This window comes from Rummeliibacillus suwonensis (assembly GCF_007896435.1).
GTDB classification, from domain to species: Bacteria; Bacillota; Bacilli; order Bacillales_A; family Planococcaceae; genus Rummeliibacillus; species Rummeliibacillus suwonensis.
Window position 1 is genome coordinate 1,106,389 of record NZ_VCBL01000001.1, and the last position, 230,686, is coordinate 1,337,074.

216 protein-coding genes, 3 pseudogenes and 2 riboswitches (2 of these 221 running past the window's edge) are annotated in these 230,686 nt (G+C 35.5%); of the genes and pseudogenes, 160 read left to right on the plus strand and 59 right to left on the minus strand.

Translation table 11 applies throughout. The annotated features are described in order from the left end of the window. The 18 genes from FEU33_RS05170 to FEU33_RS05260 all read left to right on the plus strand — a co-directional run. Nucleotides 1-123 carry the 3' portion of a hypothetical protein gene (locus FEU33_RS05170; RefSeq protein WP_146548347.1) on the plus strand. It extends 126 nt beyond the left edge of the window, so 123 of the gene's 249 nt are visible here — the last part of the coding sequence; the start codon falls outside the window, past its left edge; it ends in the stop codon at nucleotides 121-123. Beyond that, complete coding sequence (locus FEU33_RS05175; RefSeq protein WP_146548348.1) at nucleotides 120-668, plus strand: SpoIIIAH-like family protein; 549 nt, start codon at nucleotides 120-122, stop codon at nucleotides 666-668. Before FEU33_RS05170 ends, FEU33_RS05175 begins: the two co-directional genes overlap by 4 nt. 115 nt (nucleotides 669-783) lie before the next feature. Beyond that, nucleotides 784-1,287, plus strand: coding sequence for an acetyl-CoA carboxylase biotin carboxyl carrier protein (gene accB, locus FEU33_RS05180; RefSeq protein ID WP_146548349.1), 504 nt, complete (start codon nucleotides 784-786; stop codon nucleotides 1,285-1,287). Between the two features lie 16 nt (nucleotides 1,288-1,303). Beyond that, on the plus strand, nucleotides 1,304-2,659 hold the full coding sequence (gene accC, locus FEU33_RS05185; RefSeq protein ID WP_146548350.1) for an acetyl-CoA carboxylase biotin carboxylase subunit: 1,356 nt from the start codon (nucleotides 1,304-1,306) through the stop codon (nucleotides 2,657-2,659). A gap of 21 nt (nucleotides 2,660-2,680) precedes the next feature. Further along, nucleotides 2,681-3,088, plus strand: coding sequence for an Asp23/Gls24 family envelope stress response protein (locus FEU33_RS05190; RefSeq protein ID WP_146548351.1), 408 nt, complete (start codon nucleotides 2,681-2,683; stop codon nucleotides 3,086-3,088). Between the two features lie 509 nt (nucleotides 3,089-3,597). Beyond that, nucleotides 3,598-3,972 (plus strand): transcription antitermination factor NusB, encoded by a 375-nt coding sequence (nusB, locus tag FEU33_RS05195; RefSeq protein WP_146548352.1) that lies wholly within the window; start codon nucleotides 3,598-3,600, stop codon nucleotides 3,970-3,972. 36 nt (nucleotides 3,973-4,008) lie between these two features. Continuing rightward, a complete protein-coding gene (gene folD, locus FEU33_RS05200) occupies nucleotides 4,009-4,860 on the plus strand; it encodes a bifunctional methylenetetrahydrofolate dehydrogenase/methenyltetrahydrofolate cyclohydrolase FolD (protein ID WP_146548353.1) in 852 nt (283 codons plus the stop codon). Between the two features lie 191 nt (nucleotides 4,861-5,051). Beyond that, complete coding sequence (gene xseA, locus FEU33_RS05205; protein WP_146548354.1) at nucleotides 5,052-6,410, plus strand: exodeoxyribonuclease VII large subunit; 1,359 nt, start codon at nucleotides 5,052-5,054, stop codon at nucleotides 6,408-6,410. 211 nt (nucleotides 6,411-6,621) lie between these two features. Then, nucleotides 6,622-6,864 carry an exodeoxyribonuclease VII small subunit gene (locus tag FEU33_RS05215; RefSeq protein WP_146548356.1) on the plus strand — a complete coding sequence of 81 codons (243 nt, stop codon included), beginning with the start codon at nucleotides 6,622-6,624 and terminating at the stop codon, nucleotides 6,862-6,864. After that, nucleotides 6,861-7,745, plus strand: coding sequence for a polyprenyl synthetase family protein (locus tag FEU33_RS05220; protein ID WP_146548357.1), 885 nt, complete (start codon nucleotides 6,861-6,863; stop codon nucleotides 7,743-7,745). The genes FEU33_RS05215 and FEU33_RS05220 overlap by 4 nt, the downstream gene beginning before the upstream one ends. Before the next feature lie 91 nt (nucleotides 7,746-7,836). After that, complete coding sequence (dxs, locus tag FEU33_RS05225; protein WP_146548358.1) at nucleotides 7,837-9,744, plus strand: 1-deoxy-D-xylulose-5-phosphate synthase; 1,908 nt, start codon at nucleotides 7,837-7,839, stop codon at nucleotides 9,742-9,744. Further along, nucleotides 9,744-10,565: a TlyA family RNA methyltransferase gene (locus FEU33_RS05230; protein WP_146548359.1), complete on the plus strand. Its 822-nt coding sequence runs from the start codon at nucleotides 9,744-9,746 to the stop codon at nucleotides 10,563-10,565. Before dxs ends, FEU33_RS05230 begins: the two co-directional genes overlap by 1 nt. 102 nt (nucleotides 10,566-10,667) lie before the next feature. After that, the gene (ahrC, locus tag FEU33_RS05235; protein ID WP_146548360.1) at nucleotides 10,668-11,117 is read left to right on the plus strand and encodes a transcriptional regulator AhrC/ArgR; all 450 of its coding nucleotides are present in this window, start codon (nucleotides 10,668-10,670) and stop codon (nucleotides 11,115-11,117) included. Nucleotides 11,118-11,144: 27 nt separating this feature from the next. Continuing rightward, nucleotides 11,145-12,842: a DNA repair protein RecN gene (gene recN, locus FEU33_RS05240; RefSeq protein ID WP_146548361.1), complete on the plus strand. Its 1,698-nt coding sequence runs from the start codon at nucleotides 11,145-11,147 to the stop codon at nucleotides 12,840-12,842. Nucleotides 12,843-12,993: 151 nt separating this feature from the next. Next, complete coding sequence (locus tag FEU33_RS05245) at nucleotides 12,994-13,953, plus strand: SpoIVB peptidase S55 domain-containing protein (RefSeq protein WP_146548362.1); 960 nt, start codon at nucleotides 12,994-12,996, stop codon at nucleotides 13,951-13,953. 553 nt (nucleotides 13,954-14,506) lie between these two features. Then, nucleotides 14,507-15,298, plus strand: a complete 792-nt coding sequence (gene spo0A, locus FEU33_RS05250; RefSeq protein ID WP_146548363.1) for a sporulation transcription factor Spo0A — start codon at nucleotides 14,507-14,509, stop codon at nucleotides 15,296-15,298. A gap of 140 nt (nucleotides 15,299-15,438) precedes the next feature. Beyond that, nucleotides 15,439-16,410 (plus strand): tyrosine-type recombinase/integrase, encoded by a 972-nt coding sequence (locus FEU33_RS05255; RefSeq protein ID WP_244950974.1) that lies wholly within the window; start codon nucleotides 15,439-15,441, stop codon nucleotides 16,408-16,410. Between the two features lie 717 nt (nucleotides 16,411-17,127). Next, nucleotides 17,128-17,706 carry a hypothetical protein gene (locus FEU33_RS05260; protein WP_146548364.1) on the plus strand — a complete coding sequence of 193 codons (579 nt, stop codon included), beginning with the start codon at nucleotides 17,128-17,130 and terminating at the stop codon, nucleotides 17,704-17,706. An 18-nt stretch (nucleotides 17,707-17,724) separates the two neighbouring features. Here FEU33_RS05260 and FEU33_RS05265 read toward each other — a convergent pair whose 3' ends face one another. After that, nucleotides 17,725-17,937 carry a helix-turn-helix domain-containing protein gene (locus FEU33_RS05265; protein ID WP_146548365.1) on the minus strand — a complete coding sequence of 71 codons (213 nt, stop codon included), beginning with the start codon at nucleotides 17,935-17,937 and terminating at the stop codon, nucleotides 17,725-17,727. Between the two features lie 167 nt (nucleotides 17,938-18,104). On the opposite strand from FEU33_RS05265, the gene FEU33_RS05270 reads away from it, so the two are divergent. From FEU33_RS05270 to FEU33_RS05325, 12 genes are all read left to right on the plus strand, one after another. Then, complete coding sequence (locus tag FEU33_RS05270) at nucleotides 18,105-18,287, plus strand: hypothetical protein (RefSeq protein ID WP_146548366.1); 183 nt, start codon at nucleotides 18,105-18,107, stop codon at nucleotides 18,285-18,287. 903 nt (nucleotides 18,288-19,190) lie between these two features. Next, complete coding sequence (locus FEU33_RS05275; RefSeq protein ID WP_186731319.1) at nucleotides 19,191-20,168, plus strand: ParB/RepB/Spo0J family partition protein; 978 nt, start codon at nucleotides 19,191-19,193, stop codon at nucleotides 20,166-20,168. Between the two features lie 47 nt (nucleotides 20,169-20,215). After that, nucleotides 20,216-20,698, plus strand: coding sequence for a helix-turn-helix domain-containing protein (locus FEU33_RS05280; RefSeq protein ID WP_186731320.1), 483 nt, complete (start codon nucleotides 20,216-20,218; stop codon nucleotides 20,696-20,698). Between the two features lie 215 nt (nucleotides 20,699-20,913). Then, complete coding sequence (locus tag FEU33_RS05285) at nucleotides 20,914-21,771, plus strand: hypothetical protein (protein WP_146548369.1); 858 nt, start codon at nucleotides 20,914-20,916, stop codon at nucleotides 21,769-21,771. Nucleotides 21,772-21,870: 99 nt separating this feature from the next. Next, nucleotides 21,871-22,116 (plus strand): helix-turn-helix transcriptional regulator, encoded by a 246-nt coding sequence (locus FEU33_RS05290; protein ID WP_146548370.1) that lies wholly within the window; start codon nucleotides 21,871-21,873, stop codon nucleotides 22,114-22,116. 30 nt (nucleotides 22,117-22,146) lie between these two features. Further along, nucleotides 22,147-22,506 (plus strand): cysteine-rich VLP protein, encoded by a 360-nt coding sequence (locus FEU33_RS19390; RefSeq protein ID WP_146548371.1) that lies wholly within the window; start codon nucleotides 22,147-22,149, stop codon nucleotides 22,504-22,506. 267 nt (nucleotides 22,507-22,773) lie between these two features. Beyond that, nucleotides 22,774-23,199: a hypothetical protein gene (locus FEU33_RS05300; protein ID WP_146548372.1), complete on the plus strand. Its 426-nt coding sequence runs from the start codon at nucleotides 22,774-22,776 to the stop codon at nucleotides 23,197-23,199. An 85-nt stretch (nucleotides 23,200-23,284) separates the two neighbouring features. Next, the gene (locus FEU33_RS05305) at nucleotides 23,285-24,379 is read left to right on the plus strand and encodes an SU10 major capsid protein (RefSeq protein ID WP_146548373.1); all 1,095 of its coding nucleotides are present in this window, start codon (nucleotides 23,285-23,287) and stop codon (nucleotides 24,377-24,379) included. A gap of 73 nt (nucleotides 24,380-24,452) precedes the next feature. Beyond that, a complete protein-coding gene (locus tag FEU33_RS05310; RefSeq protein WP_146548374.1) occupies nucleotides 24,453-24,773 on the plus strand; it encodes a hypothetical protein in 321 nt (106 codons plus the stop codon). After that, nucleotides 24,763-26,442, plus strand: a complete 1,680-nt coding sequence (locus tag FEU33_RS05315; RefSeq protein WP_146548375.1) for a phage tail tape measure protein — start codon at nucleotides 24,763-24,765, stop codon at nucleotides 26,440-26,442. Before FEU33_RS05310 ends, FEU33_RS05315 begins: the two co-directional genes overlap by 11 nt. Next, entirely contained in the window at nucleotides 26,442-28,304 is a 1,863-nt protein-coding gene (locus FEU33_RS05320; RefSeq protein WP_146548376.1) for an XkdQ/YqbQ family protein, read from the plus strand. Before FEU33_RS05315 ends, FEU33_RS05320 begins: the two co-directional genes overlap by 1 nt. A gap of 17 nt (nucleotides 28,305-28,321) precedes the next feature. Beyond that, on the plus strand, nucleotides 28,322-28,690 hold the full coding sequence (locus tag FEU33_RS05325) for a phBC6A51 family helix-turn-helix protein (RefSeq protein ID WP_146548377.1): 369 nt from the start codon (nucleotides 28,322-28,324) through the stop codon (nucleotides 28,688-28,690). A gap of 78 nt (nucleotides 28,691-28,768) precedes the next feature. Here the strand turns inward: FEU33_RS05325 and FEU33_RS05330 are convergent, their stop codons facing one another. Further along, nucleotides 28,769-29,692 (minus strand): TIR domain-containing protein, encoded by a 924-nt coding sequence (locus tag FEU33_RS05330; protein ID WP_146548378.1) that lies wholly within the window; start codon nucleotides 29,690-29,692, stop codon nucleotides 28,769-28,771. 492 nt (nucleotides 29,693-30,184) lie between these two features. Between FEU33_RS05330 and FEU33_RS05335 the strand changes: the two genes are divergently transcribed. The 4 genes from FEU33_RS05335 (at nucleotide 30,185) to FEU33_RS05345 (ending at nucleotide 33,888) form a co-directional block, all read left to right on the plus strand. Then, complete coding sequence (locus FEU33_RS05335; protein WP_146548379.1) at nucleotides 30,185-30,772, plus strand: recombinase family protein; 588 nt, start codon at nucleotides 30,185-30,187, stop codon at nucleotides 30,770-30,772. A 518-nt stretch (nucleotides 30,773-31,290) separates the two neighbouring features. Further along, the gene (locus tag FEU33_RS05340; protein WP_146548380.1) at nucleotides 31,291-31,539 is read left to right on the plus strand and encodes a hypothetical protein; all 249 of its coding nucleotides are present in this window, start codon (nucleotides 31,291-31,293) and stop codon (nucleotides 31,537-31,539) included. Between the two features lie 1,311 nt (nucleotides 31,540-32,850). Beyond that, the gene (locus tag FEU33_RS18680; RefSeq protein ID WP_312754419.1) at nucleotides 32,851-33,027 is read left to right on the plus strand and encodes a DUF5316 family protein; all 177 of its coding nucleotides are present in this window, start codon (nucleotides 32,851-32,853) and stop codon (nucleotides 33,025-33,027) included. 117 nt (nucleotides 33,028-33,144) lie between these two features. Continuing rightward, entirely contained in the window at nucleotides 33,145-33,888 is a 744-nt protein-coding gene (locus FEU33_RS05345) for a hypothetical protein (RefSeq protein WP_146548381.1), read from the plus strand. Between the two features lie 925 nt (nucleotides 33,889-34,813). Here FEU33_RS05345 and FEU33_RS05350 read toward each other — a convergent pair. After that, nucleotides 34,814-35,191: a hypothetical protein gene (locus FEU33_RS05350; protein WP_146548382.1), complete on the minus strand. Its 378-nt coding sequence runs from the start codon at nucleotides 35,189-35,191 to the stop codon at nucleotides 34,814-34,816. 371 nt (nucleotides 35,192-35,562) lie between these two features. Here FEU33_RS05350 and FEU33_RS18685 point away from each other — a divergent pair, with 371 nt between their 5' ends. The 5 genes from FEU33_RS18685 (at nucleotide 35,563) to FEU33_RS05370 (ending at nucleotide 40,409) form a co-directional block, all read left to right on the plus strand. Further along, the gene (locus FEU33_RS18685; RefSeq protein ID WP_186731322.1) at nucleotides 35,563-35,715 is read left to right on the plus strand and encodes a hypothetical protein; all 153 of its coding nucleotides are present in this window, start codon (nucleotides 35,563-35,565) and stop codon (nucleotides 35,713-35,715) included. A gap of 189 nt (nucleotides 35,716-35,904) precedes the next feature. Then, entirely contained in the window at nucleotides 35,905-36,291 is a 387-nt protein-coding gene (locus tag FEU33_RS05355) for a hypothetical protein (RefSeq protein WP_146548383.1), read from the plus strand. Nucleotides 36,292-36,746: 455 nt separating this feature from the next. Next, entirely contained in the window at nucleotides 36,747-37,199 is a 453-nt protein-coding gene (locus tag FEU33_RS05360) for a hypothetical protein (protein WP_146548384.1), read from the plus strand. 911 nt (nucleotides 37,200-38,110) lie between these two features. Then, complete coding sequence (locus FEU33_RS05365) at nucleotides 38,111-39,682, plus strand: flagellar assembly protein A (protein ID WP_186731323.1); 1,572 nt, start codon at nucleotides 38,111-38,113, stop codon at nucleotides 39,680-39,682. Continuing rightward, the gene (locus FEU33_RS05370; protein WP_146548386.1) at nucleotides 39,675-40,409 is read left to right on the plus strand and encodes a glycerophosphodiester phosphodiesterase; all 735 of its coding nucleotides are present in this window, start codon (nucleotides 39,675-39,677) and stop codon (nucleotides 40,407-40,409) included. The genes FEU33_RS05365 and FEU33_RS05370 overlap by 8 nt, the downstream gene beginning before the upstream one ends. A 159-nt stretch (nucleotides 40,410-40,568) precedes the next feature. On the opposite strand, the gene FEU33_RS05375 is transcribed toward FEU33_RS05370, so the two are convergent. Further along, complete coding sequence (locus FEU33_RS05375) at nucleotides 40,569-40,811, minus strand: DUF2627 domain-containing protein (RefSeq protein WP_146548387.1); 243 nt, start codon at nucleotides 40,809-40,811, stop codon at nucleotides 40,569-40,571. 129 nt (nucleotides 40,812-40,940) lie between these two features. Here FEU33_RS05375 and FEU33_RS05380 point away from each other — a divergent pair, with 129 nt between their 5' ends. The 10 genes from FEU33_RS05380 (at nucleotide 40,941) to FEU33_RS05425 (ending at nucleotide 56,214) form a co-directional block, all read left to right on the plus strand. Next, nucleotides 40,941-42,989, plus strand: coding sequence for a sigma-54 interaction domain-containing protein (locus tag FEU33_RS05380; protein WP_146548388.1), 2,049 nt, complete (start codon nucleotides 40,941-40,943; stop codon nucleotides 42,987-42,989). A 403-nt stretch (nucleotides 42,990-43,392) separates the two neighbouring features. After that, the gene (locus FEU33_RS05385) at nucleotides 43,393-44,487 is read left to right on the plus strand and encodes a Leu/Phe/Val dehydrogenase (RefSeq protein WP_146548389.1); all 1,095 of its coding nucleotides are present in this window, start codon (nucleotides 43,393-43,395) and stop codon (nucleotides 44,485-44,487) included. 185 nt (nucleotides 44,488-44,672) lie between these two features. After that, nucleotides 44,673-46,100, plus strand: a complete 1,428-nt coding sequence (gene lpdA, locus FEU33_RS05390) for a dihydrolipoyl dehydrogenase (protein ID WP_146548390.1) — start codon at nucleotides 44,673-44,675, stop codon at nucleotides 46,098-46,100. Nucleotides 46,101-46,115: 15 nt separating this feature from the next. Continuing rightward, nucleotides 46,116-47,120 carry a thiamine pyrophosphate-dependent dehydrogenase E1 component subunit alpha gene (locus FEU33_RS05395; RefSeq protein WP_146548391.1) on the plus strand — a complete coding sequence of 335 codons (1,005 nt, stop codon included), beginning with the start codon at nucleotides 46,116-46,118 and terminating at the stop codon, nucleotides 47,118-47,120. 1 nt (nucleotide 47,121) lies between these two features. Further along, a complete protein-coding gene (locus tag FEU33_RS05400) occupies nucleotides 47,122-48,105 on the plus strand; it encodes an alpha-ketoacid dehydrogenase subunit beta (protein WP_146548392.1) in 984 nt (327 codons plus the stop codon). 104 nt (nucleotides 48,106-48,209) lie between these two features. After that, on the plus strand, nucleotides 48,210-49,478 hold the full coding sequence (locus FEU33_RS05405; protein ID WP_146548393.1) for a dihydrolipoamide acetyltransferase family protein: 1,269 nt from the start codon (nucleotides 48,210-48,212) through the stop codon (nucleotides 49,476-49,478). Between the two features lie 64 nt (nucleotides 49,479-49,542). Then, nucleotides 49,543-51,258 carry a methylmalonyl-CoA mutase family protein gene (locus tag FEU33_RS05410; protein WP_341786501.1) on the plus strand — a complete coding sequence of 572 codons (1,716 nt, stop codon included), beginning with the start codon at nucleotides 49,543-49,545 and terminating at the stop codon, nucleotides 51,256-51,258. Next, nucleotides 51,255-53,402, plus strand: coding sequence for a methylmalonyl-CoA mutase (gene scpA, locus FEU33_RS05415; protein WP_146548395.1), 2,148 nt, complete (start codon nucleotides 51,255-51,257; stop codon nucleotides 53,400-53,402). Before FEU33_RS05410 ends, scpA begins: the two co-directional genes overlap by 4 nt. Continuing rightward, the gene (meaB, locus tag FEU33_RS05420) at nucleotides 53,402-54,481 is read left to right on the plus strand and encodes a methylmalonyl Co-A mutase-associated GTPase MeaB (protein ID WP_146548396.1); all 1,080 of its coding nucleotides are present in this window, start codon (nucleotides 53,402-53,404) and stop codon (nucleotides 54,479-54,481) included. The genes scpA and meaB overlap by 1 nt, the downstream gene beginning before the upstream one ends. Before the next feature lie 410 nt (nucleotides 54,482-54,891). Then, on the plus strand, nucleotides 54,892-56,214 hold the full coding sequence (locus tag FEU33_RS05425) for an NtaA/DmoA family FMN-dependent monooxygenase (protein WP_146548397.1): 1,323 nt from the start codon (nucleotides 54,892-54,894) through the stop codon (nucleotides 56,212-56,214). Between the two features lie 198 nt (nucleotides 56,215-56,412). On the opposite strand, the gene FEU33_RS05430 is transcribed toward FEU33_RS05425, so the two are convergent. Next, nucleotides 56,413-56,853: a hypothetical protein gene (locus FEU33_RS05430; RefSeq protein WP_146548398.1), complete on the minus strand. Its 441-nt coding sequence runs from the start codon at nucleotides 56,851-56,853 to the stop codon at nucleotides 56,413-56,415. A gap of 126 nt (nucleotides 56,854-56,979) precedes the next feature. Between FEU33_RS05430 and FEU33_RS05435 the strand changes: the two genes are divergently transcribed. From FEU33_RS05435 to FEU33_RS05450, 4 genes are all read left to right on the plus strand, one after another. Then, nucleotides 56,980-58,011 (plus strand): trypsin-like serine peptidase, encoded by a 1,032-nt coding sequence (locus FEU33_RS05435; protein ID WP_146548399.1) that lies wholly within the window; start codon nucleotides 56,980-56,982, stop codon nucleotides 58,009-58,011. Between the two features lie 340 nt (nucleotides 58,012-58,351). After that, the gene (gene dacB / locus FEU33_RS05440; RefSeq protein WP_146548400.1) at nucleotides 58,352-59,812 is read left to right on the plus strand and encodes a D-alanyl-D-alanine carboxypeptidase/D-alanyl-D-alanine endopeptidase; all 1,461 of its coding nucleotides are present in this window, start codon (nucleotides 58,352-58,354) and stop codon (nucleotides 59,810-59,812) included. A 341-nt stretch (nucleotides 59,813-60,153) separates the two neighbouring features. Next, a complete protein-coding gene (locus FEU33_RS05445; protein ID WP_146548401.1) occupies nucleotides 60,154-60,594 on the plus strand; it encodes a BrxA/BrxB family bacilliredoxin in 441 nt (146 codons plus the stop codon). Between the two features lie 58 nt (nucleotides 60,595-60,652). Then, nucleotides 60,653-61,681, plus strand: coding sequence for an aromatic acid exporter family protein (locus FEU33_RS05450; protein ID WP_146548402.1), 1,029 nt, complete (start codon nucleotides 60,653-60,655; stop codon nucleotides 61,679-61,681). A gap of 104 nt (nucleotides 61,682-61,785) precedes the next feature. On the opposite strand, the gene ku is transcribed toward FEU33_RS05450, so the two are convergent. After that, nucleotides 61,786-62,610: a non-homologous end joining protein Ku gene (gene ku / locus FEU33_RS05455; RefSeq protein WP_146548403.1), complete on the minus strand. Its 825-nt coding sequence runs from the start codon at nucleotides 62,608-62,610 to the stop codon at nucleotides 61,786-61,788. A gap of 121 nt (nucleotides 62,611-62,731) precedes the next feature. Here ku and FEU33_RS05460 point away from each other — a divergent pair, with 121 nt between their 5' ends. Beyond that, a complete protein-coding gene (locus FEU33_RS05460; RefSeq protein ID WP_342355267.1) occupies nucleotides 62,732-64,555 on the plus strand; it encodes a DNA ligase D in 1,824 nt (607 codons plus the stop codon). Nucleotides 64,556-64,627: 72 nt separating this feature from the next. Here FEU33_RS05460 and FEU33_RS05465 read toward each other — a convergent pair whose 3' ends face one another. Then, entirely contained in the window at nucleotides 64,628-65,254 is a 627-nt protein-coding gene (locus FEU33_RS05465; RefSeq protein WP_146548405.1) for a nitroreductase family protein, read from the minus strand. 494 nt (nucleotides 65,255-65,748) lie between these two features. On the opposite strand from FEU33_RS05465, the gene FEU33_RS05470 reads away from it, so the two are divergent. Then, a complete protein-coding gene (locus FEU33_RS05470; protein ID WP_146548406.1) occupies nucleotides 65,749-66,078 on the plus strand; it encodes a hypothetical protein in 330 nt (109 codons plus the stop codon). Nucleotides 66,079-66,747: 669 nt separating this feature from the next. Here the strand turns inward: FEU33_RS05470 and prli42 are convergent. Further along, nucleotides 66,748-66,843 carry a stressosome-associated protein Prli42 gene (gene prli42 / locus FEU33_RS19255; RefSeq protein WP_186731324.1) on the minus strand — a complete coding sequence of 32 codons (96 nt, stop codon included), beginning with the start codon at nucleotides 66,841-66,843 and terminating at the stop codon, nucleotides 66,748-66,750. 124 nt (nucleotides 66,844-66,967) lie between these two features. On the opposite strand from prli42, the gene mce reads away from it, so the two are divergent. The 4 genes from mce (at nucleotide 66,968) to FEU33_RS05490 (ending at nucleotide 70,835) form a co-directional block, all read left to right on the plus strand. Continuing rightward, nucleotides 66,968-67,378 carry a methylmalonyl-CoA epimerase gene (gene mce / locus FEU33_RS05475; protein ID WP_146548407.1) on the plus strand — a complete coding sequence of 137 codons (411 nt, stop codon included), beginning with the start codon at nucleotides 66,968-66,970 and terminating at the stop codon, nucleotides 67,376-67,378. Nucleotides 67,379-67,387: 9 nt separating this feature from the next. Beyond that, nucleotides 67,388-68,947: an acyl-CoA carboxylase subunit beta gene (locus FEU33_RS05480; protein WP_146548408.1), complete on the plus strand. Its 1,560-nt coding sequence runs from the start codon at nucleotides 67,388-67,390 to the stop codon at nucleotides 68,945-68,947. Between the two features lie 254 nt (nucleotides 68,948-69,201). Further along, a complete protein-coding gene (locus tag FEU33_RS05485) occupies nucleotides 69,202-70,326 on the plus strand; it encodes a M20/M25/M40 family metallo-hydrolase (RefSeq protein ID WP_146548409.1) in 1,125 nt (374 codons plus the stop codon). Between the two features lie 23 nt (nucleotides 70,327-70,349). After that, nucleotides 70,350-70,835, plus strand: a complete 486-nt coding sequence (locus FEU33_RS05490; protein ID WP_146548410.1) for a chemotaxis protein CheW — start codon at nucleotides 70,350-70,352, stop codon at nucleotides 70,833-70,835. A 513-nt stretch (nucleotides 70,836-71,348) separates the two neighbouring features. On the opposite strand, the gene FEU33_RS05495 is transcribed toward FEU33_RS05490, so the two are convergent. The 5 genes from FEU33_RS05495 to FEU33_RS05515 all read right to left on the minus strand — a co-directional run bounded on the left by FEU33_RS05495 (nucleotide 71,349) and on the right by FEU33_RS05515 (nucleotide 77,187). After that, nucleotides 71,349-72,773 (minus strand): NAD(P)-binding domain-containing protein, encoded by a 1,425-nt coding sequence (locus FEU33_RS05495; protein ID WP_146548411.1) that lies wholly within the window; start codon nucleotides 72,771-72,773, stop codon nucleotides 71,349-71,351. A 203-nt stretch (nucleotides 72,774-72,976) separates the two neighbouring features. Further along, complete coding sequence (uraH, locus tag FEU33_RS05500; RefSeq protein ID WP_146548412.1) at nucleotides 72,977-73,312, minus strand: hydroxyisourate hydrolase; 336 nt, start codon at nucleotides 73,310-73,312, stop codon at nucleotides 72,977-72,979. 11 nt (nucleotides 73,313-73,323) lie between these two features. Further along, nucleotides 73,324-73,848: a 2-oxo-4-hydroxy-4-carboxy-5-ureidoimidazoline decarboxylase gene (gene uraD, locus FEU33_RS05505; protein WP_146548413.1), complete on the minus strand. Its 525-nt coding sequence runs from the start codon at nucleotides 73,846-73,848 to the stop codon at nucleotides 73,324-73,326. Next, complete coding sequence (locus tag FEU33_RS05510; RefSeq protein ID WP_146548414.1) at nucleotides 73,849-75,168, minus strand: nucleobase:cation symporter-2 family protein; 1,320 nt, start codon at nucleotides 75,166-75,168, stop codon at nucleotides 73,849-73,851. Between the two features lie 405 nt (nucleotides 75,169-75,573). Beyond that, nucleotides 75,574-77,187 carry a PucR family transcriptional regulator gene (locus FEU33_RS05515; protein ID WP_146548415.1) on the minus strand — a complete coding sequence of 538 codons (1,614 nt, stop codon included), beginning with the start codon at nucleotides 77,185-77,187 and terminating at the stop codon, nucleotides 75,574-75,576. Nucleotides 77,188-77,955: 768 nt separating this feature from the next. Here FEU33_RS05515 and FEU33_RS05520 point away from each other — a divergent pair. The 11 genes from FEU33_RS05520 to FEU33_RS05570 all read left to right on the plus strand — a co-directional run bounded on the left by FEU33_RS05520 (nucleotide 77,956) and on the right by FEU33_RS05570 (nucleotide 87,459). Further along, on the plus strand, nucleotides 77,956-79,212 hold the full coding sequence (locus tag FEU33_RS05520) for a pyridoxal-phosphate-dependent aminotransferase family protein (protein ID WP_146548416.1): 1,257 nt from the start codon (nucleotides 77,956-77,958) through the stop codon (nucleotides 79,210-79,212). Between the two features lie 500 nt (nucleotides 79,213-79,712). After that, entirely contained in the window at nucleotides 79,713-80,762 is a 1,050-nt protein-coding gene (locus tag FEU33_RS05525) for an XdhC family protein (protein ID WP_146548417.1), read from the plus strand. After that, nucleotides 80,755-81,375, plus strand: a complete 621-nt coding sequence (locus FEU33_RS05530; protein ID WP_186731325.1) for a nucleotidyltransferase family protein — start codon at nucleotides 80,755-80,757, stop codon at nucleotides 81,373-81,375. The genes FEU33_RS05525 and FEU33_RS05530 overlap by 8 nt, the downstream gene beginning before the upstream one ends. 6 nt (nucleotides 81,376-81,381) lie before the next feature. Further along, nucleotides 81,382-82,395: a GTP 3',8-cyclase MoaA gene (gene moaA / locus FEU33_RS05535; RefSeq protein WP_146548419.1), complete on the plus strand. Its 1,014-nt coding sequence runs from the start codon at nucleotides 81,382-81,384 to the stop codon at nucleotides 82,393-82,395. A gap of 45 nt (nucleotides 82,396-82,440) precedes the next feature. Next, nucleotides 82,441-83,241, plus strand: a complete 801-nt coding sequence (gene modA / locus FEU33_RS05540) for a molybdate ABC transporter substrate-binding protein (RefSeq protein ID WP_146548420.1) — start codon at nucleotides 82,441-82,443, stop codon at nucleotides 83,239-83,241. A 9-nt stretch (nucleotides 83,242-83,250) separates the two neighbouring features. After that, the gene (gene modB, locus FEU33_RS05545; RefSeq protein WP_146548421.1) at nucleotides 83,251-83,907 is read left to right on the plus strand and encodes a molybdate ABC transporter permease subunit; all 657 of its coding nucleotides are present in this window, start codon (nucleotides 83,251-83,253) and stop codon (nucleotides 83,905-83,907) included. Between the two features lie 12 nt (nucleotides 83,908-83,919). Then, entirely contained in the window at nucleotides 83,920-84,936 is a 1,017-nt protein-coding gene (locus FEU33_RS05550; protein ID WP_146548422.1) for a MoeB/ThiF family adenylyltransferase, read from the plus strand. Between the two features lie 16 nt (nucleotides 84,937-84,952). Then, nucleotides 84,953-86,218, plus strand: coding sequence for a molybdopterin molybdotransferase MoeA (locus FEU33_RS05555; RefSeq protein WP_279590450.1), 1,266 nt, complete (start codon nucleotides 84,953-84,955; stop codon nucleotides 86,216-86,218). Between the two features lie 17 nt (nucleotides 86,219-86,235). Next, nucleotides 86,236-86,682, plus strand: a complete 447-nt coding sequence (locus FEU33_RS05560; protein WP_146548424.1) for a molybdenum cofactor biosynthesis protein MoaE — start codon at nucleotides 86,236-86,238, stop codon at nucleotides 86,680-86,682. A 17-nt stretch (nucleotides 86,683-86,699) separates the two neighbouring features. After that, nucleotides 86,700-86,933 (plus strand): molybdopterin converting factor subunit 1, encoded by a 234-nt coding sequence (moaD, locus tag FEU33_RS05565; protein WP_146548425.1) that lies wholly within the window; start codon nucleotides 86,700-86,702, stop codon nucleotides 86,931-86,933. Between the two features lie 19 nt (nucleotides 86,934-86,952). Next, nucleotides 86,953-87,459, plus strand: a complete 507-nt coding sequence (locus tag FEU33_RS05570) for a MogA/MoaB family molybdenum cofactor biosynthesis protein (RefSeq protein ID WP_146548426.1) — start codon at nucleotides 86,953-86,955, stop codon at nucleotides 87,457-87,459. Nucleotides 87,460-87,531: 72 nt separating this feature from the next. On the opposite strand, the gene moaC is transcribed toward FEU33_RS05570, so the two are convergent. After that, the gene (moaC, locus tag FEU33_RS05575) at nucleotides 87,532-88,050 is read right to left on the minus strand and encodes a cyclic pyranopterin monophosphate synthase MoaC (RefSeq protein WP_146548427.1); all 519 of its coding nucleotides are present in this window, start codon (nucleotides 88,048-88,050) and stop codon (nucleotides 87,532-87,534) included. Nucleotides 88,051-88,398: 348 nt separating this feature from the next. Here moaC and FEU33_RS05580 point away from each other — a divergent pair, with 348 nt between their 5' ends. The 8 genes from FEU33_RS05580 to FEU33_RS05615 all read left to right on the plus strand — a co-directional run bounded on the left by FEU33_RS05580 (nucleotide 88,399) and on the right by FEU33_RS05615 (nucleotide 97,619). Continuing rightward, nucleotides 88,399-89,313 (plus strand): FAD binding domain-containing protein, encoded by a 915-nt coding sequence (locus tag FEU33_RS05580; protein WP_146548428.1) that lies wholly within the window; start codon nucleotides 88,399-88,401, stop codon nucleotides 89,311-89,313. Further along, nucleotides 89,303-91,561 (plus strand): xanthine dehydrogenase subunit D, encoded by a 2,259-nt coding sequence (gene pucD / locus FEU33_RS05585; RefSeq protein ID WP_146548429.1) that lies wholly within the window; start codon nucleotides 89,303-89,305, stop codon nucleotides 91,559-91,561. The genes FEU33_RS05580 and pucD overlap by 11 nt, the downstream gene beginning before the upstream one ends. Beyond that, nucleotides 91,552-92,085: a (2Fe-2S)-binding protein gene (locus FEU33_RS05590; RefSeq protein WP_146548430.1), complete on the plus strand. Its 534-nt coding sequence runs from the start codon at nucleotides 91,552-91,554 to the stop codon at nucleotides 92,083-92,085. Before pucD ends, FEU33_RS05590 begins: the two co-directional genes overlap by 10 nt. 44 nt (nucleotides 92,086-92,129) lie before the next feature. Next, nucleotides 92,130-93,659, plus strand: coding sequence for an ABC transporter ATP-binding protein (locus FEU33_RS05595; RefSeq protein ID WP_146549909.1), 1,530 nt, complete (start codon nucleotides 92,130-92,132; stop codon nucleotides 93,657-93,659). Beyond that, nucleotides 93,637-94,752: an ABC transporter permease gene (locus tag FEU33_RS05600; RefSeq protein WP_146548431.1), complete on the plus strand. Its 1,116-nt coding sequence runs from the start codon at nucleotides 93,637-93,639 to the stop codon at nucleotides 94,750-94,752. The genes FEU33_RS05595 and FEU33_RS05600 overlap by 23 nt, the downstream gene beginning before the upstream one ends. A 39-nt stretch (nucleotides 94,753-94,791) precedes the next feature. Further along, entirely contained in the window at nucleotides 94,792-95,718 is a 927-nt protein-coding gene (locus FEU33_RS05605) for an ABC transporter permease (RefSeq protein WP_146548432.1), read from the plus strand. A gap of 120 nt (nucleotides 95,719-95,838) precedes the next feature. Next, nucleotides 95,839-96,957 carry a BMP family ABC transporter substrate-binding protein gene (locus FEU33_RS05610; protein ID WP_146548433.1) on the plus strand — a complete coding sequence of 373 codons (1,119 nt, stop codon included), beginning with the start codon at nucleotides 95,839-95,841 and terminating at the stop codon, nucleotides 96,955-96,957. Nucleotides 96,958-97,361: 404 nt separating this feature from the next. Next, entirely contained in the window at nucleotides 97,362-97,619 is a 258-nt protein-coding gene (locus tag FEU33_RS05615; RefSeq protein WP_146548434.1) for a DUF3243 domain-containing protein, read from the plus strand. 300 nt (nucleotides 97,620-97,919) lie between these two features. Here FEU33_RS05615 and FEU33_RS05620 read toward each other — a convergent pair whose 3' ends face one another. After that, nucleotides 97,920-98,459, minus strand: coding sequence for a GNAT family N-acetyltransferase (locus tag FEU33_RS05620; RefSeq protein WP_146548435.1), 540 nt, complete (start codon nucleotides 98,457-98,459; stop codon nucleotides 97,920-97,922). A gap of 404 nt (nucleotides 98,460-98,863) precedes the next feature. On the opposite strand from FEU33_RS05620, the gene FEU33_RS05625 reads away from it, so the two are divergent. The 11 genes from FEU33_RS05625 to tnpA all read left to right on the plus strand — a co-directional run bounded on the left by FEU33_RS05625 (nucleotide 98,864) and on the right by tnpA (nucleotide 112,013). Continuing rightward, entirely contained in the window at nucleotides 98,864-100,105 is a 1,242-nt protein-coding gene (locus FEU33_RS05625) for a DNA polymerase IV (RefSeq protein ID WP_146548436.1), read from the plus strand. 11 nt (nucleotides 100,106-100,116) lie between these two features. Continuing rightward, complete coding sequence (gene rnz, locus FEU33_RS05630) at nucleotides 100,117-101,061, plus strand: ribonuclease Z (RefSeq protein ID WP_146548437.1); 945 nt, start codon at nucleotides 100,117-100,119, stop codon at nucleotides 101,059-101,061. A 669-nt stretch (nucleotides 101,062-101,730) separates the two neighbouring features. Next, nucleotides 101,731-102,990 (plus strand): allantoate deiminase, encoded by a 1,260-nt coding sequence (gene allC, locus FEU33_RS05635; RefSeq protein WP_146548438.1) that lies wholly within the window; start codon nucleotides 101,731-101,733, stop codon nucleotides 102,988-102,990. Beyond that, nucleotides 102,990-103,232: a hypothetical protein gene (locus FEU33_RS05640; RefSeq protein WP_146548439.1), complete on the plus strand. Its 243-nt coding sequence runs from the start codon at nucleotides 102,990-102,992 to the stop codon at nucleotides 103,230-103,232. Before allC ends, FEU33_RS05640 begins: the two co-directional genes overlap by 1 nt. Beyond that, a complete protein-coding gene (gene allB, locus FEU33_RS05645) occupies nucleotides 103,229-104,527 on the plus strand; it encodes an allantoinase AllB (RefSeq protein ID WP_146548440.1) in 1,299 nt (432 codons plus the stop codon). Before FEU33_RS05640 ends, allB begins: the two co-directional genes overlap by 4 nt. A 982-nt stretch (nucleotides 104,528-105,509) precedes the next feature. Next, on the plus strand, nucleotides 105,510-106,280 hold the full coding sequence (gene cobA, locus FEU33_RS05650) for a uroporphyrinogen-III C-methyltransferase (protein WP_146548441.1): 771 nt from the start codon (nucleotides 105,510-105,512) through the stop codon (nucleotides 106,278-106,280). Between the two features lie 13 nt (nucleotides 106,281-106,293). Then, nucleotides 106,294-107,049, plus strand: a complete 756-nt coding sequence (locus FEU33_RS05655) for a sirohydrochlorin chelatase (RefSeq protein ID WP_146548442.1) — start codon at nucleotides 106,294-106,296, stop codon at nucleotides 107,047-107,049. Beyond that, nucleotides 107,049-107,210 (plus strand): YezD family protein, encoded by a 162-nt coding sequence (locus FEU33_RS05660; protein ID WP_146548443.1) that lies wholly within the window; start codon nucleotides 107,049-107,051, stop codon nucleotides 107,208-107,210. Before FEU33_RS05655 ends, FEU33_RS05660 begins: the two co-directional genes overlap by 1 nt. 490 nt (nucleotides 107,211-107,700) lie before the next feature. Next, on the plus strand, nucleotides 107,701-109,491 hold the full coding sequence (locus tag FEU33_RS05665; protein WP_146548444.1) for an assimilatory sulfite reductase (NADPH) flavoprotein subunit: 1,791 nt from the start codon (nucleotides 107,701-107,703) through the stop codon (nucleotides 109,489-109,491). A gap of 17 nt (nucleotides 109,492-109,508) precedes the next feature. After that, nucleotides 109,509-111,233, plus strand: a complete 1,725-nt coding sequence (cysI, locus tag FEU33_RS05670) for an assimilatory sulfite reductase (NADPH) hemoprotein subunit (RefSeq protein ID WP_146548445.1) — start codon at nucleotides 109,509-109,511, stop codon at nucleotides 111,231-111,233. A gap of 303 nt (nucleotides 111,234-111,536) precedes the next feature. Further along, nucleotides 111,537-112,013, plus strand: a complete 477-nt coding sequence (gene tnpA / locus FEU33_RS05675; protein WP_146548446.1) for an IS200/IS605 family transposase — start codon at nucleotides 111,537-111,539, stop codon at nucleotides 112,011-112,013. 200 nt (nucleotides 112,014-112,213) lie between these two features. Here tnpA and FEU33_RS05680 read toward each other — a convergent pair whose 3' ends face one another. Next, nucleotides 112,214-113,134 carry an alpha/beta hydrolase gene (locus FEU33_RS05680; protein WP_146548447.1) on the minus strand — a complete coding sequence of 307 codons (921 nt, stop codon included), beginning with the start codon at nucleotides 113,132-113,134 and terminating at the stop codon, nucleotides 112,214-112,216. 493 nt (nucleotides 113,135-113,627) lie between these two features. Between FEU33_RS05680 and FEU33_RS05685 the strand changes: the two genes are divergently transcribed. Beyond that, nucleotides 113,628-113,882: a hypothetical protein gene (locus FEU33_RS05685; RefSeq protein WP_146548448.1), complete on the plus strand. Its 255-nt coding sequence runs from the start codon at nucleotides 113,628-113,630 to the stop codon at nucleotides 113,880-113,882. A gap of 461 nt (nucleotides 113,883-114,343) precedes the next feature. Here the strand turns inward: FEU33_RS05685 and FEU33_RS18695 are convergent, their stop codons facing one another. From FEU33_RS18695 to FEU33_RS05695, 3 genes are all read right to left on the minus strand, one after another. After that, nucleotides 114,344-114,496 (minus strand): hypothetical protein, encoded by a 153-nt coding sequence (locus FEU33_RS18695; RefSeq protein ID WP_186731326.1) that lies wholly within the window; start codon nucleotides 114,494-114,496, stop codon nucleotides 114,344-114,346. After that, nucleotides 114,493-114,855 (minus strand): hypothetical protein, encoded by a 363-nt coding sequence (locus FEU33_RS05690; protein ID WP_243881352.1) that lies wholly within the window; start codon nucleotides 114,853-114,855, stop codon nucleotides 114,493-114,495. Before FEU33_RS05690 ends, FEU33_RS18695 begins: the two co-directional genes overlap by 4 nt. Nucleotides 114,856-115,082: 227 nt before the next feature. After that, entirely contained in the window at nucleotides 115,083-116,168 is a 1,086-nt protein-coding gene (locus tag FEU33_RS05695; RefSeq protein ID WP_146548449.1) for a CotH kinase family protein, read from the minus strand. Between the two features lie 276 nt (nucleotides 116,169-116,444). Between FEU33_RS05695 and FEU33_RS05700 the strand changes: the two genes are divergently transcribed. Then, entirely contained in the window at nucleotides 116,445-117,971 is a 1,527-nt protein-coding gene (locus FEU33_RS05700; protein WP_186731327.1) for a DEAD/DEAH box helicase, read from the plus strand. Nucleotides 117,972-118,003: 32 nt separating this feature from the next. Continuing rightward, nucleotides 118,004-118,783, plus strand: a complete 780-nt coding sequence (locus tag FEU33_RS05705) for a YqhG family protein (RefSeq protein WP_146548451.1) — start codon at nucleotides 118,004-118,006, stop codon at nucleotides 118,781-118,783. A gap of 191 nt (nucleotides 118,784-118,974) precedes the next feature. Here FEU33_RS05705 and FEU33_RS05710 read toward each other — a convergent pair whose 3' ends face one another. After that, nucleotides 118,975-120,246, minus strand: coding sequence for a glycoside hydrolase family 18 protein (locus FEU33_RS05710; protein WP_146548452.1), 1,272 nt, complete (start codon nucleotides 120,244-120,246; stop codon nucleotides 118,975-118,977). 420 nt (nucleotides 120,247-120,666) lie between these two features. On the opposite strand from FEU33_RS05710, the gene FEU33_RS05715 reads away from it, so the two are divergent. Beyond that, complete coding sequence (locus FEU33_RS05715) at nucleotides 120,667-121,263, plus strand: hypothetical protein (protein WP_146548453.1); 597 nt, start codon at nucleotides 120,667-120,669, stop codon at nucleotides 121,261-121,263. Between the two features lie 210 nt (nucleotides 121,264-121,473). Here FEU33_RS05715 and FEU33_RS05720 read toward each other — a convergent pair whose 3' ends face one another. Further along, nucleotides 121,474-122,013: an ECF transporter S component gene (locus FEU33_RS05720; RefSeq protein ID WP_146548454.1), complete on the minus strand. Its 540-nt coding sequence runs from the start codon at nucleotides 122,011-122,013 to the stop codon at nucleotides 121,474-121,476. 519 nt (nucleotides 122,014-122,532) lie between these two features. Between FEU33_RS05720 and nadB the strand changes: the two genes are divergently transcribed. The 3 genes from nadB (at nucleotide 122,533) to nadA (ending at nucleotide 126,142) form a co-directional block, all read left to right on the plus strand. Next, on the plus strand, nucleotides 122,533-124,113 hold the full coding sequence (gene nadB, locus FEU33_RS05725) for an L-aspartate oxidase (protein ID WP_146548455.1): 1,581 nt from the start codon (nucleotides 122,533-122,535) through the stop codon (nucleotides 124,111-124,113). After that, entirely contained in the window at nucleotides 124,082-124,948 is an 867-nt protein-coding gene (gene nadC / locus FEU33_RS05730) for a carboxylating nicotinate-nucleotide diphosphorylase (protein ID WP_146548456.1), read from the plus strand. Before nadB ends, nadC begins: the two co-directional genes overlap by 32 nt. A 234-nt stretch (nucleotides 124,949-125,182) precedes the next feature. Then, nucleotides 125,183-126,142 carry a quinolinate synthase NadA gene (gene nadA / locus FEU33_RS05735; protein WP_146548457.1) on the plus strand — a complete coding sequence of 320 codons (960 nt, stop codon included), beginning with the start codon at nucleotides 125,183-125,185 and terminating at the stop codon, nucleotides 126,140-126,142. A 257-nt stretch (nucleotides 126,143-126,399) separates the two neighbouring features. On the opposite strand, the gene FEU33_RS18700 is transcribed toward nadA, so the two are convergent. Continuing rightward, nucleotides 126,400-126,576: a hypothetical protein gene (locus FEU33_RS18700; protein ID WP_186731328.1), complete on the minus strand. Its 177-nt coding sequence runs from the start codon at nucleotides 126,574-126,576 to the stop codon at nucleotides 126,400-126,402. Beyond that, nucleotides 126,577-127,011 carry a MarR family winged helix-turn-helix transcriptional regulator gene (locus FEU33_RS05740; protein WP_186731329.1) on the minus strand — a complete coding sequence of 145 codons (435 nt, stop codon included), beginning with the start codon at nucleotides 127,009-127,011 and terminating at the stop codon, nucleotides 126,577-126,579. It lies immediately after the preceding gene. A 564-nt stretch (nucleotides 127,012-127,575) separates the two neighbouring features. On the opposite strand from FEU33_RS05740, the gene FEU33_RS05745 reads away from it, so the two are divergent. Then, entirely contained in the window at nucleotides 127,576-128,469 is an 894-nt protein-coding gene (locus tag FEU33_RS05745) for a patatin-like phospholipase family protein (protein ID WP_146548459.1), read from the plus strand. Between the two features lie 294 nt (nucleotides 128,470-128,763). On the opposite strand, the gene FEU33_RS05750 is transcribed toward FEU33_RS05745, so the two are convergent. After that, a complete protein-coding gene (locus FEU33_RS05750; protein WP_146548460.1) occupies nucleotides 128,764-129,267 on the minus strand; it encodes a GNAT family N-acetyltransferase in 504 nt (167 codons plus the stop codon). 501 nt (nucleotides 129,268-129,768) lie between these two features. Between FEU33_RS05750 and FEU33_RS05755 the strand changes: the two genes are divergently transcribed. Then, complete coding sequence (locus tag FEU33_RS05755) at nucleotides 129,769-130,266, plus strand: Lrp/AsnC family transcriptional regulator (protein WP_146548461.1); 498 nt, start codon at nucleotides 129,769-129,771, stop codon at nucleotides 130,264-130,266. 430 nt (nucleotides 130,267-130,696) lie between these two features. Here the strand turns inward: FEU33_RS05755 and FEU33_RS05760 are convergent, their stop codons facing one another. The 4 genes from FEU33_RS05760 to FEU33_RS05775 all read right to left on the minus strand — a co-directional run bounded on the left by FEU33_RS05760 (nucleotide 130,697) and on the right by FEU33_RS05775 (nucleotide 133,558). Next, on the minus strand, nucleotides 130,697-130,915 hold the full coding sequence (locus FEU33_RS05760; RefSeq protein ID WP_146548462.1) for a hypothetical protein: 219 nt from the start codon (nucleotides 130,913-130,915) through the stop codon (nucleotides 130,697-130,699). A gap of 114 nt (nucleotides 130,916-131,029) precedes the next feature. Next, complete coding sequence (locus FEU33_RS05765) at nucleotides 131,030-132,034, minus strand: ABC transporter substrate-binding protein (RefSeq protein ID WP_146548463.1); 1,005 nt, start codon at nucleotides 132,032-132,034, stop codon at nucleotides 131,030-131,032. A gap of 20 nt (nucleotides 132,035-132,054) precedes the next feature. Then, a complete protein-coding gene (locus tag FEU33_RS05770) occupies nucleotides 132,055-132,825 on the minus strand; it encodes an ABC transporter permease (protein WP_146548464.1) in 771 nt (256 codons plus the stop codon). Then, nucleotides 132,812-133,558, minus strand: coding sequence for an ABC transporter ATP-binding protein (locus FEU33_RS05775; RefSeq protein ID WP_146548465.1), 747 nt, complete (start codon nucleotides 133,556-133,558; stop codon nucleotides 132,812-132,814). The genes FEU33_RS05770 and FEU33_RS05775 overlap by 14 nt, the downstream gene beginning before the upstream one ends. Before the next feature lie 74 nt (nucleotides 133,559-133,632). Further along, nucleotides 133,633-133,722, minus strand: a riboswitch (TPP riboswitch). A gap of 186 nt (nucleotides 133,723-133,908) precedes the next feature. Further along, a riboswitch (TPP riboswitch) is annotated at nucleotides 133,909-134,017 on the minus strand. 236 nt (nucleotides 134,018-134,253) lie between these two features. Between FEU33_RS05775 and FEU33_RS18705 the strand changes: the two genes are divergently transcribed. From FEU33_RS18705 to FEU33_RS05815, 9 genes are all read left to right on the plus strand, one after another. After that, nucleotides 134,254-134,430: a hypothetical protein gene (locus FEU33_RS18705; RefSeq protein WP_186725742.1), complete on the plus strand. Its 177-nt coding sequence runs from the start codon at nucleotides 134,254-134,256 to the stop codon at nucleotides 134,428-134,430. Nucleotides 134,431-134,578: 148 nt separating this feature from the next. Further along, nucleotides 134,579-135,346: an NRDE family protein gene (locus FEU33_RS05780; protein ID WP_146548466.1), complete on the plus strand. Its 768-nt coding sequence runs from the start codon at nucleotides 134,579-134,581 to the stop codon at nucleotides 135,344-135,346. Between the two features lie 614 nt (nucleotides 135,347-135,960). Continuing rightward, on the plus strand, nucleotides 135,961-136,800 hold the full coding sequence (locus tag FEU33_RS05785) for a MetQ/NlpA family ABC transporter substrate-binding protein (protein WP_146548467.1): 840 nt from the start codon (nucleotides 135,961-135,963) through the stop codon (nucleotides 136,798-136,800). Between the two features lie 243 nt (nucleotides 136,801-137,043). Beyond that, on the plus strand, nucleotides 137,044-138,123 hold the full coding sequence (locus FEU33_RS05790) for a methionine ABC transporter ATP-binding protein (protein WP_146548468.1): 1,080 nt from the start codon (nucleotides 137,044-137,046) through the stop codon (nucleotides 138,121-138,123). Then, nucleotides 138,065-138,718: a methionine ABC transporter permease gene (locus tag FEU33_RS05795; RefSeq protein ID WP_146548469.1), complete on the plus strand. Its 654-nt coding sequence runs from the start codon at nucleotides 138,065-138,067 to the stop codon at nucleotides 138,716-138,718. The genes FEU33_RS05790 and FEU33_RS05795 overlap by 59 nt, the downstream gene beginning before the upstream one ends. 15 nt (nucleotides 138,719-138,733) lie before the next feature. Next, nucleotides 138,734-139,594 (plus strand): MetQ/NlpA family ABC transporter substrate-binding protein, encoded by an 861-nt coding sequence (locus FEU33_RS05800; RefSeq protein WP_146548470.1) that lies wholly within the window; start codon nucleotides 138,734-138,736, stop codon nucleotides 139,592-139,594. 36 nt (nucleotides 139,595-139,630) lie between these two features. Continuing rightward, on the plus strand, nucleotides 139,631-140,974 hold the full coding sequence (locus FEU33_RS05805) for an LLM class flavin-dependent oxidoreductase (RefSeq protein WP_146548471.1): 1,344 nt from the start codon (nucleotides 139,631-139,633) through the stop codon (nucleotides 140,972-140,974). Next, nucleotides 140,971-142,161, plus strand: a complete 1,191-nt coding sequence (locus tag FEU33_RS05810) for an acyl-CoA dehydrogenase family protein (RefSeq protein ID WP_146548472.1) — start codon at nucleotides 140,971-140,973, stop codon at nucleotides 142,159-142,161. Before FEU33_RS05805 ends, FEU33_RS05810 begins: the two co-directional genes overlap by 4 nt. A 60-nt stretch (nucleotides 142,162-142,221) precedes the next feature. Further along, nucleotides 142,222-143,064 carry a MetQ/NlpA family ABC transporter substrate-binding protein gene (locus tag FEU33_RS05815; protein WP_146548473.1) on the plus strand — a complete coding sequence of 281 codons (843 nt, stop codon included), beginning with the start codon at nucleotides 142,222-142,224 and terminating at the stop codon, nucleotides 143,062-143,064. Nucleotides 143,065-143,315: 251 nt separating this feature from the next. Here the strand turns inward: FEU33_RS05815 and FEU33_RS05820 are convergent, their stop codons facing one another. Further along, complete coding sequence (locus FEU33_RS05820; protein ID WP_146548474.1) at nucleotides 143,316-144,521, minus strand: MFS transporter; 1,206 nt, start codon at nucleotides 144,519-144,521, stop codon at nucleotides 143,316-143,318. 408 nt (nucleotides 144,522-144,929) lie between these two features. After that, a complete protein-coding gene (locus FEU33_RS05825) occupies nucleotides 144,930-145,112 on the minus strand; it encodes a hypothetical protein (protein ID WP_146548475.1) in 183 nt (60 codons plus the stop codon). A gap of 125 nt (nucleotides 145,113-145,237) precedes the next feature. On the opposite strand from FEU33_RS05825, the gene tlp reads away from it, so the two are divergent. Together tlp and FEU33_RS05835 are read left to right on the plus strand one after the other, a co-directional pair. Continuing rightward, nucleotides 145,238-145,474 carry a small acid-soluble spore protein Tlp gene (gene tlp, locus FEU33_RS05830; protein ID WP_146548476.1) on the plus strand — a complete coding sequence of 79 codons (237 nt, stop codon included), beginning with the start codon at nucleotides 145,238-145,240 and terminating at the stop codon, nucleotides 145,472-145,474. 117 nt (nucleotides 145,475-145,591) lie between these two features. Then, nucleotides 145,592-145,834 (plus strand): small acid-soluble spore protein Tlp, encoded by a 243-nt coding sequence (locus FEU33_RS05835; protein WP_146548477.1) that lies wholly within the window; start codon nucleotides 145,592-145,594, stop codon nucleotides 145,832-145,834. 372 nt (nucleotides 145,835-146,206) lie between these two features. On the opposite strand, the gene FEU33_RS05840 is transcribed toward FEU33_RS05835, so the two are convergent. Continuing rightward, nucleotides 146,207-147,511: a murein hydrolase activator EnvC family protein gene (locus tag FEU33_RS05840; protein WP_146548478.1), complete on the minus strand. Its 1,305-nt coding sequence runs from the start codon at nucleotides 147,509-147,511 to the stop codon at nucleotides 146,207-146,209. Nucleotides 147,512-148,682: 1,171 nt separating this feature from the next. On the opposite strand from FEU33_RS05840, the gene FEU33_RS05845 reads away from it, so the two are divergent. Then, nucleotides 148,683-149,300: a hypothetical protein gene (locus FEU33_RS05845; RefSeq protein ID WP_146548479.1), complete on the plus strand. Its 618-nt coding sequence runs from the start codon at nucleotides 148,683-148,685 to the stop codon at nucleotides 149,298-149,300. Nucleotides 149,301-149,471: 171 nt separating this feature from the next. Here the strand turns inward: FEU33_RS05845 and FEU33_RS05850 are convergent, their stop codons facing one another. Continuing rightward, on the minus strand, nucleotides 149,472-150,020 hold the full coding sequence (locus FEU33_RS05850) for a winged helix-turn-helix domain-containing protein (protein WP_146548480.1): 549 nt from the start codon (nucleotides 150,018-150,020) through the stop codon (nucleotides 149,472-149,474). A 106-nt stretch (nucleotides 150,021-150,126) separates the two neighbouring features. Here FEU33_RS05850 and FEU33_RS05855 point away from each other — a divergent pair, with 106 nt between their 5' ends. Further along, entirely contained in the window at nucleotides 150,127-151,344 is a 1,218-nt protein-coding gene (locus FEU33_RS05855) for an MFS transporter (protein ID WP_146548481.1), read from the plus strand. A 178-nt stretch (nucleotides 151,345-151,522) separates the two neighbouring features. Here the strand turns inward: FEU33_RS05855 and FEU33_RS05860 are convergent, their stop codons facing one another. Further along, complete coding sequence (locus FEU33_RS05860; protein WP_146548482.1) at nucleotides 151,523-152,275, minus strand: Rgg family transcriptional regulator; 753 nt, start codon at nucleotides 152,273-152,275, stop codon at nucleotides 151,523-151,525. Between the two features lie 119 nt (nucleotides 152,276-152,394). Here FEU33_RS05860 and FEU33_RS05865 point away from each other — a divergent pair, with 119 nt between their 5' ends. The 11 genes and pseudogenes from FEU33_RS05865 (at nucleotide 152,395) to FEU33_RS05905 (ending at nucleotide 160,389) form a co-directional block, all read left to right on the plus strand. Further along, the gene (locus FEU33_RS05865) at nucleotides 152,395-153,231 is read left to right on the plus strand and encodes an MFS transporter (protein WP_244950975.1); all 837 of its coding nucleotides are present in this window, start codon (nucleotides 152,395-152,397) and stop codon (nucleotides 153,229-153,231) included. 41 nt (nucleotides 153,232-153,272) lie between these two features. Beyond that, complete coding sequence (locus FEU33_RS19085) at nucleotides 153,273-153,593, plus strand: hypothetical protein (RefSeq protein ID WP_244951036.1); 321 nt, start codon at nucleotides 153,273-153,275, stop codon at nucleotides 153,591-153,593. 324 nt (nucleotides 153,594-153,917) lie between these two features. Next, nucleotides 153,918-155,183: an MFS transporter gene (locus tag FEU33_RS05870; protein ID WP_146548483.1), complete on the plus strand. Its 1,266-nt coding sequence runs from the start codon at nucleotides 153,918-153,920 to the stop codon at nucleotides 155,181-155,183. Between the two features lie 203 nt (nucleotides 155,184-155,386). Continuing rightward, the gene (locus FEU33_RS05875) at nucleotides 155,387-156,007 is read left to right on the plus strand and encodes a hypothetical protein (protein WP_146548484.1); all 621 of its coding nucleotides are present in this window, start codon (nucleotides 155,387-155,389) and stop codon (nucleotides 156,005-156,007) included. An 89-nt stretch (nucleotides 156,008-156,096) separates the two neighbouring features. Beyond that, a complete protein-coding gene (locus FEU33_RS05880) occupies nucleotides 156,097-156,342 on the plus strand; it encodes a hypothetical protein (RefSeq protein ID WP_146548485.1) in 246 nt (81 codons plus the stop codon). 162 nt (nucleotides 156,343-156,504) lie between these two features. Beyond that, entirely contained in the window at nucleotides 156,505-157,032 is a 528-nt protein-coding gene (locus tag FEU33_RS05885) for an RNA polymerase sigma factor (protein ID WP_146548486.1), read from the plus strand. Beyond that, nucleotides 157,025-157,894 (plus strand): DUF4367 domain-containing protein, encoded by an 870-nt coding sequence (locus FEU33_RS05890; RefSeq protein ID WP_146548487.1) that lies wholly within the window; start codon nucleotides 157,025-157,027, stop codon nucleotides 157,892-157,894. The genes FEU33_RS05885 and FEU33_RS05890 overlap by 8 nt, the downstream gene beginning before the upstream one ends. 459 nt (nucleotides 157,895-158,353) lie before the next feature. Next, nucleotides 158,354-158,698, plus strand: a complete 345-nt coding sequence (locus FEU33_RS05895; RefSeq protein ID WP_146548488.1) for a hypothetical protein — start codon at nucleotides 158,354-158,356, stop codon at nucleotides 158,696-158,698. Between the two features lie 706 nt (nucleotides 158,699-159,404). Continuing rightward, nucleotides 159,405-159,584, plus strand: a pseudogene (locus tag FEU33_RS05900) (DUF255 domain-containing protein); the annotation flags it as partial. A gap of 308 nt (nucleotides 159,585-159,892) precedes the next feature. After that, nucleotides 159,893-160,063 (plus strand): hypothetical protein, encoded by a 171-nt coding sequence (locus FEU33_RS19090; protein WP_244950976.1) that lies wholly within the window; start codon nucleotides 159,893-159,895, stop codon nucleotides 160,061-160,063. Continuing rightward, entirely contained in the window at nucleotides 160,063-160,389 is a 327-nt protein-coding gene (locus FEU33_RS05905) for a hypothetical protein (RefSeq protein ID WP_244950977.1), read from the plus strand. The genes FEU33_RS19090 and FEU33_RS05905 overlap by 1 nt, the downstream gene beginning before the upstream one ends. 160 nt (nucleotides 160,390-160,549) lie before the next feature. On the opposite strand, the gene FEU33_RS05910 is transcribed toward FEU33_RS05905, so the two are convergent. After that, nucleotides 160,550-161,776 carry a GNAT family N-acetyltransferase gene (locus FEU33_RS05910; RefSeq protein ID WP_342355268.1) on the minus strand — a complete coding sequence of 409 codons (1,227 nt, stop codon included), beginning with the start codon at nucleotides 161,774-161,776 and terminating at the stop codon, nucleotides 160,550-160,552. A 72-nt stretch (nucleotides 161,777-161,848) separates the two neighbouring features. Further along, on the minus strand, nucleotides 161,849-162,481 hold the full coding sequence (locus FEU33_RS05915) for an HAD family hydrolase (protein ID WP_146548491.1): 633 nt from the start codon (nucleotides 162,479-162,481) through the stop codon (nucleotides 161,849-161,851). A gap of 214 nt (nucleotides 162,482-162,695) precedes the next feature. On the opposite strand from FEU33_RS05915, the gene FEU33_RS05920 reads away from it, so the two are divergent. Beyond that, nucleotides 162,696-163,400: an HAD family hydrolase gene (locus FEU33_RS05920; RefSeq protein WP_244950978.1), complete on the plus strand. Its 705-nt coding sequence runs from the start codon at nucleotides 162,696-162,698 to the stop codon at nucleotides 163,398-163,400. A gap of 9 nt (nucleotides 163,401-163,409) precedes the next feature. Then, the gene (locus tag FEU33_RS05925; protein WP_146548492.1) at nucleotides 163,410-163,775 is read left to right on the plus strand and encodes an alcohol dehydrogenase catalytic domain-containing protein; all 366 of its coding nucleotides are present in this window, start codon (nucleotides 163,410-163,412) and stop codon (nucleotides 163,773-163,775) included. 21 nt (nucleotides 163,776-163,796) lie between these two features. Here the strand turns inward: FEU33_RS05925 and istB are convergent, their stop codons facing one another. Next, on the minus strand, nucleotides 163,797-164,534 hold the full coding sequence (gene istB, locus FEU33_RS05930) for an IS21-like element helper ATPase IstB (protein WP_370467591.1): 738 nt from the start codon (nucleotides 164,532-164,534) through the stop codon (nucleotides 163,797-163,799). Beyond that, a complete protein-coding gene (gene istA, locus FEU33_RS05935) occupies nucleotides 164,534-166,033 on the minus strand; it encodes an IS21 family transposase (RefSeq protein ID WP_146548493.1) in 1,500 nt (499 codons plus the stop codon). Before istA ends, istB begins: the two co-directional genes overlap by 1 nt. Nucleotides 166,034-166,358: 325 nt before the next feature. Between istA and FEU33_RS05940 the strand changes: the two genes are divergently transcribed. From FEU33_RS05940 to FEU33_RS05985, 10 genes are all read left to right on the plus strand, one after another. Beyond that, nucleotides 166,359-166,823, plus strand: a complete 465-nt coding sequence (locus tag FEU33_RS05940) for an MDR/zinc-dependent alcohol dehydrogenase-like family protein (RefSeq protein ID WP_146548494.1) — start codon at nucleotides 166,359-166,361, stop codon at nucleotides 166,821-166,823. Continuing rightward, nucleotides 166,816-167,157, plus strand: a complete 342-nt coding sequence (locus FEU33_RS05945; protein WP_244950979.1) for a cupin domain-containing protein — start codon at nucleotides 166,816-166,818, stop codon at nucleotides 167,155-167,157. The genes FEU33_RS05940 and FEU33_RS05945 overlap by 8 nt, the downstream gene beginning before the upstream one ends. 12 nt (nucleotides 167,158-167,169) lie before the next feature. Next, nucleotides 167,170-168,357, plus strand: coding sequence for a sedoheptulose 7-phosphate cyclase (locus FEU33_RS05950; protein WP_146548495.1), 1,188 nt, complete (start codon nucleotides 167,170-167,172; stop codon nucleotides 168,355-168,357). Further along, nucleotides 168,320-169,336, plus strand: a complete 1,017-nt coding sequence (locus FEU33_RS05955) for an ROK family protein (RefSeq protein WP_146548496.1) — start codon at nucleotides 168,320-168,322, stop codon at nucleotides 169,334-169,336. The genes FEU33_RS05950 and FEU33_RS05955 overlap by 38 nt, the downstream gene beginning before the upstream one ends. Further along, nucleotides 169,333-170,580 carry an aminotransferase class III-fold pyridoxal phosphate-dependent enzyme gene (locus tag FEU33_RS05960; RefSeq protein WP_146548497.1) on the plus strand — a complete coding sequence of 416 codons (1,248 nt, stop codon included), beginning with the start codon at nucleotides 169,333-169,335 and terminating at the stop codon, nucleotides 170,578-170,580. The genes FEU33_RS05955 and FEU33_RS05960 overlap by 4 nt, the downstream gene beginning before the upstream one ends. Continuing rightward, complete coding sequence (locus tag FEU33_RS05965; RefSeq protein WP_146548498.1) at nucleotides 170,577-171,506, plus strand: sugar phosphate isomerase/epimerase family protein; 930 nt, start codon at nucleotides 170,577-170,579, stop codon at nucleotides 171,504-171,506. The genes FEU33_RS05960 and FEU33_RS05965 overlap by 4 nt, the downstream gene beginning before the upstream one ends. A gap of 119 nt (nucleotides 171,507-171,625) precedes the next feature. Further along, nucleotides 171,626-172,300: a 4'-phosphopantetheinyl transferase family protein gene (locus tag FEU33_RS05970; RefSeq protein ID WP_146548499.1), complete on the plus strand. Its 675-nt coding sequence runs from the start codon at nucleotides 171,626-171,628 to the stop codon at nucleotides 172,298-172,300. Between the two features lie 33 nt (nucleotides 172,301-172,333). Continuing rightward, nucleotides 172,334-176,383 carry a non-ribosomal peptide synthetase gene (locus FEU33_RS05975; protein WP_146548500.1) on the plus strand — a complete coding sequence of 1,350 codons (4,050 nt, stop codon included), beginning with the start codon at nucleotides 172,334-172,336 and terminating at the stop codon, nucleotides 176,381-176,383. A 108-nt stretch (nucleotides 176,384-176,491) separates the two neighbouring features. Beyond that, nucleotides 176,492-177,730: an MFS transporter gene (locus tag FEU33_RS05980; RefSeq protein WP_146548501.1), complete on the plus strand. Its 1,239-nt coding sequence runs from the start codon at nucleotides 176,492-176,494 to the stop codon at nucleotides 177,728-177,730. A gap of 60 nt (nucleotides 177,731-177,790) precedes the next feature. Further along, nucleotides 177,791-179,695 carry a non-ribosomal peptide synthetase gene (locus FEU33_RS05985; protein ID WP_186731330.1) on the plus strand — a complete coding sequence of 635 codons (1,905 nt, stop codon included), beginning with the start codon at nucleotides 177,791-177,793 and terminating at the stop codon, nucleotides 179,693-179,695. Nucleotides 179,696-179,799: 104 nt separating this feature from the next. Here the strand turns inward: FEU33_RS05985 and FEU33_RS05990 are convergent. Then, nucleotides 179,800-180,734, minus strand: a pseudogene (locus FEU33_RS05990) (IS3 family transposase); the annotation flags it as partial. 395 nt (nucleotides 180,735-181,129) lie between these two features. Between FEU33_RS05990 and FEU33_RS05995 the strand changes: the two are divergent. Then, on the plus strand, nucleotides 181,130-181,741 hold the full coding sequence (locus FEU33_RS05995; RefSeq protein ID WP_146548503.1) for an NUDIX hydrolase N-terminal domain-containing protein: 612 nt from the start codon (nucleotides 181,130-181,132) through the stop codon (nucleotides 181,739-181,741). 1,058 nt (nucleotides 181,742-182,799) lie between these two features. Here FEU33_RS05995 and FEU33_RS06000 read toward each other — a convergent pair. Next, a protein-coding gene (locus tag FEU33_RS06000) for an IS3 family transposase (protein WP_425328579.1) occupies nucleotides 182,800-184,355 on the minus strand; the annotation gives its coding sequence in 2 pieces (ribosomal slippage) (nucleotides 182,800-183,872 and nucleotides 183,872-184,355; 1,557 coding nt in all). A 91-nt stretch (nucleotides 184,356-184,446) separates the two neighbouring features. Between FEU33_RS06000 and FEU33_RS06005 the strand changes: the two are divergent. Continuing rightward, nucleotides 184,447-184,752: pseudogene (locus FEU33_RS06005) on the plus strand (IS30 family transposase); the annotation flags it as partial. A 264-nt stretch (nucleotides 184,753-185,016) separates the two neighbouring features. Here the strand turns inward: FEU33_RS06005 and FEU33_RS06010 are convergent. After that, on the minus strand, nucleotides 185,017-185,604 hold the full coding sequence (locus tag FEU33_RS06010; protein WP_146548505.1) for a hypothetical protein: 588 nt from the start codon (nucleotides 185,602-185,604) through the stop codon (nucleotides 185,017-185,019). Between the two features lie 93 nt (nucleotides 185,605-185,697). Here FEU33_RS06010 and FEU33_RS06015 point away from each other — a divergent pair, with 93 nt between their 5' ends. The 4 genes from FEU33_RS06015 to FEU33_RS06030 all read left to right on the plus strand — a co-directional run bounded on the left by FEU33_RS06015 (nucleotide 185,698) and on the right by FEU33_RS06030 (nucleotide 192,604). Beyond that, nucleotides 185,698-186,147, plus strand: a complete 450-nt coding sequence (locus tag FEU33_RS06015) for a membrane lipoprotein lipid attachment site-containing protein (protein WP_146548506.1) — start codon at nucleotides 185,698-185,700, stop codon at nucleotides 186,145-186,147. A 140-nt stretch (nucleotides 186,148-186,287) separates the two neighbouring features. Then, nucleotides 186,288-188,249: a thioredoxin domain-containing protein gene (locus tag FEU33_RS06020; RefSeq protein WP_146548507.1), complete on the plus strand. Its 1,962-nt coding sequence runs from the start codon at nucleotides 186,288-186,290 to the stop codon at nucleotides 188,247-188,249. 1,115 nt (nucleotides 188,250-189,364) lie between these two features. Then, a complete protein-coding gene (locus FEU33_RS06025) occupies nucleotides 189,365-190,588 on the plus strand; it encodes a GNAT family N-acetyltransferase (RefSeq protein WP_425328605.1) in 1,224 nt (407 codons plus the stop codon). A gap of 132 nt (nucleotides 190,589-190,720) precedes the next feature. Further along, nucleotides 190,721-192,604 carry a dynamin family protein gene (locus FEU33_RS06030; protein WP_146548509.1) on the plus strand — a complete coding sequence of 628 codons (1,884 nt, stop codon included), beginning with the start codon at nucleotides 190,721-190,723 and terminating at the stop codon, nucleotides 192,602-192,604. Between the two features lie 337 nt (nucleotides 192,605-192,941). Here the strand turns inward: FEU33_RS06030 and FEU33_RS06035 are convergent, their stop codons facing one another. From FEU33_RS06035 to FEU33_RS06045, 3 genes are all read right to left on the minus strand, one after another. Then, nucleotides 192,942-193,316: a nucleotide excision repair endonuclease gene (locus tag FEU33_RS06035; protein ID WP_146548510.1), complete on the minus strand. Its 375-nt coding sequence runs from the start codon at nucleotides 193,314-193,316 to the stop codon at nucleotides 192,942-192,944. 771 nt (nucleotides 193,317-194,087) lie between these two features. After that, complete coding sequence (locus tag FEU33_RS06040; protein WP_146548511.1) at nucleotides 194,088-194,603, minus strand: thioredoxin domain-containing protein; 516 nt, start codon at nucleotides 194,601-194,603, stop codon at nucleotides 194,088-194,090. 67 nt (nucleotides 194,604-194,670) lie between these two features. After that, nucleotides 194,671-195,423: a GTP pyrophosphokinase gene (locus FEU33_RS06045; protein ID WP_146548512.1), complete on the minus strand. Its 753-nt coding sequence runs from the start codon at nucleotides 195,421-195,423 to the stop codon at nucleotides 194,671-194,673. A gap of 176 nt (nucleotides 195,424-195,599) precedes the next feature. Between FEU33_RS06045 and FEU33_RS06050 the strand changes: the two genes are divergently transcribed. Together FEU33_RS06050 and FEU33_RS06055 are read left to right on the plus strand one after the other, a co-directional pair. Continuing rightward, on the plus strand, nucleotides 195,600-195,785 hold the full coding sequence (locus tag FEU33_RS06050) for a hypothetical protein (protein WP_146548513.1): 186 nt from the start codon (nucleotides 195,600-195,602) through the stop codon (nucleotides 195,783-195,785). A 331-nt stretch (nucleotides 195,786-196,116) separates the two neighbouring features. Beyond that, nucleotides 196,117-196,302, plus strand: coding sequence for a hypothetical protein (locus tag FEU33_RS06055; protein ID WP_146548514.1), 186 nt, complete (start codon nucleotides 196,117-196,119; stop codon nucleotides 196,300-196,302). Between the two features lie 221 nt (nucleotides 196,303-196,523). Here FEU33_RS06055 and FEU33_RS06060 read toward each other — a convergent pair whose 3' ends face one another. The 3 genes from FEU33_RS06060 to FEU33_RS06070 form a co-directional block, all read right to left on the minus strand. Further along, nucleotides 196,524-197,696 (minus strand): cation:proton antiporter, encoded by a 1,173-nt coding sequence (locus FEU33_RS06060; RefSeq protein ID WP_146548515.1) that lies wholly within the window; start codon nucleotides 197,694-197,696, stop codon nucleotides 196,524-196,526. A 962-nt stretch (nucleotides 197,697-198,658) separates the two neighbouring features. After that, a complete protein-coding gene (locus FEU33_RS06065; protein ID WP_146548516.1) occupies nucleotides 198,659-198,979 on the minus strand; it encodes an AzlD domain-containing protein in 321 nt (106 codons plus the stop codon). After that, a complete protein-coding gene (locus FEU33_RS06070; protein ID WP_370467608.1) occupies nucleotides 198,976-199,707 on the minus strand; it encodes an AzlC family ABC transporter permease in 732 nt (243 codons plus the stop codon). Before FEU33_RS06070 ends, FEU33_RS06065 begins: the two co-directional genes overlap by 4 nt. Nucleotides 199,708-199,893: 186 nt before the next feature. Here FEU33_RS06070 and FEU33_RS06075 point away from each other — a divergent pair, with 186 nt between their 5' ends. Next, nucleotides 199,894-200,250 (plus strand): hypothetical protein, encoded by a 357-nt coding sequence (locus tag FEU33_RS06075; protein WP_146548517.1) that lies wholly within the window; start codon nucleotides 199,894-199,896, stop codon nucleotides 200,248-200,250. A gap of 222 nt (nucleotides 200,251-200,472) precedes the next feature. Here FEU33_RS06075 and FEU33_RS06080 read toward each other — a convergent pair whose 3' ends face one another. After that, a complete protein-coding gene (locus FEU33_RS06080; RefSeq protein WP_222433409.1) occupies nucleotides 200,473-200,697 on the minus strand; it encodes a KTSC domain-containing protein in 225 nt (74 codons plus the stop codon). A 148-nt stretch (nucleotides 200,698-200,845) separates the two neighbouring features. Between FEU33_RS06080 and FEU33_RS06085 the strand changes: the two genes are divergently transcribed. Further along, a complete protein-coding gene (locus tag FEU33_RS06085; RefSeq protein WP_146548518.1) occupies nucleotides 200,846-201,370 on the plus strand; it encodes a hypothetical protein in 525 nt (174 codons plus the stop codon). 82 nt (nucleotides 201,371-201,452) lie between these two features. Here FEU33_RS06085 and proC read toward each other — a convergent pair whose 3' ends face one another. Together proC and FEU33_RS18710 are read right to left on the minus strand one after the other, a co-directional pair. After that, nucleotides 201,453-202,247: a pyrroline-5-carboxylate reductase gene (gene proC / locus FEU33_RS06090; protein WP_146548519.1), complete on the minus strand. Its 795-nt coding sequence runs from the start codon at nucleotides 202,245-202,247 to the stop codon at nucleotides 201,453-201,455. Between the two features lie 647 nt (nucleotides 202,248-202,894). Then, complete coding sequence (locus FEU33_RS18710) at nucleotides 202,895-203,056, minus strand: hypothetical protein (protein WP_186731331.1); 162 nt, start codon at nucleotides 203,054-203,056, stop codon at nucleotides 202,895-202,897. A gap of 220 nt (nucleotides 203,057-203,276) precedes the next feature. On the opposite strand from FEU33_RS18710, the gene cyoE reads away from it, so the two are divergent. Beyond that, nucleotides 203,277-204,224: a heme o synthase gene (cyoE, locus tag FEU33_RS06095; RefSeq protein ID WP_146549915.1), complete on the plus strand. Its 948-nt coding sequence runs from the start codon at nucleotides 203,277-203,279 to the stop codon at nucleotides 204,222-204,224. A gap of 175 nt (nucleotides 204,225-204,399) precedes the next feature. Here cyoE and FEU33_RS06100 read toward each other — a convergent pair whose 3' ends face one another. Together FEU33_RS06100 and FEU33_RS06105 are read right to left on the minus strand one after the other, a co-directional pair. Beyond that, entirely contained in the window at nucleotides 204,400-205,005 is a 606-nt protein-coding gene (locus tag FEU33_RS06100) for a hypothetical protein (RefSeq protein ID WP_146548520.1), read from the minus strand. Continuing rightward, on the minus strand, nucleotides 204,998-205,612 hold the full coding sequence (locus FEU33_RS06105; RefSeq protein WP_146548521.1) for a hypothetical protein: 615 nt from the start codon (nucleotides 205,610-205,612) through the stop codon (nucleotides 204,998-205,000). The genes FEU33_RS06100 and FEU33_RS06105 overlap by 8 nt, the downstream gene beginning before the upstream one ends. A gap of 395 nt (nucleotides 205,613-206,007) precedes the next feature. Here FEU33_RS06105 and FEU33_RS06110 point away from each other — a divergent pair, with 395 nt between their 5' ends. Genes FEU33_RS06110 through FEU33_RS06120 form a run of 3 tightly spaced genes read left to right on the plus strand, consistent with a single transcriptional unit; the run spans nucleotide 206,008 to nucleotide 208,991 of the window. Beyond that, nucleotides 206,008-207,147, plus strand: a complete 1,140-nt coding sequence (locus tag FEU33_RS06110; protein WP_146548522.1) for an ABC transporter substrate-binding protein — start codon at nucleotides 206,008-206,010, stop codon at nucleotides 207,145-207,147. Between the two features lie 21 nt (nucleotides 207,148-207,168). Continuing rightward, nucleotides 207,169-208,170, plus strand: a complete 1,002-nt coding sequence (locus tag FEU33_RS06115; RefSeq protein WP_146548523.1) for a FecCD family ABC transporter permease — start codon at nucleotides 207,169-207,171, stop codon at nucleotides 208,168-208,170. Next, entirely contained in the window at nucleotides 208,167-208,991 is an 825-nt protein-coding gene (locus FEU33_RS06120; RefSeq protein WP_146548524.1) for an ABC transporter ATP-binding protein, read from the plus strand. Before FEU33_RS06115 ends, FEU33_RS06120 begins: the two co-directional genes overlap by 4 nt. 203 nt (nucleotides 208,992-209,194) lie before the next feature. Here FEU33_RS06120 and FEU33_RS06125 read toward each other — a convergent pair whose 3' ends face one another. Together FEU33_RS06125 and FEU33_RS06130 are read right to left on the minus strand one after the other, a co-directional pair. Then, nucleotides 209,195-210,205: a CAP domain-containing protein gene (locus FEU33_RS06125; protein ID WP_146548525.1), complete on the minus strand. Its 1,011-nt coding sequence runs from the start codon at nucleotides 210,203-210,205 to the stop codon at nucleotides 209,195-209,197. Nucleotides 210,206-210,565: 360 nt separating this feature from the next. Beyond that, nucleotides 210,566-211,513 carry an aldo/keto reductase gene (locus tag FEU33_RS06130; protein WP_146548526.1) on the minus strand — a complete coding sequence of 316 codons (948 nt, stop codon included), beginning with the start codon at nucleotides 211,511-211,513 and terminating at the stop codon, nucleotides 210,566-210,568. Nucleotides 211,514-211,973: 460 nt separating this feature from the next. On the opposite strand from FEU33_RS06130, the gene FEU33_RS06135 reads away from it, so the two are divergent. After that, complete coding sequence (locus tag FEU33_RS06135) at nucleotides 211,974-212,609, plus strand: LysE family translocator (protein WP_146548527.1); 636 nt, start codon at nucleotides 211,974-211,976, stop codon at nucleotides 212,607-212,609. Between the two features lie 490 nt (nucleotides 212,610-213,099). Here the strand turns inward: FEU33_RS06135 and FEU33_RS06140 are convergent, their stop codons facing one another. After that, entirely contained in the window at nucleotides 213,100-214,362 is a 1,263-nt protein-coding gene (locus tag FEU33_RS06140; protein ID WP_146548528.1) for a glycosyl hydrolase family 18 protein, read from the minus strand. 397 nt (nucleotides 214,363-214,759) lie between these two features. Here FEU33_RS06140 and FEU33_RS18715 point away from each other — a divergent pair, with 397 nt between their 5' ends. Continuing rightward, nucleotides 214,760-215,203 (plus strand): hypothetical protein, encoded by a 444-nt coding sequence (locus FEU33_RS18715; RefSeq protein WP_186731332.1) that lies wholly within the window; start codon nucleotides 214,760-214,762, stop codon nucleotides 215,201-215,203. Between the two features lie 456 nt (nucleotides 215,204-215,659). Here the strand turns inward: FEU33_RS18715 and FEU33_RS06150 are convergent, their stop codons facing one another. Beyond that, nucleotides 215,660-216,025, minus strand: coding sequence for a helix-turn-helix domain-containing protein (locus FEU33_RS06150; RefSeq protein WP_146548530.1), 366 nt, complete (start codon nucleotides 216,023-216,025; stop codon nucleotides 215,660-215,662). Nucleotides 216,026-216,174: 149 nt separating this feature from the next. On the opposite strand from FEU33_RS06150, the gene FEU33_RS06155 reads away from it, so the two are divergent. From FEU33_RS06155 to FEU33_RS06200, 10 genes are all read left to right on the plus strand, one after another. Then, complete coding sequence (locus tag FEU33_RS06155; protein WP_146548531.1) at nucleotides 216,175-218,187, plus strand: type I restriction-modification system subunit M; 2,013 nt, start codon at nucleotides 216,175-216,177, stop codon at nucleotides 218,185-218,187. Continuing rightward, the gene (locus FEU33_RS06160; RefSeq protein ID WP_146548532.1) at nucleotides 218,184-219,539 is read left to right on the plus strand and encodes a restriction endonuclease subunit S; all 1,356 of its coding nucleotides are present in this window, start codon (nucleotides 218,184-218,186) and stop codon (nucleotides 219,537-219,539) included. The genes FEU33_RS06155 and FEU33_RS06160 overlap by 4 nt, the downstream gene beginning before the upstream one ends. Before the next feature lie 12 nt (nucleotides 219,540-219,551). Then, a complete protein-coding gene (locus tag FEU33_RS06165) occupies nucleotides 219,552-222,011 on the plus strand; it encodes a type I restriction endonuclease (protein ID WP_146548533.1) in 2,460 nt (819 codons plus the stop codon). A gap of 421 nt (nucleotides 222,012-222,432) precedes the next feature. Further along, nucleotides 222,433-222,702, plus strand: coding sequence for a 30S ribosomal protein S14 (rpsN, locus tag FEU33_RS06170; RefSeq protein ID WP_146548534.1), 270 nt, complete (start codon nucleotides 222,433-222,435; stop codon nucleotides 222,700-222,702). A 394-nt stretch (nucleotides 222,703-223,096) separates the two neighbouring features. After that, nucleotides 223,097-223,540, plus strand: a complete 444-nt coding sequence (locus FEU33_RS06175) for a MarR family winged helix-turn-helix transcriptional regulator (RefSeq protein WP_146548535.1) — start codon at nucleotides 223,097-223,099, stop codon at nucleotides 223,538-223,540. 52 nt (nucleotides 223,541-223,592) lie between these two features. Continuing rightward, entirely contained in the window at nucleotides 223,593-224,522 is a 930-nt protein-coding gene (locus tag FEU33_RS06180; protein ID WP_146548536.1) for a ring-cleaving dioxygenase, read from the plus strand. A gap of 14 nt (nucleotides 224,523-224,536) precedes the next feature. After that, nucleotides 224,537-225,592, plus strand: a complete 1,056-nt coding sequence (locus FEU33_RS06185) for an LLM class flavin-dependent oxidoreductase (RefSeq protein ID WP_146548537.1) — start codon at nucleotides 224,537-224,539, stop codon at nucleotides 225,590-225,592. Between the two features lie 574 nt (nucleotides 225,593-226,166). Then, a complete protein-coding gene (locus FEU33_RS06190; RefSeq protein ID WP_146548538.1) occupies nucleotides 226,167-226,637 on the plus strand; it encodes a GNAT family N-acetyltransferase in 471 nt (156 codons plus the stop codon). 419 nt (nucleotides 226,638-227,056) lie between these two features. Continuing rightward, nucleotides 227,057-227,596, plus strand: coding sequence for a hypothetical protein (locus FEU33_RS06195; protein ID WP_146548539.1), 540 nt, complete (start codon nucleotides 227,057-227,059; stop codon nucleotides 227,594-227,596). Nucleotides 227,597-227,607: 11 nt separating this feature from the next. Continuing rightward, on the plus strand, nucleotides 227,608-227,817 hold the full coding sequence (locus FEU33_RS06200; protein ID WP_146548540.1) for a hypothetical protein: 210 nt from the start codon (nucleotides 227,608-227,610) through the stop codon (nucleotides 227,815-227,817). Between the two features lie 244 nt (nucleotides 227,818-228,061). Here FEU33_RS06200 and FEU33_RS06205 read toward each other — a convergent pair whose 3' ends face one another. From FEU33_RS06205 to FEU33_RS06220, 4 genes are all read right to left on the minus strand, one after another. Continuing rightward, nucleotides 228,062-229,357: an aminotransferase class I/II-fold pyridoxal phosphate-dependent enzyme gene (locus FEU33_RS06205; protein WP_146548541.1), complete on the minus strand. Its 1,296-nt coding sequence runs from the start codon at nucleotides 229,355-229,357 to the stop codon at nucleotides 228,062-228,064. 487 nt (nucleotides 229,358-229,844) lie between these two features. After that, nucleotides 229,845-230,213, minus strand: coding sequence for a hypothetical protein (locus tag FEU33_RS06210; protein WP_146548542.1), 369 nt, complete (start codon nucleotides 230,211-230,213; stop codon nucleotides 229,845-229,847). Nucleotides 230,214-230,285: 72 nt separating this feature from the next. After that, nucleotides 230,286-230,612, minus strand: a complete 327-nt coding sequence (locus FEU33_RS06215) for a hypothetical protein (RefSeq protein WP_146548543.1) — start codon at nucleotides 230,610-230,612, stop codon at nucleotides 230,286-230,288. Beyond that, nucleotides 230,613-230,686, minus strand: partial view of an ABC transporter ATP-binding protein gene (locus FEU33_RS06220; protein WP_146548544.1) — the end only. Its footprint extends 835 nt past the window's final position; 74 of the gene's 909 nt are visible here — the last part of the coding sequence; its start codon lies beyond the right edge, outside the window — the gene reads right to left on this strand; its stop codon occupies nucleotides 230,613-230,615. It lies immediately after the preceding gene.

Genomic DNA, 230,686 nt, shown 5'->3' on the forward strand with positions numbered 1-230,686 from the left:
GCAGAAGGAGCTGATTCCATAACGGTAAAAAATGATCTCGTTACCGTATTATCAAGTGTGCTGGAAATACCCACCCATCGTATTATTGTGCGACCAATGGAAAAAAAGGAGGATTCAACATGAAAGTAAAAAAGAAAGCGGTATGGTTTTTGACATTACTAAGTTTAGCTGCGGTTATTTCGGTATATTATCTATCTAATCCTGTGACACCGTTCAACGGACTAGCCATTTTTAGTGATAATGCACTAAAAGATACGAAAATTAGTGATCTTGCAAGCAAAACTGGAAAAACGACACCTGTAACATCAGAGAGCCATCTGTTTGAAGAAATGCGTATGGAACTGCAAAACGAACGTAGTCAATTAAAAGAAACACTAACACAGAAGATTGCATCAGCTCAATATACAGCAGAAGAAAAAAATGAGGCTTTCAATCAAATTGATGCTATTACAAAAAATGAATCAAATGAAGCTATGCTAGAAATGTTAATCGAAACTTTAGGTTATCCAGATGCGTTTGTAAAAGCTGATGACGATCAAATACGTGTTACAGTACAGGCAAATGAATTATCAAAAACAAAAGCAAATGAGATCATTTATATGGTAAAGAAAGAAATAAGTGGTTCTGGAAAAGTTGTAGTAGATTTTCAATCTGAAACAATTAACTAATATTTGTGCGAATTTTCTTGAATAATGTTTATTTTTAAATAAGTGTTTAAAAATTGTAATAAACGCGATAAAATAAAAAATGTATTATATTACACAAAAGTTAGGGGAGCAATATATGTTGAAAATTCAAGAAATTCGCGAAATTATCAAACTAGTAGATTCTTCTTCAATCGATGAATTCGTTTTTGAAGCAGATGATACAAAAGTGAAACTTAAAAAAAATGGTGCTACTACAGTCGTTACTGATGCACCAGCGCAAGTTATTAAAGCGGTTACACCAGCACCAGCAGCACCAGTTGTTGAAGCTCCAAAAGCACCAGCAGCACCAGTTGCAGAAAAACCAGCAGCACCAAAAGCTGAAGTTGCAAATGATGCATCACTACACAAAATCGTTTCACCAATGGTTGGTACTTTCTACAAAGCGCCAAATCCTGAATCTCCAGCATTCGTTCAAACAGGCGATAAAGTGGGCGAAGAAACAGTCGTTTGTATCGTTGAAGCCATGAAATTATTCAATGAAATCGAAGCAGAAGTAAAAGGTGAAATCGTTGAAATTCTTGTAAATGACGGCGAATTAGTGGAATACGGTCAACCTCTATTCCTAGTAAAAGAAGACTAAGGGGGAGGCTTTCCACATGAAAAAAGTATTAATCGCAAATCGTGGTGAAATCGCGGTACGTATTATTCGCGCATGTAAAGAATTGGATATTCAATCTGTAGCTGTATATTCAGAAGCAGATAGTGATGCACTTCATGTTCAACTTGCAGATGAAGCCTATTGTATCGGTTCTAAGTTTTCTAGTGATAGCTACTTGAAAATTGATCGAATCCTTACAGTAGCTGAAAAAACAGGCTGTGATGGTATTCATCCAGGATATGGTTTCCTTGCAGAAAACGCTAGTTTCGCAGAAGCTTGTGAGGATGCAGGTATTACATTTATCGGACCAACTTCAGACGCGATTAAAATCATGGGTATCAAAGATATCGCAAAAGAAACGATGATTGCAGCGGATGTTCCAACTGTTCCGGGTTCAAAAGGTCTAGTAGCAGATGAACATGAAGCTGTTGAAGTAGCGAAAGAAATCGGTTATCCAGTTATTATCAAAGCTACTGCTGGAGGCGGCGGTAAAGGAATCCGTGTTGCACGTGATGAAGAAGATTTGATCAAAGGTGTTCAAATTACTCAAAAAGAAGCAGCTGCAGCCTTCGGAAACCCAGGGGTATATTTAGAGAAATTTATTGAAGATTTCCGTCACTGTGAAATTCAAGTGTTAGCAGATAGCTATGGCAATACCATTCACTTAGGTGAACGTGACTGTACAGTTCAACGTCGTATGCAAAAATTAGTAGAAGAAGCTCCATCTCCAGCACTATCTGAAGAACGACGTGCAGAAATGGGTGAGGCAGCCGTAAAAGCAGCAAAAGCTTGTCACTATCGTGGTGCAGGTACTGTTGAATTTATCTATGACTATAAAGAAGATAAATTCTACTTCATGGAAATGAATACACGTATCCAAGTAGAACACCCAGTAACTGAAGCAATTACAGGTATTGATTTAGTTCGTGAACAGTTGAAGATTGCATCCGGTGAGAAATTAGAGTATAAACAAGAAGATGTGAAAGTGAATGGTTGGGCGATCGAATGTCGTATCAACGCAGAAAATCCATCTAAAAACTTCATGCCATCACCAGGGAAGGTTGAAAACTACTTAGCTCCTGGCGGCAATGGTGTACGTATTGATTCAGCAATGTATCCAGGCTATGCAATTCCACCATACTATGATTCAATGGTCGCAAAACTAATTGTACATGCTGATACTCGCGCAGAAGCAATTGCTAAAATGAAACGTGCCTTAGGTGAATTTATTGTTGAAGGACCAGGAATCCATACAACAATTCCTTTCCACGAAAAACTAATGGATAATGAGGTCTTTAAATCAGGAAAATTCAATACAAAATTCCTTGAAGAAAATGACGTTATGAATTCATAGTAGGAGAAAGGGGCGAACTCTATGGCTGATAAAGTCGTACAATCTCTACCGCAAAACACACCTACTGGCAAGGATGAATTGGGTAAGATTGAGGTTGCACCTGAAGTCATTGAAGTTATTGCGGGAATTGCCACGACAGAAGTGGAAGGTGTCTCTAAAACAAGAGGTAATTTTGCCACTGGTGTCGTAGAAAAATTCGGTAAAAAAGTTCATGGTAAAGGGATCAAAACGGAGTGGACAGAAGAAGGCTTGATTGTGGATGTCTATTGCTTTGTGCAATATGGAGTATCTGTAGCGAAAGTAGCAAAACAAGTTCAAATTCAAATCCGAGAAGCGATCGCTAATATGACATCACACGCAACAAAAGAAGTGAATGTACATATTACGGGTATTCAATTTGACCAATTGAACGACGCAAAAGCTGAATAATGATTGAAAAAGATGTCTTAAAAGTGGGTAAAATAGCTTTTAAGGCATTTTTTTGTTTGTTGATTTTGTGTTGCTGAGAAATGGTTTTATCCCGTGTTAACGGGCAGTAAGACATCCATCTCAAGGTTTAGAGAGAGGCAAGAAAGATAGGGGGATCAACTGTCGCATGCGCCCGATTGGTTCAGCTAACCATCAGTGGGGGATGAAGAAAACCCCCACTGATGGAAGCAATGTTGTGGATAGAAACTATTAAGACATCATACAGCATAAGAAGTGTTGCTGGATGGCTTTGTATGTTAGGAATGTCAAGTTATTAGAGAATATTTTTTCTGACTTTTCAAAACTTATAACAATTCATGCGGTCCGGGCTATTTTGTGTTAGAATAAAAATACTTGTGAACAATTGAAACACTTCGCATATTGGACCTTTTGTGATGATTTTTGCTATTTTTCAACATTTAGCATTTCGCGATGTCCCAATGTAGTAGAATAAAGGAGAACAAATTAAGATGAAGCGACGAGAAGCGCGTGAGAAAGCATTACAAACACTTTTTCAACTAGAAAATACAGAGTTAACCATTCAAGAAGCAATGGAACACGTGATGGAAGAACAAACGGATGAATTTTATGAAAAACTGGTATCTGGTACGGTTCAACATCAATCAGAAATCGATGCTGCATTAGCAGAAAAATTAGAAAATTGGTCATTCGACCGTATAGCGAAAATTGAACGTACAATTTTGCGCTTAGCGGCTTATGAATTGATGTATACACTTGAAACACCAAAAAGTGTTGTTCTTAACGAAGCCATTGAACTAAGTAAAACATTTGGTGATGACAAATCAAGTAAATTTGTCAATGGTGTATTATCAAAATTTGCATAACAATCGAAAAAAGCTGAATTTGGGAGTGTTAACAAGATGTTAGGAAAACTGATTAACGGTAAAGAAATTGGCAATACAATTCGACAATCCATTCAACAAGAAGTGAATGCTTTAAAAGAACAAGGTATTACTCCAGGTCTAGCAGTTATTTTAGTAGGTGACGATCCTGCTTCACGTACGTATGTTTCCAACAAACAGAAATCGTGTGAAAAAATGGGGATCTATTCAGAGCTCATTAAGCTTTCCGCAGATGTTACAGAAGAAACATTGTTACAACAAATTGAGCAACTAAACGCAAACCCGGCAATCGATGGCATCTTAGTTCAATTGCCACTTCCAAAACATATCGATGAACAAAAAGTGATTGCTACGATTTCTCCAGAAAAAGATGTCGATGGCTTCCATCCTATCAGTGTGGGTAAAATGTTATTAGGACAACCTACGTTTTTACCTTGTACACCATTTGGCGTTATGAAACTGTTAGAATATACGAATGTTGATATTGCAGGTAAACATGCTGTCGTAGTGGGCCGTAGTCATATCGTCGGCGTTCCTATGGGACAACTTTTACTACAAAAAGATGCAACAGTTACATATTGCCATTCTAAAACTCCTGATTTAAAAGCGATTACAAAACAAGCTGATATTCTAGTGGTAGCTACAGGTCGTGCAAAAATGATTGGTGCTGATCATGTGAAAGATGGAGCAGTTGTTATTGATGTCGGTATGGACAGAGACGAAAATGGTAAACTATGTGGAGATGTAGACTTCGATGCAGTCATCGATAAAGTATCAGCCATCACCCCTGTTCCTGGCGGTGTAGGTCCAATGACTATTACCATGTTGTTATTTAATACATTGCAATCTGCTAAAAACAAGCTATCATAAGACAAATGGTTACAAAGCAGGTAAAATAGTAACGTCAAGGGCTGTTTTTCTAGCGAAAGACAGCCTTATTAAATGATATAGTGGCTCGATTGGAAGCTGAATAGTAGTAAACATGGATAAGTTTTGTCCAGGCGCATAGTAACCGCTATATATCAAACGCTAAAAGGCGTATAGATAAGGAGTCTGAGATTTTGACAAGCACACCTTATTTAACCGTTCAAGCATTGACAAAATATATTAAAAAGAAATTTGATGTAGATCCCTACTTAAGAAATGTATATGTAAAAGGGGAACTTTCAAATGTAAAACATCATATAGGCTCAGGTCATATTTATTTCACCTTGAAAGACGAGAAAACACAGATAAAAGCTGTTATGTTTGCATCATATGCTAGGCAACTCAAATTCAAACCTGAAAGTGGAATGAAGGTACTGATCAAAGGTGATGTCAATGTTTATGAGGGTGGAGGGCAATATCAACTGTATGCACAGGTAATGGAACCAGATGGACTCGGTAGCTTATATTTAGCGTTCGAACAGTTAAAAGAAAAACTTCAAAAAGAAGGTCTTTTTTCGGATCAGTATAAGAAACCAATTCCAGCATTTCCTAGAAAGGTTGCAGTGGTGACTGCTACAACAGGTGCAGCTATACGAGATATTTGCACCACGATCAAACAAAATTATAAACTAACAGATATCATTATTTTTCCTGCTCTTGTCCAGGGGGAGCATGCGGCAAAAAGTATTGTAAAAGCGATCGAACAGGCAAATCGTACGCCTGAAATCGATACACTAATCGTCGCGCGTGGTGGTGGCTCTATTGAAGATTTATGGGCATTTAATGAGGAGATTGTAGCGAGAGCTATATTTAATAGCGTAGTTCCTGTTATAAGCGGGGTAGGTCATGAAACGGATACAACCATTTCTGACTTAGTAGCTGATGTAAGAGCGGCTACACCAACAGCAGCAGCTAAACGTGCTGTGCCAAGTAGCGAAGAGTTAGCCAAGTACTTGCTCACTAGAAAAGCTCAATTATTCCAATTGGTACAAGCCCGGATCAAACAGGAAAAAGCAAAATTAGAGCGCTTACAAAAATCCTATCCACTCGCTTATCCCGATCGACTATATCGACCTTTTATAGAAAAAATATCGAGAATGGATGAACGATTACATCAAAGTATTTTAGATTATCTAAAGCATCAAAAACTTTTGATGACTCAAATGGATCATCGTTTGCAGCTTCGTTCTCCATTGCAACAACTTCGCTATGAAAAAACAAGAGTAGAAAATAACGAAAAATCCTTAAAAAAAGCAGTGCTGCAACAACTCAATCGAAGAAACGATGAATTTCGTTCTGTTATTCGAACATTGGAAGCACTGAATCCTTTAGCCATTATGACACGAGGCTATAGCCTTACTTACCATAATGGGAAAGTTATCAAATCGATTCAAGAAGTGAAGGAACATGATGAAGTGGAATTTCATCTTCAAGATGGGAAAGCAACAGCAACCGTTACATCGATTACTGTGGAAGATAAAATGAAACTTTAATCAGTGGGGTTTTTCATCCTCTGCTGAAATAGAGGAATTTAAGTGAAAAGAGCCAAGTCCTGTGGCAATACTTGAGTGACTAACATCTTGTTGGCTCGAACTAATCGGGCGCATGTGGTAGTTGATCTCCCTCCTAACTTCTTTACTTTCGCTGAATTTTGAGGTGGGAATAATACTGCCCGTTAATGAGGGATATAAGGGGGAGTAATAGATGACGACTAAAAAGCAAACTTTTGCAACATCGATCAATGATCTTGAAGAAATTGTGCAACAGCTTGAACAAGGCGATGTACCATTAGAAGATGCCATTGAATTATACAAAAAAGGAATGAAATTATCTCAGTTTTGTCATGAACAATTGACAAAAGCTGAAGAACAACTTGTTTCCGTTATGGATGAAAACGGAAATGAACAACCGTTTGAACCAACAGGAGAAGAGGGAAAAGGGAAATGACGCAACCATTAAAGTCTTTCATGAATGCCAATATTCCAGTTATTGAAAAACGTATCAATGATCTTGTTAAAGAAATTACAGCACCAGAAATATTAAAAGAAGCAATGCTTTACTCATTAAATGCAGGTGGTAAACGAGTTCGTCCATTATTTGTATTAGCTGTTATGGACCATTTCAATGTCAAAGATGATGCAGCTTATACTGTAGGTGCTGTCATTGAAATGATTCATACCTATTCATTGATTCATGATGATCTACCAAGTATGGACAATGACGACTATCGCCGTGGCAAACTAACCAATCATAAAGTGTATGGGGATGCTTTTGCCACACTAGCAGGAGATGCGTTAAATACGATTGCGTTTGGTATTTTAGCGCGTATGGAACAAGTTGATGCTGAAAAACGTTTAGAACTTATAGATAAGCTTAGTGTAGCAGCAGGTGCTGAAGGAATGGTAGGAGGACAGATTCTCGATATCGAAGGCGAAACGAAAAAGCTGACATTAGAAGAATTAGAAGAAGTACATGTCCATAAAACAGGGGCGATACTTCGATTCAGTATTGAATCTGGCGCTATTTTGGCTGGTGCTTCTGATGAAGAAAAGGCTATTTTAGTCGAATACGCACATCATATTGGTCTATGCTTCCAAATCCAAGATGATATTTTGGATATAGTTGGTACTACAGAGCAATTAGGAAAAACAGCGGGTAAAGATGTTGCAAGTGATAAAAGTACTTACCCAGCACTCCTTACACTAGATGGAGCCAAAGAAAAACTTCATGTACACTATGAATTAGCTATTAAAGCATTAGAAAAATTGCCATCTGAAAGTAAGTTATTAAAAGAATTTGCCGAATATATTGTTCTTCGCAACAAATAGCAACTCTTTTAATTTTGTGCAATTGTTTATCACTGCTATAATGATAAAAACAATGCGCGATGAATCTATAATGAAAAGGTGTGTGATGGCGATGGATTTGAATAATATATCTAGTCCATCCTTCTTAAAAGAATTAAATACAAAACAACTTCGTGATTTGAGCTATGATATTCGCAAATTTTTAATCGAAAAATGCTCAAACACGGGTGGCCATATTGGACCTAATCTAGGAGTTGTTGAGCTGACAATCGCACTGCATCGTGCTTTTAATAGTCCAAAAGATAAGCTTTTATTTGACGTGGGGCATCAAGCCTACGTTCATAAAATTTTAACAGGTCGTGCATCTGAGTTTGATACACTCCGCCAATACAAGGGATTGTCCGGTTTTCCAAAACGTATTGAAAGCGAACATGATGTTTGGGAAACAGGACACAGTTCAACATCCCTTTCTGCGGCTATGGGAATGGCAGCAGCGCGTGATGTAAAAGGTGAACATCATTATATCGTTCCAATCATCGGTGATGGTGCTTTAACAGGTGGTATGGCTCTTGAAGCACTGAATCATATTGGACACGAAAAAACGAATATGATCGTGATTTTAAATGATAACGAAATGTCCATCGCGCCAAATGTTGGGGCTGTCCATAATATTTTAGGTCGTCTTCGTACTGCAAGTCCATATAACAGAGTAAAAGACGATTTAGAAATGTTACTCAAGAAAATACCAGCAGTAGGTGGTAAATTGGCTGCTACAGCTGAACGTGTTAAGGATAGCCTAAAATATTTACTCGTATCCGGTATCTTCTTTGAAGAATTGGGTTTCACTTATCTCGGTCCGATTGACGGTCATAATTTTGAGATGCTGGAGGAAACTTTACAAAACGCTAAAAAAATTCAAGGGCCTGTTATCATCCATGTTGTAACGAAAAAAGGGAAGGGCTACTTGCCAGCTGAAAACGATACCATTGGTACATGGCATGGAACAGGTCCGTATAAAATTGAAACTGGCGACTTTGTGAAATCAACAACATCAGCACCTGGATGGTCTAAATTGATTGCAGATACGGTTACTCGAATCGCGCGTGAAGATGATCGTGTTGTGGCCATCACACCAGCAATGCCTGTAGGTTCCAAATTGGAGGGATTTGCAAAAGAATTCCCCAATCGTTTTTATGATGTTGGGATTGCAGAACAACATGCGGCAACAATGGCTGCAGGAATGGCTGCTTCAGGGATCAAGCCTTTTTTAGCGATTTATTCTACATTTTTACAGCGTGCCTATGATCAAATGTTGCATGATATTTGTCGACAAAATTTAAATGTATTCATCGGTATTGATCGTGCCGGACTTGTCGGTGCGGATGGTGAAACACATCAAGGGGTATTTGATATTGCTTTTTTACGTCATATGCCGAATATCGTCATTATGATGCCAAAAGATGAAAATGAAGGCCAACATATGGTCAAAACAGCATTAGATTATGAGGATGGTCCGATCGCACTGCGTTATCCCCGTGGAAATGGCTTAGGTGTACCGATGGATAAGGAACTACATGATATTCCAATCGGCACATGGGAAGTGCTGCAAGAGGGAGTCGATGCGGCGATTGTTACATTTGGAACAACCATTCCTTTAGCAAAAAATGCTGCCAATATTTTATCAGCAAAAGGCATCCAAACAGAGATTATCAATGCACGTTTTATCAAACCTATGGATGAAAAAATGCTACATCGACTAATGCAAAGTGGAAAGCCAATCTTAACCATTGAAGAAGCAATGCTTGAAGGTGGATTTGGGAGTGCTGTGTTAGAATTCGCAAATGACCATGGCTATTCAACCGATAGGATTGCTCGAATGGGCATTCCAGATATATTTGTGGAACATGGCAGTGTGGACTTATTGCTTCGTGATTTGCATATTACGGATGAAGAAGCCGTCAATCGTGTCGAAAGATTAATCGCCAAAAAATCTAAAAAACAAGCAGGTTTAAAAGCATAATGACAACAAAAATTCCAAAAGAACGCGTGGATGTATTACTTGTTCAGCGTGGCTTATGTGAGACGAGAGAAAAAGCGAAGCGTACGATTATGGCGGGGCAAGTATTCTCAAAGGAAGTCCGTATTGATAAGGCAGGGGAGAAAATTCCTGTTGATAGTGAATTGACCATTAAAGGACATCAGTTACCCTATGTAAGCCGCGGTGGTTTAAAACTAGAAAAAGCGTTGAAAGTATTCGATGTAGATGTCACAGGAAAGCTAATGCTAGATATCGGTTCTTCAACGGGTGGTTTTACGGATTGTGCATTGCAAAATGGTGCAAAACATTGTTATGCACTTGATGTCGGCTCCAATCAGTTAGCTTGGAAAATACGTTCTGATGAGCGAGTAACTGTGATGGAGAAGACTAATTTTCGATATGTGACAGCACCCGATTTAGTAGAAGGATTACCTGATTTTGCGACGATCGATGTATCCTTCATATCTTTAGAATTAATATTACCTGTTCTAAAAACTCTTCTTTTACCTGGCGGAGATGTGGTGGCATTAGTGAAGCCACAGTTTGAAGCGGGAAAAGAAAAAGTAGGGAAAAAAGGAGTAGTTCGCGAGGCAAAAACTCACTTAGAAGTATTGGAAAAAATTGCGACATTCTCTGAATCCATCGGTTTTATCGTTAAAGATGCATCGTATTCACCTATTACAGGTGGCGAAGGGAATATTGAGTTTTTATTTCACCTTTATAACCCAAGAGCAGGAGAAGAAATCCAGTCTTACACAGATTTCGCTTCATTAGTAAAGGAAGCACATCAACAGTTGAAATAACACGATCCGTGCTTTGTCGGATCGTGTTTTTTCTTGTTAAAATAAAGAAAAAATGATACGTTATAAACAAATGGGCATAAATATACAAAGAGGTGAAAGCAATTGAATAAAAGCCAACGACATATTAGAATCCGCGATATGATTGCTAATAATGAGATCGAAACACAAGATGACTTGGTCGATATGTTAAAAGATGCAGGTTATCACGTTACACAAGCAACGATTTCCCGTGATATAAAAGAGCTGCATCTTATTAAAGTGCCACTCCAAGATGGAAGATATAAATATAGCTTACCAGCAGATCAACGTTTTAATCCCATCCAAAAATTACATCGTGCATTAGCTGACGCCTTTGTATCCATAGATGGGACTAGCCATATGCTTGTGATGAAAACATTGCCAGGAAACGCACATGCTATTGGATCATTATTAGATCATTTGGATTGGGAAGAAATTCTTGGAACCATTTGTGGCGATGACACGATTCTAATCATTTGCCGAGAAGAATCAGAGCGTGAAAAGATTAAAAATCGTTTACTTGAAATGCTATAATGAGAGCTTAAGCGAGGTGAGCTAGTTATGTTAAAAGAGCTATCCATTAAAAATTTCGCGATTATAGAAGATCTAACCGTAGCTTTCCAAGATGGATTAACCGTCTTAACTGGAGAAACAGGTGCAGGTAAATCCATTATTATTGATGCTGTTCAGCTTTTAGCTGGTGGACGTGGTTCCCAAGAGTTTGTTCGACATGGTGCAAAGAAAGCGGAATTAGAGGGCCTTTTTACATTGACCTCTGAAAATCATCCGGCATATGAAAAGTGCGAAGACGCCGGAATTGAAATCGAGGAAGATCTAATTATCTTGCGCCGTGATCTAAATGACAATGGTAAAAGTGTATGTCGTGTAAATGGGAAACTGGTACCATTGTCTCTATTACGCGAAATCGGTGCGACATTGATCGATATACATGGACAACATGAAACCCAAGAATTGATGGATGATCGGCAACACATTCATTTATTAGACCAATTTGCAGGAGAACAAATAGAAGCCGTTCAAGAAAAGTATTTCAAGCAATTCAACGATTATAATACGCTAAAAAAAGAATTGGCTGCTATTTCTGTGAATGAACAGCAAGTGGCTCAAAAAATAGATCTTTATCAATTTCAGATGAAAGAAATTGATGCATGCCAATTCCGGGAAAATGAAGAAGAGGATTTGACAGAAGAACGTCGTCGGCTCATGAATTTCAACAAAATATTTGAATGCTCGAATACGGCACATGAAGCGATTTTAGGCGAGTCGAAAGGGCTTGACTGGATTGGACGTGCAATGTCTGAGTTAGAGGATGTAGCAACCATCGATATGACCTTTAAAGAATATTCAGAAGCCGTTTCAAATGCTTTTTACAATCTTCAAGAGGCAGCCTTTGGGATAAAGAATATTTTGGACGATTTAGAATTTGATCCAGAACGTTTGAACGAAGTAGAGCATCGTTTGGCCCTTATTCAATCGATGAAAAGAAAATATGGATCCACTTTAAAAGAAATTTTAGCGTATCGTGCAAAAATCGGCGAAGAATTGGAATCCTTATTTAATAGAGATGAAAATATTCAAAAAAATGAACAACAGCTCATTGAACTTCGAAAAAAACTTCAGTCAACAGCTTCAAAATTGACAGCTGTTCGCAAAAAAGTTGGCAATCAATTGTCTAATGCTATTATGCAACAGTTACGGGAATTATATATGGAAAAAGCGAAATTTAGTGTTCATTTTGAAACATTGCCTGAAGGTCAATTCGATCATGATGGAGTAGATAAGATTATCTTTTATATTGCAACGAATGTTGGGGAACCACCTAAACCTCTCACAAAAATTGCTTCGGGTGGGGAACTCTCTAGAATTATGCTGGCACTAAAAACCATTTTCTCTACGACGAATGGCATTACTTCTATTATTTTTGATGAGGTGGATACAGGTGTTAGTGGCAGAGTGGCACAGGCAATTGCTGATAAGATCGCAGCCATTTCTGTTCATTCACAAGTATTATGTATTTCTCATTTACCTCAAGTTGCAGCAATGGCGGATCATCATTATCATATTCAAAAACAAGAGGATACCAATCGAACCTTTACTTCATTAACGGAAATTTTTGGCGATGATCGAATTGATGAGATCAGTCGCATCATGTCAGGAGCAGAAGTCACAGAATTGACATTCAGACATGCAAAAGAATTGATTGAAATTGCTGAACAACGAAAAAAATGTTTAGTTTAAGTATGTATCACTTGTTTGAAATTTTTGGTGGAAAATAAAAACATCTTGCAAATTTTGTGAGATGTTTTTTTATACATTCAAACGGTAGACAAATATTTACCTTTCATAACAATTCGATTTGAAGCCATCATAAATGAAAAGGAGGTGACATATGCGAAATGCGAAGCGCTCTTTTTTGAGCTTATTTATTTTACTTGTCGTTTTTGGATCATGGACGACAATTGCAAGTGCAGCCAAGAAAGTAATCCCAATGGGTGACTCAATAGGTGTTGAATTGCAATTGTCAGATATTACGGTTTCAAATGATGTGTTACTACAAGATGGAAATTGGCTCAAAAGAGGAGATATTGTTGAAAAAGTCAATAATACTTCAGTGGAAAAATTGGAAAACATTCACCAAATTATAAAAACATCCTCAAAGGAATCCCTGATTTTAACAATAGGCAGAGATGCTGAAGACAAAAAGGTCAACGTGAAAAAAGAAGAAATGACATCTGTTATGAATTTTCTTCGCGATGAGACAGATGGAATCGGTACGCTAACCTTTTTAGATCCTGATACGAAACAATATGGTGCGTTAGGTCATCAAATCGTCGATCAAATATTACAAAAGCCACCACAATTCAATCAGGGTTCCATTTTCTATGCAAAAATCGAACATATTAAGAAGAGTACTCCTGGAGAACCAGGGTATAAAATCTCTGCGGTTGAAAATGATAAAGGTCAAATCGGCAGTATCGTTTCCAATAGTGTGTATGGGATATTTGGCAAATGGCAAAAATCTATACAACCATCATTGCCAAAAGCGATAGAAGTTATGCAACCTTCTGATATAAAAAAGGGACCTGCCAAATTATTAACAACGATTTCAGGTAAAAAAGTGGAGTCGTTCGATGTGAACATAACAAAGGTGAATGATAAAAGCTTCCAAATTGAAATAACAGACCCTGTATTAAAAGAAAAAACTGGCGGTATTTTACAAGGAATGAGTGGAAGCCCCATCATCCAAGGCGGGCACTTCGCAGGTGCTGTAACACATATGTATATTGAAAGTCCAGAAAAAGGAGCAGCACTACCTATTACAGAAATGCTCAAAAATCAACCTGCTTAAAATAAATATAAGACGGTTAAAAATTAGCCGTTTAAAAAATAAGCAACCACACTCCCAAAAAGCAAAATCCACCCATCTCGGGTGGATTTTTTAGATCTGTACCAATCTTTGTTTGCTTATAGAGGATTTCATTTCATTTTCAAAAAGCGATAGAATTTCACCCTCAAGACTCGAGTAAAGGGTATATGTGACGATCAATTGCTCGATAGGTTTAAAACTAACATCTAGTGAGGGGAGGGACGAAGAAAATCTTCATTAGGTGAAATTGTACTTTAAAGTTCGATATTTGTAGGGTTTTAAAATAGTTATTCAACTGTTTTCTTCTAGCATTCTTTTTCTTTGGATTATTTGTTACAATTAACATGTAAATAATATATACATTTTTGTCGAATTTGAAGAAATTTCTATTACAACATACTCATTTTTTTAAATTTGGAAGGGCTTGACTTAAAGTTGTCGAATAATCCCATTTGTATCAAAAGTGTGTCTACATTTAGAGTAAACTCAGGTTTTGATCTCAATTTAGGAAGTGCATGATAAAGGAGGAAGTCGAATGGAGAAAGTCAAAGTTGCAATTGTGGATGATAATAGTGAATTGGTAAAAATGATGGAAGAATATTTATCAAATCATGGAGAGATTGAGGTAATTAGTACAGCAACAAATGGTAAACAATGTTTGAAAATGTTAGAAGAGCATGTACCAGATGTTCTGTTATTAGATATTATTATGCCACATCTTGATGGATTAGCAGTTCTTGAAACGATGCATGAAAATCCCCAATTTAGTAATGTCCAAGTCATTATGCTAACCGCTTTTGGCCAAGAAGATGTCATGAAACAAGCAGTTGAACTAGGTGCTTCTTACTTTATGTTAAAACCATTTGAATTTGACCGTTTAGCTTTGAAAATTTTACAATGTGCTGGTAAAAAAGTTGAAAAACAAAAACGTGTCAGTATCTTACAAGGTTCCAAACCACAAAAATTGGATCAACGTCAGCTAGATGCGACCATCACAGCCATTATCAAAGAAATTGGTGTACCTGCTCACATTAAGGGATATGCGTATCTCCGTGAAGCCATCCAAATGGTCTATCTTGACGTAGAATTACTGGGTTCTATCACAAAGGTTCTATATCCGGACATCGCCAAAAAATTCGATACCACACCTTCAAGAGTAGAGCGTGCCATTCGCCATGCCATCGAAGTCGCATGGAATCGTGGAAACTACGAATCTATCTCGAAAATGTTCGGCTACACTGTCCATCATCTAAAATCAAAACCGACTAATTCAGAATTCATCGCCATGATCGCGGATAAGATTCGGATTGAGATGGTTGCGGTTTAATGCTGATATGACGCAGTTTCTCACGTAAGCTTCACGGAATTATACCCGATAAACTTATTATATATAACGATAAACTCGCGCTAGTTAAGAGCGCCTGCTTTTACGATTTATTCGATCGTAGGAGGAGGCGCTTTTTTGTTGTGAAAATAACGGGATTTGAACTAGATATTGACCGTTATATGCTCGATTGTTCTGCGAAAGGCTTATCTGCAAAAACGTTAAAATCGTATGAACAAACGTTAAGATTATTTGCTCGCTACTTAGAAGAAAAATTCGAAATTACGGATTCGAAGAAAGTAGGCGCTGAGCATTTGCGGTCATATATATGCGATTTAGAAGAACGTGGAAAGTACGAAATATCTGCGAGTGGTAATCCGAAGAACTATCCGGAACGTCGACAAGACTACGGTAAGCAAATTTCAAAGACTACTATCGCCAATTATGTACGTAATATAAAGGCTTACTACAGTTATATGTACCAAGAACGCTATATTCGTAAAAATCCGATGAAGGAAGTTAAAGCGATTAAGCCGCAGCGAAAGGTTAAGCATTTGCTCGAAGATAAAGAGATAAAACAGTTCTTTCGCGCTTTTGAAGTAACGAAGTTCGACCAATATCGAGACTGGATAATGGCGCAACTGATATTCGATTGCGGTGCACGTATTAACGAATTATCTGCGACAGTAGATGCGGATTACGACCTACGAAATAATGCGCTACTTTTACGTGAGACAAAGAATGGTAAAGAGCGTTTCGTTTACTTTAGCGACATTATGCGGCGACTATTAAAGTCGTGGTTTAACTACAAGGATCGCTATACGAATTCTGAATATACATTTCCAACTTTGCGAGGAAATCGCGTAAGAATCGAAGGCGTCGAGCGTTCATTCAGATTAAGAGCGCGTGACGTTGGCTTACAAGTAACTCCGCATTTGCTTAGAAATAACTTTGCCAAGCGCTATCTGATAAATGGCGGAGATTTAGCTACGTTATCTCGGTTGCTCGGACATTCAAGCGTTGAGGTCACAGCCAGTATTTATTTAGATTTTGCAGAAAAAGAATTAATGCAGAAATACCGTCAACACTCGCCGTTACAGCATTTAGACAAATAAAAAAAGGACAAGCGTTAGCTCCGCCAGTCCTTAGCTACTCAATTAGCTTATACACCAATAAAAACTAAATATGAGTATCTTATATGCCTTCATTTTAATTTAAAAAAATTAGAATGTCAAAGGTCTAGTTTGCTATTGTCTTTTTTAAGAGACTCCGTCTTGGTTGCCCAATAACAGGACGTAAAATGAAAATGGTCAGGTTATGACGTTTCCACTGCAAATAAACGTCTAAGCTACATATAAACGTTTCCTATCACGTTTGTAGCTGAATGGCGCTAACGGCCATAACGGTTAGGAGTGGAAGGACTGGACGCTTACGGGCGTCGTAGGACGTACCATAGAGGTGTTTTTGTAGAGCTCCGCATTTGTCGGATATACATTAATCATATAAAGCATGATCGCAATATATGAAAACATGAAACTCACGGGGGCAGTAGTAGTGTAGTAGGTACGTTGGATTGAAAAATCCGCAACTGATAGGAGCATACGATACTCACCGCACACTGTGATGGTTTGTGAAATAGCGTTGTCTGTCTTGTTTGTAGTAGATTAATATTTTCTACCGCGAACTTAGGCAGACAACTTTGCGCCGAGCCTAGCCGCTCCTATTCCGGTTTGTGCCAAAATTCAAAAGAAAAAGCAAGCTGATAATCCCTAGCAATACTATAACTAAAAATGGTACTATACTATTATAATTATTTAGTAGGGGTGAAAGTAATGCAAGAAAAAGATAATCATAGATTTTTATTTACAACAGATTCTGCATATATTATCGGATATATTACAATAGTTGGTTATACTATGGCATATTATTTTCAAAAAGGATATTTCGAGCATTATAGAGTCCCCGAAGAATTTATGCCTGATACAACAATTAATACTATTCTATTGATAATAACGGTATTTGGACCGATATTTTTATTTTTAACGCAGATTATAGGCTTATATAGTAATTCATTCACTAAACATATTAAACAAGAACACAAATTACTAAAAGATAAACCTATTTTATTCTATACAATGATAATATTCAGTATATATTTATTAGGGCAAATTAGTTATTTTGTAGGATTGGGTAAAGCGAATATTGAAAATACATATACTATTGCAACTAATAATGATAAAGAATATATCGTAATACTACGTGAAGATGATAATTCATTGGTTGCACCTTTTAATCGTAAGAAGAAGATATTAGTACCTAGATATATACTATTAGATAATAAAGATTTAACTTTTACTAAAGAAATTATTAATAATATAAAACTAGATGAAAATTTTTCTAAAAGTAAATAATCTATAAAAGCCTACCATTTATTTGGGAGGCTTTTCTAATACAAGTAAATCACTTATCTCGACGTCAAGCGCTTCGCACAAAGCTCCGATTGAATCACGCTGATACTGCTTAGTTTCATCGTTATATAGTCGTCTTACAGTCTCAACAGGTAAATCAGCCATTCGAGCACACTCCCGAATAGAAATACCTCTACGATCTAAAATGTTTTTCAAATTTGATTTAACACGCATAAGAAAGCCCCCTAATGTTTTCCTAAATTATATAATAAAAATTTTAAAAAAACTACGGAATGTAGTTGACAACGGAACGTAGTCGGTGTATTATAAGTATATAGAACACGTCGATAATTTATACCCAGGTGACTACGGAACGTGTTCGATAATAAGGAGGAAATAATATGCAAATCAAATACGTAAAAACAATCGTAGGATGGTACAACATTTATAACGTTCAAACTGGTGAAGTAATCAACGTAACTCCGGAACAATTCGCAGAACTTTGCCCGGGAGTATCACGCAAATCTCGCTTAGGTTGCTTGAAGATTGACGTATCAAATAAAAAACGTCTCTTTGCAGCATAGTAATAAATTTTTGCGGATATACACGGCGTATCCTACGAGTAAATAACTATAGTCAACGTGTGCTTATTTATGAACGAGCGCTACTAGACGGATTCTAGTGGAGCAAACGGATGGCATAACGCTAGTCGTGCGGAGGGTTACGGGAATAATCTAAAGCAAAGTAGGTAGTCAGTCGCGATGGCAAAGCGACTTAAGCGATTAGCCTCGGCAAAGGCTTATCAAACGCAATTCAGTAGGCGCCAAACTACTGAGCCTATAATAACACGGCTTGAGGCACGAAAGAGGCTTAAAGCTTTAAATAACGAGAATACAAAAAGAAAAAGCGAAGGTTAGCTACCAACGCTTTTTTTTATTTTTTTTTAACTTTTTGGCCAAAAACCTGCCCACTTTCCAATGTAATTTGTATAAGAAGTAATAAGTAGATAAAAAGATTGCAGAAAAGTGTGCGAAAGAAAAAGTTTTTACGTACTAAAAAGTGTAAGACGATTAAAAAAATAAATTTTAGTGGGCAATTTGGTTCCTTTTACTGTGTGTATAAGATAGGAAGATAAAAAAATACGAAAAAGTGGTCCATTTTTAATGGTTTTAGTGCGGATATATATTGGAAGCAAAAAAAAGTTTTAGATAGTTTTAGATTTATGGTCCATTTTTTATCACTTTAGTGTCTATACAAGGTGTAAGGTGTTAACTAGCGTATCGACTAAACAAAATAATAGGAGGTCATTCAAATGAATCAACAACCACATCTAATTGGAAATATCGAAAGTTTACCCGAACATGAGCGATACATCTTTTCGCATTAGTAATCGCGCAGTTAGGTGGACATAAATGCAGCCGTGAGCTTACGGAAGCATTGAGTAACTGGCGTAAAAAATTAAGAAAATAATCGGAAGGATGATGAAGATGACGAAAATTAAAATCAGCGAAATTATTACAAACCCAAATCAGCCGCGAGAGTATTTCGATGACAAAGCACTTGCGGAGTTAGCTGAATCAATTAAAAATGACGGATTAATGACACCGATAATGGTTCGGCCACTGGGAGATAAATATGAAATAGTGCAAGGTGAACGACGATATAGGGCATCTAAAATGGCAGGATTGAGCGAAGTACCTGTTAATATACGTGAAATGAACGATGTAGATGCTTTTCATTTAGCTGTAATTGAAAATATTCAACGTGAGCAACTTTCACCAATTGAAGAAGCGCAGGCATTTATGAAATACGTAGAAATGGGCTTCACACATGAACAAATCGCTCAAAAGGTTAGTAAGGGACGTACATATATAACGACAAAGTTGCGTCTACTAAATTTATCACCGGAAATTCAAGATTGGATAGCGGAAGGGCGTCTTGCGGAAGGTCATGCAAAGAAAATTTTAACTGCTAAAAACGATATTTGCAGATTAATGGAAGTTTGTCGGTTTCTACATGGTACGGAGGATTCATTTGAGTATATTCAAAGACTATTGATGTTCTATTTCAAAGATAAAGAAAAAATAAGCGTTAAGGACATAGAAAATTATTTATCGAAATTTAAGTACCTGCTAATTAGGAGTGAACTATATTGGTTATCGTTTTTAGCATTTCCAGAAGAAATTAAACAAAGAGAAAGTATTCAACAGTCTGCTTTTATTGCAGTGAGCATTGCGTTGGAGATGGGTGCAAACTACTCTGAAATATCAGTAGATGACGTAAGATTTATGTTTGATTACGCACTAAAAAACAAGAATGGAGATACAAAGGCTTGGAAAATATATAAAGCGCTGGAAGAGTGGGAGGGTTTCATTCGGTTTAATAGATTTAAGGAGATGGAACAAGAAGAAATAGTAGACGAATTAAGGAAATGTGACTTAACGAAGGAATTGTTTCTGTATTAATGTGTCGCGTGACACATTGAAATAAAACGAAAAGGATGATGACGATGATGATGAATGAAACGAAACAGGTTAATAAAGCTTTACCATTTAAAAATGTACTGGGCTTTACGGCGATGCCTAACGAAGTTTTAAAAATTTATACCGGACATCCTAAGTTTGACGGCAAATGTGAGCGCGTTTATCTGCATCTACTAGATAAATATAACGATAGTTTTAAATACGCCTTTCCTACGCAAGATTTAATAGCAGATGAAACGTTTTTAAGTCGCCAAAGTGTCATTCGTGCATTAGCGATCTTAGAGGAACTCGAATTGATTCAGGCGATTTATAACACTGACTACGGTAATAACATTTATGTCTTTAAAAAGCCGATCGCTAATCGCGAGGAGTTTGAACAACGATTCCCGGAGGCAGTAGAATATCGGTTAAAATTCGAGGAATCCCGTGCTAAAGACAAAGTTAAACGCCATGAAAGACTAGCGGATTACCGTGCAAGAGTACAAGAGATATTTGAGAGTGCCAATAGTTAGTATAGCGCGGTTACTAGTTGTTACCGTATTAAGATTTACTACCGAGATTTACGTACTAAGATTTACAAAAGATAGCGTCCATTAGCTAAAGCTAATAAACGCAGATAGCGATAAGCGTTATTTATATTATCTATTGCTGCAAAAGAAAGTAACAAAGTGAAAAGAAATACATTTGTGGTATCAAATATTAACCACATAAAATTGGAGGGTATTAGATGACGACGATGACGATTGAGAACGCAAAGACTAAAGTAGTATTTAAAAAAGGTGATGTATTAAGAACAGCTTTAACAGAAGAGCCGGGTGCAGGTGCGGTAAAGTTTGCGAAGATGATTTTAGAGGAATATAACTTCCTAGTAAGTAAAGAGAATTATCGCATTAAATTGACCACTGGAGATTATTACGAAATTGCGGATATGTTTAGAGCAAATGGCGGAATTAATAACATAGGTTCACGCATGGAATACAACGGTATAGCGATAGAGGTTGCTGGGGATATAATTTACGGTGATTTCGAGGAGTTTAAACGTATCAAACGTTGCCATTTCTGCGGTTACTTTTATTGGGATATTACGAAAAATAACAGTAGTCATGTATGCTCGTCTGAATGCAAACAAGGTAAAGATATTGTGCTTAAACATTATCGCAGACAAATCCGCAATGCAGGCAAGCAAAAACGCCCGACATACAAAGATTTATACTATCTTGACGGTGAATATCCGTGCTGGACTAATGAATACCGCATGTTTGAATACGATCGTAAGCGTGGGTGTTATTCTTATGGGGATGATTTAGAGGTCGCTATTGCCCGTCACCAATTAAACGTGAAAATGGGCGGAAAAAAGAAGAAAACGCAAGCTATCAATTATAATGGAACGGAAAAAGTAACGAAAATTGCAGTGCGTTTGAATAATCACAGTGAGAAAGTTAAGAGTAAGACAACTGTTATAAGGAAATCACGCGAAGAAATTGAAAAGCATTTACTTGAAACCTATGGAGCGACTAAGCTTGCAGAGGAACGTATTCGAGCAGAAAAAGCAGGTCGTGGATTCTTTTATGTTGAGACTATTTAGGTGCGACCATCTCGGCTATATATAGATACGGCGATACCAATTCGCCTTTTTTTATTTAGGCTGTATGTAAAATTAATTGAAGAAAGGTTGTGAAAGTATATGTTAAATAACACGATTAAAGCGCTACGCCTCTACAATGGTATGACACAAGAACAATTCGCATCAGAAATTGGGTATAGTATCACTGCGCTTAGCATGGCTGAGACGGGAGCTCGAACCATTTCTCCACGTTTTCAGTCTGCTATCGCAAGGCGTTTTTCGCTAGACGATGGCTTTCTTCTTTTTTTACGTAAATATGAGAAAGTGAATAGTCTTATCCAAGATACAACTTTATCACAAATTTAGCCGAATTTCAAGGGGGAAGATTATATAAAAATGGCTAGAAACGCCGTAGCACGTTACATCGAAAAGAATTGCGCCAATTACGACGCAAACGGTCAATGTTTATTGCAGACTTTTGAGAGTGGTAGCCACATATGCCCGCTCTTTTTTAGTTTGAATTCACGTTGTAATTACGCAGAAACTTCCGTACTCCCAGGCGATGAGCACATCCAAGCGCTGTATATGCAAGGTAAACAAGGCGCTGAGATCATCCTAAATACTTGCGAACGCTGCAAAAAGCCATATAAACGCAAAAGCAATCGCCAAAAATATTGTCCAGTATGCCAAGCGGATCAAGCACGTAAAAGGTCGCGTGAAGGTATGGCAAAGTCGAGAGCAAATGTTAATGGTTAGGGATTCTAAAACGTTGATTTTACCGGCTTTGTGGCGTCTGTTTTAAGGCGCAAATATGAGGAGAGTAGTATTTATCCTTATTGTCTTTTTGAGTGTCCTAAACATTAACAAAAGGGGGTGAGTCTCATGCCGATGAAGGGCTACAAAAGGGTAATATTGCCCAAACCAAAAGCAAAGGAAGATACCCAAAAGAATAAAAATAAGCACGATAGCAGAACAGAATTTTTAAAATTCGCTGCCCAAAAATGCCGATAAGGAGAGATGAAAATGGATGAACAAAAACCAACCGAAGAAAAAACATTCACGCAATCTGATATAGATAAGGCAATCGGACGGGAAGTAGCAAATGTTAAACGGGAATATGCGGATTACGAGGAATTAAAGGCAAAAGTTGCGGAGTATGAAGCTATGGAATCAGAAGCAAGCGACGCAAAAGATCCGGTCGCTGAAGTTACCGCAAAGCATGAGGCTGAGATGCAGTCAATGCGTGAGGAAATAGAGGCATTAAAGACACAGCAAGAAGAAAAGCCAAAGCCTCAACCAAAGCCTATTGGCGAGCCCACAAATGGCTATACACCACCGGACAGGTCAGCCGAGCGATTGCTAAAAGATGCTGCAGATAAAGCTAAAAAAACGGGTTCACAGGCAGACATCGTAGCGTATGGAAAGTTAAAAAAGCAATTAAAACGGTAGATGAGTCGAGCGAAATCGTTCGGCTTTTTTTATATGCAATAAAAACACTATATAGCGCCATGAGCGCGGGAAATGGGGAAATTTAATGTCAGCAACTACTACTTCTTACAATCTACAAGGTAAAAAAGAATCGGTAACAGACGAAATTTTATTGTTAAATCCAAATCAAACGCCACTTTTAAACCTGGTAGGCTTCGCGCCGCCAGCAACTAATACAACGCATGTTTGGTACGAAGATGAGATGTTCGCGACTTCAACAACGCTAACTGCAGCGCTGACAGACGTTGCTACAACGGCAAAAGTCGCTAGCATAGAGCCTTTCGTGCTTAACGCAGTAGCTCAAATCGACGAGGAGTTAGTTAAAGTTACGGCGATTGACGAATCAACTAAAACATTAACCATTATGCGTGGCTACGCTGGGTCTACTCCACAAGCTGCAGATAACGGTGCGGAAATAGAATTCCAATTCGTTGAAGGAGAAGAAGGTCAGGACGCTCAGAAAGCTCGTTACAAAGCACGCCAACGTAAAGAAAACTATACGCAAATCTTTATGGATAGCATTGAGGTATCCGGATCAGCTCTATCCGTTGACCAATACGGAGTAAGCGACCTATACGCTTATGAAAAAGCTAAAAAACAACTTGAATTAGCGCTACAGCTTGAAAAAGCGCTCATCACAGGCCACAAATACGATAACGGTAAAGTACGACAAATGGCAGGCTTACGCCAATTTATCAGCACAAACGTAGTATCAGGTGCAGGACAAGCAGTTTCAATTAATATGCTGAGAGACGTTACTAAGAGCATTTTCGAGAAAGGCGGCTTTGCGAATGGCGGTAATTATGCATTCCTAGTGCCAGCGAAGCAAAAAGTTGCTATCTCAGACTTACAAAACGATAAGCTACGAATTACACAAGGCGAGACATCGCGCGGTCAAAAGGTTGATATGCTTGTTACCGACTTCGGCCAATTCCCAATCATCCTTAACAACAACCTGAAAAACGATGAGGTTGTATTCGTAGATACAGACCGTATTAAAATCCGACCTCTTAACGACCGAGGCTTTACGCACGTTGAGCAAGGAATCGTGGGAGATAAGCAAGCAGGATTTATCGTAGGTGAATACACACTAGAACTGCAACAAGAACAAGCTCACGCACGCATTAAAGGCTTAGTATAAGACATTTGAGCGGGCTGACCTTAGCGGGTTGGCTCGCTTTATTTTTTTTTATAACGAAACGGGAGGTTAACAAATGAACAGAACCACCAAAAGTAGGTTGAGCAAGATTACACACGTTAGAAAGCTTTACGGCCAAGTTTTAGAGCGGAACGGTAAAGTTAGCAAAACTAAGCTCTCAAGGCTCAACGCAAAGGCATCGGAGTTATATACGTTCACTGACGATCCACTTTTAGGCAAACTCGCATCATTGATAGCAGGTATTGCAATAGGCGCTGTACACTGGGCAGAGAGTAAAGATGATCGCGAACTAGAGTTTATATTTCAAAAAATAAAAGCTGCAGGCGTAGAGTGCGAGCGGATTACAGAGGAAGGAGAACGAAATAATGGCGATTAATTTGCAAGCTATACTGACTTTACAAGACCGTGCCACTAAGCCTCTAATGCAGGTTAATAGGACGATAGAGCGGGTTGACAGAGCGACCAATAATTATAGTCGGTCAATGGATAAAGCAAGTAATTCCGGAGTGAGTGGATTCGGTCGGGCAGTAACGGCGGTAGGAGGATTAGCAACGGCAATCGGCGGTGCAATCGGAGTTTCCAAAATTCTCGAGGCTACACTCTCTGGTGCAATGCAGATGGAAACTGATAAACTAACGCTTAAAGCTTTAGTGAATGACGCTGGAAAAGCTAACAAGCTATTCGATATGCTGCAGAAAAAGGGAATGGCTTCGGTATTCTCCGACGCTGACTTTATGAACGCAGGTAAAGCCTTCCTTCCAATTACGAAAGACCTCGGAGAAATTAATAAGCTATTAGGCGTAACAGAGCGACTAGGCAGCTCTAATAAACTTGAAGGGATGCAGGGGGCGAGCATCGCAATTCGAGAAGCTCTAAGCTCAGATTATGTATCATTACAAGAACGTTTCAATATTCCAAAATCTATGATTAAAAACGCTTTTGCTGGTGCAGACACCGCAACGGAGAAGATCGCGGCGCTTGATAGTGTGCTCAATAAAATGGGCTACACGCAGAAATTCGTTAACGACGTAAATAAATCGTCAGCAGCACAGTGGGATATGTTGAAATCTAATGTAACAACCGCAATGGCACAAATGGGAATTGCAGCACTGGACAAGCTGAAAAAGCCTTTATCTGCGCTTAATGCTTGGATGTCTAGCGGTGGCTTAGCATGGCTCAAAGAAAAAGGTTCAGACTTTCTTTCGGATGCGGCGACTAAGGTCGTAAAGTTCGGAAATTATATCAAAACAAATTGGCCAACAATCCAGCAGAATTTCTCAAAATTTGTGTCAATTACGAAGTCACTCAAAGAGCCGTTAATCGCAGCAGGTGTAGCCGTGGTCGCATTTAAAGGAATCATGACGGGCTTAACGATTATCAGCACGATTAATACGTTAGTTAAAGCGTACCGTGCGGGGACTTTACTCGCTACTATTGCACAGTGGAATTTGAATGCGGCACTTCTCGCGAATCCAATTGCGTGGGTTGTGGCCGGTATAGCTGGGTTAATCGCAGTTGGAGTGCTTTTATACCGTAACTGGGAAAAAGTAGAAGCAGTATGGTCAAGCGTTTGGAAATCCATTAAACAAAACGCAGCAGACTCAGTAAATAGCGTAATCGGAAAAATCAATGCGCTTATTGGCACAATTAACAAGATTCCTGGCGTCAATATCCCGATTATACCTAAAGTAAATTGGGGTGCAACGGAAGTAGCGCCAGCTAAAAAGCTATCGAAAAGCAATCCGCAACTAGGCTCAATGGTCAATTATGCGCCGAAGAATTACGGGGGTCTTAACTTAACTGGCCATAGTCACAAAGGCGGTCTTGACCGAGTTCCGTATGACAATTATTTTGCGAGACTCCACGCTGACGAGAAAGTTCTTACAGCTACTGAAGCTAAAGAATATAGAAACGGAAATGGTGGTAAAGGTAGCGTTGGTGCTATCGCAATCACGGGTAACACGTTTAATGTACGACAAGAAAGCGATATTGAAGCGATTGCAAACGCATTAGCTACTGAAATCTATGCTATGAGAGGTGCTTAATGACAGAGGTTTCTCTATATTGCTCGGTTGGCTCGGAGCTTCACAAGCTAGATGGCTTATGGTCGTCGATTACGTGGAGTGGCGATACAAAGATGGCTTACCGCTCAGTAGAATTTACGCTAGCCAACACAGAAAACGGAAAAACTCGTAAGATAAAGCCGTCACCGGGCTCATTAGTCCGATTAAAACGGACAAGCGATAAGAAAGAGTTATTCCGTGGATATGTGTTTAGGACTGACATTAGCACTGACGGTACACAATCGTTTACCGCCTATGACCCTAACATCTACCTTTCGAAATCCACCGGCTCACATATGTTCAAAAATAAGACTGCATCGCAGATCTTGAAGGTTCTCGCGATAAAGTATGGCATTCCAACAGATTCAATCGCTGATACAAAAATCGTTTTACCTAAATTGGTATTCCGAGATAAGTCACCTTCGGATATTATTACGATAGCGCTCACTGAAACGCGGAAACGTGGTGGTGAGCGTTTTGTCGTGGGTAATAATAAAGGGAAATTGACGCTATCAAAGGTATCTACGGCTAATCTTAAATACAAAGCTACGACAACTACGAATATTATTAGCGGATCATACTCGGAATCCATCGAGGACAGAAAAACAAAGGTTGCTATGACTGGCGGAGACGAAGCGAAAGTCAGCGCTAGTGTTACCTCTAAGTCAGCGAGTTCTATTAAAAAATATGGAATAATGCAAGAATACGAGAATAAGCCGGATATTAAGGATAAGGCGAAGCTACAAAAGCTAGCAGACGCACTCTTAAAGCAATTAAACGTAAGCACGCAAGATTTTAGCATTGAGGTTATCGGAAATACCGGATTTACGGCTGGAAGAAGGTTATATGTAGAGGAGCCTATGTCTTCGAGAAAAGGATATTTCTACATTGTCGCTGACTCTCATACGTTCAATGCCGATGGTACACATACGGCCAGCTTGACGCTTAAACGTAAAATCGAATTACCTACGGAGTCCTACGAAGCGCCTAGCGAAAATAAAACGTCTGATAAATGGGTTTCTTCAACTGGCAAGTATGCTGCCGTTCATTATCAGACTGGATGGAAGGCTACCGCATATGCCTACCAACTTGGCGGTATTAACGGTTCAAAAGCCGGAATCACGGCATCTGGAACGAAGGTTAAGGAAGGTAGAACGATTGCAGTCGACCCTAGCGTTATTCCTCTAGGTTCAATCGTGGCGGTTTATGTGCCTTCTGCTAAGCAATATTCCGGTATTTATTTAGCTGAGGATACTGGCGGTGCTATTAAAGGGCATAAAATCGACATAGCACATAATCCGAAAGGCGTTTACGACTTCGGAATTAAAAACATTCAAGTGTCGATATTAAAACAAGGCACAGGGCGTTCGGATGCAAGGGCTAAAGCGTCTAATTGGTCAAGTGAACGGTCGAAAGTGCTTGCGAAATTAAAATCTAGTGCAAGCAGTAGCGTATCGAAAGCATCGTATAGCAAGGCGGATCAAGTAGTCGCTATAGGGCGCTCCTTTAAAGGCAAGCTACGTTATATCTTTGGAGGCAAAAACATTGCTAGCGGTGGTGGCGATTGCTCCGGATTCACTTATTATTGCTTTAAGAAAATCGGCGTAAATATTGGACACGGCACATCTACGCAACTTACGAAAGGTAAGCCAGTCAGCAAACTCAGCGCTCAACCTGGCGACCTAGTATTCTTTAAGAACACATATAGAGCAGGCGTTTCGCACGTTGGTATCGTGACAACACCGGGAAAATTCGTAAACTTACAATCTAGCGGTTGTAAAGAAGAATCGTATATGACCGGCTACTGGGCGAAGCATTATCTAGCGATTAGACGAGTTTTATAAGAATAGGAGACGATGGTATGACGAAACAACTTAATGAAAAACAAATTGCGGCCATTACGTATTTAGCAACGCCTAAACGTGGTGGCTTTACTTACGAGCAAATAGCAGATCAAGTAGGCGTAGATGTACGCACATTGCACAGATGGCGAAGGAATGAAGCCTTTAATAAAGAGCTTAAGCGTGTAATAGTCGCTAATACAATTGACCGTCTGCCGGAGGTTATGGAGGCTATACCGGATATTATCATTCGAGACGGTAACGCTGCTATGCTACGAACTTTCTTGCAGGCACACGGCTTACTTGCGGATAAGGTCGAAGTGGAAAGCAAGTCGGACACAAGCGGAATAGACATCGAGGCTATTCGTGAACGATTGAAACAACGGTAATAATACACACGGGTGTAGTCGCTATTTCAGCAATTACACCCGATTTTTTTTACTATAGAGAAGCAATTTAATTAAGACTTAAAGAATTGTTGCTTTGATTCGATTGTCCAACATTTTATAAAGGTCTTTTTCATCATTCCAAAGAATGTGACTATATTGTCTGGTGTCGAAATGTAGGTTTTTCAAATCATTTTCGCGACATGTCCAGATAACAGGGATGTCTCTCCCCATTGCATAACCAGCCTCAAAATAAACACCGCCACGATGACCCGTAAAATCAGCAATAACAAACTTACTCTTTTTAATATTCGCTATAATCTCATCATCAATTTTATTATTATGTTCTACTCTATCAATACGAATAGGAGTAAAACCGTTATCTTTAATTGCTTTTTCTATTGCATTTTCATAAATAGAATCAACTTCTGGATTGAACCACATTGCAACAAAAACTTGGTTATTATTAGTGGTTGTTCTCTCTAGTTCAGCTATCTTATTCCACCCTTTTGCAGTAATTACTATATTTGTAGGGAAGCCTACATTACCTTCTATTAATTTTTCAGAAATTAATTGGTCCATTAAATAAAAAGCTTCCATAGTATTTTCTGTTTCAGTGAAAAATAGATGAATATCCTCTCGGAGAAATGGTATAGCATGTCCTGGAAAATCACTTAACTTTGATAAATTAACTAGAATTCTATCTAATCTCTCAGAAACCTGAGTAGGAAAATTATTTAGGAGTTTTTCCAATGAAACTATAGGAGTTTTTATAAGAGGAAGTTCTGTTTCCTGTTCTTCTAACAAAATAGTAATAGGTTGATGTTCCTTTAAGTTCCTTTCTCGTAGAATAGCTCGAAGTTTGATTTTATTTTTACGAGTTATATACGTTAATAAATTATCGCTTACTGCAAATTTACCACACTTCTGGCAATTAATTTCTATCCCATCAAAAGTTGCAGAGTTAATGGAAGCTGTACTATTACAAATAGGGCAATTATTCATTAAAACACCATCTTTCTAAATACTTAAATACTTACATATTATACTATATTTTATGGACTTTTTACTTGTAATAATGTGACAGCGAAGTTATGCCGGGATATATAATAGTAGAAAGTCATAACGTAGGGTGTCCGAAAGTGTCACGAAATATGGCGATTCACCTACTCGATGTCTTTTATGCGCGTGCCCTTAAAACACTTTGGATTCATTACATAGCCCTTATTCAGCGCAATATATAGAAGAAACTCGAAAAGGTAGCGTAAGATTACGTAACATAAGACGCGATACTTGACGCTAAACACCGACTCGACGCAACTGGCGGATGGACGGCTTCAAAACTCAGGGGGTTATAATTACCGATAGAGTACACTTATACGGTAACGAAAATGCAAGCTTGCAAATGTTGATATTACGCTATTCTTAAATTACCGTTTGATTGTTACCGTTTGAATTGTTATACTTACGGTAACAATAACGAAGGGCGGTAATTAAATGGCGGTAATCGGATATGCGCGGGTAAGTAGCAAAGAGCAAAATGAAGCGCGGCAACTTAAATCGTTAAAGGACGCAGGCTGTGAGCGTATCTATACAGAGAAGATAAGCGGAGCAACAACAGATAGACCGGAGTTACAGAGGATGCTCGATGAGCTACAACCTGGTGATATTATCGTTATACATGAGCTGAGCCGTTTATCGCGTTCAACGAAAGACCTTATAGAATTAGTAGAAGTTATCCAATCAAAAGGCGTAGGACTACGCTCAATTACGGATAAGTGGCTAGACCTATCCGATGATAATCCGATGAGTGAGCTAATCTTTACGATATTTAGCGGGCTAGCACAGTACGAACGCCGTATGATAAAGCAGCGTCAGTCCGAAGGCGTTGCAATAGCTAAAGCAAAAGGTAAATACAAAGGTAGACAAACGAAGCTAACAAAAGGCGGAGAAGAAGAAGTAAGAATGAAGGCGATCATTGACGCATACAAAGACGGCGTTTCAATCGCTGATATTCGTAAGACGTACAAAGTTGGAACTGGAACGATTTACAGATTGTTAGAACGCGAAGGAATTAAGAGATAACGAAGGCAAGCGGATCATAGCGCTTGTCTTTTTTTATTTGCACTGACTCCATGCCCTATACCTCGATTTTTCTTTTTCAGGCACATTCACAATACACGCAATTTTTAAACATCGGGGTGTTAGACCGGCTTGCTGTACGTATAAAAAATAAAGATCGGCTCCTGGTACGGATAATTTTCGCAAATTTAACCGTTCTATGATCCGGTAATACGGTCTGCAGTACGGACAAGGAAATATACTTTACCGTAAAATTTCCGTATTATTACCGGAAACAACAAGTAATATCAGATTGATTACGGAAAATTACCGTAAAATTATACGGACAAGGTGGATAGCTTTACCGTAAAAATATTGTAAAAGCCCTTTTTCATCATCCATTCGTCAATGCTTCGTCACGTTTGCGTCTTACTCCCGCAAGGGTTTTGACGATTTTTGATGTTGTGAATTCCCTCTATATACGGTATATTTAATTCACCGGTATAAAGAATGTCAACATGTTCGACGTGAGAGGAAAAATAATGATTAAAGAAAAACTTTGGGAAGAATTTGGGTTAAGTCAACGCCAATTTCAAAGATATGTAGAAACAATTAGAGAAAGGTTTCCTGCGTTTGCGATGATTAATGGCGCAGAAGAATTTCTTGAACACGATGTAAAGTTTTTGCGTATTATTTGTTCCGCTGTAAAAAATGAAAAAATGTCAATTGAAAGTGTTGTAGAAAATATTTACACAATAAAAACGCTATATTCAAAAGATAATAAAAATTAATAACTTGATATACTCGACTTCTTACTGTAAAATATGCGGTAAATAACAGAACGAATAAAACGTAAAGGCTTCGCGCTACTTAAGCGGCAAACTTGCGCGAAACTATCGAATATAATAAGAAAAAGTATATCGGGGAAATTCCGCCTAATTACAAATTCAGAATTCATCGCCATGATCGCGGATAAGATTCGGATTGAGATGGTTGCGGTTTAGAGCCTTGAGATATAAGGGTTGAAAGTGATTAATCATAAATTTGCATACTGAACTCATAACCAATAAATCACTTTTTGAGCCTACAATTAACGAAAAAAGAATGTGTTACTTTAAGCACATTTCCATTTATTGAGTTTGCAAAAAAATTCAACAAGTGGAGGTGTGCTTTTTTGCGTCCTATCGAAAATAATACGACAGAAATTGAATTACAATTCTGTTGGAATATGCTATGAAATTGAAAAGCAATCGATCATATTTGCAGGAGAATAATGAAAAATGGCATGGTATTATGATACACATTAGTTAAATCAAATGGGAGGATGCAGACAGAAAGAACAATATCTAACTCTAGCCAATTATTAGGCTGTTTTATCCCGCTTTAACGGGCAGTAAGATCCCCATCTGAAACGACAAAGATAGATGGGGAATCAACTGCCGCATGCGTCCGATTGGTTCGGGCGGACAAACTGTTGGTCACTCAGGTGTTGCCATAAGACGTGGCGCTTTTCACTTTCGTTCTTCTATTTCAGTGGAGGATGAAGAAAATCCCCTCTGATGGAAGCTTCACTTTATCTATACTACATTCAGACTATAAAGTAATTTTATGTTAAAATTAAATTGGTAAGGAGGTATAGAAATGAACATAAATATGGGTGATATCTTAGTAACTTTCGTTTTCTTTATTATTTTCATATTAATCATTTCTTTGACTATAATATTTTTTAAAAAAATTGGTGATACAAAAAACAAAGGCAAATTATTAATCAAAAATTAGATAAGATTTTAGAAAAATTAGAGGAGAAAAATAAGTAATATATATGTTGGAAATTTTGATGAATAATGAGAGATTTAGCTATAAAAATTCTATCTTATTAATTAAAAAGAAGGAATATTCAAAGTAATCACCTATTTTTATTCATAGCGATATATGTAATTAAAAGTATAATATAGTTGTGAGTACATAAGTAATTTTAAAACATAGAAGCAATTGTTCTTAGACATTAAAATTATCTAATAATCATTCGGAAAATCTTTAAAATAAAGGATCAATAACTGTAAGGAGGCGTTTTTATTAGATATTTAGTAATTATAGGAATTATTTGTATGGTCATTTCAGGATTAAGCATTGGAGCATGGACTTCAGGACCTGGGCAAAGAGCAAATTTTTTCTCTGAAACAAAAGAATACAGAAAGAGTAGAGAAAAGGTAGGCTTTTACTTTGGGGCCATAGGTGTTATTTTGCTTATTATTACAGCTTTAATATGGTATTTATAATAGTTTCTAACTCCTATAAAATCTTCCGAATAAAGGATAAACTAAAATTTATTTTCTATTTATTTCCTTGTAATATATTGTTATAATAATCTAAATAACTATGAAATGAGGAATAATATGAAGAAATTAGTAACATTTGCACTTATATTTTTATTATTTATTTCAACTTTATCATTTGGTGGAAATAGTGCCTATGCAAAAAGTATTAAATCACCAAGTAAATTTACAACTTCATCAAGAGCTTATTCAACAACGTTAAAATGGAATAAAGTAACAGGGGTAAGTGGCTATGTAGTGTATCATAGGACTGCAAATAGTAAATATAAGAAGATCAAAACGACTACTGCAACTTCTTATATACATTACAACTTAAAAGCTAACGCCAAACACTATTATCGTGTTAAAAGTTATGAGAAGAAAAAAGGTAAAACTACTTATAGTAAATATTCGAAAACTGTCATTATTAAAACTAAAGTTGCGACAAAACCAAAAGTATATACTTTTATGACTGATAAAAAAGATGATAGTGCAGCCATTGTAGTTTTAGCGATTAAGAATAAAAGTAATAAAAGCATCTATATTCAAAAATACGGAGACTTAATTGATAATGATTACGCTGACTATGATAGAAGTTTGACTTTAGTGAAATTTACAAGCAATGATCGATTATATTATCCAAAATCAATTACAATAAAACCAAATTCAGAAACCTATATTGCTTATGTAGTTAATGGCTCTCCAACGTGGTATGATGAAAATACGATGATAAGATTTTATTTCTATTATGAGGGGCAATTGTGGCATCAATATGCGACTATAGATGATAATTATAATTATATTGAAGTGGATTTTAAACCATAGCATATAAGTAATCATCTGAGCTAATTCATAATATGGATTTAATCATTATGGTGGGCAAAAATAATAATTTTCATTATAATGTCTAAAAGAAGGTAAATTTATCCCGCGTTAACGGGCAGTAAGACCCCCACCTCAAGGTTTAGAGAAAAACGAGAAGATAGGTGAGGGATGAAGAAAACCCCCACTGATGGAAGCTTTACTTTATTTATCAATGAATTTACTGATGCAAACCTATAAATGTTTAGAGTTGATTTAACGCGGTTTTTCACAAATACTTCACGGACTTATACCCGATAAACTTATTATATATAACGGATAAACTCTTGCTAGTTAAAAGCGCCTGTTTTTACGATTTATTCGATCGTAGGAGGAGGTGTTTTTTTGTTGTGAAAATAACGGAATTTGAACTAAAGATTGATCGTTATATGCTTGATTGCTTTGCTAAAGAGTTACCGGTAAAGATGTTAAAATCGTAGGAACAAACGCTAAGATTATTCACTTGATATTGGAAAAAATTTTAAATTATGGACTCAAAGAAAGTGGAGCAGAGCATTCGCGGTCATATATGCAATTTAGAAAAACGAGGAAAATAAGAAATATCTGCAATTTGCAAGTGTCCATCTCGGAATGTCGACAAGGCTACGGTAAGCAAATTTCAAAGACTACTATCGCTAATTATGTACGCAATATTAACACTTACTACAGCGTTACATGTATCAAGACGTAAAAACCCAATGAAGGTATTAGAACGATTAAACTTCTGTGAAAGAAAGGTTAAACATTTACTTGAAGATAAGGAGATAAACCGATTTTTCATGCTTTGGATGTAACAAATTCTGATCAATACCGCGACTGGGTAATGGCTCAACTTATATTCGGTTGTGGTACACATATTAATGAATAACATTAAACGAAAGGAGTTGATTTAGATGCGAACGAATATTTTACTAATAATTATTACTATGGTTGAAAAAACAACGAAGCAGGAAAAGATTTTTTTGATTGAGCTTGGAAAAAATTCGTTAAAAATTTTATCCTTTTTGAGTGCCTTAAAAATCAGAAGGCTTAACATAGTAAATATAAGATAAAATACACAAAAAGCAAATAAATCTTTGTTGTAGTCAATTAAAAATTTAAAAAATGAAGTTGAATCATAAATATCATTTTTTTTAACTATCATTTCAAAAATGTTTGATAGTACAAAAATCACTAATGAAGCAAGTATTGTTTTAGAAATTTCTGCTGCTTTCTTTCTTTTGCTCGTTCTTTTCGTATGTCTTTTTATTGACTCGGATAATTCCATAAGTAAAATCCCCTTAAAATAGATATGTAGATAGTATAACGTAGGATTAGTTTTTTGAAGAGGGTTAATATTGCTCTTTTTCTATGATAACAACAATCTCAAGAGAGAAAACAGCTTCCTAAAAGAAAAGATTTATGTCGTCGTGAAATTTGTCGTTTTAAGTGTATATGGTAGAGCAGGCGAAACATATGTTAGCTAAATGATGTTAAATTAATAATGAAGATATAAACCGAATTATAGAATGCCCAAAAGAGGATGCACCATGACCAATAGATGGAGATGATAACTATCAATATAAATGCTATGATTGAAAAATTTGGAGAAAAAACGATATACTATTATTAATAGATACATATAAAGGAGAAAAGATAATGGATAACAAGTCAGCGGTTAAGTCAGGAATTGGATTTGGTTCGGCCTTAGCCATTACGATTTCGTGGAGCGTACATCATTCAGTATTGTGGGCTATTTTTCATGGTATTTTTGGTTGGTTGTATGTAATTTATTATGTCATAACGAGATAGATTATATTTATATTTATGATCCGGATTCTACATTAATCGATTCAAGTAATAAAACAAAACCATTAAACTCAAAATATCTAATGCTTCAATTGTATAATAACCTATATTTTCTAAATTCATAATCCATTACTCTTAAAAAGTAATTTCATGTTAAAATGAAATTATTAAGTGTGGTGATTAATTGAAGTTATGGAATTTAAATTTAAAGAAAATTATATTTGGAAGTTTTCAGGGCACATTTGGTTTCTAATTTCATTAGTGTACTTAGGATTGGCGATTTTTTTACTTCCACTTTTCGAATTCAGATTTAATGGGATGTTATTTTTAATTGTATCGTATGTTCCATTAGGTTTTGGAGTAGGGATATACTATTTTAAACTTAATACGATTGATTATATTCGTTTGAGTGATAGTGAACTTTCCATTTATAGGAATCTAATTTTACCAAGAATGAAAATCAGTATCTCAGAAATTGAACGAGGTAAAATATTAGGAGAAAAACTTATTTTAATTTTAAAGAATGGCAAAGAAGCAGAGGTAAGTTTTAAAGTATTAACAATTGAATCAATTTCATAAATCATTTTCTTCTTAAAAAATACGAACATTTAATAATAACTAATTTTGATAATTGTGGAGCGGAAGACGGCGACTCCTACGGGAAAAGCTTGAACTGAAAGCCCCGCAGGAACGTAGTGACGAGGAGATTGAAGCTAAGCCCGTGGAAAGCGCCGTCTGGAGTGGAACAAAAACTTCTGAATATTAATGTTCATGTTGATTAGAAATGTTCATGTTTTTCATCTGGATTTTGCATTATGAAATTGATTCAATTAAAGACTCTGAAAAATTATTAGTCAAATTGAAAGAATTTTTTTTAATCGAACAAGCCTTTGTTGAGTAAATATTATTAAGGCAAATTTATTGCTGCTTTTTTACTGTAAGAGAAAATGGATTTATGAGATTACTATAAATTTATTCTCAATCCAACAAGGTAATTCGGTAAAGGTATATTAATACTAAGGGGGGGAGATTAGTTGAAAAAGCTCTGGATTATTGCTCCAATTTTAATCATCATTATTGCTATCATTTATTCTTTTGTTAAATTGAATCCTCCCTTGGAGATTGGTACACTTGCTTCAGGCAAAGATCAAAAATCAGTTGTTGTTGGAATTGGTAATAACGGCTTTCGTAAATTAAAAATTTTAAATGTTTTTGTAAATAACGATGAAAAACCATTAAAAGCAAAAGTACAGGTTAGTGATAATCTGAAAGGTTTCATCATAACAGATGACTATAATAATGAAGAGTCGAAAAAATATGTATTTAAAAATATTGAGAGCGTACCCATCAAAGCGGGTATAAGTTTAGATAAAAAAGGTGAAATTTATGGTGTTAGTATTATTCACAACAAAGCGATACACAAGGTTCATATAAAGTATAGCTATCTCGGTATTTCATTTGCGAAAACAGTGCCTTTTGACAAATAGGCAGGGCTTTCAATTAGAAAGTCAACTTTCAAGATGGCTTAGAAAGAGTTTGGGATATAGCTTTACACAGAATTTATAATCGATAAGCTTAATATGGTGTTGGTTAATAGCGTCTGCTTTTGCAATTTGGATGATTGTTGGAGGAGACGCTTTTTGTATAAAATGATCAATTTGAACTTGTGAGTTCTAGCACATACTTCTTTCTAACAGTCTTTAACTTGTTGGAATAGTAGTGTTAAAAGAGAAAATAAGAATATTTTAAGTTTGTTGATTGGTGAAATTAAGGAAAATATACAGTGTGATCGGGAAAAAAACTGTATTTTTCATTCCGTTTTGATAGATTGGGGGTATTAACCCAGAGAAGTTCATTTAAAGTCACGTAGAAGAGCGAGCAAGCCATAGGGGAAATCAGTTCATTATTTAAATCTTAAAATTGGATAGTGGGCATGTTTGACTATAGAAATATCATACAATAGGCCTCAAGTAATGATCCATTATTCAAGAAAAGTAAATTAGGTAAATAGGATTAATAACGGTGGCCTATTTTCATGGAAAATAAATCATAAAAAATTTCAGGCTTTTTAGTGTGGTTCAAAATGCATACATATATTTGAAATTTACTATATTATCATAATTATAATAGTGAAATCTTCATAAAATCATTTCTCTCCTATATGTAAATAAATATTAAATTTTTAGCAATTATTTAGTAAAATGTTTTACATTTATCGATTTTTAGATAGAATGATTATATAGAATATCGTTGATTAATGTTTATAAGACAATGTTTAATCGATGTTTGCTCAGAATGGATATCATTTTTTTATAATATTAGCTAAAATTACCTAAAAATATTACGATAATATAATTATACATAACTACACAGAAAATGATTGGAAGGATGAATGATTGTGCAAATCTTTGAAAATGATCACATACAGTTAATAGAAGACCAATCGATTGTGTATATCGAACTGAAAAAGGAAGGTTTCACTCTTAAGGATTTTGATCGAATCTTGAAAAAAAATCCACGTATTAAGTTAACGAGCTTTGCTAGTCTACGTAAAGCATTAAATGGAGAACTGGGAGAACGAGTAGAAATAGGTTCTTGGTTACCTCCAATAGAAATTGTTGTTTCAAGAGATCGAATGTTGGCTACTATGTACATTAATGATGATCCTGCAAAGATTTTCAGTGATGAGGAAATGATGAACAAGCAGATTAGAGAATTAGCAGAAAATGTTGGAGTAAAGTTTGGCATCCATACTTTAACCTTGGATGATGTAAAATCAGGCAAACCCGTGACTGTAGCATCTGGTCTGCCCCCCCAAAGTGGTCAAGATGCCAAAGTAAACTATTTAGAAATACCAGATAGAAAGCCTCAAATTTTGTCGGATGGTCGTGCAGACTATTTTGATATGAATTTTATCTTTGAAATCGAACAAGATGCATGGTTAGGAGAAAAAATCCCAGCACAACCCGGTACGCCAGGAAAAAATGTTTTAGGTGAGGTTATTCTGGCAACAGATGGAAAAGATGTCGCGCTCAATTATGATTCCGCTTCCATTTATGAACAAGAAGAAGACGGTAAGCTTGTGATAAAAGCTAAGAACGGTGGGGTATTAGAGAATAAAAATGGTAAATTATCTATTCATAAGCATATTCAAGTGAAAAATGATGTAGGAGTAGAAACAGGAAATCTAACTTTTGATGGATCAATCACCATTAGCGGTACAGTCGTTGCAGGATATTCTATTGTGGCTTCCGGAGATATCTCAATTGAAGACGTTGAAGGGGTAACTGGAGCCAAACTTATCGAATCTAAGTTTGGCGATGTCTATATTCGTGGTGGAATTTTTGGCAATAGCGAAACAGTTGTCCGAGCTGGTGGCAATATTTACGTAAAACATACGAATGATAGTACGCTTCATGCATTAAAAGATATTTTTATAGATTCCTATTCATTAGGCTCCAATCTGAAAGCACAAAATGTTTACGTTAACGAACAAAATGGCAAAATTATCGGAGGGTATGTGGAAGCTACACATTCTATCCATACTGCGATATCAGGTAATCGCTTAGAAAGAAAGACTGCACTTGTCATCACATTGCCAGATCGTAAAGACAGTGCGAAAGTGATTATAGATAAACAAGATAAGATCATTCATCTTGAAAAGGAAATTGCAGATTTGGATGCGAAGGTATTTCCTGTCAAACCATTTTTAGAAAAGTTGAACGAAATTCAACGTCAAACGTATGATGATACTGTTGAAAAGATTCATCAAAAAGAAACTGAGTTAAAACAGTTGGAGAGGGAAGTCGATGAAATTGTTCAACAAATAAGAAATATGGGGGATGAAAAGATCAGTATTACGAAAGAAGCGTTTCCTGGGACTTACATTCAGATTGGAAAAAAATCTACAACATTGACGAAAGTAACTTGCGGAGACTTTCTATTGGAGAATGGTGAACTGAATGTTTAGACCACTTGTTTTTGCACATCGAGGGGCATCCGCTTATGCGCTTGAAAATTCGATTGATGCATTTAATTTAGCACTCGAATTACAGGCAGATGGCATAGAACTTGATATACAAACAACAAAAGATCATATTCCAATAGTTGTTCATGATTATAATTTGAGAAGACTAACTGGAAGAAATGCACTTGTTTCTAATTTGACATTAGAAGAGATTGAAATGTTAAAGGTTGGAAAAATATTCATCCGAAAGTTTAGAGGACCTAGAATTTTAACATTCGATGAATTTCTATCATGGTATAGCAAGCATAAAATACCACTAAATGTTGAGCTAAAAGAATCCTTTTTAAAAGATGATGAAGCATTAAAATTTACAGTAGAAAAATGCAAAGATATTGCTGGATTGCATTTTTCTTCATTTCATTCGGAATTACTGGAAAAAGTAAAGAAATTAGCATCTAATATTGAAACGGCATTGATCGCGACTAAATTTCTGAATTGGGATAGGTTAGATCAATTGCCTTTTATTGATACAATCCATGCCAATAAATCTCGTTATTATAAAGAAAGATATTTAGATGCATGTTTATCTCAAAGAAAAAAATGCCGCTTTTATAATATAAATGGAAATGAATCGTATATTGCATCACCGCATAAGGCTGTAGTTGGATGGATTACAGATTATCCGGAAATTGTACGATCCGTGCAGGAGAGAGCATCTTCTGAATACTAATTTATCCTGTATGAATAGGCAGTAAGCATTGGGTATTGAAGTATATATGTGAGAAAAGGTTTGCATTTTTATCTAAATCTTGCATGATGGAATGGATTCAATTATATAAACAGTAAAAAACGCAAGGGTTGTGAATCCTTGCGTTTTTTTACACCATCATTATTCTTTTTTCTTAGAGTACTTTGGGGCAATTCTTCCATTTTTACGATCTCGATTTAATAAGTATCCAGCGAAAAATCCAAATCCTAATAGAAATAACACGATCCCAATCACAAATTGCATCCATAAATAAGGGATGGGATCAACTAATTTGGCAAAAAACGTATCGCGTATTAATTTGATCCCAATAGCAGCCATAATAGCAGGTATGGCTAATATGATAAAAGCTATAAAACGACCCATTTCGTTCAACTCCTCTAATCTTCTTTATTCTCATGTCTAATGCATAGATTGTCAAGAGTAGAAACATTCGTTACTATAATAATCAATATATGAAAATACTTGCACATAATAGTGAGGAAGTGAAAAGATTTGCATAGAATTATGATAGTAGGAGCAGGTGTTGGAGGGACAGCGATATTACAATTATTGGCTCATTCAACCAAGTGGCAAACGGTCGCTGTTGTTGATGTGAGAGAAGATGCCCCGGGAATGGTCATAGCGCGGAAATCCGGAATTGAAACAGGAAATGATTGGCATGCGTTTTTACACCATACATTAGATATGGTCATTGATGTAACGGGAGATCCGAGCGTTTTTAAAGAATTACTTGCTATATTGCCAAAAGAAACTGTTTTAATACCGGGGGAAATGGCTGAGATTCTTGTGCAGCTATTACAAGAAAAAGATTATTACATCCAAAAGCTTCAATCCTTGTCACGACGTCAACAAATTATTTTTAATTCGATCGAAGAAGGTATGATCAGTATAAATCTAGAGGGTGTTGTGACATTTTTCAATCAAAGTGCGGCTAGAATTACGGATGTTTCAATAGAAGATGCGATAGGACAGCATATCGATCAAATTATGCGCGATAGCAGCTTAACTAAAGTGATTGAAACAGGTATTACCGAAACCGATCAAGAGCTTCTGTTAGATACAGGTAAAAAAATTGTCGCATCCTGTATACCGATGTTGGATGAAAGTCTTCAGCAGATCGGTGCCTTAGCCATTTTTAAAGATGTTTCAGAAGTAACGGCGTTGGCAGAAGAAATTACAGATTTGAAAGAAATCAAAACGATGTTAGAAGCAATCATTCAGTCAAGTGATGATGCGATTTCAGTTGCCGATGAACAGGGGAGAGGCATTGTTGTCAATCCGGCCTATACAAGAATTACAGGACTTACACCTGAAGAAATCATAGGAAAGCCTGCGACTGCTGATATCTCTGAAGGAGAAAGTATGCATTTAAAGGTTATCGACACAAAAAAGCCGATCCGAGGCGTAAATATGCGGTTAGGACCAAATAAGCGAGAAGTGATTGTCAATGTTGCACCGATCATTGTTAAAAATGAGTTAAAAGGAAGCGTTGGGGTGATTCATGATGTTACAGAGATGAGAAAGCTAGCACATGAGCTCAAGCAGGCAAAAACAATTATTCGCTCGTTGGAATCTAAATATGTATTTGATGATATTATTGGGACTTCAGATGAAATGACATTAGCGATTGAACAAGCAAAATTGGCAGCAAAAACGCCTGTAACTGTGTTTTTAAGAGGTGAGTCTGGAACGGGGAAAGAACTCTTTGCACACGCTATTCATAGTGAAAGTAATCGTCATTACGAAAAGTTTATACGTGTCAATTGTGCGGCCATTGCAGAAAGTCTATTAGAAAGTGAACTATTTGGGTATGAAGATGGCGCATTTACGGGTGCTAAAAAAGGAGGTAAACGTGGTCTTTTCGAGGAAGCTAATGGTGGAAGTATTTTTTTAGACGAAATTGGAGAATTATCGCTTAGTACGCAAGCAAAATTATTACGTGTTTTGCAAGAAAAAGAAATCGTTCGAGTAGGTGGTATAAAACCTATTTCAATTGATGTTCGGATTATTGCAGCGACGAATGTAAACATGGAAAAAGCTTTGCATGATCACACATTTCGTGAAGATCTTTACTATCGTTTAAATCGGATGCCAATTTATGTTCCAGCATTACGAAATCGCATACAAGATATTCCACAACTTGTAGATCGATTACTTATAAAATTGAATCGTGAATATGGGAGAAATGTTACATCAGTATCACTAGCCGTTTTTCAAAAATTGCAGTCCTACAATTGGCCAGGTAATGTCCGAGAATTAGAAAACGTGATTGGACGTGCCATGATCTTTATGCCCGTTAATGAGACCGAACTGCACGAACGTTATCTACATATTCCAGCCCATAATGAGGGGGCATCCAAAAATTCGAAGGAAACTTTGAATACTCATGGTACATTAGAAGAAAAAATGAACGACTTTGAAAAACAAATCATCGAACAAGCATTAGAAAGTTGCCAACATAATAAAACGAAAGCAGCAAAAATGCTTCATATCTCGATTCGAAATTTATATTATAAATTAGAAAAATACGGTATTGAATAAAATAGCATGCTAAATCATGCAGATCCTGCAAAATATTGCATGCTTTTTGAAAAAAATATGCCAAAAGAAAACAGTATGTCAGGAGTCATCCTGGCATGCTGTTTTTTATCTAGATTCTACAAAAGACGCTTTCTTCAATAGGTTTGAATATTCGTATTTAAAAAATAAAGATTTATCTGATAAGCCGAATTGACTTTTTCATTTCATAAGGTGGATTAGAAAAGGAGTTTCATCCAGTTCGTACATGATGTACTGAATCTTGATGTTAAGAAAGGACATGAGGTTGTTAGCAGGATTTTTATATCCTTTTTTTACTTTTGGCACGCTTCTTGCATTTAATAAAAGTGACTGGAAATTTTGGCAGCCAGAAAATGTGATTCAGTTCACTAAGGGGGATATGTAAATGGAAATTTTCAAGTATATGGAAAAGTATGATTATGAACAAATTGTCATCTGTCAGGATGGAACTTCGGGCTTAAAGGCGATCATTGCTATCCATGATACAACACTGGGGCCAGCGCTTGGGGGTACGAGAATGTGGACATATGCATCTGAAGAGGATGCAATGGAAGATGCATTACGTTTAGCGCGTGGGATGACTTATAAAAATGCCGCAGCAGGTTTAAATCTAGGTGGTGGAAAAACAGTTATTATCGGAGATCCCTTCAAAGACAAAAATGAGGAAATGTTTCGGTCACTTGGACGGTTCATCCAAGGCTTGAATGGTCGCTATATTACAGCAGAGGATGTTGGTACTACAGTTGCCGATATGGATTTGATTCATGAGGAAACAGATTATGTTACAGGTATTTCTCCAGCATTCGGGTCATCGGGCAATCCTTCTCCTGTCACAGCATATGGTGTATATGTAGGGATGAAGGCTGCTGCAAAAGAAGCGTTTGGTAGTGATAGCTTGAAAGGGAAAAAAGTAGCTGTCCAAGGTCTTGGAAACGTTGCCTATACATTATGTCGCTATTTATATAAAGAAGGGGCAAAATTGGTTGTCACAGACATAAATAAGGAAGCGGTCAAAAGAGTGGTAGACGAATTCAGTGCAGTAGCAGTTGATCCCAATGATATTTATAAACAAGAGGTTGATATTTTTTCACCATGTGCATTAGGGGCTATTATCAACGACCAAACCATTTCACAACTGAAAGCAAAGGTGATTGCAGGGTCTGCCAACAATCAGCTTCAGCATTCTAAACATGGTCAAATGATACATGAAGCCGGATTCATTTACGCGCCCGACTATGTCATTAATGCTGGTGGTGTGATAAATGTAGCAGATGAACTTTCTGGCTACAATCGTGAGCGTGCGATGAAAAGAGTAGAAGGAATTTATGATAGCATCACAAAAATATTTGAAATCTCGAAAGACGAAGGCATTCCAACCTATTTGGCTGCCAATCGATTAGCAGAAAATAGGATCAATCGAATTTCAAAATCACGAAGTACATTTTTGCGAAATGATAAGAATATTCTATCAAATCGCTAAAAGAAAAGTAGATTCAAGTGAAATGACTTTTTCAATATTTGTGATATAATTTAGTACCAGGTAATAAAAAATAAAACTGTCATATTCAATAAAATTTTATTTTTAGAATATGACAGTTATCACATTTTATAAATTATATTTAATGGTATAAATAATATAGACTTTAAAAATAGGAGAGTGTTCTTATGGCTAAGAATTATGACCTTGTCATAGTAGGTGGAGGCCCAGGAGGCTATGTTGCTGCAATTCGTGCTGCACAACTTGGTCTTTCGACTGCCATTGTGGAACAAAGTAAACTAGGGGGCACATGTTTACATAAGGGTTGTATTCCGAGTAAAGCTTTGCTACGCAGTGCAGAAGTTTATCGGACAACAAAAGAGCAAGCTCATACATTTGGTGTGGAAGTTCAAAATGTTACATTTAATTTTGAACAGGCTCAAAAACGAAAAAATGACATTATCGATCAATTGCATAAGGGTATTCAAGGGTTGATGAAAAAAGGGAAAATCGATGTATTTGAAGGGTATGGAAGAATTTTAGGCCCATCCATTTTTTCACCAATGTCTGGTACGATTTCTGTTGAATTTGATGATGATCGTGATAATGAAATGCTGATTCCTAAAAATGTCATTATTGCAACAGGATCAAGACCAAGAACTTTAAAAGGACTGATACCTGATGGTAGTCGGCTACTATCTTCAGATGATTTAATGACACTACAACAATTGCCAAAATCATTGCTGATTGTAGGGGGCGGTGTGATTGGGGTCGAATGGGCGTCTATGCTGCATGATTTTGGAGTAGAAGTGACCATTGTTGAATATTCCAATGCGATTTTGCCAACAGAGGATCAAGATATTCAAAAGGCCATGACGGCATCATTTAAAAAGCGAGGCATTCGAATTATTACGAATGCTCATATACTTCCAGAAACACTTCAAGATAAGCAAGGCTATATTGAAATATCTGCTGAGGTGGAGGGGAGACAGCAACAATTTTTTGCGGAGAAAATATTATTATCGGTCGGTAGACAGGCTAATATTGAGAACATAGGCCTTGAAAACACAGATATCGAGATCAATAGAGGTTTTATCGAAGTCAATCCTCATTATCAAACAAAGGAATCTCATATATACGCTATCGGGGATGTGATTGGAGGCTTGCAACTTGCTCATGTCGCTTCTCATGAAGGGATACATGCAGTAGAACATATTGCAGGGCTCAATCCGGAGACCATCGAATCTCATAAAATAGCTCGTTGTATTTATGGAAATCCAGAAGTTGCTAGTATCGGATTAACAGAAAAACAAGCGAGAGAACAAGAAATCGAAATAGCCGTTGGAAAATTTCCATTTGCAGCCATTGGAAAAGCCCTTGTATTTGGTGAAAAAGAAGGCTTTGTGAAAATCATTGCCGATAACAAAACGGATGATATTGTGGGTGTGCATATCATGGGGGCTCATGCAACGGAACTTATTTCTGAAGCGAGTCTTGCAATGTTGGTAGATGCGACACCATGGGAAATGTCGGCACATATTCACCCACATCCATCATTATCAGAAGCTATAGGAGAAGCAGCTTTAGCTGTTGAAGGAAAAGCGATTCATCAGTAAAGGAGAGATGAGAAAATGACTGAAAACAGACATGCTGTATCGGGATTATCCGATGAAGACGTACTTAATATGTATCGAACAATGCTTTTAGCTCGTCGAATAGATGAAAGAATGTGGCTTTTAAATCGTGCAGGTAAAATTCCTTTTGTTATTTCCTGCCAAGGTCAAGAAGCAACGCAAGTGGGGGCAGCCTTTGCATTGGATCAAAAAAAAGATTATATTGCACCTTATTATCGAGATTTGGCTGTTGTTTTACATTTCGGCATGACCACAAAAGAACTAATGCTATCTGCTTTTGCGAAAGCAGAAGATCCAAACTCCGGCGGTAAACAAATGCCAGGACATTTTGGTCAAAAGAAAAATCGAATTATAACGGGCTCTTCACCCGTTACAACACAAGTACCTCATGCAGTGGGCGTTGCACTTGCCGGCAAAATGCAAAAGAAGGATTTTGTGACATTTGTGACCCTTGGCGAAGGATCCTCCAATCAAGGTGATTTCCATGAAGGCGCAAATTTTGCAGGTGTCCATAAATTGCCGGTTATTATCATGATTGAAAATAACCGCTATGCCATTTCTGTACCACTAAAAAAGCAATTTGCTTGTGAAAAATTATCAGACCGTGCTGCTGGCTATGGAATGCCTGGTGTAACAGTAAATGGCGATGACCCAATTGAAGTATACAAGGCGGTAAAAGAGGCAGCAGATCGTGCTAGAGAAGGAAAAGGACCAAGCTTGATCGAAACGGTTTGCTATCGTCTTACTGCCCACTCTTCTGATGATGATCAACGTCAATATCGCTCAGAAGAAGATTTGGCTGAAGGTAGAGCACATGACCCGGTAAAGAGCTTTGCCAATTATCTAAAGGAACTAAATATTTTAACTCCTGAGATTGAAGAAAAATTTCAAAATGATATCATGGCTGAAATTGATGAGGCGACTGAATATGCAGAACAAGCTCCATATGCAGCACCTGAACATGCATTGAAATATGTTTATGCAGAACAGGAGGAGTTATAACATGACCGTTTTATCTTATATGGATGCAATAACACTTGCGATGAAAGAAGAAATGGAAAGAGATGAACGCGTCTTTATACTAGGTGAAGATGTAGGGGTAAAAGGTGGTGTGTTTAAGGCCACACAAGGTTTATATGAACAATTTGGAGAAGAAAGAGTGATCGATACACCTTTAGCAGAATCCGCTATAGTAGGTGTAGGGGTTGGCGCAGCGATGTATGGTTTACGCCCAATTGCGGAAATGCAATTTGCCGATTTTATCATGCCGGCTGTCAATCAAATTATCTCTGAAGCATCCAAGATCCGCTATCGATCCGATAATGATTGGAGTTGTCCAATGGTTATTCGAGCACCATTTGGTGGTGGCGTCCATGGTGCGCTTTATCACTCTCAATCGGTAGAGGCAGTGTTTGCAAACCAACCAGGTTTAAAAATTGTTATCCCATCTACTCCATATGATGCAAAAGGTCTGCTAAAAGCAGCCATCCGAGATGATGATCCTGTCCTATTTTTTGAACATAAAAGAGCCTATCGCTTGATCAAAGATGACGTTCCAGATGATGATTATACAATTGAAATCGGTAAAGCGGATGTGAAGCGTGAAGGTGAAGATGTTACCGTTATCACTTATGGCTTATGCGTTCATTTTGCATTACAAGCAGCTGAAAGACTTGAAAAAGATGGCATTGATGTGCATATTTTAGATTTACGAACCATATATCCACTTGACCAAGAAGCCATTATCAAAGCAGCCAAGAAAACAGGAAAAGTCTTACTGATCACAGAAGATACAAAAGAAGGTAGTGTCATGAGTGAAGTGGCTGCAATTATTGCTGAATATGCGCTATTTGATCTTGATGCACCGATTAAACGCCTAGCAGGTCCTGATGTGCCAGCAATGCCATATGCACCGACAATGGAAAAGTTCTTTATGATGAATCCAGAAAAAGTAGAGCAGGCCATACGCGAATTAGCCGAATTTTAGGCTGAAATAATTCATCTAGATCCGAAATTGATCAAAATTTCGTATATGCGGTGATCTGAGGATTTAGCAGATGAAGTCGATAAAGGTAGAGGAGGTATACTTAGATGGCTATTCAAAATATCGTAATGCCACAGCTTGGGGAAAGTGTAACAGAAGGTACCATTGAAAAATGGTTAATCAAACCAGGTGACCAAGTAAAAAAATATGATGCTTTAGCTGAAGTACAAACAGATAAAGTAACAGCTGAATTACCTTCATCATTTACGGGAACAATTGGAGAAATTATCGCACAAGAAGGCGATACCATCGCAGTTGGAGAAATCGTTTGTACCATCCAGATTGAGGAAGCAGTTGTGAGTGAAAAAACAGATACAAATGTTCCAAAAACAATAGAACATGTCACAGCTATATCAAGTGAAAAGTCAATGAAAACAAGATATTCTCCGGCCGTTGGACGATTAGCTACAGAATATCAAATCGATCTTTCTCAAGTAGAGGGCAGTGGTGCTTCAGGAAGAATCACACGAAAAGATATTCAAAAAATAATCGATATGGGTGCTATCCCACGATCAGCGCTCCAAACAACAGAGCAGTCAACAAGAGTCGCTTCACAACAGGCCATTGACGAAGTGAATTTAAAGGCGGATTCTTTGGTGCAATCGTTCAGCACTGGAGATGTTGAAATTCCAGTTTCAGGTGTCCGTCGTTCCATTGCCAAAAATATGGTGACCAGTACACAAGAAATACCGCATGCGTGGATGATGATGGAAGTGGATGTTACGGATTTAGTCAGCTATCGCGATTCAATAAAAGAGGACTTTAAAAAGAAAGAGGGCTATAATCTTACGTATTTTGCTTTCTTTGTTAAAGCCGTTTCACAAGCATTGAAAGAATTCCCTATGATGAATTCACAATGGCATGGGGACAAAATTATTCAGAAAAAAGATATAAACCTTTCTATTGCAGTTGCAACGGAGGATGCTTTATTTGTACCAGTCATTCACCATGCAGATGATAAATCGATCAAAGGCATTGCCAAGGAAATTCATGAGCTTGCCCAAAAAGTTCGCAATGGAAAGTTGAAGCCTGAAGATATGCAAGGCGGAACATTCACTGTCAATAACACGGGATCATTCGGCTCTGTCCAATCGATGGGTATTATCAACTATCCACAGGCAGCTATTTTACAAATCGAATCCATTGTGAAGAGACCTGTTATAATGAACGGAGGAATGTTCGCCGCAAGGGATATGGTCAATATTTGTTTATCCATTGATCATAGAATTTTAGATGGCCTGATAAGTGGGAAATTTCTCGCTCGTATAAAGGAAATTCTCGAAAACACATCAAAAGAGAGCACTTCCATATATTGATAAGAGTCTGTGAACCGTATTATTACGGTTTTCAGACTTTTTTTTCTTTTATGAAGTCACATTGTTGTGTAAAATAGATAGTAGAATCACTGAAGGGGGGAAGCGTCATCGCGTCCGTATGACAAACATGAAAGAAGTAGAATTTAAAAAGCCTTCTTACGATGAATGGAAAGAAGCATCGATTAAGGCACTAAAAGGGAAACCATTTGAATCACTATTTACAAAAACAATCGAGGGGATTACTCTTGAACCTTTATACACTGCTGAAAGCCTAATGGCAAAGGTTGATGGCAAATTAGAGGAACAAGTATCTACGATTCGAGCAATGCAAGATGAAGATGTATTCAGCGTAGCTCAAGCTGCTTTTGGGGATTCCATTGAGGAATTTGTAGCACAAACAGAAGATTCCTTAGAACGTGGCAACCAATACGTTACAATTGGTAAAGTCAATTTTGAATGGAATAAGCATGCATTACAACAATTAGCAACATTACTTGAAAAAAATCCATTTGTTATAAATGTAGTGGATCCAGCTGTCTTAAATGTATTTGATTATATTGAAAATAAAGAAGTAACAGGATTTATCCTTTCAAATGAAACACAGGCCATTCCTGATTTTCCGAATGTTCGAAAGTTAAACGCTTACATTCAAGATGCACACTATCAAGGAGCGAATGCCGTTCAAGAATTAGCAATCGCACTTGCAAAAGCAAGTGAATTAGCAGAAAACAAGGATTTTGCAGAATTTGAAAAGCAATTCTTTGTATCGTTTGCAGTTGATACAAAATTCTTTATGGAAATTGCAAAACTTCGTGCTTTTAGAGTATTGTGGAAAGCGTTTGCTTTAGCCTATGGTGTGGAAAAACCTCAACCTGTAAAAATCTTTGCAGAAACGTCTTTGCGTAGTTTTTCAAAATTAGATGTGTATGTAAATCTTTTACGTGCCGGAAATGAAGCATTTTCAGCTGTATTAGGTGGCGCGGATGTGGTGACTGTTTATCCTCATGATATAGTAACGAAACCAACAAATCAATCTATTCGTATCGCGCGAAATGTTTTATTAGTGATTAAAGAAGAATCACATGCAACAAGAGTACTAGATCCAGCTGGTGGTTCGTATTACATAGAATCATTAACGCATGATTTAGTCAAAAAGGCTTGGGCGAAATTTGTCGAAATCGAAGAGGCAGGTGGCTACAGCGCATATGTAGCATCAGGCAATCTTCAAAAAGAATTGGCAGAAATAATGGAACAACGCATCCAAGATGTAGAACGTCGTAAAACGATTTTAGTTGGAACAAATAATTTTGCGAATGCAAAAGAGGAAGTATCTACAGAAACTTTCTACGAAGTCAATCGAATTACGAAACCTTTCGAAGATCTTCGACAAGAATTCAAAAAATCACCGATAAATGTTGCTATTCTAACATATGGTGAGTTCAAAAAGATTAAACCACGTACAGATTTTGTAAAGGGTATATTCGCTACTGCGGGCATTATTGCAGAAGCAACAGAACCATTCACAGATGTAGAAAAAGCAAAAGAATGGTTAAAGAATACAACAGCAGATTATGTCGTATTTAGTGCAATAGATGAAGACGTGAAAGAAGTCATCCCAGCATTATTAGCTGCAAAACCTGCATCCGTACTACTAGATGTTGCAGGTAAATTCGATGAAGATTGGGAAAGCCAAGGACTGAACGGTTATGTCTTTGCTGGTCAAAATATAATTGAGAAATTACAAGGCATCCAAGATACCTTGAAGGAGGTTCAACGATGAGCAAGCCAAACTTTGCAGAGATTTCGATAGAAGATGTTTTACAAAAAGAGCAAGTTGCAGTTTCAGATAAAACATTTCATACAAATGAAAATATTGAAGTGAAAAATGTTTATACGAAAGACGATTACAAAGGACTGAAGCATCTCAATGATGTAGCTGGTATTGCGCCAAATACACGTGGACCTTATCCGACAATGTATGTAGGACGTCCTTGGACGATTCGTCAATATGCGGGTTTTTCTACTGCTGAAGAATCCAATGCATTTTACCGTCGTAACTTAGCAATGGGACAAAAAGGTTTATCTGTTGCATTTGACCTTGCAACGCACCGCGGCTATGACTCCGACCATCCTCGTGTAACAGGTGATGTTGGGAAAGCGGGGGTGGCCATCGATTCCGTTGAAGATACAAAAATTCTATTTGATGGGATCCCACTTGATCAAATGTCTGTATCAATGACGATGAATGGTGCAGTTCTACCTGTCCTTGCATTTTATATTGTTACAGCAGAAGAGCAAGGCGTAACACCTGAGAAATTATCGGGTACAATTCAAAATGATATTTTGAAAGAATATATGGTCCGTAACACCTATATTTATCCACCAGAAATGTCGATGAAGATTATTGCAGATATTTTTGAATATACATCAAAATTCATGCCTAAATTCAACTCGATTTCAATTTCTGGCTATCATATCCAAGAAGCAGGGGCAACAAATGATATTGAACTTGCTTATACATTGGCAGATGGACTTGAATATGTTCGTACTGGGCTAAAAGCAGGTATCGATATCGATAAATTCGCACCGCGTTTATCGTTCTTCTGGGCTATCGGTATGAACTACTATATGGAAATTGCGAAAATGCGTGCAGCTCGTCGAATTTGGGCACAAATGATGTCTACATTCCATCCAAAAAATCCAAAAGCATTAGCATTACGTACGCACTCACAAACGTCCGGCTGGTCTTTGACTGAACAAGATCCATTTAATAACGTGACACGTACATTAATCGAAGCAAATGCTGCTACAATGGGACATACGCAATCCCTTCATACCAATGCATTGGATGAAGCGATCGCACTTCCTACAGACTTCTCTGCACGTATTGCACGTAATACGCAATTGTTCTTACAAAATGAAACAGGTATGACCAAAACAATCGATCCATGGGGTGGTTCATACTACGTTGAAAAGCTAACAGATGAACTAACGGAAGCTGCTTGGAAATTGATCGAAGAAATCGAGGATCTTGGTGGTATGGCAAAAGCCATCGAAACAGGTCTTCCAAAGATGAAAGTCGAAGAGGCATCAGCAAAACGCCAAGCAAAAATCGACTCCAAAGCCGAAACAATTATCGGTGTGAACAAATATCGTTTGACAAAAGAAGAACCAATCGAAATTTTAGATATTGATAATACATTAGTACGACAATCTCAAATTGATCGTATTAATAAGATGAAAGAGGAACGAGACGACGCAGAAGTAAAACGTCACTTAGTACGTCTTACAAAAGCCGCTGAAACAGGTGAAGAAAACTTACTTGCTGTTGCAGTGGATGCTGCTCGTGCACGTGCAACGCTCGGTGAAATTTCAGATGCGATCGAAGAAGTATCTGGTCGCCATAAGGCAGTTATCCGTTCAATTAGTGGGGTGTACGCTACGAACTATTCAGATGAAGATGCGATTAAAGAAATTAAGCAAATGACAGATGAATTTTTGGAAAATGAAGGTCGTCGTCCACGTATTTTAGTTGCTAAAATGGGTCAAGATGGGCATGACCGTGGGGCAAAAGTGGTAGCGACTGCATACGCTGACTTTGGTTTTGACGTCGATATTTCGCCATTGTTTATGACACCGGAAGAAACTGCACAAATGGCAGTAGAAAACGATGTTCATGTTGTTGGGGTATCGTCACTTGCTGCAGGTCATAAAACATTAGTTCCTGAGCTGGTAGCAGAATTGAAAAAATTAGGTCGTGAAGATATTATCGTGATTGTTGGTGGAGTAATTCCAGCGCAAGATTATGAATTCTTATATGAACATGGTGCAGCTGCAATCTTTGGACCTGGTACTGTATTGCCGATTGCATCACAAAAAATCATCGAAATTATTTATAAACAACTTGGCTACGAGGAAGCTTGATGAACGATAAAGAATCAGCGCTTTTTGTACAACCAGGTGTTAAAGCGATTCACGATGGTATGGAGCCAACAAAGCGAAAAAAATTTGTGAAGAAAAAGAGAGAAAAACAAGATTTAGATGCGCTTGCAAAGAAGGTGCGAGAAGGTTCTCGCTTACATCTAGCCAAAGCCATCACACTTCTTGAAAGTTCCAATGTTGATGATAAAGTAGAAGGGCAAGAACTATTAAAAAAACTTCTTCCCTATACAGGCAACTCGATTCGAGTAGGTATTACAGGTGTGCCGGGTGCGGGGAAAAGTACGTTCATCGAAACATTCGGGAAAATGCTTTGCAGTCAAGGTCATAAAGTCGCTGTATTAGCTATTGACCCAAGTTCATCTGTTACTGGGGGCAGTATTTTAGGTGATAAAACGAGGATGGAAGAACTATCTCGTGAAAAAAACGCCTTTATTCGTCCATCCCCCTCTGCAGGTACACTTGGTGGTGTACACAAGAAAACGCGTGAAACGATGCTCGTTTGTGAAGCAGCTGGCTATGACATCATTTTGATCGAAACAGTTGGTGTCGGACAAAGTGAAACGATCGTGCGTGGCATGGTTGACTTCTTCTTATTGCTCGTTTTAACGGGTGCAGGGGATGAGTTACAAGGTATGAAAAAAGGCATTATGGAGCTTGCAGATACAATCCTAGTTCATAAAGCTGATGGAGATAATATACTGAATGCTAAAAAAACGGTTGCTGAATACAAACAATTTCTACATTTTTTACAACCAGCAACACCAGGGTGGACAACTCGTTCCATGCCTGCATCATCTTATGAAAATAAAGGCTTAGACAAAGTGCTTGAGACCATTTTGGAATTTCAAAAACAATGTAAAGAGAATGGCATATGGGATAGTCGTCGAAGCCAACAGACAACAGACTGGTTCCAATCGATGATTCAAGATCATCTAATCGATTCTTTCTATGGAAATCCAGAAAGAAAGAATCTAGTAAAAATGTTAGAACAACAAATACTTCATGGACAAATAACTGTCACGCAAGGTGTAGAGCAGTTGTTTCCAAAAAAGGCTGAGTGATTTTCACTCAGCTTTTTTAGTGCTTGAAAATTTGGTACACGATAGTAGATATTTGAAACTTTCATCGTATTGACAATATATTGGTGGATCAATGATAGGAATGCAGTAGAAAGCTTGTTCAAAATAATACTAGATTGAACTCATCATTAAGGCTAAAATATAATTGATAATAGTTATCATTTTCATTTGTTTATAGAAAGAATACGTATTTTGATTACATAGTGATTCATACGAGCAATTTCTTCTCGGTCATATTCGAGAAAGTTATTTTCCGAACAGAATGAATTAGGAAAGACGACAGCCAAATCGTAAATGTAATACTTAACAGTTCAAAAGCTTTGCGTCTTGTCTTGTACGCTTGTAACCAAGTATGGATGTAGCAAAATTCTTTATAAGGAAGGTCGAATTATATGACAACGAATAGACAGCTTTGTATTGGATTGTCCTTGTCAGCAACTTGGATGAACGGAAACGGTTGGAGACATCAGGACAGTGGAGTAGAAAACTTATTCGCAAGTGACTTTTATGTTGATCTCGCAAAGATGGCAGAGAAAGCGAAACTGGATTTTGTCTTCAAACCGGATTCCTTGTTTCTTAACTGTGATTTACTTGATAAATCTCCCGGTTTTAGTAGCCTTGATCCTATACTTCTCTTAACCTCAGTTGCTCGAGAAACAGAACGAATTGGATTGGTAGCGACGGCATCCACTACTTTCAATCCTCCATATGTTGTAGCAAGACAGCTTCAATCTTTGCATTGGATCAGCAACGGACGTGCTGGATGGAATATTGTAACTTCCATCGATGGTAGTGAAAACTTTGATCATTCACCGATGCCATCATCAGAAGAAAGATATACGAAAGCGTTTGAATTCACGGATGTAGTCCAAAATCTTTGGAGAAGTTATCCAAACGAGGCACTAATCATGAATCGGGCATCAGGGAAATTTGTAGATAAGGAAATGGTTTCTCCCATCAATCATTCTGGAAAGTATTTTAGTGTGAAAGGTCCGATCAATGTACCAGCCCATGGATCAGGAGACATTCCTCTATTTCAAGCAGGTGCTTCGACTTGGGGAAGAAACTTTGCCGCTTCGGTTGCTAATGCGATTTTCGCAGCGACACCAGATATTGCTTCTGGCATTGAATTGCGTGATGATTTAAGAAAAAGGGCAAAGGATCATCATCGCTATCCAGATGATATCCGAGTTTTGCCCGGTATGTATTTTTTCTTAGGGAAAACGCGTAGCGAAGCATATGATTTGTATAAAGAAGCGCATGCGCATTTGAGCATGAGTCATAGATATAAAGCGGTTCAATCGATTCTAGGTATGGATATCAGTAACCTACCACTAGATCAGCCAATAACAGCTGATTTACTTCCTGATACCGATATGCCCGTTCGGAGTCGAACACATGCCGATTTATTACGTCGGTTGATTGTACAGCAAAAGCCTACTGTAGAAGAATTGTTATCTAGACCAGAAGTTGTCGGTTCCGCTCATTGGGTGGTTGTCGGCACGGCTGAGGATGCGTTGAAAGAAATCGTAGAGTGGTTTGAGGCAGGTGCTATGGATGGCTTAATAGCTTTACCAGGAGGCTCGTTCCAATCATTACAGTTATTCTTCGATGAATTGATGCCAATGTTGGTTGAAAAAGGTTTATTTAGAGATGAATATAAAGGCCGCACTCTACGAGAACATTTAGGGATCAACTCCAGCTTAAGCAAATAGAATACGGCTATGCTTTACTCAAATGATCTATTTTATAGAATAAACAAAAGCTCTCATATGGTTGTTTCATATTTTCTCAAATGAGAGCTTTTTTCGTGTGAAAAACTTTTTCATGGATGGTTGAGAACAAACGTTTATGAAAGCAGACGTGTTGATTATCCCATTTAATCCATAAAAATAAGCTCAATGATCCATTTGTTATTGTTTGGGAAGGGTGATCTTAATAATCTTTGTATCCTGCGTTGGTGTGATGGTCTTAGAAGCTAACGGATTGTCTTTCTGTGGTTCCGCTTCAGAACTACCAGACTTTGGTTGACTAAAATATTCATCCATTGATTTTTTATCAGTTTTATAAACTCCTATTGTATATGGAATATTAGTATACAAGCTGGTTGTAATTTCCTTCTTATCATTGGTGATCAATGACATGTTTTGTGGCAAGACAGCTGTCTTATCTGTTTCTTTTCCATCTGTCATGATGTGAATCAAATATCTTTGTTCTGCATTTGTAGTATCCTCAATTTGAATAGTAACCTCCATCTTTTTCAAAGTATCCACCGTATCACTCCTTCCGCAAGCCATTAATGTGATAGAGAGTATGAAACCAATAATCATTATGTGCGATCGATGACGATTCATGATAAAACTCCTTCCTTAATTAGTAAAATATAACTATTTCAAAATATTCCGAAAACTTATATAATCTATTATAATCAAAATATACAAGAAAATGTATATTTTGAAAATGAAAAGGAGGAGATATAGGTGAAGAAGAAATTTTTCTTAGTCGTATTATTACTAACATTTTTCTTAGGGTTTTTGACGAATGGTAATGCTACTAACGCTTTTGCTGCTCAAAGTAACAAAGAAAGTGTAGAAAAAGGTAAAGTATATGATGATATTTCCCTTCCTCAGATTAGCAAAAAACAAGTCGAAAAAATTAAAGAATCCATTAAGGAAGAAAATCTGAAGCCTGTTCAGCAACCAGAAATCACAAAAAAAGATTTAGAAACTTATTCTTCTATTAGTTCTCAAGGAGAGTATATCAAAAATGAGAAAACAAATGTATCAAATGGCCTTTCTGAAAATTCAAATTTTAATAATTCTGCAGCTACAGAATCAACCATTTCTGCAACTGATAATAGAGTTAAAGTGACAGATACAACCGTCAGTCCATACAATTCTATTGCTCAAATTGACTTTTATGACCAAGCCACAGGAAATGGGTATTCATGTTCTGGAACATTTATTGATTCCTCTACAGTTTTAACTGCTGCTCATTGTGTTTATGATTCTTATCATAATAGATATTATACTGGCTGGTATGTATACCCAGGAGAAAATGGGACTAGCCTACCTTATGGTGGATTTGCATCGACGAATGCATATGCTTCCACAGAGTGGATTGCCACAACACCACCAGATGAAGGTTCCATCTATTTAACAGATGTATTATATGATTTTGCAGTTATCAAATTGTCCAACTCTTCCCATCCTTATAGCCAATCCGTAAGCACATCCGTGTCTACTGGAGATTCGATAACAACCATTGGGTATCCGGGAGATAAATCAATTGTCTACAACGGTTATAATTATTACTACATGTACAGATCAGCAGGTAGTATATCTTCCTTCAATAGCGGAGCCATTGTACACACAGGCTACGTGACGAGTGGAATGAGTGGTGGTCCGATTAGAAAAGGATCATCCGTTATTTCGGTGAATAGTACAAGCTCATGGGCACCTAGATTTACAAGCTATCATACAAATCTAATTAATACTTGGAAAGCACAATAGGAATTTCCAAAAGCTTTTTAATCAGGTGTGTTAAAATCGATTATTTTTAAAACAAGGGAGTTCAATTCAAATGGATGTTGAATTGAACTCTTTTTAAATTGGATATCTATTTTACCGTTTAAACATTGATATAGATTCAAATTACTAAATTGGTTTCAAGGTGAATATAGTAATGCAATACCGATAAAACTAAATATGTAAAAGTTTTAATCGTTTTACCAATGCAAAAGACTGCATAAGGAAATTTAGTGTTTCAAATGTCCACGAAGTAACGGACTGAATGTTATGAGGAAAATAAAAATACTATTTTTAGACTATCACTTGAACAAGGAGCCGAAGAATGTTAAAAAAGTTCACTTCACTGCTCGCTACTTGTATGATTATTTTCAGCTTGTCAGGCGTACAAATGCCTGTTGAAGCAACGGCTTCACCACAAATTGAAAAATTAGATCAATCCATTCAGAGAATTGTCAAAGATGAGATCGAAAATGCTGATGTGAGTATTGCGATCCGCGATGAAGAAGGTCGAATCATTTATGATTTAAATGGAAATAGAAAGCAAAAGCCAGCTTCTAATATGAAATTATTAACCAGTGCCGCAGCTTTAGAGGAACTAGGAGAGGATTATCGCTTTCAAACGAATATCTATACGACGGGAAACGTGAAAAAAGGCATTTTATACGGGGATCTTTATCTACAAGGCACAGGTGATCCTACGTTAACCATAAAAGATTTTGATCAGTTTGCTCATTTTTTGGCACAGTCAGGATTGAAAAAAATAAAGGGTCGCATTGTGGCAGATGATTATTGGTTTGATCAAGATTTGTTGACGCCTGATATTCAAAAAGATGATGAATCCTATTATTATGCCGCACCTGTTACTGCCTTAACTATGTCTCCGGACAATGATTATGATGCGGGTTCAATTATTGTAGAGGCAATAGGCAAAAAAGTGGGGGAAAAACCATATATGAAAATAACGCCTGAATTGGGCGAATTGATTATTGAAAATAAGGCAAAAACAGTTGGCTCAGATGAATATCGTACGATAAAAATCGAAAGAGAATATCGTACAAATAAAATAGTGGTTAGTGGAAATTTGCCGCTTGGGCAAAATTGGAGAGAATGGATTACGGTTCAAAATCCAACTAAACATACGATGGCTTTATGGAAGTATTCACTAAAGAAAAACAATATTCAATATGTGAAAGATCAATTTTATCGTGAAAAAACACCAAAAGATGCGAGGCTAATGATACAGAAACAATCGATCCCACTTGCTGAACTAATGATTCCATATATGAAATTAAGTAATAATAGTATTGCAAATATTTTGGTCAAAACAATGGGCAAATTAAGAATGGGACAGGGGAGTACAAAGGCAGGATTGAGTGTGTTAAAGCAATATGCTTTTTCTAGGCAGTTGGATATAGATCATTGGTTGTTTGAAGATGGTTCAGGTATGTCTCATCATAATCGTGTTTCTAGTGTTCTTTTGACACAACTTTTATATAGCATTCAGGCTGAAGAGCAATGGTATGGTACCTTTTTTAATAGTTTGCCAGTTGCTGGATATTCAGATCGAATGATTGGCGGTTCACTTAAAAACCGTTTAAAAACATCTATTACAAAGGGAAAAGTTTTCGCCAAAACAGGGGCGATAGACGGTGTCAATACATTAAGCGGCTATCTAATAGGGAATAGTGGAAAAATGTATATCTTCAGCGTTCTAGTTCAAAATCAAAAAAATACCATTCCAACTATTGATGAAATAGTAGAAGTGATGGTAGAAAAATTATAATATTTGATCGTGGAAGAAATTATTAGACTGTCCAATAAGTAACTTTCATAAGCGATTGCCTACAAACTATTCATGAAAAAGTTTTTGACACAGAAAAAAACAATCCGTTCAACTCATACACAGTGAGGATGAAAAATCTCCACTGTGTAAAGTTTCACTTGAACGGATGGTTTCTTCATCAATAAGCTTTCTTGGTAGTGAAAATTCGTGAATAAGAATCAATAATTGCTATGCGAGTAGGCTTATAATCCGATTAAGTAGATGTGTTTTTAAACAGCAACTTTGAAAACATTCGTTACACCTGTTATAGTAATAATTGAAATTGAAAGGAGCGATTTACTATGAATATGGATTATGATTTATTTATGCAAGATATGCTGCGTCAAGCACGAAGCGAAATGACTGAAAATGGTTATGAAGAACTTAAGACAGCAGAAGAAGTAGAGGAAGCGTTCAAACGTGAAGGAACTACTTTCGTAATGGTTAACTCTGTATGTGGGTGTGCAGGTGGCATTGCTCGTCCAGCCGCCGTTCATGCGTTAAGTTATGATAAGCGTCCAGATCATTTAGTAACTGTATTTGCAGGTCAAGATAAAGAGGCTACTGCTCAAGCACGTATGCACTTTGGTGAAGATCATATTCCTTCATCTCCATCATTTGTATTATTAAAAGATGGTCAACCTATTGCAGAAATCGGTCGTCATGAAATCGAAGGACATGATCCAATGTCTGTTATTACGAATATTCAAGGTTACTTTGAAGAATTTTGTGAAGAAGTATAATTGGTGAATTAGAAGAGTACTATATAAAATTATAGTGCTCTTTTTTAGGAGGATATATTTGAAAAAGTTTCACATTGGCTATCGAATTTTAAAGACAGCTCTTGGTGCTGGTTTATCAATCGGTATTGCACAATATTTTCATTTAGATTTTTTCTCATCGGCAGGTATTCTAACCATACTTTGTATCCAGCCTACAAAGCGAAAATCTATTCATGCAGTATATACAAGGGTAATGGCAACATTAATAGGTATTGTCATGTCCGTGACTTTTTTTGAATTACTGGGCTATCATCCATGGATTTTAGGAATAATGGTTTTATTCTTTTTACCAATACTTGTAATGATTAAAGTGACACCTGGTTTTGTATCTTCTGTCGTTATCATTTTACATATTTTTTCTACGGCTCATTTTACTTGGGGTTTATTGATCAATGAATTATTGCTGATGCTTATTGGTTTTGGTACAGCTTTAGTAGTAAATATCTATATGCCGGATATTCAAAAAAAATTAGATGAGTATCGCTCGAAAATTGAAGCACTTTACAGTTCCATTTTTAAGGAAATTACAAAATATCTGCGTAATGGGGATACAAGTTGGGATGGTAAAGAACTGGTTGAGGCAAACATAGTGATCAACAAAGCAAAGGCTCTTGCCTATCAAGATGTAGAAAACCATCTTACTCGTCATGAAAATTTGTACTATCAATATTTTGATATTCGAGAACGACAATTAGAAATCATTGAAAGAGTATTACCTAAAATCACAAATCTGCCTGTAATTGTTGAACAAGCTGAACTTATAGCGGATTTTATGGAAGAACTTTCCGAAAACGTGCATTCTGGAAATACAACCCATAAATATCGTAGCAAATTAGAAGATGTAAAAGTAGAATTTGCAAAATTGCCTTTGCCAACAACACATGAAAAATTTTTAGCGATGGCTTCGTTATATTTGTTCATCGAAGAAATGGACAGATACCTTGTGATTAAACAGGATTTTAAGGGAATAGGCCCGTCAAATAGGCGTTTGGTAAAAAAATCTAAACAAGAAAAACAGGCTAGTCCCCCAGAAAGTCCCCCAAATTAAATCCAAAATCGAACTTAAAAATAAAGGGATTTATAATAGAAAAACAAAAAGAGACAAAACTAGGATAAGTCACTAGTTTTGTCCAAGCTTTTTTCTATTCATGCCTAAGAAGTTTTCTCTTTTAAAGGTTTTGTTCGTTTTCTTGTTGTTTTTTTCTTTGTCTTATTTAAGGATGCTTGGAGTGCGCTCATTAGATCTGTCACATTATCTGGAAGCTCTTTTTCCACATTATTGGCGGTAACCGTATTCTCGGCTTTTTTCTCTTCAATCAAATCCAAAAGCGCTGTTCTGTAATCATCTGTATATTTATCTGGATCAAATGTTGTTGTTAATTGATCTACTAACATTAATGCAGTTTCAAGCTCTTTTTCGATAACTGTTTGTTCGGAAGGAATATTGGGGACATCGCTAATACTTCGCACTTCATCTGGATAATGGATCGTTTCCATCACCAATGTGTCTTTATAAACACGTACGACGGCTAATTGTTCTTTAGATCGAATAATGATCTTGGCTACTCCGATTTTTCCTGAATCTTCTAGTGTCTTACGAAGAAGTATATAGGCTTTCGAACCTGTCGTATCTGGAGAGATATAGTAGCTTTTTTCAAAATAGATGGGGTCGATTTCATCTAGTTTTACAAAATCGATAATTTCGACAGCTTTATCTTCATTTTCTTTCTTTAAATTTTCTAGATCCTCTGCATCCAATACAACGAATTTGTTTTTTGTATATTCATATGCTTTTACAATATCCGTATCTTCTACTTCTTTGTTGCAATTTTCACAGAACTTTTTATAACTAATGGGTGTATTGCATTCTTTATGCAGTTGACGTAGCTTTACATCTTTGTTCTCAGTAGCAGCATGTAATTTGATCGGAATGTTGACTAAACCAAAGCTGATACTTCCTTTCCAAACAGTGTGCATATTTTCCACTCACTTTCTTTTTTCCTTATTATCGAAGACATTGATCGTTTTTATGTATGAGATATTTGAATTGATCAAAAACTATTGAAAAAGCACAAGGGTTGGATAAATATTGAAACCAATGTTACTAACACAAGCAGAAGAAATACCAAAAGGAAATGACTGGATATACGAAACAAAATATGATGGATTTCGTTGCCTATTAGAATGGGTGGATGAACCCGCATTGATCAGTCGAGATGGAAAAAATCTCAATCAACAATTTCCGGAAATTATAGACTTTTTGCAAGGAATAAAAGATAAAATAAGGGCTTATTTGCCATTGCAATTAGATGGCGAATTAGTTTTTTTGACTAATAATTTCAAAAGTGAATTTTCAGTCATTCAACTTCGTGGAAGGATGCGCAGTCAAAGCTCCATAAAAAAACATGCGGTTGAATTTCCATGTCATTTTGTCGCTTTTGATGTTTTACAACTAAAAGGGGAGAATTTGGCGAATTTAGAACTAATCAAAAGAAAGGAGTTATTACAGAAATTTGGTAAAAAAGCTGAACTTCCAACTTCTATCCATTATGAAAATCAAGTTCGATTACAAATCATTGATGTGTTTCTGAACGCCGGTGAACTGTGGGAAAAAATAAAGATTCACAATGGAGAGGGGCTTATATCCAAAAAGAAGAAAAGTAATTGGGTGAGCGGCATTCGAACTACCAATTGGTTAAAAATAAAAAATTGGCTCTATGTGACAGTTATTTTAACCAAATTTGATAAGAAGAATAGTTATTTTAATGGGGCAGTGTATCGAGATGATACATTAGTTGATGTTGTTGTATTTCATCATGGTTTAAAAGAAGCAGAGTTCAAAACGTTGATGAAATTATTTGAAGAAAATGGAGCAAAATTAAAAAATGATGTCTGGGAGCTGCAGCCATCTATTTGTGTGGAAATCGCTTGCATTGGTTTGTTTGGCGGTATGCTGAGGGAACCTAGATTCCATTCATTTAAGTTTAGCGTGGAACCGGAAGAGTGCGATTGGGAAGAAATGCTTCACCAACTTATACCGATACCAGAGTCCGTTCAAATTACTCATCCTAATAAACCCGTATTCCACTCAATTGGCATAAGCAAACAAGATTATATCTATTATTTGCAAAATGTAGCTCCATTCATATTACCTTTTCTTCGCAGCAGACCATTAACGCTTATTCGTTATCCACATGGTGTACCAGGTGAGAGCTTTTACCAAAAGAGTAGCCCAGAAATAGTACCAGATTTTGTTTCAACCACATGGGTTGATGATATACATTTTATACTTTGCAATAACGTTGAAACACTTTTATGGTTAGGAAATCAATTAGCGATCGAGTTTCATATCCCGTTTCAACCGATTCAGACAGTCCATCCTACTGAAATTGTGTTTGATCTAGATCCGCCTTCAGTCAACGAATTTCCTTTAGCGATTGAAGCCGCTCTTCAAATGAAGGCTATCTTTGATCAGTTTGAGTTGACTGCATTCATCAAAACATCAGGTGGAAAGGGCATGCAAATATATATTCCATTACCGATAGATGCATTTTCATATAAACAAACAGGATTATTTACCAAATTTATATGTAACTTTTTAGTCGAACAAAATCCAAAATGGTTTACAATGGAGCGTTTAAAGAAGAATCGTCATAACAAACTCTATTTAGATTATGTTCAACACCATGAAGGGAAAACAATTGTAGCTCCCTATTCACCGAGGGCAAATGATGAAGGATTGATCGCAACACCTTTACATTGGGATGAGGTTCATCATTCGCTAAAACCTCAATTGTTTACGATCCGAAATGTTGAAGCACGCATTAAAGAGCAAGGGAATCCATTTCTTACATTTCGAGATGTAGCAATCGATAATGAACAGCCATTGAGTAAAGTCCTCCATCAATTAAAACATAGTTGAAACAAAAAGAAAGGAGCAATCCATTGCATGGAAGGCTCCTTCTTTATAATTTATAAGTGAATCAACAAGAAATTAGATGAACTTAGCGATTTTATCTAATGATAAACGGGATGAACCATAGGCAGGAACTGCTGCTTTCCCAATCGCAATAAGTAAGATCGGTGTTAAATGAGCAGGCAATTCGAATCGTTGAGCAAATGCTTTTTTATCAAATCCACCCATTGGTACTGTATCGTAACCCATTTCTTTTGCTAGAAGCATAATTTGCATAGAGATTAAACCTGCATCAAATGTCGCAATATTTGTCAACACTTCTTTTGGAAGGTTTCCGTATAGTTTTAATGAGTTTTCAATCATCATATTTTTAGTTGCTTCATTCATATAACCTAATTCAAAATTCTTATTATAAATTTCATCTACATTTTTGTACATTTCGATATCGCCTAATACAGCAATAATGGCTGAAGAAGTTTCTACTTGTTCTTGGTTATTGGAGATTTTGCGTAATTCTTTTTTTATTTGATCGTCTTGAATGACTAGAAAGCGCCAAGGTTGCAGATTACTAGATGATGGTGCTGAAGTAGCCTCTGCTATCAATTCTTCTAATTGCGATTGAGGGATTTTATATTGAGGATCATATTTTCGAACAGATTTTCGTTCATGCATAATTTTACTTAAAGAACTTTGTGCTAATGTCATAGTGAACTCTCCTTATTTATAGTACTGAGATTCTACTATACGATAAAATATTTTTAATTCCAAGTAAATTGCTCATTCTAATATATTTATAGAGTTGAATCGATTTTATCAATTTTTTTAATTAAAATCCACATTATGGGACTTATTAGGGTAGAAAAAATAATAGTAGCTGTGCAATATTTTCATAAGTTTAGCGCATAAATTGTCTAGTCATTAAATAATCTAGTAGTAGATATAAATTTATCCCATATAAGCAGTAAGGTCCTACTTTAAAACACAAGGAATGGGCAAAGGATAAAGATAAAGTGTGGGACCAAACTTGCTCGCAAAAAAACGGTTGATTCAGCTAACACACAATGATGGTAGAACCCCCCTATGTGCATCGCCCATAATAACAAGTAATCAGACACGACTTTAACACAATGAGTAACAAGCAGTGGAAAATCAAGAAAACCCATTGTGTGAAATTTCACTTTATAGTAGGAGGCGAGTAAATGGTAGATGTAAACAAGGTAACAAAGGACTCAGCAAATTTGTTAGTCGAAGAGATTGAAACAACCATTCAGAACTATACTGAGGAATCTATTCGATCACTAGATAAACAAAGATATTTAGCACAAAAAAAGCAATTATTAGTTAGTGCTTTTGGAAAAACTAGTGGCGGCATGACTCAACTGATTATAAAAGATTTGATTACAGATATCGATCAGGAACTTGCTCACTTTGATGAACTTGCACGTTATTGTAATCAATACAGGGAGTACTATACAGGGATTTTAAAGGTAGTGAAAGAAGCGATAGAAGAATTAAAAATACTCCAATAAGCATGAAACGGGCGGTAACTCTACAGCAAGGGACAGGTAAACTTCGGGAGGATAAATAGGGGAAAACTAATGGCTCAGCGAATACAGAGTAGGAGATAAAGAGCTCCTTACTGTGAGACAAGGTTCAAAACACGTCTATGAAAAGTGTGCTTAAAACGGAATCAACCATTAAAAAGTCCAATGATGATTTTGTCATTGGACGTTTACTTTTGAAGCAACCTATTTTTGAAAAGGATCATTATAACTATAATTGCAAAATTTGAATGGATCATATTTTCAAAATTCGTAACTATTATGATATGACATAAATTTTAGTAGTCGAGAAAAACTCAGATTCATCTCTATCACTTACTTGGGGGGACTTAAACTCTGTCAGTGTGCGTCCGATGAGCCGATTCTGGGAAACAGGATGTTGGTTATGTAGTCGATGCCACAGGACGTGGTCTAAACCCTCCGTTCCTTAAACTTCTCCCTCTAGGGTCTCATCTGGACGTTATTTCCTAGGAGTCACACTGGCTTCGCTCCAGCCCATTTACACTACATGATCAAATATCACCACGGTTTTTGGTGAAGAACCAATCATCAAAGCGATCTTCTGTATTATAAAAGAAAAATAGCAAAATAGTCGATATGACGATCCGGTAGCATAGTAGGGTTATACTGCTATTATTAATTAATCATTGCTAGACCAAAAGTGAGTATTGATAGAACCATAATGACGGCCATTAATATAACAACAAATTTCTGTATTTTTTTATTGCTCATCTCGTTCTCTCCTTTTTTTCATTAAAATAATTTTATCAAATATAATTTATTTAACAAGTACTAGAGTTTTCTGAAAAATTTATGTACAATTGTGTTATACAACATAGAAGGAGTTGGGGGACTAATGGAGAATATCGATCATATTGGTATAGCAGTCAAAGATTTAGATGAACGCGTTATCTATTATTCAAATGTGTTGGGTATGAAAGTGATCAATGTAGAAGAAGTAGCATCTGAAGAGGTAAAAGTGGCATTTATCGATGCAGGAAACACACATATTGAATTGTTAGAACCGCTTACAAAAGAAAGCGCTATCTATAAATTCTTGGAAAAACGTGGTGAAGGCATTCATCACATCGCGCTAGCTGTTACTGATATAGAACAAGAAATGGAGAGAATGCGTGCAGAAGGTGCTCGCCTTTTATCTGACAAACCCAAAATTGGCGCAGGTGGAGCAAAAGTAGTTTTCATACATCCGAAGTCATCATACGGTGTACTTTACGAATTAGTAGACAGAAGTCAAACAAAGGAGTAATTAGGGAATATGGATATGTACGATAAAATCAATGAATTATATGACAGAAAATATGAAATCGAGCTTGGTGGGGGAGACGCTCGAATTGAAAAACAACATCAAAAAGGTAAATTGACCGCTCGTGAACGGATCGATTTATTATTGGATGAAGGAACGTTTGTAGAAATTAATCCTTTCGTAAAACACCGTACAGTAGATTTTGGTATGGATAAAAAAGAAGGCCCTGGAGATGGTGTTGTAACTGGTTACGGAAAAGTAAACGGACGACCAGTTTATTTATTTTCTCAAGACTTCACAGTATTTGGTGGAGCTTTAGGGGAAATGCATGCGATGAAAATCGCGAATGTAATGGATTTAGCTGCTAAAAATGGTGCTCCATTTATTGGTATCAACGATTCAGGTGGTGCGCGTATTCAAGAAGGTGTGCTTTCACTGGATGGTTATGGCCACATATTCTATAGAAATTCCATTTATTCCGGAGTTATTCCGCAAATTTCTGTTATTATGGGACCTTGTGCTGGAGGAGCTGTGTATTCTCCTGCAATCACTGATTTCATCTTAATGGTTGATAAAACATCTCAAATGTTCATCACAGGACCAAAAGTTATTGAAACCGTAACAGGTGAAAAAATCACTGCTGAAGGACTAGGCGGAGCAAAAGTCCATAACTCTGTAAGTGGTAATGCTCATTTCCGTGCAGCAGATGAAGAAACAGCCATTGAACAAATTAAACAATTACTTAGCTACTTACCACAAAATAATACAGAAAAAGCACCAATTATTGAAATAGAAAATGATTCAGAAGAAGATGATGATTATCGTTCTGAACTACTTGATCTTGTTCCAGTTGATCAAACAAAAGCATATGATGTGCGCAAAGTAATCGAACATGTCGTTGATGCGGATTCTTTCATGGAAGTTCAAAAAGACTTTGCCAAAAATATTGTAGTTGGTTTTGCTCGTATCAATGGTGAATCAGTGGGTCTTGTTTGTAACCAACCAAAAGTTCTTGCGGGCGGCTTAGATATCAATTCTTCCGATAAACTAGCTCGTTTTGTACGTACTTGTGACTCATTTAATATTCCAATCATTACATTCGAAGACGTTTCTGGTTTCTTCCCAGGTGTAAAACAAGAACATGGTGGAATTATCCGCCACGGTGCGAAAATTCTTTTTGCCTATTCGGAAGCAACTGTTCCAAAAATCACAGTAATCCTTCGTAAGGCTTATGGTGGTGCATATGTTGCATTAAACTCCAAATCAATCGGTGCAGATATGGTCTATGCTTGGCCAAATGCTGAAATCGCTGTTATGGGTGCTTCTGGTGCTGCAAACATCATCCACGCCGGTGAAATCGCAAAATCAGCAGATCCAGAGGCAACTCGTGCACAAAAGATCGAAGAATATAAAGAAAAATTCGCAAATCCGTATATTGCTGCAGCTCATGGCTTAGTTGATGATGTTATTGACCCACGTGAAACACGGATCAAACTAATGCAAGCGCTTGAAATGCTTCGTACGAAAAAAGAAACAAGACCATTCAAAAAACATGGTAACATTCCATTGTAATTGATGGAGAATCTCCATTTATTTCAAAAATATTGAAAATTGATAAAGACTATTTCTACTGTGATTCAGCTAGAAATAGTCTTTTTGATATTAAAGTATTTCAGTGTTCATTTATAGTTGTTCAATACCTGTTTTTCCTTATATTTCGATGAACAGTGAAGAAGCCAATGGAAAGGTCAATTCATTCAATTTGTGATAAACTTGTGAAGGAATAAAGTAGCATAGAACTACTATAGATAAAGGAGTCTTATAATATGCCAAGTCGAATTGTAGAAGAGTTTTTAGAATTAGTTCAAATTGATTCAGAAACTTTCCATGAAGAAAAAATTTCACCTATATTGAAAAGTAAGTTAGAAGCATTAGGCTTCGATGTTTATGAAGATGATGCTGCGAGTCGTAATGGTCATGCATCAGGCAACTTAATCGCAACGTTAAAAGGTACATTAACTGATGTGCAACCAATTTACTTTACATCACATATGGATACTGTTGTGCCAGGTGTTGGGATTAAACCAATTATTAAAGAAGATGGTTATATTTACTCAGATGGTACAACAATTCTAGGATCAGACGATAAAGCGGGTCTTGCCGGTTTACTAGAGTTAGCAAAGCGTATAAAAGATGAAAATATCGAACATGGTGATATTCAATACGTGATTACTGCTGGTGAAGAAGCAGGTCTTGAAGGCGCAAAAGAATTAGAACATGAAAAAGTATATGCGAAATATGGTTTTGCTGTTGATTCAGATGGTAAAGTGGGAGAAATCGTAACAGCTGCACCTTTCCAAACTAAAATTTTGGCAACATTAAAAGGGAAAACAGCTCATGCTGGTGTAGAGCCTGAAAAAGGAATTTCTGCTATTACAATTGCTGCCAAAGCCGTAGCACGCATGAAATTAGGTCGTATCGACTCAGAAACAACAGCAAATATTGGTCGTTTTGAGGGTGGTAAAGCAACAAATATCGTCTGTGATGAAGCTTCCGTTTTAGCTGAATGCCGTTCATTGGATGAAGCGAAACTTGTAGAACAACAAAAACATATGAAAGAAGCTTTCGAATCAGCAGCCAAAGAAATGGGCGGTGAAGCTGAAGTTGAAGTAAAACGTATGTATCCAGGCTTCCACTTTGGTCCAGAAGATTTAGTTGTAAAAGTAGCACAACAAGCAGTAAAAAATATTGGTCGTGAACCAAAACTAATGCAATCAGGTGGCGGAAGTGATGCAAATGTAATCGCTGGGTATGGGATTCCAACTGTCAACTTGGCTGTAGGATATGAAAAAATTCATACAACTAAAGAACGTATTCCAGTTGAAGAATTAGAAAAATTAGCCGATCTATTAGTAGAAATAGTTAAAAGTGCAGCAAAGGTAAAAGAATAATTTTATGAAGAGAGTGTGAAGCTATGCCAAATATAAAAGTCGTTGTATTTAAATGTGGACATGAGGAATATGCCCTTCCTGTTGATAAAGTAGTATCCATTGAAAAGTTTGAAAAGGTTAACCGAATCCCACATTTACCTGATTATGTATTAGGTCTTACCAGAATTCGTGATGAGTTACTGCCGGTTTTAGACTTTGAACAAATCTTATACGGGAACAGAGCCAATTCATCAGAAGCTAAAATAATTGTCCTTCAAGCGGACGAATTTGTCTTTGGACTTTTAGTGTTGGAAGCCAAAGAAATTCTAGATATTGAAGAAGATCAATTGAAGCAAGTTGGACTTGTCAATTATACAAAAACACAATATTTCAGCGCTGTTGCAAATCTAACGGATCGTATGATCACTTTAGTATCACCAGATGTATTAGTCAACACATTGGATGGTATTAAGGAACTGAAAGAATATATGAAATCACTTACGGAAGAAGAAAAGCAATCGATAATGTAAAGGAAAGAAGAGATTGTGACAAAACTCCATTAAAACGAATAAACCGTATGAAATCAAATTTATAAAACTTGTTTTCATACGGTTTTATTTTTAAGATTTATACGAAGATCATTTAGTATTTAACTTAGGTGTTAGCCTCATATAAACGGAGCAAACAATATACCGAGATCTATAACAGCACCTTGGCATATAAATATTGTTGTGAATAGAGGTAGAACAGAAAGAGCAATTACAATGCCAGTTCTACTAACAACACAAACCCAGAGCATTTGCCAACAACGCTAGACTGAAATCGAATGATATACTAAGAAGTTAATCCAAGATTAATTCACCTGTAGTTTCATTGATTAAACATAAAAAAACCAAATAATGAAAATTATCAATAGCACCAATGCTGATTATCGAAATTACAGCCTGAAAACGGATGTACACTGAATTGCTTCTGATTGCTTTATCTTTTACACGGATTGCTACAAAAGGTATTGTTTTACGAAAACAAGAACAGTATCGAAATTAGACACTCTCTTTTGTAACTTTTAAATCAGCAACAAACTCTACTTGATCATAATCGAAAAATTCTTTTAGGATTGTTTTCTGATCATCTTTAAACAACTCATCAGCAATCCCCTTTACGAGTTTAGGAACAGCAAATCGTAATCCGGACAATGCGGCAGCTGATATTCCATTACTGATCAGTGCAGAATAATTAAATGCGAATAAGCCATATAAAGAAACTTCTCCTTCCGGACAATTCGCAACAAAAGAAAATTCAGGTGTTAAGTACGGATGAAGATCAATGAGTGGGTTGGCGATTTCTGGATGTGCGTTATATACATCACCCCATCGAGTGATAAAGGGTTCAACATTTTTAAGTTCAGGGCGTAATGCTGGGTCTGTTACTAGCCCAGTGCTAATAATCAAATAATCAAACGTAAAAACTTGGTGAGGTGTTTTTACCATTACTCCATCTTTTGAATCTTTTACTTCAAGCCATGGTGAGTCTAAATGTAAATGAAAACCGTCCCATGCACATGCTCGTGAAAATGTATCATTTGTAGGTGGTTGATTGAATTTAAAGAAATGGGACATGACGGCATATTTGTCATGATCGGATAGTGTGTGGAAACGACTAATGATTCCTGAGCTCTCTAGTTTACGCATAGGATTAATTCTAGGAAGTTTTTGGCGTCGAACAAAGACATGAGCCTCACTTACACTAGAAGATAAGGCAAAATTTGCATTATCAAATGCAGAGGCACCACCGCCTAAGATAGCAATTTTCTTCCCTTTTAGAGATGGAAAATCAATAGCTTCAGAAGTGTGCGCATAACGTGTTTTTGGCAAGTTATCTTTGATAAACGGGGGAATATGCCATTCGCCACCTCCTTGGATTCCAGTTGCAAGTACCACTTTTCTAGCTAGAATAGAAGAATATGTACCAGATTTTTCAACTGAAATTTTTTTAAGTTCTTTATCTATTGGTTCAATTAAAGTGACACGTACTTCATTTTGAACTGGTAATGAAAGAACTTCACGATACCATTTTAAGTAATTCATCCAGTCAGCACGTGGTATTTTATCCATTTTTTCAAAACCTTCTACTCCATATTGGGCAATCCACCATGATTGGAAGGAAAGTGAAGGAATACCAAGTTCAATGGAGGGAAGTTCTTTTGCTGTACGCAGTGTTTTCATTCGCGCATAAGTAATCCACGGACCTTCGTACCCCATCTCATTTTCATCTAAAATAACAATGTTTGTAATATGTTCCTTCAAAAGACCAAAAGCTGTGCTCAATCCACTTTGACCGCCCCCAATTATGACAACATCAAATATATGTTCCTCCCTATAAGAGCGTGGTTTTACCCAAGATGGCTGATTATATCCAATGTAAGAAAGATCTACTAATACTTGTTCATTTAAAGCTTCTAGGCTCATCTAAACCAATCCTTTCGATATTAATTAAGAATTATTATTTCGTATTAACGGACAGTGAGATCCCTTACCTCAGGATTGAGAGAGAAGTGAAAAAGATAGGGTGTGGGATAACTGCCCGTAAAAGCCGAATTTGCTCAACTAACCATCAAGCTGATCAGTGGGGGATGAAGAAAACCTCATTGATGGAAGGTTCACCTTATAGCTTAACTTCCTCTATATACTTGATAGCTCCATGGCGTGACAAGTAACGGTATATGATAATGACCGTCATCTTGAATAGAAAAGCGTACAGGAATTGTTGTTAAAAAAGGACAAGCTGAAAGCGGAACTCCTTTAGAGTGAAAATAGGCATCAAGATGAAAAACCAATTCATAGGTACCCTTTTCAAATAGTTTGTTAGGTTGAGTAGGAGTACATCGCCCGGATTCGTCTGTTTCCATTGTGAATAGAAATTGTTGATTAAAATAAATATCTATTTGCACATTTCTAGCTGGCGTACCATGATACAAATCTAGGACATGCGTTGAAAGTGAGGTCATTTGGTTTCTCCTTATTCAGTAATTTCAATTGATTTCATTTTTTCAATTAATTGGGCAAATCGCAGCTCAGCGATCCGATTGATCTCTTTTAAAGCAATCTGAAATTCTTCTTCATAACTGTTTGTTAATCGTGATTGCATCATTTGTAATATTTCTGATTTTGTATAATCCGCAACTGCAATGATAAATGGAAAATGAAATTTTTCTTTATAAATACGATTACAAGTTAGAAACTGATTATACTCATCTTCAGTAAGCATATTTAATCCTGCTTTTTGTTGTTCTAGAGTGGAGGTGAGGCTCATTCTTATTTTTTTCCCAAGTTCTGGATGTGCCCGAATCAATTCTAGTTTTTTTTCAGTTGGTGCATCTTCTAAAACTTGTTGCATCGTTTTGAAAATGTCATTTATATGGTTAAAAGGTTTACTTCCAACTGCTTGTTGAGGAATCCATGTTGAAGATTCAAAAATATCTTGAAAAAATTCGATAAATGCATCTGTTGTTGAATGATTGATTTTCACTAAGAGGTAATTCATTTAATGTCCCCCTTGTGATGCCAGTGATATATCTTTTGCTGTTTCAACCGGCTTTCCTTTCTGAGATATCAGGAGATTTAATAGTATAGCTGCTAAGCTGCCGGTAATAATTCCGTCGCCGAAGAGAGTTTTGATAAATGATGGTAAGCTTGAGAATAATTCAGGAACTACTGTTGTTCCTAATCCTAATGAGATGGAAATAGCAATGATTAATAGATTGCTTTGGTTTGTAAAGTCAACTGTTGTTAACATTTTAATACCCGAAGATACAATCATTCCGAACATAACAACTGTAGCTCCTCCTAAAACAGCGGTAGGGATTAATGTAGCAAGCGCAGCAATTTTGGGCACAAGTCCGAGAAATACCAATATAAAGCCTGCTGCAATCGTTATTCTACGATTCTTAACACCAGACATTTGAACAAGACCGACATTTTGAGCAAATGTGCTATAAGGGAAAGCGTTGAAAATTCCGCCAAGTAAAAAAGCAAGACCTTCTGCGCGATAACCTCTTTCAAAATCTTTTGATGTTAGTCTTTGCTTTGTGATGTCACCAAGAGCTAAAAAAGCACCTGTAGATTCGATCATAATGACAATACCAACGATCAGCATTGTTAAGATTGGAACAATTTCAAATTGAGGAACACCAAAGTAAAAAGGCATTGGAAGATGAACCCAAGAAGCATCTTTTACTGTTGTGAAATTTAAAGGATTCATAAAGCTAGAGAGAACAGTACCGGCGAAAATTCCAATAAGCACAGCTATTGAGCGTATAAATCCTTTGCCGAAGTAGTGGATGACTAAAATGATACTCAAAGTAGCTAACGATAAAAAAAGATTTTGAGCTGAACCAAAATGAGGGTTACTAGTCCCACCAGCCATATTTTTAACACCTGTTGGAATTAGTGAAAGCCCAATAATCATTACAACCGTTCCAGTGACAACTGGGGGAAACAGTTTTAAAATATGGCTGAAATATTTTGCGAAAAGTATTATGAATAGACCAGTTACAATAATAGCACCGTAAATAGCTGTGAGGCCATATTCTTTACCAAGTGTAATCATCGGTGTAACTGCGACAAAAGAAGTACCTAAAACAACAGGTAGGCCTATTCCAAAATATTTATTTCGCCACATTTGGAATAGTGTGGCCAAACCGCAAGTAGATAAGTCAATTGCAATGAGATAAGCGAGTTGTGTGGAAGATAAACCAAGTGCCCCTCCTACAATAATAGGCACAAGCATAGCACCTGCGTACATAGCTAATACATGTTGCAAACCTAGTGACAAAGCTTTTGGATTACTGATTTGTGTTTTCATGAAGGTCCCTCCATTTCATATGTGATATTCGCTAACTAGTAGCGTTATGTTTCTTTACATGATAAAAATAAAAGGACTAAATGTCATTGGATATAATAGCTAAATTTTTATGGTTAATTTAGCTATAGTGACTGAATGTAAAATACTAACACGCGTGTTGATTTTACAAAAATTAGGGGTGTCCGTTTGGCGTAATTTTTGAAAAAACCTGTATTTTTAGGACCATTTATATAGATTGGAGCGGAGGCTTGCTCGACTCCCGCGGGAAAAGCGAATAGATGAGACCCCACAGCGTAGCGAGGAGGCTCAGCATTCGCCCCGCAGGAAAGCGAGCAAGTCGGAGCGGAAATCAACGAATTACCCTATTTTTATGGATTAAATTGGATAATCAACACGCCTGAAATACTAATTGAGTATGTGCAATTTTAAATCTCTTCTTATTCGTAAAGCGAGCCTTAATTGAATAGTTACTTCAGGGTCTTTTAAATCTTTTTGTAGTAATTGACTGCATTTGTCTAATCGATAAATGACTGTGTTTCGATGAACGAATAGTTTTTTGGCCGTTTCGGATATTTGGCAATGACATTCTAAATACTCATAAAGTGTTTCGATTAGGAGTTTTTGTTCATCGGATTCAAGATTGAGCAATGGTTCAAGTAGTGTCTGGTAGTAGTCGATTAAATCATTTTGCGAAATACTTTGTAATAACTCGTTAATTCCTTTTTTTCTATAAAAGTGAACGCATGTTTTGCTTTGATGATTTGAAGAAACGGCACTAAATGCTTCCTTGTATGCTCGCTGTACATCCATAAAGGATCTTGCTGGATAACTTACACCAAAATTCATATGGAAATCTAGAAAATAAGCAATATATAATGCTAATTCTTCTAAGAATTTAGTTAAAAATAATGTAGAATTATGGGATTGATCCTGTATTTCAAAGAGTAACACTAAATGATTATTAATCATAAATGGATATATAGGTAATTGAACTTTCTTTATACTTTCTTCACAAAACTGTTGCGTTAGTTTTGATAGGGTCAAAGAATTAAACGGAGTAGTTGTGTGTTTTGAAAGTCCGACAATGCAGAAATAAGGTTTATCACTACGTAAAGATAATTCTTCAGAACAAATCTTGGCAAATGAAGGTGTTTGGATGTTGCTACCTATAAATTCTTGAAATGTTTGATTGCGAATCGTACGCGTCTGTTGTTCCAAAGTTTGTTCTTGCATGATCGCAAATGATAGGACGTTGATAGCTTGTTTAATAAATAAATGCTTCTGAAATTGTTCTTCCTTAATACAACCTTCGATAATCAAAAAACAGTTTTTGGTTAAATTCGTATGTACTGGGTAAAGGGTATAGGTACAATGATCTTCTAGTAATGATATACTCCATGGTTGTTCCAGTAAGGTTGGGTAATGCCCTCCTTTTTTAATTGTTTCATGTAAGGATGGAGGAATATGTAAATTACGCTGTGACATGTGCATTGGATGAAAGAAATAATTGATTAAGCTTACCTTTTGGTCGATAATGGTGGATAATTTTTGAAGTAATTGTTGAATTCCGTGACCGCTTAAAATTAAATCAGTAAACTGATGATGAATGGTCATTGCTTTGTTTAGTAAGGAAGCTTCATTTTGTAAAATTTTTTCTGTTATTAGAAAGTTGATTTCTCCAAGCGATAAATGTTCAGGCAATTGAATGAAAGGTAAGTTCAACTGGTCTGCGAGTTCTAGAATATCTTGTGGAATGATATGAAGAAAGCGATTTTTTTTAATGGCGATGCCGGCGCATCCAGCTTGATGCATACTTTCTAATAAGCTATGAAAATGCTCCTCATTGTTTTTTAAGTGATAAGCGGTGGTAATAATAAGTTGGTTGGGAAGTAAGTAGTGCATAATATCGGGTGCGTCCATCATTGTGACAGATTTCACAGGATGATTTGTACCATTTTCTCCGGCAATAATTGTAATTGGTGATAATTCTTTTACATTTAATAATTGTAGTATATCCATACCAAATTCCCCCTTTTAATCTAATATATGATATGTTATAAAAACTAACATAATTATGTAGATAATTCAAACGTTGTTGGTCAATTTATCTAAAAGTTTACATATCTTTCTACAATTACTCCAATGAACTATGTACTTTCTTTTTTTAAAATAGAGTTGTAGCAGGAAAAGGTGGAGAAGAGCATAAGTCTTTATTCAGTCAGGCGTGTTGATTAGGAAAAAATAGGTGACAAATTTAGCATAATTCTATAAAAACATGTATTTTATCTCCATCTATGTAGATCTTCGCTGCGGCTTGCTCGAGTCCTCGAAAATGCATGCGCATTTCCTTCGTGCGGTGTGGATTCAGGAAGCCAATTCAATGTCCCGCGGGAAAAGCGAATAGATGAGACCCCGCAGCGAAGCGATTAAGGAACGGAGTCTAAGGGCGCCACGTCCTGTGGCAACGACTCCGTGACCAACATCCTGTTGCCCCCAGCGTTCGCCCGCAGGAAAGCGAGCAAGCCGTAGCGGAAATCAGCGAATACACTATATTTTGTGGGGAAAATTGGATAATCAACACGCTTGTTATTCAGTAGAAAAATTTGGAGCGAAACAGATATATCTGAATGTTAATTTTATATTGATAAAAAATGTTCGTATTTTTTATCTGAATTTGACATTATGAAAACTTAGTCATAAAAAAATGGCTATTCATTAGTTCGAGATTTAGAAATCAGCTGTTAAAAGACGTGTCTTATAAATTAGCCTATGAAGGAGTGGAATGATATGAATTACCATCAATTACAAACACCTAACCGTACAATTATGACCCCTGGTCCAGTGGAAGTAGATCCTAGAGTTCTGCAAGCAATGTCAGCACCAATTCTAGGACAATTTGATCCAGCCTTTACAGAGATTATGAATGAAGTAATGGAAATGTTACGTCTGGTATTCCAAACTAATAATAAATGGGCATTTCCTATAGATGGCACTTCACGAGCTGGGACAGAAGCATTGTTATGTAGTGTGATAGAACCTGGAGATCGAGTTCTTGTACCAATTTTTGGACGCTTTGGTCATTTGCTTGTTGAAATCTGTGAACGATGTGGCGCCGATGTTTATACGATGGAAACGACTTGGGGGACAGTATTTGAAGAAAAAGATATTATTGAAAAGATAAACCAAATTCAACCTAAAATTGTGGCGATCGTTCATGGTGAAACGAGTACTGGATGTATGCAGCCTTTAATAGAAATTGGTAAAATGTGTCGACAACAAAACCGGTTATTGATCGTTGATGCAGTGGCTTCTTTAGGGGGCGTTAACATTCCAGTTGATGACTGGAACATTGATGGGATTATCGCTGGCACACAAAAGTGTTTATCTATTCCTCCAGGTATGTCATTGATCACATACAATGAAAGAATAGAAGAAATTATTCAACACAGAAAAAAGGTGGAATATGGAATTGCGACTGATGAAGATTGTAAGCAAAATGATTCTAAGACAATTCAGAGTAACTATTTAGACTTGGCAATGCTTCAAGATTATTGGAGTCCACGTCGATTAAATCATCATACTGAAGCTACCTCTATGATTTATGCATTACGAGAAGGGTTACGGCTGGTTTTAGAAGAAGGAATATATGAGCGATTCGGACGACATCAATATCATGAAAAAGCATTAATTGAAGGAATTAAAGGTATGGGTCTAGAACTTTATGGGGATTTAACATGTAAACTTCCTACAGTAACTTGTGTAACGATTCCTGAAGGGATAGATGGAGAGTCGGTTCGTCATTTTATGTTAGAACAATTTGGTGTGGAAATTGCATCATCATTTGGACCACTTAAAGGAAAAATATGGAGAATAGGAACGATGGGTTTTAGTTGTCGTAAAGAAAATGTTATAAAAGTACTACAGGCACTTGAAGCAGCATTAATTCGTCATGGATACGAACCAAATCGTGGGCAAGCGGTAGAAGCATCACTTGATTTTTATGAGGCCCCCAGATATTCAAAGAAATCAGGTGTTGTGCAATGATTATACTATGAAGGAGCACATGTAATAATTTTTTGTTTAACTATATATTGACAGATAATTTTGAATTTTGCTAATATAAGGAAAACTTAATCTTCCATTAACAGACAGTAAGCCAACACTTCTAGACTAAAGTAAAACACTAGAAGATAAGTTGTGGAACAACTGCTACACGTGCCTAATATTGGTTCTGACCAATAGGGTGTGTCGATCAATCTGATGTTGCCACGGGGTATGACAAATCTAACGTAAGTTTCATTTTCTTCATAGTCATGCAGGAAACCCACACTATGTTAAATCTTACTTTATCTTGATTCAGCGGGAAACAAACACTCGCTGAATCAAGAATAAAGCCGGATGGCACAGATTCTAAAAATCCATACACAATTCCGCTGGAGCATAATTGATAAGGCTACTGAAAAACTTGCTGTTTATCATGCCTTTGGAGATAAAATCGCTTTTTTCAGTGGCCTTCTAATTGATAGGAGAGGAGTGATTGGTTAGTGTCTAGATTGCATGAATTTCAAGATCTTTTTTCCCAAATACAAATCGCCTGGGAAAAAAATGAACAAACCGTCTTAGTAATCTTAACTGATGTAAAAGGATCGGCTTATCGTTTACCAGGTACAAAAATGTTGATGACATCGGGTGGTACTATGGTAGGTACAATTAGTGGAGGCTGTTTAGAAACAGATCTCTATGAACGGGCAACAAAAGTATTTGAAAATAATAAACCAATAACTTTAAAGTATGATTTAAGTGATACTGAAGTTTGGAGTTTAGGTATTGGTTGCAAAGGAGATCTAGATCTTTTATTTCTCCCCATCCTTCCTTTTCATGAAATTTGGAAGAAAGTCGATAATTTACTTGTTCTAGAAAAATCATTTGCTTTGATCATAAATATAGACAGTGGTGAAACTGAGATATTAGAAGAAAAGTGCGACAAGTTACTAAAAGATACAAATATTCCAATAGAAATCATTGAATATGCAGAGAATGTATTTACTAAGCAAACACGAGCAGAAATCATCAACCTTCAAAATAAACGTTATTATATTGATATTGTAAAAACAAGCGAGAGATTAATTGTTGCTGGAGCGGGAAAAGATGCTATCCCTGTAGTAGATTTAGGAAATAAAGCTGGATTCTCCGTCACTGTTTTAGATACACGTTCCAATTTAAATAATGTTCAAAATTTCCCACATGCAAAACATATTACCACGCCTATAGAAAGTTTAACAGCATCACAATTAGATAATTCTTGGTGGCTTATTATGAATCATCATATGGAAAAAGATGAGGCAAGTTTAAAATATGCGATTGAAAGTCATCCTCTTTATATTGGTGTTCTAGGGCCGATTTATCGAACAAATGAAATGCTCAATCACATTGGTTATCATCTGGATAGTGCTCCAATCCATTCGCCTGTCGGACTAGATATTGGTGCAGAATCTATGGAAGAAGTAGCAATTAGTATTATTTCTGAGTTAATGAGTTTAAGAGTTGGTCGTACCCCACAATATCTTCATGGAAAAGGAAAAATTCATGTATAAAATTGGCGCAATTATTTTAGCGGCAGGGCAATCAAAGCGAATGGGAAAACCAAAACTATTCCTTCCTTATCAAGGTATTCCAATAATCCATTACCCTGTTAAAATGGCCGTACAAAATCATCTCACACCTATCGTGGTTGTGGGTGGAAAGAATTATGATCAACTCAAGAAAGAATTAGAAATTTATCATCAGAAGATTTCAATTATCTATAATGAACGATATGAAATAGGTATGTCAACCTCCTTAATCGTAGGAGTAAATTCATTGAATGGTGAACTAGATGCAGTCCTCATATTTCTAGGAGATCAGCCTCTTGTAGCAGATGAAGTTATTAAAAATCTGATTAATACCTATCAAAAGAATAAGAAAAATGGTGTGTACATTGTTCGGCCTCGCTACAAACAAAGTCCAGGTCATCCGATATTATTTGATAAAAGTTTGTTAAAACAGTTTCAGCATATAAAAGGTGATGAGGGTGGTAAAAGTATTATTAAAACAAACGAAGAACATTTACGATATGTGGACTTTAAGCAATCAGATTGGAATTTAGATATTGATACGAAAGAAGACTATGATCAGTTAATCAACAACATATTAAATAAAGGGGTGTGAATAGAAATGCAAATAAGAGATGCTTTCGATAGACCACTCCGAGATCTTAGAATTTCAGTGATGGATCAATGTAATTTACGTTGTATATATTGCATGCCAAAAGAGGTTTTTGGTGCAAATTTTCCTTTTTTACCACCTGATAAACTGTTAACCTTTAATGAAATCGAAAGGCTTGTTAAAATTTTCGCATCTATAGGTATTGAGAAGATTCGCTTAACAGGTGGTGAGCCTTTATTAAGAAAGGATATAACTAGTTTAATAAAGAAGATTGCAAAGATAGAAGGAATTCGTGATATTTCGCTTACAACGAATGGAATTTTACTAGGACATTATGCAGAACAGTTGAAGAATGCTGGTTTAAAGCGAGTTAATGTCAGTTTAGACAGTTTAAATCAAGCATACTATGGAAAAATGAATGGGAAAAATTTTCCAGTGAAGCGAGTACTACATTCTATTGAACAAGCCGCACAGGTTGGTTTGCAAATAAAAATTAATATGGTGGTTCAGAAAGGAGTGAATGAGGAAGATATCGCGTCACTAGCGAAATATTGTTTTGAAAAGCACTATATATTAAGATTTATTGAATTTATGGATGTAGGAAATACAAATGGATGGAAGATGGATCAAGTGTTGCCGAGTCGAGAAATTTTAAACACTTTACGCAATATCATGCCATTAGAACCAGTTAATCCAAATTACAGTGGGGAAGTAGCCAAACGCTATCGGTATGTAGGTACGGATAAAGAAATTGGTTTTATTTCTTCTATAACGGAAGCATTTTGTTCTACGTGTAATCGTGCAAGGCTCTCTGCAGATGGGAAATTATTTACTTGCTTATTTGCTACAAAAGGTACTGATTTGAAAAAAAGGCTTAGAAATCAAAAAAAATCTGACGAAGATATTAAAGCGTTTCTGAATAATATTTGGAATAATCGAAGTGATCGCTATTCGGAACAAAGAAGAGAATTAAGAAAACAACCAACAAGAAATAAAATTGAAATGTCTTATATTGGCGGATAATTCTAAATAATCTAATAACTAATCAAACTGAAAAGGATGTATTATATGAAGAAAAAGCTTCTACTCTTTGTAAGCATCATTTTTTTGTTGATGATGGTTGGATGTGGAAATTCAAATACAAAATCAAATTTGAGCACAAATTCAGCTAAGACAAAGGAACCAATAGAATTGACCATTTCAGCTGCGGCAAGCTTACAAGATGTACTAGAAGATTTAACAAATAAATTCAATGAGGAATATCCACAAATTAAGATTAAATATAACTTTGGTGCTTCGGGTTCTTTAGCAAAACAAATTACGCAAGGAGCTCCAGTAGATATGTTTTTATCTGCATCTGTTGAAAATTATAAAGAGTTAGAAGACAAAAACTTAATCTCCAAAGGTGCAAATTTAGTAAGCAACAAACTTGTTTTAATTACTTCAAGTAATTCAGATCTTCCTATAAAGAATTTTAGCGATTTAAAGAAGCAGGAAATAGAGAAGATTTCAATTGGTACACCTACAGTTGTCCCAGCAGGAACTTATGCAACACAGGCACTTGAATACGATCAAGTATGGGATGATGTTAAAAAGAAAATTGTGTATGCAAAGGATGTTAGACAAGTACTAACATATGTAGAAACTGGAAATGTTCAAGCGGGAATTGTATACAAAACAGACGCTCTTATTTCAGATAAAGTGAAAATTGTTGCAACAGCTGATACTCAAAGTCATGATAAGATTATTTACCCAGTTGGAATTATAGAAAATACAAACTATCCAGCTGAAACGGCACTATTTTTTAATTACTTACAAAGTGATGCAGCGAAAAAACTTTGGATAAAGTATGGTTTTGCTAAAGAATAGAGGAACATTATGTGGAAAGAGTATTGGGAACCGATTCAATTATCCATCACGGTTACGATTGCAGCTAGTATTGTTGTTATTATAGCTGGCACATTTTTAGGATATATTTTTGCTAGAAGAGTATTTAAACTGAAACTTATTCTTGAAACAGTTTTTATGCTGCCATTAGTATTGCCACCTTCTGTCATTGGTTTTTTGTTAATCATTATTTTTGGTAATCAGAGTTTTATAGGCATTTTTATCAAAAATTTATTTGGGCACTCAATCATCTTTACTTGGTATGCTGCTGTGATTTCGGCAGCAGTTGTTGCATTTCCTTTAATGTTTCAATCGGCAAAAGCTGGCTTTCTTCATGTGCATCGAAGAATGGAAGAAGCTGCTGTTGATTTGGGAGCAAAACCAAATCAAGTTTTTTTTCGTATTTCGATCCCACTTGCCAAGAAAGCTATAATTGCAGGATGTATCTTAAGTGGAGCAAGAGCATTAGGCGAGTTTGGGGCGACATTAATGTTCGCTGGAAATATCCCTGGAGTCACGCAGACAGTTCCAACGGCAATTTATATGGCCATTGACATGGGGAATATGATGCTTGCTTGGACATGGGTGATTACCATTGTGATTTTATCATTTCTTTTACTGTTTTTTGTTCGTTCAAAAGATGTTTGAAAGGAGCGTTTGATGGACAAGAGATATGAAAAACAAGAAAAATGTTCCTTCATAGGTACTCAAGGTCAAAAAAGTATTCAGCAAAAACATGTTTTAATAGTAGGCATGGGTGCATTGGGAAGTTCGAGTGCGGAAATGCTTGTCCGGGCAGGGGTTGGAACATTATCGATTGTTGACCGAGATTACGTTGAAAGGAGCAATTTACATAGACAACAATTATATAGTGAAGCAGATTGTCGTGAGTCGATTCCAAAAGTAGTTGCTGCAAAAAGAAGACTAAGTGCGATTAATAGTGAAGTGCAGATTAATGCTTATGTCATAGATGCGGACCCCATTAATCTTCTGCCAATCCTACAAAATGTTGACGTCATAATGGATGCAACAGACAATTTTGGTATTCGTTTTATTTTAAACGACTTATCTCAAAAATATAATATTCCATTAGTGTTCGGTTCCTGTGTAGGCAGCTATGGAAACACTTATACTTTTCTTCCTGGAAAAACTCCATGTTTACACTGTTTACTAGAGAAAATCCCTCTTAGTGGTGCGACTTGTGATACAGTGGGAGTCATTAATCCGATTGTACAAATGATTGCATCTTATCAAGTGACTGATTGTTTGAAACTACTTGTTGGAGACATAACATCTATTAGATCTACATTATTATCGATTGATATGTGGAAAAATCAGCATTATTCTATCCGAGTCGATAAAGCAAAACGCCATGATTGTTTATCGTGTGGGGATGAAGCAATCTATCCCTATTTACAGTATGATGCACAAACGAAAACAACTGTATTATGCGGGCGTAATACAGTTCAAATTCGACCTACACAACAAACAGAGATGAATTTTGACCTTTTAGAAAATCATTTAAACAAGCTTGGAATGACTAAAAGAAATCCATATTTGCTTACTTTTGAATATGAAAATTATCGACTTGTTTTTTTTCAAGATGGTCGAGTATTTATACATGGTACGAGTGATGAACAGAAAGCCAAAAAAATATATTACAATTTAATGGGATAATGGAGTGATGTGCATGCTGACACAACGAAATGCCATTTCTATTGGAGAAGCCGTTCAAAGAGTGATGAGTAATATTGAAAAAGGAATTTCAGAAAAGGTACCTTTAATTGAAGCAAGTGGACGGTATTTGGCTGAGGATATTGTTGCAAATCAGGATGTTCCCGCATTTGATCGCTCGCTTTATGATGGCTATGCGATTCGATCTGAAGATACTGTAAATGCAACCGCGGCAACCCCTGTTGAATTAGAAGTGATTGGTCATATTGGTGCTGGCACAGTATTTCATAATGAGTTAAAACCATTTCAAGCAGTTCGAATAATGACTGGAGCAGAGATGCCTGAAGGTTGTAATGCAGTCGTAATGCTTGAATATGTTCAAGAGTTAACTAAGAGTGATAAAAACTGTATCTTCGTTGATCGATATATCCGAGAAAATGAACATGTATTTAAAAAAGGGCAAGAGATTCCAGAAGGTACTTATTTGGTTGAAAGCGGGACACGTATAACACCTGGGATTATTGGGCTTCTTGCAACTTTTGGGTATAGTGAATTACTTGTTGGGAAGAAACCAGTTGTAGGGGTACTTGCTACGGGAAGTGAGTTGCTAGAAATAGATGAACCATTGGTACCTGGGAAAATTCGCAACAGCAATTCATATATGCTAATGTCTCAAATTGAAAGAGTAGGGGCACAGCCAAAACATCTAGGAAAACTTGAAGATAATCTGGAAAAAAGCTTTGAGGTTATTCAACATGAGTTACAAGACGTAGATATTCTCATTACAACAGGTGGTGTTTCGGTTGGTGATTATGATTATTTACCAGAAATATATGAACGTTTAGGTGCAACCGTATTATTTAATAAAATTGCTATGCGACCAGGAAGTGTGACAACAGTGGCAAAGTTGGAAAATCAATTTTTATTTGGTTTATCCGGAAATCCATCTGCTAGTTTTATAGGTTTTGAATTATTTGTACGTCCTGTCATTCGAACGATGTTGGAAAACAAAAAACCATATCTAACATCACAAAAGGCTATCTTGGCAGATTGCTATCCTGTACCGAATGCATTCGCCCAGCTAATTAGAACAAAAATAGAAAATCGTGATTCGAACATATATGTAACGTCAAATGGACTAAATATGTCCAGTTCCATTACATCATTAGTAGGGGCAGATGCTTTAGTTGTTTTACCTCCAACTGAAACAGGCTATGAGAAAGGTGAAATTGTAGACATTTTATTGTTATCTGATGAGGGGCAAGAAATCTTTTTCGTTATCTAAAGAAGGAGGTAGGTTTTGTGAATACTGAACTTTTTTCAATTGTTGATGTTCCAATCATTACGGATGATGTCATTCAAAAGGTGAAATCTGTAAATGTCGGCGCGATTACAGTTTTTATCGGAACTGTTCGTGAGCTGACAAATGGCAAAAAAACATTGTCCCTAGAATATCAGGCCTATGAATCAATGGCTGTCAAAAAATTAGCTAAGATTGGTGAGGAGATTATTGAGAAATGGCCAAACACAAAAGTAGCCATTACGCATCGAGTGGGAAAATTAAATATTTCAGATGTAGCTGTTGTTATTGCAGTATCGTCTCCACATCGAGAAGCAGCATATGAAGCAAATGCATTTGCTATTGAGCGTATCAAACAAATTGTTCCCATTTGGAAAAAAGAATATTGGGAAGATGGCACAAAATGGATTGGTGATCAGCTTGAAAAGCAATCATTTGAGTCTAAGTAAGAAAGGGTGACTTCATAATGATAAAAATTTTGCTTTTTGCGTATTTACAAGAAGAAATAGGAAAAGATAGTTTGTCGATGGAAACTGATGGCTGTTCGGTTCAACAAGTTAAAAATTATATTCATACACATTATCCAACTATAAATTTAGATCAAGTAATGGCAGCAGTAAACGAAGAGTTTTCCTTTGATGAAGATGTTGTGAAGGATGGAGACGTGATTGCTTTCCTTCCACCAGTGAGTGGGGGATGAATGGGGGGCTACTGTATTTATGAGCTTATTGGAACATAAACAAAATTCGATAGAAAATATAAATATGATGGTGCTCACCATCAGTGATACTCGAGATGAACAAACGGATAAAAGTGGGCAATTGATGATGAAGTTGATAAAATCCCACAGCTTCAATGTTAAAGAGTATAAAATGGTCAAAGATGAGCGTGAAAAAATCTTGTCTGAAGTAATGAATGGGATTAAGCGAACAGAAATTGATGTGATTTTAACGAATGGAGGAACGGGATTATCAAATCGAGATGTTACGTTTGATGTAATAGAACAGGTAATTGAAAGACCTATTCCTGGATTTGGTGAGCTATTTCGAATGCTCAGTTATGAAGAAATTGGTTCTGCTGCGATTCTTTCGAGGGCAATGGGAGGAATTGCAAAAGGAACAGTCATATTTTCAACGCCAGGTTCAACAGGTGCTGTAAAACTGGCGATGGAAAAACTGATATTACCAGAGCTAAGCCATATTATCAAAGAAATTAGGAAAGATTAAATTAGATTTAGACCAAAACACGTTGTGACAATTAGCCATTGGCAAAACGTGTTTTGGTTATTGATATTAAATTTATTCCTTAATTGAATCATTTCTTTTTTGTGAGGATCGAATATAATCTCCACTTTTTCCGCCTGATTTTTTCAACAACATGGTTGGACCGATAATCATGTTTTTATCTGCTGCTTTGCACATATCATAAATCGTTAATGCAGTGACAGATGCTGCGGTTAATGCCTCCATTTCAACACCGGTAGAGCCCTTCGTTTTTACTTCTGTTTCAATATTAATTTCATAATGATTCTTCTCTTCATCGATAAGCCAATCAAATGTAATATTGACACTTTTTAGAGCAATAGGATGACACATTGGGATAATTTGAGAAGTTTGTTTCGCGGTCATAATTCCAGCTACTTGTGCAACTGCAAAGACATCTCCTTTCTTATTAGTACCATTTGCAATTTCTTCATAGATCACTTTGCTTACAATGATAGAAGAATGAGCAATGGCAATTCTAATCGTTTCCTCTTTCTGCGAAATATCAACCATTTTGGCTCTCCCTTGTTCATTAAAATGCGTAAACTTTGTCATGACGAATCCCCCATTTTTCAAAAGAGTATTTCAATTTTTTTATTTATTGAATCTAAAATATTCATGTTATTTTTTCTAACAACTTATATTAATAAATCTAACATTTGGTTAATTTCACTAAAAATATTCTGAATATTAGATAAAATAAATAGTGACAAGAAAAAAACACCTTGATATGATGTTATGTAATATAACATGAAATTTTGTTTTTTTACATATCAATATAATACCTCAATAATTTCAAACAATGAACCTCTTATCAAAATCAAATCTTATCACATACATTTTGAGATTTTACTAAATTAGCGCACCAAGACAAAATACTTACATCTTAAAGGGGGATTTTGTATGGTAAATCAGATTGAACCTTCAATCACTAGTTCTCCAATAATTTGGGTTCCTTCTACTATTGAAGAAGCTATTGAACTAAAGAGAAAGTTTGGTTCAAAAGCAGAGTTTGTTTCAGGATCGACACTTTTGCAATTGCAATGGATGAATGGACGAAAAATTCCAGAAAATATAATTAGCCTCGAGCAGATTTCAAAATTAAAAGAAGTTCAAATAGATGAAGACAAAAAAACTCTGTCAATAGGAGCATCATCACAACTTAGTAGTTATAAAACGGATCGACTATTAAAAAATTTTCCAATAATTTGTGAAGCTTTAAAATCGATTGCTGCACCTGCTGTACGAAATCGTGGAACAATTGGTGGAAATATCATGGGAGGGGTAGGTGACTTGATCCCACTTTTTCTAGCACTAAAGGCAAAGCTTCTAGTGCATGATGAAAAGGAATCGGAACTAGTGGATTTTTGGGAGTGGCTACAGCATTCACAAAGGAAAAACCAGACTTTATTATCAACCATTCACCTACCGATCATTAAGGAATGTGCTAACTCGTATTCATTTTATAAAAAAATAGGTAGAAGAGAAACGTTTACAGCAGCTATCCTGACCGTTTCTGGAAGTATAAGATGGGATGATCATGGTGTTATAGAGGAAGCCAAGCTCGCCTTAGGTGGGGGTGATAATAAACCGTTTCTTTTAGAAAATACGGAACACAAGATGATTGGAAAAAAAGGTGAAGAAATTGATTGGAAATCTGTCTTCGAATCGATTACATCCGAAATTGCACCTGCCGATGATGCTTTTGTTTCGGTTGACTATCGAAAAAAAGTAGCTGCGAACCTGATGATTGCCGCTTTACAAAGCAAATTTACTGTTATTAGCAATGGAAAGGAGGAGTCTTCTTATGAAGTCTAAACTAATAGAAAAGGAGGATCGAATACGTCCAGACGGCTTATCAAAAGTAACCGGTTCTTTGCAATACTTAACTGACTTGACCTTTCCCGACATGTTATATGGAAAAGTATTAAGAAGCAAATACCCCCATGCAAAAATTCTTTCTATTAATACTGAAAAGGCCGAAGCGATACCAGGTGTTGAAGCAGTACTCACATATAAGGATGTTCCAGGGATGAATCGATTCGGTATCATTATTCCTGATCAGCCAGTCTTTTGTGAAGATCGAGTTCGCTATATTGGTGATGCTATCGCGGCTGTTGCAGCACAATCATTTGAGATAGCTGAAGAGGCTTTAAAACATATAGAAGTTGTTTATGAAGAACTGCAAATCCTAGATTCACCTGATAAATCGCTCCGCCCAAATGCCATCAGACTTCATCCGGCAGGTAATATTTGTCACCGCTCTTCTTATCAAAACGGGGATGTTCAACAAGCATTTGAAGAATGTGTGGCTATCGTTGAAGAAACTTATGAATTACCTCGCCAATTACATGCATACATGGAGACGGAGGGCGGAGTAGTTGTTCCTGAAGAGAATGGGGGCATTACAGTTTATGCCGCAACTCAACATGGCTTTAAAGACCGTTTTCAAATATCAAGGATTTTAGGGATACCTGAAAGTATGATTCGAATTGTTTCGAATCCAATTGGTGGTTCTTTTGGAGGAAAGGATGAACAAAATATACAACCATATGCTTCACTTTTAGCCTTAGCAACAAAAAGGCCAGTGAAAATTCACAATACCAGACAAGAATCCATTCGAGCAAGTATTAAAAGACATCCTATGAAAATTACAGTAAAAACAGGGACAGATTCTACTGGGAAAATACTCGCTCATCAAGTGAAGATCATTGCGGATAAAGGTGCATATACCACGCTAGGGCCAGCAGTTCTTGACTTTTCAGTGGAACATGCAGCAGGACCTTATATAATTCCAAACATTGAAACAGAAGGTATTTCGGTTTATACGAATAATGGTGTATCAGGTGAATTTAGAGGGTTTGGCGGAAATCAAATTACTTTCGCTTTAGAAGGACAAATGGACCGATTAGCAGAGGTATTAAAAATAGATCCAATTGAAATTCGAAGAAAAAATTTGCGAACTACTACTGACTTAGGTCCTTTAGGGCATCGTATTGCGCCAACAGATGGTGCATCGCTAGTTTTAGAAAAAGTTCAAAAACTATCAAAGCAACTCAAAAAGGACTATAAGGATTCACTATGGAAACGTTATGGAACAGGAATTGCAATCACTATGCATGGTGGGGGTCTTGGATTCGGTCGATTAGATAGTGCTGGTGGTCGCATCTCTTTAAACAAACAAGGTGAAATTGAAATTTCCTTTGGATTTGAAGAATGTGGTCAAGGACTTCTATCCGTTATTGAAAATCTGGTCATCGAAGAAATTGGTTGTAGTCAACAAGATGTAAAAATTGTCATTGGTGATACTTCAGTAGTACCAATTTCCGGCTCTTCCACAGCATCTCGAGGAACAAGTATTGTTTGGCAATCCCTACAAAAGATGAAAGGACCGTTTAAGGAAAAATTATGTAAATATGTATCAGATGCAACATCGATTTGTAAAGAAGAATTATATCTTGGTCCATATGGGATTTGGAAAGTTGGAAAAGAAGATGGGCCTTTCATGACTTACAAGGAATGTGCAGAAGGGATTGTTGATCAAACCGTTTTAACAAGTTTTCATTTCCCAGTGACACCTGATGCCGTAAACGGAGGTCACTTCTTATATACTTTTGGAGGAGTAAAAGTAGATGTAGAAGTGGATCTTTTATCTGGAAAAGTGAAGGTCCTGTCAATTGATCATGTCATATCTGCCGGGCCTATTGTAAGTCCAAAAGGATATATTGGTCAAATTGAAGGTGGCGGTGTTATGTCGTTAGGTTATACCTTGCTAGAAGATATGAAAATGATCAATGGTCAATATGCTACAACTAATTTTGACTCCTATCTTATTCCTAATATTGTAGATGTTCCTTTTGATACGAATGTTTTTGCGATTGAAGATTTAGTAGAAGGTGATTCATATGGTCCAAGAGGAGTTGGAGAAATTGGAACAATTGCCATCATACCTGCTGTTGTAAAAGCGGTTCATGATGCAATTGGTTGTTGGGTGTCAAAACTCCCAATATCTTCAGAAGAAATCCTCGAAAACATTGAATCGAAGGGGATGCTCACATGGATATAAACAATACAGTTTTACATAATGGTTTAACAATAAAAGATAAACAAACGATCAATTTAAATCTGATGATCAATGGAGAAAAATATATATTAAAAACATCTCCAACCGAAAAACTAGTCAATATATTAAGAGACCAATTGCAATTGGTCGGAACTAAAATTTCATGTGGAATTGGACGCTGTGGTGCATGTAGCGTTTTGCTAGATGGGGATCTAGTCAACGCCTGTCTTGTTATGGCTTATCAAGTGAATGGAAAATCTATCACGACAATTGAAGGAATTGGCGGAGTATCAATTGATGAAGTCCAAGAAGCATTTTTACTTGAGGGTGGCTTTCAGTGCGGATATTGCACCTCTGGCATGATCGTTGCTGTTAAATACTTATTATCTATGTGCCCCAATCCTACTGAAGCAGATATAAAAGAAGCACTTTCAGGAAATTTATGTAGATGTACCGGATACGGCGGAATTATTCGTGCAGTACAACGATTGGCAAATGCAAATAATTATTCAAAAGATATCGATTGAGAGAGGAGGCTAGTTCTTTGAATAAGCCATCAATTGTGATTGAAATGAAAGATATTGTAAAGAAATTTGGTGATGTGATAGCCAATGATCACGTCAACTTTCAAGTGGAAAAAGGAGAGATTCATGCTTTACTAGGCGAAAACGGTGCTGGTAAAAGTACCATTATGAGTATGTTGTCTGGGATTTATCGACCTGATAGTGGAAGTATATTAATCAACGGACGTCATGTAATGATTAGATCCCCAAAGGAATCTATGGCACTTGGTGTAGGAATGGTTCACCAAAATTTTAGATTAGTAGACACGTTAACAGCAATCGAAAATATAATTTTAGGTGAAACGAATGATAAATGGCGCGGAACTTCTTGGAGAAAGAAAAAGCAAAAGGAAATTGAAGAAATAGCCGAAAAATATGGTCTGAATTTTCCATTATCAGTTCCTATTTGGCAATTATCTGTTGGGGAACAACAACGAGTGGAGATTGTGAAGACATTATATCGTGGTGCAGACATTATTATTTTCGATGAACCGACATCTGTATTGACTCCAGGAGAAGTAGAACAGTTATTTTTGACGATGCAAGAGCTAAGAAGAAATGGAAAAACGATGATTATTACAACGCATAAATTAAAAGAAGTAATGGAGATTGCAGATCGGATTTCCGTTATGAGAAAAGGGAAAATGATTGCTCAAATGTTAAAAGAGGAGACGACCATTCAAGAGTTAGCAAATTTAATGGTTGGACAAGAGATGGCAGAAGGCATTTTGATTCAACCAGTTGAAATTGGTGCTCCGATAATTGAAGTTAAAAACTTAGTTGTACGTACAGATCAGGGGATTCATGCAATAAATGGTATAGATTTTGCTATACACGAACATGAAATTGTTGGTATTGCAGGTGTAGCTGGAAATGGTCAAAAAGAACTTGCAGAAGCTTTGACGGGACTAATCCCTTGGAAATCTGGGGAAATTATTTTTAATCATAAAAAGTTAGTAAATCCTTCAGTAAGTGAGCTAATTGATAAAGGTATTGCACACATTCCAGAAAACAGGATGAAAAGTGGCCTTGCAGGTAACTTAGGAGTAGTAGAAAACTTATTGATGAAATCATATCGCAAAGAACATCGTGCAAAATTTGGATTGCTTAATAAAAAAGCAAACACCGAATGGGCAAGGAATTTGATCCAACAGTTTGATGTTCGAACACCAGATTTACTTAGTCCAGTTGGGCAGCTATCTGGAGGAAACCAACAAAAGTTACTCTTTGCTAGAGAAATCGATCTAAAACCTAAACTAATGATTGCGGTACACCCTACTCAAGGACTTGACGTAGGCGCAACCAGGTCAGTACATGAGATGCTAGTACATTTGAGAGAGACGGGAAGTGGCGTACTATTGATTTCAGAAGACTTAGATGAAGTCATGCACTTATCAGATAGAATTCTTGTTTTATATAATGGAAAAATTAATGGCAATTTGAAACGTGGACAAGCAGAAAAAGAAATGATTGGTCAATTAATGGCAGGAGTAACGAATCAGAAAGGAGCATTCGATGAGTCAAAAGTCGTCATATGAACATATATCTGTCGATTTAAAGGTAGACAATCGGAAACCAAGAATGGTTCCTTATAAATTTGAATATAACCCTCATAAAAAAGGTGGATGGTGGGTGCCTTTACTATCAATTTTCGTTGCACTGATCATTTGTGCCGTATTTATCTTATTGAATGGTATGAATCCAATTACTATATATACTAAGATGTTCCAAGGTGCTTTTGGATCCAGTTTTGGTATAAGTGAAACAATTGTTAAAGCTATTCCATTGCTTTTATGTGGACTCGGTGTAGCGATTGCATATCGAATCGCTATTTGGAATATTGGAGCAGAAGGACAATTTTTACTTGGAGCAATTGGTGCAACAGCAGTTACGATTTTTTTACCCGATTTACCAGGAGCACTATATATTCCTTTAATGCTGATTATGGGTATTGCAGCTGGAGCAATTTGGGGATTATTTACGGCACTTCCTAGAACTTATTTTCAAGTAAATGAGCTAATTACATCACTTATGCTGAACTACGTAGCGTTATTATTACTAAATTATTTAGTATATGAAGCCTGGAGAGATCCAGCAGGATTTAACTTTCCTGGTACTCCAGAATTTACACCTTATCAAATGCTCGCAAATATTGGAGGTACAAGATTGCATATTGGACTTGTTTTTGCATTATTTGCAGTTGCCGTACTTGCATTTATGTTAACGAAAACTCGTTGGGGTTATGAATTAAAATTACTAGGGGCTAATTCGATTGCTGCAAAAAATGCAGGGATAAAAATGAATAAACATATTTTAATCGTTATGATGATCAGTGGAGGGTTAGCGGGCTTTGCTGGTGCTATTGAGGTTTCCGGTGTAGCTGGAAGATTGATGTATGGTATCTCGCCTGGTTACGGTTATACAGCCATTATTGTCGCTTGGTTAGCAAAATTAAATCCTTGGGCAATGATCATGACTTCCTTATTTATTGGTGGCTTAATTGTTGGTGGATATAGTGTTCAATCAATGGGCTTACCTCTATCCTTTTCAAGTATGTTGCAAGGTGCAATTCTATTTTGTCTGATCAGTGGAGAGATGATTAGTGGATATCGATTAAAGAAAATAAATTAAATTTTAAATTATTTGAATTTTAAGAAAGGATGAGAGCTCATGGATATGGTTCAATTAATCCTAGCTGCTGCCATTTCCGGAGGCACATCACTGCTTTTTGCTGTTTTGGGTGGAATATTAAATGAAAAAGCGGGTGTGATCAATTTAGGAACGGAAGGGATCATGTTAATTGGAGCAGTTATATCGGCAATTTTTTACCTTCAAACAGAGAATCTATTTGTTACATTTTTAGTAATGCTAGTCGCTTCTGGACTTTTAGGGTTATTACATGCCTTTCTTTGTATTACAATCCGTGCGAACCAAATTGTTAGTGGTTTAGCAGTCACTTTATTTGGTACAGGCTTAAGTGCATATTTGGGAAAATCGGTAGCAGGTGTACCGATCCCTGTATCTATTCCTAAGATTGAACTTAGTTTGCTAGACTCAATACCATTTTTAAGCATTTTTTCAGAATTAGATATTTTTATTTGGATGAGCATTGCACTATCAATCATTCTTTACCTGTATATGTACAAAACTTCCTGGGGACTTCACTTAAAAGCAGTCGGTGATAATCCTTCAACATCAGATGCAATGGGAATTTCCGTTACAGCTTTTAGATATTTTCATGTAGTAGTGGGCGCCATGTTAATGGGAGTTGCCGGTTTTTATCTCATTATGGTGTACTCGCCAAACTGGATTGAAGGAATGACTTCAGGTAGAGGATGGATTGCGATAGCTTTAATCATTTTTGCAAGATGGAATCCAATTTATGCTCTTTTTGGTGCCTATTTCTTCGGGGGATTAGATTCTCTTGGCTTCAGGATGCAAATCTATAACTTTGACATTCCTTCTTACTTTCTAAAAATGATTCCGTATTTAGCCACAATTCTAGTATTAATGTTCTCCGGATGGAAGAATCGCCATAAACCATCAATTGAACCAAAATCATTAGGAAATCCATATTTCCGTGAACAAAGATTTTAAAAATGTCTATTGAGCAATGAAATAGTGGAATCCTTTTTTCTTAAATTAAAGGAGGGTGATGAGCTGATCAAGTTATGTCATGACTTAAAAATCTAAAAGTTCAATGAGGAGGAAGAGGGAATGAAGAAATTACTAATAACAGTGTTATGCATGGCACTTATTTTTGTGCTAGGAGCTTGTTCACAGGCGACAGAAAAAGAAACGACAAAATCAGAGGGTAATAAAGGAAGCGAAACAACAGAAAAAAAAGTACCAAGAGTTGCATTTGTTTATATTGGAGTGCCAACTGATGGCGGTTGGACAAAGACTCATGATGAAGGTAGAGAATTAGTTGATAAAACATTCGGTATTAAATCGACAACTGTAGAAAGTGTTCCAGAAGGTCCAGATGCTGAACGTGTTATTGAAGAACTTGCACAGGACCATGATATCATTTTTACTACAAGCTTTGGTTATATGGATCCAACTATTAGCGTTGCTAAAAAACATCCAGATGTTTTATTCATGCATGCTACAGGATACAAGACAGCAGAAAATGTTGGTACATATCAAACAAAAGGATATGAATCAGGTTATTTATCTGGATTAGCTGCTGGGGCAATAACAAAAAATAAGAAAATCGGTTATGTTGGTGCATTCCCAATTCCTGAAGTAATTTATACGATTAATGCATTTACTTTAGCCGCTCAAAGTGTGAACCCTGATACTAAAGTAAATGTTGTTTGGAGTAATACTTGGTTTGATCCAACAGCTGAGCGGCAGGCTGCGATTAGTTTACTCGATAAGGGTGTTGATGTATTAGCGAACTATCAAGATTCTCCTGCTGGCATCCAAGCAGCTGCTAAACGAGGCGTTTGGGGCATGGGGAATGATGCGGATATGAGTGAATATGCACCTGAAACGTATATTACCAACCCGGTCATTCATTGGGGACCATACTATGTAGAAGTAGTTCAAAGTTGGATTGATGGTACATGGAAATCTGAATCTTACCTAGGTGGCATTAAAGAAGGAATGGCTGATATTGCGCCATTCGGTAAAAATGTACCGAAAAAGGTTCAAGATCTAGTTAACGAGAAAAAGCAAGAAATGGCTGATGGTAAATTTGAAGTATTCAAAGGCCCTATTTACGACAACAAGGGTAAATTGCGTGTAGCTGAAGGAGAAACAATGTCAGTTGAAGACATTTTAGCAATGGATTGGTTAGTGAAAGGAGTGAATGGTACGATTCCTAAATAATCTATTCAATTAAATAAAGCTTTGAAAACTACTCTATCTTTTTCGGGATTAGGGTAGTTTTTTTATCATATATCTTTTTAAAATGGAGTGAATATTTAATAAAAAAAGTAAAATATTTAAATTTTATCCTTGCCTGCCTCTTCCTTATAAATAGACCCAATAGAAAACTGGAAAATGGGAAGGTAAATCATCATAAGATGCAGAGATTCAAATGTGCATCACATATTGGAAGAAAATTAATTTGTACCAATTAAGCGAAGTGTACTCATTTGGTGAGATAAACGTTTGAAAGTGAATATTTGAACAAAATGTTCAAAAAATTACTTTTAAATAATTTGTATAGCGTTACTCGTACATATTATTTTGAAAACTACCTATACTTACATTGTAAAGGAGGGATTTATATGCCAATATTAGACAACTGGCAACAATGGACATCATTTTTAGGTCAAAATGTAGATAAAGCTGAAGAATCTGGGATGCCTAATCATGTAATCCAACAAGCAGCGGTACAAATCGGAGAGTACTTAGCTAATAATGTTGATCCAAAAAATGAACAACAACGTGTACTGTCTGATTTGTGGGGAGTCGCTTCAGAAAGCGAAAAGGAATCCTTAGCAAATTGTGTTATTAAGTTAGTACAAAATAGTAAATTGCAATAAAAAAGTAAACAAAGCCTCGGATCGGTCCTCAGAAGATGAACGGTCTGAGGCTTTTCATATAATGTTTATATAGGATTTCAATTATCTGTTTTTCATTTCTATTCGCAAAAATAAATAGGCAGTAAGCTCTCACATCAGGCTTCCAGTAGTAAGCAAGAAAATAAGCGTGGGAACGACTCCCAGGCAAAGCCACACAGTATGAAGAAAATTCATATGACCTACTTATTAAATAGCCATGAAGCAAATTCCACTGTGACAGGCTTCACTTTTGTTGTTCTTCATTTATAAGTTGAGTTTGAGCTATTCACGTCTCCACTCATCAGCTAGTATGCTATAAACAACATGATCTACAAAATGATCATAAAGCCATTCATTACTACGTAGTATGCCTTCTTCTGTGTATCCTAAACGTTGTGGGATACTTCTACTTTTTTGATTGCCTACAGCAGCTCGAATTTCAACTTTATTCATATGTAATTCAACGAAAGCGTAATCAGTCAATGCTTTAGCTGCCTGAGTCATGATGCCATTTCCTTGATAGGCACTACTTAACCAGTAACCAATATAAGTGATTCGATTATTTCGGTCAATTTCATTAAATCCAGAAATTCCAACTATTTTGCCCTTCCAAATAATCACAAAATTCAACAGTGTACCAGCCTTTTCACCCTTTTGACTAGATATAATATAGTTTTTTGAATCTTCCACTGTTTTTGTAGTATCTACCCACGGTAACCATTCCCTTAAATATAGCCGGTCTTTGTCTGTTAAAGTAAATAGAATATTTGCGTCTTCTATCGTAACAGGTCGTAACAAAAGTTCATCGGAAATTTTTATCATCTGATCCCCACCTTTGAAGTATTCCTATCATTGTAATACAAAATTCTATTTTTTGACAATACATAATTGGAATTTTTATCCCGCTTTAACGGGCAGTAAGACCCCCATCTCAAGATTTAGAGAGAAACAAGAAAGATAGATGGAGGATCAATTCCCCGTTAAAATCCGATTGATTCGGGTCAACAAGATGTTGTCACAAGATGTGGCGCTTTTAACCTGAGTTCCTCTACTTCAGTGGGAAATGAAAAAAACCCCCACTGATGGAAGCTTCACTTTATCCCACATCTAACCATATTAAGACTCTCACTGTGTGAAGCATCATCTTATATTTGTAAATAATGTTGTATCATCTTTGTTTTTGTTATACTAGAGGGAGAACGTTTGGTCGATTATGGAGGAGATATATGGCTACTCAAGGGAGAATACTATTTCATATTGATATGAACTGCTTTTATGCTTCCGTTGAACAAGCGCATAATTCTGAATTAAAAGGGAAAGCATTAGCTATTGCGGGCAATCCAAAAGAACGAAGAGGTATTTTAGTGACTTGTTCTTATGAAGCAAGAGCAAAAGGTGTTTATACAACAATGTCTGTTTGGGAAGCAAAACGTAAATGTCCAGAACTTATCCTAATGGCTCCTAATTTTGAACGATATCGACAAGCATCACAAGCAATGTTTTCTATACTTCAGTCATACACACCATTAGTTGAACCGGTGTCCATCGATGAAGGCTATATAGATGTTACGAATATCGTGCATGGACAAAATGCTATGGAGCTTGCTGAATCTATTCAAATGCGAATTTTACATGAACTTGATTTACCGTGTTCAATTGGGATTGCACCAAACAAGTTCTTAGCCAAAACGGCTTCGGATATGAAAAAACCAATGGGTATTACCGTTCTAAGAAAACGTGATGTTTCCAAAATGTTATGGCATTTGCCTGTTATTGAGATGCATGGAGTAGGAGAAAGTACAGCTCAAAAGCTGAAGGGATTAGGAATTCTCACAATAGGAGATCTTGCTAATATAGAGGATTATGTGATGAAATCGAACTTTGGAAAAAACGGACTCCGACTGAAAAATCGTGCCAACGGGGTTGATCAGCGAGAGGTAGATCCAAACTCTATTTATGATACAAAATCAATTGGTAATTCGATGACCTTTCCAACTGACTTGGTCGAACTATCAGAGCTTATTGTAGCTATAAAGAAATTGTGTGGAAAAGTAGCAAAACGATTGGATGCCAAAAATTTAGTAGGATATACGGTTTCAGTGATGATTCGTGATACAGATTGGCAGAATAGCAGTCGTAGCAAAACAGTATCCAACGCTATTTATAAACAAACAGATATCGAATCTATTGCTATTGCGCTAACGAAAAAACATTGGAATGGTTCACCCGTTCGGCTACTAGGTGTAACTGTTAGTAATGTTATGGATAAAAAAGAAACGGTCGAACAGCTTTCTATATTCACGTTTGAAAAATATGTAAAGGAAGAACCCATATTGAAAATTGTGGAGGAATTACAGCATAAATATGGAAAAGATATTATTACCAAAGGCATTAAAAATGTGAAAAAAACAACTTATGATTCTCAAACAAGTTTTAGCAAAGACTTTTTAGATGATCATAAACGGTAGGAGGAAAATCATTGCATATTCAATTTTTAGGTACAGGTGCAGGAATGCCTTCTAAATCACGCAATGTAAGTTCTTTAGCTTTAAAATTATTAGAGGAAAGAGGGACCATCTGGTTATTTGATTGTGGAGAAGCGACTCAACATCAAATATTACATACAACGATCAAACCCCGTAAGATAGAAAAAGTGTTTATCACTCATTTACATGGTGATCACATTTATGGATTACCTGGCTTGCTGGGATCACGTTCATTTTTAGGAGGAGATCAGCCATTAACCCTTTATGGACCTAAAGGATTAAAAGAGTGGGTTCAACTGACATTCCAAACATCTCAAACACATTTAAATTATACGATTGAGTTTGTAGAAGTGGAAGAAGGGGTAGTTTTTGAAGACGAAGATTTTATCGTGACTGCCATGCCATTACAACACGTTATACCATGCTTTGGCTATCGAGTCGTGCAAAAGCCGTTGCAAGGTGCATTGCAATTTGAAAAGGCACAAGCTCTAGGGGTTCCCAAGGGTCCTTTGTTAGGACAACTCAAAAATGGCTATGATATTAGGTTAGAAGATGGGACGATGATTCGAAGCAAAGATGTCACAAATCCTCCTCAAAAAGGATTTACAGTCGCGATCTTAGGTGATACGCGTTACTGTGAAAATGCGGTTAAACTTAGTCAAGATGCAGATATCATTATCCATGAAGCGACTTTTGATCATTCTACTAGGGAATTGGCTTCCAATTATGGTCATTCGACGAATATGGATGCAGCAAATATTGCGCTTAAAGCAGGTGTCCAAAATTTATTGTTAAATCACTTAAGTGCCCGTTTTTTTCCACAAGACATTGAAAGAATGCTAAAAGAAGTGAAAAGTGTAATCCCCCATTCATTTATTGCAAACGATTTGGAAGAGTTTTGTTGGTCGCATGGGAATTTAGAAATCGCAAAAAAATAGAAAAATGTGTAAAAAATCTCTATCAAAAATTATTTGCTCTTTGTTCTTTTTGAAAATTTCAGACTGCTAACAAGCGTTATACAGACAAAGTGGAAAAAGGAAAACGCAAGTTATCAGTCTGAAAATAAATAGGAGGCTTCAACCTCAAGCTACTAACTGCTTTGATGGCACCGAGGATCATCGCTGTTATAGCTTGGATTGTATTATACGCTTGTAAGTAATCGAAAGTTTGTGCAAATGCCTTAGTTTTTATTAAATAAAATCAGGTGTGTTCACAGACTTGGCCTCAACTCCAGAGTCACTATGTTCCTGTAATGCTTTTTCGTAGGACTTTAAATAAATCCCCCTGAACTAATAATCATGAAAGAAATGTGTATACATTTTCGAGGAGTCACCGTCCTCCATTCACTCCAAAACTATCAAAATTAGTCAGCGTTAACTATTCGTTCTCAAGAAGAGAAGATTTTATGAAATTGATTCATTTATATATCATTTTCCTTTGAATCCACTGAAATTTATGTTATAGAAACTAACATAAAAAGTTAATAATTCGAACGTGATTTAGCTAAATTATCTAAAAAAAGGTATTACTTTCTACAAAAGCTCTAATGAACTCCGTCTGTTCTTTTTTTAAAATATAGATACAGCAAACAGAAGGGCGGGACATCAATGCTAAGGCTTTATTCATCTGAAAAATATAGAAGTGTTAAGCATTTTATAGATTGGTTAGCAACTTTTGGAGAAACAGAAGATGGTGGGGTGACAAGACTTCTTTATACGAAAGAATGGAAAAATGCTCAAAATGCACTTAAGCAAGAGATGAGCGGAATAGGGATGGAAACATATTTTGATACAGTTGGAAATCTATTTGGTCGTATTGAAGGAATAAAAGATAAACAACATGTTATTTTAACCGGATCACATATCGATACGGTAGTAGATGGTGGCAAATATGATGGTACCTATGGCGTTATCGCTAGTCTTTTAGCCACCAAAATGTTGCTTGATCAATATGGACGTCCGCAAAAAACAATCGAAGTAGTTTCGCTATGTGAAGAAGAGGGAAGCCGATTTCCACTTACGTATTGGGGATCTAAGAATATTACTGGAGAATATTCCTTGGAAAATATTAGATACTTAAGGGATTTAAATGATATCTCATTCCAACATGCAATGGGGGAGGCCGGATTTCCAATCTCATCTTATCAAAACAAAAAGCGAAATGATATTAAGCGTTTTATAGAAGTGCATATCGAACAAGGATCTATTTTAGAAAAAAATAAGGCAGATATTGGATTAGTTACTCACATAGTTGGTCAATGCCGTTTTACAGTACAACTGATAGGTGAAAGTAATCACGCAGGAACTACACCAATGGCTGAGCGAAAAGATCCAATGGTTTGTGCTGCAAATTGCATTGTTACATTAACTAAAAAAGCAGAGGCATCTTATTACCAAGGTTTAAGAGTAACAGTTGGCAGTATAAATGCAGAACCTAACGTTTCGAATGTCATTGCTAAAAGTGTTTCTTTTACTTTAGATGTTCGGCATCACGAAAAAGATATTTTACAAGAATATTGTGAAGATATGATTCAAATGATTAAAGAAAAGGCTATGAAAAGCGGTATTCAAATTAGTATAAAAAAATGGGCAGATAGTGAACCAGTAGCTTTAGATACTTCACTACATAGCCTGATGAGAAAAATTGTTAAAAATAAAGGCTTACGAGATATGGAGATGGTTAGTGGAGCGGGACATGATTCACAAATTTTAGGCATTCATTATCCAACGACTTTATTTTTTGTCCCAAGCCATAAGGGTATCAGCCATTCGCCATTAGAATTTACATCACTTCAAGACCTAGAGAATGGTGTATCAGTATTAAAAGAAGTTCTTTATAAATTAGCCTATGAAGGAGTGGAATTATAATGAAGTATCATCTCTTACAATCACCAAACCGTACAATTTTGGCGCCTAGATCGGTAGAAGTTGTTTCAAGGGTGCTTCAATCCATGAAACCATCAGAGCAAAATCGATTATTTATCGTTAATGCGGTACAATCTGTACGAATTCGTTATGGATACGAACCAAAACGTGTGCAAGCAGTAGCGGCAGCATTTGACTTTTATGGAGTCCCAAGTTATTCAATTGAATCAGGTGTTTACAAATGATGATATTATCAGGAGCATTGGTAGTTGAGCCTCATCAAGTGACACATTCAGACATTGCTATTCAAAATGGAAAGATTTTTGCGATAGGACCTAATTTGAGAAAAACGAATGCACAACAAGTAGATGTGACTGGAAAGATTATTATGCCAGGGGTTATAGATACACATGTTCATATCAATGAACCTGGAAACGAAGAGTGGGAGGGCTTTGAAACAGGAACATACATGCTAGCTGCAGGGGGTGTTACTACTTTTTTTGATATGCCATTGAACAGTAATCCACCTACCATTAATCTTCCTGCTTTCCAGCTTAAAAAACAATTAGCAAAGAAAAAATCATGTATCGATTTTCGACTTTGGGGAGGATTGGTACCTTCGAATTTATCACAGTTACATACATTAGCTGAAAATGGGGCTATAGGATTTAAGGCTTTTCTTTCTGATTCCGGGTTCCTACCTTTTTCATCCGTTAGTGACAGGATCCTGCTGCAAGGAATGTTTGAAATAGCGAAGATAGGAAAAATTCTAGCACTTCATGCAGAAAGTGATACGATCACATCTTTGCTTGCACAACAAAAGATAAAAAATGGAGCTTGTACTGCCCAAGATTATAACGAATCTCGTCCAGTTGTCGCAGAGGTAGAAGCAGTGCAACGTGCATTAGCTTATGCAAAAGTGACAGGATGTGCTCTACATTTTGTCCATATAAGCACACCACAATCAGTAGAAATTATCCACCACGCTAAACAATGCGGACAAGATGTAACGCTAGAAACTTGCCCGCATTATTTACTTTTTAATGATACAGCATACGATGCACATCATGTTTATGCTAAATGTGCACCACCCTTACGTTCTGAGTCTTTGCGTAGAGAGTTGATTCAACAATTGGTTGAAGGTAAAATTGACTATGTCGCATCTGATCATTCCCCTTGTCCCGCTTATATGAAAGAAGTAGGTAGAAATAATTATTTTGATGTTTGGGGCGGTGTTAGTGGAGGACAATTTACACTTCTTTCTATTTTACAAATTGCTGAACAATATGGTTTAACGTTAACAGAAGTAGCTCGATTAACTTCACAAGCACCTGCTGAAAGATTTGGTTTAAAGACAAAGGGGAAATTAGCGGTGGGAATGGATGCGGATTTTGTCATTGTTGAGAAAAAAGCATTTACAGTAGATAAAGATCAAATCTTTGCAAAGCATAAAGGGAATATCTATCAAGATCATACATTTGCGCATCGAATTGTTAGCACTTATTTAAATGGAAAGTTGGTATTCCAAGCTGATGAATAAATTTTTATAGCATGTTTTCTTTGCCAGAAGCAATATCATTGAATTTATTTATCACGTGTGTTGATTTTACAAAAATTAGGGATTCTTATTTGGTGTAATTTTTGAAAAACCTTGTATTTTTAGGACCATTTATAAAGATCTTCGCTGCGGCTTGCTCGAGTCCTCGAAAATGCAAGCATTTCCTTCGTGCGGTGTGATTCGAGGAAGAAAATTCAACGTCCCGCGAGAAAAGCGAATAGATGAGACTCCGCAGCGTAGCGATTAAGGAACGGGGGCTAAGGGCGCCACGTCCTGTGGCAACGACTCCGTGACCAACATCCTGTTGCCCCCAGCATTCGCCCGCAGGAAAGCGAGCAAGCCTTCGCTGCAATCAACGAATTCCTCTATTTTTATGGATTAAATTGGATAATCAACACGTCTGTTTATTTATATAAAAATCAATTTTATCCCGCGTTAACGGGCAGTATGACCCCCACCACAAGGTTTAGAGAGAAGCGAGAAAGATAGGTGGGGATCAACTGTAAAAGCCCGATTGGTTCAGCTAACCATCAGTGGGGGATGAAGAAAACCCCACTGATGGAAGCTTCACTTTACCAATCATTTTCTTCTTAAAAAATACGCTAATATACAATTTTGATAGTTGTGGAGCGAACGGCTACGACTTTTTGAAAAATGAAATATATGCCTTTTTTGTATGCAGAAAGTTGGACATTTGCAGATAAGAAATCACAATGGATTGTTAGAGATATATGTAATGTGGAGTGAATTAAATTTAAAAAAATATTGACAGTTTCTAAAAAGTATCATATATTATTTTTACAAGAATAGTAGGAATTGAAAAGATCGCTTACTAGAAAACTAGAGGCTCTTATTTTTTATTATTATATACGATGTATCTAGTATCATTGCTATATAAATATAAAATAATAGGAGTTTTTTTGCTTTTTAAAGGATTTTTTCGCGATAAAAGGGGATTAAATATATGGGGAAAGTATATATTGTGGGAGCAGGTCCAGGAGATATAGATTTAATAACAGTCAAAGGCTTGCATTGTATTCAAGAAGCAGATGTTATTATGTATGATCGCTTGGTCAATAAAGGATTATTAAAATATGCAAAATCAGGTGCCCAACTAATCTTCTGTGGTAAATTACCAAATCGCCATGCAATGATACAAGAATATATCAATCAATCATTAGTAGATTATGCACAGGAAGGAAAGATCGTCACACGCTTAAAGGGTGGAGATCCTTTCGTTTTTGGTCGTGGTGCAGAGGAAGCTGAATTTTTGTCAGATCATCATATTGTCTTTGAAATTGTTCCAGGTATTACTTCTGGTATCGCGGCTCCAGCATATGCGGGTATCCCGGTCACACATCGTGATATAAGTTCAAGTTTTGCTATTGTCACGGGTCATATGGGAGATGGGAAAGCTGATTCGATAAAATGGGAAAGCTTAGCGAAGGGAGTTGATACACTGGCAATTTATATGGGTGTATATAATCTTCCATATATAGTTTCACAGTTGCTACGTTGTGGAAGGAATCCAAAAACACCAGTTGCGCTAGTCCATTGGGGTACATATGAAAGGCAGAAGACTGTTACAGGGACGTTAGAAACAATTGTACAAACTGTCAAACAACATGCGCTCGAAAATCCAAGCATGATTATCGTAGGAGAGGTCGTCAATTTGCGACAAAAAATTCAATGGTTTGAAAATCACAAAGAGGAACTTCAACAAATTCCTATTTAATGAGGTGTAGTTGATGAAAGCGGTACTATATGTGGCCCACGGCAGTCGAGTGGAAGAAGGGAATCAACAAGCTATCTCATTTCTGAAAGAGGTTCAAAAGGAAATACAAGTACCCATACAGGAAATTTGTTTTTTAGAATTGGTTGAACCTACAGTGGAGCAAGGAATGACAAATTGTATTTTAAAAGGTGCTACAGAGATAGCAATCGTACCTATTTTACTATTAACTGCCAAGCATGCTAAAAAAGATATTCCTTTAAAAATCGAGAGGGGAAAACAACAATATCCAAAGGTCAAGTTTTCGTATGGTCGTCCACTGGGCATTGATCATCGATTAATCCAAACGATTTATAAAAGGATTGTTGAAAGTAATATCCCTATAACCAATAAGTCTGAAGTGCTTTTAATTGGTCGTGGCAGTAGTGATCCTGCCACATGGAGAGATTTCTTAGAAATTGCCACACAGCTTAAGCTCAAATTTGGTATTCGTAAGGTAGAGATTGCCTTTCTTTACGGTAAGGGTCCGCAGTTTGATACTTATTTACAAATATTAAAAGAAAGGCAATCAGAGCAACTATTTATCGTTCCTTATTTGTTATTCCAAGGAAAGCTGAGACAAGGAATCGATCGTAAATTGAATGAAACTAAAATCCCTCAAAATGTAATTATTTGTAATAGTTTGGGATATGACGAATGTGTAAAGGAAGTAGTTGTTGACCGTGTACGGGAAGTTTTAAACCCATTTCAACTAAAAGAGGTGGTGATATGATGGAGACTGATACTAAACCAACAAACGAGTATTTACGCAAAACATTAAGTGAAATCATTAGCAAAATCCAATATGGTTCTGTTCGAATTATTATTCAAGATAGCTATATTATCCAAATTGAAAAGCAAGAAAAAAAGCGTTATAAAATAAAACTGCAATAAAATCAATTTCACACAGTGTGAGTCAAATAGCTCATTAGTGTGAGATAAAAATTTTTCGACGCCTTTTATTTAATATCACGTGGGAAGAGCGAATAAAGTCTCGGAAAGAGCAAAAACCCATCCGAGAGAGCGAATAACCCCTTGGATAGAGCAAATAAAGTCCCTGAGAGAGCAAATAACTTCTCTGAAAGAGCAAATAAACCTTCCGAGAGAGCGAATAACCCCACGAAAAGAGCGAATAAATCACGGGAAAAGTGAACGTTGAGACCCAGCATGAGTAATTAAGGAGCGGAGTTGTGGTGCGCCATGTCCTGTGGCAACGACTCCATGACCAATGTCTTGTTGCCCCAAGGAGGTTCAAACCGTCCCAGTAGGAAAGCGAGCAAGTCATAGCCGAAATCGGCAAACATACTATATTTTGTGGGGAAAGTTGGATAATCAACACGCTTGAAAGTAAACATTACCATTAACCAATCTGAGGTGAATCAATTTGACATTAAAAGTTATCAACAGTCCATTTAGCGAAAAACAGGTAAAGCTACTAAATGAACTGTTACCACATTTAACACACGAACAAAAAATATGGTTAAATGGTTATTTGAGTGCACCAAACGCTGCTGTTGAAGTGACAGTAGATGAAAAGGAACAGAAAAAACCGTTAGAAAGTAAAACAATTACAGCTACTGTTTTGTATGGTTCACAAACTGGGAATAGCCAATCTCTAGCAGAAAAATTTTCACAACAACTGAAAGAAAATCAAGTAGATGTAACAATATCATCTTTGGCTGATTTTCCGACAAAGAATTTAAAAAAAATCGATCATTTAATTATCATTACAAGTACACACGGGGATGGAGAACCGCCAGATAATGCTATTCCATTTTATGATTTTTTGCATAGTAAACGTGCGCCCAAATTAGACCATCTTCAATATGCAGTTCTTGCTTTAGGAGATAGTTCCTATGAATATTTTTGTAAAGCTGGTGCAGACATCGATGAACAGCTAAAAAAATTAGGAGCTAGTCCTTTGATTGAAAGAGCAGACTGTGATTTAGATTTTCATGACGATGCACAAAATTGGTTTACACAATTACAACAAGAATTATTGAAATCTTCTGTTAAAATGGATTCTATACAAAATGTGAGTACCAAAACGCAACCGTCTTCTGCGTATGATCGTCAAAATCCCTTCCAAGCCAAAGTATTAGAGAAGATTAATCTTAATATGAATGGCTCAGACAAAGAAACCTATCATCTAGAGTTATCGATAGAGGGTTCTGGATTAGCATTTGAGCCGGGAGATAGTCTAGGGATTTATCCGAAAAACAATTTAGCACTCGTCACTCAGCTATTAAATGCTTTAAATTTTGAAAAAGATACACAGGTAAAGTTTGATGGTAAAACAGAAAGTCTATTATCAACTTTGTGGAATCGTGCTGAGATGACTGTTTTATCGAAACCTTTATTGCAAAAGATCACTAACTTTACTGAAAGTGAAAGATTAGCAGAACTTCTTGCGAATGATGGATGGAAGGATTATGTAATTGGTAGAGATTTATTAGATGTAGTAGAGGATTTTGCACCATTTACTTGGACAGCACAACAGTTTGTGGAACTTTTAAGAAAAATCCCCCCTCGTTTATATTCTATTGCAAGCAGTTATGAGGCCAATCCTGATGAGGTTCATTTAACAATCGGGAGAGTTCAATATGACTCTTATGATCGGACACGCTTTGGCGTATGCTCCAATAGCATTGCTGAAGAAATAGAAATTGGTGATACTTTACCTGTTTTTGTTCAGCATAACCCGAACTTTAAGTTACCTGAAGATCCACAGACACCAATAATACTGATTGGTGCGGGAACTGGGGTTGCACCATTCCGCTCATTTATAGAGCAACGGGAAGAGATAGAAGCTAAAGGTGATGCTTGGTTATTCTTTGGAGATCAGCATTTTGTAACAGACTTTCTTTATCAAATTGAATGGCAACGTTGGTTAAAAGAAGGTTATTTAACCAAAATGAATGTTGCTTTCTCTCGTGATACAGAACAGAAAGTTTATGTTCAACATCGCTTAAAAGAAAATGCGGCTGAAGTTTATAAATGGATTGAAAAAGGCGCTGTTATTTATGTATGTGGCGATGAAAAAACCATGGCACACGATGTTGATGTAACCTTACAAGAGATTTTAGCAGAGCAGGGCGGTCACTCAGCGGAAGAAGCAGCGAAAGCACTGAAAACACTACAACAACAGAAGCGGTATCAACGAGATGTTTATTAACAAGGAGGCGCAAGTTGATGACACAAAAAGCGACAGTACAACCCCCCCAAGGTACTCCTAGTGAAAATGAGAGGATCAAGCAAGCAAGTAATTATTTACGGGGGACATTAAAGGAATCCTTAGCCAATTCGTTAACAGGAGCAATTGCGGAAGACGATCAAGCACTTATTAAATTCCATGGAACCTATATGCAGGATAACCGGGATGAACGAGCAGAACGTCAAAAGAAAAAGCTAGAGCCATCTTATCAGTTCATGATTCGTGTAAGAATTCCAGGAGGTGCTGTAACACCGGAACAATGGCTGACTTTGGACCAATTAACCAATACATATGGTAGTGGTACATTAAGAGCAACGACTCGTCAAACATTACAGATCCACGGTATTTTGAAATGGAATTTGACCAAAACGATACAACAAATGAATACAGTATTACTAGATTCTATTGCAGCATGTGGTGATGTCAATAGGAATGTAATGTGTAATGTTATTCCAACGCAATCCCAAGTCCACCAGGAAATTTATGATTGGTCTGTGAAAATTAGCGAAAATCTATTGCCTCGAACCAATGCATACCATGAAATCTGGCTTGATGGTGAGAAAGTAGTAGATACACGACCACAAGAAGAAATAGAACCGATTTATAAAGCTTTATATTTGCCTCGTAAATTTAAGATCGGTATCGCGCTTCCTCCAAGCAATGATATAGACGTGTTTTCACAAGATGTAGGGCTAATTGCTATTGTCGAAGATGGAGTACTTGCAGGTTTTAATGTTTCTGTAGGTGGAGGAATGGGGATGACACATGGTGAAGAAACAACATATCCTCAGCTAGGAAAACTAATTGGCTTTATCAAACCGGAACAAGTACTATTGACTACAGAAACAATTCTGACGATTCAACGAGATTTTGGTAATCGCTCCAATCGTAAAAATGCTCGTTTTAAATATACGATCGATCGCTTTGGATTGGATTGGCTGAAAGAAGAATTAGAAGACAGGCTTGGCTTCAAACTTGAACCAGTGAGAGAGTATCATTTTGATCGCTCAGGGGATGAATTTGGCTGGAAAAAAGGCGAAGATGGTAAATGGCATTTTACCTTGTTTGTACAAAATGGCCGAATCAAAGATTTTGAAGACTATCCATTAATGACAGGGTTACGAGAAATCGCCAAGGTGCATAAAGGAAAATTCTATATGACTCCTAATCAGAATGTTATGATCAGCGATGTGGCGCCTTCACAAAAAAGTAGAATCAGCAGGCTTATCAAAAAATATAAGCTGACGGATGGGGCACATTATTCAGCGTTACGTCGTAATTCGATTTCATGTGTTTCTTTACCAACATGTAGTTTAGCAATGGCTGAAGCGGAGCGCTACCTACCATCATTAATTACTAAAATTGATGAAATAGTGGAGGAAGAAGGTCTTCAGGAAACAGAAATTACGATCCGTATGTCAGGATGTCCAAACGGTTGTTCACGTGCCGCGATTGCTGAGATCGGTTTTTTAGGAAAAGGACCAGGAAAGTATAATATGTATTTAGGTGCTGCTTTCAACGGAGAGCGATTAAATAAAATATATCGCGAAAATGTAGGAGAAGAGGAAATTCTAAAAGAGTTACGCCCAATCTTGCACCATTATGCAAAAGAGCGTCTTGAGGGCGAACATTTTGGCGATTTCGTCATTCGAGCTGGCTATGTAAAAGCAACAACGGATGGTACAAACTTTCATTCTAAATAGCATTATTTATATAAAAATACGATAATTTTAATAGAATAAAAAGTTCCATTCTATAAAATAATTTTTCTATAGTGAGAAATCTAACGCTATTTGTGTGAAACCTTAAAACACAGATCAACTAATGGAAAAGCAAAGGAGTTCAATTCAGATTGATGCTGAATTGAGCTCCTTTTTCTTGTAGAATTGAAAACCCCTTGCTATGCGAGGGGTTCTAAAAAGCTTTTAGCTATGGACAATAAAAAAACCCCGGTCGTACAATGGAGTGAGGTCTAGCCAACCGACTCTGTACGAAAGGGGATCCAAATGGATAATAAAAGTTTAGCACATACAACATGGAATTGTAAGTATCACATTGTTTTTGCACCAAAATATAGAAGACAAATTATATATGGAAAGATAAGAGCAGATGTAGGGAAAATATTACGCCAATTATGTGACAGAAAAGGCGTTGAAATAATAGAAGCAGAGGCTTGTCCTGACCATATTCATATGTTGGTAAGTATTCCACCAAAATTAAGTGTTTCATCCTTTATGGGATATTTAAAAGGAAAAAGTAGTTTAATGATTTTTGACCGACACGCAAACTTAAAATATAAGTATGGCAATCGGAAGTTTTGGTGTCGAGGATTCTATGTAGATACAGTAGGCCGGAATAGGAAAGTGATTCAAGAGTATATAAAAAATCAATTACAGGAAGATATTTTGGAGGATCAAATGACGATGAAAGAATTCATTGATCCTTTCACAGGTGAGGAAATAAAACCTAAAAAGAGGAAATAATAGAACCACTTTAGTGGTAGTGTGAGAACGGAGTGCGGTTGGCGGATCTTTCAGTATGTCTTTAGACATGGGCCAGTACCCCAGCGTTTCACGCGCAGAGCAAACCACCAGTTATACTGGTGGTTTTGATTGTTTTTTAATAGTAGTCTATTTAGCGATTGCTAGGTAGCTATACTATTTCGTTTGTAGTTACACATTCATTAGTGCTGTTGAAAAAATTCTGCAATGAGTTCAGTCGTTTTTTTCGTATCTTCTTCAAAGAATTCCATTTTACTAAAATAGCTATGAATAAGCCCTGGCATCACGACATGTTTAGCTTCTATTCCTGCTTCACGAAGTCGAGTAACATAGGCAATCCCCTCATCCAATAAAACATCAAATTCTGCAGCAATCAAAATGGTCCGTGGAATTTTACTCAAGTCTTTTGCAATTAGCGGAGACACAGAAGGATTATATTTTAACTTTGAATCTTTGATATATTGATTGATAAACCAAACCATGCCTTTTTGATCCAAGCCATATCCCAAACCGAATTTTTCGTAAGAGGATGTATGAAAGTTAATATTAGTGACAGGATAAATAAGCGCCTGTCCAGCTATTTCTGGCCCGTTTTTATCGGCTGCCCATTGTGAGACCACAGCTGCAATATTACCACCAGCACTATCACCTGCTACATATAATTTCGATAAATCCACATGTAAAGATTTTGCATTTTTTGCAACCCAAAGAAGGGCATCATAACTATCTTGAATTGGGGTTGGAAATGGATATTCAGGTGCAAGTCGATAATCGACAGATACAACTACTGATTTTGAGGAAACTGTTAAGTAGCGACAACCACCATCTGCATAATCGGGGTTACCGAAAACCCATCCTCCACCGTGATAGTAAATAATGATTGGAAATGGACCAGTTCCAACAGGTGTATAAATTCGCACCAAGATTTGTGCGCTATCAGATACCGTGATTAGTCGATCTTCAATAGAGGCAATTCCTTCAACTGACACCTGGTGAATGGGTGCAGCAGCTCTTTCTGCTCTAGCTTCCTCAGGTGTTTGTTCATAATACTGTACACCTTTATGTGCTTCTATATATGCTAATGATCCTTTTGCTAAGGTCATGTGATCGCTTCCCTTCAAGTTAACTATAATCATATTATACCACAAATTGTATTAATCCTATTGAATAACTATGTTTTAGATGAAATTAATTTATAAAAAAGAAATTAATGTTGCTATAATAGAAAAATTAGGGAATTAGTATCCATAACTGAAAACCCACAAATTCACCACTAAGTAGATGCCGATTATGAAACTCTATGTATCCATTCACTAGACTCTGCTCTGCTATATCCTTGTTTGAGGTGAAATGAAATGCATGAACTTCATAGGAGAGTGTTGAACGAAAGAAAACAAATGATTTATGTATAGTTTAGAACAATTTGTAATTATAATACGATTCAACTGTATTGTCACGAAATATTTGCAATATTATTTGTGTAGTTTAATTTCTTAGATACATTTCGTATTTGATAATAAAAAATAGAAAATTGAAACTATTTCATGATGTTTTACGTATTCATGTTGATAAACTTATTTTGAGGAAGTGAATGAAGTGAGCTTACAATCAAAAGGATTTTTTGTTGGATTAGCAGCTTTCATTGTTACAACGGTTGCATTGGTTTTGATTGGTCAAAAATTTGCCATTTATTGGCTGACATTTAGCTATACGTATGATAATCAAGCAGAAGGATTATATTTTACAGTAGAGCCAGTCATGCCACTTATTCTCGGTTTAATGATGTCTATGATTACTGAATGGATATACATTAGAAATAGTTCTAAGAAAGATAGCATGCATCAATCTTAATATCCTTTCTCATAAAAATCTGTTTGCATTCAGGGTATTTTGAATACGTTTATTCATTTGAAGATGACCAATCATCAAGTTAGACAGACCCTTTAACTAAGAAACTATTATTTTATCCCGCTTTAACGGGCAGTAAGACCCCCCATCTCAAGATTTGGAAAGAAACGAGAAAGATAGATGGGGATGAACTGCCCGTAAAAGTCCGATTGGTTTGGGCGGGCAGGATGTTGGTCCCTCAGGTGTTGCCACAGGACGTGGCGCTTTTCACTTCCGTTCCTCTAGTTCAGAGGGGGATGAGGAAAACCCTCACTGATGGAAGCTTCACTTTATCCCGCATGAACAGGCAGTAATCCCCACTTCAAGTTCCAGTAAAAAGTGTGAGAAACTGCCGTAAAAGTCGGATTGATTGAACTAACATTCAGTTAGGGATGAAGGAAAACTTCACCATGAGAAGTTTCACTTTATTCCAAGTCCAGTTCAACTTCAGATAAATTTTCTATATCAGTTGAACCAAATACTAGCATAAACAGTAATACAGTCAAAATGACGGAGCCCGTAAAACCCTTACCATTGAAACCCTTACCATTTGAATTTTTTCGATCAAATTCGCTCATGAATTATCTCCTTTATCCATTTTTTGCTGAAAGGCTTCAAATATTTCATCAAACGTTAAATCACCGTTTTCTTCAAAGAAGTCAGCTAATGGGTCGGATTTTTTCTTTTTATTGGATTGAAATTTGCCTATTAAATTAACCGTAATGATCGTAGAGCCACGAAATAATCGTACAGAGTCCACTTTTAATTTTCCTGAAAGCAACAATGCAGCTGCAACCAAATCTATATGTTTTCCTTCCGTTAAATCTTCCAACGAAAAATCAGAGATGGATCGGTGTTTTTTGAATTTCCGTGAATTTGTATTTTGAGATTGTTGATTGGATTTGTTTCTATTATTGTTGCTATAGTGATGCTCCATTCAAGAAAACACCTCCTCAAACTATCTTATGTCTGCTAAAAAAACTTGTGAATAAGCAAAAAAGATCCATTTTAAAAACGTTTGAAGGACAGCAGCTTTATCCAACAGTGAAGAGCAGTAAGTTCCTCCCACTTCAAAACTCAAGTAAAAAGAAAGGATAAGTGGAGGTCTTGACCGCCTATAAAAATCAGATCGATTGTGAGAAGATTCGCTTTGTTTCATCCGAATTAATAGAGGTTTTTCAGATTTGCTTTTAAAAAAAGATTGCGATTACGGACAAATTGTAGAATCATTTCTGGTTCATAATCAAAGATATCAATATTGTCATTGATATATGGATCGAGGAGATAATAAGGTCTGATAAGATCATGAAGGGCTGCTACCTTGTCTTCCAAATAGTTGACTGTATACTTTGTCTCCAGGATTTCTTCTAGCTTCTCTTTATATATTTTACGGAAGTCAGGTATCTCTAATAATCGATCTTTTAGCATATTGCCGGGTTTTCCTTCAATAGGAACATATTTGTGATCCATAATGCCACCACTAATTTTACGCCCCCATGTCGCGTCATAATCCCAAGGCATAATTTCAAACAAGCCGTTATCACTATTACGATATAAAGAATAGTTATGGTTGAAACCGTCATTATTCATGGTACAAACTACTCCAACTAACCAATTAAAGTATTTTTCTATATTTATATAATTTTGGATGTGATAATGGAAATCTTTCCTATGCGTATTGTTAATAACTGTGATCAAATCAATAAGGTATTGGTCATCCGAAAGTAATCCATTTGCTCGTTGCATACCAGAAAGGAGAGATCTTTTTCGTCTGCCATCTCTTTCAAAAGAAAAATTTGCATCATTATTAGTGGCATAATAAATGGGACCAAGAGGAAGATTTCTTTTCTGTAAGAATAAGTCATCAACAGATTCTAATTGTAAATAAATGCCCCTAAATGTTTCATTTCGAAAAAAATTGATATGTTTGCAATCTGGTGCAAGGACGCCTAAATCCTGAAAAAAATCAAGAGAGAGCTTATTGCGCATAATGGAAGGATCTTTGTATTCTGCGTTAAGATGAATAGCATGTGCTCCTAAGATGTTATTGGCATTTTTAAAATGAACAATGTATGACCTTTTGCGGAATTTCCTTGTGTATGCCCCTCGATAACCGAGTCGAATTTTATAATCTATTTGATCAATCATCAATTTGGCAGGAGCGGCATAATCATTCAATAAATTTTCTCTCAATATATTTAACTCATCTTCGTCGATCGTTAATATATAAGAAGGTACAATTTCTGACATATCATCACCTACCTTGTTGCGGACTATCATAAAGGTAACAAAAGCCTTCCCCAATCACTTTGACTAAGGAAAGCTTTCATGAATAGAATTAGTGTCTTATGTTAAAGGAGAGTAGATTATATACTATGCTGTCATCGTTTATTTACTTAGTTTTTTGTCTTGTATACATACATAAAAATGTTCAAAATAATTCTTTTATTTATTTTTCATGAAATAAACATAGTTAAAGCTTTTTGGGACAAGTTAAATGAAAGAATAATAATTGAGGTGATGATCATGATGATTGAAAGATCGCCTGATTGGGAAGAAGGATTTGCCGAAAGATTAGAGCAACATAATTGGGACAGTTGGACATTATATAATATGTGTTACGAAATTGAAAAAGCAAATCTTATCACTGAATTTACAGGACTTCAATCTCCCAAATACTTACCTAACTTAACTCCTCTTCCTCATCAACTAGATGTTGCTCAGACTGTCATTGAAAAAATGAATGGAAAGGCGATATTGGCGGATGAAGTAGGACTTGGAAAAACCATTGAAGCAGGTTTGATCTTGAAAGAATATCTCATAAGAGGACTTGTGAAAAAAGCATTAATATTATCGCCGGCTTCACTGATTAATCAATGGGCTGAAGAATTGAACAACAAATTTTATATTCCAGCCACTCCGTATAAAAAGAGATGCTCATTAGAACATATCGATATTGTTATTATGAGTATGGATACCGCTAAAAAAAGTCCCCACAGAGAACTCATTTATGATCAGGATTACGACATGATTATTATTGATGAGGCCCACAAACTTAAAAATCACAAAACGAAAATTTATGAATTTGTGCAAAGTTTGAAGAAAAAATTTTGCTTGTTACTAACGGCTACGCCGATCCAAAATGATGTTTTTGAATTATTTTATCTTATTTCTTTACTGAAACCAGGGCATCTTGGAAATTTCGATGTATTTCAAAGAGCCTTTTCAGCGAGTAAGCACAATTTCGAAAACGATGAATTTTTGAAAGAATTGGTCAACCAAGTGATGGTGAGAAATCGAAGACAGGATACAGGCATAGAATGGACAAATCGTTGTGTTCAAAACATCCTCGTTCATTTTACAAAAGAAGAAAGAGAAGTGTATGAGATGTTTCCTCAATTGAGGGATGTGTCATCTGTCTTTTCAGAAACATTTTCCATGATTACTTTGCAAAAGGAAATGTGTAGTAGTAAGGAAGCTTGTAGTTTGACATTAGAAAATATGAGCCAAAACTGTAGTGATGAAGATAGTATCCAGTTTGTAAAAGAAATGATGGAGAAGTTAATGTCATTGGAGATTAACGCGAAGGCAGAAAAGGCATATGAGATTATTTCAAAAGCGAATGATAAGGTCATTATATTTACAGAATATCGTGCAAGTCAAATTTATCTCCAATGGTTTCTTCATACGAAAGGAATCAAAAGTGTCCTATTTAACGGGAAATTCAGTAAAAGTAAAAGAGATTATATGAAACGACTTTTTCAGGAGCAGGCACAAGTTTTGATCGCAACAGAAGCGGGCGGAGAAGGTATCAACCTTCAATTCTGCCATCATGTGATCAATTATGATCTACCATGGAATCCGATGAAATTAGAACAACGGATCGGGCGTGTTCATAGGCTTGGACAAGAACATGATGTGCAAATTTATAATCTTGTTATTGTTGATACCATTGAGCAGAATATTTTAGACTTACTTCAAACAAAAATTGATGTTTTTGAAAAAGCGGTAGGCGAACTAGATGAAATTTTAGCGCTTAAAAAGTCCATGTAAATAGGGTAAGAAACTTAGGAAGGAAGGAAAATATGTTTCCTAAACAAGTTCACAGATATTTAAAAGATTTTTTTCAAGAAACAGATTGTCAAGTTATAGAAGAAGGCGAGCAGTATTTAACTGTACAGTTAACCATTGATATGGATAAGAGGATCATGAATCGACCTTTTTACTGGAAATATATTGAAAGTACAAACGGAGTCCCATCCCCCTCTCAATTGACCCTGATATCAGATCAAAATAATCTGAAAGATGATGTAAAAGGTGAAGTGATTCACTTTGGTTCCTATCGTTTGAACCAGCTATTTGAAGTTACGAAGGAGCTGGGTGCATATGTACAGATGTTTGAACGACTAAGTATATATGACGATCCGTCCATCTTAACGCCCTATTTAGGTGTCAATTATAAAGTGTCTTACTTTAGCGATAAAACGAAAGAAACGCTTTACTCTTTAGGAATTAATTTGATGACAGGTAAGATTATTGAGGACTTTCATGATATCGTTACTCAAATCGATCTAGTTTCAGATGTTCCACAAAAGGCGATCCCTCTGCAATATATCATCAAGCCGGTACGAGCAATCAATCGCTTGGATGCAGTGATTCAACATACCATCCAATTAGACGATCATACATGGATAGAAGAAGCAAAAAAAAGATGGAAAAGAGATCAAAGAGTATTGGAATATTTTTATCAAGATACAGAAGAAAAGCCGGATTGCTACGAAATTGAAGCAAAAGCTTTAGAAGAAAGATATAACGCCAAGGTCAAAATGGAAATTATTAATGGTGGATTATTTTATTTGAAATAAGCTGAATAGGGGAAAATATATTTCTTTATGACATCAAGTCCAGTGCAATTCATTTGCATAGGACTTTTTTCAATTGATACATAATTTTTATGCTTTAAAGGAATTTGAATTTGTCATGACAATACGAGAATAACAAAAAGGGTATGCTCTAATCATCGGTTGTACCGGATTTTGAACTACCCCTGAAATCGCTATGTTGTTTTTTTGATCGTAAAGTTGGTGTTCAATAACGCCCAATTTTGAGGAAAAGGGAATCCTAATGCCCAATAGCTAACGCCTCTTAGATTGAATTTTTTGATCAGATCAAATTTTGCCTGTGCACTTCTAGCGTCTTCAAACCAAACTTCATGCTGTTGCCCATCTTCATCTGCATAGCGGTAGTATGGTGATTGCGCGGTTTCATCAAAATAAATAGTAGCCCCATATTTTGCTGCACGTTGAATCGCCTCTTGTGGACTAAAGGTTTCAGCCTCTTGCCCCGCAACATGAGGGATTTTCCAATCTCTCGCATAAATTTGGAAGCCTAAAAAAATCTTATTGGCTGGTATGACCGATAATGCATATTCAACGACTTTTTGGATCTCGTCAATTGGAGAAATGGCTTGCGGAGGTCCTAAACGATAACCCCATTCATATGTCATCAAAATAACGAAGTCTGCAATTCTGCCATGTGCAGGATAGTCATGAGCTTCATATAGTAGTCCTCCTTGATCAGCACTTGTTTTTGGAGCAAGTGCTGTTGAAACAAAATAACCTTTTGGATGAAGTCGATCAACAGCTAGTTGTAAAAAAGTATTATAATTTTCTCGATCAGCAGGTAAAACATTTTCGAAATCAATATTTAATCCTTTATAACCTTTGGCATCCATCACTTTTAAAACATTCTCAATGGTCTTTTCTCTTAGATCTTTATTGGATAAAATGATGTGTGCCACATTAGAGCCCGTTTCAGTAGCTGTAAAATTAGTAATCGACATGAGTGGCGTCACTTGCTTTGATTTGGCAGCATCCAGTATAGCATCATCATTAAAAGGTTCTAATGTGGCATCTTCTTTTACTTTATAAGCGAAGGGGCTCATATAGGTCAGTAGATCGCCAACTTCTTTAATCGATTGTGCGCCCTCTTCTGGAGATTGATACGTATAAGCATTGGATTCGATCGTTGTTTTCGTTCTAGGAATGATTAAAGGTGTTCCAGCATATAGAATAGCTCCAGCAGGGATTCGATTTGCATGGACAATGGCTTGCACAGTTGTACCATACTGATGGGCGATTTGCCATAAGGTTTCTCCATAACGAACAATATGTGTCCTTCCTGAGGTTGGAATAACCAAAGATTGCCCCACTACTAACTCATTTGGATTTTCTAATTGATTCACCTGAATAATAGATTGGATATCCACATGATATTGGGAAGCAATTTGCCAAAGTGTTTCTCCTCTACGCACAATATGTATCTCCAAGACATTCTCCTTCCATACAATATTTCAACATATGATATTCATGTATATGATATAAATAGTAATATATGCATAAAAATATGGCTTATAGAAAATAAATAACCTTGGAACTATCTGTATAAATAATTAGTATGTGAGGCGTACCGATTCGTCTTTTTTATACGACAACAATAGGTAGTAAACATTGTTTTAAGGTTTGCCCGCAGGAAAGCGAGCAAGCCTTCGTTGCAATCAACGAATCTCCCTATTTCTATAGATTAAATTGGATAATCAAGACGCCTGGTAAAATATTTGCATTTATAGGGATAATTTATGATATTATAGGCAAAAGTATATAGAATAGAAGTTTGGAAAATACTGTTGTGTATGAAATACGCTCATATAAATTTAGAAATTAGAGAAAATAAAAGGAGAATTATGATTTTGAAACTTATTTTAGACTTTCTATTTTTAATGATCATTGGATACTATACCTATATGTTTATCCAACTCTTATTCAAAATGAGGAAAAACATTATTTTTCCGACATCAAATGAAGAGTTTAGCGCAATCCGAAAGTATCCGCAAAAACCCATAAACCTTCCCACATATTCAAAGCAAAAGATGGAAATCATTATCTATTCATTTGTGTTGCTATTAACTATAACCATGTTTATCATTGGGGCATTTTACACACAATTTGATGGATCGTTTTATTTATTGTTATTACTTCCATTATCTAATGCACACAATTTGTTAAATCTATTTGCAATTGCAGAAGACGGATTGTTAACAGGTAGTCGCTATGTTGCTTGGCGAAAAATAAAATCATTTTATTTCGTTCCCATTGACAGGAACCACAAGTATTATGGATTTTCAAAAGAGGTCAACAAAGGTTATGAATTAATCATAAAAAAGAGGATTTTTTCAATTAGCTGTATTGTGACATCAGAGGAAGTCAAAGAAAAATTAACTGAGATTTTTGATGAACATGGCTTAAAAGAACAGGAAGAATCTTTATATAAGGTTTCTAGATACTGAATGTCATGATATAAAGTAATGCAGTTAGGATCAAAAAAGTCGGTTTACCACTTTGGGTAAATCGACTTTTTTTTATCCTAAACAAGCAAGAGCGAAAATAGTAAGCGACGGTTCATTCTTTGCTTGAGGAAAACATCATGAAATTTTGCCTTATAAGAATAAACGGGCAGTCAAACCTCCACTGATGGAAGTTTCACTTTATTTTTATTTTTATTTAAACATAGGCACCTTTTTTAACACAATACAAACAGGAATGGAGACGATTATTCCGATAACATTTTGGGCGATATTACCAGGCATAGAGGCTACTGGTGCAATCCAATTATGATATAGAATTCCTTCACATAGATAATAGACAGCTAACATGACTGGAGCAGAAAGGATGGCACCAAGTAAATTGAAAGCGACGCTGTTGCCTTTGCGACCTTTCGACCAAGCAATTTTTCCTGCAATATAGCCTTGTAGACCACGAGCTATAACTGTAAATGGTGCCCATAATGTCCAACCAGAGATTAAGTCAAATAACCCCATTCCGACAGCGCCAGCAATTGCTCCCTTTTTGGGTCCAAATAAAAAAGAGGAGATAAAAAGCATAGCTGTGCCAAGATGAACAAGCCCTCCATTAGAGGCAATAGGAAGTTTGATATTTAAAAAAACAGTAGCCACAAATACAAGAGCAATAAGCATTGCGGTTAAAATCACATTAAAAGTTTGTGAGTGCGAGTTTGAATAACTCTGTGTTTTTTGCATGGTTATAAACCTTCTTTACTTTTTAAATTTACTGATAACGTTAGCAAAAAACTGGCTTATTTAAAAGTATCACTTTAACATAAAATGATAAGGTCAGTTTTAGAATAAAGCGCACTCATACGATCTTTTATGGAGATCCGGGTTAAAGCTTTTCCTTTCTTTTTTCATGCCTCAGTTTTGATGGCAAGCATTTATTTCGCAGGAAATAAATTACGTATCAAGATGCAAGTAACAAGCGGCAAAAGAAATGTAGCAACAATTTCTACTAAAGCTCTATTGTTTTAATTAATCTACAATGTGGGATGAAGAAAACTCATTAGTGAAGTCTCATTTTATAAACAGTTGCTGTTGTTATGAAAAATAAACTGGATATTTTCTTATGGCAAAAAGGTTCAATTAAACAAAAATGAATGGTTTTCCAGAAGAAAAAAGGATCTTTTTATATAAAAACCTTGTTTTTAAGTTAAAATTGTGTAAATATATGTGTCAAGACATCTGTAAACACAGGAGGCGCACATCATGGAAGTATATGATGTTCTAATTATTGGAAGTGGAGTTGCAGCCTTACAATTGGCTACTTCACTTAGCCATGAGAAAAGCGTAAAAATAATCACAAAATCACAAATAAAGAACACAAATTCTTATATGGCACAGGGTGGAATTGCTGCTGCAATGGGAAGCCAAGATGATCCATCAAAACATATTGCTGATACGCTTGAGGCAGGAAGGTTTCATAATAACGAAGAAACTGTTTGTGAGATATTGAATGAAGCGCCGCCTCTCATTGATGAGTTTTCTAAACAAGCCCATATTTTTGATAAGGCGCAAGATGGTTCATTGCTTCTAGGATTAGAAGGAGCTCATAGTGAAAAGAGAATCGTCCATAGCGGTGGCGATGCAACAGGGAAAAATGTAATAGAGCATTTAATGAGCAGACTAACAGAGAATATCGAGGTAGAGGAAAATATTTTTGCTTATCAGTTGATCATTGATTCAAGGTCAAAAAAATGCGTTGGTGTAAAAGCAAAAGATCCAGATGGAACAATTCGCTTTTTTTATGGAGATGCTGTAGTGCTTGCCACTGGTGGTTGTGGTCAACTTTATCCTTTTGCTTCAGGTGCTCCAACTGTTACTGGTGATGGGATTGTGATGGCTTATTTAGCGGGTGCTGAAATTGCTGATATGGAGTTTATTCAATTTCATCCAACTTTATTGTATAAAGATGGAGAGACAAAAGGACTAATCTCAGAGGCGGTTCGAGGAGAAGGGGCTATTATCATCACAGAAGACGGGACTCCAATCATGCAGGGGGTCCATCCATTGAAAGACCTTGCGCCAAGACATATCGTTTCCCAAACTATTTTTAACGCCATTGAAAAAGGCCGTGATGTATTTTTGGATATAAAATCTATCCAAAATTTCCAGCAGCGATTTCCCTCCATCACGGCTATTTGTGAAGCAAATCATATCCAGATAGCGGATGGGAAAATTCCAGTCGTCCCAGGTTGTCATTTTTTGATGGGTGGTATCAAAACAGATGTAATAGGATGCACGTCCATCAATGGATTGTTTGCAATTGGAGAGGCTGCATGTACAGGTCTCCATGGTGCGAATCGTTTAGCTAGTAATTCAATTTTAGAGGGACTTTATCAAGGCAAAAAGTTAGCAAGATGGATCGATACCAGCTTGGATCAACATCCAAATCCTGAGTTTGCAGAAGACATTCCTGCTATTCAAGAAAAAGAAACATTGTTGCCAGATGTTCAAATCTTAAAAGAAATGATGATGAAGAAAGTAGGAATTGTTCGTACAAAAGAACTTTTAGAAGAACAAAAAAATTGGTTGAAACGGTTAAAGCTAAATGATTTTTCAGAGCTTGATGCCTATTCAGTTCCAGATATTACAGCCATTTTTATGTATATTACCGCCTATCTTATAACTGATTCGGCATTGAAGCGGACAGAAAGCCGTGGGGGACATTTTAGAAGTGATTTCCCATATGAAGATAACGACAATTGGTGTAAGAAAACGATTATACAGAAATGCGATCGGGGAAAGGATGTCTATCATGAACAAATTGAAACTGCGCTCGTTGATTGAGCGATTTTTGATCGAAGATATTGGTGAGCAAGATGTCACAACGGATATGATTTTTCCAGACAGTACAGCAGGAAAAATTGTTTTTCTAGCAAAAGAAAAAGGAATTTTTTGTGGGGAAGAGATCATGCGTACAGGTTTTCGAATTCTAAATGATCAAATTAGCATCGAACTCTTTGTTAAAGATGGGGAGCCGATTGATGTTGGACAGAAATTAGCCATTATTTCTGGAGATATTTCTTCACTTTTAAAAGGGGAAAGAGTCATTCTGAATCTTGTTCAACGAATGAGTGGCATTGCTACTTTAACACAAAAAGCTGTAAAAACACTTAATAGTTCCTATACGAGGATTTGCGATACTAGAAAAACAACGCCTGGACTTCGAATGATCGAAAAGTATGCAGTTCGTTGTGGAGGAGGGTATAATCATCGCTTTGGATTATATGATGGCGTCATGATTAAGGATAATCATATTTCATTTGCGGGTTCTATTCAGCGTGCGGTGACATTAGTGCGTGAAAATATTGGGCATATGGTCAAAATCGAGGTCGAAACAGAATCAGAGGAACAAGTTTTAGAGGCGGTTGAAGCAGGGGCAGATATTATTATGTTCGACAATCGTACGCCACAAGAAATCAAAAAAATGATTCAATTAGTTCCCAATCATATCATTACAGAAGCTTCAGGAGGCATTCAATTAAGTAATCTAGCAAGCTATCGAGACACGGGTGTTCACTATATTTCGCTTGGATTTCTAACGCATTCCTATAAAGCGCTCGATATCAGTGTCAAGGTAGAACTTCAAAATGATGAGCGTGAATTGGTTGCATCTATATAGTCGAAGAGGGAGCATGCCTTCTTACGTTATTGATCTCGAATGGGCAGTGGAATCTCCGCATCCAGCTACAAGAAAAAATTTTTCATGACAATTGCTCACAAATGTATACGGAAAAGCTTTTTTACAAAAATGAGATCAACTACAGGGTGTTTAAAAAGTACTGTTCTATAAAATTCATCGTAAAAAGCTCAAGGGAAATTTCGTTTTGTAGTAATCATAGAAAGGAACGTTAAAATGTCAGTTATTGAAATGCAAAGTCGTTTAGTTGAGGAAATTCAAGAATGGAAAGAAAAGCGCAATGCGATCATCCTTGCTCACAATTATGAACTTCCAGAAGTTCAGGATATAGCAGATGTGCTAGGTGATTCTCTGAGTCTTGCACGTGCCACTGTTAATACTTCAGCGGATGTTATCGTGTTTTGTGGAGTACATTTTATGGCAGAAACTGCTGCCATATTGAATCCAGAGAAAACTGTGCTCTTACCGGATCTTGAAGCAGGATGCTCATTAGCAGATTCCATTACAGTGGACCAACTTCGCGCATGGAAAGCACAGCATCCTTCTGCTGTCGTCGTTGCTTATGTCAATACAACTGCAGAAGTGAAGGCAGAAAGCGATTATTGCTGTACATCTTCTAACGCAGTGGATATTGTTCGATCTATTCCCGAAGATAAAGAAATTCTATTCTTACCAGATATGTTTCTTGGCTCTTTTGTCAAAAATGAAACAGGGCGTGACAATATGCACATATGGATGGGAGAATGCCATGTTCATGCAGGGATCGCTCCACATGATGTTGAAGATGTTTTGAAACAGCATCCTAAAGCTGAACTGCTAGTACATCCAGAATGCGGCTGTTCGACGTCTAGTATGTATTTAAAGTCAGAGGGAGTACTGCCAAAGGATAAAACATACATTCTCTCAACAGGAAATATGCTTAAGCATTCTAAAAATTCAATGACGGATGAATTTATCGTAGCAACTGAAGTAGGGATTATTCATCAAATGGAAAAACAAAATCCGGAAAAGCGATTTGTTCCCGCTAATCCAAAAGCTGTGTGCCCATATATGAAAATGATCACACTTGAAAAGGTGTTAGATGCATTGAAAGAAAATAAACATATTATCACAGTTCCATCCGAGACGGCTAAACAAGCTAGTCTTGCTATTGAACGTATGATTTCCATTGGTTAAATTCGTCATAATGGAATTTTGAAAAATGATAAGTACTGTCAAAAAAAGATCTTAGCCTCTTTCATAGCTTAAAATGTTATGGTATCAGGATAAAAAAGAGGCATAGATCTTTTTTTTGGCTTTATCTCGAATCAATAGGGTAAAGCTAATCATTTCAAGATTTCAGCAAAAAGCATGAAAATAAGTTGGGAACAACTGTCTGCATAAGACCAATTGGATATGGATGAAGAAAACCCCACTGATGGAGTTTCACTTTATTATTCATTTAAAAAATGATTGGATTTTTTCGCCTTTTGACTGAGCGTCACCATAATAACAGATGCTACAACAATGCCAGTGATCAAACAATGGTACATATCATTAAAGATAGTGCCAAATATTACTCCGAACAATACACCACTTCCAATAATTTCAATACGTTCTCTTTTTGTCATTTACTTTCTCTCCATTTTTTTTAATAGTTGGTTCACTTTATGAAGAGCAAAGTTTAAGTCGCGACATTCTTCTTCACTTAGCTTGCCAAGATTTTGATGAAATTTGTGATAAATATTTTGCCACTTTTCTTCTTGAGTTTTCTTACCAGTAGGTGTTAATGAAATTAATACTGCACGTTTGTCTTTATGATCTGGTTCTTTTGCCAAATAACCATCCATTACCAAATCACGAATGATGAATGTGAGCTGCTGCTTCGCCATATTTAATCCTGCACTAATTTCTTTCAAGTTTAATGCCTTTTGTTGCATATAAATATACTCAATGACATGGTTTTGCATATGCGTTAATTCGGCAGCATCTTTGTTTAGTTCACTGAAACTGTCAAAGAGAGTAGGGATCAAAGCTATATATTCCTCTGCAATTTCTTTCTCCAAAATAATTTCACCTCTTCTAACTAGTAAATATTTTATTACTAATTTGAAATTAAATCAATTATTTTTACAGGTGTGTTGATTATCCTATTTTATCCATTTTTGATATAGATAATTTGATAGTCGTGCTACAGCTTGCTCGCTTTCCTGCAGGAATGTGGCTTAAGCCGCTTCGGGACAACAGGAATGTTGGTCATGGAATCATTGCTGCAGGACATGGTGCACCATACCTCTTCTCATTCAAGGGCTACAACTCCTTCGTTTTTTCCGCGGTACATCGATTGAATGTGCTTTTTACCGAGTGGGGAGCCGTACGAAGGAGATGTGCATGCATTTTCGAGGACTCGAGCAAGCCTTCACTCCCACCAATATAAGAGTTACAATGATAGAGAATTTTTTGCGTTTACGTTCACAAATTATCCCGATCCCCCTCTGATCCCCTCTTTTATTTTTATCATAATTAATAAAATATTGTTTACTAAAAATTCACGGGAATTTTTCGACTTAAGTTCTAAAATTTCTCTATTTTTCTTACAGTGTAAAGAGTATAAAGCGGGAGGGATTGCTTTGCTAGTAGATGGGGTGTTTTCCGGTGGAGGGATAAAGGGATTCGCTTTAGTAGGGGCACTTCAAGTTTTAGAAGATAAAGAAATTTATTTTGACCGTGTTGCTGGAACGAGTGCAGGTGCGATTATGGCATGTTTTATTGCCGCTGGGTATACAGCAGATGAAATTGAAAAAGCGCTAGATGAATTAGATGTGGCTACTTTTCTAGATGAACCTAGAACATTGATCTCATTGCCTTTTATGAAATGGATCAATCTTTACTTCCGCATGGGTCTTTATCAAGGAAAAGCGTTGGAAAAATGGTTCTATGAAAAACTTGCAGATAAGGATGTATACACATTTGATGATTTGCCAGCAGGCGCACTAAAGTTGATTGCATCCGATTTAACAAACGGTAAAATGATCGTCTTACCAGATGACTTAGAAAATTATGGTATAAATCCAGAGAAATTTTTAATATCACGCGCTTTGAGGATGAGTTGCGGTGTTCCGTTTTTCTTTCAACCAGTCAAATTGAAAGTTTCTGGTGGGGAATCTATTGTTGTCGATGGCGGTGTCCTAAGCAATTTTCCAATTTGGCTGTTTGAAGATGAAGATAATCGTAAGGAACGTCCGATACTCGGTTTAAAATTAAGTAGTCCAAAAGATCATATAGATCCACATAAAATAAAAAACGGCCTGAATCTATTTGAGGCACTCTTTAGCACTATGAAGAATGCTCATGATGAGCGATATATTTCTAGGACGCATGAAAAGAGTATTATCTTTATCCCTGTTGAAAATTATAGTGCAACCCAATTTGACTTAGATGATGAAACGAAAGAGAATTTAATTGAAATAGGGAGAAATCGTACACTCCAATTTTTAGAAAGTTGGAAGTATAGCCCATTTTAATGGGGAAGCATAGAGGATTATGTATGATATCCGAAAAGTAACAAGAGTGCCATTCGTATCTATCTGAATGATTCTTTTTTTGGCTTTTCAATGGTATGTTTCCGTTTGGACGGGCGAGGCTTCAGCTTTGTGATCTGCACAATGTCGATCATGATCTTGAAGCAGCTTGCATCTGCTGTTTCACTTTCGATGCAGAAGGAATATGGATGTTTATCCTGAAAAGTGCCCGTCTATAGCGGAACAGTTTCGAATGTGAAAAAACTCTTGAGACTCATTCGAAGTCGGTCCTATTGCTTAAATGAGTTTTTTGCCCATGATCACTAAATCTCTTTTGATACCGTCCAATTCAGCCACTCCTGGTAAATAAGCCCATTGTTCGAAATGAAGACTGGAAAAAAGGTGCATGCTTGCATTATTATGTGCAAAGATGAATCCCAATAAATTTTGGATATGAAGAAGAGGACAAGCATTTATAGCATGCTGCAATACCATTTTCCCAATACCTTTTCCTCTAGATTTTTCATGAAGATAAATGCTTAACTCCGCTGTTGCATCATAAGCAGGTCTTCCATAAAAAGATTGAAAGCTAACCCATCCGCAAATTTCTCCTTGATATTCTACAACCCACAGAGGCCTTTTGGAAGAATTATGTGCATGAAACCATGGAATACGTTCTTCAATGGTTACAGGTTCCGTATCGGCGGTTACCTTTCTACTTGCAATGGTTGAGTTATAAATGGCAACGATTGTAGGTAAGTCCTCAATGTCTGCATCTCTAAATGTTATTTCTTCTATCATAAGAATTTCTCCTAACTAAAATAAGTTGTTCGCTAAGTCTTTATCCCGCTTTAACGGGCAGTAAGACCCCCATCTCAAGATTTGGAGAGAAACGAGAAGATAGATGGGGGATGAACTGCCCGTAAAAGTCCGATTGGTTTAGCTAACCATCAAAGGGGGATGAAGAAAACCCCCACTGATGGAAGCTTCACTTTATCCCGCGTTAACAGGCAGTAAGCTCCCTATCTCAAGGTTTATAGAGAAACGAGAAGATAGGTGGGAATCAGCTACCCATCAGTGGGGATGAAGAAAACCCCCACTAATGGCAGTTTCACTTTATAAACATAGCAGGTAAATCTAATATTAAAAATTTTAACACTTTCTTTTTAATATATAAATTTAATTTTGTATAATAGTATTAATTTGAAATAATAATCAAAATAATATACTACATACAAAATTTAATTTTGTTTGGACGATATTTCGAAGCGAGATTTTGAAGAATTGAAAGGGAGAGTTTTGATGGAGTCAATTGTCAGTAAAATATTAGATGATTTAGATTTACAAGTATTGGATATTTTACAAAAAGATGCACAAATCAGTAATGTAGAAATTGCTAAACGTGTGAATTTATCTCCTCCTGCTATTCATGCAAGGATCAAAAGATTAGAAAATGAAGGATATATTAATCGGCAGGTCGCTATTTTGAATCAAGAAAAATTAGGATTTGAATTATTATGTTTTATCTTTATCAGCACGAATGTTCATCAAGCAAAACAGTTGGAAGTTTTAGAGAATGAATTGGCTGCTATGCCAGAGATTTTAGAGTGCCATTGCTTAACAGGAGAATATGATTATTTGTTAAAGGTTGCGAATAAGGGGCGTAAGGAATTAGAGAATTTTATTAGAAAATTGAACAAATTAGGTATTACGCGTATTCAAACAAGCTTAGCTTTACGAGAAGTTAAACAGTCTACCATTCTGCCTATTTTAGAGGAAAAGGATAAAAAGTCATTGTGATTGGATAATAAGGATATGTTTTGCCCACTACAAAGAGCCAAGGAAAATGACCTCCTTGGCTTTTCAATCTCTGCTGATAACTATTTGTCCGCGTTAACCACGCACAAACCACCAATAAAAGCAGAGGAGAAGTGAGGGACGACTGCCAATAAAAGCCCACTCCGTTTAACTAACATTTTGTATTATGAAGAGAATTCCCACTGGCTGAGTATCACTTTATCCCGCTTTAACGGGCAGTAAGACCCCCACCTCAAGGTTTAGAGAGAAGCGAGAAAGATAGGTGGGAGAACAACTGCCCGTAAAAGTCCGATTGGTTCGGGCCAACAAGATGTTGGTCCCTCAGGTGTTGCCACAGGACGTGGTGTCTTTAACCTGAGTTCCTTTAGTTCAGTGGGGGATGAAGAAAACCCCCACTGATGGAAGCTTCACTTTATCTTCTTCTTTTACCGATTTCTTTTGAAAGAGATGGCCTTATTTTCTCTTTTTCAAAAGCGACTAGAACATGAAATTTATTTTCTGCTGTTGTAAGGATATCAACAACAGTTCCCTTGCGTCCTTTTATTTTTACAGGATCATTGATTGCAGGTAATGTTTCTCGGTATTGACTCAATACAATTGTCTTGTTTTCATAAAAATGAACAATATACATTTGCCATTATCTCCTTATTCATAAAATTTCATTTGTTCATTTTATGAATAGAGGAGAAATATAGAACAATTCCTTAACAGCTATAAGGAAAGGGATGATGGATTACTTCGTTTTCTACTTTGACACGATATTATCCATTACGTCATTGATGTTGACATGATTTTTTATAACACCTTTTTTAAATAACCAATTTTCGGTTTTTTCCCAGCTTTCTTTTTCTTGATAGCCGAATGGTAAACCATCGTCCTCCATACGTGGTAATAAAATCTCTAAACTTTTTGTTTCTACGTCTTTATCCAATGGAAAGCTATCATTTTCATGATCAAGTAGGATTTGTAAGCTTTCTTTTGGATTTTTTTTCACTTCTTCTTGTCCCTTGGCAACTGCTTTCCAAAATCTCTTAATAGCATCTCTTTTTTGATGGAATGTTTTTTGACCGGTCACGAGTATTAGCTCGTAATTATCGGGCACATCATAATCGCTATTTTGTATGCTTTTCATATCATAGCCTTCTTTGTTTAGTAGAACAAATTCATGATTGATGTATCCTCCAATAATGGCATCTACACGATCTGTTGCAACAGAAGGTATCAAGTCCCATCCTACATCTGTCATTTTTACCTTGCTAAAATCACCGCCATCCGCTTCTACCATCGTTTTAATGATAGCCTCACTCAATTCACTTGATGAGTATCCCACATTCTTTCCCTCTAGATCTTTTGGTGAATGGATACCAGATGATTTTTTCATCATTAATTCATCGAGTGAATGCCTTACAAGTGCAGCTACTGAAATAATTGGGATTCCTTCAGATTTGGATAAAATGGTTTGATTTTGATAGCTAATGGCTAAATCTACTTTTCCAGTAGCAGCAAGCTTCAATGGGTCATTTGTATCGGCAGGCATTTCAATTTTGACATTTAATCCTTCCTCTTTGAAATAGCCCTTTTCTTGAGCTACATAGAAAGCTGAGTGCACAGCATTAGGATACCAATCAAGCATAATACTGATATTATCTAGTTTCTTCCCATTCTCTTCCTTTGGTTGCGCTTTTCCATTACAGCCAGCAGCCACTATGATGAATGTCAATAGGATCACTATATTTAACCATTTTTTCATTTCTCGACAACTCCTATTTGTTAGTTAGAATTATTCCATTTATTAGTTGTTCTTTTTTCTATCCATGAAGCTAGTGCAAATAATAGAATTCCCACGATGGTTAGAATGGTAATGGCTGCAAAAACACCTTCTGCATTTAAATTGCCAGACATTCTTCGACTATAGTAGCCTAATCCCTTACTTGCTCCCAGCCATTCACCGATGGTTGCTCCAACGAGTGCAAAAACGATCGACATCTTAAAACCTGAAAAGAAGGAGGGAAGAGCCATTGGAATATGTAATTTTTGAAATATTTGAAACCTGTTTGCACCCATTGAGCGCAACAACTCAATATATTCCTGATCGCATGATTTCAATCCATCATAAGTTCCTACTACAATCGGGAAAAAGCAGATCAAGATCGTCACAGCGACCTTGCTCCAAATGGTATATCCAAACCACAGGACGAAGATAGGGGATAGTGCAATAATTGGGACCATTTGTGAGATGACAACTGCTGGATAAACCATTTTTTCGATTGTTTTTGAAAAAAACATACAAATAGCTAGAAGGACGCCACTTATAACAGCAAGCGAAAATCCAATGATAAATTCAAGCATTGTAGCACTTAAATGCTCGATCAACAAGGGACGCCAATTATGAATAATCATCTGTATAACACCAGTTGGAGTGGGAATGATAAAACTTGGTATAATGTCTGCACGTACAAGCCATTCTACGATTGCTAGTACGATGATAAAAAATAACAAAAACAAACGATAGGTTTGAAAAAATTTTTTAAGTGGTTTCATTGGCAATCTTCTTCTCCAACTTTTGACGTAATGTCACAGCTTCTTCGAAAAGAAGCATTTCCGGTTTACGTGGACGTGACAAGGGTACTGAAATTTCTTCTATACGGTGATCTGGATGTAATAACAAAATCCGATCACTCAAAAAAATGGCTTCTTCTAAATCATGAGTGATGAAGACAATTGTTTTGTTTAAATCTTGCCACATGGACAATAGCCATGATTGCATTTCTTTTTTCGTTAATGCATCCAGTGCTCCAAACGGTTCATCGAGTAATAGCACATCTTTCCCTGTCAATAAAGCACGTAAAAAAGCAGCACGTTGTCGCATTCCCCCAGATAGTTGTTTTGGTAGAACATGCTCATATCCACTAAGTCCTACACGTTGTAACCAGATGCTCGCTTCTTCTTTTGTCATATGTACATCTTGTTGAATTTCAGAAGCAATCATGATATTGTCAAGAATCGTGCGCCAGGGGAGCAGCAAATCTTTTTGTGGCATATATCCGACATCCCCTAGTGAAATGTCTTTTTGGTCGATTTGAATCTCACCTTCATCTGGTTGAAGGAGACCAGTCATTAATCGTAAAATGGTACTTTTCCCTGTGCCACTTCTACCAATAATAGAAATAAATTCGCCATTTTTAATTTCCATATTCAAGTGAGAAATAACTAGATTTTTTTGCCTTTTCTCATTGGTGTAGCTATAAGATACATTTTTTAAAACGACAGTCATTTTTTCTCCTTTCTAACTGCAAATTAAAAACTGCTTCCTTTTAAAGAAAACAGTTTCATAAAACATAAAATTCCATGTCTTGGAAACTACTTTCCTACGCTAGTATGAACTAGATCAGGTTCAAAGGGTACAATCTCAGCCAAAGGGCGCCCCTAGTAGATTTAAACGTATTTAATTGTTGATCTTGTTTCAGCAATGTTTTATGCAAAGTGGCAGGAGCATATGTTTTATGCGACGAAAACGCAACTGCAAGTACAGAGAAACCCACCTCAATAGGTGACGAGATGAATTTGCTTGAAAAGCCAATAAAAAAACCACTCAAAGGAAGAGTGGGTTGAACAACATACATGATTTGTCCTAACTCACTTCCCTACGCTAGCGTAAACTAGATCAGGTTCAAAGGGTTTAGAACGACCGTTCAGTCTCAGTCCTCAAATAGGGACACCCCTAGTGCTAATTCGTTTTCATATATAGCTTATCATGCAGACAAATTTATGCAAGACTTTTCTTTCGGCTGTTCCACATAGAGAGAAAAAGCTTTTTTATAAACAGAGTTAGAGCAATCGCTTATGAGTCATTTTTTATCTGGATTCTGCATTACGAAATTTATTCAAATCCTTTTTCTTTTGATTTGTATAAAATGTAAGATGCAAAGCAAACTAATAGCGTAATTCAATTAAAAGGGAGGAAATAGCATGCCTGATAAAATGACTCCAAGATCTCACGGTAGCTACGGACATGATGAAGAATTAGGAGAAGAATTTTCAGTTCCAGAAGAAAATAAAGCGAAATCTCCAAAAAAGAGCTCTAAAACGAAATTTGAGAAGATGAAAGAAAAGGCGATTGAAATAGCTCGACAAAATCTTGAATAAGGGCGTATAGGCGGCGAAAATCGTGTTTAACTATGCGAGTTTGCCGCTTTTACTTTAAATATCAGTAAGTCTATCAATTGTTTTACAAAATGCTTTGTTACTGGTAAGATGAAAAGAAATTTTGAAAATTACAAAGAGGTAATGGAATATGTGTTTAGTCAATTTTCATTTTCAAAATCATCCAAAATATAAATTAATAGTTGTTGCCAATCGTGATGAGTTTTATGAACGGCCTACAAAGCCAGCACATTACTGGGAAGATGAACCCAATATACTAGCTGGACGTGATTTACTACAAATGGGGACTTGGTTAGGTATATCTAAAAAAGGCAGATTTGCAGCAATAACAAATTATCGTGACCCCAGTTTACCAGAAACAGGTCGTTATTCGCGTGGCGAGATTATCCGTCATTTTTTGACAAATGGTACGGAACCGGACATTTTTATGGAAGAACTCATAAAAGAAAGAAAAAATTACGGTGGTTACAATGTTATACTTGGTGATCCTAATGGTTTGTACCACTACAATAATGTACTGGATGAGTCCAAAGATATAAATGCAGGCACACATAGTTTAAGCAATCATTCCCTAAATACACCGTGGCCAAAAGTTGTAAAGGGTAGAGCAAGATTAAATGAATATATTCAAACAAATCAAGAAGAAGTGAGTATCGATATGCTTTTTAACCTTGTAACCGATCGTTCAACAGCAGATGATGAAGAATTACCCCACACAGGTGTTGGGGTGGAAATGGAAAGATTGTTGTCACCTATGTTTATAAAAATTCCGAATTACGGTACTAGGTCATCTACTGTTTTATTAGTAGATAAAGAGGATCGTGTGACTTTTGTAGAAAGAACTTTCAAGGAAGGCGATTTTCAATTTGAAAAAAAATATGAGTTTAAAATCGAATAATGGATGATTCATCATGTAAAAAATGATCACAAAAATTTAAAAAATTTACTTTTTAGTCAATGAGAGAGGCTATTCATTTCTCATTGATTTTTTTGTGGATTTATTGATGGATCAACGATATTCAATCTATCTTCCTCATTCATTGATAGAAAATTTCTATCAATGAATTAATTTTTTCTATCAATTATTTATTTATAAAGGCATTGAACAATACGGGACAATATGATATTATTCAAAACAAATCTTATAAATCTAATAGGATATATAGGATTAGGGTGGTTTAATCATGTTAGAGGAGGGTTTTATTTGAGTAAAGTTAAACAAAGCAAAATGAAAACAAATGGTTGTAGAATTTGTGGAAATGACATCTTCATTAGAAGTTGTATGTCCTAGAAGCCAGTATTGATTAAAGGACTGTAATCATTGTTCTAAATAGAGGATTGGAAAACTATTTATTTATCGATTAATGAATCTGATCTTAATACTTGTTATCTAAAAACATAGTAAATTTATAAGAATAATAAAAATAAAAGTCCTAGTCTATTCCATTCTAATTTTTACCTAACATGGAAGTGATGCTTATTTGAATTTCAACGAGAAAAGAGGAGATGTAAATGAAGAAAAATTGGATAGCAATGATCCTGACATTGATCGTTTTAACTATAATATCTGCTTGTACTAATTCCGCTACAGATTCTACTAAAAAGGATGCAAATAATGGTTCAAAAGAAAAAATCACAACCTTAAAAGTAGGGGCATCCTCAGTACCTCATGCAGAGGTTTTGGAGTATTTAGCAGATGATCTTAAAAAAGATGGTGTCAAGTTAGATATTAAAACAGGCTTGGATGGTATCCAAATGAACCAAATGACAGCAGATGGTGAATTAGATTTTAATTATTTTCAACACACCCCCTATTTAGAAGAAATCAACAAACAAGCTAGGTTGAATTTGGTAAGTGTTGCTGGAATTCATATCGAACCTTTTGGTGTGTACTCTAAGAAAATTAAAGATATTAAAGATTTGCCGCAGGGTGCGAAAGTAGCAGTACCAAAAGATGTTGTTAATTTTTCTCGTTCCTTATTATTATTCGCCCAAAATGGAATTATTGAATTAGATTCTAAAAAAGAAGGCGACTACACGACCGAAGATATTACAAAAAATGATAAAAAAATTAAATTTATTGGTGTTGATGGCGCATTATTAAATCGTTCTCTTGAAGATGTTGATGCTGCAGCTATTAATACAAACTATGCATTAGAAGGCGGCTTAGATCCTGTTAAAGATGCACTTATTATTGAAGATGCCAAGTCACCATATGTGAATATCATTGCTGCATTACCTGAGCGAAAAGATGACCCTGCCATTCAAACCGTTGTGAAATGGCTCACAAGTGAAAAGGCTAGAAAGTTTTTTGAAACAAAATATAGTGGGGCTGTCGTACCTGCATTTTAGAAACTTGTGATAAAGTGAAGCTTCCAGCAGTGGGGTTTTCTTCATCTCCCACTGAAATTAGAGGAACTCAGGTTAAAAACGCCACGTCCTGTGGCAACACCTGAGGGACAAACATCCTGCCCGCCCAAACTAATCGGACGCATGCGACAGTTCATCCCCATCTATCTGTCTCGTTTCTCTTTAAATCTTGAGATGGGGATCTTACTGCCCGTTAAAGCGGGATAAAGAAAGTAGGTTGAAAGAATGATTGAGTTTATCGAAACAACAAAAGATTATCACATCCATAATCAAGTAATTCGTGCATTGGATCATGTCAATTTAAAAATAAATAAAGGCGATATTTTTGGCGTAATTGGTTTCAGTGGTGCAGGAAAAAGTACATTGATTCGTACGGTTAATTTACTAGAAGTACCAACTGAAGGAAAAGTGTTAGTAGACGGTAAAGACTTAACACAATTATCCAAAAAAGAATTGCGGAAAGAAAAGAAAAAAATCGGGATGATTTTCCAGCATTTTAATCTACTTCAATCGAAAACAGTTTTTGATAATGTAGCTATGCCGCTATCGCTAGCCGGTGTAAAGAAAGAAGAGATTAAGTCACGAGTCAATGAAGTTTTAGAATTTGTTGGTCTTGAAGAAAAAACAAATGTTTATATCAATCAATTATCTGGTGGACAAAAACAACGTGTTGGCATTGCACGGGCATTAATTACAAATCCTAAAATTTTGCTTTGTGACGAAGCAACATCTGCTTTAGACCCACAAACGACAAAGTCCATTTTAAATTTATTGAAACGAGTTAATATCGAATATGGTATTACCATTCTCATCATTACTCATGAAATGGGAGTCATACATGAAATCTGTAATCGTGTAGCTGTTATGGAGAAAGGTCGCATTGTCGAAACAGGCAGTGTATTGGATATTTTCTCTGATCCCAAAACTCAAACGACTAAAAACTTTGTTCAATCTGTTGTACGAGATGAAATTCCTGACTCTATATTTGAACAACTTGAACAAGCAAATCCAAACGAACGAATTTTCAAGTTGAAATTTATAGGCGTAGATGTTGGACAGCCAGTTGTTTCGGAGGTAGCGAAAAAATTCAATGTTGACATCAGTGTTTTATTTGGAAATATTACAGAACTTCAACAAGTACCGTTTGGAAATTTGATCATCGAAATGATTGGTGATTCAGCAGAGACAGATAAAGCTGTTCAATATATAAAGAACAGAAATGTACAAATAGAGGAGGTTATTGCAGATGGAAGTGAGTTCAGAGATCCTTCTAAACGCGATCTGGGAAACCTTATATATGGTTAGCATTGGATTGTTCTTTGGAGCAATTCTAGGATTTATTTTAGGGATTATTTTGGTTGTGACAAGAAAAGGACATATTCTAGAAAATAAATGGGTTTTTGGTATTGTCAATCCAATTGTGAATATATTCCGTTCCATTCCTTTTATCATTTTACTTGTAGCTATCATACCATTCACTCGTTTGCTCGTGGGTACGGCAATCGGTACTACGGCTGCTATCGTTCCATTGGTTTTACACATAGGTCCATATATTTCAAGATTAGTTGAAAATTCTTTACTTGAAGTGGATGGAGGGATCGTCGAAGCCGCAAAGGCAATGGGGGCTACTCCTTTTCAAGTGATTCGAAAGTTTTTAATTCCTGAAGCCTTTCCTTCACTTATTTTAAGTGTAACAACTGCAACGATTGGATTGATCGGCGCAACAGCAATGGCTGGTGCAGTTGGTGGCGGAGGCCTTGGAGATGTGGCGATCACATACGGATACCAACGATTCGATGATATGACTATTTTAGTAACCGTCATATTACTGGTCGTATTTGTCCAACTCATTCAAATGATTGGCAATAAATTAGAGAGACATTTTAGACATATATCTTAGAAAAGAGGAACTAACATGAAAAAATGGAGTTTATATTTTGTTGTTGCTGTACTATCGATCTTATTGGTTGCTTGCGGGAGCAACGATAAAAAAGCAAATAGTGGTGATAACAAGACAGTTAAGGTAGGAATACGTAGCTCAGAGATCAAAACTTGGGAATATATCAAAAAACAAGCTGCAAAAGAAGATATTAACCTTAAACTAGTTGTATTATCTGCACAAGTGGATCCCGATCAATCATTAGCGGACGGGGATATCGATATCAACGCTTTTCAACATATTGCCTATTTAGATTTATTTAATCAAAGTAACAAAACAAATATTGTACCAATTGGAACAACTATCATTGCTCCGCTCGGTATGTATTCCAATAAATATCATTCGTTGGATGAAGTAAAAGAGGGAGCTACGATCGCTGTACCAAACGATCCATCAAACTGGGGACGTGCTTTGCTTCTATTACAAGAAAATAATCTTCTAACAGTTTCAGACGATTTTGATGGAAATGGTGGGAAAGACCGTATTAAAGATAATCCAAAAAAATTAAAAATCGTGCCAGCTGATGCTGCAACATTACCACGTGTATTAGAAGATACTGATTTCGCCATTATTAATAATGGAGTCGCAGTAGAAGCAGGACTATTTTTAAAGGATGCCATCATTCATGAAAATGAAACAGCAAAACCATTTATCAATATCATCGCTGCTGATAAAAAAGATGCAGACAATAAAGTCTATCAAAAAATCGTTGAAATTTACCAAAGTAAAGAAACATCTGATTTTATCAAGAAAACGTATAATGGCAACTATATTCCTGTCAATTTAACATTAGATGAATTGTCTACTTGGAAAGATGCTTATTCACAAAAAAAATAATAGGATCAAATTTTAAGTGAAGGGAACGATGGAACGATGTCAGAAAAACGTCAAATTAAATTGTCGTTATATTTGATCGGTGCTGGGATGCATGTTGCTGCATGGAGACATCCACAAGGACAAGCAGATGCTAGCATTGACATTAAAGCACTTCAAAAAGCCGCACAAATCGCGGAAAAGGGAAAGTTTGATATTGCATTTGTCGCTGACAGTTTAGCCATTAATCATGAATCGCATCCTCATATTTTAAATCGCTTTGACCCAATTGTGCAGATTACGGCTTTAGCTAGCGCGACAGAGAAAATCGGTCTTGGTGCGACAGCTTCTACTACGTATAGTGAGCCTTATGTATTGGCTCGTCAATTATTGTCAGTAGATCATATCAGTAATGGTCGCGTTGCATGGAATTTAGTAACGACATCTGATGCAACAGGTCAAACGGCACTGAATTTTAGTCGTGAAAAACATGTTGAACATGATAAGCGTTATGAACGTGCAGAGGAATTTGCAGATGTAATACGCGCTTTATGGGATTCATGGGAAGATGACGCTTTTGTATACGATAAAGAAAACGGTGTTTTTTATGACCGTGAAAAAGTACATGAAGCGAACTATAAAGGTCAACATTTTTCAGTAAAAGGACCATTAAATATTGCCCGTTCCCCACAAGGTTATCCTGTGATTGTGGTTGCGGGCGCTTCAAAACCAGGACAAAAGCTTTCAACTCGCGTAGCGGATGCCGTATTCGTTCATTGGGATGATATAAAGACAGCAAAAGAACATTATAAAACATTAAAAAGCCAATTAGCACAACATGGTCGTTCCGAAGATGAGCTAGTTGTATTCCATGGTATTTCACCGGTTGTTGCCGATACGGAGGCAGAAGCTATTCAGCGACATAAGGAATTGCAAGATCTTCTAGATCCATATGAAGCCTTGAAATTCGTTTCCGGTTATATGGGGAATGTCGATTTTTCTAAGTATTCGCTTGATACGCCTGCGATTGAAGTGGATTATCCAGAAGTAAATAGCATTCAAAGTAATTTCAATGAATTGATCGATATTATTAAACGTGAAAATTTAAAAGTGGGCGATTTATATGCACGTCTATTTAATGTTGGGAAAAGAGATGCTTTCGTCGGATCTCCACAACAGGTAGCAGATGAAATGGAACGTTGGTTCAACGAAAAAGCATGTGATGGATTTATGCTACAATTCCCACTTCTACCACGTGATTTAGAAGCATTTGTCGAAAAAGTAGTGCCAATTCTACAAGAGAGAGGTATTTTCCGTAAAGATTATGAAGGCAATACTTTACGTGAACATTTAGGCGTAGTAAAACCAGTTAATCAGTATACAAGAACTAAGGTGACACCATGACAACAGATATTTTTATCCGCAATGATCGAGAGCAGAGATTAGTAGATTATGCAAAAGATTTAGCAACAAAAATTGAAAAAACAGCTGCTCAATATGATGAGGCTGGTGAATTTCCTTTCGAACATTTTAAAATACTGCAAGATGCTGGCTATTTTAAATTAACAGTTCCAAAGAAATATGGTGGAGATGAAATTTCTCTTTATGAAATGTTGCTTGTCCAAGAACAACTTGCGAAAGGTGATGCTTCTACCGCATTATCAGTTGGTTGGAATTTACTGACATTTTTAAATGTGAGAGAGTCTAAATCTTGGCCAGAGCCTGTGTTTGCAGAGTTAAGTCGTAAGGCTGTCGAAGAAGGCTCCTTATTAAATATCATTAATAGCGAACGTGGCAAAGGTAATATTTCTAGAGGTGCTGTTCCTGGAACAATTGCTCGGAAAGTTCCTGGAGGTTACCTTATTAAAGGAGAAAAAGCTTATGCCTCTTTAGCACCGATTTTACAGCAATTTATGATTATTGCTTATTTAGAAGATGAGGGGATTACGGGTGAATTTCTTATTACAAAAAACGAGCAAGTAGAAATCATTAACACTTGGGATGCATTAGGAATGCGTGCTACGGGGAGTCATGACATTCTATTAAAGGATGTTTTTGTACCCGATGAGGCACTCCTCTATCGTCAACGTCCAAATGAAACCAATCGTTTTTTAGCACATGGTCGTGTGTATTCTTTAGAAATTCCTGTAGTTTATTTGGGGATTGCTGGCGCTGCAAGAGACTATGCATTTGAATTTGCTAAAAAAACTTACTCTCACAGTCTTGGCGATACGATTAACCACGCTGCACATGTGCAACAAAAGGCAGGAGAGATCGAATTGCTCTATCACTCTTCCCGCCGCATTTTGTATAGTATCGCTGCGCAAGTAGAGCATGAGCCTGAAAAGAAGGATCAATTGGCAAACGAAGTCAGTATAGCAAAATCTTTGATTTGTAATAATACAGTAGAAATTGTCTCAAAAGCCATGAAAATTGTTGGTGGTAGAAGTTTATCAAAATCAAACAAACTAGAACGCTTATTTAGAGATGCGCAATGTGGCGCATACAATCCACCGTTAGATGATGTCGTCATTTCACAATTAGCGAAAAGTGTGTTATTCGAGCAAAAACAAAATGCTTTTGATTTGTAAAGATAGTTTTACTTATTATTCTATGAAAAAAATAATGCTTTTTACACGAGGAGAAAAAAATTGAAAAAGAATTGGGTTATTTTATTTAGTATTTTAATGATACTTTCGATTTTAAGCGGCTGTGGCAATTCATCCAAAAATGCTGACGCGCCTACGAATGATAAAAAAGATGATAAACAGTTGAAAATCGGTTTTAATCCAGGTCCTTATATCGATCAATTTAAATTAGGAATCGAACCGATCTTAAAAGAAAAAGGCTATAAAATCAAGTACGTGAATTTTACAGATGGGATACAGCCGAATTTAGCTGTTGCAGAAGGAACCATTGACGCAAATGTCTTTCAACATACATTATATATGGAATCAATCAATGATAAGGAAAATATTGATTTGACAGGTGCCGTTCAGGTCCCTACACCACCAATGGGTTTATATTCATCTAAGCATAAAAAGTTAGAAGCTAAAAAAGGAACAACTGTATCTATGCCAAGTGATCCTGTCAATATGACACGGGCAATGCGCATTTTAGAGGATATTGGTTGGATCACTTTAAAAAAAGATGTAGATCCTATTAAAATTTCTCAGGAAGATATTGCAGAAAATAAATATAATATTAAAATCATTCCAATGGAAGCAGCTCAAGGTCCACGCGCTCTTCAAGATGTAGACTATGTAGCTGTTCAAGGGAATTTTGCCGTATCTAGTGGCTTAAAATTAACTTCAGCACTACAACTTGAAAAAATGGAGTCACCTTATATCAATGTAGTGGCAGTGAAAAAAGAGAATGTAAAGAAACAATATGTAAAGGATATTATTGATGCTTATCATTCGAAAGAATTTAAAGCTGTCATCTCATCCACAAAAGAATTTGAAGGATATACATTACCAGATTATTTTAAATAATGTTAAGAGTGATTGAAGAATAGTGGTGCACAAAGAGTGTTGAAACAGCATTCTTTGTGCACTTTTTACGTACGTAGCGGGGGCTTCAATCCGATGAAGTAGGGAGGATAACTGAAGAGGAACTTTTTCGAGCAGGTCAAAAAATCTGGACCAGTTACATTTGTCTATTAAAATTCATATTAGTTGTAAAAAAACACACTTTTCGGAAAGAGAGAAAGGAAACATGTTTTGAATCCTAAAAGCAAATGCTTTCATAGATCATTATTCTTTCCTAACTTCAACAACCAAGAAAATCCACATAATAGCGAAATTGATCCTGCAAATAAACCGACAGATGATATCCCCAACTTTTCAAACAAAAAACCAAAAACAATATAAGATAATTGCATAAACCCCGAGTAAGTGGAATCATGAATGGAAAATACACGTGCTCTTATTGTGGATCTCGTATGTTTCTGTAAAATAAATGAGTCCAAGGGTATAATAATCCCAGAACTTATTCGCATGAATAAAATCATCATAATCCCTGTAAAAATTGAAGAGAATTGTGTAAGTAAAGTAAAGAATATAGCCTGTGTTACATAAGCAACACCATATGCAAGATTTACGCGTTTCCTATTTGTTCCTATAAACTTTTTAACGATTATTGCACCAAGTATAATTCCCAATCCATCAATTGAATAAAGCAATCCTATTCCTAACCCGCCCATTTGGTAAATGGATTTACCTAATAATGGGACAACAATATAATAAGCTCCTCCGGCAAATCCCCAGCTGATTCCGATTAATATGATTGAACGAACATAGTCATTTCTTTTTACTTCATGAAATCCAACTTTTAGTGCATCAGCATATGTTTCTTTTTTTTCATAGGTGATTCTTTCTTCTTCCCACTTTGTAAGATAGATAAAAAAAGCTGAAATCATATAGGAAAAAGAGTTGATTAAAAAACATACGATTGGGCTAACGATTGAAGATACAACGCCGCCGAATAGCGCACCTACTACACTGATAATCCCTGACATACTCGAATTCAATGCATAGGCGTTTGGTAAATCTTTATGAGCTACTAGTAGTGGAATAGAGGCTTGTTGCGCTGGATTGAACATCATTCCAGATAGCCCTAACAAAATCGCACCGATAAATAGCAAGGACACACTATTGGTTATGTAAGCAAAAGCAAAAAATAAGGCAAAAACAGCACGAAATAGATCACATGTATACATAATTATCCTTTTTGAATACTTATCCACTAAAGGACTTAATAAAGGACTAAGCAAAACTCCTGGAAGAGATCTACACAAAAGAACGAATCCCATCGATAAAGCCGAATTGGTCATAGACAATGTTATAAGACTTAGAGCTACTTGATTGAACCAATCTCCTAATTTGCTTGTACTCCCTGCAAGCCAAATCATTCGGTAATTTTTATTTTTAGCAAGTAAGCCATTCTGCACCTAAACTACCTCGCTATCTTTATCTATATTCATTTTGTAATCTTAATTGTTGTTCCAAAAGCAGCTAGAGATAAAAAAACTTCTGGTTATATTATATCTGCAAAAGGATTTAATCTATGGATTAATCATACATCATACAAATGATTTGTCTTTAGACCAATGAATGAGAAATAGTAAGAACTATGTATCTTTGATGTTTGTTAAAGGCGTTCCATCAAAAATAGTATGTTAGAATGGTCCCTAACATACTATTTTTCTTTTAGAATGGGCAAATCCTATTTATAGTTTTTATAAAAAATGGTTTATTTTAAGTGTTTTTAAAAAAGAGATGGTTCATAATTTGTCATTATTTCAGGCATTTGATTAGCCGATTTTGTTCACAAAATATCCTAATCAATATACATGCCATTATTTATCTACTTGATCATTTGATTGTTTGTTGATATTTTCAATCGCATTTTCTCTCCATTCAGCGGCAAATTCTGCTCGAAAATTATCGGGGATGTCCTGCGTATTGGTATCTTTTGGATTGCGGAATTTGCTATTGTGATTCTTTTTATTTTTAGCCTTATAACCATTTTGTTTTGGCATCGATTTTCACCTCCCGAAGTTAATGTGTTCAAATAATAGGATTTTATCCACTGCAACATGATGTATAAAATGGACAAAGTACATCAAACTAATCAGGTAATCTACAAGATGTAGGAGGAAACTGAATGTCACATCGACAAACACCAAAACCTGATGATCGATCTAATAATGTGGAACGTTTGCAACAAATGGTTGAAAATACAAGAGAAAATATTGAAGAAGCGGAAATAAGTAAAGAATTTGCAGATCCCGAACAAGCTCAACAGATCAAAGAAAAAAATAAACGTCGTAAACAATCTATTGATGCATTGATTGAAGAAGTGAAAGACGAAACGGCGGCACGAAAAAAGGGATATCGATAAAAATACAGAAAGCTGTGATGCCATTATACTTGCGATCACAGCCTTTGGTGCTGTATAAAGAAATGATTTACACACAAACTAATATTACAAATTGAAAATAATGAGAGGGGAGTACAAATGACGAAGCAACATCGCCCAGATTCAAATGATCGATCTACTAGTGGTTTAAGAATACAAAGTATGATTGAAAATACGAAAAACAATATACGTGAAGCAGAGATGGCTATGGAATATGCTGGTGAAGAAGAACTTGAACACCTTCAAGAGAAAAATCAACGACGCCAACATGAAATAGATATAAAGGAAAAAGAAAAGGCTGATAAAGCAGCACAAAAGGCTAGGGAAGATAGTTTCAAATAACAACAATAATTATTAAGATATAGCTTTGTGAGAAAAACGAGTATTAGGTTGAGCTCCGAGAGAACCCGCCAGGAGCATAGTTTTAAATAACGATTTTTTTGATTTAGCTGAGATATGGATCTCAGCTTCTTTTCATTTTGTCTCGAAACAATAAAAAGTGATAAATTCGCTCTTTCTTGGTGTTTACTCGCTCTTTACATAGGTTTATTTGCTATCTTGGGCGATTTATTCGCTCTTTTGACCTTTTTATTTGCTCTTTTGGAAATTGTATTCGCCCTTACATCTTTTTAAGTCCCTAATCTGGAACATATAGGCCTTGTTTTGAATCTACAAATGATTATATACATAAGAATATATCTTTATGCCATCATTCTAAAAAGAAATGTAGCGCAATGGATTGATCAGTCCTACTTTTTGTCCTTGCCAAGGTGTATCATGCATCTCAAAATGTAAATGGCTTCCAGTAGAACGACCTGTTGATCCCATATAACCGATTAGCTGACCTTTTTTCACGGATTGTCCAACATGAACTTTATAGCCACTTAAATGGGCATAGACAGTTGTATAAGTTTGACCATTAATAGAATGTGTAATCATAATAACATTGCCATAGGTTGATAAAGGACTTGCTCGGAAAACTACACCATCTGCTGCAGCTACTATAGGTGTACCTTCCGCATTTGCAATATCAAGTCCATAGTGAACTTCAGCACCTGCTCCAATATCACGTACACCTGAGTTGGAAGTTATGCGGCCAGTTGTGGGTCTTGTCCAAGTTCCACTGGATACAGATGGCGTACTTTGGGTAGTTGCACTTTCTGAAGTCGAAGGAGAAGAGCTAGTAGAATTGGTATTTGTCTTTTTAGCTTCCGCTTGTTGGCGGGCAATTTCTGTCAAGCGTGCTTGTTCTTTTTTGATATTATTTTGTACGTCTTTACTAATAGAGAGTGTTTCTGAATACTCCTTTTCTTTTAAATTTTTTTCAGAGATCAATTCTTTCTGTGTTTTTTCTAATTGGTCGATCAGCTTATTTTTTTCTAGTTTTTGCTGATCAAGTTCAGTTTTTAAACTTTTTAATTGATGATAATTTTCTTGTTGTTTTTTTAGTTTTTGTTTGAGTTTCTTTTGTTGAACTGCTAATTTCTTTTTATCATTGAACTGTGCCTGAATAATATTGTGGTCTGCCTCAACAAGTGTCGTTACAGCAGAAATACGATCTATAAAATCTGCAAAGTTATTTGCGCCTAAAAGTACATCTATGTAATTGATTGAATGCCCATTTTCTTGAATAGCTCGAGCCCTATCTTTAAGTAAATCTTCACGTTCTTGAATGCTCTTTTCTAATTGCTGAATAGAAGCGTTTAATTGACGAACTTCTTTTTTTGAGACTTCGATTTTTGATGATAGGACACTTATTTTTTCATCTGTTTTGATAATTTGCTGATCCAATTTTTTGATCTGATTCATAAACTGATCCTGTTGTAATTTGTTTTCCTGAATTTTATTGGATTTTAATTGAATATCCGAAATAAGATTTGATTTTTTCTGGTTGACTTGTTGTTGCTGCTTTTTCAGTGTATCTAATGACTCAGCATTGGCATTTATAGCTGGAACAGTAAGTGATGCTGTCAATGTAATGATCATTATTTTAGAAAAATGATGATATGACTTTTGCAAAATTAGTCCTCCCACTTATGTATTTATAAAAAATAGAGAAAATGCGAAGTTGAATAGTTTATTGGAATGATAGAGTAGGGACAAAACCACCGGCGAATGTCACGGATTTTGAAGAGGTGCTTCCCTGAGCAAACTTAAAAATCCGAACGTAGTTACAACGAGACGTAAGTGATCTCGCATTAAGATCCTCACATGGTGAGGCTTTACTTAATGAGTAACTGAAATGCTGGATGCTAATTTTTTGATATTTTTAATCGCATTTCCTCTAAAATGATTGTATCATTGTGAAATTTGGCTAACATTACAGTTTCATATCATCATAGTACGAACTTTCATCTAAATGTAGCATTCTTGTTATAGTCATTTTGAATTTAACATAATAGACAAATTTGTCATTTTTATTAGAAATAATGGTCTATCACATGCAATGCTAATCCAGAAAAATGACAACACAACAAGGTTTTTAGGGATATTTGTATAATAAGTATTGATAAGGTTCAATACCATAGCTTGTGATTGACGATTAGAATGGTATTTTAAATGAATCAATTTCATAAATCATTTTCTTCTTAAAAAATCCGAACATTTAATTTTGATAGTTGTGGAGCGGAAGACGGCGACTCCTCGAAAATGCATGCGCATTTCCTTCGTGCGGTGTGAGTTCAAGGAGGCTTATTCAAAGTCCTACGGGAAAAGCTTGAGCGGAAAGCCCCGCAGGAACGTTTTAAGGGACAAAGCCTAAGTTCGCCACGTCCTGTGGCAACGGCTTCGGGGTCAACATCGTGTCGACCCGAGGAGATTGAAGCCAAGCCCGTGGAAAGCGCCGTCTGGAGCGAAACAAAAATTTCTGAATATTAATGTTCATGTTGATTTAAAATGTTCGTGTTTTCTATCTAAATTTTGCATTGTGAAATTGATTCAAATAGAATAATTTCTTAAATCAGTTTGCACACAAACCAAATAAGATCAAGAACGGTAAAATAAAAGTACAATAGAGTGGCTAAATAGTAGGAGGCTCATACATGTGGTGGATTAAAAATGAGGGCTAGACCAACATTCGATTTTTTATTAAATCCATTTTATCTTATAGGTTTATAGATAAAATGAATCCATTAATAGAAACCAAATGAAAAGCTTAAAAACAAAAAATAGGATTGGAGATAAATGGACGATGAAGGGGAAAAAGTTAAAGATTAATCATGTAAGTTGCACCATGTTTGGAGCAGAAAACAGCAAAATTTGCTTCATATTATCAGGAACCGGCTATACATATGATAAACCAATTCTTTATTATGCCACACAACTCATGGTGGAAAAGGGATATGATGTGATACAAATCCATTATTCCTTCGAAAAAGATTTGTTTGCACAGTCAGATGAAATGATTTCACAAACAATATATGAACTGGTGAATCAAGTTGTCATTACTCAATTAAGAGAAGTGTCTTATAAAGAAATCGCATTCATCGGCAAATCTCTGGGGACCATTCCGATTGTCAATCACTATATGCAGCAAAATTTTCATGTGCCTGTTAAATTTATGAGCTTAACACCGGTATTGTCCATGAATAGACTGTATATGAATTTAAAGCAATCTAAATACCATAGCTTAGTAATCATAGGGAGTTCAGATCCTCATTATGATCCAGAGAAAATAACATCCTTAGCCAATCATCAAATCGTGGTGATACCAGATGCGAATCATTCACTGGAAGTAGAAAAGGATGTCATGAAATCCCTTCAAATTTTAAAGCAATCTATAGAAGCAATAGGCTTATTTGTTTCATGACTGATATCAGATGACTTTATATAAAAGGCATATGCTAGGTAACATAAACAAAAAAATATTTTCATAAAATATATCCATTGCGCTATCTTTATTGCATGATCAATTGATAAGGAAAATTTGAGGAAACGATTGATCAGGTGATTGTATAAAATAATAATATCCTGGTGATTCTCAACTATTTCCACTAGATTTATAACTAGCCAGTATAAGATTATATTTTTCACCATCTTTATCCGTTTCTTCAAAATTCTCTATTAGTTCTCTTATCTGTTGATTTAATGTCTTCCAATCTTTATAAGAAAGCTTCTTAGTGGCTAAATTTAATTCTGCAGTACATTCATGATGATTAGAATCCCGAGTATACTTCATCACATCATCTTTTAAATTGCTGATAGCTCTATTTACTTCAAATAGAGTTTGTTGAATGATTTCCTCATAATTTAAGGCCAGCATATCACCCTCAAATGACAAGTTCCCATTCATATATAAATGTTTACTAGAATAATAATATTCTAGTAAATTTTTTACCTTTTCTTCTTTAACAATTATTAATGCTTTGGCATCCATCATTTTTTTTACTGGATAATACAAACTTGATGGTGACTCATTTATTTTTTCGGCAATCTCTTTTATGGTTAAGCCTTGTTCTTTTGTGACTTCCAATATTTTCATTACCTTTTTATCAAATAATAGTTTACCGAAATTATTGATTTCATCCACTGATCTCACCTCTTTCATCACTATATAGCATTGACAATAATATTTCAAACGTACATAATCGTTGTAACGTTAAAAAAAATTTAAACGATTGGATGCGATTTGAACGTTGAAGAAAAATGAAAATTTTAGATTTCTGTTTTTGGGTCGCTTGATTACTAATTTTGGAGATAGTCTATATGCTATAGCAACAATGTATTTAATATATGAATTGACAAAAGATGCATTTTATACTGGCGTAGCAGGGGGAGTAATTATGATACCTAGTGCGTGTTCTTTTCTGGTAGGTCCCCTTGTAGATCGCTGGAGATTAAAGTCAATACTTGTATATACGCAAATAATAGAAGCATGCATAGTTTCTTTAATACCCATGTTATACATATTGGATCTATTAAATGTGTGGTTGATTATTATGATCATGTTTACTGCTAGTTGTATAGAGCAAATTGTTTATCCAGCACAACAGGCTGCTTTACCAAAGTTGGTCTCAAATGAACAATTATTATCAGGTAACGCATTGATGAACTTTGCATATCAAGGAACAGACTTTATTTTCATGGGTTTATCAGGTTATATTCTTACGAAATTTGGTGCCATTAATGTTTTTATTTTTGATGTAGCCACATTTTTAATTGCAGCGATTTTTTTTAGATTAATCATATTAGAAAATATAGCAGAACCAAATACGCAAAAGATGTCATTAAAACAAGCTGCATCAAATTATATAAAGGAGTTAAAAGAGGGACAATTTTATGTGCTAAAAACTATTATTCCAAAATTAATACCTCCTTTTATAACAGGTAATTTTATTTTTGGAATGGTAACAGCTATTCTTCCAAAGTTTGCGGATCATTTATCCTCGACTTCATACTACGGTTATCTATTATTAGCTAGTACAGCAGCTATATTATTAGGATCAATTATTGCGCCTAAATTAAGTAAATATCCAATTGGAAAAGTTAGTATTATTTTATATAGCCTTTCTAGTATCTTTTGGTTTATCTCAGTTTGTTCATCAATTCCTATTTTCACCATAATATTTTTTGGCTTATCGTTTATTCCAGTTGGTATAAACAATGTTCTAATGACGTCTTTAATACAAAATATGGTTTCTGAATCTATGTTAGGAAGAGTGTTTGCATGGTTCAGTAGTGCAGTGGTTTTATTTTATCCATTAGGCTCCTTTAGTGGTGGATTACTTTCAAAATATTTGTCGGTTACAACTGTTTACACATTAGGAGGTGTTGCCTTCTCGATAGTAGCATTATATTGGGCAATATATCCGATTCTAAGAAAATTACCATCTATTAGTGAAATGGAAAAATGATACTATTTACATGAACCAAACAATTATTCATTATTTTACTAAACTGGTTTTGAATCATAATGGATTTGATTATGCTTCAAAGTGCTATTTAAAAGAATTTGACATTGTTCGGCTTTAAAATCCATATCAAGAAAATTAAATATAGAAATCATTTTTTCAATACTTTGTATATTGCTTTTTATGTCTTTATTCTGATTATATTTATAAGGTTTGTAAAGTAAGTGACCATAGCTTGGAAATACATAATATCTTTATTTTGGTTTTTAAAATTCGATAGTTCTTCTAAATAGTTTTCTAAATAACGATAATCGGCACTAGAAATTTTTTTCTCTAGGATGTTAAACAACAAAACCGAAAATTCGTTACGATAACGAGGCAATCGATTATATTTTAAAAGATTGTTCTTTGCGTTTCTATAAACGATATCTATTAATTCATTAGAATAAAAACTTAGTGTGTTAATAAATAAAGTCAATTCGTAATATCCCCATGTCTCACATCTCATTAGATAATCTTGCAGGATTTCCTTTGCCTCTTTATGACAAAAATTTCCTTGAACTGTGTCAATTAATAGACTGACAATGGCACCATAGTGTAAATATTTTTGATTCTTAGATGATTTATACAATTGCTGAGTTGATTCAACGATCGCATTCAATGTAGTTATGTCCTTTTTATAAAAAGCTTGTGTATAACTAGAAGTAAAAGATAGATCTTGATTTTCCCCTTTTTTATAGATAGATGCGAATTCTTCTAAAGTAATGTTTAACCTATCGAGAATTATTAAAAATCTTTCAACTGTGGTATCACTTTCTCCTGCCTCGAACTTTACCGCAGAGGGTCTAGATAATGCCTCTTTATAAAGCACATTCGATTTAATGTTTTTATTTATTCGAATTTCTCGGATGATAGAACCAATTTGAACATTCATCCTGTACGCCCCCTTAATTGTTAAAAAAGTTAATAATTACTAACATTTTAGAGCAAAATTTCTAAATAATGCAATAATAATAAAGTGTAAGCTATACTGAAAATGATGGAGGGGTCTATTTGAAACAAGGAATCTTACAAATGCTTCCATTGGGCTGGAATATTATTTTCGGAACTTTAATTAGCCGAATATCAACCTCTATGAGTATTCCTTTTTTATCCATATATCTAATTCAGATCAAAGGAGTTTCTCCAACTTTAACAGGGCTAATTATAGCAATTAGTTCGCTAGTAGGAGTTATCTCAGCCTTCTTTGGAGGGTATATTTCAGATTTAATCGATAAAAGAAAAACGATGATTATAAGTTCTTTATTATGGTCAGTAGTTTTCGCGGGCTTTTTTGTAGCTGATTCAGTAATATCCTTTTTTATCTTAAATGCGTTAAATGGAATTTGCTATTCGATATTTGAGCCAGCCTCTAAAGCGTTATTATCCGATATAACGAAAGAAGAAAGTCGTTTACAAATATTTAATTTCCGCTATACTGCGATTAATCTAGGGGTAGTCATTGGTCCTGTTTTGGGATTATATCTTGGTTCAGGTAAGACCTCCTACCCTTTTTTAATCACTAGCATAGTTTATCTGTTGTATGGATTATCTTTATCTCTTCAACGTTCTCAAATATTGCCATCAAAATTTAAATTAGAAGATGAAAAAAACACCTTGAAGAATGTATTCAAAGTTATCCGAAAAGATCAACATTTCTTATTTATATTATTGGGCGTTATTTTTTCGATTTCGGGATATGCTCACTTAAACTCTACCTTTCCTCAATATTTAAGTATGAGAATGAAAGAAGGGGCAGGGTATTATTCTATCATTTTGTCTTTAAATGCGATAACAGCTTTAATTGTCCAATATCCTATGGTCAGTTTGATGAAAAAATTTCTCCAGTAAATTCCATTATTTTAGGTAACGTTTTAATTAGTGTTAGTTTAATTTTTATGGCTCTATCATCAAACTTATTTCAATTCATAGGAACAATCATTATTTTTACCATAGGAGAAGTTCTGATCTTTTCAATGCTAGATATTTTAACCGATGAATTAGCAAACCCTAAAATGAAAAGTACATATTTTGGTGCAATGGGATTAAGCAGGTTAGGAAACGTAATTGCTCCTTCTTTAGGAGGGTTATTACTATCTTTTTATGGTATTGAAAATTCCCTATCTACTTTCTGTACGCTTTCTTTTATCACAATACTAGGTGTTCCTATATTAATATTTGCGACAAAAATGCAAAAGCACAAAGCAACTTAGATGATAGTACGATTTTCACATAAGAAGTCTTGGAAAAAGGTAATTAGAGCATTCATCTTGAATAGAAGTCAAAGTAAGACAGTGCTGGTTATAAAAGTGGGGATCAACGTTAGCCTGTATTATTTTAGCTAATATTCAGTAGGGGATCAAGAAAACCTTTGCTTGATGAAGTCTAACTTTATTATAAATAATGAATACGATGAAATTTTGATTGTTTATTATAGAAGAAATACGATGACCTGAAACAGGTTTAACAAACTTATCAGAAGTGCTCAAATCTTTTGTTACATACTAAGAAGACAGAGAGGATAAGGTGCAAATAATATGGTTGAAAAGGATAAAAACGCTTTATTAAAATCGAATAAGGCATTTAGATTATTTTGGACAGGTCAAACTATTTCAATGTTTGGTTCACAAATTACTGTTATTGGACTGCCTTTAACGGCAATATATCTTTTAAATGCAAATTCAACTCAAATGGGTATTTTCCAAGCAGTAGCTACAATTCCGTTTTTTTTGTTTAGTTTATTTGCTGGTGTTTGGATAGATAGAAATAGGAAAAAAAACATATTAATTTTTTGTAATTTGATGACAGCGGCATCCTTAATTATTATTCCTTTAGGGTCAATATTTAATTTTTTAAACCTAACTTTATTTTATATAGTAGTTTTTATAGCGGGAACATTCTCTATGATTTTTGAATTAGCATACCTATCATTTTTGCCTTTAATTGTTTCAAAAAAACATTTGTCTGAAAGAAATAGTAAGTTAGAAATAAGTCGTTCAGTATTGGAAGTTTCTGGTCCTTCTATTAGTGGGTACCTTATTTCAATTGTTACTGCGCCTATAGCGATAATAATAGATATAATCTGCTACATCGTTTCTTCTCTATTTTTATATAAAATCAAAATTGCTGAACCTAAAACAAAGGCTGAAAAAAGAACAAGTGTTATCCTAGAAATCAAAGAAGGATTAAAAGTATTGCTGAAACATCCAATTTTAATCTCTTTATCAGGTTCTACTGCTACTCTAAATTTCTTTAGGACTGCATTTGATACACTTTTTTTATTATTTATTATTAAATATGTTGGATTAAGGACAGAACAGATTGGCATTATTATTGGGTTGGGGAGTATAGGTGGACTTTTAGGAGCAAGTATATCCACTAGACTTTCAAATAAAATGGGTATTGGTTCTACTATTATAACTTCTGTTGTAGCGGTTTTTTTAGGTGCAATGATTTGTTCACTTGCAGGAGGTCAAATAATTGTAGCCATAACTTGTCTAATACTAGGACAAATATTGATTGGATTTGGGAATACGGTTTACTTTATAAGTCAGGTTAGTTTAAGACAATATATTACTCCTATGAATTTGCTAGGTAGAGTCAATGCTAGTAATCGCTTCATAACTAGGGGAGCAATGCCGCTGGGTGGAATGTTTGGCGGTTTTTTAGGTAGCTTCATCAATTTTAAAATAGCCATTTTTTTGATTTCTTTAGGATATATGATTGGAGTAATTTGGTTATTGATTTCTCCCGTAAAGAGAATTAAAACACTATCTGATAGTGATAATTTCATTATTACATAGCATAGAAATAATACGGTTTAAATTAGGTTGGACGGATCGCTTCTTTCCTGAATTTACAAAGGTCTTTCAAGACTTTGGCAAGCTTATACAGCGTTTGAAAAAACGCTCTTAAAAGATCAAACGTCAGAAGAGTTAAGCTTTCTTTATCGGTAGGTGGGAGGAATGAATTTTAAAAGATGCAATAGAAAGGAGTTATGAACAAAATGAAGAGAACAAACTTATTAATGCTTGAATTGAATAAAGGACCAACTGGTATGAATAAACTATTGTTTTCTATACTTTTAATTACAATGCTTTCTCTTTTTGGATGCTCTAAATCGGATCACAGAGATGAGCTTGTAGATCAATCTGACCCTGTTCCAAGCAAGTCTAGTTTTGAAAAGGCTGATTCTCTTTATAATTCTATAACAGAATACAGTGATACTATTAATGGAAGCAATATAAAAACTGGTAAACTAAATATTACTAAAAAAAATAATTACATTTATCTTAACATGGATTTTACACTTTCGAGTAAGTTAGAAGAAGCATTGAAGTCTACTAAAAGTAATTTTTATTTTACTTTCTCTGGCATAGCTGGTCAGGATAAGATAAATGACAAAATCGCTGAAAGACCAAAATATATCGAAGGTAATTTAGATAAATTAAAGTCAAATGATCATTATCACTTATTTCAAAAGATGAAAATCAAGGATAGTTCTACACCAGAGGAAATAAAGACAATTTCATCTCCAGAAAATTACCAACTAATTATTTCAAATGAAAGAAAAGAGGCAGTTGCGATAATTATAGGTCTAGATTTGAATATGATTTATTCTAAGTAGATTATCTTTCATTGTTTAAACCTTTAAAATTGTTATATTATTTTTGCCTGTTTGTAAGAGACGGGGTAGTCCTTTTATTTCAGTCATTTATGCACAAAATAAAAGGGAAGTTAACAGACAATCACATTAAAGTATTAAAAGAACTAAAAGCAGAATCTATTCTTGATGAGAAGAATGAAATTAGATATACAGAAGTGATGAACACATTAAAAAAGATTTTAGATGTAGAAACAAGTGGATTAATTGAAGAAATGTTTGATTCAATGTTACGCCAGGGTGTTAAAACCAATATTGTCAACCACTTAAAAACGAATATGTTATTTGACCAATTGTAATCTGGGCAAACAAATATAATAAGATGACATTATAAAACAAAATTTATTTATTTAAAAATCGTCCCTTTTGTAGACGATTTTTTTATTTTGCAATAATTCAATATAATTTAAGCTAAAACAGTCTTTCGTTTGTCTAATAGATATAAGACATACAGAGAAAGGATGAATAACCATAATCCATTTAATAAAAAAAGCTCAAAAAGGGATGAACAATCGTTCCTAAAGCTTTTTCAACAATATCAAGAAGATATATACCGAATCGCTTTCACTTATGTGAAAAATCAAAATGATACTTTAGATGTGGTTCAAGAAGTAGCATATCGTTCATTTAAAAAAATAGATACATTGAAAAATCCTGAATATTTCAAGACGTGGTTAATCAAAATTACGATCAATTGTGCAATTGAATTAGTTAGAAAAAATAAAAAAGTAATTCCATTAAAGCCAGAGTATGAAGAGTTTATAGGTTCAGAAGATGAAGATGTTTCTCTTTCGATTACCCTTCAAGAATTACTCGAACAGTTAAGTGAAGATGAAAAAGGTATCATAATTTTAAAATTCTACCAAGATTATTCATTTAAAGAAATTGCAGATTTATTGAATATACCTTTAGGAACGGTAAAATCAGTGTTCTATCGTGCCTTACATAAACTTCGAAAAAAATTTAAGGAGGATCACGTCTATGAATAACATAAAACAGGAAATGGAAAAGATTGAGATTCCGAAAGAATTAAATAACAGAGTTGCTTTAGGGGTACAGCAAGCTAAAGAGGAAAAAAAGAGAGAGAAAAGATACCCTAGGTGGATGCTTGCTTCAATTGCTTCAGTAATGATTTTGATTGGTACTGGGTATGCCCTTGGTGGTTCAAATATTGTAGATGCTACTCAATCATTCATCAGTCAACTATTGGGTTCGAAGGAAAATTTCATGCAAGCTTTTCCTAATGAGAGCAAAGAAGAAATTAGTTACTTCGAACGACATTTGAAAATAGCAAAAGAGAATTTAACAGAAGAAGAGTTCAACAATTACAGTCAATTAATTAAAGAACAGACAGCGATATGGAGTAAGATACGACAAGAAAACAGAGAGCCTGATAGTAAAGAATCAAGGCGATTACATCAGATTAAAGAATTACAGCGTTCCTACACAGATAAATTTAAATTAATCGAAGTCCAGCAGTATGCTAGTTACCCCATTACAAAACCAACATATATACCAGAAGGTTATAAAAAAGTTGGCGAAAACTTTTCTATTTACCATAAAGGCGAGGAACCAGTCACTTCATTTGATTATAGCGATGGAGAGAATGTGTTTTGGACAGAACAGCTAAAAATAAATCAAACAACAGATTTAGAGTCTTCTTTTCATTTTGAAAAAAAGGATTCCTATTCTTTACGTGGACTTAAATTTGAATATGGAACCTCTGAAGAACTAAACAAAACGGGTATGAAAGTAATTGTGCCAGAAAAAGGATACAAAATCATAATGGCTGCAGATATATTGTCAAAAGAAGAAATGGAAAAAGTTTTGCAGTCTATGATTGAAAGGTAAATGGACTTATACACATGAGGGGATTCATAATTGCGAGATAAAAGTTGGTGCTTTTTATTTATTCAAGTAACGGGAGCAATTCTAGGGAAGCAATGCTAGTTTTCTTCACAAATCCATATCTTGATGAGTTGTTGCATTTATCCATAGCGCAATTCTATAGTGGTAATTTTGATCGTAAAAATACGTTGGAATAGATGTTTGGCAGTCGTCTAGTGATACCGAGTGTAAAAGATTGGTAGCTATTTCTAATTTGGAAGAGTAGTTGTTGACCGCAGTCTTCTATAAAATCGCTATTAAATCCTACAATTTTATTTTATTAAATCGGCACCAGGAAGAGATTTTAAAGCACCTGTTTCTTAAATATAGCTCGTGCAAAATGTGTACTTATTTTTCACTGCATAAAAATTTTTGTATTGGGGAAAGATTGTAGAAACAAATCTAACTGGAGAACAAACATTTATGATTATTCTTTCCCTTTTATTAATGGTAAGCGGATTATTAATAATTAATGCTATTTACGCTTACCATAATACACATATTGATCCAAATTTTTTGCCCACTTTATGGTACTATATTAAGGTTATCCCTTTTTTTCTATCTGCAAGTATGATGGTTGGATATGGGGTAAAGTTTTTAACAAAAATCGTAGATAGCCTAACCTTTTCGCTTATTGTATCTAAAGGAATGGAGATTTTAGTTAGTGTAGCAATCGGATACATATTTCTAAAAGAAATTCCCAGTTGGCGTACAGGGGTTGGTATCCTAATTATATTAACCGGTTTTTGGGTATTAAAAGAAAAATAAGGGGTTTCTGCCGCTACTTTTGTGGAATAAATCGCAATTATTTATATGTGCTTTAACAGGCGTGTTGATTAGGAAAAAAATAGGTGATAAATTGGACAAAATTCTAAAAAAAACATATATTTTTAGCTCCATTTATGTAGATTGGAGCGAAGGCTTGCTCGACTCCCACGGGAAAAGCGAACAGTTGAGACCCCGCAGCGAAGCGAGGAGGCTTAGCGTTCGCCCGTAGGAAAGCGAGCAAGCCGTAGCGGAAACCAGTGAATACCCTTATATTTTGTGGAGAAAATTGGATAATCAACACGTTTGATGCTTTAATTCTTATTCCATACTGTTCCGTCTATTGAGTAGACAGTAACTTTTTATCCCGCTTTAACGGGCAGTAAGACCCACATTTCAAGATATAGAGAGAAACGAGAAGATAGGACGGGGGATGAACTGCCCGTATAAGTCCGACTGGTGCAGCTAACCATCAGTGGAGGATGAAGAAAATCTTCACTGATGGAGTTTCACTTTATTTAGATCATCTATTTTTCTATCATCTCTGCATAATTTCAAAAACCATACCAGTGGATTTTCAACATTCTAAGTACCTATAGAAAAGTTTTAATATGCAGTAAAAGTATTTTTTGAAGTATACATTATTAAATAAAATTCAATATGGTTAAAATAAATGGGAAGTAATTAAAAAATGAAAGAGGGTGATCCAATGCCTAATACAAATAAACCCAATAGACTTATTGCTGAGACTTCGCCTTACCTATTGCAGCATGCCTACAACCCTGTAAACTGGTTTCCATGGGGTGAGGAAGCCTTTCAAAAAGCAAAGCAAGAAGACAAGCCTGTTCTTGTCAGCATTGGATATTCGACATGTCATTGGTGTCATGTAGGTAAAATCATTCGTATAAGTTCATAATAGGGAAAACTCCTGCTTTTTAACCCTTTTAAATATAATAAATTTTTTAGCCCATCGGTAGATAGTCAAATTTGATATTCTTAATAGCTCAATTACTTGCTTCGCTCATAAATATAGCGCAATCGACCTCATTTATGCTTATGTATACAAATTATAAGAATTGTTAATAGAGTAAATAACATGATAGCGAATAGATAAAATAAAAAGTATTTGATTAGACACAGGGAGAAAGCGTGGAAAGTCACTCTGCTGTATAGGTGTCGAATCTTATCAGTGGAGGTATGAAAGGGATGTTAGCGTCTGAAATTAATTGTTTCAAAACATTACGAAATGAAAAAGGTTTATCTATTAGCCAAATAGCGGATACCTTAGCAATAAATTGGAGAACCGCAAAGAAATATGGGGATGAAGATCAACTTCCTCAAGAGAAGAAGATATTAAAAAGGGAATGATGTATAAAGAACGATGTGGCCAAATTATTATCGACTGGTTGGAGGAAGATTCTAAAATAAAGAGAAAGCTACGTCGAACAAATAAACAAATGCGTGAGGCGTTAGTAACTATGGGTTTCACAGGTTCTTATCGAACAGTCTGCGACTTTATAGCGGATTGTAGAGCGGCAAGAGAAGATGAAAAATCAAAAGGATATGAACGGTTAGAGCATCCAAAAGGAGAAGCCCAAGTGGATTTTGGTGTAATGGAAGCCGTTCATGAAGGGGAAATTGTCGATATACATGCGTTAATCATGTCATTTCCAGCAGTGATGAGGGTTCTATAATATTTTTTTAACATTACACATAACACGTAATTAATTGGTCTAAGATATGTATGGTTAAAATAGAGTAGGAGGCTAATCAAACTAATGGTTAGCCTCCTACTCTAATATCAAGCGTAAGAGTATGTGTGTATTTGTATATTTATAGATTTCATCTAGGTATTTAAAACGCTTTGGTACAAATAGGTTTCTGATCTATTGTAAACAGATTATGGACTGAATTCATATAGTGTTGGTTTGAAAGCTCAGCTAACCCCAATCTAACCAATGTTTTAAAATTAGCAACTCCCATAACCAAAGATGATAAGTTAGAAATATCCATTTTAATTTCTACATCAAACTGTGATAAATTAATGTCACTGATCTCTCCTTTAACAAAAGAGACAATAATAGGTTTGCTGTTCTTAGGGTAAAAAGAATCTTGTATAGAAAATTTAATTACAAGCGTTTCATTATAAAATTGATGATTTTTGACTTTCAATTCTTCGAAAAAACTCTTGAGGTTAATAATTCTATACATAACACCAGTTCCAATATGAGCTATATGTTTATGTTCATTCAATGAAGGAAAGTTGATCATAAGAGGTTGATCACTTTCAGGTTGAGATACAAAATGAATTAGTTCATCGTCACTTGAGTTAATAATTATTCGATTAATCTGGTCAGATTGACTATGGAGAAAACTCGAAAACTCTTTAAGAACTTCTGATGACTCGTAAAAGTATTCATGAATATATAAGTTACGTTCTTCTATGGAAAATACTAAATAACCCTTTAGTTTTTTGGTTTCATCTAAAAATCCGATAATAGTACCGTAATTAAACGGACGTTCTAATTCGCTTGGATTCAGGATACGCTTTGTCATACCATGCGTCTGATAAAAAAACTTATTATAAAACTCTAGTAATTCATTACTATCCTTAACTGTTAGTTCTTTAAGATGTTGCTTCGTATGATAATCAGGAAAAGCTTGAGGTTTTAAGTAAAATTGATATACTTTAGTTCCTATACCAAATCCCATTTTCTTATAAAAAGAAAAATCAAATGGATATAGCATCGCGAGTGTAACGTTATTTTCATCTGCTGACTGTATAAAATATTGAATCAAGTGATAAGCATTCTTTTCTTTTTTATGAAGAATATCTACCGCTACCATTCCCAGACCATAAGCAAGTATCGAAGTTTTGTTATAGTTTAATTCAAACTTAAAAACTCTTATCCCGGCTACTAATTTTTTTGATTTGAATAGGCCATATGTGGTCTCGTGAATAGATTCTTCAATATGTTCTCTAAGCCATTTATCTGCATTCAACGCTGGCCAAGCTCGATTGACAATTTCTGCATAGGTATCAATTTCTTCACCAGTTAGTTTTTTAATTTCGATTTTTATTACCCCTTTTCATAAAAACATAAGAATAATTGTCAAAGTCAATTATTCAACAGTTATTAAAAATGCTTTTTTTTAAAGCAATTTTAAAAAGTCTCTTGTATTTTCGATATAATAATCTGGTTTGACAGTAAAGGTTTTAACTTGTGAATAAGTTAACCATTTAACGCCAACTGTTAACATGTTTGTTTTTTTACCAGCAAGAATATCTGCATCGCTATCTCCCACAAATATTGCCTCGTCCTCCGTAATGTTAAATTTATCAAGAACTTTCATTATCCCTTCATTATCCGGTTTTGGTTTAGTAACGTCATCTGCAGTAACAATATAATCAAATAAGTGATTAAGATTTAAATAATTAAGAGAGATTTCTAAACTTCTAAATGATTTACCGGTAACAATAGCAAGTAAATAATTTTGTTCTTTTAGGAAATTTAACAAATGTAAGATCTCTTTACTTTCTTTTAAATGTTCATTATGTGTATTTGTATAATGTTCATAATATTTTTCAACCGCTTCATCTTTTCTATCTGATTTTAAATTATTATGAATGATTCCAATTTCTGAGGGGCCAAACATTTTAACAATTTCTGCATCTGATAAATTAATCTTATCAAATTCATTGAAAACCTTATTAAATGAGTAAAAACATATAGGTAATGTATCTACGACTGTGCCATCAAAATCAAAAATAATTGCTCTAAGCATTATTTCACTCCTCGTTATATATTAATATTTTAATTATCTAAAAATTGCTAATTTTTATAATATCAGTATATCAATAATAATTCAATCCTAAAAATTTCAAAATTATTCTATTTTTTTAATGTATTCGCCATTATACCATTATATCTTCTATTTTTCTTATTTACTATTTTTAAAAATATTGACAACAAAAAGGTTTGTTTGGTAATATATTCATATGGTGTTTGAATTTTTAATTATTTCTAAATTATTTGAATACTCAGCGAATAGTGAATTGATTAATAGGGGGAGAGAGATTATATACAAATCTATTGTTTTTGATATTGATGGGACATTAATTGATACTGAGAAAGCGGTAATAGGATCGCTTCAGAAAATGCTAAAGGTTGATTACGGTCAAGAGTATAAGATAGAGGAATTGTCATTTGTACTCGGTATACCTGGTGCTAGAGCATTACCTTACTTTGGGATAGAAGATGTAGAAACTGCAGATATACTTTGGGGCAAGTACATGCAAGAATTTTTAGATACTGTCTCAGTATTCGACGGCATCTTAGATACTCTGAAGAGTTTAAGAGCGTTAAATATTCCAATGGGTCTAGTAACATCGAAAACCAAACGAGAGATTGATAATGATTTTTCTAAGTTCGGATTGAATGACTTTTTTCTTCATATTATTTGTGCAGATGATACTGTAAAACATAAACCTAATCCTGAACCTTTATTAAAATACTTAAAAGTTTCTCAAACAGAAGCTAAAGAAGCTATTTATATTGGAGACACTAATTACGATTTGGAGTGCGCAAGAGATGCTCGTATTGATTTCGCGCTAGCTTTGTGGGGATGCCAAAAACCGGAAGAAGTAAATGCATTCTTAAACTTAAGTCATCCAAAAGAAATAATTAAATTAATTGAAATATAAGGTGGTTAAATGAAATTATTAAACAGAGAAGCAAGGGTAAATAGTAAAAAGCAAATAATATTTACTGAGGCATATGAGAATAACTTCGAAGATCATTTAATATTAAAGACCAAATATGTAGGAATATGTACTTCAGATTGTAAAAATTATTTATATAATGACAGATCATATTTTGGCCATGAGCTTGTTGGAGAAGTATTAATAGATTTTGAAGACTTTCAAAAGGGTGATCATGTGGTTGTTTTTCATAAGCATGGTTGCATGAAATGTAGTAAATGTTCAACCGATAGTAACTTATGCAGCTCTCCTAATTCAGTTCCAGTAGGTGTTTTTTGCAAGCAAAAAGTGCAGAAAATTGCAGAGAAATTTACATAGGCTTGCAGCTTTTCTTTTACATTAAATCCCAGTATCCGTTTTTACGGAGGATAAGGCATTTTTCAACCGGTAGCTTTCCCCTGTGAACGCTATGACATGCGCGTGGTGAACTAGTCTGTCCACAAGGGCGGAAGTTAGACGGTTATCCCCAAAAACCCGATTCCACTGACCAAACTCCAAATTGGAGGTTACAATCACACTTTTATGCTCGTAACAGTCTGCAATAATGTGAAACAATAATTCCGATCCTTGCTTTTGAAAAGGAACGTATCCCAATTCATCCAGTATAAGCAAATCGCACTTCTCAATCTGTCGTTTTAATCTCTGCAAGGTGCCTTCTTTCATCGCTTCTTCTAATTGTCCCACCAAATCAGCCACCCTAAAGAAACGGACCTCAAATCCCAGTTCACATGCCTTCACACCTAAAGCCGTTCCTAGATGAGTTTTCCCAGTGCCTGGCGTTCCTAAAAGTAGAAGATTCTGTTTTTTCTTTATAAAACGGAGGTCACAGATTTCCTCTTTCGAGGTTGTTGCTGGTAAGTGCAGCTGGTCGGACCATTCATAATCCCTAAGCCATTTAAGCTCTCTAAATTTAGCCTTTTTTATCAGTCTAGCGATTTTGGTGGTTTGTCTGGAATTGACTTCAATCGATAGAATATCACGTAAAAACTGTTCTTTGCTTTCAAAAGGTATCTCCTCAAATTCCTCGATAATATGGGCAAGGTGGAGTGTTTTACAAATGGCCTTTAAATCGTTCATCAGGAAACACCTCCTTCCAAGGAAGGACAAAGTTTTTTATCATAAGTGTGCAAATCTGTTTCGTAGTTAAGCAAAATCTCAGGTGTGTGTACTTCGGTTAATTTTTCTGGATAAGCAGCCTCCTTAGCTTCTAGGATATATCCCAGTTCATGTGGAGCTCTTTCAAGCCGTTCTTCTGTTTCCAGAGAGGAGTGAATATCATCTAGTGTATGCTTCTCTAATAGTTTCTTTATACCTTTAACCCTTGCTCGGGTTTCTTCCGGGTGTATCGTCAGATACGCTTGAACCCTCTCAGGCAAATATTTAAAGAATCGTGAATACTTGACAGACCGAGGCTTCTTCTCCCAATCTATTAAAATATCATTCCATGGTATCGCTCTTGTTGTATTCATATAAGGGCGGTCTTCCTGGTAAACAATTTCTCCGCCATTCGTAAAACAGGTGAATCGATCCCATTCCATTTTGAGGACCAATCCTTGTTTCATTTTCGCTTTGTGGATAACAATTTTTTCACCGTCAACTTCAATTTCCCCATATTTATTAACCTTTGTGGATTTTACAGAATAAATCGGAAGATCCGTTAAAGGCAAGGCTTTCAAATGTTTTTTATCCTCTTTCCACAACTCATCAATCAACACATTTTTTTCATAGTGGAGGCGTTGCCGATCCTTTTCCATTCCCTCCTTCAACCAGTCCGCTAATTGTGGAAAACTCTTCATTATCGGTGCTGTTGTAAATAGATTATTCCTTGTATAACCAACCTTCTTTTCCACATTTCCTTTCTCATGCCCGCTTGACGGATTACATGGCTGCACTTCAAAACCATAATGGCACTTGAATCTCAAAAATGCGTCAGTGTAGGTCCGTTTGTCCCCTTTGCCAATTGAAATTACTGCCGCAGACAAGTTATCAATACGTAGATAGGTTGGGACCCCTCCAGCCTGGTGAAACAACTCCTTTAGCCCTTCAAGGAAACACTCCGTATTTTCGCTTGGAAGAGGGTAGCTAAATCCAGCATTACTATGTGGAAAACTCAAGATTAGGGCTTTGACATCTTTATACGCTCCGTCTTTTACCACAGTCATGTTTCCGAAGTCCACTTGTGCTTCACCCGGAGGGTGTTCTAAACGCTCATGTCTTTCAACCTTGGCTGCTTTGAGTTGGGGCTTTCGGTGTTGGATATATTCGCATACGGTCCGATACGAACCTTTAAAATCATGGTTGTTTCTAAGTTCTTCATGGATCTTCTTGCTAGTTCTTCGGTTTTTTCTCTTGAGTTTCATGTCCTCCTCAAGCCAACAGTCAACAATTTCTCCGAACCCCTCCTCATACATCATTCCTCTTTTAGTGAACTTGAGTGTTTCTTGAAAACTTTCTCCATCTGCGTATTTTTTAACAGTCCTCCAATTACAACCAGTTTTTCTTGCAATCTCGTTTATAGATAAATCTTCTTCTTCTCTTAAATGTTTGATATAATTTACTTCAGGCATCGCTAGCATCCTTTCATGTCCTCCTACTGTTGTGGTCTCTCAATCAATACAGTAGGGAATTATTATGGGGCTGGCAAGCCTTTTTTTATGCAGTTGAGTTCTGCACAAATTTCTCGCAAACCTCTGTACTTTTATTTTGCAATAAACACCAGTAGGATTTAAGCGTTATCTTCAAATACCTAAACAAAGTATTCCATATTCAGTTTATAAACTACCAAATCAAGTAGATTATAAGGAATTTGTATTTTTAGATTCGTTTAGCTGCGTATGGCACGGTCTAAAAAAGATAAATTTTAATCAAGTTCATTCAATTTTGATTACAGGAACAGGTTTTATGGCAATCCTTTTTGCCCTGGTATTATACGAAAAAAATATGTCAATAGATTTATTTGGTACAAATAGAAAAAAGAACGAATTAATTGAGAGAAATCTTCCTAACTTCAGCCTTTTAAAAAATGTGAATGAGTTTAAAGAATATGATCTGGTTATAGAAACCACTGGAAAAAAAGATGTATTAGAAAACGTGGTCAAGTTCATGAAACCCAAAAGTCAATTGTTGTGTTTTAGTAATTTTAAAGAGGACATAAACATAACTGCACTTAGGGAAGATGAGATCTCCATTCTTTTCTCTAAACATACAACTAAAGATGATATTTATGAAAGCATATACTGGGTGCAGAAAAATAATAAAGTAATAAATTCACTAATTACTACATTTTATAGTTTAGATTCCCTAGAAGAAATAATTAATCAAACACTTACCAATAAGATTATTAGAGGTGTTATAAAACTTGAATAACATTTTTCAAATGAAAAAGATTTTAGAAAATAGCCATAGTGGAGTAGGACATCTGCATAAAGTTAGAGTTTTTGACTCTAGTGATTTTGATACTAATTTAGATTTTATAGATTATGTTGAGATTCCGGAAGGAGTCACTATAGGGATACATAAACATACTGAAAATGAAGAAATTTATTTTATTTTTGAGGGAAATGGCATTATGACTGTAGAGAACAAAGAGGTAGGAGTTAAAAAAGGAGATATTATGGTTAATCCGGTATTTGGTACTCATGGATTAAGAAATAATACCTCCGCAATACTAAAGGTACTTATATTCCAAGTTAGTTTATAGGGAGTGGTCTATATGGTGAATGAAAATTTCGTTAAAGTTTATAACTCAACTATAGTAACAAAAAGTTCAAAAGATATTTTTTTTAATATTCATATGATTGAAAACTTATTCTCTTTGGAAAATAATCATTTATACGATACCTGTAGAGATAAAAAACTACTAGTGGTAATTTCTGAAACTGTTCATCAATTGTATTCTGAAAAGATTTATAAATATTTTAAATACAATTTCCCTGAGGATGCAGTGAGAATCATAACTATTAAAACTACCGAAGAGAACAAAAATATGGATAACGTATTATCAATATGCAAAGCCGGCAAAGAATTTGGGCTAGATAGAAGAGCTTTTATGATAGGAATAGGTGGGGGTATTTTACTTGATATGGTTGGCTTTGCTGCTTCCATGTATAAGAGAAAATTAAACTATATTCGTATTCCAACTACACTAGTAGGACAAATAGACGCCGGAATCGGTATTAAAACTTCGGTTAATTTTCGTCAATCTAAAAATTTCATAGGTTCTTACCATCCTCCGTTCGCTGTATTTAATGATATTAGCTTACTAAAAACTTTACATCCTGAAGAATTAAAATGTGGATTAGCTGAAATCATTAAGATGGGAATCATTGTTGATAAGGAACTTTTTGAAAGAATTGAATCCGACAAGAATACGCTAGCTGAACAGTGTGATGAGGTTAATAAGAATTCGTATCAAAAGATTAACCATATGGCAATAGTAGATATGCTGAATCAACTAGTTGTTAACTTTTATGAAGATGATCTTGAAAGATTAGTAGATTTTGGACACACCTTCAGCCCATTTATAGAAGAATTTACAAATTATGAAGTAAAACATGGGCTAGCAGTAGCGATGGACATTGCTATATCAACTGAAATCTCTTATCTCTTAGGGAAAATCGATCAAAGTAGTAAAGAACGTATATTAAATTTAATCTTAGATTTAGGAATGGACATTTATGATAGTTCAATTTATCATACGGATTTGATTTATAAATCACTCGACAATGTTGTTCTCCATAGAGGGAATAACTTAAATCTAGTAATACCTATCCAGATAGGAGAGGCAAGATTCATTAAAGATAAAGAAACTATTTCTAAGCAATTGTTAAAGCAAGCATGTGAAAACCTTGAGGTGTATCAGGATGAATTTAAAAGCAAAAGAATTTTATTTAGTATTTGATATTGGTGGGACTTCATTTAGAGTAGGAATATTTGACACACAATTTAATATGATTGAGAATAAAAAGTTTGACTCGATAAATTTTTTGAACTCACAAGAGTCGTCAATCTCAGCGATTCAAGAAAATACGGTAACTTCCATTATTAATGAATATACTCTCCATACTGATAAAGGATATCTTATTAAAGAAATTTGTATTGGTTTTCCAGGACCTATTAATAACAAGGGAGAAGTAATACAAGCACCTACACTTTGGGGTCCGTTTGATAATCCTTTTCCACTTTACAAGGAGTTAACAAATAGAATACCATCTACTTCTATTCATATAATAAATGATCTTACAGCTGCTGGATGGCGTTATATAAACACTAATAAAGGTAATTTCTGCTTAATAACAGTATCTTCAGGAGTAGGCAACAAAGTGTTTTGGAATAAAAGATCGTTGATTTCTAACATGGGAGACGGAGGGGAACTAGGCCATTATTATTTCGGTGGGGAATACAAAGATTTTTTATGTGATTGTGGGGAAAAAGGGCATGTTGGAGCAATTGCATCAGGTCGTGGAGTAGAAAAAATAGCTTATGATCTTATTCAAAAAGGGCATGAATTGCATAAAATCTCTATGTATAAAAATCAAGAGAAAATTAGTACTTATGAATTGAATGAGGGTTTAAGAAATTCTGATAAATTTTGTGAATTAATTTTGAAGAAGGGTACTTATCCTATTGCCAAAAGTATTAATTATTTACATTCCACAATTGGTATCAATCAATATGTAATTATCGGAGGTTTTGCATGTAGTGTTGGAGAAACCTATATCAACTATATAAAGGAACATCTTAAAAACATGGGTATTTTCGGAAAATCAGATACAGACATAGATAAAATGGTTTCTCTAGGGAAGGATGACGATTTAAATGGACTATACGGTATGGCTCAATATATAAAATATCTTAATAAAGAGGTGGTATTACTATGAAGATTAATGAAAAATATTCTAAATATCTAGCTAAAAATACCTGGCCAGATATAAATACACAACCAATTCAAAAAGGGGAAGGTATCTATTTTTGGGATATAGATAACAACAAATTTACTGATTTCTCAAGCCAAACTTTGAATTTGCTCTTAGGACAATGTCATCCAAGTATTGTAGAAGCAATTCAATCACAGGCCTCAACTTTGACTTATGCATCTAGCAGATTCTCTAGTTTACCTTACTTAAAAACTGCTGAAGCTTTGGTAAGTATTTCTCCAAAAGGATTTAATAAGGTAAATATTAAAATGTGTGATGGTTCTGATGCTAACGAAGCAGCTATTAAAACTGCTAAAAAGTATACAGGAAAATCAGGAATTATTTCATTTAATAAAGGCCACACTGGTCAGACGACCCAGACTATTCAGCTTAGGGGATATATGAGAGATCCTGAGATTTTTATAGGAAATGTAGAAGATGTTGTCTTTTCCGATTGGCCAAAATGTGAAACTTCGGAAGATTATATAGAGAGTTTAGACGATATCAAACTAAAAGTGAAAGAACATGGAAATATAGCAGCAATCTTAGTGGATCCAATGATGGTAAATGCCGGAGTTTTAGTTAATGAAGGAACTGGAGGTTTTCTAAAGGGAATCCAAGAAATTTGTAAAGAAAACGATTGTCTATTCATATTGGATGAAAATCAAAGTTTTGGTTGGGTACCTCAATTATTTGCTACTAATTATTATGGTATATCACCTGACATCATTACAATGGGTAAAGGCTTATCAGCTGGGCATCCGTTAGCAGGTATTTTAATTAAAGAAAAATATGACGGTTATCTAAAATACAACGATGCAGATTTTACTCATGGTGGACATGCATTGACTTGTGCTGCAGCATTGGCGTGTATAAATGAATTAAAAAACACAGACTTTCATATCGAAGAGAAAGAGAAGGTTATTAAACAAAGACTTAAAGCCCTTCAAGAGAAAACAGAGATTGATATAACATACCGAGGTATTGGTTTGATTCACGGAATTACCTTTGAGAATAATGATTTTGAAACAAGTGAGAATAGAGCAAAAATAGTATATTCCTATCTAATGGATAAAGGAATTTTTACACGACTATTTGAGAATAAAATTATATTAAAACCTTCAATTATTGTAACAGAAGCTCAAATTAATGAGGTATTTGATGTGCTTCAGGAGGCATTTACTGAATTAGAGGTTAAATCAGTATGAAGTTAGGCTTATTTACCCGGGTTTATCAAGACTTAGAAATTGAAGAGGCTTTTCCAAAGATTATGGAACACGGTATAGAATATATCGAAGTTGTTTCTAATAGAGGAAGTAAACATCTCGACTTAGATAAGGCTCTAACCAAAGATTACTTTAATAATTATACAAATGTTTTACAAAAAAATAGTTTGAAAATTTCTGCTTTAACTATTCATAGAGATTCTCAGCTTGTATTAGGGCCACATGGAGCGGCAACTCAACGATTTTACCCGGGGAGTGCTGAGGAACAAATTGAATATGGAATAAAGAGAGCAAAATTAGCTGCTGATGTTGCCAAAGAATATGGCGTCTCACAGGTTATCGGTTATTTAGGATGTCAAAATTTCTCAGACTATTATCCTTGGCCAAATAAAGACGGATGGGATAACCAATTAAAAATGGCTTATGAGAGGTGGATGCCAATTCTCGAATACTATGAGAAACAGGGAGTAGTTTTTGCTCACGAAGTAGGTCCTCAGCAAATAGCATATGATATTGAAACAACAATTAGGGTAACCGAATTACTTGATAGTAATTTATTAAAACTATGTTTGGATCCTTCAAATATGATTTTAATGGGTGTTAATCCTGAATTATTTATTGAACATTTAGGAGAAAAGATAGTAAATGTACATGGTAAGGACGCAGAAATCACTTATAAACATCCATTTTCAGGTTCATTACCGCATGGGGATCTGTCAAGGCCAGATAGAGGAATTAGATTCAGAATTCCTGGTTGGGGAGATGTTCAATGGAAAAAAGTATTATCTGCCCTTAAACTGATAGGCTACAATCAAATGATTAGCATTGAATTTGAAGATCCTATTGTTTCAGAAGAAGAAGGCGTGAAGAAGAGTATTGATTATCTGAAGCCTTTATTATTCGAATAAAATAGAAGTTAAAATTATGAGTAGTTGTGATCAATAATAGTGAATTGATTTTAATTACTCATAATTTATAACTGTCACATAAGGTAAAAGATTATATAACCTTTAAACAATACTTAGAGGTGATAAAAATTATCAATGTATATGCGTGTAAGTTACCCTTACAAACACTAGTATTAAAAAAAATTAATTGGAAACAAATTAGTGATATAGGTATTTGTGTTAGTAAATATAACCGAAAACAGTTACTTGATCAGTATAGATCTTATTATGCTTATCTATTGTTAGACAATGTATTAAACAGTATAGGTGAATTCAAGGGAAGTTACATAACAACCAATAAGTACGGCAGGCCTATTTTAACCAACCATAATATCAATTATAAAACTATAGATTTTAATATCTCTCATTCAGGGCATTGGATTGTTTTAGCGATTAGTGACAAAAAAATAGGAATAGATATTGAAGAAATTTTACCCATTAATTTAGATGATTTAGTTCCATTTATTTTTGACGATGATCAAGTTCGATATTTTTGGGAAAACGGGCAAGAACCCAGGGAACAATTAAAAGCATTTTATTCGAAATGGGTACAAATAGAATCCTATTTAAAAATGGTTGGAACTGGTCTTTATGGTCTTCAAAAGGGAGGACCCGTTATTTGGAAAAATAATAACGGTATATATCAAAAGGAATACAATATCGAAGAAGAATATAAAATGGCGATTTCTTCTGTTTCATTAGATTTACCGAACAATATTATTTTTAAGGACTACTTTGAGATATCTAATGAGTGAAAATTACTTTTTGGACAAGAAAGGTTTGGTATTGTGAAAAATGTTGATTTAGTAAAAACTGATTTGGATGAAAAAAAGAGGAAATTAAAAGAACTATTAAAAGACCATAAAAACGTTAAAAGACCGATTCCGTTAACAGACCAGCAAAAAAGTTTATGGTTTTTTTATGAGTTAGCTGAAAATAAAAAACTTTATAATATACCGTATTCTTTGTTAATAGAGGGTAGTTTTAAGGAAGGAGCTTTTATACAGAGTGTAAAAGAATTCATTAATAAGTATCCAATTACAAGAGTTCATTTTATAGAGATAGATAGCTTACCATATCAACAGCTGATACAGAATTTTAAATTTGAACTACCTATAGTTGATCTGAGTGAACTTAATTCGAATGAACTTAATAGGAAAGTAGAAGAGTATAAAAATCTCATTAAAAATTTTGTATTCGATTTAAGGAATGGCCCATTATTTAAATTTATACTCTTGAAATTAAATAATGATAATTTTCAATTTATATTTAATTTCCACCATATAATTTCAGATGGGGTATCAATAAAAATCTTTTTAGAAGAACTGCAAAAAAACTATATTAAGAACATAGGAGAGTTAACGGATGAAAATATCGAAAATAAAGTGAATCAAAACTTGGTTTTACCCCAAAATAAGTTAACGAATGAAGCATATGATTCTCAAATTACATATTGGAAAAATAAGTTAACTGGAGTGGAGCATGTTGTAGATTTACCGTATGACTTTAATAGAAAATTAAGTGCTACTTACGAAGGAAAAAATTATTGTATTCGGGTTCCTGATGCTATTAGAGAAAATATAAATAAAATCGCAAAAGAAAATAAAACAACAGTATTTACCTTGCTATTATCTGTATTCGGATTGTTGTTAAGTAGGTATTCTAAACAACAAGATATTCTTATTGGTACCCCAGTATCCTTAAGAAATACTAATGAATTAGAATCTACCTTCGGTTTTTATATTAATACCGCTGTTTTAAAACTCAATGTTGTTAAAGATCTTAACTTTTCCAAGTTCCTAAGTAATACACAAGCTGAGGTTTTGGATGTACTCAGTAATAAAGATATTCCGTTTGAAAATGTTGTTGAGGAACTAAATATTAAACGAGCAGCTAACCATAATCCAATATTTCAAGTGATGTTTTCTTATGAGCGAATAAAGAATATAATTAGATTTTCCAATTTAAAATTGAAACCGGAAATTTTGACTAATAATGTTGCAAAATTTGATTTAACTTTAAGTTCTTATGAATCAGAAGAAGGACTCTTTTTAGATTTTGAGTATAATACAGACCTTTTTAAAATTGACACGATAAAAGAATACGCGGAACATTATATCCGATTAATTAAAGAAGTGATTCAAAATTCGAACGAAAAGTTAATGGAATATAAATACTTGAATCAAACTGAAGAACAAGAACTATTAACGCTTGGTAACAACGGACTCAAAGAAACGGATAATCTTCCCTTACTTCATGATTTTATTAAAAAATGGGCTCAGATAAAACCAAATGATATTGCAATCTGGTCTAACGGGGAAACATTAACCTATAAAGACTTAAATGAAAGATCAACTCACTTATCTAAATATTTGTTGCAAATGGGAGTTAAGCCGGAAACACTAGTCGGTATATACATGGAGAAGTCGATAGAAACTTTTATTGCAATTATTTCGATTCATAAGGCGGGAGGAGCATTTGTCCCTTTAGAACCCTCGTATCCCGAAGATAGGATAAAATACATGATTGAAGACAGCGAGTTAAATTATATAATCACAAAAAGCGACTACAAAGAATTTCTAACAGAATTTAACATACATCTCTTTTCAATAGATAGTGATTGGCAAGCTCTAGGTAATAGAAAATATGTAGAACCCATCATTAACGAACATAATTTAGCTTATATTACATATACCTCAGGAACAACCGGCCAGCCAAAAGGAGTAATGATTGAGCATCGTTCATTATCTAGCATGACTAAATCTTATATTCAAGACTATAAGTTATATGAATTTAAAATAAACTTGTTGCAATTGGCCAATCAGTCATTTGATGTATTCATTGGTGACCTTGCTAAAGTTGCAATTACTGGAGGAACGCTTTTCATTTGTCCAGATGAAATAAAAATAGATTTCCCAAATTTATTTGATTTTATTAATGAACACAAAATAAGCTTTTTTGAATCTACACCAGCTTTAGTTTTACCTTTTTTAGATTATGTATCAGAGTCTGGTATGAATTTTAATTCATTAAAGAGAATACTTGTGGGAGCGGATGTATTAAAATTAAAGGACTATAAAAGATTGTTGGAGAATTTTGAAAAACAGGTAGATATTATTAACACATATGGTGTAACAGAAACAACAATTGATTCTACACTATTTAAAATGACAAGTTCTGTAATTAATGAACTAAATCTTGTAAATACTCCAATAGGTGTACCACTGTCTTATACAAAGGTATACATACTTGACGATAATTTACACCTTCAGCCAAAAAACTTGCCTGGAGAACTCTATATTGGAGGACCCAGTGTTGGTAGAGGCTATATTAACAATGAATCCTTGACTAATGAAAGATTCATCCAAAGTCCTTTTAATGAAAACGAAAAATTATATAAAACCGGGGATTTAGTTAAATGGAATAAAAAAGGTTTTATTGAAATTATAGGACGTAACGATCATCAAGTAAAAGTAAATGGATATAGGGTAGAAATAGGGGAGATTGAAGAAACAATTAAAAAGGTACCAAATATAGTGGATGCTGCAGTCATTATTAAAGAAAATAGTAAGATTGACGCATTTTTTGTTGGTAAAGGTGAAGTAGATACTATAACAATAAAAAAACAACTTAAAAACCAGCTAAGAAAAAATCTTCCTCACTTTATGATTCCGAATACTTTTAATAGAATTGAAGCGTTACCTCTTACTCCAAATGGAAAACTAGATAGAAAAGAACTTGAAAGTAGAAGTGTGATTGTAGAATCCATATTGGATAACCAAAAAAAGAATCGCTATGAAATATTGACAGAATCCTTACCAAGAACTCAACTTGAATATGAAATTCAAAAAATTTGGTTAGACATCTTAAATTTAAAAACAATCACCTTAAGAGAAAGTTTCTTTGAAATCGGTGGTAACTCAATAATGTTAGTGCAGCTTCTCTCAAAAATAAGGAAAAAGTATCAAGTCGAAATTCCACTGAATGTGTTTTATGAAGAGCCATCAATACAACATTTAGCGGACATAATAAAAAATGGTACCCAGATGAAAAAAGATAGTTTTATCACTTGTGTTCAAAAAGAAGGACAAGGTAGACCAGTGTATGTTTTTCACCAAACTGGTGGAAATTGGTTTAGATATCTGGAATTAACAAAACATTTAGGCTATGATAATCCTATTTATGCTTTAGGTATTTCAAATCCATATGGAGATTCAGATAATCTAAAAGAGATCGCAACAATTTATATTAAAGAAATTAAGAAAGTACAGCCAGTTGGACCTTACCAATTCATCGGGCATAGTTTTGGTGGAAATATTGCATTTGAAATGGCACTTCAGCTACAAGCAAATAATGAAGAAGTCAGTATGTTAGTATTGTTGGATTCGTTATTACCTCAATTTAGAACTCATTTAGACGATTTCGAGTTAATACTAGATTATATGGAAAGATACAAGTTAAACTCTAAAGAAATTGAACAATTTAGAGATAGTACTGAGAAAGAAAGATTAGAATTAATGTTACGATTAGGGATTGAAAAAGGGTATTTACCTCCTGGTATGGAATTGGAAGATATGGAAAAAACATTATCGGTAAATATAAAGCTTCACCGTGCTATGTATACTTACCCGAAGCCGACAACCCCATTTAGAGGAGAAATCGTTTTTTTCAGAGCAATTAAAGAAGAAATGGATTCACTTAAAGGGTGGCATGAATTTATAGAAGGAAATATAACTTTATATGATATAAACTCCACCCATGGAGTGATGCTGACAGAACCCTATGTAATTGAAATTGCCAAAGAAATCAAAAAAGCTATAAACATTTTAACTATTTGATATCTTCATGGAATGTTTATGATGTTTATGATACAAAAAATAGATTGTAGACATACCAATAGTCATAAATAGGATTAAAAAGTAAAAATAGTTTCTTAGGAGAGTAATATGTATATTAAGCAATTTAAAGATTTACATTTTAATGTAAAAGTTAGACTATTTGAACAATTCGCATCCAATATAGCCGGTAATATGATTTTCCCTTTTATAATAATTTACTTTTCACAAGTTTATGGAGCTGCAATGACGGGCGTAATTTTTGTGATAAACACAGTAATTAGTTTCCTCGTTGGATTATTGGGTGGTCACTTTGCAGATAAATATGGAAGGCAAAAAATACTTGCTTTTTCTGAAATAGTTCGTTGTCTATCTTTAATTATTATGGCCTTTAGTTTTTTGGGCAATGCTAATCTAATAGTATTTATATCTAATATTTTAGTTAATGCCTCAACGGGTTTTTCACGACCTGCAGGAGACGCAATGTTGGTGGATGCAAGTACAGAAGAGAACAGGAAATTTATCTATACGGCTGACTATATGATGTTCAATGGTTCTTTGCTCATAGGAGGATTAGTAGGGGGATTTTTATTTGCTACATATAAATTTGAATTGGTAATGAGCTTGGGCATCATTTCATTAATATCTTTAATTATGCTGTTATTTTTCATTAGGGACACTATAGAATTTTCACCTAGCAAAAATGTCCAAAAGAACATCTTTAAGGAGCTTGCTACAAATTATAAGGTAGTTGCTAAAGATAGTATATTTATAATTTTTGTAATTGCATGTGTTTTGGAATTGTCTGTTCAGCTACAAGCAATGAATTATACTGGAGTCCGGCTAGTTACAGATGTTAACACTATGACTATTAATATCTTTAATTATGAATTTGAACTAAACGGATATAACATGTTTGGGTTACTAAACTTTACCAATTGCCTTCTTGTAATAATTCTTGCTAATTCTATAGCTAGATTATCCAAAAGATTTAAAGATAAGAATGTTTTAATAGTTGGAATTATTCTTTACTCGATTGGGTTTGGTTTAATAAGTTATCTAGCATCTCCTTTACTCTTAATCTTATCAATGGTAATAGTGGTAGTCGGAGAATTGGCGTATGTTCCAATCAAACAAGCATTGTTAGCAAATATGGTCCCTGCAGAAAGCAGGGGAGCCTATATGGCAATTAACGGATTAACTACTAAGGGTGCTTCTATACTGGGTTCTTTAGCTATTACTGTGGGCGCATTTTTACCATCTATTGTGATGTCTTTTATATTTCTTATGCTGGGGATCTTGTCTACATTTCTATTTTATAAAGTATTTAATTATAGAGTAATTAAATAATAAAGACAGGAGCATCAGTTAATCTAAGTTCTATTACTACTAATTATGAGGGGTGCTAAAATGGATAATAGGATTACTAGAGATATGACCGCTTCTAATCCAAATATAGTTGATTTGTTTGAATTACAAGTAATAAAAACTCCTAAAGAAGTGGCAGTTAAATTTGAAGATAATATATTAACCTATAGTGAACTGGATGAAAAATCGGCACTTCTAGCAAGAATACTAAGTGAGAAGGTGGACAATAATAGTTATATAGGAATCTATATGGAACGTTCGTTAGAGATGGTTGTTGCCATTCTTGCTGTATTAAAAGCAGGATGTGCATATGTTCCGCTTGATCCAGAGTATCCAAAAGATAGAATAATATATATGATAAAGAATACTGATGTTAAAGTTGTATTAACAAAGAAGTTTTATTTATCTGAATTAAAGTCTATAAAAAGTGAAAAATTATTTGTTGATAATTTACAAGAGTTAAATGAGCCCTTTTATAGCAAACCGTTCCTACCTGCAAAACCTAGTGATCCAGCATATATTATTTATACATCAGGTTCTACAGGAAATCCGAAAGGGGTTATAATACCTCATCAAGCAATTGTAAATCACATGGTCTGGATGAAAAAGGAATTCCCGTTACAAGAGGGTGAAAGTGTTTTACAAAAAACACCATTTAGCTTTGATGCATCAGTTTGGGAATTTTATTTTCCTTTATTAACCGGGGGCATATTAGTAATGGCCCCTACAGGAGTACAGAAAAACTTAAGACAAATAATAGAGTGTATACAGGAAAATTCTATTTCTGTAATACAGTTAGTGCCACCAATGCTATATTTATTGATTGAGGATGAGGAATTTAAAAAATGTAAAACACTAAAATATGTTTTTTGTGGGGGAGAAGTTCTTCCATACACCTTAAAAAACAAATTTTATTCTATCATGGACGCTGATTTAATTAATTTATATGGTCCTTCCGAAGCGTGCATAGATACAACTTTTCATATATGTAAAAAGGATTTTGAAACTAAAACTATTCCAATAGGAAAGGCTATTGATAATGTAGTTTTATATGTTATGGACAAAAATGGTAGACCTGTTAAAGAAGGAAAACCGGGTGAACTTTGGATTGGAGGTATGGGATTAGCGGATGGATATATTAATAGTCCAGAATTAACAAGAGAAAAATTTGTGGAAAATCCTGATTCCAATTCTCCCTATAAAAAATTGTATAGAACTGGAGATTTGGTTAAGCAATTAAAAAACGGAGAAATTGAGTATATAGATCGTATTGATAATTATGTTAAAGTACGAGGTATTTTTATTGATATAGGAGAGATAGAAAATACAATATCAAAACATAAAGATATATTACAATCGATTGTGAAGGTTATTCTCATAGAGAATATTAAATTTGTCGTAGCTTATATTACTTTGAAAAAAGAACGAAATATAGGTTCTAATGAGCTTAGGACCTACCTAAAAAATGGCCTTCCAATAAATATGATTCCTAACTATTTTGTGTTTATGAAGGAATTCCCTTTAAGTCCAAGTGGAAAAATCGACAAAAGGGCTTTACCACTTCCAGACCTAACTAAGAGTGTTGGTACAAAACCTTCTAGTGAGTTAACTTCGATAGAAAAAAATATAAAGTCTATTTTCTTAGAAACATTCAATATTGAGGACATTGGAATAGAAGATGACTTTTTTGAGTTGGGAGGACACTCTTTATTAGCTATTAGAATATTGTCACGAATTAAAGAGTTATATAATAAGGATATTCCAATTGGACTTTTCTTTGAATCACCCAATATTAAAAGTCTGTCTTTAGAAGTCCAAAAATTAGAAGAATCTTCAGTAGGTGAAAATCTTTATAGTCAAAGTAGAGATAAAGAAATTATTGATATTGACAACCTCTCTGAGGAAGAAATAGATGCAATGCTAAACGTATATGGAAGAGAGAATTAGGCAGATTATTCAATAATGAATAAACCCACAACGAACTAAACTGTACAACTTTTATGTGGACTGTAGCTTGAATTCTATTGGGGTTAAGTAACCCAATGTTCTGTGAATTCGGTCTTGAAAACTTTAAACATCGCATCGGCTACAGCATTGTCATAAGGGCATCCTTTCATGCTAAGTGAAGGTTGTATACCAAACGTTTCTTAGGCTTCTGAAATTAGTTTATTATCAAATTCTTTACCACGGTCTGTATGGAACATTTTAATGTTGTTTAAGTTATTCTTAATGCTTGCCAATGCTCTATATACTAGTGCTGCATCTTTATTTGCTCCGGCACTATATCCAATAATTTCTCGGTCATAAAGGTCGACAAATAAACAGACGTAGTGCCATTTTCCATTGACACGGACGTATGTTAAATCACTGACAACTACTGCTAATTCCAGTTCCTGCTGGAAATGGCGTTGTAATTTATTTTGGATAGGTGCTTCGTTACAAGTTGAACGATGGGGTTTAAATTGAGCAACAGTGTAATTAGAAGCTAGCCCTAGCCTTTTCATAATACGGCCAATTTTACGAAGTGAAACAATTAGTCCTTGCTTTTTTAATTCCACTTTAATTTTACGTGTGCCATAGTTATTTCGACTTGCTTTAAAGATGCTTTCTATTGCTGTCATCAACACTTCTTCTTGCTTGTGTTGTACATCTTTTTCTCGTAAGCTCATTTGATAATAGTAAGTACTTCGAGGAATATTTAGGACGTCATACATTGCTGATACCGAATATTTGTGAGCATTATTGCGAATCACATCTATTTTCGTCACATGATCAGCGCGACTTGCTTTAAAATGTCATTCTCCATTCGTAATCGGTGTAATTCTTTTCGAAGTTCAATGAGTTCTTTTTCTTCTTCTGTACGATTGTCCTTGGCAGAAAATGAACCTGAATTCCCATGGCTTTTAATCCACTTATCTAACCAGCTGGTGTTATACTCTCTACAAATATCTGCACGGGATTTTCCATTCTCGAAGTGCCTGACCATTTGTAATTTAAAATCTGTTGTAAAAGTTCAACGTTGGCGAGGCATAGTAGCACGCTCCTTTTGTTTGTTAGAGTAATTGTATTAGCCCTCATTTTTTCTGTCCAACTTAGTGTAGCCTATCCAGCCTTTTCAAAGTTCGAATCTAACACATGTTCATGAAAAGTAACACAAGAAATCGCACTATGCTAAAGGTTACATGCTTATACTCCTTGTTAAAATGGACATGTAATACTATTACATAAATCTAAGTATTTTTTTGCTTAATTTGTTAATTGTTGCATTTTTTAAAATATTAGTTATAATAAAAATTGTAGCTAATATTTAAAAGATTAGGAGGAAACATTATATCTAATTCAAGAGTAGTAGCCGAAGAACAAAATAATAATAATGACCTTATCTGGTTAGACTGGGCTAAACAAATCCAAGCAATTGCTCAGTCAGGGTTGGCTTATTGTCATGATATTTATGATCAAGAACGGTATGAACAATTACGAGATTTAAGCGTGGAAATATTAAATAAATACACAACAGTAGATAGAAACATAATAAAATTAGACTTTGCCAACGATACTGGATATGCTACACCAAAAGTAGATGTTCGCGGGGTAATTTTTAATGAACAAAATCAACTATTATTGGTTAAGGAAAAAGAGGATGCAGAATGGGCATTACCTGGCGGATGGGGAGATATAGGTTATTCACCGTCTGAAGTTGCAGTAAAGGAGATAAAAGAAGAATCCGGCTTTGAAGTAGAACCATTACAATTGCTTGCTATTTTAGATAAAAGTAAGCATAATCATCCTCCAGAACCTCATTATGTTTATAAAATTTTCATTGAGTGTAAAGTAGTTTCTGGAAAATTAAAGACTGGGATAGAAACAAGCGATGCAGGTTTTTTCGATAGGAATAATTTACCCACCTTATCAACTAAGAGAAATACCAAGGAACAGATAGAATTAATGTTTGAATTTAACGCTAACCCCCAAAAAAGTGTAGTTTTTGATTAATTATCTTATTATAGGAATAAAATTAGTATTATAGTAGCTCTGTTGGGTATTAAAAATTTTTTTAATACAAACACAATAAACTACCAATGAAGTTTTAACTGTACCTTTTGTAAAGGACATTATTAAAAAGCCCTAGGCAACTTCAAGAAGATGCAGTCTGTATTTTGAGAGGCCACTGAAAAAGTCCATTCGTCTTCAAAATCATGATAAAAATCAACTTTTTTAGGTCATAAAACGAAAGAAAAGATAGATTTTTATCGATAGAAATGACAATTCTATAGTTTTTCAGTGCCCTCGTATTTTGAGGGTGGCATCTTTTTTAATTTCATAGACTCGATAATGAATTTAATAAATCATATAACTTTTTGATTTCAATCTTTATGTCTTCTAATGTTTCACAACTCTTCAAATCTAATTCATCTTAAAATGACCGTAGAAAGATAGCTTTGGCGCATTATTTCAACAGGTTCCACGACGTAAAATAGATTGTCCTAATTTCTTTGTTCGAACTGACTTGTATATTGCAAGAGAAAAATACACACATGCATAAAAAAGTATAGAATATTGCCAGCTGTAGTTAATATATAAATCACTCATCAAGCATGTAAAAACAGAATAATATATATTTAAAAATGAGTGCTAAAAATTTTAAGATTATCATGTTGCTATTTGTGATCGATATTTTTTCTCATAGTTTGTAAGGACTATCTAATTATGTTATAATAATATCAGATTTAGTCAATAATTAAATCTCAAAAAGGGAACACCCCAAATTTTCTACTATATGTTAATTGCATATAGTTAAATTTGGGGTGTTCTTTTTTGTTTCTAGTTTAGGAGAGTGTATTAAATACTTATTAAAAAAGATAGTTTAAGGGTTCCTGATCGGTGTTTGTCAATATAGTTGTCGCATTTAGCTACTTTAGTATTTTAAAAAATATCATCCATCTCCAGATGCTATTAAGGCTACCGCGCTGCGCTTGCTGGCCTGTTGATCTGAAACGAAAGGAAAAGCTTGCTTTCGTTTCAGATCAACAGGAAAATGGAGATATTATTCCTCAATGATTTATTTTTTTCTCATCACGCATTGGATTGAGTGCGACTTTTTCTTTTGGTGACCAATTTCTTATGCCTTGTGTCCAACGTTCTGGATGCTTTGCTTTTGCCATTTCATATACTTTTTTTCGCTTTTCCAGTATCGCTATATGTTCACCTGTATGACATTGTACCGGTGTTACAAAATTCAGCCCACTGTGCAGGTGAATCTCGTTATACCATTGGACAAATTGATGTGCCCATTGTCTTGCTTTTGTAAGTGATGCAAAACCTTTATACGGATAATCTGGGCGATATTTAAGTGTGCGAAACATGGCCTCTGAATAAGGATTATCGTTACTCACACGCGGTCTTGAAAAAGAACTTTGAATGCCTAATTTTTCTAGTAAACTTAAGAATGTTTCGGCTTTCATCGGACTCCCATTATCTGAATGTAGTACCAGCGGCGCTCCTTGAATTTTTTCATTGATAACGGCTTTTTTCACAAGCGATTCGGCATGTTTTGCTTCTTCTGTTTCCCAGACTTCCCATCCAACCACTTTTCTACTAAATAAATCGATCATTAAATAGAGGCGATCGTACAAACCTTTTACAGGTCCTCCAAGCCATGTAATATCCCAAGTCCATACTTGATTGGGAGCTGTTGCGAGATGACTTTCAGGAATCCTTCTTTCAGGCTTCTGGCTACGGCCACGATGGTGTTGCATTTTTTCTTCACGTAATACACGATAAAAGGTAGATTCTGAGGCGATGTATGTCCCATTGTCCGCAAGTTTAGGGACAATCTGTGTCGGTGGTAAATCGGCATATTCCCCTTGTTTGACAACTGTTAGTATTTCTTCTCTTTCTTCCGAAGATAACTTGTTTTTTGGCACAGGTCTTTTCACGAGTGGACGCTGATCAACCTTTATACCACCTTCTTTTATCCAGCGCCCATACGTTCGAACACTGATATCAAGTTCCTCACACGCCTTCGCTAATCGCGCACCATTTTGATGTGCCTCTTGGATAAGTTCAACAGCTAATGCGCGATTTGACGGGCTAATCATTCTTCCTCGTCGTCCTCCCAAATCGCTTGGGCCTTTTTTCGCAAAAGTAATAATGCCGCAGCCTCAGCTAGCGCTTTTTCTTTCTTTTGAAGCTCTTTTTCTAGTGGTTTAGCTCTCTTTTGTTCATCCTTTAAGGCATCATTCAGCTGTTTTGCTTGATCAAATGCTTGCCCGTTTGCTTGAAGACATACACTTTTCCAAGCTTCTATTTGTTCACGATATAATCCTTTTTTTCGACAATATTCTGCTAATTCCAATTCATTCATGGAGAATGTCTCCATCACAATTAAAAATTTATCTTGGCTACTCCACTTGTCGCTTGTTTGTCCATTTCCAGGTGTTGCCATACCCGCTGTACGAGCAGACTTTCTCCACTTGTACAACGTTACTTCGGATATGCCTTCTTCCTTCGCAATTTGAGCTACTGATTCATTATTCGGTGGCATCATGCGTTTAATAATCATTTCTTTCTGTTCCTGCGAATATCGTACCCTTTTTCTCTCCGTCATATCGATCAACCTCCGTGTTATTCACTAAACTATAACACTAAAATATCGTACGACAACTATCCTAACAGAGAGGGTGAGCTAGCTCCTTAAAGTATTCAAATCCATTACGGCAGATAATGAGCGTGAGTTTTCAGAGCTGGCAGAAAAATTCCAAGAGTCGATGGGGATTTACTTCACACATCCGTATTCATCCTGGGAACGAGGAACAAATGAAAACTATAATGGAATCATTCGTAGGTGGATACCAAAAGGGACAGCTATAGAGGATTACAGTCAATCTTGCATTCAATCTATAGAAGACAAAATGAATCATTTACCACGACGAATACATGGATTCAAAACGCCCCATGAAATGTTTGCGGAAGAAATGAAGAGATTAGTAGGAGATTCAGCATAAGAAAATGAGAAGATAGGAATCCTCCGACTCTTCTCCCTAGAGTTAGTGGAAGTTTATGGTCTATCGGTCTTTCTGCCAATCTAACAGGAACCTGACTCCACTTCAAGGGACAAGCCCTTTCCATTACGCCAGAACCCTATTTAACGAGTGGACAGACCGACAGACCATAAACATGAGGTAAAAAGGAACAAAAAATATACGGTCCTGGATGTATCAAAAATAAGTGTCTAACTTGATATTGAAATTTACGTGTGAAAAATATTATTAATCAAAAAATGAAATCCATTCAGCAGTACTGGTCATAGTATATTTATATATATAAAATTCAGCTAGATCATTATCTCCATCGCACCAACCAGAAATATTACGAAAAACCATTTCATATATACCTGATTCAGAAAAGTTAAAGTCTTTTACTGTAGAATTAAATACTGTATCTTGCTCTCTTAAAGAATATAGGTAAGGACCATATGAAGATTGTGATACTATTACCGTATAATCTCCGCCATGAGAGGGATAGATTCCCGATGTTTGTTTCACAAGCTCATCGCCAAGTCGATCCCATTCTCCTGCTCCCATTGGTACAATACCATTATTTGAATAATTGTACTTAGTGGATAAATTAGGTAGATTAATATTTGGTGAATCCGATAGCTTTCTAATAATAACATCATCAGTTATTAAAATATCATCTTTTTCTCCATTAAAATAAATAGTATTTTCTGCATCTGGTTGTTCTTGTCCCACTACCTGCTTACCAGAAATATCAATTACTTCTGAGGCGCTTGCAGGAGTTTCAAAAAATAAAAAGCTGCTCCCTATTAATAAAAAACTTAATAAAATATTCCTCATAATCTTGAACCTCCTAAAATTAAGTAAAAATATACCTATTTAGTATAATAATGGTTATTAAAAGTGAATATTTACGAAAGGAGCAATTTTGCTATGAAAAAAATATTTTTTTTAGTATTAATGCTGGTTACTGTTGCGGGGTGTAATTTAATATCTTCATCTGATTCCTTTGAACAACCACAGGGAAAAGTTATTGTTGATAATAAGGATTATACGATGACGATAGGTAGTTTTAAATGGAAAGAAGATGACTTTGAAGCACGTAAAATTAGTTCATCTGATATAAAAAGTTTAGCAAATGAATTTGAAACATTAGACGTAAAAGAGGGAGAAAAATTAAAAATTCAAATTGAACAAAATCCTTCTTCAATAACTGTTAATCAAAAAAATGAAGATGGCACAAGTAAGTCTGTTGGAATACAAGATAATCAAATAATCCTTCCATCAGAAAAAGGGTATTATATTTATGAAATTACAGCAAAATGGAATAAAGGTGAAATTAAGGGGAGGCTCAATTATATTTTTGACGTTAAAATAAATTAAGGGTAGTAAATGTAAACGCTAAACTATAATGGGCAGTTATCACTAGCAGTAAAAGTTTTTTAAGTATACATTATTAAATAAAATTGAATATGGTTAAAATAAATTAGGTAGTAATCAAAAAAATGAAAGAGGATGATCCAATGTCTAATACTTATAAGCCCAATAGACTTATACATGAGACTTCACCTTATCTGCTTCAGCATGCCTACAATCCTGTAAATTGGTTTCCATGGGGTGAGGAAGCCTTTCAAAGAGCAAAGCAAGAAGACAAGCCTGTTCTTGTGAGCATTGGATATTCGACATGTCACTGGTGTCATGTAATGGCGCATGAATCGTTTGAAGATGATGAGATCGCAGAGCTTTTAAATCAGCATTTTATTTGCATTAAAGTGGATCGTGAGGAACGTCCAGATATTGACTCGATTTATATGAATGTTTGCCAAATGTTGACGGGTTCTGGTGGATGGCCGCTCAATGTGTTTTTGACGCCAGATCAAAAGCCATATTATGCGGGTACTTATTTTGCTAAATATAATCAATATGGAAGACCGGGTATGAAGGATATGATTCCATATTTGGCGAAAATGTATCACCAAGAACGTGAAAGAGTCGTTCAAATAGGAGAGCAGCTGGTTGAAAGATTAAGAGAAATGAGCGATCAACAAAAAGAAACGATCTCCAATAAGGTAACTACTCGTGCTTTTCAAACGCTTCAGCAGAATTTTGATGCAATATATGGTGGCTTTGGGACAGCACCTAAATTTCCTACAGCCGGGCAAATTTTATATCTACTTCGGTATTATAAGGCAACAGGGACAGAGGATGCTTTGCAGATGGCAATCAAAACACTAGAACAAATCCATAAAGGCGGGATTTATGATCATATCGGTTTTGGATTTGCACGCTACTCGACTGATCAAATGTGGCTTGTTCCACATTTCGAGAAAATGCTTTATGATCAAGCATTATTATTACATTGCTATACGGAGGCTTATCAGATCACTCAAAAAGCTTCCTTTAAACAAGCTGTTTTTGAGACGGTCACATTTCTTAAGCGAGAAATGCAGCATCCTAAAGGTGGGTTTTATAGCGCCATTGATGCTGATAGTGAAGGGATTGAAGGTAAATATTATACTTGGACATACGATGAAATCATCGATATATTAGGAAAAGATAAAGGGACAAAGTATGCAGAGACTTATGGTATAAGTGAATACGGCAATTTTGAAGGAGAGAGTATTCCAAATCTTATTGAAACGGAAAAAGGCAGTTTATCACGAGATGAATTGGAATGGTGCCGGGAAAAATTATTGGATCATCGCGAAAAACGAGTTTATCCCCATATTGACGATAAAATATTAACGGCTTGGAATGCATTATTGATCAGCGCTTTTGCCAAAGCAGGCGCTGTTTTTGCCAATGAATCCTTTATAGATCTAGCTAAAAGAGTCGATACATTTTTGCAAACATATCTGATGAAAAATGGACATTTATATGTAAGTTATCGTGATGGGAAGGCAAAGCAGCTTGCCTTTATCGATGACTATGCCAATTATTTATGGGCATTAAACGAACTCTATTTGGCAACCGGCGTGGATGACTATATCGTACGAGCAGAAAAAATGGCAAAGGAAATGCTCACACAATTTCATGATCAGGAAAAAGGCGGCTTTTTTATCACTAGTCATGCAGCGGAAAGACTAATTATTCGAGAAAAGACGGCTTTTGATAATGCCTATCCAGCAGGAAACAGTACGCTGGCTATGCAATTTTGGAGACTCGGAAAAATCACTGAAAATGACCGCTATATAAAATGGGCTGATGAAATAGTAGAAGCTTTTTCAGCCGATATCGATCGTTATCCTTCTGCAACATTATGGTTATTACAATTGATGCTTGCCCATCAAGCAGAAAACAAGGAAATTCATTTAGTCAACCCTTCTGAAGATGTTCTTCAAGAGCTATTCATTCAATACCGACCATTTGATGTTTGGCATATTCAAAAACAAGGCAACTTTGAAATGCAAATATGTCAAGATTATAGTTGTCAACTAGCCATTACAGATTTAACGGAAGCTCTCCGAACATTACAATTTAAATAATTTTTCAGACGTATTGATTATTCAATTTTGCCCATTTAAATTTAGATAACTCACTGATTTCCCTACGGCTTGCACGACTCATGTGGGCGCTGAACCGCTTCAGGGCAACAGGATGTTGGTCACGGGGGTGTTGCCACAGGACATTGTGCTCTTAGACTCCCTTAATAGCTCGTGCAGGATCTAAAGCTTCTTCGCTTTTCCCACGGGTCATTGAATTAGCCTCATCGAATCGACACCGCACGAAGGAAATGCGCAAGCCTAATCGAGGACTCAAGCAAGCCGTAGCGAAGATCTATATAGATTGGAGTTTACAATAAGGGATTTTTCTCATTTATGCTCATATATTTACCTTATTTTTTTCCTAATCAACACGCCTGATAATTTTTTCATTTTTCTTGCATTATGTAGCTGTCCCAAAAGTAAACTTTCATAAGTGATTGCTCCCGATCTGTACAGGAAACAGTTTTTATCCCGCTTTAACGTGCAGTAAGATCCCATCTCAAGATTTAGAGAGAAACGAGAAAGATAGTTAGGTGATCAACTGCCCGTAAAAGTCCGATTGGTTCGGGCGGGCAGGATGTTGGTCACTCAGGTGTTGCCACAGGACGTGGCGCTTTTAACTTCCGTTCCTCTAGTTCAGTGGGGGGATGAAGAAAATCCCCACTGATGGAGTTTCACTTTATAAAATTATCTATATTTTGTCATGCGTGTTGATTTTACAAAAATTAGGGATGTTTGTTTGGTGTAATTTTGAAAAGCTCTGTATTTTAGCGTCATTTATAACGATTGGAGCGGAGGCTTGCTCGAGTCCTCGAAAATGCATCCGCATTTCCTTCGTGCGGTGTTGATTCAGGAAGTCCATTCAATGTCCCGCGGGAAAAGCGAATAGATGAGACCCCGCAGCGTAGCGATTAAGGAACGGAGTCTAAGGGCGCCACGTCCTGTGGCAACGACTCCGTGACCAACATCCTGTTGCCCCCAGCATTCGCCCGCAGGAAAGCGAGCAAGCTGTAGCGGAAATCAGCAAATACACTATATATTTATGGGGGAAATTGGATAATCAACACGCCTGCTTTTAAATAATGAAAAAATAGTGAAGGTTAAAAAGGAGAAGTATAACGATGAAATCCGATTTACATATGCGAGAGATTAAGCAAACAGAAATAAAACAATCTATCGAGTTACTTAACTATGTTTTTCAAGTCAATTTATCCATCAACAAAGACCGACCATTTGTGACCGCTAAATCAACGCAATTCGATGAAGGGAGCGCACTTGGTTGGTTTGATGGAGATCAATTAGTGGCGCAGATTTTAAATTTACCTTTTGAAGTAAATATTCATAATCGTGTTTATAAGATGGGCGGTATGACCGCGGTAGGAACCTATCCAGAATATTCGCGGCATGGCTTGATGCATAAACTGATTTATGCAAGCCTAGAACAGATGAAAAAAGATGGTTATTATATTTCGTATTTGTTTCCTTATTCCATTCCTTATTATCGTCAAAAAGGATTTGAAATAATGAGTGATATTGTCGAATATCAAATTCGAGATACTCAAATTCCATATTACGATGAAATTTCAGGACAGGTGCGGCGTTTATCCACTTCCCATGAAGATATAAAAGAAGTGTATCATCAATTTGCCATGCATACACACGGAGCTATGATTCGGAATGAGATCTCCTGGAATGAAAAATACCAAGAGGATTACTGGGAAGAGAAATTTATCGATAGCAATGCTAATTTACAAGCGGCCGTTTACTATGATGAAGATGGCAATGCTCTTGGCTATATGTTTTACCGCATCATGGAAGAAAATTTTTATATCGATGAGTTAATTACCTTAAAAGAAGTTGCTCGTAAGGCGCTTTGGAATTTTGTATATGCTCACCAATCGATGGTTTATAAAGTTTATGGCAAAACAACTGGAAATGAAGCCGTTGCCTTTTTAATGCAAGATAGTGAGATTAAGCAAAGTCTATCCCCATACTTTATGGCACGAATAGTAGATTTGAACGGATTTGTAAAGCAATTTCCTTTTTCAAAAGAATCATTTCATATGAAATGGGCTGTTAGTGATCCGTTAGTTGAATGGAATCATGGTACTTTTGATATATCTTCAGATGAAGAGGGTATACAAATCAAAAAAATAAGTGATGAGTTAAGTGACGAGGCAGTGCAGATGACTGTCCAAACCTTGATTACAATGATGCTGGGATATTTAAGACCAACCTATCTTTATCAAATAGAGAGAATTAAAGGTGATATCGAATCTATTTTGCTGTTAGAGCAAATCATTCCAACTGGTGTTCCAACATTTGTAGATTATTTTTGATAGTCAAAAAGAACTATTTTTAAATTTAATCGGTAATCACTTAGTAATTTTTTTGTGAAAATAAAAATTATACAACATTTGTTATATTTTCATGTATACTAATGATTAAGTAGTATAAAGGAGATTTAATGGATGGATAAAGACCTAATGACGGTTAATGACTTAAAAGAAGAATTACCAGTTGTCCGTTGGGAATATGAAAAACCTGCCGAATTTTTACAAAAATTTGTTGTGAAATTGAGGTATTTAAATAAATTACTTTCAAAGAATTCATATGTAAGAGAAACCACGAAAATTTTAAAATATATTATTCAAGATGCTACCAATAATACGATTGTTTTATTTGCAGGCATGACAGATAGTGGTAAAACAAGTTTAGTCAATGCATTATTGAAGAGACCCATTTTAAGCACGAATGTGGCGGTAGCAACAGAAGTCAACACGATAATCTGTTATGGGGAAAAGGAAAAAGTTTGCGCCCACTTTTTAGACGGACAAATTGCATCATTTGATATCCATCAAGTGGAGCTGTTTACTAGTTTAGAAACTTCAAGTGCTAAAATATTGAGAGATAGTCTTGATTTTATTGAAATATATGTGCAAAATGATTTATTAAAAATGGTCACGTTAATTGATACTACACCTCTTCAAATTTCAGGAAATGATACTGCATACATTAAAGAAAGCATCTTAAATCGAGCAGATGATATTTTTTGGATCTTTAAGTATGGCTTGCCCATTGTTCCAGAAGAGTTAAAATTACTTGAAAAAATAAAAGGAAAAAATATAATACCACTAGGGATTCTAAATGGCTTGGATTTGATCGATTTAAATCATAAAGATAGTATTTCATCCTATGAAGAACAGGTTTCTAGCTATGTAAGAGATTTGATTTGTATTTCTTCAAAAGAGGCACTAGAATCTGTATCGTTAAAAGATGATAATGATGAAAAATGGCGGCATAGCCAAATCGATCTTGTCATAAAAGAATTGGAAAAAACAGCTAATAACCAAGCCAAACGCTTGGCATATTTAACTGAGCGATTTATTCATTGGTTAAAAAGATTTCAGACGGAGATCGAAATTATTCCAGAAAGAGAACCATATCAGACATCTTTTTTAACTTTAAAGGAATATGTTGAGCATTTTGAGGAACGGCAGGCCATAGAAGCAGCACAAAACAGCTATACTTTGGAGTTATCTGTAAAGTATGAGAAACAAAGTACTATTTTTAAAAAAGTAGATACACTATTTCAGTTAATTCAAGTCATTGAATCCAAACCATTTTGTAATAACACTCAATTATTTACGTTCAATAATCAGGCGAAACAATATCTTTTGAGAGTAAGAGAATATCGGAAACTAAGGCAGGAATACACACATATATATGAATTGTTGGATAAAAAGCATCAAAAAGTAAATGGCTTAACATTATTAAAATTTATATTTGGCAAACGTCAAGAAAACGAGTATTTTGTGGATCAAATAGAAAAATTAAATGAGCGGCAACAGATTTTAGAGAAAAAGTATCATCTGCTTAAAATAGAGGAAAAAAATTTACTCAAATCATTTGAAAAGACGAAAGATTTATTAAACAAAGTCGTGCAAGAACAATTGGCAATGATTTTAAAAGATTTTTCAACGATTGAGTTTCAAAGAAATACTGAGAATGCAAAAATTCAAACAGCGATCAAAAAGTTAAAGGGATTTGATAGTATTGTTGAAGCACAAAGTTTTATTTTAAAATTTGTAAGTGATTATGTATTAAAAGAAGGCTATATTTTAACAAAAGAAGAAAAAACGAAACTGCAAGAGATGCTACAGGCGATTGAGAAAACTGTGTTTGATTACCCAGCATATATTGAACAGTATGAACAAATGGGACCAATCAATAATGTTGAAATCCAAAAGGTGATAATAGAAAAGAATCCGTTTTATTCATGCCACATAACTGAAGATCATATTCGTGTACAATTGGACGAACCACCTAAAATATTGAATTTAGATGAAGAATAAAGTGAAACGAATTGTCAAAAAAGAACGGTTTTATAAATACATCATTTTATTTTAAATCTGCCCGATCTTCTGCTTAAAAATGAGGTCGAGCAGATTTTTTAGTTGGGTAAGGAAGAGTCGGTGCCATCTGAAAGAATCTAATTGGTTTCAAAATACCTAATGATGGACAAAGAAAATCCCCACTGGATAAAAGTTTTATATTCCAGTGGGGACATTCAAAATCCTATCCAAAAAGCATAAGTTTTGATGAGTCTTACATCACATAATAAACAGCAAGTTCTCATTTCTAAGATATTTCAACTTTAGATGGATAAAATTTACGAAGGGAAAGTTTCACTTATTCGTAAAAGACTTTATCCGTATTATATTTTGCACGTAATATATTAATGGCATATGTTTCGTAGATGTCGCGTTCCATTGGATCATCCACAAGAAATACTTCAATTTTATGAACTTCATCACGATGATCTTTTAAAGGGGAAACATGATCCTCAAAATGTTTTTTAACACGTTGACGCAATTTGCGTGCTTTTCCTACAAGTAGTAACTCATTGTCTTTGTTAAAGAAAAGGATAAGACCGCCCTTATCTCTCGGGATTTTGTGGAAATCGATAAATCCATAAATAGAAGGGATGATCGCTTCGCCTTCTTTTGGGTTTTGTTCGCGTTGGCGGATGACAACATCTGGTTTTGGTAATTCGATTTTAATCAAAAAATTCACGTCCTCATTTTCATATAAAGTTCATGCTATCATAAAACGGTAGGAAAAGCCAGTATAGCTATACTACCAAACGTGTGGATTAGGATGATTATGAGTCGTAACAATGAAAAATTCTTCACTTTTAACTTCGTGTATACTGATTGGAACGGAGGAATAAACACCTCTAATTTTAAGAGGGGGCTGCCTTATAAGTCCATATTAATAAAAGATATCGGGCATGTTGATTATCCAATCTTGTTCACAAAAATATAGAGTATTTGTTGATTTCCGCTACGGCTTGCTCGCTTTCCTGCGGGCGAACGCTGGGGGCAACAGGATGTTGGTCACGGAGTCGTTGCCACAGGACGTGGCGCCCTTAGACTCCGTTCCTTAATCGCTTCGCTGCGGGGTCTCATCTGCTCGCTTTTCCCGCGGGAGTCGAGCAATCCTTCGCTTCAATCTATATAAATGGAGATAAGAATACAGCATTTTTTTTAATGAAACTAAATATTTACTCTGATTTTTTCCTAATCAACATGCCTGAAAAATGTAGTATTCCACTGATAAAAATCTGTCCTTCTTGATTATTGGAATGGAAGGCGGTGACTCTTCAAAAATGCATACTCATTTCCTTCGCTCAGTGCTAGTCTAGGGAGCTTATTCAAAGTCTTGCAAGAAGCGACCGCCTGCAACGAAAATCAACAGTTTAGAAATGACAAAATAGTCATTGGATTGAATGCAAAACGAATACTTAATACTTTTTGGAAGCTCCTTCTTTTAGTATTATTCTTTTGAAAGTTGGTGTTCAATTTCATAGCGAAGTTCATCTGCGTCCAATTCTCGTGGATATTGGAATTCTTTGTGGTTGATAAAGATCGTTGGAACCATTGTAATATGTCGTTCGATGGTTTCGCCAAGTATCTTCAAGCTGATTGAAGTATTTTCGGATCTTTCAATTAAATCATATTTTTTTTGCAACATTTTTTTGATTTCGTGATTTGTTAAGTGGTTCCATTCTTTTTGAGTGGCAAAGAGTTCTTTTATAATTTCGCGAGTTCGATTTTTTTCACTATAGTGTAGAAATGTATTAATCAACGCGCCATTTAATAACATGGCTCTTGGTTTATCAAAATGTTTGACCACAAATTCAACTTTTCCGTCATTTATGTATGGTGTTAAGACTTCCTCTGCGATGGCATAAAAAGTTGCACAATACGGACAGGCTAGATTTAAGAAAACCTCAACTTTTACAGGTGCTTCTTTACTTCCATAATTCAAATATGCATTTTTCACTGTCATTTTATCACTCTCCATCAAAAAATTATATCGCATTATAATTTATTGCTATTGATTTTATCAATATTTATCAATTGTTGTTATTGACCATATACCCTGTGACTTTTTCAATTTCATTGAATAATAAGCGTTCTGTATCAGTTTGCTCACCGATTACTTCTTCACCTTTGAAATTGGCCTTTTTTAAGCGTGTGATTTCCGTATTCAGATTTTCCATTTTTCTATCTAAGTGAGCAGCTGCTTCCGCGGCCTCTTTTAACTCATCTGTGAGATAGTTAGGTATTTTTTTGTTATAATTATAGTAGATTTTATGTTCTAAGCTTGCCCAGAAATCCATCGCAATTGTACGTATCTGCATTTCAACATAGACATGTTCTTCTCCATAGGTCATAAATACAGGTATTTTCATAATAATATGAAGGCTTTGATAGCCATTGGGTTTTGGAGCTTTAATATAATCTTTTATTTGGATCACTTCGATATCTTCTTGTGATTGAATCATTTTTGAAATACGATAAATATCTGAAACAAATGAACAAATAATTCGGATTCCAGCAATATCATAAATATTTTCTTGAATCGATTGAAGGGAAAGTGGAAGGTTCTTTTTATGAAGTTTTTTTAAAATACTTTCCGGTGATTTAACACGCGTATTAATATGTTCAATCGGATTATATTCATGAATCAATTGGAATTCTTCTTGTAAAATATTCACTTTTGTTGAGATCTCATCAAGGGCAAATTTATAAAGAAGCATCCTTCGTGTAACATCTACTCTGAAATCTTTAAGATTTGATTGATTGGTAATTTGCTTTTCGACCATTTTTGTCCCCCTACTTTAATATAATCCCCCTACACTTATTTTCTCAAATTTGATATGATTTAGCACGTGTATTGTATCAATAGTGGTGATATTATTAAAAAATGAATAAATCTTTCGAAATGATGCTTGACATATTTTTGTATTTAGCTATGTTTTAATAGAAAGGAAGATTAAATATGAATGTTAAAGTACTTTTTCTAAGAATTATTGCCATTATCGTTTTTGTGGCAGGTATCTATATGGTGCAAGTGAAAAATGGGGCAAGCTACTATTATTTGTTGTCACTTGCCGCTTTTGCAGCTTTCTTTTATATTGATGATTATGCAAAAAGGTCAAAGGGGAACAATAGCAAGAATGATTGATAAACGCGATTCAAAAAGCAATGGATGAAGATTGTTAGAAGATGACTATGGTATTTTAGAGGACATTTTCATTTCAAACTTTCACCAAAAGCCGTGGTTGATATTTTGAACATGTAGTGTCAGTGGACTGGAGCCAGTTTGACTCTTGGGGATAGTGTTCAGATGGGATGATATGGAGCGAATATGAAGTGGTCCCTTGAAAGGTGCTGGCAGAACGCAAGTCAACCTCAAGTTATGGCGATGAGTCAATTTTAAAGTATAATAGTTACAATCTTGAAATATATTTTTACAAAATGATAGAATGACAACATGAAATGAAAGGGTGAATCATTTGAAAAAAGAATGGAACTTTGTGATTGATGGTACAGAACATTTTAGGAAAACGATGGAGGAAGCATGTGCGGATTTACCCGTTGAAACTAGAGATGGAGAACAATATGTGACCGTCAAATATAAAGATTTTCAAAAACTAATGGAATTTTATATGAAAAAACATTCTTCGGACCTGCCGTTTTAATAGCAAGAAAAGTTTCTATTCTTCGCATCGTTTCCATTAAGCCGTGTTCTAAAACATTTTATGTGTAAGGGAGAGAGGCTTTGCACAATAGACAAAGAAATGGAGTTTTATCTCGCATTTGAGTGAAAAATTTATAATTTTGAGACTCAAGTAAAAAAGCAGCTAGGAGAAAAATTTCTTCTAGCTGCTTTTGTGTATTGCTCATGTTAAAAATATATAATTTAGTGAACAGCGTGAGATTGTTTTTCAATTTCGTGTTGTTCTTTTTTATTGATACAAATTTTTAATAGTGGTGGTGTCACGATCGTTGTAAAGACAATTGCAATAATCATTGGTGTGAAATATTGTTGGGAAAATAATCCTTTAGAAAAGCCAATATTAGAAGTAATCAATGCAACTTCTCCACGTGAAACCATGGCGGTACCGATCAAAGTGGAGGACAATAGATTAAATCCAGTAATTTTGGCACCAAATCCGCCACCGATTATTTTCGTTATGACAGCGACTATACATAAAACAATGATCAACCAAATATGATCCCCGATCCCTTCAAACGTAACGGATAAACCAATACTTGCAAAGAAAACAGGAATAAATAAAACGCTAACAGACGGTGAAAGCTTATCCTCAAATTGTTCACGGTGCTTGTCACCTGCAAGTGATAAACCTGCAAAAAATGCACCAATGATATTACTAATTCCCATATATTCAGCAAAATAAGCATAACCAAAACATAATACAACAGCAAAAATCATAGAAAGATCAGGAATTTTAAATTTGTCGATGGATTTTGAAATGATCGGTATGACCTTCCAATTGCATAAAATAATGACGGCAAAGAAGATCACTTGTTTGAACAGAACCATGGAAATAGATATGTTTCCACCGACTGTCAAACTCAAAACGATCGCTAACAGGATCAAGCCAATAATATCATCTGCAATGGCTGCTCCAAGTACAGTAGCACTTTCACGGGTATTCATTTGACCTAATTCACGGAACGTTTGCACAGAAATACTAACGGATGTGGCTGTTAGTACAATCCCTAAGAACAAAGAATGGGAAGGGTCCATACCGAAGCCTATTCCCACAAAATAACCTGCTAACAGTGGCAAAACGACACCAAAGGATGCGACGGATAAAGCAGCTTTTAAGTTGGAGGTCAAATCCTTCAAATTCGTTTCTAAACCCGCAAAGAACATAAGAAAGATGACCCCTAGTTCACTGAAAGTTTGCAGCATATCATTGTTTTCTACTAGTCCTAAAATAGCAGGACCGATTATTATCCCTACGATAATTTCCCCAAGAACACTGGGTTGTCCTAATTTTGTAGCTATAAATCCAGCAATTTTAGTTGCTAGGATGATTATAACTAATTGTATAAGTAACTCCATAAACAAGGCCTCCGATAAAAGTTTAAAGATTCGAACAATTCATCATTACGACAGAGGCTATAAACTCTGTAAAATATAAACCCCAAGCTTTCTTCAATAAATAACATGTTTCTATCATAACATATTTTTTCAGAGAATAAGAAAACTGCTAGCTATTTTTAGGATAAAGATTCTTATCTTGTAGGAACTGATCATAAGTCTACCGCAAGATTTTAAAAATTCAATAGAAGATAAGCAAGAGTTGAAGCACTCTGCTGATTATGGAAGATTCTATTATAACGGTTTCGGTTAACAATTTCACAAGAAAAAAGTAAATTTTTGCGGAAAAGTAAATAAATCAAGTTTCTTATAGAAATAGAGTCTTATCATTATAGATTCCCAAGGAAAAGCGCCATTTAAGCGATTTGAATGTGTCTATCAATAGTATATGAAACAGAACTTATCAAAAAAGAAGATTTTGGAAACCATTTGTAGAACGTTCTGCATACAATACATGAGAAGCAGCTTTAGATCATAATCGTAGTTATTCATCTGGAGGGATATAGATGAAATATGGAAATAAGAAACGAATTCAGCAGCTATACAGGGAGCAAATGCGCAACAAAAAAGAGAAAGAGATGAATTTCATAGAAACGATTTTTATGATTTTGATCGTCGCTGTTCTAATTTTTTTTACTCATTTCATAGGATGAATTTATCTTCATTCACAATTTTCTGAGACGAAAGCAAAGCGACAGAACCCCTTGTTTTTGTGGCAAAATCAAAATGTTAGCTGCAGAAGACACCTCCTTCAACAACTAGCTTGTTAATTGGAAATGTAGTGTACGAATCAGTGGATGACCAAACGTTCACTGAATGAAGATAAAACCTCCTCCAAACACAATTACGTCGAGGCGTAGTGGACATAAAGGGCTACACTAATAAGATGATACTTATAGTGTAGCCCTTCTTTTATTAAACGATTATACGAAAAAGCGAATGGCCGCCATTGAGATTACGCCTACAATGACTGTAGTCGATAAACTTTTTGTCCTAATAGCAACGATTACGGTAGGAATGAATGCAGCAAAAACTGGCCAATCTAATGTTACGAACGAGCCGTTTGTATCTAGCAAATTTTCTACAACCAATGCGCTTAAAATACAAATGGGAATAAATGAAAGCCATTTTAACACTACTTCAGGCAATTTTACATTACGAACAAAGATAAATGGAATAATTCTTGGTAACCATGTAACAAGTGCACACCCAACAATGATCCAAATAATAGAAGTTGTACTCACCGATCAATCACCACACCAACAGTAGCCACAACGATTGTCGAAATAAGAACCGCTAAGTGAGAGGGCATAAAATATGAGAAAACGTACATACATAGGGCAATTAAACCGATTAACAAAAGATTTTTTGCAAGTTTTGTTTTTCCAACGCTTGCAAGTTGTAAGATAAGCAATGCCACAAACATTGCCGTCAAAGCAAAGTCCAATCCCCATTTTTCAGGATGAGCAATCCATTGGCCTAAAAAAGCGCCTGCAATACATGAAGCAATCCAAACTAAATAGGCAGTTATATTTAAACCATCCATCCATTTACCGCTTATCTTTTTGGTCCGCATAATTTTAGTTATTGCAACGCCAAAAGTTTCATCAGTCAGTAATGTGCCAAATCCAATATTCCGTATGACCGAATAATTAGTGAAATTGGGAGCAAGTGTTAAACTCATTAAAAAGTGCCGTAAGTTTACGATGAATATAGTAAAAATAATGGCTGATGCGGGAGTACCTGAAAGAATTAGGGCACAAAAAATGAATTGTGCGGAACCAGCATATACTAGTATGGTCAGCAGAGCTATTTCAAATAATTTTAATCCAGAAGCAGATCCTACTACGCCAAAAGCTAATCCAATGCTTATGTATCCTAATAATGTTGGTATACAATCTTTAATACCTTGTAGGAAAGAATCCTCTTCATGAAAACCAACTTTATCCATGGTTTCTGTATGGCTATTCAAGAAAATCACCTCTTGCAATATCATAGTCTATAAAGAATACAACAAAAACAAACCAATTTCCAATACTTAAAAATATGAATCTATTTCATCATAAAAAATTGTCATCAATATGACAAACATTCGATCTTTTGATAAAATAGACACGATTTTTGCTTTTACTGTATTAATGAAGTGGAAGGTGGACATATGGCGTTTAAAAAAAGCATCATTCCTACAATAGCTATTGTCCTGTTGGTCATGGCCGTATTTTTTCTTTATATTGATTTTGGAAAACAACAAAAATATGAAGATACATTGGACTATTTAATGAATAATCAAGAGTATTATGAGAGTGATATGAAGAGTATTATTGTAAAATATTCTGTAACAGGTATTTGGCAATCGCATATAAATGAGTGGACGATACAAGTTGTATTTAATGATGAACCAAAAGCAAGATATTACTATCATGTAAATGGTGGAAAAATCATACAATCTAGTTATGCAGGAACAACAGAAAACGACTTTTTCATGCATTCTGAAAGGGAGGAATGTAACGATTAACACATATCTTAGCGATCTCAAAAGTAAAAATAGTATGTTAGGAGTATTCCTAGCACACTATTTTTACTTGATTACGGGTAAGGCTACATAAAATCTTCTTGCGGGAAAAAGATTCAGCAGGAGGTTAGCGAGTGACGCTACTTATCCTTGTCTATTCTAAACAACCACCCGTAGCAAAATCGGCTAGATTAGCAGTATGATTGGACTGATTGGGATTCTCCATTAAGAAAGGTTTTGCAGTCTTACATAGCGATATTTGTCTTTTATAAATTGCTTAAAATAACGGCCAGGCGATTCAGCTTCTATTAACCCGTTGTAAAGCGATTCTGGAACACCGTAGTATTCGAAGACACCATCTTTTATAAATTTAATCCTTAAAATCATTGCATTTGGTCGATAGCCGACAGAAGCTAATTTAGAAGAAGTCACTGCTTTCATTTCCATCATAAATCTCCTCCTTAAATAACTGGTCTATAAAATAAGATTAACAGATATTCGTTTGAAATGAAAACGTTTACTATTAATTATTTGTAAATATTTCAAAATCTCGTTTTTATTATTTAAAATTCAATATAATAATAGTAAGGAGGTTGTGATGTCGAAAATTAAACAGTTTATAACTTTTTTAATTATTTCAAATTTATTGACCTTGATTTTTATTGCTTATTCATTAATTCAGCATAATGTTTATCAAGATCGTTACCTTATAGATGAAATTCAAGTACCTCTTGTTCAATTACAAGCTACGATACAATATCAGGCGGAAAATAAGTGGAAAAATCCAGAGCTTATTTCATTTCAATCCACTAAAGTTCAAAATGCAATTGATCATGTTATGCGAGAATCCTATCCTTCAAACGGGAAGTTATCAAAAAGAGAAAAATCTAATTTATTTCAGATTGAGCGAGTGCTACGGAATTTGCCACAAAATAGTGATTATGCCGTTGCCAAATGGAAGAAAGCTGATAAGCAGAATGCAGTGGCTTTTGAAAAGACATTAAAAAATGTAGGGTTAACAAAAAATGCTGAAGTTTTAGATGATCGTAAGCGGTTTATGCGACAGTGTGAGACAGTTGCGAAGGAATCTGCAAGATATATGAAAGGACATCAGCAAGAATAAGAAGGGACTTACACTACAAAAATAGCATGCTGGGAAGATAACTCCTAGCATGCTATTTTATATACTTGCTGAGAAGTTATGCTTATGCAAGAGAGTGGTCTTTTTTTATGACAGCGTTGACGGCATCAAAAATGGTACTTTCAAATTGATCATTCTGCAGTGAAGTGACACCCTCAATTGTCGTTCCTCCAGGTGAGCAAACTTGATCGACAAGTTCCCATGGATGTTCATGGCTTTCCATCACCATTTTTGCACTCCCCAATACAGCGCTTGAAGCGATTTGAAGTGCTTGTTTCTTATCCATCCCTGCTCGTACGGCTGCTCTAGCTAATGTATCAATATACATATAGCTAAAGGCAGGAGATGCCCCGGCAATAGCGGAGAAGATGGTGAACTGTTCCTCCGGTAATTCAACGATCGAACCGATTGTTTGGAATAAGGTGATGACCATTTCTTTCGCTTCATTTGTTGCATTTTTTGAAGCACTAAAACATGTTGTAGAAGCACCAACAATCGCATTGATATTAGGCATTACACGAATAATGGTGGTAGCCTTAGAGAGATTAGCTTCCAAATAGTTGATGGATTTTCCGGCAGCAATAGAAATGACTGTTTGGTTAGGGAATAAGTGTTCATTTACTTTTGGAAGTAATTCAGCGAAAGATTGTGGTTGAACTGCAAGAATGATTACATCTGCTTTCATCACTTCTTCCAAAGTGGTGCACCCTGTAATTTGATAGGTATCCACTAAATTTTTTGTTTTATCGAATGATCGATTGAATCCTAAAATATCAGCAGCTGTAAAATGATTATTTTGAACCATTCCTTTAATAATGGCAGTGGCCATATTGCCAAGCCCAATAAAACCGTATTTCAATTTATAAAACACTCCTAATAGAATACTTTTGAACGAATATATTAAGTATAGAGAGAAAAAATACTTTTGGGTAATATTTTATCTTGATTCAGCAATGTTTTATGCGACGAGAGCAAAGCGACAGGTACAGAAAACTCCTACCTCTCTCTATAGATAGTGAGATGAATGCGATTTTATCCCGCGTTAACGGGCAGTAAGACTCCCGCCTCAAGGTTTAGAGAGAAGCGAGAAAGATAGGTGGGGGATCAACTGCCCGTAAAAGCCCGATTGGTTCGGGACAACAGGATGTTGGTCACTCAGGTGTTGCCACAGGACGTGGCGCTTTTAACCTGAGTTCTTCTATTTCAGTGGGGGATGCCCCCACTGATGGAAGCTTCACTTTATTTCCAATTCAACGGGTGTACAAACATATACTGAATCAGAGAAATTCAGGCTAAAAGGCCACATTCTATAGCATCGAGTGTTCTTGTATATCCCTAAATAAAGGAAAACGAGAAAATCATGTCATTATTGTGACATGATTATGTAATTATTTATATTCTACTTAAGATTTGATATGATCAAAGTATTGTTGTTGTTTTTGGCTACATGAATATTTGTGTTCAAGCGCTTTTGATAGGCTCTTCTCAAAAGTCGAGATTGATAGTTTATGTAGTGTAAATGGACTGAAGCGGAACCAATGCGACCCTAGAGGTTAGCGACCAGATGCGACCTTGAAGCGAGCAATTGAAAGAACGGAGTCTAAGACCGTGTCCTGTGGCAACGACTCTGTGACCAATGTCCTGTTGCCCTAAACTAAAGCGGCTCATATGACGCCCCCTAGAAAGTATATTGATAGAGCGCAATCAGCCCTAAGTTGCGTTGATGAGCCTTTTGATAAGGAAAAAATAGGATGGATATTGCCAAGCGATTTGATAGCACTTTGCTTTAAATAGATTCAACAATTGAAACATTAAATATGAAATTTTATCAATTAGTTGTTATAATATAGTGGCGCTCTTGCTATGAAAAGGAATGAAAAACGAAATAATGGGTAGTGACACAAAACGAGATCAAGCATCACAAGATACAGCTGTCACTGTATCGAAGCCATCAATGTCAAAAATAGTAGCGATGACAGTCAAGACAGGCATTATAAAATCAAATCTTATTCCGATGGTGGCCGGTTTAACGCTAGCACTTTATACGTATGAGTTAAATCCATTCGATCGATGGCTTGATATTATTTGTGCGATTATTGGTGCAGCATTTGTAATAGCTGCTGCAGGTGCTTTTAATAATTTATACGATAGAGATATTGATGCCATTATGCAGCGTACGAAAAAACGCCCGACTGTAACAGGGGATATCAAAATCATATATGTATGGATCATTGGAATCGGTTCTATGATAATTGGATTAATAGCTCTTTATATAGCATCGCCATTAGCATCGTTACTTGGATTTGCAGGTCTTTTCTTTTATGTCTTTCCATATACGATTTGGACTAAAAGACATACTGTGTATAATACAGAAGTCGGTAGTATTTCTGGTGCGATGCCACCGTTAATCGGCTGGGCCGCAATTCACCCGAATATTATGCATCCTGCGGTCTTGGGATTATTTGTCATTACGTTAATCTGGCAAATGCCTCATTTTTATGCGATCGCTATTAGAAAGCAAGACGATTATCGTGTAGCGAATGTTCCGATGTTACCAGTTGTAAAAGGGATGAAACGAACTTATATTACAACGAATATCTATTTGGTTCTATTAACTGCTAGTTGTTTTTTGCTAGGTACGTTGAGTAAAGGATTAATGTTAGTTGCCTTGTTGCTAAGTATTGCATGGCTTGTGATGAATATTTACGGTTATCATAAAAAGGAACCAAAGAAATGGGCAACATTACTTTTTGTCTATTCACTGTTTCATATGACGATTCTTTTTTCAACAGTTATTATTTATTCGATCGTTGGTCTATTTTTAAAATTACATTAAAAAACTCGGCATTTCCATTGCGAAGGAAATGCCGAGTTTTTTTCTCATATTAACAATGTGTAAGCCCTTACTTTAAGATGTATATAACAAGCGAATGGGGATTTGGGATCAACTGTTGTAAAGGTTTGCTTGGCTCAACGAATATATAATGATGGATGAAATTTCACTCTGTATGTTATATATTACCAATGGCTAAATAGGGAAAGAATCCTTCCAGAAAGCGTTCAGTTGCTGGCATAAAATAGGAGCCAAAATGATAATCAGGATCTAAAGTTGTAATGATCCAAGTTCCTTTTGTTGAAATACGATCTATATATAAGAATGCGCCACCATCCTCAGCAGTAATAATCTTTTCACATCCTTCAGGAGGCCAAAATACACCATGCTGATGCCAAGTTGCATTTTCAAGCGGGATATAGTTGAAAAATTCATGTTCAGGAAGATTCGCAATAAGTCCGCTTTTTGCATTTTTTTCAAGCCACCACCAAAAGTTTGTTGGTCGTTCCTCCCATTTTTGATTTGGTAGCCAATTCCATGGTTGTGGACCAAGGGCAACGACGATTTTCCCTTCGTTAGCAAATGCATGGATTTTAGGAGCAGCTTCTAATAATAATTGTTTATGCAATTGTGAAGGGACGACTAAAACATCCAGTTCATCTAAAGATGTATTTTGAAATTCAGGTAAATAGATTAACTTGTGGATATATTGATTGAATTTAGGTTCATGAAAAGTTTTATAGTGAACATCATTTCCACTATAGACAACGCCTATTTTACGCATGAGTTTGTACCTCTCTTTCTAACCATGTATAAAGTTGATCGGGAATTCTACCAGTTGTTTTATGATTCGAACTATAACCCAATAAATCTCTTCCCGCATGAACAAGGATTGTTCCGGCACTACTACTGCGATCAATATATGTTACAGGATGTCCACTTTTAAAACGCAATAATACCTCTACATCATGGGAAACTGGATGATAACCGCGAGCAAAAAATCCTGCAACCCCTTTGTTATAAGTCATATCTCCAGTTGTAACACCATCGAAAATACCAGAATCATTGTTAGTCGTAAAAACTTCATAATCGGAAAAAGTCTGAACTCTTTCAGGGATAAACGGTGAAACCCCTGGCAACCACATTCTAAAAAGATGCCCACAAAAAACAACAATTTTTTGATCAGCTAGAAAATTTTCAATGATGTTTTTCTGTTTTAATAAATATTCTTGATCGACAAAATTCGAGATAACAAGAACATCTATATTTGATAAATCTTGTTGATCCAAGTCATATTGATCAATTTCTTTCCAAGTTTTTTCTGAATGTCGACTGCTTTCTCCAAACGCATGCATAGGATCCAGTTTTAAAATCGTTAATTTTTTATTCATTTTATCCTCCTTGTAAATGATAATGATAATCATTTAAAACACATCCCCCATTATACAAGACATTATTTAATAATCAAACATTATTTTTGATACATAATTGATGGTTTGAAAGCGTTTTTACATCATTTTCGTGCTTTGTGTTTTATTTTTTGTCGAATTATGTCGAAAATTTATAAATGATAATCAATCTCATTGAATCGAAAATAATTATCAACTATAATGAGAATCGTTATCATTTAAAATAATTCAAGAAAGCAGGGGTCATTTGAAATCAATTGTGTATTCATATATCCATATATAAGTTTCCAAAACGGTGTTTTAGAGCGGGGTATTGCTCGATTGAATCTATATAATCTTCCATATAGATTTGCAAAATGGTATAGAGGTGAGAAAAAATGAAAAAATCGAGATTAACATTATTAGCAACTACAGCACTAATCGCTGCTTTAACAGCTGGCTGTGGTTCAAACGACGCAACAAACAATGCAACAGATTCTAAAGATAAAGCAACAACTCAAGAAGAAAAAGTTGTACAGGATCAGTTAGGACGTGATGTTAAAATCCCAACTAAAGTCGATCGCATTGTGACAGGAGGAATCTTACCATTCTATTCAACTTGGTATGTTGCAACAGATTCAACCAAAGAAATAGTAGGGATGCATCCAAATTCATATAGTGCTGCTAAAAATTCGATTTTAGCAAAAATTTCTCCAGATGTTTTAAAAGCTGATACATCGTTTGTCAAAAATGGTGAAGTTAATGTAGAAGAATTAATGAAAATAGATCCTCAAATATACTTTGAAGGCACAGCTGATGAAAAAACGATTAAAAAGGTTGAGACTACAGGAATTCCTGTTATGGGGATCAAGGCAATTGACGCAGTAAAAAATACGGAGCCAATGGGAACCTTTAATAGTTGGTTGAAAGTGATTAGTGATATTACTGGAACGACAGAACGCACGGACCGATTTTTAGATGAAGGTAAACAAGTTCAAAATGAGTTAAATGAAAAATTAAGTAAAGTAAAGGAATCTGAAAAACCACGCGCAATGGTATTGTTCAATCATTCAAAAGATTCCATTGTGGTAGCTGGAAATAATTTCTTTGGTAATCAGTGGTTAAACGCTACTGGGGCGAAAGATGTGGCACAAAAAGATATCGTGGGAACAAAAGAAGTGAATATGGAACAAATTTATAAATGGAATCCAGATGTCATCTACATTACCGATTTTACGGCTACACAACCAGAGGATTTATTAAAAAATAAAATTGCTGGGCAAGATTGGAGCCAAGTAAAAGCAGTTCAAGAGGGGAAAGTTTATAAAACGCCAGTCGGAATTTACCGTTGGTTCCCACCAAATGGGGATGCACCATTAATGTTGAAATGGATGGCACAAAAAAATTATCCTGATTTATTTACTTATGATATGAAAACAGAAATAAAGAATTATTATAAAGATTTTTATTCTTATGATGTATCAGATGACGAAGCTGAAAAAATTCTTCACCCATCCTCTGATTCAGCACTACAGTAATTGAATAGGGAATGACTATAAATGAAAAAATGGACAATCGCTTTATGTTGGATTCTTCCAATTGTTGTGGCACTTGTTTCCTTAGGAATTGGTCGATATACCATTGACTTGCCTGAGATTCTGAAAATTTTGTTTTCACATGTTTTTCCCCTTCCTAAAACTTGGTCAAATATGGAAGAAACCGTAGTGATGAATATTCGATTACCTCGAATTTTATTGGCTATTTTGATCGGTGGGGGATTATCCATTGCAGGTGCTAGTTTTCAAGGAATGTTCGCCAATCCATTGGTGTCGCCTGATATTTTAGGTGTTTCTGCAGGAGCTGGATTTGGTGCTTCCTTAGGAATATTATTGTTCAATACGGGTTTTATCGCACAATTTTTTGCATTAATATTTGGACTATGTGCTATTGGTTTTACATTCATGATTGCTGGATACAAAAAAGATTCTCCACTCTTTATGTATGTATTAGCTGGTGTAGTAACTTCAGCATTGTTTCAAGCATTGGTTTCACTGACAAAGTTTGTAGCAGATCCAGAAGACAAATTGCCAGCCATTACTTACTTTTTAATGGGGAGCTTAGGAACAGCATCTTATCATGATTTAATAATCGGTGGTCCAATTATTATCATTGGTATGATTATTTTATATATATTGCGCTGGCGCATTAATTTACTTACATTACCAGATGATGAAGCAAAATCACTGGGAATTCCCCTGACTCGGTTGAAGTGGACCGTTATTTTCGGCGCAACGTTGATTACGGCTGCATCTGTAGCAGTAGCAGGAATCGTTGGTTGGGTGGGGTTGATCATTCCACATGTTGCGCGTATGCTAGTTGGAAATAATAATCAGCATGTGTTACCAGTGTCTGTTTCAATTGGAGCGGTTTATTTATTGCTTATTGATACCGTTGCTCGTTCCATTACGGCTACCGAAATTCCTTTGTCTATACTGACAGCCATTATTGGAGCTCCTTTCTTCGCTATATTATTACGAAAAACAGGAGGCGGTTGGTCATGAAGATTGAAGTACAAGATGGCAACTATTATTATGACCATAAGAGAGAACAACGACCAAATCTATATGAAACAGATATAAACTTCACGTTAAATAATGGAGAAATAATGGCTATACTTGGACCGAATGGTGCGGGGAAGACAACGATGCTAAAGTGTATTACAGGGTTGTTGGAGTGGAAAAAAGGTCAAACTTTCATTGATGATAAACCATTAAAAAGCTATAGTCGAAAAGAGATTTGGAAAAGAATTGGCTATGTTCCTCAGGCACATAAAATGATATTTGGCTTCACGATCGAGGATTTAGTAGTAATGGGACGTGCACCCTATATCAGCATGTTGGCGAAACCAAGTAAAAAAGATTATGAAGCCGCCTATAAGTCATTAGAAGCTGTTGGTATTTTACATTTAGCGAAAAAATCATGCAATGAGGTAAGTGGTGGAGAATTACAATTGGCTTTGATTGCTCGGACACTAGTATCAGATCCGGAAGTATTAATTTTAGATGAACCAGAATCGCATTTAGATATCCAGAAACAAATCATTATTCTACAAACCATCAAAAAATTATCAACTGAACACGGAATCTCTTGTATCATTAATACGCATTATCCCAATCATGCCTTTTATCTAGCTAATCATGTATTGATGACAGCCAAGAAGAAGAAAGTGATTCATGGTAAAGTACGTGAGGTAATGACTGAGCCACAAATGAAAGAATACTTTGGCATTGAGTTGAAGAAAATAATATATGAAGAAGATAATTATTTATTAGAAACAATGGTACCAAAGGAGCTTGGACAAGAAAAAAATATAATCTTTTGATGATTTCTTTCTTATTCAAATAGATTGAGAGTACTTTTTGAATAGCTATCAATACTGTAGCTTTACACTATAGGAAACTTGGGAATTTTTTAGTTTTCTATAGTGTTTTTTTCATGAACGGCAGTAAGATCCCTTAGATGCAAGGAAAAAGTAAAGATCAACTACCCACAAAAGCCTGATTGGAAACTCCTATAAAGTAGAATTTAAAATGGTCTATAGAAATTAATCGTATAATAGGGAACATTATTGGCATCGAATGCTACACCAACGCCAACATGTGTTAGCTTTGGATTTAAGATGTTCTCCCTATGACCAAGGCTATTCATTAAACCTTCATGAGCATAGATACTGCTGTATTGACCGTAAGCAATATTTTCAGCATACATTTGCTCCTTATAACCTGCAGCTTGCATTCTAGTATAAGGTTGGCTGCCATCACTGCCGGTGTGTGAGAAGTAGTGATTGTCTATCATATCTTGGCTATGTTGTCGGGCTTGTCCTGTTAGACCTTTATCGTAAGTTAACGGTTTTAGCCCAAATTCAACACGACTTTCGTTGATAAGCTCAACCATCAACGTTTCATATGCAGCTCTTAACTCACGACTAGCTTGTCCATAATATCCTTTTTTCTGCATTTCAATATTTTTCTTTATATACTGAACGGAACGGAGTTTATAATGATTATGTTGGTCAAAAAAGAAGGTGACAAAATAACCATCTATATGATAGACCAATTGTTCTTGGTCTTGAGAAAGTTCATAAACTATGTTTCCTTTTTGGATTTGTGAAAGTGGTGTTCCCAGTTTTTGTTTTAATGTGTTGAAAGTTGTTTTACCTGTGGTGGCTCCAAATATTGTACGATTTTTTCCAGCGATATAACCTCCATCATTATTGGGGAGTAGTAAGGTAAAGTTTTGGTAATGATCTTCGTATACACGCCACTTTTTATGATATTCACTGGCCAACGTCATTTTGGCCTTGTCAGTCATCTTAGGTATTCCTAATTCATCCACTTTTATTTCTTTAGGCTGTTCTTCAGCGATTTCTTTTTGTTTCTGAAGTTTTTTGATGGTTTTAAGCGCTTCATCTTTTACATCTTGGCTGGCTGTCGTTATTTGCTCTACTAATTTTGGATTATCTTTTAACTCTTGACTAACTCTATATCCAACAAAAATGACGATTATTAATAGTAATATTTTGAATAGTTTGACCATATATTCTGCTCCTAATTTAACTCTTACTGGCATTATAAAGTATCTATTCGTCATTTGTCAGATATTATGATTGAGCAATTGTTATGTTTAAAATAAAGTGAAACTCCATCAGTGGGGGTTTTCTTCATCCCCCGCTGAAATAGAAGAACTCAGGTTAAAAGCGCCACGTCCTGTGGCATCACCTGAGGGACCAACATCCTGCCCGCCCGAACCAATCGGACTTTTACGGGCAGTTGATCCCCCTTCTATCTTTTTCGTTTCTCTCTATATCTTGAGATGGGGGTCTTACTGCCCGTTAAAGCGGGATAAAATGCAGAATTTGCTAGGATAAAATGCAAATTCTGCTTTTTAGCAGTAGTATTAAGAAAAAATTTGATCGATTAATGCGATTTCATCGGCTGTCAGTTGTACTTCCAATGTTTTTAGATTATTTAATACTTGATCAGCACGTTTTGCACCAGGTATAACTACATCAATAGCTGGTTGTGTTAAATACCAAGTCAATACGATATGTTGGACTTCAACACCTTTTGAATGAGCAATTTCACGAAGCTTTTCAACTTTTGCGAGATTTGCGATGAACGCTTCACCTTGTAGATGAGGCATTTTTGCGCGCAAATCGTTAAATTTAGTATCTTTTGTATATTTACCAGCAAGAATTCCTGCGGCTAATGGAAAGTATGGAACAAAAGACAGTTGGTTTTCAATCATGTATGGGAAATAGTTTTGTTCTGCACTACGATTAATCAAATTATATTCGCCCTGAAAAACATCTACATAGCCATCTTGATTGGCTTCTTTTAGTTGCTCAGGGGAGAAGTTTGAAACACCGATTGCTCGAATTTTGCCTTCATCTTTTAATTCTTTTAGAGCACCTACGGCTTCGTATTTTGGTGTTTTTTCATCTGGGAAATGGATATAAAAAAGATCTATATAATCGGTATTTAAACGACGCAAACTGCTCTCTACTGCATCTTGTAAAAAGGCGGGGGAATTATCAAAAGTAATGTGTCCATCATTGTTTACAACATGGGCTCCTTTTGTTGCTAAAATAATATCTTGACGTTTTCCGCTTTCTTTGATGACTTCGCCGACTAATTCTTCTGAACGGCCTACTCCGTAGATAAATGCAGTATCAATAAAGTTTACGCCATGTTCAATGCCTTCTGAAACTAGTTTTTTACCAGCCTCTTCATCTAAATTTGGATATAGATTATGTCCGCCGACAGCATTCGTACCCAGTCCGATTGGATTTACATATAAACCAGACTTTCCAAGTTGTACTTTTAGTTGATGATCAATTGCCATAAGAAATTTCCTCCTTCGCTTTCATAATAGTTCATGAGCGGAAAGCAGCAGAACCAGTATAGTGGTGATTTTTTCAGTGTTTAAAAATCTTATTTTTAGGGAACGGCATATTGTATGACTTTTTTCACTGCTATTTATACTGGTTCAATTTCTCATTTCCACCATCTTCATCTTAAAAGATTTCATCTATTAAATGCAAAACATTAGAATTCTATTATTTAAAATTTTGTCCGGAAGCTTGACGTCTTGTCTCTGACTTTCATTCTTTCTGTATGGAGGGGAGAAAACTTTATGGACGGAAGTTTCACTTAATGACTATATTGACTTATTATACATTTTTAAGCATAATAATACTGAAAATGAGAAGACAAGCTTTTGTTGAATATGGGAATGTTGAATATTTCATATATCATATTGAGAGAAAGATTGTTTGGCAAAGTAAAAGGAAAAGGGGATTTAGTTGGAAATTTATATTAAATATTTATTAGTTGGACTGGCAATTGCTTTACCTATCGGTGCAATTACAGTTGAAATGACAAAACAAGGCCTAAAAAACGGTTTTATCCACGGTTGGGCAGTTGGATTAGGAGGAATGACAATCGATCTTACTTTAATATTCGCTTTATATTTTGGGCTCGCCTCTGTATTGTCATTACCATATGTCCAGATGCCACTATGGATTATTGGTGCATGTTTTTTAGCTCTGCTAGGCTATGATTCGATCAAAAATGCAGATCATGACATAACATTAGCTGGTGAAAAACCAACAAAGTCTTTTTGGAGTACATATAAAAATGGAATACTAGTTGCAGTTTCTCCAGGAAATTTGGTATTCTGGGTATCTGTTTTTGGAGCCGTCCTTTCAGAATCATATAAGTCGACACATTCTGGAAGTTTTATCATTGCAGCAGTTGGTGTATTATCAGGTATTTTAGTGCATGATATTGGGTTACTTTCAATTGTTGCAACAACAAGAAAAGTAATGAGTAAAAATATGATCAAATGGAGTTCTATCGTTGCAGGAGGACTATTATTTATTTTTGCGGGTTATTTCATATATGAATTTTTGAACGATTTGATCAAATATATCCGTTAAAAAAAGAAGAGTGGATCAATTGTCTGCGACCATCAAATCCACCTTCTATATCCATAAAGAAAGGAATATCCCAAAGCTAAGCTTAAAGGATATTCCTTCAGGTGTATTCATTAGGAAAGAATAGGTGATAAATTTGGCGTAATTCTAAAAAGACAGGTATTTTTAGCTCCATTTATGTAGATCTTCGCTACGGCTTGCTTGAGTCCTTGAAAATGCATGCGCATTTCCTTCGTGTGGTGTGGATTCAGGAAGTCCATTCGATGTCCCGCGGGAGAAGGAACAGTTGAGACCTTGCAGCGCAGCAATTAAGGAACGGAGTCTAAGGGCGCCAACGTCCTGTGGCAATGACTCCGTGACCAACTCCTGTTGCCCTCAGCGTTCGCCCACAGGAAAGCGAGCAGGTCGTAGCGGAAATCAACGAACACAACTATATTTTGTGAGGGAAATTGGATAATCAACACTCTGGGTATTCCTTAAAAATGAAGCTACCTTATAATATTCTCCTAATATTGAAGAACTCTCTTAACAAGACCGCAAATTGTGTAAATGGTAATCCAAGATGCCAAGATCCGATGCCTCTTAATCGATGATCCGTAATAAGTTGGAGCTTTTGAGCAAGTCCTCTGGCATCTTCAAACCAAACTACGTGTCTTCTCCCCATATCATCCCAGTAAGTAAAGAATGGTTGTTGGTATTCAGCAGAATAAGAGATTGGCACATTATGGCTCATGGCAGTTTTGTATGCATCTGCAACGGAAATAGCTTTAGCACTTACAGATGTTCCATTAGACATTGTCCAATCATAGCCGTAGCGCGGTACACCAAGAATCACTTTGTTTGCTCCCATCGTCTGAATCGCATAGTTAACAGTTTTTCTTACTTCGTTGATCGGTGCTACAGGACCGGGCTGGCTACTTGCTTCGTGCCAATCGTATGCCATCAGGAAGACGAAATCGACAGCAGAACCGATGCCTCTATAATCATACCCTCTATTCCAAGAAGGGCTATCATCACTCGTTTTGAATGGCAAAGCTACTGAAATGGAGTATCCTGCTGGTTTTATGCGATTTCGTAATTCTCTTAAAAAAGTTGTAAAATGATCTCTTTCTTCAGCAGGAACCAGTTCAAAATCAATATTCACTCCAGCATAGTTTCTGCTCCTTAATAATTCGTCAATATTATCGATTAATCTTTGTCTTATCGTTGGAGATGATAAGACTTGTTGCACGATATAGGGGTTAAAACCAGTACTTGTGAGATTAGTGATAACAGCTATTGGTGCCACAAAGTTTTGTCTAGATAGATTCACGATTCTTTGATCGTCCAATGGGCTTAAATCTCCATTAACATTTACATGATGTTCAAAAATACCAAAGTAAGTATTCAGTGGTGCATACGTACTTGTAATCAATTGATCGTTTTCAGGGGTAGTAGGATATATATAGCCAAAGCTATACGCGTTGTATCTGCTTCTTGGAGGAAGATATAGTTGCATACCAATGGTCAGGGCATTTGACTGGAGACCATTATAAGCTTTGATCCGTTCAATAGGTACCATAGCCATTTGAGAAATAACGTATAGTGAATCGCCGGGCTGAACAATATATTGATCTGTTGGAATAAGTAAATCTTGACCAGGAACGATTTGATCGGATGATAAACCATTGGTAATTCTAATACTATCCATGGTTACACGATATTTGTTCGCAATGGAAAAGATGGAATCACCGCTTTGTACGACATAAATAAACAAAAAACCGCCACCTTCAAATTTAGTCGTCAATATTAGGATATGATACCACTAAAAAATGGAGATAACTTTTTACCATTTACGATTTATCCCGCATAAACAGGCAGTAAGAAACCCCTATATAAGGGTTTAACTAAAAAAGCAAAGTTAGGATTCAAGTAAAGGCGGATGAACTGCCTGTAAAAGCCTGATTGATTCAACTAACATCAGTAGGGAGAATAAAACCTCTATTATAAACTTTCACTTTATTTATCAAAAAAAATTTACTTTAGCGGTTATCTGAAACCGTTGTTGATTCAATTTGTGGGGGAGCTTATGTTATTTGACCAACACGGGCTATGGCTGAGGAACAATCACCTATTTCTACATATATTACCTTATGATGAAAGGAGGGATTTAATTGACTTCACCACAATCTGGACCAGGAGGGCAAAACTTCTGGAGGCCAACATTGCCACCAGGAGGAGTGCCAGGAGGGGGACTACCACCATTTGGGCCACCAGGAGGAGCACCAGGGGGACTACCACCATTTGGACCACCGGGAGGAGCACCAGGAGGGGGATTACCACCAGGGGGACCACCGCCAACAGGACAAATGCCTACGATTGCACCACCAAGATTTGCGCCATCAAGACCTTCTTGGCAACAAGGCTCTATCGGTATAAGTTCCTGTCTATTCTCCAATACGTATATATGGACAATTGAAGGTGGAAATTTCTGGTTTTATCCGATTGTAGTAACAAGAGATCAACTAATTGGCTATCGATGGAGCAACAGAAGAAATCGTTGGAGTTTTAGAACTGTAAGTAGAAGTAATATTTGGGCATATCAATGTTTTAGATAGAAATATATTCATTCTAGGCTATGTATTTATGATAAACATCATCATTCTCTATTTTATCCTACATTAATTGGTAATAGATCATTGCTAAAAAAATTTCTTTTTAATCGCTTCAACTAACAACACCCAATGGGGAACGAAGAAAATCTCCCATTGGGTGAAGCTTTATTTTAATTACTGATATGAAATAAGGATTTTTCTACAAAATTTGTATGAATCCACGATAATCCTCGGAACGTTTTAAGGTTCATCTATCCTCCGCAACTTCATATGACCAGCTTCTAGCATTGGTGACTGTTGCTTATGCAAATTAAATTTCATCAAATAAAAATGGTAAAAAAGCATTAAATACTATTTCAAATAGTAAATTTATGATACATGCGATTTAACTTGTATAGAGGACAGGTACCATGATCAAGGTAAAACACTATGATAACTTCAGGGTAATTATAGCTACTTTTATTTTTTTTTCTTTTTTTCATCTATAGTATCTAAGAATTTTGTAGTTATATCTACTATATATTTAATCTCATCTAATTCTCTTTCCCGTAAAACGGAATTATGTAAATACAAGAGGGTTTGTTTTTCTTTAATTTCAGTTTTACCAGCAAGCTTACTAATATTAAATAAATCATTAGGATGGATCTCTAATGCATCCATGATATTTTCAAGTGTTTCTAATTTCATATTGACTTTTCCACATTCAATATTTGAAATTCGTGGTCGACTTATACCAGTCATTCCAGATAATTGTTCTTGAGATAACCCTTTTGCTTCTCTATACAATCTTAATTTTTCCCCGATCAGGGTTAATAATTCTGACATCAATCTCACCTCTTAAATAAAAGGCTAGAGAATACCCCAATAAAAATATGTATACTTAAAATATACTTATTATAAATATGTATACTTTAGTGGTACAATTTTGGTAAAAACATTTTATTTTTTTACCAAGAGACGGAGTGTACATAGTAGTGATAAATTTCCAAGATAAAGAAAGTTTCATTTGGTCGATCGCAGAAATCTTGCGCGGTATTTACAAACCAAAAGATTATGGAAAGGTGATTTTGCCTTTAGCGGTTTTGCGTCGTTTCGACTGTGTATTAGAGGATACAAAAGATGAAGTATTATCTAAATACGAGGCCTTAAAAAATATCAGCGAAGATGCACGTGAACCCATCCTAAAGAATGTTGCAAAACAAAATTTCTATAATACAAGTAAGTATAACTTTAAAAATTTATTAAATGACGCTGATCATATGGCAGATAACTTACGGGACTATATTAATGGCTTTTCAGCAACTGCACGTGACATCATGGGTTATTTCGAATTTGATAAGCAAATTGACAAGATGGAAAACAATGATTTGCTATACATAACGATTAAACGTTTTGGCGAATTAGATTTACATCCAGATAAAGTGTCGAATGTAGAGATGGGTTATATATTTGAAGATTTGATCCGCCGTTTTTCTGAACATGCAGAGGCTGGGGATCACTATACACCTCGTGAAGTCATCCGTTTAATGGTGGCATTATTATTTATGCATAATGCTGATATTTTAACAAAACATGGCTTAACACAAACTCTGTACGACTGCGCAGCTGGAACAGGGGGGATGGGTTCAGTTGCACAAGAATATTTACAAGAGTTAAATCCTCATGTAAATCTTGAATTTTTTGCACAAGAGATTAATGGAGAATCCTACGCCATCTGTAAAGCAGATATCCTTATCAAAGGAGCAGATGCACATCATATACGTCTAGGAAATACATTATCAAACGATCAGTTTAAAAACAATAAGTTCAACTATCTGATTTCAAATCCACCGTATGGAGTAGACTGGAAATCATATCAAAAGCCCATTTTAAAGGAACATAAGGAACAAGGCTATAATGGTCGTTTTGGTCCTGGTACACCTCGTTCAAGTGATGGACAATTATTATTTTTACTTCATTTAATTTCAAAGATGAAACCAGTCACGACCGAAAATCCACAAGGTTCACGGTTAGCAATTATTATGAATGGTTCTCCATTATTTACAGGAGATGCAGGATCAGGGGAAAGCGAGATCCGTCGCTATGTACTGGAAAATGACTTAGTAGAAGGTATTGTTGCACTACCAAATGATTTATTTTACAACACGGGTATTTCAACATACATTTGGATTTTAACGAACAACAAATCAGCTAATCGTAAAGGAAAAATACAGTTGGTCAATGCAGTTCATTTCTCAAAAAAGATGAAAAAAAGTATTGGCAAAAAACAAAATGAAATTACACAACAACAAATCGAAAAAATCGTTCACATGTATAGTGAATTTAGAGAAGGCGAGTATGTAAAAATCTTTGATAATGAGGATTTTGGTTACTACAAAATCACGATAGAACGCCCATTACGTCTAAACTTTCAAATAAATGATGAACGAATTGAAAAAGTAGTAAAGGACAAGGTGTTTCAAAGTCTCGCGACATCAAAGAAAAAAGGCGAAAATGATTTAGCAGAAATAGAGGCAGGTAAAATCGTTCAAACTAGGATCATCAAAATCCTCCTTAATATGAAAAGTAAAACAATTTATAAAAACCGTGAGGAGTTTATAAAAATACTAAAAGCGGCATTTAAAAAAGCAGATATCTCAATAAGCACCCCCATATTAAAAGCCATTTTAACTGGGTTATCAGAAAAAGATGAAACAGCGGATATTTGTAGGGGAAAAAAAGATGAAGTCGAAGCAGATTCAGATTTACGGGATACGGAGTATGTACCTTTAAAAGAAAATATCCATGAATACTTTAAAAGAGAAGTAGCACCACATGTACCTGACGCATGGATTGATGAATCAAAAACGAGGATAGGCTATGAACTGCCATTTACTCGCCAGTTCTATAAATATACCAAGCTTCGCAGCTCAGAAGAAATTCTGGCTGAGATTAAAGAGTTAGAAGTAAGTATCAATGAGCAGTTGAAGAAGGTGATGGGGTCATGACAATCAATGTGTATCCTAATTATAAATATAGTGAAATTGAATGGATTGGAAAAATCCCTATAGATTGGGAAATAAAAAAGCTAAAATACCTTGGCGAAGTAATCACAGGTCTAACATATTCACCTGAAGATGTTGTCGATGAATCAGAAGGTTGTTTAGTTCTAAGATCCTCCAATATCAAAGATGGTGTCATTACTTATACAGATAATGTGTATGTAGACATGGACATACCAGAAAAGCTGCTTACCCGTAAAAAGGATATATTAATCTGCTCTCGTAATGGGAGTAGAAAACTTATAGGGAAAAGTGCCCTGATTGATCAAAAAAGTGCTGGTTTAACTTTCGGTGCTTTTACAACGGTATTTCGCTCAAGTCACTCAGAATTTTTAGCCTATGTTTTTCAATCACCTTTGTTCAAATTTCAAATTGGGTCTTGCTTAACTTCAACGATTAATCAATTGACGGTTGGAAATCTGAATAGCTTGCAAATTCCTTTTCCACCACATGATGTTCAGAAAAGTATCGTCGATTTTTTAAAGGAAAAAACAGACAAGATAGATCGTTTATTGATGTATAAAGAAAAATTAATAAAACTTCTAGAAGAAAAACGTCGAGTAATGATTACTGAAGCTGTAACAAAAGGGCTACAGTCAAATGTCAAGATGAAAGATTCAAATGTTGAATGGGTTGGGAAAATACCGAAACATTGGGAAATAAAAAAGATCAAATATATTTTGCAATCTACTAAAGGTTCGATTAAAACAGGTCCCTTTGGAAGTGAGTTAACGAATAGAGATATGGAAGCTTCAGATGTAAAAGTTTATAACCAAAGGACCGTGTTGGATCAAAACTTTGAAAAAGGCGAGTATTATATTTCAAATGAAAAATTTAACGAATTAAAAGCGTTTGAAGTCAAGCCTTTAGATTTGTTAATCACTACAAGAGGGACGATCGGTAAAGTAGCAATCGTTCCAAAAGATGTGGAAAAAGGTATCTTACATCCTTGTCTCATTAGAATGCAGGTCAACCAATCGATGGTCAATCTCTCATATTTAGAGTATATCTTTAACGACACAGATTTGATCAAAGAACAAATTTATTTATTGAGTAATGCAACGACTATTGAAGTGATTTACTCTGAAACATTAAAAAATATTAGTATTGCCATCCCCAATACTATTCAAGAGCAAAACCAAATTGTGGAGTATCTGAATCGGGAAACTTTTAAAATTGATCAAATAATCAACCAAGTAAAATTACAAGTCCCAAAACTAAAAGAATATCGCCAATCATTAATCTATGAAGCAGTTACAGGAAAAATTGATGTGCAGAATATAGAAATTGAAGCGTAACGGGGTGAAAAAATGGCTATTGATTTATCTGAAAAAGGGTTTGAAGCAAATATAGAGGCGTCATTGATCCGTATTGGTTACAAGAAACGTATACTGGAAGGCGAAGCAAGCAGGTTGTTTAAAAAGTATGCAATTGATGTGGAAAAGCTATTTGAATTTCTGGAAGCCACTCAAAAGAAAAAACTAGAAATGCTAGAGAAACTATATGGTGAAGACTACAAGATAAAGGTGCTTGAACAGATTTGTACAAGTATAAAAAGAAATGGTCTGGTCTATTGTTTACAGCATGGTGTGGAAGATCATGGTGTCATGCTACAGCTGATTTATAGCAAACCGCTGATTACGACGAACTCAATGATGAATGCTTTATATCATCAGAATATCTTCACAGAAAGCCGGCAAGTGTATTATAGTGATGAAACTGATCACAGCTTAGATATGGTTGTTTTCATCAATGGGCTGCCATTAGTTGTAATGGAGCTGAAAAATCCATTTACTGGTCAAACCATTGAGCATACGATCATGCAGTTTAAAAATGCCTTTGATCCAAAAGAACAGTTATTCCGATTCAATGAGCGAGTAGTTGTTTACTTTGCAGTTGACTTGGATGAAGTGTTTATGACTACCAAATTGGATAAATCTGAAACACAATTCTTACCTTTCAACAAGGGTGATAACTGCGGTAAAAGGGACTCGATCGTTTCCGATAATTATCGTACGCATTATTTATGGGATGAGATTCTACAACCAGATAGTTTGCTAGATATTTTATTGTACTTTGTTTTCGTGAAAAAAGATGAGCGTTTGAATTTGAAAGGCGACACAATCGATGAACTCCAAACGCTTATTTTCCCTCGTTTTCATCAATTGGAAGCGGTGCGTAAAATAGAAGCAGATGTACAGCAAAAAGGAGCAGGGCATCATTATCTAATCCAGCATAGTGCTGGAGGTGGGAAGACAATTTCTATGTCATGGCTAGCATATCGTTTATCAAAACTACGTGATCATCATAATGAGGTGATCTTTAACAGCGTTATCGTTATGACAGACTGTCAACGGCTAGATAAGCAATTGCAGGATATGGTGAACCAGTTCGAGCCTACAGCTGATACGGTTAAATGTTTCAACAAGGATTTTCAACAGCTAGATCAAGCGATAAATGATGAAACACGTATTATCATAGCTTCTTTGAAAAATCTCCCTTTTATAAAAGAAAAGGTTTCTGAATTAAAATACCAAAAATATGCACTGATCATCGATGAAGATTGTCTTTCTCAAGGTGAGAAGGCTCTCGCTGTATGGAAGAATGCTTTATCAGATAAGTCATCAGAAAATGCTGATGAGGAGGAGAATATAGAGGGTACTATTGAAAAGATGATCGAAACCATTATAAAAAATGGAAAACATGATCATACTTCAGTCTTTCTATTTTCTGCAACACCAAAGCCAGAGATATTTGAGCGATTTGGTACAATTGGTAAGGATGGCAAACTTCATGCGTTCCATGAATATTCCATGCAGCAAGCCATTGAGGAAGGTTTTATCTTGGATGTGTTAAATAATTATACGACCTATAAAACCTTTTACAAAATTGCAACACTTGATCCGCACGATATCGCACAAAAAACGGAGATTATCATCGAGCATTATCGTAATTTTATACGTCATAAGATCGGCGGTCGTGCCAAAGCAATCGTCACAACAGCAAGTCGCTTGCATGCAGTCCGCTTTAAACTTGCATTTGACGAGTATCTCAAAAAATTTGGCTATGATGATTTAAAAACAGTTGTTGCTTTCCCTGGCACAGTAAAAGATGGAGGAATCTCTTATACAGAATCAGCTATGAATGGCTTTCGTGAAAAAGAACTGCCAACCAAATTTAAGTTAGATGATTACCAAATATTAATTGTATATGAAAATCATCCAACAGATTTTAACGAACCTTTACTGCATACGATGTATGTTGATAAGCCATTGAGTGGTATGAAAGCTGTCCGAACATTGTCATGCTTAAATCGTACATACCCAGGTAAGAAAGATACATTTGTGCTTGATTTCGTCAATGATCCACAAGATATAAAAGATTCCTTTCAGCCGTATTACGAAACACCGATATTTGAAGAAGTAATAGACTTGAATATTTTATATGATCTATTAGCAGAATTAGAGTCTTACCAAGTGTATACAAAAGAAGAAGTAAAAGCAGTTCACGAATCAGAACTAAAAAGAGGTTTCAATCAATCGACTAAGCTACAAGCGGAATTGAATGCATGGATCGATAAAGGTGCAACGCGTTTTAAGCGTAATTTATCTGCTGAAGAAAAGGAAGCATTTCAGGCATCCGTAACGAAGTTTATACATACTTGTGATGTTGTATTTCAAATTGCCGCTTCTGCTTGTACGGATATCGAGCTATATAAGCAATACAATTACTTGAGCCACTTAGTTCATAAGTTGCCACCATATCAGTAGTGGTGACGTTTGACCCGCTTAAACGGGCAGTAAGTTCCCTTTCATTTCAAGAAGCAAATAGCAGTAGAAGGAAGAGAAAGGGGACAACTGCCTGTAAAAAGCCCGATTTTGTTCAACTAACAGTCAGTGGGAAATGAGAAATCCCACTTTATCCCGTACGAATAAGCAGAAAATCTCCATTAAGTGAAGTTTTACTTTATATGAAAATGAGAGCATAATAATATAATTGAAAACAGCAAGCTGTTGAAAGCCGTATTCATTATAGTCCACTAAAAATCTTAGTAATCATTGTATTACTAAGATTTTTAGTTTAGATATAAGAATAGGTATGAAAGAAATTGATTTGCATTTATAGGATAAGTATGCTTTAATTATAAAATATAAACCGTAATTATTACGATTTGAAAAAGGAGGAAAATTCATGGCAAAAAAATCAAAAGTAGTAAAACATCAAAAAATGTTGCTTGAAGTAGAAAAGTATCGTGAGCAACGCGAACAATTAAAAAAAGAAAAAAATTATGAGGCGCTAAGTAAGCTTCCGAAAAATGCATCGCCCGTACGCCTACACAATCGATGTGCATTAACAGGAAGACCTAGAGGCTATATGCGTAAATTTGGGATGTCCCGCATTCAATTCCGCGAACTTGCTTTAGAAGGGAAGATCCCAGGCGTAAAAAAAGCAAGCTGGTAAAAAATTTAATCTCAAAAACCAGTAATAGGGTGACAACGGCTTAGAACGCCCAAAAAGTAAGAAGATCCAGTTTCACATAATAAGAAAATGGTTGGATGGGGATCTCTTTCTATTTATAGCGAAGAGTTTGATGCTAGAAATAAAGAATTCCCCATCACTTCTATTTGTCATTGTTAAAAATTAAGGCCTTGCATTTTGCTGATTAGGCCTCTTATTAAGGCGCAAGTGAAAAGCAAAGATAAAAGAGGAAAATGCTAGGAAAGCGAGTAGGCTATAGCGGAAATCAACAGATTGCCCATATTTGAATGGATAAATTTTCACTAAAATATATAGAATTGACATTTTATCAGTTGACTAGTAAAGTGATAATAAGAAAAGGAAAAGGGGGACAAAAATGAAGAAAAACACACTTGAATCGCTTATATGGACGCGAATCACTCGTTTTGTGACAGAAAGCAATCATCTATCCAATGATTTTTTAAAACGCTTTGGTTTAACAACTGCACAATTTGATGTCTTAATCCAAATTCAAACTTATCAACCTATTACACAGTCTGAACTTGCGGAGAAAGTAACAGTTACGCAAGGAGGAATATCGAGAATGTTGGCTCGTCTTGAGAAAGATGGTCTTATCGAGCGGAAACAAGAGTGGAAGATTAAAAAGATCTCATTAACGAATAAAGGGGAAGAAATTTTAGAAGTTGCAACACCTGAACAAGTGGTATTTCAGTCCTCCTTCTTCAATGAAGCTTTAACAGAGGAAGAGCTTAAGAAATTGTACGAATTGACAACAAAATTACAGAAGTATGCACATGAAAAAAATTTAGAACAGCAGTAATTTTTTTTGAGTTATCACTTAACTAATCAAATGATAAAAGGAGAGAAACAAAATGAAGGGACATCATCATATTTCAATGCTGACGAAAAACGGAAAGCAAAACAATCATTTTTATCAAAATATTTTAGGATTAAAACGTGTGAAAAAATCGGTCAATCAAGATGACCCATCTATGTATCATTTATTTTATGGGGATGAAGTTGGTAGCCCAGGACTTGATCTGACATTTTTTGAAATTCCGATTGCTGGAAAAACAAAAAGGGGAACGAATGCGATTACACAAATTGGTTTACTCGTTCGTGATTATGACAGTCTGCTTTATTGGCAAAAGCGGTTTGAAAATTTAAATGTGAAACATAGTGAAATAACAAATTATATGGGACAACATGCTCTATTTTTTGAGGACCATGAGGGATTACGAATGGTACTTTTAAATAGTGAAGTTGCGGAAGTTCCTGCTTGGCAGCCTGTTTCTACATCTGAAGTTCCTAAAGAGCATCAGATTTTTGCAATGGGAACAGTTGAAATAACGGTGCGTTATTTGAATCATACAGTCAATTTATTGAAAGATCTGTTTGGTTTTGCAGTTGTAGAACAAGGAAGTGACTTTGTACGATTACAACATATGGAAGGATTGCGTACGGGCGAAATTGTTGTAAAAGAGTTAGAAGCACCTAAAGAAAAACCAGGAAGAGGAAGCATTCATCATTTAGCATTACGTGTAAATGATCAAGATGAACTTATGGTATGGAATGAAAAACTAATCAATTATGGTTTAACAACTTCTGGTATAGTGGATCGTTTTTATTTTCAAAGCATATATGCGCGTGATAAAAATGGGATTTTATTTGAATTGGCAACGGATGGACCTGGCTTTACAGTAGATTCTACCGTGGAAGAGCTAGGGCAAAAATTAGATTTACCACCATTTTTGGAAGGGCAACGTGAAACGATTGAAGCCAATCTTGAACCGCTTGACTAAGAGGAGACGATCATATGAAAAGTTATCGAATCGATCCATCAAAAGGGATGGAATTTGGACTATATTCTTTAGGCGATCACGTCATGAATCCATTCAATGGAGAGCATATCAGTGCGGAGCAACGTATCCAAGAAATAATAGAGGCAAGTAAATTAGCAGATGAAGCAGGAATTGATGTTTTTGCAGTAGGGGAAAGTCATCAGAGATATTTTGCATCTCAAGGCCATACGGTCATTTTGGGAGCAATCGCACAAGCAACAAAAAACATAAAAATTGCAAGCTCTGCCACCGTTTTAAGTGTTGCAGATCCTGTTCGCGTCTATGAGGACTTTTCAACCATTGATTTAATCTCACATGGTCGAGCTGAAATTGTGGCTGGTCGTGGTTCTCGAGTGGGGGCATATGATCTATTTGGATACGATTTAAAAGATTATGAAGAGTTGTTTGTAGAAAAGCTGGATATGTTGATGCAGTTGAATCGAGATCGCTCTATTACATGGCAAGGAAAATTCCGCTCATCATTAAAAAACGCAGAGATTCTACCACAACCCCAATCAGGCTCTCTACCAATTTGGAGAGCAGTAGGGGGTCCTCCTGAAAGTGCTATTAAAGCGGGAGGTGCTGGTATTCCGATGATGTTAACGACTTTAGGCGGTCCCGCCAAAACATTTAAAATTTCAGTAGATGCTTATCGTGAAGCAGCTGAACGTAGTGGCTATGATCCAGCTGAATTACCTTTAGCAACGGCATCATTATTCTATACAGCTGAAAATTCACAGGATGCAGTAGAAGAAATGTATCCACATTTGAATGCTGGGATGCATTATATTCGTGGGACAGGTTATCCGAAAGGGCAAGTAGAAGATGGACCAGATCGTTATCAAGCGTTGATGGTAGGTAGTCCACAGCAAATTATTGAAAAAATGCTCTATCAGTATGAATTATATGGTCACCAACGATTTATGGCACAAATCGATTTCGGTGGAGTTCCGTTTGAAAAAATAATGAAAAATATCGAATTGATTGCCACTGAAATTATGCCAGCGGTTAAGAAATATACAAAAGCGTGAACATTAAAGCTTCGATCAATAGATAAAAAAGATAAGAAACAAGCGTGTTGATTATCCAATTTAATCCATGAAAATAGGGGGATGTGTTGATTGCAGCGAAGGCTTGCTCGCTTTCCTGCGGCGAATGCTGAGGGCAACAGGATGTTGGTCACGGAGTCGTTGCCACAGGCGCCCTTAGACTCCGTTCCTTAATCACTACGCTGCGGGGTCTCATCTATTCGCTTTTCCCGCGGGACATTGAATTGGCTTCATCGAATCAACACCGCACGAAGGAAATGCGCATGCATTTTCGAGGAGTCGAGCAAGCCGCAGCGAAGATCTATATAAATGGTCTTAAAAATACAGAGTTTTTCAAAAGCTATGCCAAACAGACACCCCTAATTTTTGTCAAATCAACACGCGTGGACAAGAAAGAAACCTGTCAACGAGTTGGAATGGTTGACAGGTTTTTTCATAAAGTTCCGTTTAAAATTGTTGATGTTTATTTCACTGTAACAAGCAATAAGTTCCTACAACTATCTTTGGATTGAATAAAGAAACCAAATAATGTATTTTATATGAAAGGAGGATATATATGAGTATAGTTATCGAAGAATCTAGTAATGCAGCACTTATCCATGACATTATGATCAAAGCTTTTTCTGAATACAACAGCCTTCCAGCTCCCTCGAGTGCATTAGATGAAACCGTCGAAATGATTTCAACTTCTTTATTAAAGGGGGAGAAGGCATTGATAGACTTTGTAGAGGCAGAGGCTATTGCAATGGTGCGTTTTCAATTAAAAGAAAATCATCTCTATTTTTCTCGGTTGTCAGTAGTACCTGAATTTCAAGGCAAAGGAGTTGCAAAATTATTGTTAAAAGGCTTAGAAGACTATGCACGATCAAAAGGGATTCCTGAAATTCAATGTAAAGTTCGAGTAAATGTACTCAGAAATATACACCTATATCATTCACTCTACTATGAAATTTTTGAGCAAGAGGTTGTTCGTAAGGAAAATGGAATCGAACTTCAAGTTGTTTCTATGAAAAAACGAGTCGATTAAAACTTTGAGGAATCGAAGGCATATATCTGTAAATAATTAATGGCGTTGCAGAGATGAATAGATTAAGAGATATGTAAATATGTTTTGAAGTGAATCAATTTCATAATGTAAAATTCAGATGAAAAACACGAACATTTTAAATCAACATGAACATTAATATTCAGAATTTTTGTTCCGCTCCAGACGGCGCTTTCCACGGGCTTGGCTTCAATCTCCTCGTCACTCCGTTCCTGCGGGGCTTTCAGCTCAAGCTTTTCCCGTAGGAGTCGCCGTCTTCCGCTCCACAACTATCAAAATTAGTTATTCTTAAATGTTCGTATTTATTAAGAAGAAAATGATTTATGAAATTGATTCAAGTATATAAAAAATGCAAATAAAATTTCCTCTATTTTTCAGATAAACATAGAAGGTGTCTTCGCATGATCAGTTCTAAAAAAATGTTTTCATACTGCGTTTCTAAATTTGCTGCGGCAGGTTTTTTATTCTTTCTCTTCTTTTTGATCGTATTCTTCAGTTCGGATATGAAAATGTATCAAACTGTTGAAGGGGTTTCGAACCATGTTCTATGGACTTTCATTTTTGGATATGGTATTTTGGCTTCCATTTTCATCGATTGGCTAATCAAGAAATATTCGGTCACTCAACTAAAAACAAAAATAGAATTGTATGTGGTTGCAGGTTTTGCTATCTTTCTTCTATTTGGTTTATCTATGTATACTGTTATAGCTGGAACTGTCGGAATTTTTTGCGCGCTGATTTTTTATCTAGGGACCGTTCTTTCAACTCACTCTAGAATTTTTAAATACATATTTGCAATTGTGGTACCAATCACATTATTCGTTTTAATTTCTAGAGATTATACGATTAAAAAAACTGGAAAGCTTTACAAAAAGACAATTCCTATGCGGCATCATTTGATTACTTCAATGGACGGCAAGAGATCTCGATTAAGGCAGTGAAAGGTCAAACAATGATTTTTACGCGACAATTTCACGCTGAAAATGGTGGGGGACATGGTTTTCATATAGTAGATGAAAAGGGGAGATATGTTGGAGTTCAATCCATAAGTGAAGACCGGATGAAAATGAACGTTAAAAAAGCTGGAATTTATAGAGCTATTGTAACAGGTGATGAAGTTGCTGGTAGTTTCTATATTAGCTGGAATAGTGAAAACAAATGAATGTAGGAAATTTTAAAAAGTAAAGGAGCACAATCTAGAACAGTACTCCTTTATCCCGCTTTAACGGTCAGTAAAACCCCCATCTCAATATATAGAGATGGGGGATCTCAACTGCCCGTAAAAATCCGATTGGTTTAGCTAACCATCAGTGGGGGATGAAGAAAACCCCCACTGATGGAGTTTCACTTTATCAAACGTTTTTAAATTTTTTCGTTGTAAAAATGGTGATTTTTAATTATGAAGGCTAAGCTTCTATGTCTTTTACGCCTTTATAGATTAATTCAAATAATTCTTCGATTCCTTCTTCTTCGATACAAGAGAAAGCTATGCGTAGATCAGTGTCACTTAGAGCGATTGTACCGACACCATATTCATCTAAAAGGTGAAGACGCAATTTGTCTGCATCGACCGTTTTTAGTTTTAAACACATGAAGTAACCTGAATTGAATGGATAGTAATCCCAAGCATCATTGAATTTACCACTATCTAGAACTGCTTTTACTTTGTTTGCACGACTTTTCATGATGTTGAATTTTTCTATTTTTTGTGCTTCAAATTCAGGGCTCTGTAACGCATGAAGCACGAAAGTTTGTGATGGGTGTGGTCCGCTTGAAATCGTTGCACGGATAATCCCTTTCGTTTTTTCTTCAAGAGCTGCTAAAATGGCTTCACTAGTATTGCCGTAAGTGATGAAACCAACACGGAATCCCCAAATGTATTCTTCTTTTGTCGCGCCATCGATTTTTATAGCTAATACACGTTCGTGAGCATTACTTAACGCACCGAATAATGATTCGTGTAAAGAGTCTTCGAAGAACAGTGAAAAGTATGCGTCATCAGTGAGTACGACAACGTTGATACCTGCATCGGCAGCATCTGTAATGGCTTTAACGATAGCAGCGCCTTCTTCAGCGTTAGGTGTATAGCCAGTTGGATTATTGGGAAAGTTTAATAAAACAATGGCTTTCCCTTTCTCTTTTTGACTAAGAATTGCTTTATGTAGCCCGTCCGCATTGAATTTATTTTCTTCATTGTAAAGTGGGTAAGTGACAGTGTGTGTATGGCGACGAATGCCAAATACCATTTCGTAGTTTTCCCAGTTTTTATCAGGAAGGATTAAAGCGTCTCCTTCATCTGCAAATAAATCAGCGACGATGCTTAAACCATGTGTTAATGCATTTGTCACGATTGGATTACCGAACGTTTTCCCTTTTAATGAAGGATTTTCAACAAGCATTTTTTTACGCCATTCTTTACGTAAAGCTGGTTTACCAGCTGGTGGAGCATATAAATAAAGATCTGATGGATCATATGCAGATAGAGTATCTTGTATCACCTTTAAATGCATAGGCTTTCCGTTTTCTAATGCAGTGCCAATTGTTGCATTATATTTTTTGGCTTTTTTCCCGGCTTCTGCTGATTGGCTTAGAATTCCTTCTTTTGGAAAATATATTTCTTTTGCTAATCCAGAAAGCATGTCATACACATAAGGGTTTTCTTTCTGTATAGTTTCGTTTAATTCTTTTGCTAAACTATGCATGTTGTTATCGCCTCATTTCGAAATACTACGATAATTATACATGATTATTCATAGAAATGAATCAATTCTGTCACAATTTTGGTGAGTTTTTTTAAAAGGAAAAAAATAGATCTATTTGAGTAACAAATAGGAAAAGAATCTTTGGCTAGAAATATCCAATTTCAGTCGTTTTGATTAGGAAAAAGCAGGCGATAAATCAGGCATAATTCTAAAAAACATGTATTTTTGCTCCATTTATGTAGCTCCTTATTTCAGCTAGCTCTTTCCCTTCGTGTAGTGCATACTCGATGAAGACAATCCAATGTCCTCGAAAAAACGAATAAGATCTCCGAAAGAGCGAATAAACCTTCCGAGGTAGCAAATAAATCCTCGTGAAAAGTGAACAAGCCGTAGTGGAAACCAGCAGATGCACTAGATTATGTGGAAAATTGGATAATCAACACATATGAAAACGATTCGTCTACAAGATAACCGCCAGTGAGCTTTCCTAATTGATGGATTTTTTATTAAAGATTTGTATAGTGATAAATTGTATGAATAGGATAGAACCGATAGCCATTATATAAATCCATTTGTAATCACGAACACTATAAAGCCCTTGAAGTATTTGATCCCCATTTGTTGCGAGTTTTAAAAGATTAAAATTATCCGTTTTCGGGAAAATGGAAACGACGAACCAAATACCCACAAATAAAGCTGTCCAAAGAAGATTGGCATAAATAGACTTAAACAACACATTTCCAAATAAAATAACGGCGATCAATAATAAGCCAAAAAGCCATAAATGACTGACAGCGACTGCTAAAAAGGGGACATGCTCATCTCTCCAATAATACCAAGTATAAAAGTACGCCACACTAAATGAAATCCAATACATAATGGTCCAAATAAGCATCGCAAACAATGATTTTGCTAGAACAACAGAACTTCAATGTAATCCCTTTGTCAGTAAAATAATCAATGTTCCTTCATTGCGCTCATGAATGATCATTCCCGCAAATAATAAGGCGATAACGAATAATCCGATTTGAGAAAAATTTTTGAAAAACTGAGCCCAAGAATCAAGGGCAGAAGGAGTAGGAAAACTTTCTGCAATTTCCTTTGGAAGAAATTGAGCCATAATATCTGGCATAAACTTAGCTGCCAATGGGCTTAAAATAGCCAATATTAAAAAAACAGCGAATAAAATGAGTAATTTATAAGTACGGTTGAACTCCATAGTTTCTTTTTTTAATAATGCAAGCAAAGTATTCATCTATCTACTCACCTCCAAGAAGATTTCATCTAGCGATGGTTGGACCACTTCTATGGAAGAAGGATAGAGATTAA

Coding starts and splice junctions, on each gene's coding strand:
- FEU33_RS05760 (WP_146548462.1), bottom strand. CDS start 130,915: ATGTATATTGTTCATTTTTATGAAAACAAGACAATTGTATTGAGTCAA.
- FEU33_RS06200 (WP_146548540.1), top strand. CDS start 227,608: ATGATTTTTACGCGACAATTTCACGCTGAAAATGGTGGGGGACATGGT.
- FEU33_RS05960 (WP_146548497.1), top strand. CDS start 169,333: ATGAAGATTAATGAAAAATATTCTAAATATCTAGCTAAAAATACCTGG.
- FEU33_RS06175 (WP_146548535.1), top strand. CDS start 223,097: ATGAAGAAAAACACACTTGAATCGCTTATATGGACGCGAATCACTCGT.
- FEU33_RS05470 (WP_146548406.1), top strand. CDS start 65,749: ATGGTAGATGTAAACAAGGTAACAAAGGACTCAGCAAATTTGTTAGTC.
- FEU33_RS18695 (WP_186731326.1), bottom strand. CDS start 114,496: ATGAGCGAATTTGATCGAAAAAATTCAAATGGTAAGGGTTTCAATGGT.
- FEU33_RS05860 (WP_146548482.1), bottom strand. CDS start 152,275: ATGAATGTTCAAATTGGTTCTATCATCCGAGAAATTCGAATAAATAAA.
- tnpA (WP_146548446.1), top strand. CDS start 111,537: ATGGATAATAAAAGTTTAGCACATACAACATGGAATTGTAAGTATCAC.
- FEU33_RS05655 (WP_146548442.1), top strand. CDS start 106,294: ATGAAAGCGGTACTATATGTGGCCCACGGCAGTCGAGTGGAAGAAGGG.
- FEU33_RS05870 (WP_146548483.1), top strand. CDS start 153,918: ATGGTTGAAAAGGATAAAAACGCTTTATTAAAATCGAATAAGGCATTT.
- FEU33_RS05980 (WP_146548501.1), top strand. CDS start 176,492: ATGTATATTAAGCAATTTAAAGATTTACATTTTAATGTAAAAGTTAGA.
- FEU33_RS05895 (WP_146548488.1), top strand. CDS start 158,354: ATGATTATTCTTTCCCTTTTATTAATGGTAAGCGGATTATTAATAATT.
- FEU33_RS05490 (WP_146548410.1), top strand. CDS start 70,350: ATGCCAAATATAAAAGTCGTTGTATTTAAATGTGGACATGAGGAATAT.
- accC (WP_146548350.1), top strand. CDS start 1,304: ATGAAAAAAGTATTAATCGCAAATCGTGGTGAAATCGCGGTACGTATT.
- FEU33_RS05275 (WP_186731319.1), top strand. CDS start 19,191: ATGACGAAAATTAAAATCAGCGAAATTATTACAAACCCAAATCAGCCG.
- FEU33_RS05485 (WP_146548409.1), top strand. CDS start 69,202: ATGCCAAGTCGAATTGTAGAAGAGTTTTTAGAATTAGTTCAAATTGAT.
- FEU33_RS06030 (WP_146548509.1), top strand. CDS start 190,721: ATGGATAAAGACCTAATGACGGTTAATGACTTAAAAGAAGAATTACCA.
- FEU33_RS05570 (WP_146548426.1), top strand. CDS start 86,953: ATGAGCTTATTGGAACATAAACAAAATTCGATAGAAAATATAAATATG.
- FEU33_RS06115 (WP_146548523.1), top strand. CDS start 207,169: ATGAAAAAATGGACAATCGCTTTATGTTGGATTCTTCCAATTGTTGTG.
- FEU33_RS05265 (WP_146548365.1), bottom strand. CDS start 17,937: ATGCGTGTTAAATCAAATTTGAAAAACATTTTAGATCGTAGAGGTATT.
- FEU33_RS05445 (WP_146548401.1), top strand. CDS start 60,154: ATGAATATGGATTATGATTTATTTATGCAAGATATGCTGCGTCAAGCA.
- dacB (WP_146548400.1), top strand. CDS start 58,352: ATGTTAAAAAAGTTCACTTCACTGCTCGCTACTTGTATGATTATTTTC.
- FEU33_RS19090 (WP_244950976.1), top strand. CDS start 159,893: ATGAAAGGGATGTTAGCGTCTGAAATTAATTGTTTCAAAACATTACGA.
- FEU33_RS05845 (WP_146548479.1), top strand. CDS start 148,683: ATGAAGGGGAAAAAGTTAAAGATTAATCATGTAAGTTGCACCATGTTT.
- uraH (WP_146548412.1), bottom strand. CDS start 73,312: ATGACCTCACTTTCAACGCATGTCCTAGATTTGTATCATGGTACGCCA.
- FEU33_RS05350 (WP_146548382.1), bottom strand. CDS start 35,191: ATGGAATTATCCGAGTCAATAAAAAGACATACGAAAAGAACGAGCAAA.
- FEU33_RS05790 (WP_146548468.1), top strand. CDS start 137,044: ATGATTGAGTTTATCGAAACAACAAAAGATTATCACATCCATAATCAA.
- FEU33_RS05755 (WP_146548461.1), top strand. CDS start 129,769: ATGGAGTCAATTGTCAGTAAAATATTAGATGATTTAGATTTACAAGTA.
- FEU33_RS05220 (WP_146548357.1), top strand. CDS start 6,861: ATGACGCAACCATTAAAGTCTTTCATGAATGCCAATATTCCAGTTATT.
- FEU33_RS06160 (WP_146548532.1), top strand. CDS start 218,184: ATGACAATCAATGTGTATCCTAATTATAAATATAGTGAAATTGAATGG.
- uraD (WP_146548413.1), bottom strand. CDS start 73,848: ATGAATTACCTCTTAGTGAAAATCAATCATTCAACAACAGATGCATTT.
- FEU33_RS05660 (WP_146548443.1), top strand. CDS start 107,049: ATGGAGACTGATACTAAACCAACAAACGAGTATTTACGCAAAACATTA.
- spo0A (WP_146548363.1), top strand. CDS start 14,507: ATGGAGAAAGTCAAAGTTGCAATTGTGGATGATAATAGTGAATTGGTA.
- nadC (WP_146548456.1), top strand. CDS start 124,082: ATGAACAAATTGAAACTGCGCTCGTTGATTGAGCGATTTTTGATCGAA.
- FEU33_RS05480 (WP_146548408.1), top strand. CDS start 67,388: ATGGATATGTACGATAAAATCAATGAATTATATGACAGAAAATATGAA.
- cysI (WP_146548445.1), top strand. CDS start 109,509: ATGACACAAAAAGCGACAGTACAACCCCCCCAAGGTACTCCTAGTGAA.
- FEU33_RS05305 (WP_146548373.1), top strand. CDS start 23,285: ATGTCAGCAACTACTACTTCTTACAATCTACAAGGTAAAAAAGAATCG.
- cyoE (WP_146549915.1), top strand. CDS start 203,277: ATGGGTAGTGACACAAAACGAGATCAAGCATCACAAGATACAGCTGTC.
- FEU33_RS05175 (WP_146548348.1), top strand. CDS start 120: ATGAAAGTAAAAAAGAAAGCGGTATGGTTTTTGACATTACTAAGTTTA.
- FEU33_RS05955 (WP_146548496.1), top strand. CDS start 168,320: ATGAATTTAAAAGCAAAAGAATTTTATTTAGTATTTGATATTGGTGGG.
- FEU33_RS05785 (WP_146548467.1), top strand. CDS start 135,961: ATGAAGAAAAATTGGATAGCAATGATCCTGACATTGATCGTTTTAACT.
- FEU33_RS06100 (WP_146548520.1), bottom strand. CDS start 205,005: ATGCGTAAAATAGGCGTTGTCTATAGTGGAAATGATGTTCACTATAAA.
- mce (WP_146548407.1), top strand. CDS start 66,968: ATGGAGAATATCGATCATATTGGTATAGCAGTCAAAGATTTAGATGAA.
- FEU33_RS05810 (WP_146548472.1), top strand. CDS start 140,971: ATGACAACAGATATTTTTATCCGCAATGATCGAGAGCAGAGATTAGTA.
- FEU33_RS05345 (WP_146548381.1), top strand. CDS start 33,145: ATGAAGAAATTAGTAACATTTGCACTTATATTTTTATTATTTATTTCA.
- FEU33_RS05510 (WP_146548414.1), bottom strand. CDS start 75,168: ATGAAAACACAAATCAGTAATCCAAAAGCTTTGTCACTAGGTTTGCAA.
- FEU33_RS05875 (WP_146548484.1), top strand. CDS start 155,387: ATGAAGAGAACAAACTTATTAATGCTTGAATTGAATAAAGGACCAACT.
- FEU33_RS05355 (WP_146548383.1), top strand. CDS start 35,905: ATGGAATTTAAATTTAAAGAAAATTATATTTGGAAGTTTTCAGGGCAC.
- FEU33_RS05395 (WP_146548391.1), top strand. CDS start 46,116: ATGACTGAAAACAGACATGCTGTATCGGGATTATCCGATGAAGACGTA.
- FEU33_RS05515 (WP_146548415.1), bottom strand. CDS start 77,187: ATGGATATACTACAATTATTAAATGTAAAAGAATTATCACCAATTACA.
- FEU33_RS06040 (WP_146548511.1), bottom strand. CDS start 194,603: ATGACAGTGAAAAATGCATATTTGAATTATGGAAGTAAAGAAGCACCT.
- FEU33_RS05880 (WP_146548485.1), top strand. CDS start 156,097: ATGCACAAAATAAAAGGGAAGTTAACAGACAATCACATTAAAGTATTA.
- FEU33_RS05520 (WP_146548416.1), top strand. CDS start 77,956: ATGAATTACCATCAATTACAAACACCTAACCGTACAATTATGACCCCT.
- FEU33_RS06120 (WP_146548524.1), top strand. CDS start 208,167: ATGAAGATTGAAGTACAAGATGGCAACTATTATTATGACCATAAGAGA.
- nadB (WP_146548455.1), top strand. CDS start 122,533: ATGGAAGTATATGATGTTCTAATTATTGGAAGTGGAGTTGCAGCCTTA.
- FEU33_RS05795 (WP_146548469.1), top strand. CDS start 138,065: ATGGAAGTGAGTTCAGAGATCCTTCTAAACGCGATCTGGGAAACCTTA.
- nusB (WP_146548352.1), top strand. CDS start 3,598: ATGAAGCGACGAGAAGCGCGTGAGAAAGCATTACAAACACTTTTTCAA.
- FEU33_RS06075 (WP_146548517.1), top strand. CDS start 199,894: ATGGCGTTTAAAAAAAGCATCATTCCTACAATAGCTATTGTCCTGTTG.
- FEU33_RS05375 (WP_146548387.1), bottom strand. CDS start 40,811: ATGGGTCGTTTTATAGCTTTTATCATATTAGCCATACCTGCTATTATG.
- FEU33_RS05765 (WP_146548463.1), bottom strand. CDS start 132,034: ATGAAAAAATGGTTAAATATAGTGATCCTATTGACATTCATCATAGTG.
- FEU33_RS05215 (WP_146548356.1), top strand. CDS start 6,622: ATGACGACTAAAAAGCAAACTTTTGCAACATCGATCAATGATCTTGAA.
- FEU33_RS06050 (WP_146548513.1), top strand. CDS start 195,600: ATGAATGTTAAAGTACTTTTTCTAAGAATTATTGCCATTATCGTTTTT.
- FEU33_RS05285 (WP_146548369.1), top strand. CDS start 20,914: ATGACGACGATGACGATTGAGAACGCAAAGACTAAAGTAGTATTTAAA.
- FEU33_RS05950 (WP_146548495.1), top strand. CDS start 167,170: ATGGTGAATGAAAATTTCGTTAAAGTTTATAACTCAACTATAGTAACA.
- FEU33_RS05920 (WP_244950978.1), top strand. CDS start 162,696: ATGGTGTTTGAATTTTTAATTATTTCTAAATTATTTGAATACTCAGCG.
- ku (WP_146548403.1), bottom strand. CDS start 62,610: ATGCACACTGTTTGGAAAGGAAGTATCAGCTTTGGTTTAGTCAACATT.
- FEU33_RS05465 (WP_146548405.1), bottom strand. CDS start 65,254: ATGACATTAGCACAAAGTTCTTTAAGTAAAATTATGCATGAACGAAAA.
- FEU33_RS05825 (WP_146548475.1), bottom strand. CDS start 145,112: ATGCCAAAACAAAATGGTTATAAGGCTAAAAATAAAAAGAATCACAAT.
- FEU33_RS05905 (WP_244950977.1), top strand. CDS start 160,063: ATGTATAAAGAACGATGTGGCCAAATTATTATCGACTGGTTGGAGGAA.
- FEU33_RS05695 (WP_146548449.1), bottom strand. CDS start 116,168: ATGTCAGAAATTGTACCTTCTTATATATTAACGATCGACGAAGATGAG.
- FEU33_RS06105 (WP_146548521.1), bottom strand. CDS start 205,612: ATGAATAAAAAATTAACGATTTTAAAACTGGATCCTATGCATGCGTTT.
- FEU33_RS06185 (WP_146548537.1), top strand. CDS start 224,537: ATGAAAAGTTATCGAATCGATCCATCAAAAGGGATGGAATTTGGACTA.
- meaB (WP_146548396.1), top strand. CDS start 53,402: ATGAACGATAAAGAATCAGCGCTTTTTGTACAACCAGGTGTTAAAGCG.
- FEU33_RS05400 (WP_146548392.1), top strand. CDS start 47,122: ATGACCGTTTTATCTTATATGGATGCAATAACACTTGCGATGAAAGAA.
- FEU33_RS05330 (WP_146548378.1), bottom strand. CDS start 29,692: ATGAATAATTGCCCTATTTGTAATAGTACAGCTTCCATTAACTCTGCA.
- FEU33_RS05495 (WP_146548411.1), bottom strand. CDS start 72,773: ATGAGCCTAGAAGCTTTAAATGAACAAGTATTAGTAGATCTTTCTTAC.
- FEU33_RS18685 (WP_186731322.1), top strand. CDS start 35,563: ATGGATAACAAGTCAGCGGTTAAGTCAGGAATTGGATTTGGTTCGGCC.
- FEU33_RS06195 (WP_146548539.1), top strand. CDS start 227,057: ATGATCAGTTCTAAAAAAATGTTTTCATACTGCGTTTCTAAATTTGCT.
- FEU33_RS06125 (WP_146548525.1), bottom strand. CDS start 210,205: ATGGTCAAACTATTCAAAATATTACTATTAATAATCGTCATTTTTGTT.
- FEU33_RS05310 (WP_146548374.1), top strand. CDS start 24,453: ATGAACAGAACCACCAAAAGTAGGTTGAGCAAGATTACACACGTTAGA.
- FEU33_RS05300 (WP_146548372.1), top strand. CDS start 22,774: ATGGATGAACAAAAACCAACCGAAGAAAAAACATTCACGCAATCTGAT.
- prli42 (WP_186731324.1), bottom strand. CDS start 66,843: ATGAGCAATAAAAAAATACAGAAATTTGTTGTTATATTAATGGCCGTC.
- FEU33_RS18700 (WP_186731328.1), bottom strand. CDS start 126,576: ATGACAAAAAGAGAACGTATTGAAATTATTGGAAGTGGTGTATTGTTC.
- nadA (WP_146548457.1), top strand. CDS start 125,183: ATGTCAGTTATTGAAATGCAAAGTCGTTTAGTTGAGGAAATTCAAGAA.
- moaA (WP_146548419.1), top strand. CDS start 81,382: ATGCAAATAAGAGATGCTTTCGATAGACCACTCCGAGATCTTAGAATT.
- FEU33_RS18710 (WP_186731331.1), bottom strand. CDS start 203,056: ATGAGCCGCTTTAGTTTAGGGCAACAGGACATTGGTCACAGAGTCGTT.
- modA (WP_146548420.1), top strand. CDS start 82,441: ATGAAGAAAAAGCTTCTACTCTTTGTAAGCATCATTTTTTTGTTGATG.
- FEU33_RS05965 (WP_146548498.1), top strand. CDS start 170,577: ATGAAGTTAGGCTTATTTACCCGGGTTTATCAAGACTTAGAAATTGAA.
- FEU33_RS05460 (WP_342355267.1), top strand. CDS start 62,732: ATGTTACTAACACAAGCAGAAGAAATACCAAAAGGAAATGACTGGATA.
- FEU33_RS05605 (WP_146548432.1), top strand. CDS start 94,792: ATGGATATGGTTCAATTAATCCTAGCTGCTGCCATTTCCGGAGGCACA.
- FEU33_RS05340 (WP_146548380.1), top strand. CDS start 31,291: ATGATTAAAGAAAAACTTTGGGAAGAATTTGGGTTAAGTCAACGCCAA.
- FEU33_RS05190 (WP_146548351.1), top strand. CDS start 2,681: ATGGCTGATAAAGTCGTACAATCTCTACCGCAAAACACACCTACTGGC.
- FEU33_RS05720 (WP_146548454.1), bottom strand. CDS start 122,013: ATGCAAAAAACACAGAGTTATTCAAACTCGCACTCACAAACTTTTAAT.
- FEU33_RS05320 (WP_146548376.1), top strand. CDS start 26,442: ATGACAGAGGTTTCTCTATATTGCTCGGTTGGCTCGGAGCTTCACAAG.
- FEU33_RS05610 (WP_146548433.1), top strand. CDS start 95,839: ATGAAGAAATTACTAATAACAGTGTTATGCATGGCACTTATTTTTGTG.
- FEU33_RS05885 (WP_146548486.1), top strand. CDS start 156,505: ATGAATAACCATAATCCATTTAATAAAAAAAGCTCAAAAAGGGATGAA.
- FEU33_RS06180 (WP_146548536.1), top strand. CDS start 223,593: ATGAAGGGACATCATCATATTTCAATGCTGACGAAAAACGGAAAGCAA.
- lpdA (WP_146548390.1), top strand. CDS start 44,673: ATGGCTAAGAATTATGACCTTGTCATAGTAGGTGGAGGCCCAGGAGGC.
- FEU33_RS05385 (WP_146548389.1), top strand. CDS start 43,393: ATGGAAATTTTCAAGTATATGGAAAAGTATGATTATGAACAAATTGTC.
- FEU33_RS05615 (WP_146548434.1), top strand. CDS start 97,362: ATGCCAATATTAGACAACTGGCAACAATGGACATCATTTTTAGGTCAA.
- FEU33_RS05430 (WP_146548398.1), bottom strand. CDS start 56,853: ATGAATCGTCATCGATCGCACATAATGATTATTGGTTTCATACTCTCT.
- cobA (WP_146548441.1), top strand. CDS start 105,510: ATGGGGAAAGTATATATTGTGGGAGCAGGTCCAGGAGATATAGATTTA.
- recN (WP_146548361.1), top strand. CDS start 11,145: ATGTTAAAAGAGCTATCCATTAAAAATTTCGCGATTATAGAAGATCTA.
- FEU33_RS05620 (WP_146548435.1), bottom strand. CDS start 98,459: ATGATAAAAATTTCCGATGAACTTTTGTTACGACCTGTTACGATAGAA.
- FEU33_RS05550 (WP_146548422.1), top strand. CDS start 83,920: ATGGACAAGAGATATGAAAAACAAGAAAAATGTTCCTTCATAGGTACT.
- FEU33_RS06165 (WP_146548533.1), top strand. CDS start 219,552: ATGGCTATTGATTTATCTGAAAAAGGGTTTGAAGCAAATATAGAGGCG.
- FEU33_RS05260 (WP_146548364.1), top strand. CDS start 17,128: ATGCAAGAAAAAGATAATCATAGATTTTTATTTACAACAGATTCTGCA.
- FEU33_RS06130 (WP_146548526.1), bottom strand. CDS start 211,513: ATGGCAATTGATCATCAACTAAAAGTACAACTTGGAAAGTCTGGTTTA.
- FEU33_RS06060 (WP_146548515.1), bottom strand. CDS start 197,696: ATGGAGTTACTTATACAATTAGTTATAATCATCCTAGCAACTAAAATT.
- FEU33_RS05590 (WP_146548430.1), top strand. CDS start 91,552: ATGGATATAAACAATACAGTTTTACATAATGGTTTAACAATAAAAGAT.
- FEU33_RS19390 (WP_146548371.1), top strand. CDS start 22,147: ATGGCTAGAAACGCCGTAGCACGTTACATCGAAAAGAATTGCGCCAAT.
- FEU33_RS05230 (WP_146548359.1), top strand. CDS start 9,744: ATGACAACAAAAATTCCAAAAGAACGCGTGGATGTATTACTTGTTCAG.
- FEU33_RS05315 (WP_146548375.1), top strand. CDS start 24,763: ATGGCGATTAATTTGCAAGCTATACTGACTTTACAAGACCGTGCCACT.
- FEU33_RS05270 (WP_146548366.1), top strand. CDS start 18,105: ATGCAAATCAAATACGTAAAAACAATCGTAGGATGGTACAACATTTAT.
- FEU33_RS05835 (WP_146548477.1), top strand. CDS start 145,592: ATGACGAAGCAACATCGCCCAGATTCAAATGATCGATCTACTAGTGGT.
- FEU33_RS05600 (WP_146548431.1), top strand. CDS start 93,637: ATGAGTCAAAAGTCGTCATATGAACATATATCTGTCGATTTAAAGGTA.
- accB (WP_146548349.1), top strand. CDS start 784: ATGTTGAAAATTCAAGAAATTCGCGAAATTATCAAACTAGTAGATTCT.
- FEU33_RS06045 (WP_146548512.1), bottom strand. CDS start 195,423: ATGGTCGAAAAGCAAATTACCAATCAATCAAATCTTAAAGATTTCAGA.
- FEU33_RS05680 (WP_146548447.1), bottom strand. CDS start 113,134: ATGACCTTAGCAAAAGGATCATTAGCATATATAGAAGCACATAAAGGT.
- FEU33_RS05530 (WP_186731325.1), top strand. CDS start 80,755: ATGTATAAAATTGGCGCAATTATTTTAGCGGCAGGGCAATCAAAGCGA.
- moaC (WP_146548427.1), bottom strand. CDS start 88,050: ATGACAAAGTTTACGCATTTTAATGAACAAGGGAGAGCCAAAATGGTT.
- FEU33_RS05805 (WP_146548471.1), top strand. CDS start 139,631: ATGTCAGAAAAACGTCAAATTAAATTGTCGTTATATTTGATCGGTGCT.
- FEU33_RS05750 (WP_146548460.1), bottom strand. CDS start 129,267: ATGATAGAAGAAATAACATTTAGAGATGCAGACATTGAGGACTTACCT.
- FEU33_RS05770 (WP_146548464.1), bottom strand. CDS start 132,825: ATGAAACCACTTAAAAAATTTTTTCAAACCTATCGTTTGTTTTTGTTA.
- FEU33_RS05640 (WP_146548439.1), top strand. CDS start 102,990: ATGAAGTATCATCTCTTACAATCACCAAACCGTACAATTTTGGCGCCT.
- FEU33_RS06190 (WP_146548538.1), top strand. CDS start 226,167: ATGAGTATAGTTATCGAAGAATCTAGTAATGCAGCACTTATCCATGAC.
- FEU33_RS05780 (WP_146548466.1), top strand. CDS start 134,579: ATGTGTTTAGTCAATTTTCATTTTCAAAATCATCCAAAATATAAATTA.
- FEU33_RS06010 (WP_146548505.1), bottom strand. CDS start 185,604: ATGAGGAATATTTTATTAAGTTTTTTATTAATAGGGAGCAGCTTTTTA.
- FEU33_RS05690 (WP_243881352.1), bottom strand. CDS start 114,855: ATGGAGCATCACTATAGCAACAATAATAGAAACAAATCCAATCAACAA.
- FEU33_RS05915 (WP_146548491.1), bottom strand. CDS start 162,481: ATGCTTAGAGCAATTATTTTTGATTTTGATGGCACAGTCGTAGATACA.
- FEU33_RS18705 (WP_186725742.1), top strand. CDS start 134,254: ATGCCTGATAAAATGACTCCAAGATCTCACGGTAGCTACGGACATGAT.
- FEU33_RS05290 (WP_146548370.1), top strand. CDS start 21,871: ATGTTAAATAACACGATTAAAGCGCTACGCCTCTACAATGGTATGACA.
- dxs (WP_146548358.1), top strand. CDS start 7,837: ATGGATTTGAATAATATATCTAGTCCATCCTTCTTAAAAGAATTAAAT.
- FEU33_RS05280 (WP_186731320.1), top strand. CDS start 20,216: ATGATGAATGAAACGAAACAGGTTAATAAAGCTTTACCATTTAAAAAT.
- FEU33_RS05335 (WP_146548379.1), top strand. CDS start 30,185: ATGGCGGTAATCGGATATGCGCGGGTAAGTAGCAAAGAGCAAAATGAA.
- FEU33_RS05580 (WP_146548428.1), top strand. CDS start 88,399: ATGGTAAATCAGATTGAACCTTCAATCACTAGTTCTCCAATAATTTGG.
- pucD (WP_146548429.1), top strand. CDS start 89,303: ATGAAGTCTAAACTAATAGAAAAGGAGGATCGAATACGTCCAGACGGC.
- modB (WP_146548421.1), top strand. CDS start 83,251: ATGTGGAAAGAGTATTGGGAACCGATTCAATTATCCATCACGGTTACG.
- rpsN (WP_146548534.1), top strand. CDS start 222,433: ATGGCAAAAAAATCAAAAGTAGTAAAACATCAAAAAATGTTGCTTGAA.
- allC (WP_146548438.1), top strand. CDS start 101,731: ATGCTAAGGCTTTATTCATCTGAAAAATATAGAAGTGTTAAGCATTTT.
- FEU33_RS05775 (WP_146548465.1), bottom strand. CDS start 133,558: ATGACTGTCGTTTTAAAAAATGTATCTTATAGCTACACCAATGAGAAA.
- FEU33_RS05700 (WP_186731327.1), top strand. CDS start 116,445: ATGATGATTGAAAGATCGCCTGATTGGGAAGAAGGATTTGCCGAAAGA.
- allB (WP_146548440.1), top strand. CDS start 103,229: ATGATGATATTATCAGGAGCATTGGTAGTTGAGCCTCATCAAGTGACA.
- FEU33_RS05625 (WP_146548436.1), top strand. CDS start 98,864: ATGGCTACTCAAGGGAGAATACTATTTCATATTGATATGAACTGCTTT.
- FEU33_RS06080 (WP_222433409.1), bottom strand. CDS start 200,697: ATGATGGAAATGAAAGCAGTGACTTCTTCTAAATTAGCTTCTGTCGGC.
- FEU33_RS05595 (WP_146549909.1), top strand. CDS start 92,130: ATGAAAGATATTGTAAAGAAATTTGGTGATGTGATAGCCAATGATCAC.
- tlp (WP_146548476.1), top strand. CDS start 145,238: ATGTCACATCGACAAACACCAAAACCTGATGATCGATCTAATAATGTG.
- FEU33_RS05925 (WP_146548492.1), top strand. CDS start 163,410: ATGAAATTATTAAACAGAGAAGCAAGGGTAAATAGTAAAAAGCAAATA.
- moaD (WP_146548425.1), top strand. CDS start 86,700: ATGATAAAAATTTTGCTTTTTGCGTATTTACAAGAAGAAATAGGAAAA.
- FEU33_RS06205 (WP_146548541.1), bottom strand. CDS start 229,357: ATGCATAGTTTAGCAAAAGAATTAAACGAAACTATACAGAAAGAAAAC.
- FEU33_RS05245 (WP_146548362.1), top strand. CDS start 12,994: ATGCGAAATGCGAAGCGCTCTTTTTTGAGCTTATTTATTTTACTTGTC.
- FEU33_RS06085 (WP_146548518.1), top strand. CDS start 200,846: ATGTCGAAAATTAAACAGTTTATAACTTTTTTAATTATTTCAAATTTA.
- FEU33_RS05890 (WP_146548487.1), top strand. CDS start 157,025: ATGAATAACATAAAACAGGAAATGGAAAAGATTGAGATTCCGAAAGAA.
- folD (WP_146548353.1), top strand. CDS start 4,009: ATGTTAGGAAAACTGATTAACGGTAAAGAAATTGGCAATACAATTCGA.
- FEU33_RS05940 (WP_146548494.1), top strand. CDS start 166,359: ATGGCAATCCTTTTTGCCCTGGTATTATACGAAAAAAATATGTCAATA.
- FEU33_RS05370 (WP_146548386.1), top strand. CDS start 39,675: ATGTTTAGACCACTTGTTTTTGCACATCGAGGGGCATCCGCTTATGCG.
- FEU33_RS05705 (WP_146548451.1), top strand. CDS start 118,004: ATGTTTCCTAAACAAGTTCACAGATATTTAAAAGATTTTTTTCAAGAA.
- FEU33_RS05425 (WP_146548397.1), top strand. CDS start 54,892: ATGACAACGAATAGACAGCTTTGTATTGGATTGTCCTTGTCAGCAACT.
- FEU33_RS06015 (WP_146548506.1), top strand. CDS start 185,698: ATGAAAAAAATATTTTTTTTAGTATTAATGCTGGTTACTGTTGCGGGG.
- FEU33_RS05800 (WP_146548470.1), top strand. CDS start 138,734: ATGAAAAAATGGAGTTTATATTTTGTTGTTGCTGTACTATCGATCTTA.
- istA (WP_146548493.1), bottom strand. CDS start 166,033: ATGCTAGCGATGCCTGAAGTAAATTATATCAAACATTTAAGAGAAGAA.
- FEU33_RS05325 (WP_146548377.1), top strand. CDS start 28,322: ATGACGAAACAACTTAATGAAAAACAAATTGCGGCCATTACGTATTTA.
- FEU33_RS05405 (WP_146548393.1), top strand. CDS start 48,210: ATGGCTATTCAAAATATCGTAATGCCACAGCTTGGGGAAAGTGTAACA.
- istB (WP_370467591.1), bottom strand. CDS start 164,534: ATGAACGATTTAAAGGCCATTTGTAAAACACTCCACCTTGCCCATATT.
- FEU33_RS06020 (WP_146548507.1), top strand. CDS start 186,288: ATGTCTAATACTTATAAGCCCAATAGACTTATACATGAGACTTCACCT.
- FEU33_RS06150 (WP_146548530.1), bottom strand. CDS start 216,025: ATGTCAGAATTATTAACCCTGATCGGGGAAAAATTAAGATTGTATAGA.
- FEU33_RS05985 (WP_186731330.1), top strand. CDS start 177,791: ATGGATAATAGGATTACTAGAGATATGACCGCTTCTAATCCAAATATA.
- FEU33_RS06110 (WP_146548522.1), top strand. CDS start 206,008: ATGAAAAAATCGAGATTAACATTATTAGCAACTACAGCACTAATCGCT.
- scpA (WP_146548395.1), top strand. CDS start 51,255: ATGAGCAAGCCAAACTTTGCAGAGATTTCGATAGAAGATGTTTTACAA.
- FEU33_RS06215 (WP_146548543.1), bottom strand. CDS start 230,612: ATGAATACTTTGCTTGCATTATTAAAAAAAGAAACTATGGAGTTCAAC.